The sequence below is a fragment of the Bacillus sp. H1a genome (genome assembly GCF_000633475.1).
Lineage (GTDB): Bacteria > Bacillota > Bacilli > Bacillales > Bacillaceae_G > Bacillus_A > Bacillus_A paramycoides.
The window spans coordinates 1-164827 of sequence record NZ_AYMH01000005.1 but is presented as its reverse complement, the minus strand read 5'-3'; the positions used below and the strand labels follow the sequence as shown (position 1 = coordinate 164827).

Sequence of the window (164827 nt, the reverse complement as noted above, 5' to 3'; positions counted from 1 at the left end):
TTTAATACAAGCAATTGAAGAGTATATTTACTTTTATAACTATAAACGGTTCCAAAAACGACTCAACCATCGAGCTCCGATAGAATATCGAATCTCGATGGCTGCTTAGTCTTTTTCATACTGTCTACTTGACAGGGATAAGACCACATTTTCCTGTTGGTCTTTCGTATATGTATCACTTTTCAAAGCGATCTAACATTTCGTCTCTCATTCCGAAACTAACAACCGCAATTCCTACATACATAAATAGAAGGAATGCCGGATGAACTGTATTGTACCAGCTGCTATCAACAATTAAATAAATTGTTAACGCCACAACAAGAACAAAAGCTAAAATAAACATATAAAAGTGTCTTGTACTACCCATGATAAACTCCTCTCTTCTCACTTCACCATTCAACAGTATATTTTATCGAATAATTCGATATGACTCAAGGTTAACTTTCTGTTATGTAATCAAGTTCCACCTTTACAATGTCCTCACACGCTATTGAAATGATCGTTCCCTGTTTATCAATCGCTGTCACTTCTCTATTGTCCATTACACGATTAGCTACTCTTTCTAGCACTTTCCCTTGGTCTCGGTAACAAAATTCTTTTATATCTTTAATTGTTTCTCCATTTTCTAAATGGTATACCATTCTATAACATCGATATCCCACACTTTCACCCCCGTATTGCTCGTTTTTTCACATATACATAAAAATGAGTAATTTTTGCCTCATCACATCTTCTTAATTTCAATAAAATTCTAACAAAAATAAATACTTTTATCAAACCGACTTTTTCAACAAAATCACCTATAAAACTGCTTCTTTACAGCAATATGAAACAAAAAATAATAATTTTTAACACTTTTTTCATCCCACCTGCACAAAAAAAAGAACCCGCATATAGCGAGTTCTTTTTTATTCTAATCAAACTTGTACAGGAGCTAGCTTTTCATAACGTAAAATAGGTTTACGTGCAGCCATCGTTTCGTCTAAACGTTTAATGACTGTAGTATGCGGTGCTTCTTGTACAACTTCTGGATTTTCTTCTACTTCTTTAGCGATTTGAATCATCTTATCAATGAAACCATCTAACGTTTCTTTTGATTCTGTTTCTGTTGGCTCAATCATAATACATTCTTCCACATTTAATGGGAAGTAAATTGTTGGTGGATGGTAACCGAAATCAAGCAGACGTTTTGCAATATCTAACGTACGTACACCAAGTTTCTTTTGACGACGACCTGATAATACAAATTCATGCTTACAATGTCTATCGAACGGAAGATCATAGAATGGTGCTAATCTTCTCATCATGTAGTTCGCATTTAATACAGCATACTCAGTTACTGCACGTAGTCCATCTGGACCCATAGAACGAATATATGTGTATGCACGAACGTTAATTCCGAAGTTACCATAGAATGGTTTCACACGCCCAATTGCTTCTGGACGATCATAGTTAAAGTGATAGCCATTTTTCGTTTTCTCCAAAATCGGTTTTGGTAAGTACGGAATTAAATCAGCTTTCACACCTACTGGACCAGAACCTGGACCACCGCCACCATGCGGACCTGTAAATGTTTTATGAAGGTTTAAATGCACAACGTCAAATCCCATATCTCCTGGGCGTGCTTGACTTAATACCGCATTTAAGTTTGCACCATCATAGTATAATTTACCGCCTGCGTTATGGACAATTTCTGCCATTTCTAAAATATTTTCTTCGAATAGGCCTAATGTATTTGGATTTGTTAACATAAGTGCTGCTGTTTCTTCATTTACAACACGTTTTAAATCATCTAAGTCAACAAGACCATGTTCATTTGATTTTACTGTAATTGTTTCAAAACCAGCTACAGTTGCAGATGCTGGGTTTGTTCCGTGAGCAGAGTCAGGAACAATTACTTTCGTACGGTTAAAGTCACCATTTGCTTCATGATATGCACGGATTAACATTAAACCCGTCCATTCACCGTGTGCACCAGCTGCTGGTTGTAATGTAACAGTATCCATACCTGTAATTTCAATTAAATGTTCTTGTAAGTCGTACATTAATTCCATTGCACCTTGCACTGTTTTTTCATCTTGAAGTGGATGAATATTTGCAAAGCCTGCGAAACGAGCTACATTTTCATTAATTTTCGGATTATATTTCATCGTACAAGATCCAAGTGGATAGAATCCAGAATCAACACCGTGGTTACGGTTTGAAAGCGCTGTGTAATGGCGCATAATATCAAGTTCAGATACTTCTGGAAGCTCTGCATCTTCAACGCGAATATAATCGCTCTCAAATACATCTTCTAATTTCACTTCTTCTACATCTAATTTGGGTAAGCTATATCCTACGCGTCCTTCTTTACTCACTTCAAAGATAAGTGCTTGGTCTTGGTTCTTCATTGGATAGCCCCCATTTCGTTTACAAGTGTGTCAATTTCCTCTTTTGTACGAAGCTCTGTTACTGCTACAAGCATATGATTTTCATGCTCTTTATAATCACGGCCTAGGTCGTAACCGCCGATAATATTCTTTTGTAATAATGCATCATTTACTTCTTTAACTGGACGTTTGCAATCTACAACGAACTCATTGAAGAATGGCCCAGCGAACGTCACAGTGAAGCCTTTCGCTTCGAATTGACGTTTTGCATATTGTGCTTTAGAAATGTTTTGACGTGCCATTTCTTTCACACCTTGTTTTCCAAGTGCAGTCATTGCAACTGATGCTGCTAATGCATTTAACGCTTGGTTTGAACAAATGTTAGACGTCGCTTTATCACGGCGAATATGCTGTTCACGTGCTTGTAACGTTAATACAAACCCACGTTTACCATCTGAATCTACAGTTTGTCCGACAAGACGTCCTGGAATTTTACGCATAAATGCTTTCGTTGTTGCAAAGTAACCACAGTGCGGTCCACCAAACTGCGTTGGGATACCAAATGGCTGTGCATCACCGATTACAATATCAGCACCAAATTTCCCTGGTGGTGTTAATGCGCCTAATGATAATGGATTTGAAGAAACGATAAATAATGATTTTTGTTGATGAACGATTTTTTCGATATCAGCTAACTTTTCAACTTGTCCGAAGAAGTTTGGATATTGAACGATTACACAAGCAACTGTATCATCTACTTCACTTTGTAATACTTCTAAATCTGTTACACCGTTTTTATGATCAATTTCAACAACTTCAAGATGTTGACCTTTTGCATATGTTTCAAGTACCGCTCTTGATTCTGGATGAACTGCGCTAGATACAAGAATTTTCTTTTTACGAGTATGGCCAGCTGCTAGCATTGCCGCTTCAGCTAAAGCCGTACCTCCGTCGTACATAGAAGAGTTCGCTACATCCATTCCTGTTAATTCACAAATCATTGTTTGGAATTCAAAGATTGCTTGTAATTCCCCTTGTGAAATTTCCGGTTGGTATGGTGTGTAAGCTGTATAAAACTCTGAACGAGAAATAACATGGTCAACAATTACTGGAGCGTAATGATCGTATACGCCTGCTCCTAAGAAAGAAGCGTATTCTTTTAAGTTCGCATTTTTACTAGCCATTTGAGATAACTCTTTTAAAAGCTCTGGCTCTGATTTTGCTTCTTTAATTTTTAAATCCCCTTTAAAACGAACACTCTCTGGAATATCAGAGAATAACTCATCAATCGTTTGAACGCCGATTGTTTGTAACATTTCTTTTTTGTCTTCTTCTGTCATTGGAAGATAACGATGCAACATGAAATCTACCCCTCTCCCCGTTACTTTGAACGTTTATAAAATGGTGTTGGAACAACTACTGCTTTGACGCGTTTATTACGAATTTCAATTTCTACTTCTGTATCAACTGCTGCGTATTTTACATCAATTAGTGCTAAACCAATGCTTTTCTTTAACGTTGGAGATTGTGTACCACTCGTTACTTCCCCGATTTTCTCTTCTCCGATAAATACAGGGTAATGCGTACGAGGAATACCACGTTCGATCACTTCGATGCCGACTAACTTACGAGATGCACCGTTTTCTTTTTGCTCTTTTAACGTTTCTTTTCCGAAGAAGTCTGCTTCTTTATTTGTTTTTACCGCAAAGCCAATTCCTGCTTCAATCGGTGTAATATCTTTTGATAACTCTTGTCCGTATAAAGGAAGAGTTGCTTCGAAGCGAAGTGTATCACGAGCACCTAAACCACATGCTTTTAAGCCCTCTTCTGCTCCAACTTCAAGAAGTTTCTCCCAAAGTTTTGCAGCATCTTCACTCTTACAGTAAATTTCAAATCCATCTTCACCTGTGTAACCTGTACGAGATACAAGTGCAGGAACTCCATCTACCAGAATATCGTTTTTAAATTTAAAGAACTTAATTTCTTTCAAATCTTCTGACACAACTTTTTGTAAAATGCCTTCTGCTTTTGGTCCTTGAATTGCAAGCTGTGCAACTTCACTAGAAACATTGACTACTTTCGTATCGCCAATTACATGACTTGCTAACCATTTGTAATCTTTCTCGATATTCGATGCATTGATTACTAATAAATAGTCTTCTTCACCACGTTTGTAGATTAATAAATCATCTACAGTGCCACCATTTTCATAGCACATAGCTGTATATTGTGCGCCTCCTACCTTTAAGGTAGATACGTCATTTGTAACAACACGTTGTAAAAATGCTAAACTATCTACACCCTTTACCTCTACTTCTCCCATATGAGATACATCGAACAAACCTGCCGCTGTACGTACAGCTTCATGCTCTTCTTTAATGCTTGAAAATTGAACTGGTAATTCCCAACCACCGAAGTCGATTGTTTTCCCACCATACTTCGCGTATACATCAAATAACGGTGTACGTTGTAATGTAATCATGCTCTTTCCCCCTTATGCTCTGACAAATCAATAAAAGTTGCTTCCCATATCTAAACATTTTCATTCTGAAAAGATAAGGATATACGGAATCTCATCATATTTTTTTATGAAAGCGTAAATAAAAAGTTACTTTCTTGGATAAAATACGAAAGATTCCACACATTTCACACCATTATCCTAACATTATTCGCTATATTTCATCAATATTCTAGCATAAAAAATAATTTAGAATTTTTTATTCTTAATCTTATTAAATACAACTTCTGGGATTTATCCCTTTACCATTGCCTATTCTTTAACTTTTAGTAAGTGTGATAGCGCCTTATTACAAGGCTTATAATAAAGATTTTTTTCATAATCACTTTAGTTTATAAAAGGTGGGAGAGTCTTAATGAATGTTGATATTTCCGTAGATCGAACGTGGCAAAATAATTTTTTAAAACGAATTGATGAAGATGGTCCTTGGACAAATTGGGATTTATATCATTTAGCTTATAAAACAGAGAAATCATTACTCGTCCCTACTTTTGATGGATTGCAAGCACCGAAACATTTATCACATTTCACGCCGCTTCCGCATCAATTAGAAGTCGCTCAAAATGTCATTGAACAAATGAATGGTAAAGCGATTCTAGCAGACGAAGTCGGACTTGGAAAAACGATCGAAGCTGGTCTTATTTTAAAAGAATATATGGTACGAGGACTTGTAAAAAAAGTACTCATTCTCGTTCCAGCTTCCCTCGTTTCTCAGTGGGCGTATGAACTAAACACAAAATTTTTTATTCCTGCGGTCGCTCAAAAGAAAAGTTATTCTTGGGAACAAGCTGATGTCATCGTTTCATCAATCGATACTGCGAAACGTTCGCCACATCGCGATATCGTTTTAAATTTAGAGTATGACCTTATTATTATCGATGAAGCACATAAACTAAAAAATAATAAAACAAAAAACTATGAATTTGCACAACGATTAAAAAAGAAGTTTTGTTTATTACTAACCGCAACTCCTGTTCAAAATAAAATTGATGAAATCTTCAACCTCGTTTCTTTATTAAAACCAGGTCATTTAGGCAATCAATCTAATTTTGAAGAATATTATGCTTCAAAAAATCGTTCAGCTGAATCTGATGAAGATTTAAAAGCTCTCATCAATAAAGTGATGGTTCGAAATAGACGTCATAATACTGGGATTGATTGGCCAAAGAGGCATGTACGAACATTATTCGTTGAGTTTAATGACGAAGAACAAGCTTTATATAATGAAATTGAAAATTGGCGAGGACAAGATGCCTTCACGTCCGCTTTCTCATCCTTAACTTTAAAACGAGAGGCATGTAGTAGTCGGGAAGCTGTTTACTATTCATTAAAAAAACATGTAGAAAAAAGGCAGAAAGAAAATGAGTATTACATAAAGGACCCACATATTGATGTACTGATGGATAAAATTAATCATATTCCGTTCAACTCAAAAGCAAATAAAGCTCTAGAGCTTATAAAAGAAATTGACGATAAAGTCATCATTTTCACTGAATATAGAGCATCGCAAATGTATTTACAATGGTTCTTACAACAACATGGAATTTCCTCTGTCCCATTTCGCGGTGGATTTAAGCGCGGGAAGAAAGATTGGATGAAGGAGCTTTTCCAAAATCATGCACAAGTGTTAATTGCGACCGAAGCTGGCGGTGAAGGAATTAACTTGCAATTTTGTAGCCATATGATTAATTACGACTTACCATGGAATCCAATGCGCCTCGAGCAAAGGATTGGACGTATTCACCGCCTAGGACAAAAAAATGATGTTCACATTTATAACTTAGCAACAAAACATACTGTTGAAGAGCACATTTTAAAACTACTATATGAAAAAATTAATTTATTTGAACGTGTAATCGGCGAACTCGATGAAATTTTAACGAGAATCAACATGAAAAATATTGATGCGCATATTCAAGAAATTTTCGCGCAATCAAAAAGCGAAGGTGAAATTCGAATCAAGATGGAAAATTTAACATCTATTATCGATTTTGCGAAGCGCAATGAAGCTGAGGTGCAAGACTATGCAGCAAAATGAAATTCATAATTACTTATACAACTTTTTCGAGGCGAATAACTGTGAAATTTTAGAGCACTCTCCTCATCTATTAGATGTACAATTAACAATTGAAATGGACAAATTATTAATGAATCGTCCTTTCTATTGGCACTATCTCGAAAAAACAGGAGGCATTCCTAATCCGATGCGTCTTACTCTCCTTACAAATTCGGAGGATGAAGAAAATGATGGTGAACTTATTCATTACGGTTCACCACGTTTGCATCAAATCTTTGAAACAACAAAAGAACTAGGTTCATACATACGTTTATATGAGGAAGTGAAACATAGTGGGGCAACTCATACCCCTCTACATCCTTGGCTTGGTGTAAATATAAAAGTATCTTATCAATGCGACCGAAAAAAAGACATACTTCATTCCATCGGTATTCATCTTATTTCTGGCACAATGATTGCAAACTTTCATGACACTTTAGCAGAGATCAAACTCACGCCGAAAATACCTGATTTTTGTTTTACACTCTCACCTATCATTAAGCCACAAAGTGGCTTACAACGTATAGAGGATGCTTTAAAAAGTATAATAGCTGAAGACGACCATACGTGGGCAAAAGAAGCAAGAGTGCGTTGGAATCACGATTTAGACCTTTTAAATCGGTTTTACGAAGATAACGATGAACTTCCAGAAAGCTATGAAATTGAAAAGCAAGCATTACAAGAACAATACGAACCACGCATTACAATGCAAATTATAAACGGTGGTCTCTTCTATATTACCGCAAATCATTTTCTATCTTAAAGAAAGCTCCTTCAGCTTTAGAAGGAGCTTCTTTTAAGATATTTCCCAGCCTATTCTCTATCGGCATTACGCTCTTGCTGTTTTTTCTCCGTCATACGTTTCTGATATGCACGATCCTTCGCACTTACATGATTTGCATCAGTCGGAAGATTCTCTTTTGAACGCCCAATTCCATTGCTCATCTTTTCCCCTCCTTTTTTCATGTTTCAACATACACCTTTATTTTCAGCTAGAGGCACAATCCTTATACAAAAAAATAAGAGCAGCAATTAGCTACTCTTACTCATTCACGTATTTTTGAAACATATCATGGATACCTTGATTTACGAGGTTCGAGATTTGCTCGTCAGATTTATTCGGATAACGATCACGCAATCTGATAGATGCCTTCACCATTAAATTTTCTAATACAGAACGGCCACCTTCTCCATAAATAATTTCAGCATACTTAACAAGCCTTCCATCCTCTAATGTTGCTGGATTATGATTGAAGAAAAATTTACTCATTGTCTCCACCTCTCTCTTTGATAACGTTTACATTTATATAGATTATTTATGTTATTTATTTCACAATATTGTATGCATGTATATTTAATTAGTTTCATTATAAAGCAACATATCAATAGTAAATATGTGATTTTCCGTCCATTTTGTGAACAAATCAAAAATGAAAGCGTTTCCTTTATTATATACTAAAAAAACTTACTACGCTAGGGGCAATTTTTTTCAATCTACTAATCCCCCAAAGTTTGATATACTTTTTCTTTTTCCATTAAACCTTATACAATTTTCAGAAATTATATTATAAAATATATGTATGACTTAAGGAGGCTCTATATGAATCAAAATAAAAAAGCTATATTAGATCTTGTCTTTTATCTCGTATTCCCATTCCTCATTTGGAAATTTGCAAAACCTTATATCGATCCTTATTACGCAATGTTAATCTCATCTGTCCCTGGGATTATTTATACACTGTATACGTTTAAAAAGGAAAAACAGTTTAACGTGACAGGGTTCTTTATTTTAATCACACTCATCGCTAATACAACTGTAGATTTAATATCAGGATCAGCAGAACGAATGTTATGGAATGATGCATATTACCATATCGTACTCGGTATTATCGTCATATGTTCAATTTTCATAAAAAAACCACTTATGTTATATTTTGCTGCGGATATTGCAGCATTACAAGGTCATGATCGCGATAAAAGCCGTGAACTTTATCGTGATAGCCGTATATATCCAGCATTACAATATTTAACACTCTTTTTTGGTCTTCAATTTATTTTAAAAAGCTTCTTGAAAATCTATTTCATCTCTGTTTTCGGTGTAGATGGATATGGTGAAATGAGAGCTATTATGACCGCTGTTGGTTGGGGAATTTCTATTTGTATAGGAATAGGATTTGTATGGGTAAATAATAAAATACATGCAGTTACAGAAGAAAAAGAGTCTGTACAATAGAAAAAATCCCTAGTGCCTTATTGCACTAGGGATTTTTCATTCCACATACTTATCACAAAAGAATCCAATGTATTTTCACCGTAAATACTCGTAGAAAATAATTAGCTTGATTTTTTTCTTTTATCTTTTACATTTCGATAAAACAAAGCAGCGCTCAGCGGCATAACACCAAACCATTTATTTAAGAATGGCTCTTTTTCTGCACGGCGTTGTTCCTTCTTTTGTTTTCTATCCTCTTTTGGAGCATCCATATATGACACAAATTGCTGTGTCACAAAGCGAACATAATCATTAGTAGACATATTATCATCACCTCTACTTGATTAGTATGTCCACTTTTTTATACATTAATCTTCCCCTTTAATTCATTCATAATTTGTTCTACAGACTTATTTGTCGTATCAATATGAATATCTGCCTCTTCATAATAAGCTCGGCGCGATTCGAATTTCGTTACAAATGCATCTATATCTTTCTTCTGAAATAGCGGACGTGTCGTATCTTCACGAAGCCTTTCTGCAATCACATATGGATCGCAATATAAATATACGACAGTGCCGTTCTCTTTCATCCACTTTCGATTTTCTGCGCGTTCAATAATCCCTCCACCAGTTGTAATAATTACATTATGGGCTGGTAGTGAACGCAACATTTCACTTTCATATTCACGAAAAACAATTTCTCCTTCTTCAGCAAAAATGTGCCGAATTAACTTTCCTTGCTTCTCTTCAATTTGGTGATCTGTGTCTACAACATCCATATGAAGTTCTTTACTTAGCGCTTTCCCGATTGTTGTTTTCCCTGCTCCCATATAACCAGTTATGTATATAGACTTCATTTTCGTCCCTCTCAATCATCCGTTATTATTTGTTATTATAACGAAAGATGTTACTTTATTTAATAAAAAAACGTTTTGTTCTTCTTATGCTATGAAGAACAAAACGTAACATACTCACTATTTTTTCACAATCAAACAAGCTAGCTAGCTTGCTTTTACTTATAAGTACCTCTTCTCATCCATTGCGTTGCAATCCATTTCTCGCCTTTCGTAACAGGTGCCCCTCCATGTAACGTAAGCTCATTTAGTGATTGGTCTTGATAAAAATACTCAAAGTATACTGCCATTCCCTTTCTAGGGTGTACAGAAAGGTTTAATTTAGGAAAGAACGTTTCCCCACCTTCTTCAACATCATTTAAATACATGACAAGTGTACTAATACGATTATTATCCGCCGCCCTACTATGTTCCGCAAAGAAATCATAGTGCGCTTTATATTCTTGATCCACTGCATAATTTAAAATGTGCAATCCTTCTCCATGCGCTACAGGAACATTCGTGATAGATGAAATTCGTTTTTCAATCTTCGAAGTAAGTTCATTCTCTTCTAAAAATGCACCGCTACTTGTTCGAATATCATTTACATTACGTGATGAACCAATTTTAGAACGCTCCATTTTATTTTTAGACAATTTGATTAATTCATCGCATTCTTCATCACTTAATACATTTGCTAATACGACAATAAGAGGCTCTTCGAATCTTGAGATAATGTGTACATCTCTATCCTCTGTCACAATCGTGTTGCCTTTGTGATCAAAAATCGTCATTTCTTTATTTCCAACTATATGATTTTCATTTTCCATGTACCTATCTCCCTTAAAAAAATGATCGGATAGCATGAATATATCATACTCTTCCCACCCTTCTCTTTTTTGAGAAAATTTAAACTTTAACCTTCTATATTTATCCATCCCCATAAAAAACTCGACTCATTTTTGAATCGAGATACATGGTTTTTCTATATATATTTTATATAAATATTGACATCCAATTCTCTCAATTACATTTACATATCAGCCTTCTACCCAATCAAATATTTTATTATCCTTTTTCCTATAGCGAAAGCTCACTACATAAAAAACTTTCTGTTTCGTAACACACTGCAACGAAATGATAATAACATCATTTTCAAAGACATATTTTCCACTCACTTTTCCTTTTTCATACTGAAATAAAAATGTATCATTCTTTTCTTTTTGCTGTAAGTCTTTTTTTATATCTGCAATAGCTCGATCAACAAGTTCCTCCATAAAAAATTTTTGTTCTATTTCAATATAAAATTTTTTATCCGAAAGTAACATATTTGTTTCATACATCAAAAAAGAAGTTAATAAAACCAGCAAAATAATTGTTCCTGGCAATGCAAATCCATCTTGTTTTCTCATGTTTCTATTCCAATTTCACTATAGCGCATAACAACACCTTCATATATTTCACCACTTATATCTTTCACGTATATAAATAGCAAATGAGGTGTTAATTTGTACGAAACTGCTTCAACCTTTTGTAATATAAATTCCCTTCCGCGCATATTTACTTTTCTTATAAGATTACTATTCACTTTTTCATACGTCACCTCATCACCATTACGGTGTTGGAAACGCAAAATACTTTCATTATTTTCAATTACTATATTTCTCCCCATTGATACTTCACGATACTCCATTTGCACTTGCTCTAAAAATACATCCCACTCCCAATCATTTAATCCTTTTGACTGTATATTTTCGATCCCTATAATATGAAGCCGTGGTAAAAGTAAAAAGAACATTAATAAAAGAAACAAACACGCAATCATTTCTATTAATGTGAACCCCGCTTCTAATTTATTTTTTCTCTGCATAAAGGCATTGCTCCATCGTTCTCCCTTTCACATCATTCCACATCGTACAAACTTCATCTCCTCTCCAATATGTGTAATATACAACTCCTTTTATAACTTGCTCTTTTATTCGCTTTTCCTCATTCTCATACACGAATAAGGTTGCTTCTTTTTTTAATAATACAAATGCTTTATAGCGCATTTGTATATTTTTTCTTTCTTGCATAATCAATATCGTTTGCGGGAGCAATAACGATACCGCCATCATTAATAAACTTAGCGCTACTAGCATCTCAGCCATTACTGATCCTTTTTGACACTTCACGATACGTAAATCTCCCTCTTCCGAGCTGAAATACAATCTCATATTTGTAATTTCGATACGAAAGTAAAATCGTACCACCCCTATTAATATTTCCCCTCAAATTATACGTCATCGGGTTTGGAAAAGTATGCAAATCAATTTGTATATTTTTATCATATTCTCTCTTAGCAATTAAAGATTCCGTCTCCGATTCCCAAATATAATACATATTTTTCTCTTTATACCATCGTAACGTATACTGTTTTTGACGCTTAATCGCTAACTGCTGCATATACAAAACATCATTTGAAAACTGTTTCAAAAACTGCTCAACTCTTTGTTTTTCATATAATGAAGTAACATTAAAATGCGTAACAACACTCAGTACAGAAATAGTAAATAAAACGAGTAACATTTCTAAAAACGTAAAACCTTTTTGCTTCACGATTTCCCGACAGATACTGCACCATCATCGGAAATATAGATTAATTCGCCTTTCCGGCATGTTTTAGAAGTAATATACTTTCCTTCTCCAAGCGCATCTATTGATGGAATCTTATTATACTGTAACTGATATACTTGTATTTGTGCTTCTACAGATTTTACATATGCGTCGCACCCTTTTCCTTGCACTGAGGAACGCTGTGTAACTACATTTGGAATGATCAATAGTAATAATACAGATATAACAACCATTACTAATAGCATTTCTAAAAGAGTAAAACCTTTCTCATTCTCCATACAAATCCCCCTAAATTGAATTCATCATTTGAAACATTGGCATAATCATTGCCAAATACATAAGAATGACTATAACCCCGATACATGTAAATAAAATCGGTTGAATTACAACTAAAATGTTTTTAATTTTCCGTTCTATCTTTTCAATAATAAGTTCACTATAATCCCCAAGCTCAGTTGCTAGATTACCGTTTACTTGTCCATGCGTAATAATATAAGAAAGTTCTTTTTCGTAATAACCACTTTTAGCAATAATAGTTTGTAACTGTTCTCCCGCAATTAATTGTCTTTCAATCCTGGTTGCTTCATACTGAAAGAATGGATGATGCTTTTGTTCCATCATTACTATTAAAGCTTCTAGCACTGACAATCCCCCTTGTAATAATCCACTTAATTGAGCAGAAAAATAATGCGAATGATTTAAAATAAGAAATGTTTTCATGAGAGGAATATGGATTAAAATCTTTACTTTTTGAATAGGAGGAAGTTTTCGAAAGTAAAACATATATAAACTAAACCCAATTATTACAGTAAGAAAAATGATAAAAATGAAGTAAGGTAATGATTTGATTATAAATAAAATTTGCTCCGTAAGAGGTGATGTTGTAGAACGTAAAGAACTATAGAGAGTTTCAAACTGTGGCAATAAAATGAGGTTGAAAACAGAAAGAATAAGCATTAAAAAAAACGCTAAAAAAATAGGATATTGAAGTACTTTCATCATATCTTTCTTATATTTATCCTTCTTATAAAGAAGCACACTCCCTTGTTGCAATGCAAAAGAAATATTACCGTGTCGCTCAGCATAAAACAAATAACTTAGCATATCCGGATGAAACATTAATTGATGAAAAGAATCATGCAAGCTTTGTCCGTTTTTCAACCCCTCTATCATGCGCTGTACCTGATCTTTCTTTCCTAAAGGTAATTGAAACTGCAAAAATTCTAACGCCTGTAAAAGTGAATAACCTTTTTCTAATAACTCGCTTAGCCTTTTCAACAGTAACACTTGATCGCTTAAACTCCATTTTCTCTTAAACATAAACATCTTCTTCTAAAAACCCTAAAGCATATCCTTTTCGTACTGCCGATTCCAATGTTTCATAGTTATACATAACATGCTCTCCACTTGCTTCTTTAATCGCTTGTTTCAATTCATATCCATATAACAACTCATAAATGCTCGCCTGCCTTACTTGCCTCATTGATTTGCATAAAGTAGAACATTTCCCTTTGCAAAACGGACATTTTAGTTCAACGAGTCGCTGCGCTGCTACGGCTAATAATGATTGTTCAATTTCTTGTCTTGTAATACCGTAATCCATAAATCGTAGTATCGCTCCTTTCGCATCATTTGTATGCAACGTCGTCATTACTAAATGTCCAGTCAAACTTGCTCTTACAGCTACTTTTGCTGTTTCTTCATCACGAATTTCGCCGACTAAAATAATATCCGGATCGTGACGTAAAATAGCCCTTAGTCCCGTCTCATATGTGATACCTGCTTTTTCATTAATTTGAATTTGTAATAAGCCGTCCTTCCTTTTTTCAACCGGATCTTCAAGTGTAACGATGCGACGTGTTTGTCTTTTTCTAACTGCCTCTAATAATGCATACATTGTCGTTGTCTTTCCAGAGCCCGTCGGTCCAGTAAACACGAGTAGCCCATGAGAATGATGTAAAAAAGAGAGTAATTTTTTCGCTGAGCTTGGAAATAATGAAAGATGAGAGAGTGGCTGAACAGATGCCTGTAAATGTAAGCGAATAACGAGACTTTCTTGGTATACTGTTGGAAGTGTTGAAAGGCGTAAATATACTTCCTGTCCATCGATTTGTAAATACAATGAACCGCTTTGTGGCTTTCTCCTCTCTCCTATATCCATCGATGCTAAAAATTTAAAATGCGAAACAAGCTTTTCTCCAAACTCCTTTTCAATATACTGTTTCGTAATTAAATCTTTCCCTATACGTAATTGAATCGCCACATCGTTTTGCCTGGGTACAATATGTAGGTCCGATGCTTGTACCCCGCAAGCTTCTTTCATAATCATATTCGCAAAAAGCTCGACACCATTCATCAAATTTCCCTCCTCACCATGTATATATCATGAAAAACTGGAAAAGAAAAATTAGTACTTTTGTATTTTCACTAGAATAAAAAGGGAAAATATGTTTGTGAAAATATGAACAATTTCCGAATTATTGTCTGAAATTACCTATATGTAAGTTTATCTGTATTATAATGTTAATATCTTGGATAAAGTGATAAAGGTGGAGATCCTCATGGAACAAACTTTAAAAATTACAGGTGTATTATCTGACCCAACTCGTTATTACATTTATAAATATATTTCGCAAAAACATAATTACGTAACTGTACAAGAAATTGCAGATGAGTTTAACATTCATCCAAACGTAGCACGCTTGCATTTATCTAAATTAGAAGATGTTAATATGCTAAAGTCAGAAACAAAGAAAACTGGAAAGGGCGGGCGACCGAGCAGACTATACGTCTTGTCTCAAGATGTCATCCAGTTACAATTCCCATTTCGCGATTATCAATTATTAGCGAAAGTAGCTTTTAATTCACTACTTAGCCTTGGGGCAGCTGGTGAAAAAGCACTTTATGAAACAGGAAAACAATTTGGTAAAGAATTAATGGAACAACATATGCATCAGTTAAATGTAAGTGAAGAAGCATTAACAATAGAACAAAAAATTCAAATCGCAAAAGAAGCGTTCTCAACAGCTGGCTTATCTCCTGCTTTTGAATTAAGTACAGATGGAACTAAAATTTTCTATGATGTACACAATTGCCCATTTAAAGAAGTTGCTGTTCATCATCCGACTGAAATTTGTAATATGCACGGAGATATGATGAAAGGAATTTTTGAAATCCTATTCCCGAACGCGGAATTAACAAGAAATGATAATCTGCTAGACGGATGTAAATCTTGTAACTATAAAGTCCAACTATAATTTCCTATCTGAGAAGAAGTCAATTATAGTTGGCTTCTTTTCTTTTATATGAATGAATATTTACAATAGTGCGAAAAATAAACTATAATGAAGAGAGGTTTTACTTTTTCTAGAAAAGGAGGGAGATGGCATGGAGCGCATGTTTCGCGTTCTCGGCTTTTGGACTGGAATTTTCTCGGTTATGTTTTACTTAGGGGATATGCATTCGACCGCACTACTATTTTTAGGACAAACAGGTTTCTTCGTACTTTTAAGCTATTTAAAATTAACAGAGCGTATGTATATATACGTATTCGGGGCGTATTTAACAGTGTTCTTCATTGGATTTACATGGTACACAACGTTTTTACTTGTCCCTGGAGTTGGACATTAAAAGATGGCAAATTTGCCATCTTTTTTTAATTCTCGCAATTTCCTAGTTGACTTATAGGTTTTATTGACTTATATTCTATATAACATATTGGAATTAGGGGGAATCAACATGAATACACTGCTTGTCGGTATTAACATCGCAGTCATGCTCATTTTAGTTGGTGTATTGTATTATATGCAACGTAAGCATGTATCTTTTAATAAACGTGTATTTACTGCTTTAGGAGTCGGAATTATCTTTGGTCTTATATTACAATTTATTTATGAGCCTACTTCTAAAGTGATTATCGAATCAAATAACTGGTTTAACTTAATCGGTAGTGGTTATGTGAAATTGCTGCAAATGATCGTTATGCCACTTATTTTAGTATCTATTATTTCAGCATTTACAAAATTACAATTAACGAAAAACCTTGGTAAGATTAGTGGTCTTATTATTGGAATCTTAATTCTTACTACAGGAATTGCCGCAGCTGTCGGTATCGCTGCGAGCGCAGGATTTGATGTTTCGGCAACGGGATTACAACAAGGAGATGCAGAATCTGCTCGTTTGAAATTAGTAGAAGAGAAATTTACTTCAATTGAAAACACACCAATTCCGCAAAAATTGTTAGAGTTATTACCTACAAACCCATTTCTTGATTTAACAGGTTCTCGTCCTACATCAACAATTGCTGTCGTAATTTTTGCAGCCTTTATCGGAATTGCCTTTATCGGTGTAAAGAGAAAGTACCCAGAACAAGCTGAGTTATTTAAAAAGATGCTTGATGCTGCATATGCGATCGTAATGCGAATGGTAACGTTAATTTTACGACTTACTCCATACGGCGTATTAGCACTTATGGCGAAAACAGTTGCTGGTAGCGATATAAATGCTATTTTAAAACTCGGTAATTTCGTTTTAGCGTCTTATGTAGCACTTATCGTAATGTTTATCATTCACTTATTATTAATTGCTCTATCTGGTTTAAATCCAATTCAATATGTAAAAAAGGTATTCCCTGTATTAACTTTCGCATTCACTTCTCGCTCTAGTGCAGGTGCAATGCCATTAAATATTGAAGCACAAAAAGAAAAACTTGGTATTTCAGAAGGAATCGCAAACTTCGCTGCATCCTTCGGGGTATCTATCGGTCAAAACGGTTGCGCAGGTATTTATCCAGCGATGCTTGCAATGATGGTCGCTCCAACTGTCGGAATTGATCCGTTACAACCACAATTCATTTTAACTTTAATCGCTGTCGTTGCAATTAGCTCATTCGGTGTTGCCGGTGTTGGTGGCGGTGCAACATTCGCAGCATTAATCGTACTATCTACAATGAACTTACCAATCGGTATCGTCGCTCTTGTTATCTCGGTTGAGCCATTAATCGATATGGGTCGTACGGCTCTTAACGTAAGTGGTTCTATGACAGCAGGTCTTATTTCTAGTAAATGGCTTGGTGAATTAGATCAAGATACGTACAATCAAGACGATGTAAAAACTGGTGAAATTGCTTCATAATCAAAAAGGACGCTAACATAAAGTTGTTAGCGTCCTTTTTTATTTCTTTCCATCTTCCTCTTTATCTTTTAAACACAAGGCATAACATATTATCTCAAACACTATGAATAACGCTCTACCGATTACTTCAGCCATGATAACAACGCCACCTGTATATTATTACGTATAGATATAACTAAATTATACATTTTTTTATTTTTTTGATAACTATTAATTTCTTATAAACAAAAAGCTAATTATCATTCCTCATCTGCAAACTGTAAAAACTCTTCCAACCGCTCCTTTAACTCCTCCTCTATCTCACAATAAGATTCATCAACAAGTTCACCACTTAACTTACTTCCCCAAACCCTCATTTGAAGTGGCACTCCTAAAAAATAATTACCACATTCCCAGATAGGAACTGTGTAAAATTCAATCATCGCTCCTTCTTCATCTAATACAGCTATCGAAATGGATGAATAATATCCTGTTTCAAAAGGATTTTCTTTATCTCTGATGAGTTCCATAAATAGTTCCATGTTTTTTTCTATGTATAAATGTGAATAATCTTTAAAAAGTTTAAGTGATATTCTCTCTATTTCATTTTCCATGCATTGAATCTTCTCTTTTAACTCCAATGTAAACTCCTGTTCTTTATACTTCATTCTCGCCTCCTAAAACACTGAAAAAGAGAATACAGTCTTGTATTCTCTCATTCTTATATTGCTAAAATTATTGTTATTATCTCACAGCCCGTCCCTTTTACAAATAACCATTTTGCTCGCACCATTCATGAAATTGCCGCACATCTACTCCAACTAAAACAATATCCTTTAGCTCTACATCAATACTTTGATCACCAATTACAATTACAAAATAGGTCTCTAATTGTTTTTCCTTTTTCTTTACAATTCCAATTCGGTTTCGATATGGTCCATCTTTTATATATGCTTTTTGTCCTACAATATCAAAGTTCAAGATTCTCACCTCTTTTATTGCGCTCAAATTGGAAATACGAACTCAAATTCAGAAAATTTCCTTTCATTGCACTATTTCTCTATATATATGACGAAACAATAAAAGAGTCCTTCCTTCTTTACAATTATTTTTTCTTTGTTTCATTTTTATGATTGAAACGTAAAGTTTATAATAAAACACACTTGGAAGCGCTTTCTATGTAATTTTTTATGTTATAATATATAAGTAGAACTTCGTAAAGAGGGTTAAAAAATGAATACAAACATGATTAAAAAAGTAATTGAAGCATTAAAAGTATATGGATTTCAGGATGTATCATTCTGTGAAGAAACAAAGAAATTTTTATTTCATAACGAAACCGATATTATGAGTGGCTATGCGGAAATAACATATAGTAGTCAATTTGAAAAATTCAACGTACAAATCCATCCAATTGAAACACATCACCAAGCAGAGTTACAAGAGGTCGAAAGACATATACAAACTTGTATAAGACAAGTGGAATATTTAAACGCACTTCTTACTGGGCAGACAAAACTAGATGATAAAATTATTATTATGTAAAAAAAGAACGTGATATCCTCACGTTCTTTTTCATTATATGTTCATCTTTTCTTTCAATTGTAATCCTGTAACAGATTGTAATACATCCATTGCTTCTCCAAAAGTCATATCAAAAATCGTTTTATCTTCTATGTATGGGAACTGTCTAAAACGTTTTTCTAACATTTTTACTGCATCCGATGTGAAACTTGCACTATCAATGCCAAATTCTGTTTCAAGAAGCACAATCCAATCTAACACATGAAAACCTAATCCATTTACGAATGAAATAAGTTTTTCTTCTGGCTGTGAAGATAAAAATACGTATCGCTCCATCTCACTGAAAAGTTCTTCTCCTAAAATTTCCGCTAACTCATCATCATGTTCGCGTTCAATAATCTCTTCGTAGCCGTAATCGTCAACAAGCTCTTCTACTTCTTCACTATCCTCACAAAGCAATTGGCTAAGAAGTGCATCTTTCTTAAATTCACTATTTTGTACAACTTCTAAAAAACTTGTTTCCCATCCATTTTCTAATTTCATATAACATAACTCCTTTATGGCTTTTCTTATCATCACTGTACCCAAAAGATCACTTTTATAACCTTTTAGGTAGTTGCTATTATTCCATATGTTTTATAACATAAGATGAAAACTCAGCTGCATCCCCATCAAAAATACTTACCTCTGGCAAATGGTAAAACGTTGTTTGCAACGGGTTTCCTTTATGATAAATATATACCTTTTTCTCTAGCGCAATCGCCATTCCAAACTCTGTATGACTTCCATTTCCGCCATCTAATATAAGTAAAAAGACATCGGCTTCTTTTATAGCATTCTTCTCTGCCTGACCAATTTCTCTTAATTGTTCTTGATTAACTGCTCTTTCATTTTGGGTCCAATCATATGTATGGTGCCATCCTGAATTTTTCAGTTCATTCGCTATAGAGCGTACAAGATGTTTATTTTGGAATCCTGAGGCGATATAAAAATTCATTTATATACACTCCTTAATTATGTATGAGGGGAAACTCCGTTTTAGCGTTAATGGGGTTTTTTTCAAAAGAAATCCCCATCTTTAGAACTTATTTGTGTTTAAATGATGGGGTGCCTCATGGTCTTCTTTTATTTTTTGTTTTTTATAACTTTCATCAGCTAACATTTCTAGTTCAGCTGTTATTTCTGATTTCTCAAGCTCTCGTTCTTGTGAAAATTTCCGTGAAATATAAACAATAACACTACCAACGTACAACACAAAGCATATAATAAGTGCAGTATTTTCATAGAGACTTAGCTCCAACACAGTCACTCCTAATCCATTCGTATTTTCACGCTTAATCAATTGGAATTTCCCTATTAACCATCTGTTATTGTAACATAAATATATCAATTCTTCGAACCTTTCATTCTATTGAAAAAGGCATGATTTAAAAATCACACCTCCGAAATATGTTTAATAATGGTCTTTATCGCTTCTTTTCCATTATATTTTTTTAACGATTCTTTATATGTTTCATTATTATGATATAACTCTTCTACATGCTTTATAAGCGAGTCCACCGTTACATCCTCTTCATATAATACCGATGCATACCCTTGTCTTTCAAAGGATTCTGCATTTAAAATTTGATCCCCGCGACTTGAAGATTTCGATAACGGAATTAAAACCATCGGCTTTTGCAATGTTAAAAATTCAAAAATCGCATTGGATCCTGCACGTGAAATAACAAAATCTATTGCTGCTAATATATCTGGTAACTCTCCATGTACATATTCAAATTGTCTATATCCTTCTTTATTTTGTAATGATTCATCAAGATTTCCTTTTCCGCAAAGATGAACAATTTGATAATTTTTCAAAAGATCTGGAAGTGCCAATCGAACAGTTTCATTAATTTTCTTTGCTCCTAAACTTCCTCCCATAACAGTAATAACGGATTTCTTACGGGAAAACCCTAGAAACTCTAAACCTTTTTCACGATTTCCTCTTAGTACTTCTTCACGCACAGGCGATCCTGTATATATTACTTTCTCTTTCGGTAAGTGCTTCGCAGCTTCTTCAAATGTAACAAATATTTTCGAGGCAAAACGGAGCGCAATTTTATTTGCTAGTCCAGGTGTCATGTCAGATTCATGTAGCAAAACTGGCACCCTATTTAGCCACCCCCCAATTACGACTGGTACAGATACAAAACCACCTTTTGAAAAAATAACATCCGGCTTTAGTTTGCGAATTGTGAAGTACGCATCCATAACCCCCTTCATCACAAGAAAAGGATCTTTTATATTTTTCAAATCAAAATAACGACGTAGCTTCCCACTCGCAATACTATAGTACGGAATTCCTTCATTTTCTATAATCGTTTTTTCAATCCCTTGATGAGAACCGATGTAAGAAATGTCCCAGTTTTTTTCCTGTAAATGTGGAATAATTGCTAAATTAGGTGTTACATGTCCTGCCGAACCGCCACCTGTAAAGACTATTTTTTTCATACGTCTCCCCCTTCTACACTATAGTACACTAAAATACCTTGCCTCAGGGTGAGAAAATACCATAGCCGTTACAGACGCTTCCGGCTCCATCATAAATCCTTCTGTTAATGAAATCCCTATTTCCTCTGGGTGAATTAAGCGAAATAATTTTTCTTGGTCAGCAAGTTCTGGGCATGCTGGATAACCAAATGAAACACGAATACCTCTATATTTTGTACGGAATCGTTCCTCCATCGTCAGTTCTGGTGAGTCTGGAATTCCCCAGCGATCTCGAATTAACATATGTGTTTTCTCTGCGAGCCCCTCTGCTAATTCAAGTGCTAACGATTGAATCGCATGACTGCGTAGATAATCTCCCTTCGCCTTCCATTCCTCTGCAACATCGCGGACACCTTCTCCAACAGTGACAGATAAGAAAGCAACATAATCCATCTCATCTCCAATAGTGCGTAAATAATCTCCTAAAGTACGGTATGGAGCTTTTCCTTGTCTCGGAAATGCGAATCGCTCTATAATACGCGTATGATCTTCCGGATCGTATATAACGATATTTTGTCCATCACTTTGCGCTGGGAAAAATTGATACACCGCTTTCGGACGTAACCAAGATTGTCCTTCTTGTAATAATTCATCAATTAAGTCATTTAGCTCATGCGCTCTTTTATCTCCTTCTTGCAGAAGTTTTTTTACATTTCCTTTTAATCCAAGGTGGTGCCCGAGTAACATTTGTCTATTTAAAAATGGGGAAAGATGTGAAACCGGAATATCGCGTAATACAATTCGTTTTGTTGAATCGGGCACTATAACCGTCGCTTTTGGTAAAGGTTCAATAACTGCCGGAATTTCTACTTTCTTCTCCTCTTGTTTCACAATATGAAGATGGCGTTCCTTTTTATCTTGCTTCATCTTCTCACGCTCTTCTTCTTTTTGTAACCGATTAATAATATCAAGGCCAGTCATCGCATCACTCGCATAGCATACGAGCCCTTTATATGATGGAGAAATACGATTATCTGTAAACTTTCTCGTTAGCGCTGCACCACCGACAACAATTGGAATATCAATATTCGCTGCTTTTAAATCTTCGGCAGTTGTTACCATTTGTTGAGCTGATTTTACTAATAAACCGGAAAGACCAATAATATCAGGTTTCTTTTCTTGTACTTCTTGAACAATTCTATCCGAACGAACATTAATTCCTAAATTAATAATTTCATATCCGTTATTTGATAAAATAATTTCAACAAGGTTTTTCCCAATATCATGTACGTCCCCTTTAACGGTCGCTAATAATACTTTCCCTTTTTTCGCACTATCGCTAGATTCCATATGTGGCTCTAAATAGCTTACGGCAGCTTTCATGCTTTCAGCACTTTGCAATACTTCAGCAACTATAAGCTCATTATTATTAAATAATCGCCCCACCTCATCCATTCCTGTCATAAGTGGACCATTAATAATATCCAGCGGTTTTCTACCTTCTGTAAGCGCGAAACTTAAATCTTCTTGTAGTCCTTGCTTCGTACCTTCTACAATATAGTTTGCTAATCGTTCATCAAGCGTTAGCGTTTCTTGTACAACGACATCTTTCGTTTTGGCAACACGATAAAAGTTTGTAAACTCTTCTAACGTCTCTTTCGTCGTTTCAAATAATAATGCATCTGCAAGACGTTTTTCTTCCTCTGGAATTGATGCATAGCGCTCTAATTTTTCCGTATTGACAATCGCATAATCTAATCCTGCTTTCGTTGCATGATATAGAAAGACCGAATTTAACACTTCTCGGCCGGCCGGCGGTAGACCAAATGATATATTACTCACCCCTAAAATCGTTAAACATTCTGGTAACGCTTCTTTAATAAGACGAATCCCTTCTATAGTCGCTGCCGCTGAACCTATATATTCTTCATCACCTGTTCCTACAGGAAACACAAGCGCATCAAAAATAATATCAGATGGGCGTATACCATACTTCTTCGTTAGTAACTCATAACTTCTTTTAGCAATCTCTATCTTTCGCTCTGCACTAACCGCCATGCCATCTTCATCAATTGTTCCTACAACTATAGCGGCTCCGTATTTCCGAAGAAGAGGTGTCACTTTTTTAAAACGTTCTTCTCCATCTTCTAAATTAATAGAGTTGATAACAGCTTTTCCTTGAATATAAGTAAGAGCTTTCGCCATAACATTTTCATCTGTCGAATCAATCATAATCGGTACTTTTAGCACTTTCGTAACTTCTGCCAAAAATCTTTCCATATCTTCTATTTCGTCACGATCAGGGTCCGCCATACAAATATCAATAATATGAGCATTTTTCTTCACTTGCGCTCTTGCCACTTCAGCAGCCTCTTCAAAATTCCCTTCTGCTACTAATCTTTTAAACTTACGCGATCCAATTACGTTCGTCCTTTCTCCAACAAATAGTGGCCTCATAGAATCATCGTATTGCAGCGCTTCTAGCCCACTAACTCCATGTCCAACTCGTTCATGATGCTCACGAGGGTTAATCAAGGCAAGCGCCGATTTCATTGCACTTATATGTGCGGGTGTTGTGCCACAACAACCACCAATAATATTAATCCAGCCTTCTTCAGCAAAACGTTTTACTTTTTCAGCAAGTGAAGCTGGCGATTCATGATAATGCCCATCTTCATCAGGAAGACCGGCATTTGGATAACAAGAAATATAACACTCCGATAAATCAGATAACGAACGAATATGTTCCCTCATAAATTCCGGACCAGTCGCACAGTTTAATCCAACAGATAACGGCTTCATATGCTCTATCGATAAATAAAAAGCTTCGATTGTTTGCCCTGCTAAAGTCGTTCCCATCGGCTCAATTGTTCCCGAAATCATAATAGGTACTATTTTGTTTAGTTCTTCAAACGCCGATTGAATTCCAATATACGCAGCCTTTACATTACGCATATCTTGACTCGTCTCAACGAGCAATACATCAACTTCTCCTCTTAATAACCCTCTCGCTTGCCTTGTATATGCTTCGATTAACTCTTCAAAAGTCACACCGCCTGTAACACTAATCGCTTTCGTCGTTGGTCCCATCGCTCCCGCAACATATACTTCTTTCCCGCTTTCTTTAACCGCTTGCTTCGCCAAAAGCGCTGCCCTTTCGTTTAACTCTTCATCTAAATGAGACAATGCATAATCACTTAGTACAATATTAGTTGCACCAAACGTATTTGTTTCAATAATATCTGCACCAGCTTCAATATAAGCTTTATGAATCTTTAAAATAACATCGGGTCTTGTTTTTACTAAATATTCATTACAACCTTCGTATTCTTCTCCTCCAAAATCTTCCGCTGTTAATTCTTCTTGTTGGATCATCGTTCCCATTGCACCATCTAATATTAAAATTTCATGTTGTAATCTCTCTTCTATTCGTTTCATCAATTAATACCTTCTTTCACTTCTTGGTTTTCTCTCACATATTTCACGAGATGTTCTGTAATTTCATATTTTAAAAACGGTGTAATAAGATAAATACCGTTAAAATATTTCATCGCCTCATCAATTAATTGTTGTGAAATACGAATTCCTTCTTCGATAGCTGCCTCTTTCGTTTCATGTCCATCCATTCTTTTCCTTATTTCTTCTGGAAGAGTAATACCCGGCACTTCAAAATGAAGAAAATCGGCATTCCGCTTACTTACTAACGGCATAATTCCAATAAAGATAGGTTGTTCCAAATGCTTTGTCGCTTCATATAATTCTTTAATTAAAGCTACATCATAAATCGGCTGAGTTAAGAAGTATTCTGCTCCAGCATCTATTTTTCTTTCCATTCGTTTTACCGCTGCTTTTAAATGTCTTACATGAGGATTGAATGCACCTCCGACAGAAAATCTTGTTGCCGGGCCGATTGATTTCCCTAAAATAGAACGACCGTCATTCATCTCTTTAATCATTTTAATTAGCTCGATAGATGACAAATCATATACAGAAGTTGCACCTGGGAAATCACCAACACGCGCTGGATCACCAGTTAAAGCTAACACTTCCTCCATACCTAATGCTGATAATCCAAGCAAATGAGACTGCAGTCCAATGACGTTATGATCTCTACACGTTAAATGCGTCAATACTGGAATATCATGTTTCGTTAATAATGCACCCATAGCCATATTAGAAACGCGAGGAGATGCTAATGAATTATCTGCTAGAGTAATAGCATCCGCTCCAGCCCTTTTCAGTGCTCTTGCCCCTTCAAAGAATCGCTGCGTGTCTAACGTTTTCGGTGGATCTAATTCCACTACAACTGTCGTTTGTTTCTTTGCCTTCTCCGCGAGAGTAACATGAGCTCTCGAACGCTTCTCGTGTGTATGGACCACTTTAGGCCTTGGAATCGTCTCCTTTGCTATTACGGGTGCAATATTTGCAATAGCACGTTTCATTCCTGCAATATGTTCCGGGGTAGTACCACAACAACCGCCTAATAAACGAATACCTTGTTCAATAAATTCTGGTGTCATCTCTTCAAAATATGCTGGACTTCCCTCATACACGTAACGCCCCTCCACATAATTTGGGAGACCTGCATTCGGATATGCTGATAAATAGCCATCTTGAGGGATCGATATCATTTTGAAAGCTTCCGTCATATGAAGTGGTCCTAGTTGACAGTTCAATCCAACGACATTTGCACCGTAATCTAAAAGCTGTTTTAATATTTCATTTACATCATTCCCATTTTGAGTCGTACCTGCCTCATGTAACGCTAACTGAGCTACAATCGGAATATTCGTTTGTTTACGCAATACTTTAACGGCATGCAATATTTCAAATTCATCATAAAAAGTTTCTAATAGTAATCCATCAACCTGTTCTTCTAGTAAAGCACCTGCCTGCTCAAGTAGCATAAATTCTCGCTCTATATCAGTCGTTGTAACAGCTCCAATATGTTTCATACCGCCAATTGTCCCTAAAATTGCATTCCGCTCTGTTACTGATGCTTTCGCAAGCTTCACCGCCGCTTTATTAATTTGGACAACTTGATTTTCCAAGCCATACATACGTAATTTCGCTTCATTTGCCCCATACGTATTCGTTTGAATAACATCCGCTCCAGCAGATACATATTGTTTATGGATTGATATAATTAAGTCCGGATCAGACAAATTCAATTCTTCAAAACTACTTTGTAAACCATGCGAATGTAATAACGTTCCAACCGCACCGTCACCTATTACAATTCCTTTTGATAATAAATCTAGTAATTTCACGTATCTCCCTCATTTCTATCAATATAAAAACCCCTCTTCACTTTGAAGAGGGGGACATAATTGTTCCTCCTCTTATTATGCAAAACATTCGTTTTGCAGGTATTAGCACCGTTTCAAACTTTTCGTTTGAAGGTTGCCGGGTTTCACAGGGCCTTTCCCTCCACCGCTCTCAATAAGAGTTTGTCTTTATTATTTTATTTATGTAGCTAAAAGGAAATGCGCTCCCCTTTTAACAATTCTTGTTAATTTTTTAATAAATTTAGCATGCACAAAAATAAAAGTCAATGACACTTGCGGAAAAATAAAAATTATTTAAAATAGAGTTGCAATTCAATTATCTTTTGTTGTAAAGTTAAAAACATAATAAAAATTTCATACGAACATTCTTATCTAGAGAGGTAGAGGGACTGGCCCTATGACGCCTCAGCAACCATTAACGTTCATTCGTTAATAAGGTGCTAATTCCAGCAAATTGTGAAAGATTTGACAGATGAGAAGAAGACTCTATTCAAACCGAAAGCCTTCTTCTTAGAAGGCTTTTTTTATTTTACATTCACATAGCCGTTCACTTTACAAAGGGGGAATTTTCACATGTCAACAATCGAAACAAAACTAGCACAAATCGGGAATCGTAGCGAAACTACAACAGGAACTGTTAATCCACCAGTTTATTTCTCAACTGCTTATCGGCATGAAGGGATTGGTAGATCCACAGGATTTGACTATTCAAGGACTGGAAATCCAACTCGAGGTCTTTTAGAACAAGCAATCGCAGACCTAGAAAATGGCGATCAAGGTTATGCCTGTAGCTCAGGAATGGCAGCTGTTCTCCTTGTCCTTTCACTATTCCGTTCCGGAGATGAGCTTATCGTATCTGAAGACTTATACGGAGGAACGTATCGTCTATTTTCCGAACATGAAGAAAAGTGGAATGTTCGATGTAGATACGTAAATACACAATCTATTAAACAAATTGAGCAAGCTATCACAACTGAAACAAAAGCTATTTTTATAGAAACCCCGACTAATCCACTAATGCAAGTTACTGATATCGCAGCTGTCGCAAGTGTAGCAAAAAGGCATGGGCTACTTCTTATTGTAGACAATACATTCTACACACCTTATATACAGCAACCATTAACAGAAGGTGCCGATATCGTCCTTCATAGTGCAACGAAATATTTAGGCGGGCATAACGATGTACTAAGCGGACTGGTCGTTGCGAAGGGGAAATCACTTTGCGAGGAGCTTGCTCATTATCATAATGCTTCTGGGGCTGTCTTAAGTCCATTTGATTCATGGCTATTAATCCGCGGCATGAAAACTTTAGCACTTCGCATGAAACAACATGAAGAAAATGCTCATGCAATTGTTGCATTTTTAAATGATGAAGATGGTGTGACAGATGTATTTTATCCAGGAAGAGGCGGTATGATTTCGTTTCGTCTTCAAGATGAAACTTGGATTAATCCTTTCTTACAATCTCTATCCTTAATTACATTTGCTGAAAGTCTTGGCGGCGTCGAGAGTTTAATGACTTATCCAGCAACGCAAACTCATGCCGATATTCCAGAAGAAGTTCGAACAGCACGCGGTGTGTGTAATCGTCTTCTCCGTTTTTCAGTCGGCATCGAAAATAGCAATGACTTAATTCAAGACTTAAAACAAGCAATTAAACTTGTAAAAGAAGGTGTAAGAATATGAGTTATTCCGTAGATACGCTTTTACTGCATAATCAATATAAGCATGACTCACAAACAGGAGCTGTTAACGTTCCCATCTATAACACATCAACATTTCACCAGTTTGATGTAGATACTTTCGGAAAATATGACTATAGTCGATCTGGTAATCCAACACGTGAAGCTCTTGAAGATATCATTGCTTTATTAGAAGGTGGAACAAAAGGATTCGCCTTTGCATCAGGCATTGCAGCAATTTCTACTGCATTTCTCCTTCTTTCGCAAGGTGACCATGTTCTTATTTCAGAAGATGTATATGGCGGCACTTATCGAATTGTTACTGAAGTTCTCTCCCGTTATGGTGTTTCACACACATTTGTTGATATGACCAATTTAGAAGAAGTGAGACAAAATATTAAATCGAATACAAAACTCTTTTACATCGAAACACCTTCTAATCCGCTATTAAAAGTAACGAATATTCGTGCCGTTTGCGAATTAGCGAAATCAATCAATGCTCTTACATTTGTAGATAATACATTTTTGACACCACTATTTCAAAAGCCGCTTGATCTTGGGGCCGATGTCGTACTTCATAGTGCAACAAAATTTATTGCTGGTCATAGCGATGTCACCGCCGGATTAGCTGTCGTAAAAGATGAAGAGCTCGCTCAAAAGCTTGGCTTTCTACAAAATGCTTTTGGTGCTATTTTAGGACCTCAAGATTGTTCTCTCGTGCTTCGCGGTCTGAAAACATTGCATGTACGTCTCGAACATTCAGCTACCAATGCCAATAAAATTGCACATTTTTTACAAGAGCACTCTAAAGTTCAAAATGTCTATTATCCTGGATTACAATCACATCTTGGCTATAGTATTCAACAATCTCAAGCAACATCGGCTGGGGCTGTTTTATCTTTCACCTTACAATCCGAAGATGCACTGCGCCAATTTTTATCGAAAGTTAAATTACCCGTTTTTGCGGTTAGTCTAGGAGCTGTTGAATCTATTCTTTCATATCCAGCAAAAATGTCACATGCAGCTTTATCACAGGAAGCACGTGATGAAAGAGGGATTTCCAACTCATTACTTCGTTTATCGGTTGGTCTTGAAAATGTTAACGATTTAATATCTGATTTCGAGAATGCTCTTTCTTATGTAGAAGAACCTATAAATGCATAAATGAAAGAAACGAAGCTGTGTACGAATAATAAAATTTCCCAACAAATAAAATAGTTTTTAAAAGATGATATGAAATTGAATTTTCATATCATCTTTTAATGTTTCCTAGTACATTGAATGCTTTTTGAATTTTTTGTATCCTTCTATAGTTCATTACAAAACAAGAGTGCATAATACATCCTCAAATGATAGAATTATTAATATATTGTAAAGTGAAAGAGGTAAAAATAATGGAGACTTGTGCAGATGTTTTAATCGTTATCGATTTACAAAATGGCGTATGTTACAACGGAGACCATTTATTTGATTTACAAAATTTACTCACTAAAGTAAATAATAGAATCGCTTTATATCGAGAATTACATAAACCAATCATTTTTGTTCAACACTGCGATGAAGAATTAGTACCTGAAGAAGAACTTTGGGCTATTCATGCCAATCTAGATGTTCAAGAACAAGATTTTTTTGTAAGAAAAACACATGCAAATTCATTTTATAAAACAAACTTAAAAGAGATTTTAGACAAATTATCTGTACATCGCATTGAATATTGCGGTGCCCAAACAGAATACTGTATGGATGCTACGATTAAATTTTCTCATGGATTAGGATACGAAAACTTCATGGTACAGAAAGCAACCTCTACTCTGAATAATTCATTTATGTCTGCACAAGAGACGATTGATTTTTATGAGAATATATGGAACAACAGATTTTTAAAGTTGATAAAAAATGAACTCTAGAATAAATGATTAATGACTTGATCATGCTAAGATTTATCAGCTACACTCAAGTATTTCATTATCACCATAAAGAAGCTGATTACATTCGGCTTCTTTTATTTTAACCTGTTTTATATTCTATATATAACATTATAATTCCTTTTTTGCATTATTTTAAAAATTTTGTATATTCATTTGAAAGAATAAGAAAATCATGATAAAATTGTGTTACAAATATATCTATATCTTTCAATTTTTAAAATGCATCAAAATTTTCACCCAAAAATATCATTTTACAAAACTGTACAAATTTATCTATTTTATTTACATCAGGGTCTCTTTTCTTACAATTTCTTTACTTTAGGACTTTTTTTCTGCAACAACTGTTTTCTTTTCTCTAATTTTTTGGTATGTATAGTATGGTATAACAGCTCACACGGAGGTGGAAAAGAACATGTTAGAAACCTTTCAAAAAGAAATAGAACTATATGAAAGCAATGCAGAATTATTGAAAGTGCTTGCTCATCCTGTTCGCTTATGTATTGTAAAGGGATTAATTGAACGTGGCCCAAGCAACGTTTCTACAATGTACACAGGCTTAAACATGCCACAATCTACAATTTCACAGCATTTAGCAAAGTTAAAAAGTGCTAAAATCGTTTCTAGTGAAAGAAAAGGATTGGAAATTTACTACAAAGTAGAAAACGAAACAATTATTCAACTCGTTCGCGTATTATTAGGTTAGGGACTAATAGACAGAGAAAAAGAACGTATTCTATATTTTTCATCTCATATCTTTAATATAAATATATATCATGAGAGAAAAATATATAATGCTACATACTACAAGTCGTATTAAAAAACAAGACACAGAAATTACTGTGTCTTGTTTTTTCACATGTACAAATAACGATTCAAATATAAATCTTTCATGTCTTTCGTATGTATAACGACATCGAAAGCATGACCTAATCCTCCGTTCAAAATCATAGAACGAATAGCTCGATTTAGTTTTTGAGTTTCAGAAAAAGGGTTGGTATCTTGATGGCTAGCAAGCTGGTCTAATATTCCTGCTGCTAACAAAAACTCTGATTGCTTCCTATGCCATATCGTATTAATTCCTTGTAGCTCAAAAATCACCTTCAATTCATCCCAATGAACATGAGTAGTAAGGTCCATTTCTCCTGGATATGCAAGAGGGTTACGAATTAGCTTATGCTTATAATATCCTCTTAAACTTCCTTCATAATGTGCAGGATGCATCCATTCTTCTTTTGTATATCCATAATCAATTGTAATACATATACCTTTCTGAAACCATTTCGCAATCTCTTCTATATACTCTTCCATTGCAATAGGCACTTCAAAACGCTGTCCTTCTGCAATATGAATGTTATATTTCAATAAGTAACGACCGATTTTTTTCTCTATCGGTCTAAATACTTCTGCAAGGTTCCCATCATCTGTATACGTGATACGTACGTCATACAAAATTCCATTTCTTTTCTCAACTACTTCAACAGGAAACGCATCAAATAATTCATTCGAAAAAATAATCCCTTCGAAAGACTCTCCTATTTCAATATAAGATGTATAATACGACACATTATTAAATGAGCAAAGACTCTCCTGCTGTAATTTTCTATGAAAAGGGCTCACTTCAATAATTGAATAGTTTACATTGATAAAGGTTTCCGGAGATAATTGTTTCCATTCTTGTAAAACATCATAGGCAAATTTTCCTGTTCCCCCACCAATCTCACAAATATTTGGAGAAACTTCACCATTTTCAACAAGATGAATAAAAAACTTAGCAAAAGTTTTTGCAAAAACAGAGGATACGTTGCTACTTGTAAAAAAATCCCCTTGCCTTCCAATCTTGTCACGTTCCTTCATATAATAGCCATGTTCTTCTGTATACAATACGAGGTTCATATACGTACTATATGAAATTGAATAATCCTTCTCTTTCCCCATCCATTCTCTTAAAATGAGCTCCATCCCCATAATGACTCCTTATTGTAAAAATGGATTATTTTCTTTTTCAAAACCAATGCTTGTTTCTGGACCATGTCCACATAGCACCGCTGTTTCATCTGGTAATACAAATAATTTCTCTTCAATGCTTCCCATTAATTCGGCAAAGCTTCCGCCAGGTAAATCTGTTCTTCCGATACTCATTTGGAATAATACATCACCAGAAAATACAGCGTTTGCCTCTTTACAATAATAAGAAATGCTCCCTGGAGAATGTCCTGGCGTCTCAAAAATTTCAAAATTAAATGAACCAATTGTTAATGCACCCTCTGCATCAATAATATGGTCTGCTGGTTTTGCTGTAATACTGCGGTTCATCATAAAAATTTGTGATCCATTCACAGTTGCATCCCCTAACCAATCCGCTTCTTCTTTATGTACGTATACAGGAATATGAAAAGCGTCTCTTACCGCATCAACAGCACCAATATGATCAAAATGAGCATGTGTTAATAAAACCGCCAGCGGTTTTAATTGTTCTTCTTGTAAATATGTAACAAGTTTCTCTCCTTCATGACCAGGATCAAAGATAATACACTCATTTTGATCGTTCATTAAAATATAAGCATTTGTTTGTAATGGTCCTAACGGCATTTGTGTCCATTTCATATAAAAATCTCCTCCAGTTATTAAACTTACTTTTAATGATACAACATTTCTTTCTCTTAGGAAAAGAAAGGATGCTGTCTCGACAATCATTTTTAAAACATGTACAATATAAAAGAGTAAATATTCCAAAAACTCATTATAATAATGGGTAGACAGAGGAGGATATTGTATGGGCCTTGTTATTATTTTTGCGCTAGTCACTCTGTTAGCTGTATTTGCTACACTTAGAACACTTCGTGAAAAAAACTTATTCGCGAGCGGCTTTGCTATTGCAACTGTACTCGTTTTCGGATGGTTTACAATCATGACTGTTCTATATAGTGGGTACCCACCAACAGCTTAATTCATTTGCAGTTTTATTCTTCATCAAGATTTTGCATAAAAAGAGGAAGGGCTGCCCCTTCCTCTTCTCATATTTCACTACTTATATCATCTTTGCCTCGTATTTGTGCTTTTTTACAAGCCACGCTCCTCCAATAACACCAGCATCATTGCCAAGTGTTGCAATGGCTAACTTCGTGCTCTTTACAGCGCGCGAGAAAGCATATTGCTCAAAGTAGCGTTGAATTGGCTCTAATAGTGCGTCACCAGCTTTAGATACGCCACCACCAATTACAATTTTCTCAGGGTTCAACGTACTAGAAAGGTTTGCTACAGCTAATCCTAAATAAGAAGCTACTTTTTCTACTACTTCGCCTGCTAGTTCATCACCTTGTCCATGTGCTTCAAATACATCTTTTGATGTAATACGTCCCTCTTCTGCTAACATAGAACGTAACATACTCTCTTTATCAGTCTCTTGTATTTTTTGCATAGCAACACGCACAATACCCGTTGCAGATGCTACTGTTTCTAAGCAACCAGACTTCCCGCAATTACATGGGAAAGCATTCTCTGTTACTACTGTAATATGTCCAATCTCACCAGCAGCACCACTTACACCGTGTACAATCTCACCATTGGCGATTACACCGCCACCAACACCAGTGCCAAGTGTCATACAAATTAAATCTTTTGCTCCTTCACCAGCACCTTTCCACATTTCACCAAGCGCCGCTAAGTTTGCATCATTATCAATAACAACAGGTAACCCTGTTTCTACTTCTAGTAAATCTTTTAACGGATAGTTTTTCCATCCTAAATTAACCGCTTCATAAATCATTCCAGATGCCACATGTACAGGGCCAGGAGCTCCCATACCAATACCAATCAACTTGCTTTTTAATTCACCTAACGCTTCTAACTTTTTATCGATAGCTTTCGCTACATCAAGTGTAATATGTTTTCCTTGCTCATTTGTATTCGTAGGGATTTCCCACTTATGTAAAATTTCACCGTAAACATTAATAAATGCTAATTTAATCGTTGTACCACCAAGGTCAACACCAACCAACCATTTCTCTTCCATGCTGCTTACCTACCTTTATCTCATTCTTATCTAATTCTTATTTATCTCTTTTTGAATTTCTTGCTTCAACAAAAATAAAGCTGTTTGATAGTCTTGTGGATCGATTAGCTGTGATTGATTTAATTCACGTAGCTCATCTTGCATTAATTGTAAATCAGCGATCCGATCACCCGTATAAATAATCGTGCCAAATTTCTTTAGCAATTGCTGAATATCATAAATGGATATCATTTTATCACCCTCTATGCTCACTTACTATAAAAAATTATAATAAGAAAACGTTCACATATTTTATTATAATCAAGAAGAAAAAGTCTCGTCAATTTTTATTTGTCTATACAAGCCCATTTATAACCATTGTTCCTTTTTCTGTAATAATTTTTTCTACATTTTTATCAAATGGCTCTAACGGAATATGTTTTACTATTTGAAAATCATAAGCTAATGATAGCGTTTTCCCTTTATAACGCACGAGGTAACGATCATAATAGCCCCCACCATATCCAATCCGTTCTCCTCGCTGCGTATAAGCTACGCCTGGCACGATTTGAAGATCAATTTTATCCGCATCCACTTCTTCTGTAAGCATAGGGATCGGTTCACGCAAATTCATATATACCGTTTCTAATTGTTCAAAATTACTAATTTGCCGGAAAGACATCGTCCTTGTCCCTCTATTACATTTTGGGACAACTACTTTCTTTCCTTCTTTCCACGCTTTTTCAATAATAGGATATGTATCCACTTCATGTTCCATTGAGAGAGTTATTCCGATTGTTTTAGCTTCAACCCACTCTTTTTGCACATACAACGAAACTGCAATTTGTTCCGATAAAGTTATATACTGTTCTTCTGATAAAGAATTCATGTGTTCTATTATTTGTTTACGCAAACGTATTTTTTCTTCCTTCACACACTTTTCCCCCTTGCAGTGACACTTTACTCTACGAAGATAGTGTATCACTTTTAACGTAGGAATCGCATAAAAAAAAAGAAACAGTAGGAAAATATTCCTACTGCTTACTTTGTTTCACGGTGTAACGTAGACTTCTTGTCACGCTTGCAATACTTTTTAAGCTCAATACGCTCAGCGTTGTTACGTTTATTTTTCTTTGAGATATAGTTACGATCTCCGCATTCTGTACATGCTAGAGTAATATTCACACGCATTCTTATTTCCCTCCAGTCACTAATAACTTAAATCAGACTATACTATAATACCACTTTTAAAATAAAAATTCTACACCTTTTGATATTGTCTAATTTTTTCTATAAGATTTTTCATATTTTCCCTTGCTATTAATGGGTTTCTAGCATGTGAATACACCAAAAATTTTGGTTGTTTTGTATCAGAAACGATATAAGACCACTCTTTTTCTGTATATTTGAACTGTATTCCTTCTAATATCCCTTCTTCTTTTCTTTCCATATCGTCCAATAATTTCCTCATTACTTCCCCTTTTTCTTTCCACGAACATACAACTTCATCATAAAGTAGATAAAGTGGAGGTGATTTCTCTACTATGCTAAGTAACGTTTTTCCTTGCAACGCTATTAATTCAAATAATTTTCCAATTCGATATAAAATATCTCTCTTCCATCTTATTTGAAAAGGTTTTTTTTCATCATGCATATAAAAGAGAAGATAACATTCTCCTAACTTCAAAGACATTGGGTAAATATTACCTGCAGATTCGAGTAATAAATCAGGAATACCTACTTCTTCAAAATCAGTCCCTTGGTAAATATTACTATGATTATCATATAATTCGAAGTGATTTCCGTGTTCAGAGAACATAAGCGCCATATTTGCTTTACTCGATTTCATCAAAGCTTTCACATGATCTTTTTGTTCACTCGCATAAATCCATGTAACTGTGCACCCAAGCCTTTGTAGAAAGAGCATAAGTAAATGTTGTAACATATCATTTCTCTTATTAATAAGAAGATGAAACCTCTGTTTTTGTATCGTTTCAATATCAATGCGCTCTAATACAGCTTCTACATAATTATTTAAAGAAACGTGAACCTGTTTATTTCGTCCCATTTCTTTCTCACAGACGTAATAAAACGACTCAGACATATATACTTGTTCTATCGCTTTTTGCTGCTTATACGTCAACAACGTGCCATCCTTACCATACAGCTGTATTACAATGCCTCTTTCGTTTTCCACTTGAATGAAAACTCCACCTGCACATTGCAAATTATGAATGGCATACTGAAAAAGTGACTCATTCATTTCTTTACATTCCATCGTATGAATCCCGATGCCATGAATGGCATGGAGGAATAAATTTTTAAAGGAAGTTGTTTCTATATTTTCCTGACTTCCGATTAATATACTCTCCCCCTTTGTCAAAAGAGATCCATAAGCCATTGCAGCTTTCACAATAAATTGAGGAGTAATTTCAACATTACCTCTTCCTACAATCCGGCTTTTTTGTAGCCATCCTGCACTCTTTTCACTCTCTTGAACACCGGCAGACCCTACTACTGAATGACTATCTATCTCCTTATATGGCCATAGTTTTCCTTTTTGCTTAATTACTGTACTTTTCCCGATATGACAATGGTCCGCTACAATGCTTTTTTGAAAGAGTGTAACGTCATCTTCGACCATTGTATGCTCTCCTATTGTTGTTTCTAATAACTCACAATTTTTTCCTATATGAGCATTCGCAAAAACAATACTTTTTTGAAGATGAGAATAACTTGAAACGATACTATTTTTTCCGATAATAGAGTACGGTTCAATTACAGCCCCCGCACCAATCATTGCTCCTTCTCCAATAAAAGAAGGACCATGAATTTTCGTCCCTTTCCCAATTGTTACACCTTCTCCCATCCACACCATCGGTAATACTTCTGTATATGGAATAGGTACTTTCAATTTTTTCGTCAACAAATCGAATTGTGCTTGCCGATATTGATCAAATGTACCAATATCTAGCCAATAATCTTCTGATAAATATGCAAATAACGCATTTTTATTTGCCAATAACGGAAACACATCATGACTGAAATCAAAAAATTCCATGGATGGTATGTAAGAAAAAATTTCCGGCTCCATTATATAAATACCTGTATTCACAACATTAGAAACAACCTCATTCCAACTCGGTTTCTCTATATATCGTATAACTTCTTGTTCTTTATTCATTACAACTAACCCAAAGGAGAGTGGATTTTCTACTTCTTTCGCAAACATCGTTACCATTCTCTTCTTCTGTTCATGAAATGCAATTCCTTCTGACAATTGAAAGTCAGTTAATGCATCCCCACTAATAACAACAAATGTTTCATCTAAAAAACTTTCCGCTTGCTTAATGCTTCCTGCTGTTCCAAGCGGAGGAGAGTCTTCAAAATAATACAAGTCAACTCCCCATTTACTACCATCACCAAAGTATTGCTTAATGGCCGTACTCATATATTGAACTGTAATTGCAATTTCACGAATACCATGCTGACGTAATAATTCAATATTGTATTCAAGAACTGGCTTTTCTAACAATGGTAACATCGGTTTTGGAGTATTACACGTTAATGGTCTAAGGCGTCTCCCTTTTCCTCCAGCTAAAATAACCCCCTTCATATACTTCAGCCTCCACTTATATAATGTTCACGTATACCATATGTATATCATTTCCCCCCGCATTAACTGGCAGTTAATGCCCGATTGTTGCGGACTAATAATCAGTGTGAGATAAAAATAAAAACCACTCATTTAAGTTTCACTTTATACATGAATGTATCTTTTAAATTCCAGCTAAAAGAAAGCGCTTACTATTAACTTGGTAAAATTATTAATAAGACATTATTAGCAATTATGTACTTATTTTTCCATTAATTATGATACATCTTATCATCATAAACTAAAGGAAACAACGAGCTTTTTTTGTCATGTTTTGACTAAAAAAAGCAGGTGATTTCTCATCACCTACTTTTTTCCCTACTCATTCAATAAATAATGCTTTCCTTTTACTAAATAAAATACATTCTCGGCAATATTTGTAATATGATCTGCTACACGCTCAATATATCTTGCAACAAAGGATAGTTGTGTAATTTGTGTAATCGCTTCTGGTTGCCCAGGGATAGAAGATATAAATTCACGAATCGCCTTTCCATATATTTCATCAACTGAGTCATCCATTTCAGCAATTTGTTTAGCCAAAGTTAAATTTTCTTGCTCGTATGCTTCTAATGCTAAATTTAACATTTTATGAGCGATCTCAAACATTTCCTCAAGATTATGCAAGCTAACAACCACTTCTTTTTCTCCAAGACGAATTGTTGATTTCGCAATATTAACAGCATGGTCTGCAATACGTTCTAAGTCTGTCGCTGTTTTAATTGAAATGAAAATTCTTCTTAAATCACTTGCTACAGGCTGCTGTTTTGTAATAAGCATAAGCGCAAGGTCATTTATTTCCTCTTCTAAATTATCCATGCGATAATCCCCATCAATGACTTCTAACGCTTTCTCTACATCCCTGTTGTGAAGACCTTCCATAGCAATTAATAAAGCTTCTCTTGCTAACTCACCAAGTTCAATCACCTTTTGCTGTAACGTTTTTAAGTCACCTTGAAACTGTTCTCTTACCATTGCTTCTTCCCCCTCAATATTATGTGCCATTATATATTAATCCCCTATCTAGCCTCTAATATATTTATTAAGGCTTTGAGATAAGAGAAATATTACTTCCCTTTAAAATGAGGTAAAAATAAGAAATGCCCTCTGTTAAGAGGGCATTTACTCTTAGCCTTACAACGATATCAACCAAATCGTCCTGTAATGTAGTCTTCTGTACGCTTATCTGCAGGTGTTGTAAATAGTTTGTTTGTCTCTGTATATTCCACAACTTCCCCACTTAAGAAGAAAGCAGTTTTATCTGAAATACGTGCTGCTTGTTGCATGTTGTGCGTTACGATAACAATACTAAAATCTTTCTTTAACTCCTGAATTAGTTCTTCTACTTTTAATGTTGAAATTGGATCTAGCGCCGATGTTGGCTCATCCATTAAAATAACGTCTGGCTCAATCGCTAAGCAACGTGCAATACATAGACGTTGTTGCTGTCCACCAGATAAACCGTAGGCGTTATCATGCAAACGGTCTTTTAACTCATCCCAAATCGCTGCCCCGCGCAAGCTTTTTTCAACGATTTCATCAAGTGTTTTTTTGTCACGAATACCATGAATTTTCGGACCATATGCTACATTTTCATAAATAGATTTTGGGAATGGATTTGGCTTTTGGAACACCATTCCCACATGCGTACGCAATTCTTCAACCGGATATGACTTATCAAATATATTTCGTTCCCTATATTCGATAACACCTGTAGTTCGAACTATAGGCACTAACTCTACCATTCGATTTAGCGTTTTTAAGTACGTTGATTTACCGCAACCACTTGGACCGATAATTGCTGTAACTTCATTCTCATGAATACTTAAATTGATATCTTTTAAAGCGTGATCTTCTCCGTACCATAAGTTTAAATTTTTCGTATCAAATACTACTTTCTTTGGTGCTGTCTCGATTTTCTCTTCATTTTTCACCTGTACATTTACTACTGTTGCTACCATTTGAATTCCCCTTTCATCCACTTCCAACTTATTTTCGATTTCGTAACCATAAGACAAATATATTTATAAAGAGCAGCAATCCTAGCAAAACAATCATCCCAGCTGCTGCTACATACTGAAATTCTTCTTGTGGTCTACTCATCCAATTAAAAATTTGAATTGGTAAAACCGTAAATCTATCAAGCATACTGAACGGAACATAATTTGCAAATGCAAGTGCCCCAATAACTAACAATGGTGCTGCTTCACCAATTGCTCTCGATACCGCTAAAGTACATCCCGTTACAATCCCTGGCAAAGCTGCCGGCAATACAATTTGATACATTGTTTGCCACTTCGTAGCACCTAATCCGTAAGAAGCCTCTAATAATGAACTCGGTACAGCTCGAATCGCTTCTTGACTCGCTACAACAACAGTTGGTAAGACGAGCAAGCTCATTGTCAGTGCCGCCGCGACTATGCTCTCTCCTAAGTGGAGAGCATATACGAAAATAGTTAATCCGAGTAAACCAAACACAACGGAAGGTACCCCTGCTAACGTTTGGTTATTTAGTTCTATTAACTTTTTAAAGACGGAGTCCTTCGCGTAATGCTCTAAATAAAGAGCTGTTCCGACTCCAAATATAAAAGAGACCGGTATAACAATGCCCATAAATAATACTGTCCCTGATAAAGAAGCAGCAATCCCTGCTTCTTTCGGATTACGTGACGCAAAGTTTGTAAAGAAATCTATTGAAAGATAACTTATACCCTTTTCAAAAATTTGAAACAGCAATATAAAAAGTATTGCTACAGAAAACAAAATTGCTATATAAAAAAACAACTTGTAAATTCGATCTTTCAAAAAACGCGATGCCATATTTTCTTGTATTTTTTTATGGTTTAGCATCCGCATATTATGTCACCTTCCTAAAACGGCGCATAATATATTGCGAAATAATATTCATAAAAAAAGTAAACATAAATAGCGTCGCACCTACAGCATACATGCTGTAATAAGTAATTGTTCCGTGCGGAGCATCCCCTAAACTCACTTGTACAATATATGCTGTTAATGTTTGAATGGATTGGGTCGGATCTATCGATACATTAGGTGTTGATCCGGCTGCAATAACAACAATCATCGTTTCACCAATTGCTCTAGAAGCTGCTAATATAATCGCTGCCATTATACCCGCAAAAGCCGATGGAAACACCACTTGTTTGACCATCTCAAAACGAGTTGCTCCTAGTGCTAACGAGGCTTCTTTAATGCCTTTTTCCACAGCTCTCATCGCATCTTCAGAGAGAGACGCAATCGTAGGTATCATCATAAAACCTATAACGATGCCTGGGCTAATAGCATTAAAGAACTGCAAATCTGGTATAATCCGTTGTAAAAGTGGTGTGACAACTGTTAATGCGAAAAAGCCATATACAATTGTCGGGATGCCTGCTAATAGTTCTAACAACGGTTTTAGTATTTTCCGGGCACCATTTGAAGCATATTCACTTAAAAATACGGCACAACCTAAACCAATAGGAATTGCTACAACCATAGCAATTGCTGTTACAAGAATTGTTCCACATATAAGTGGTAATATACCGAATTTCGGATCTTCAAAAAAAGGTAACCATTCTCTCTCAGTCAAAAAAGAATACAATGGTATCTTTTGAAAAAACATAATTGTTTCATTTGCCAACGTAATAATAATTCCAAGTGTCGTTACAATGGACACGCTAGCAATTGCTTTTAGTATTAACGGAACAATTCGATTGATTCGCTGCGTTTTTCTTCTTCTATTTGTATTTCTCTCAATCAAATGTTGTACAGAAAATGTAATTTGACTTTTGTCATTATGAGCCAAAGATGAAAACCCCTTTCCACCCTGACATTACCTTTTTATTTCTGTTAACATTCGCAGCTGTTCATTATATTTTTCTTCTGGTAATTTTACATATCCGACCTCTTCAGCAAGCTTTCCAACATGCTTAATCATAAACTCAACATAATTTGCTACACTACTTTTATTTCGGATGGATGCATGATTCACATAAGTAAAGAGCGGCCTAGATAATGGCTTATACGTACCCGATTGAATGGTCTCTTTCGTTGGAAATACACCATTCACTTTTATTGCTTTCACCTTATCTCGATTGGCCATATAATAGGCATATCCTACAAAAGCAATGGCATTTTTATCATTCATTACCCCTTGCAAAATAACTTGATCGTCTTCAGACAAAGAGACCATTTTTACAAGGCGACTATTTTGTAAGATGACATTTTGAAAATAATCATAAGTACCAGAGTCTACGCCTGGCGCATAAAATTTCACTTGTTCACGCGGCCATGATGAATGAATTTGTGACCACCGTTTTAAGCATCCACCTTCACTCCATAATAGACGTAACTCGTCTATCGTCATATTGTTTACCCACGTATTTTGACGATTTACAACAATCGTAAGACCATCGTAAGCAACCTCAAACGGTGTAAACTGAATAGCGTTTTTCTTCATCGCATTTTCTTCTACCTGTTTCATCACTCTCGAAGCATTGTTTATATCTACTTCTCCTTTACTGAAACGATTAAATCCTCCTCCTGTCCCAGAAATACTAATAGAAATTTTCACGTTTGGATGAACCTTCGTATATTCCTCTGCTACTGCTTCTATAATAGGAAAAACCGTTGAGGATCCATCGACTCTCACTTCTCCCATTTCATTTGAAGCAAATGCAGTAGACATGCTACAACAAAGGAAACATGTCGATAATGTCAAAACTTTAATCGAAACGCTCATCCATTTCACGTGTTCTTCCTCCTAGAAGTAACCGGAAATAACAGGATTACAGATATAAGAATACTGCTAAACTATTAATTCGGTTTTAATTGTTTGTAAAAGTTTTGTAAAGTTCCACAAAAATTACTATACATACAAATTTGATCTAAAGTTTTGTAATTTAGGTGCAGAAGCTTTTCTAATCATCCATAAAGTGAAACTTTAATCAGTGTGGGCTTTCCATCCCCCTACTGATTATTAGCCCTCACCAATCGGGCTTTTGTGGGATAAAACTGTTATCTTCCTATCACGCAGGACAATACAAGAATGTAGGCATTAATCTTGTTATTTTTGAAACTATGTGCTGTTTTTTAACACTTTATGCTTGTCCACATTTACTAAACCATATGCATAAAGCATAAAAAAAAGCACACTATCTTTTCAGATAGTGTGCTTTTTTTACAGCTTTTTTATTCATCACCTTGCGTATTATTTTTTTTCTCTTTTTCATCTTTTGGAGCTTCACCAGTTAATGCTTGTTTTTTCAAATCAAAGTAAGCGTCCATTATTTCACGACCAATATATCCATTAATCCCTGTTTTATCATCATGTACCCACGGCACAACAACAGAAAATGCTACTTCTGGATCTTCAAGTGGCGCATAACCTACTAATGTTAAATTATATGTTTCAACACGCTCACCTTTTGCATTTTTACCAATCTCTTTATCTCCGCCATATACAGTTTGAGCGGTACCCGTTTTCCCAGCTGCTTTATATGGTGCACCTGTAAAGTATTTTGTAGCTGTACCACCTGAATCGTTAAACACTTGTCTAAATCCTTCTTGAACACGTTTAATTTGCGATTCAGGCATATCAACACGATTTAACACTTTCGGTTCCATGGATTGAACAACTTTTCCAACTTCATCTGGCTTCGCCGATGGCTGACGAATTTCCTTTACAACTTGCGGTTGCATACGATATCCACCATTGGCAATCGTCGAAATATATTGCGCTAATTGGAGCGGTGTATACGCATCATACTGTCCAATTGCTAAATCTAATAAGAAACCTGGTTGATTTCCTTTACCTATTTGGCCAGCAGTTTCATTTGGTAAATCAATGCCTGTTTTTACACCAAGTCCAAACTGACCAAAATAGTAACGCATAGTATCGAATGCGCTTTGCGGAATATCTAACGTACCGCCTCGCACATATGGAACACCAGCGATATTCATCGCTGTTTTAAACATATAAACGTTAGAAGACATTTTTAACGCTGTAAGGTCATTAATGTACCCCATCGTTTTCCAAGATGACTTCGTAGGTGTACCTTTTAATTTAATTGGTTCATCTAATTGTACTGCCCCTGGTTGAATCGCACCAGTTTGATATCCAGTAAGTAATGTTGCACCTTTTACAGTTGAACCCATCGGATAAGTACTTGTCATGGTACCTAACGCAAAGTCATTTACTTTCGTTTCGCCGCCTTCATTCACTAATTGTTTCCCCGCCATAGATAAAACTTCACCATTTTTTGGATTCATCATTACAACGAATGCGCGGTCTAAAAGGGGTTCGCTCCCTTTAAATTTCATTAAGTTTTTCGTAATAATCTCTTCTACACGCTTCTGTAATTCCATATCAATTGTTAAATTGAGGTCATTACCTCGTTGTCCTTGTGACACATTAATAGTTTCTAAAATATTACCGTCTTTATCTGTAACATTTTTCACTTCAGCTTTTGTACCATGTAAACTATCTTCGTACTGTTGCTCAAGGTAACTTTTTCCTACGCGATCGTTACGATTATAATCACGGACAAGATAGTAATCTAGTCTCTCTCTCGGTAACCCTTCATCAGAAGAAGTTACACCACCAAGTACACTTCGGAACATATCATCATACTTATATTTTCGCTCCCAGTCAACATTTGTATCTACGCCTGGTAACTTCGCTAAATTCTCACTAATAATCGCGTATTCTTCTTCTGTTGCGCCTTTTTTAACAATTTGCGGCGTCATTGCATATCCGCTTTCCATCTTACTTTTAATTGCCAGTATTTCTAAATCTTTTGCTGACAATTGATTAATCTCTTCTTCTGTTACACGATTTCGTTGACGCTCATCTAGCTCTTTATCATCAATTTTATTCGCTTTAAGCTCTTCACGATCTTTTTTTGTGATTTTTCCCTCTGCTTCTTCTTTATGTAAAGAAAGCCAGTAATCTTTTTTATCGCGATCTGTTAACTTATCTGTTGGGACTTCAATTAAATCTGCTAACTTTTTCGCCGTTTCTAAGCGATCCGCTGCAGTTGATCCCTTCATTTTTGTAAATGTAATGGTACGAATAGGCTCATTATCTACGACAGGTTGTCCATTACGGTCAAATATTTTCCCGCGTGGTACAGGATTACTAATCGTTGAATTTTCTTTTTTCTCAACTTCATTTTTATATTCCTCACCACGAACAATTTGTACGTATCCAAGCCTTACAATAACCGCGGAGAACATTAAAAATACGCAAAAAAACAACACGTTTAATCGAAAAGGAACGTGGGTCTTTTTCTTTGTTTGCTTCTGTTTCTTGCTCATACAAACCCCCTCTACCAACAGCTATGTAATGTGAAAGGGACACCTTCATACAGGTGTCCTCACTGCTGTCTTACATCTTTTTCTATTCTAGCATAAAACAAGCGAGAAGTTAACCTTCTGGTTCAGTTTGATTCTGCGTGGCCCCTTGCGCTACAACGCTTGTTTTGTTCACATTCCCCTCATCATATTTGACATTTTTAACCGCAAAATAAATAAGAAAATGTCCAGATCCTAAAATACATAGTAAGAACGGTAAACTTTTTTCAGGGGGAAAGAATATTACAGCACATAAAAAACTTAAAATAGAACAAATTCTTCCGGCATTTAACCATAATTCCCTGACAACTACATATTCTACACGCCATTCTCTCGCCTGTTTTGCTCTACCGATTACATCGTATGTCATGGATCCATACGGAACGAGTAAAATAGGGTATGCAATCGCGATACATGCTGCATAAATAAGTAATTTTGTGTATGTAACATTGAAAATAACTAAAAATACGACAGCGTATAAAATAATGCCCCCGAGTAAAATTGCTTTTTTTCGCCATTCTTTCTTTAACATACGGGCGACTAAATAGTAACATACAAATGATACAGCTGAATTGACTAAACTATACTTCCCTAATGCTAACTCACTACCTGATGCTAAATAGACGTATACCGAAATAACGAAAATAAACGTTCCTTCCCTCAAACCTTGGAAAAAATGAGCGCGCGTAATTCTTCCCCAGTTTTTATCAACTTGCCGCTCTTTCAATACTTGCACAATTTCATAGCGCCCTTCACATTCTCTCTTTGATAAGAAAAAGCTCAGAACGACTGCAATCGCAAATAGCATTAACGAGAGGAAGAAAACGACAGTATAACCACTCCATTTTTCCATACGTGAAATTGTATATCCTGCTGCTATCGGCCCAATCATTCCAGAGAAAGAGGTAAGAAGTCCGAGAAAACCGTTAAAAAAATCTCTTGTTTCTGGTTCTGTAATCTCAAATGTCAACAAGTTAAAAGCGAGCCAATAAAAACCGTAACCAACTCCTAAAAGGGCTCCCATTAGTAAAATATAGTGAGATGCACTTTTTCCCGCTACTAAAACAACGATAAAAAAAACAGCTAACGTGCCTACGCCTATTCGCAATAAAATCGAGCGATCAATACGCTTCGCTAATTTCCCGCCCACAAGAAATGTTAGAGGTTGCAATACAACGCTGGCCAAATTATACAAGCCCAGATTCACATAATTTTGTGTTTGCTTCCATAAATAAATGTTTACAAACGTATTCGATAAAGAAATTGCGAGCGTGTATAAACCTCCTATAACGAGCAATAATACTAAATCTCGATTCACTTCAACATCACCAATTACATGTTTCCACTTCATACACAACTCTCCTTTACTTCATGTTCTAGTCTTCCAAAGACAAGCCCAATTATGTAAAAAGAGAGCATAGAAAAAGCTAGGAGAAAACTCCTAGCTTTTTTCTATCTGTATTAACTTTAATTATTTTGCTTCTTGGTAAAGTTTTTCAGCAGCGTTCCAATCTACAACGTTCCAGAATGCACCGATGTAGTCAGGACGACGGTTTTGGTAATTTAAGTAGTATGCATGCTCCCAAACATCTAAGCCGATAACTGGAGTTTTGCCTTCAGTTAGAGGAGAATCTTGGTTTGGAGTGCTTGTTACTTCTAGCTCACCATTGTTTACTACTAACCATGCCCAACCAGAACCGAAGCGAGTTGCGCCAGCTTTTGCGAATTCTTCTTTGAATGCATCGAAGCTACCGAATTTCGCTTCAATCGCAGTTGCAAGTTCGCCTACTGGTTGTCCGCCACCGTTTGGAGATAGGATTGTCCAGAAGAATGTATGGTTAGCATGTCCGCCACCATTGTTACGTACTGCTGTACGGATTGCTTCTGGTACTTCGTTTAAGTTTGCAACTAATTCTTCAACGCTTTTGTCAGCTAATTCTGCATGACCTTCTAAAGCAGCGTTTAAGTTTGTAATATACGTGTTGTGATGTTTTGTATGATGGATGTTCATTGTTTCTTTATCAAAGTGAGGTTCTAAAGCATCATACGCATAAGGTAAATTTGGTAATTCGTGTTTTGCCATTGTTATATTCCTCCCGGTTTATGTATTGTCACTACATATGTGACATACAACTTCATTCTACCCTAATTGCCATAGGGTGCAAACAACTAAATCGCTTTGTCTTGCTATCATTAAAGTAGCAAAATTCCCACTTCTTTTCAATTAAAATGCTCATATATTCCGTAAAAAAAGCTCCCTTCTACAAGGAAGCTTCCTGCTGACATAATAAACATGTGAAATGGATATGGACCCTGTAGGACTCGAACCTACGACCGGACGGTTATGAGCCGTCTGCTCTAACCAGCTGAGCTAAGGGTCCACAATTATGTATGTGACATTGAAAAACAACTAAATTCCTATCGGATATTTTGTTTGAGAAATGTAAGATAAATTTACCATATACAAAAGAAAAGTGTCAATTGTATTTTTCCTCTTCAAAAGTAGAAAATTAATAAGAAGAAATTTAGTCCTCTCTACTATATGTAAATATAATATATCTTGAGCTTCTCTAGATTCGTACGTTACAATGATTTTATACATACATAAAGGAAGTGAATCTATGTCCATATTTACCCAACTAGCAAAAAGCGTATATTCGCCTAAAGATATGGCGCTTTTCCGATTTCAAAAAATCGGTAAAACCATTTTGTATATTATGCTCCTTTGCCTAATCACTACTATTCCAAGAACTTTCTTGTACGGTAGCGTTATTCAAGATGGCGTTAACATGGTAAATCAAGTAATCGAAAAAGATTTACCTGATTTTAAAATTGAAAATGGTGAGCTCAAAGCTGATATCGATCAGCCTATCGAAAAAGAAGATGGAAATGCACTTTTCGTATTTGATCCAAATTCAACAGACCTAGAAAAATATCAAAATAAAACAGGTTTATTTGTTTTAAAAGATAAAGTAGTCTCCATGGGAAATGGCCAAACACAAACATACTCCTATAATGACTTATTAGGTGCATCTCTTGAGAAGAAAGATTTACAAGATTTCATTTCGTTATTTGACAGTATTTATCCAATCTTATTATTCGTTATTGGGTTTTTACTGTATTTGTTCCAATTATTTATTACCTTTGTAGGAGTTACGTTACTTGCCTTCATCGGTTCTGCCATGAGTGGTCAGCGTAAATTATCTTATAAACAAGTTTGGACATTAACTGCTTACAGCTACACAATTCCAACAATCTTCTTTATGATTATGGATTTATTCAAAATAAACGTACCTGGTGCAACGTTTATTTACATTGCAGTTGTTTTAATCGTTCTATACTTAACGATTAAAGAAGTTCCAAAACCGAAAGAAAAACAAGAATTATAAAAAAATGCCTAAATAGGCATTTTTTTTTTGGACAAGCATATATTCCTAGCAAAGGAGTGAAGGATATGAAGAGATTAGGTATACTCTTATTCGTGCTTGTTCTCGGTTATATATTTTATTACGATATAAAAATCGGTACTTTACCGATGTTAAGTTCATACAAAAAAACAACTGCTGCCCAAACAATAAATAAAGAAAATACAGATACAAAACAAAATAAAGAGAAAGAAACAGAAAAAGAAGCAGATGCTGCGTATAAAGCAATTGAAGTAAAAACTGGTGATACGGTTCTTTCTATTACAGAAGCAATTAATAAGAAAAAAATTCCTTCTATTGAAAAGGTAATTGGTGATTTTAAACAATTAAATAAAAATACATCTGCCACAAAAATTCAAGTTGGAAAGTCTTATAAATTCCCGTTATATCAATAAGTAATCACTTAATCCTTGTCAATTATATAAAGGCGCTGATACAATAGTAAAAGTGAAACCGAGTACTTTGGTTTCTATAGCCCTTTCTCACACATACTATCATTGATGTAAGGGACTAAAATAAGAAACTTCTTTTATAAGGAGAGCGATCTATTCGTGAATGAAATGACTCATCGTACAAAAACACGTCCAGTTAAAGTCGGTAATTTAACAATTGGCGGTAACAATGAATTAATTATACAAAGTATGACGACAACAAAAACACATGATGTTGAGGCTACAGTTGCTGAAATTAAACGTTTAGAAGAAGCTGGCTGTCAAGTCGTTCGTGTTGCTGTTCCAGACGAACGCGCAGCAGATGCTATTGCTGATATTAAAAAACAAATCAACATTCCACTTGTTGCTGATATTCATTTTGATTATCGCCTCGCTTTAAAAGCAATCGAAGGCGGCATTGATAAAGTACGTATCAATCCAGGTAACATTGGACGTCGTCATAAAGTAGAAGCTGTTGTAAACGCTGCGAAAGAGCGCGGTATTCCAATCCGTATCGGTGTAAACGCAGGTTCATTAGAACGTCACATTTTAGAGAAATATGGCTATCCAACTGCTGACGGTATGGTTGAGAGCGCACTACACCATATTAAAATTTTAGAGGACTTAGATTTCCACGATATTATCGTATCAATGAAAGCCTCTGATGTTAACTTAGCAATTGAAGCATACGAAAAAGCTGCTCGTGCTTTTGATTATCCATTACATTTAGGTATTACAGAATCAGGAACATTGTTTGCTGGAACTGTAAAAAGCGCCGCTGGTCTTGGAGCAATTTTAAGTAAAGGTATCGGAAATACACTTCGTATCTCATTAAGTGCTGATCCAGTGGAAGAAGTAAAAGTTGCTCGTGAACTATTAAAGTCATTCGGCCTTGCATCTAATGCCGCAACACTTATTTCTTGTCCAACTTGTGGTCGTATTGAGATTGATCTAATTAGCATCGCTAATGAAGTAGAAGAATACATCTCTACACTTCAAGTTCCAATTAAGGTTGCAGTACTTGGCTGCGCCGTAAACGGTCCTGGTGAAGCTCGTGAAGCTGATATCGGTATTGCAGGTGCACGCGGAGAAGGTTTATTATTCCGTAAAGGGCAAGTCGTTCGTAAAGTACCGGAAGAAACAATGGTAGAAGAACTGAAAAAAGAAATCGATGTAATCGCTGCTGAAATGGCTGCCGAACGAGATAAAGAAAAAGAAGCACAAGAACAATAAAAAAGAAGGTTGTCCACATTTTTTTGTGAGCAACCTTCTTTTTACATTTAAATGAAAAACTCGTCAGTTATATAACCGACGAGTCTTTCATTTTGCACATTTTGGACAACGACCATATATTTCAAACTTATGCCCTGTTACCTCATAACCTTTAAAATCTTTATTCATAAAATCCATTGGGCAGGAAGTAATTTCTTTCGTACCACCACAATCTAAACAAATGAAATGGTGATGATGTTCCATAATAGAGCATGTAAAACGAAAATGTTTTTCACCACTTAATTCCGTTTGCTCTAAAACACCAATTTCAGCAAAAACCGTTAAGTTACGATAAATCGTATCAAAACTAAGCCCTGGATAATCATCCTTCATATGTTCTAAAACATCTTTCGCAGTTAAATAACGATTATGCGCCGCGAATAATCTTAGCATCTCTTCCCTTTTCCCCGTATGTTTGTATCCTTTTTCCTTCATTAGGCGTAAAGCTTCTGTTAGATTCATACCTATCCCTACTTTATGCAGTTTTTTTCTTCTTCCATAAAATTGCACCGATTAAAATAAGAACCGCTATCATAACAATTGTACCACCTGGTGCTAGATTAAGTTGATACGAAGCAAACATTCCACCAATTACGGCAATTTCACCAAATAAAATGGAAAAGAAAATTGTTTGTTTAAATCCTTTTGCAATACGGATACTTGCTGCAACTGGTAACGTCATTAAAGATGATACGAGAAGAACACCTACAACACGCATTGATACGGCAATTACAAGAGCAACTAATATAATGAAGATAAAGTGAATCCACTTTGCACTCAAACCGGTTGATACAGCGTATTCCTCATCAAATGATAGTAAAAACAACTCTTTGTATAATAAAACAATCGTTGCAATAACAACAATTGCTACTATACCAATAATAATTAAATCCGCGCTTGTTACAGCACTTACACTACCAAATAAATAACTAAATAAATCCGTATTGAATCCATTAGCAAGTGAAATGAAGATAACTCCAATCCCCATCCCAGCTGAAAGTATAATTGGAATTGCTAACTCTTGATAATGTTTATATACAGTACGTAATTTTTCAATTAGCAATGCTCCACCGATTGAAAAAAACATTCCCATATATAGAGGGTTTAAAAACCCACCAGTAAAGATTGTCTTTTCAAGTAATAAACTTGCTGCAATTCCTGATAATGTCACATGACTTAATGCATCCGCAATAAGCGACATGCGGCGAATCACAACGAACACGCCGATAAGCGGTGCGACAAGCCCTATTAAAATACCCGCGTATAAAGAATTACGTAAAAAATCATATTGTAAAAAATCCTGTATCATTATATCCTCCCGTGATGCTCATGTTCATGTTCTAAGCGATGAACATGATGTCCATATAAAATCGACATTTCTGCATCTTCTAGCTCTCGGAATTTCTCTACATTCCCATGGAAATGCAAATGTTGGTTTAAGCATGCAACATGTGTTACTTTTTCAGTAACAGCTCCCATATCATGAGTAACAAGAATTAACGTGATTCCTAATCTTTTGTTTAAGTCCTCTAGTATCTCATAGAAACTTTCCACATTTTTCACATCGATCCCAACAGTAGGCTCGTCCAAAATAAGCAATTCTGGATCACTTACAAGTGCACGAGCAATAAATACACGTTGTTGTTGTCCACCAGAAAGTTCTCCAATATTCCGTCCTTGAAACTCGCTCATACCTACATCAGCAATTGCTTTTTCTACTTTCTCCTTATCGTCTTTCGTAAAAAAGCGAAAAAGACCTTTTTTCGAAACAAGTCCCATTGAAACGACCTCAAAAACAGTTGCCGGGAAACCCGAGTTAAAGCTGTTTGCCTTTTGGGATACATAACCAACTTTATTCCACTCTTTAAATTTTTTACTATCAATGCCAAACAATCGAATATTTCCTTGCTTCGGCTTTAAAACACCCAATAAACATTTAAGTAAAGTCGATTTCCCTGAACCATTCGGTCCAACTAAACCTAAAAAAGCTCCCTTCGGAACTTGCAAATTAATATCTTCTAACACGTTTCGATCTTCATATCGAAACGTTAGCCCTTCTATTTCCAATATATTATTCATAGCATCTCACCTATTTTAATTCAGAATGATTCCGATTTATCTCTATTTGAATTATAGTACAGCTTATTATAGTTGTAAACCAATCTGCCCAAAATATATTCTTTATTTCCAGAAACTTTATTATTATAACAAAAAGCAGAGAAATTTTCTCTGCTTTTAAAAGATATTACAAATCATTTTTTAATGAATTGCCGATTTAAACTTACCACCATTTGTCTCTTGCGTGCTCATAATGGTAACAAATGCATTTTCATCAATTTCGTGCACAATTGATTTTAACTTTGTCACTTCAAGACGAGTTACAACTGCATAAATAACTTCTTTTTCTTTATCTGTATAACCACCTTTAGCAACAAGTTTTGTTGTTCCACGACCAAGGCGGTGTAAAATTGCATTTGATACTTCCTCATATTGATCCGATACTATTAAAACTGCTTTCGTTTCGTCCAATCCTTGGATTACCGTATCAATTGTTTTGAATGCGATATAGTACGTCATAACAGAATACATTGCTTGTTCAACACCAAACACAAATGCTGCCCATGCAAAAATGAATAAGTTCACAAACATTACGAATTCACCAACAGAAAACGGTAATTTCTTCGTTAATAGAATCCCCATAATCTCTGTCCCGTCTAACGATCCACCATGACGAATAACAAGTCCTACACCAAGACCTAAAATAAGACCGCCAAAAACTGTTGCTAAAATTGGCTCTGTTGTAAACGGTGGAACAGCATGCAACGTTGATTCAATAAATGCTAAAGCTACAATCCCAAACGCTGAGGATAACATGAATGTTTTTCCAATTTGCTTATATCCGGAGTACATAAACGGAATGTTGAGGATAACCACTAAAGTAGAAAAACTTAACCACCAAATATTAGGAGTAAGATAATCTAATATAAGAGAAATACCAATAATTCCACCATCAATAATTTTATTTGGCATTAAAAATAGTTCAATCGCTACCGCCGCACATGCTGCCCCAAAGACAATCATAACTAAACGATATACGAGATGAATAACACTTTCTTTTCGATGTTGCTTTTTTTCCATAAGTCCTCCTTATACTCTTTCTCTATACTTTTGTTCTTATATTATAACATACGCTTCTTTTCCCCATGGAAAAAATGCATCTTTAGACGAATATATACAAGCTATGCGTACATATATTTCGATAGAAGAACGGTGAAGGAGGACAACACGATGAATCTCATTAAACAAATTGTGAACAAAAAATTAAATCATATTTCTACAAAAGAATTATTGAAATATAGTAAAGAATACGAAGTTTCAATTACAACTGCACAAGCTGATAAAATCGTTTTACTTATGAAAGGGAAAAATATTAACATTTACGATAATACCGAGCGACTAGAGCTCTTAAAACAAATCGCAAAAGTAACCTCTCCTGCCACTGCCCAACAAGTAAATACTTTATTTCAGCAACTATTAAAATAAGGAGGGGAAAATCCCCTCCTTATTGCGCTTTAATTTTTTCAAGAAGTCCTTCATCAAAAGTACCATTTTTCAGCATTTCGATTTCTAATTTATATGGTGGCTTCTTATCTTTTTTATCTTCACCTACATACGGTGTTTCAAGAATTTTTGGTACGTGTTTTAGTTGCGGGTGATGCACAATGTGATGCAATGCCTTATAGCCAATATGACCAAAACCAATATTCTCATGACGGTCTTTTCCAGCTCCGCGGACATTTTTGCTATCGTTAATATGAAGTACTTGTAAACGATCTATCCCAACAATCTTATCAAAATCGTTTAACACACCGTCAAAATCATTGACAATATCATAACCTGCATCGTGCGTATGACACGTATCAAAACATACAGATAACTTTTCATTATATTTTACGCCATCAATAATTTTCGCAATTTCTTCAAAGCTACGACCGCATTCTGTTCCTTTTCCTGCCATCGTTTCTAGCGCAATATTAACCGTTTGTTCTGGCGTTATTACTTCATTAAGCCCTTTAATAATTTGCTGAATACCAGCATCTGCTCCTGCACCAACGTGAGCTCCTGGGTGAAGAACAATTTGTCTCGCCACACCTAATGCTGCCGTTCTTTCAATTTCCATACGAAGGAAGTCAACACCTAATTGAAACGTCTCAGGTTTCGTCGTATTCCCAACATTAATAATATACGGAGCGTGGACGATAATTTCCTCAATACCGTTCAGTTCCATATGTTTTCTTCCTGCTTCTATATTCAATTCTTCAATTGGTTTTCTTCGCGTATTTTGTGGTGCACCTGTATAAATCATAAACGTTGTTGCACCGTATGAAACAGCCTCTTCACTTGCTGCTAATAACATCTTCTTACCACTCATTGAAACATGAGATCCAATCTTTAACATACAATCACCTCTTCAATATACAATAGATATAATGATAGCATAATTTGTAGAAATATGTAGTGAATTGTTTGTTCATAAAAAAGGCACTACACAAATTAAAATGACTATTTAAACAGTCCGCACTCTACACTGAAATTAAACGGATAAAGTGAAACTTTAGTCAACGTTGTTTCTAATCCCTCACTAATTATTAGCCCGCATCAATCGGTTTTCTCACAAGTAGCGAGATAAAAAAAAATAAGGGAAATCCCTTATCTTTTTTTATTGCTATATTTTTTCTTCACTTTTTCACGTTCTGTTGCAAGTTTTCGTTTATAGTTTGGTTTTACTTTTTTCGGCTTTTTAACAACTTTCGTTGCCATAACATCCAGTCCATCACTTGGTTTTTTACGACTCTTACGACGACGACGTTCACCTAAATCCGCCCACTCATCTCCGCGTAAATCTACATGCTTAAACTCGATATGACGTTGTTTTTCTAAACTATCTAACGCTTCTTCATTTGCTGGATCATAAATCGTCACTGCAATACCTGAATGACCCGCACGTGCAGTTCTTCCAACACGGTGAACGAAGAAATCTAAATCTGATGGAAGTTCATAGTTAATAACATGACTAATCCCTTCAATATCGATACCACGTGCTGCTAAATCAGTCGCAACAATATATTGGAATTCAAGATCACGAACTTGTTTCATCATTTTTTTACGATCACGTGGTGATAAATCACCGTGAATTCGTCCAACCTTTAAGCCACGCTCTGTTAATCCATCAGCAACTTGGTCTGCCATTTTCTTCGTATTAGTGAAAACAATTGCTAAATACGGTTTAAATTGAAGTAGCATATTTTTCACTAATTCAATTTTATTACGGTGTCTTGAAGGCACAAGGTAATGCTCAATATTTCCTGCTGCAACTTGCTTCGGATTAATATGAATATGTTCTGGATTCTCCATATATTTCTTCAAAAACGGTTTTAATTTTTGAGGAATCGTTGCAGAGAAAACTAGCATTTGCAAGTTTTTAGGCATACGTGCTGCAATTTTATCTACATCTTGAATGAATCCCATATCAAGCATTAAATCCGCTTCATCGACAATAATAGTATCCGCTTTATAAACAAATAGCGCCTTTTCTTCTACTAGGTCTTTAATACGTCCTGGTGTTCCAACTACAATATGAGGTTGTTTTTTCAACTTTTCAATTGATCGTTGTTTATCAGTTCCACCAATTAAACAACGTGCTGTAATCATTTGCTCTTCTGCACAGAACTTTGTTAATTTCACGATTTCTTCGTAAATTTGTTGTGCTAACTCACGAGTAGGCGCTGTAATAACAAGTTGTACTTCTTCACGACTTGCATCAATTCTGTTTAATGTAGGAAGTAAGTATGCATGTGTTTTCCCAGAACCTGTTTGGGATTGTCCAATTACACTCACACCTTTTTTCACAACCGGGAAAATTTTCTGTTGAATTCCTGTCGGCTCTGAAAAGCGTAGTTCACGAACTGCATCTATTAAAAATGGTTTAAAATCATACTGTGTAAAAGTTTGTAGTGTCATAAGTTACACCTTCTTTCTGAAATTTCTACTGCGCGCACAAATCAGTCAAGTCTACATTATATCGAAATCTACAAGTAAAATCCATCTTTTCTTTAGTTTAGGTTTTCATCATAAAAACTAACCTTCTTTCCTTCCACTGCATATTGTATGTGTATATACCTAATTGAAGAAAGGAGGATTTCTCATATGTATCCGAAACCCCCTATAGGGCAAATGCATCCTAATCAAGGACATCACTCTTATACACCATACCCAATTCCCCAACTACCACCGATGGCACAAAAAAAGAAAGGTTTTCTTTCTAAACTCTTTAAAAAACACGATCCTACGGAGCCTTTCATGCAAATGGTCCCTCCCTATCGGCAAATGGAAGGGCCGCCGATGATGCACCAGCAACCGCCGCCGCAATATCAACAGCAATACCAGCAACAATACTCACAGCAATATCAACCATATATGCAGCAACATCCTCAACAAATGATACCACCTCAAATGTATGAATCAAATGAAACGCGCGGTGCGGCGACAACTACAGCTGCTGCGACATCTAGCAGCGGCATCGGAAGCTTTTTTTCGAATCTAATTTCGAATCCAACTAATATGATAAATAATATCGAAAAAGTATCCCAAGTTGTTCAATCGGTAGGACCTGTCGTCGAGCAATACGGTCCAATTATGCGTAGTCTACCAAGCATTGTTAAAATCCTCACCTCTGGAAAAGGCACGGAGGAAAAACAAGCTGAAGACCAGCCAGGAGAAGTTGAAGTAGTCACTCCACCTCCTCCACCAAAAAAGAGAAAAAGAAAAAAAATTGTGATTGAGCCAATAATAGAAAAAGAATTACCTGAAGAGCCTATCCAACAAATAGCAACAAAACCAAAACTATATGTGTAACAATCCTTTGTTTTCTATCCACTCCTCCTTTATAATGTAATGGACTATGCACAAAAGTATCCCTTGTTTAGAAGGAGAGGATTACTCACATGAAGATTGTTAAAATTTCCCCTCGTGGTTATTGCTACGGCGTTGTTGACGCGATGGTTATTGCACGTAACGCCGCATTAGATAAATCATTACCGAGACCCATTTATATTTTAGGTATGATTGTTCACAATAAGCATGTAACAGATGCTTTCGAAGAGGATGGCATCATTACATTAGACGGTCCAAGTCGATTAGAAATTTTAGATAAAATCGATTCTGGTACTGTTATTTTTACTGCACACGGTGTTTCTCCAGAAGTTAAACAACGTGCAAAAGAAAAAGGTTTAACGACAATCGACGCAACTTGTCCAGACGTTACAAAAACACATGACCTTATTGAAGCAAAGAAAGCTGAAGGATATCATGTCATTTATATCGGCAAAAAAAACCATCCAGAACCAGAAGGCGCAGTTGGTATTGCACCTGATATCGTTCATCTTATCGAAAGAGCTGATGATTTAAGAACATTAGAAATCCCAACGGATAAAATTTTAGTTACGAACCAAACAACAATGAGTCAATGGGATGTTCAACATTTAATGGAGGACATTCAAAAAAAATTCCCAACAGCAGAATTCCATAAGGAAATTTGTTTAGCAACTCAAGTTCGCCAAGAAGCTGTCGCTAAACAAGCTGATGTTGCGGATTTAACAATTGTTGTCGGTGATCCGAAAAGTAACAACTCCAACCGTTTAGCGCAAGTATCACAAGAAATTGCTGGTACGAAAGCATACCGTGTTGCAGATGTAAGTGAAATTCAATTAGAATGGCTACAAGGCATCGAAAACGTCGCAGTTACAGCAGGCGCTTCTACTCCAACGCCAATTACGAAAGAGGTTATAGCTTTCTTAGAGCAATATGACCCAATGAATCCAGCTACATGGGACAGAACTCGAAATGTACCACTTCAAAAGATTTTGCCACGTGTAAAAGTAAAGAAACAGCAATAATAAAAACCGTTGCCTACATGAGCAACGGTTTTCGTTATTTTTATACAAATGTGAAAGGATCCGTATGTAACTGCGAAGCATGAATTTGCACATTAAATTTCTTTTCATCTACTTTGTTTTGCAATTGTTTTTGTACGCCTTGCTTCATTACTTTTTCAACATTATGTCCTGGGTCAACTATATTTAAACCGAGCATCATCGCATCGTGAGCAACATGATAATACATATCACCCGTTACATATACATCTGCCCCTTTAAATTTCGCTTGGTTTATGTATTTATTACCGTCACCACCAAGCACAGCAACTTTACGCACTTTATCTTCTAACTTCCCAACAACTCTTGCACCCTTCACATGTAATGATTGTTTCACGTGTTCAGCAAACTGCCCAAGTGTCATTTCTTCTTGTAAATATCCTATTTTACCAAGACCTAATGTTTCACCTTTATTATCCAGCGGATATATATCATATGCCACTTCTTCATATGGATGAGCTACCAACATCGCTTTAATAATTTTTCTTTGTAGTGAAGCTGGAATAATTGTTTCGATACGCACCTCGTCCACACGCTCTAACCGCCCAGTTTCCCCGATATAAGGATTTGTCCCTTCTCTAGGGAGAAACGTACCTACCCCTTCACTACCGAACGTACAGTGGCTATAATTACCGATATAACCAGCACCCGCATCTCCAAGAGCTTTGCGCACCTCTTCTGCATGAGTTACTGGAACAAATACAGCAATTTTTTTCATTTCTTCTGCGTATGTCGGAACTAATACTTCTGTATTTTGTAACCCTAATGCATCAGCAAGTAAATCATTTACCCCGCCTGTAGCAATGTCTACATTTGTATGGGCCGCATAAACTGCAATATCATTTTTAATACACGTTTCAATAATTCTTCCGTACGCCTTATCTGTATGAATCGCTTTTAACGGATTAAAAATTAGAGGGTGATGCGCAATAATGACATTCGCTCCTAATTGAATCGCCTCGTCCACAACTTCCTCCGTTACATCTAACGCTATTAATACGTGCTGAACAGGTTTATTAAGCGCTCCAATCTGTAAGCCAATCTTATCCCCTTCCATCGCTAAATGCTTCGGATACATACCTTCAAATAAAGAAATAATTTCATGGCCATTCGGAATTTTACTCATGATAAAACCTCCCCTATCATTTTCATTTTCGCTTCTACTTCTGCACGCTTCACTTTTGTCTCTTCAGACTCTGCTGCACGCTCTAACTGCTTTAAAATATTTTGGAAGTTTTTCAATTCCCCTTCCCACTTTTCAACAAAAGCCTCACTTTTTTCTTTTATTAAAAATGGACCCATAAATAATTCAGCTTGTTTATGTTCAGAGTAAGGTACTGTGATATCTCCTCGCTCTCCGACTAAAATCTCATAAATTTTCCCGTCTTCTTTTACGATTTTTTCATGGATAAGCTCCCAGCCATTCTCAATAAACCATTCACGAATATGATGTGCAGCAATATTAGGCTGTAAGATTAAACGCGTTACACCTTTTAATTTTTCTTTACCACTTTCTAAAATGTCACGAATTAACGCTCCACCCATACCAGCAATCGTAATAACATCTACTTCTCCTGGGGTAATAACAGCTAACCCATTACCTTTACGAACATCTACTTTACCTTGCAAGCCACTCTCAGCTACAGTCGCTTGCGCAGAGCGAAACGGCCCATCTACAACTTCTCCTGCAACTGCTTTTGTAGCAATATTATTTATAATTGTATAACACGGTAAATACGCATGATCCGACCCAATATCAGCTACTGTAGATCCTACCGGAATCTCCCGCACAACTTCTTCTAATCGTTTTGAAAGCTTTACTTCATTCATGTATTTCCATTACTCCTTCTCTTGTCAGTCTGTCTCCATGATAATGAATTTATAGTAGTTGTTGCAAGTCCATAACAACACTTCAATTCTCTATTACTAATCGTATTTTAGAAAGTATAGAAAAACAAGCCTTTTGCACAAAAGCAAAAGGCTTGTAATACGAAACTTTATTTTTTCTTCGATAACCAATCAGCTACTTTAGTTGCTTGATCAGCTGGAACTACATTTGGTGGCATATTCCCTTTTCCTTTTGAAAGAATTTCTTTAATTTCATCTTTCGAAAGTTTCCCACCAATTTTTTGCAAATTAGGTCCTACTGCTCCTTGTAACTGATCACCATGACAGCTCGTACAGCTTTGCTTCACAATATCCTCTGGCTTTGATACTGTTTGTGCTGGTTTCCCGCCATTTTTTGCATCAGCTAACTCTTTAGATTTATGTAGCCCTTGAAATGAAAATACAAACATAACGATAATACCTAATGCTGCAATAAGAGCGAACGGAATCAGCGGATTACGTTTCATATCTCTTCTCCCCCCTCTATACCCCTAAATAGTTAGATGATTCAGTCATTTCCATTGTACTTGAAAACGCTCTATCAGAAAAGAGTAAACTATTACTTGTTAAAAATATTCCATAAATTCAGTTTATTGATTTTCACTTTTATATCGCATATTATTTCGATAAATATTAACGTTTCTCATCATATTTTTCACTTTTCTACATATTTTTTTGTATAGAATAAACAAAATTAATCGAAAAATCGAAAAATGAGCATTTGCAAATCAAAAGACAATTCTGTAAAATAAATTACAAGAAATTGTAATCGTTGCTGATAGCTAAATTTTAACAAAAATTAACAAAATAAAAAAGTTTACTTCACAATCGTGAAGTAAACTTAAAAATAACCTATTCTAAGAAATCCTTAAGACGTTTACTACGGCTCGGATGTCTTAATTTGCGAAGTGCTTTTGCTTCAATTTGACGAATACGTTCTCTCGTTACGCCGAATACTTTCCCAACTTCTTCAAGCGTACGAGTTCGTCCATCATCTAAACCAAAACGAAGACGTAGAACATTTTCTTCACGATCTGTTAGTGTATCTAGCACATCTTCTAATTGTTCTTTTAGCAATTCATACGCTGCATGGTCCGCAGGCGATGTTGCTTCTTGGTCTTCAATAAAGTCACCTAAATGGGAGTCGTCTTCTTCACCAATTGGTGTTTCAAGAGAAACTGGCTCCTGTGCAATTTTTAAGATTTCGCGTACTTTTTCTGGAGCAAGATCCATTTCTTCACCAATCTCTTCAGGAGATGGTTCGCGTCCTAAATCTTGTAACAATTGACGTTGTACACGAATTAACTTATTAATTGTTTCAACCATATGAACTGGAATACGAATTGTTCGCGCTTGGTCTGCAATCGCACGTGTAATAGCTTGGCGAATCCACCAAGTTGCATACGTACTAAATTTAAACCCTTTACGATAATCGAACTTTTCAACCGCTTTAATTAGACCCATATTCCCTTCTTGGATTAAGTCTAAGAAAAGCATACCGCGGCCCACATAGCGCTTTGCAATACTTACTACAAGACGTAAGTTTGCTTCCGCAAGACGGCGTTTTGCTTCTTCATCGCCTTCTTCAATACGCGTCGCAAGTCGAATTTCTTCTTCAGCGGATAGTAAGTCAACGCGACCAATTTCTTTTAAGTACATACGGACAGGATCATTGATTTTCACACCTGGTGGCACACTTAAATCATTGAGGTCGAATTCTTCTTCCGTTTTTGTAATTTGGCGATTATTAGGACCTTCTTCGTTGTCATTGTCACCAACTAAGTCAATTCCTTGTTCACCTAAATATTCATAATATTCATCCATTTGGTCGGATTCAATTTCAAATCCATTCATGCGTTCTGCAATCTCTTCATATGTAAGAACGCCACGTTTTTTTCCGAGCTCAGTGAGTTGTTCTTTCACTTGCTCAAGGGTCATTTCAGTTTCAATTTGTTTAGAACGAGCTGGTTTGTCAGCCATCTGTTCCCCTCCTTACGCGAGATACAAACATTCATTATACTAAAATTTTATCGAAAAAGCTATTTTCTTGCTTTTTGATTTTGTAAATATGCTACATAATATTTAGCAGCCTCTACAGGATCTGTTTTTTCCATTTGTTTTACTTTAAAGATAATTTCCATCTTTTCAAGTTTTTCCTTATGACGTCTGAGCGCCTCCAAATGGCCTTGTAACGCTTCTTCTGTGTATTCTGGATTAATAAATTCATCCGTCGAAATATCAGTGATAATATTTTTCAACTTTTCATCAGAGAGCCAACTTAAAAATGTTCCGACTGAAGGTTCATTTCCCTTTTCATAATATGCGTATAGTTCATATAAAATCCCTTTATGTTCTTCTGTATAAAAATCTTCTATATGAGATTCCATACGCACTGCCACTTCTGCACTTTGCAACATATGGTAAATAATTTCTCTTTCTGCTCTTTCAAAACCTGTTAATTTCGGTTTAGTTTGAACAATTTGAGATGGCTTAGAGACCTGCTTTATTTGTTTTTGCTGTACCTTTTGTTCTTTGCGATATTGGTGTAATTGATTCAAAAGTGTTTCCATTGAATACGAAAATTCTTGCGATAATGACTTTAAATATGACTCGGCCTGCATCGCGTCCTGCAACAATGATAACTCTTTTAAAACACTTTTCACATATTCTTCTTTGCCAGACTCATCTTGCAAATTTTTCCCTAAACGCAAATAATTTATTTTGAAACCAACAAAACTTATACTTGATTTCACAAGATTTTCAAAAGCCGTTGTTCCATATTGTTGCACATATTCATCAGGGTCAAGCTTATCTGGCAATGGTGTAACTTTCACTTGGCAACCAACTTGCAATAATAATTGCCCTGCTTTCATCGTCGCTTCTCGCCCTGCTTTATCACCATCATAGCAAAGAACAACAGTTTCAACGTTACGTCGCAGAAGTTTCGCTTGTTCTTCAGTTAAAGCCGTTCCCATTGTCGCAACAGCTTCTTCCACGCCACTTTTTACCGCGGCTAGTACATCGGCATAACCTTCAAATAGGACAACCTGCCCACGTTTTCTAATAAACGGCCTCGCTTGGTGGAAATTATACAACAGCTTACTTTTGTGAAAAATCGGTGTTTCAGGGCTATTTAAATATTTCGGAGTATCATCTCCTAGCGCCCTTCCACTAAACGCTATCACCTTACCTTGTAAAGTATATATCGGAAACATAACCCTTCCTCGGAAGCGGTCATAATGACTACCATCCTTCTCACTTCTTATAAGAAGGCCAGCTTGTTCCATACTAGATAGCGACAAACCTCTTTTTTGTAAAATTTTCGTTGCTGCATCCCAAGCTGGTGATGCATAACCAATTTCAAATTTCTCTATCATCTCTTTTGTAATACCACGTTTTAATAAATACGAAAGTGCTTCATTTCCCTCTTCTGTATTTACTAATAAATGATGATAATACTTTTTCAAAAGCTCATGAGCCTGTTGCATGATGACAGTGTCATCAGATATGTCTTCTTGCTGTCCTTGCCCTGATGTATACTCTGCAATTGCAATTCCATTTCTTTCACCAAGCTTTTGAACAGCCTCGGTGAAAGCAAGTCCTTCCATTTTCATAAGAAAGGAAAATACATTTCCACCTTCTCCACATCCGAAGCAATGAAAGATTTGCTTATCAGATGAAACAGAGAATGAAGGTGAATTCTCACCATGAAATGGACAAAGGCCGAAATAGTTACGCCCCTGCTTTCTAAGTTGAACATACTCACCAATAACTTCTACAATATCGGATGATGTCCGAATCTGTTCAACAACTTCTTCGGGAATTCTGTTCCCCATAACTCCATCTCCGTGTCGTATTTTGTATTCGATATAAATTAAAAGATTCCTTTATAATTCGACAATATTTTTCTAAATTTATTAGAAAGTGCTGTCGATCACGTTGTGCAAATGATTTTGGGCCTTTCGTATAAGCCCCGCCTGCGTAACTTCGCAGATACATACCTATTATATAAAATTGTATCCATTTGCTCATCCTTTACAAATGTACCTCTTGGAGACAATACCTATACTCCATTTTTTCACAAGAAAACTAGCAAGACCCACATCCTGTGTGATCACGAGATCTGTAACTTTTGCATGTTGATATATATAAATCAACTTCATCTTGCTTAGAATCTACATAGACCCAATTCCTTGCTGTTTTCTTGAACGATGAGCATGCGATGCGACAAACAAAATTTCGACATAAATTTTTGTTCCAACTTGCACAATTTCATCCTTCACGGGACATGCATCTGCATCAACTAATATCTTACTGATGTTTTGCATATTTCTGTATTCTACATCCCTTCTGTGAATCCTTCCATAATGTGCGTTTTCTTGTTTAGATTTTGTCGATTTAACGTAATTACATGTCTTTTTCGCAAATCCTATCCCTAGTTTATTCTGAAAAATTAAAGTCTAAACGTAAAATATAGGTTTTTATCACAATTTTTTATTATAATATATTTTCTTCAACTACGCTACATATCCCTTTAATTTTCATCTTACATTTAAAGATAACAAAATCATTCCTTTAGCATAATTAAAAAACGACAGAATATAAGTATAACCATTCCGCTATATTCTATTACTAAGCCGAAAGTTCATGATCTATTTCGCATTTTCCTCTACCTACTTCTGACGAGCGAAAAAAGCACATTCACCTTTGGTAAATGTGCTAAAACATTTTTTGGTTTTGCACTGCATTCACAATAATATTTGCCGTTTCCTCAATCGCCTTATTTGATACATCGATCACTTGACAATTTATTTTACTCACTACATTCTCAAAATGAATGATTTCTTCTTTAATACGATTAATATTTGCATATGTTGCTCCATCACTTAATCCAAGTGATTTTAATCGTTCTTTTCGAATATGATTTAACTTATCCGGTGTAATTTTCAAACCGAAACATTTCTCTTTTGCCACTTGATATAATTCCTCAGGCGGATCCACTTCCGGTACAAGTGGTACATTAGCAACTTTCAAGCGTTTGTTATGCGCTAAATATTGTGAAAGTGGTGTTTTTGATGTACGTGAAATTCCAATCAACACGATATCGGCTTTTAAAATACCACGTGCATCTCTGCCATCATCATACTTAACTGCAAATTCAATCGCTTCAATTTTTTTAAAGTACTCTTCATCTAATCTTCGAACGACACCTGGCTCATACCTTGGTACTTGCCCTGTAATTTCTTCAATTTGATCGATAAGAGGTCCGATAATATCGTATGCCTCTACTCCTTCTTTTGCCGCTTCTGTCACTAAATATTGACGCATATCAGGCTTTACTAACGTAAAACAAATAAGCGCTTGATTGCTCTTGGCAATCGAGATCACTTCTTTTAATGTCCCTGTATCTTCTACATACGGTACACGTCTAATATCAGGAGCGAATGGGAACTGCCCCATTGCCGCTCTAACAACCAAATCAGCCGTTTCTCCTACAGAGTCAGATACGACATATACGATTTTATTATCCATTACATTACCTCACTTTAAACAAATTACACTTATTCGTTATTTACTAAATTGACAAACGCACGCGTAATATTTGTTTTTGTAATTCGTCCAATCACTTCTAGACCTTGTTTCGTATCCTTTACAACTGGCATTGCATCAATCTGTCTTTCTATTAATTCCATCGCAATATCATATAAAGAATCCTCCCTGCGACACATCGCAATGTTTGGCATCCTTGTCATGATAATATTAACCGGAAGAGAGGTTAAATCCTGCTTTCCTAAGCTCGCTCGCAATAAATCTTTACGAGATACAACGCCAACTAATAAAGTAGATTGATCTACAACAAATAATGTACCAACGTCCTCTAGGAACATAGTACAGATTGCATCGTATACTGATACATTTTTATCAATTACAGCCGGTCTAGATTGATAATCTTGCACTTTAATTTTCTTAACAGCTTCAGATAATAGCTGTCCCCCAGTTTTACCCGTATAAAAATAACCTACGCGTGGACGCGCTTCTAAATAACCAGCCATCGTTAAAATTGCTAAGTCTGGTCTTAGCGTTGCACGTGTTAAACCCAATTGCGCAGCAATTGACTCCCCTGTAATAGGACCGTGATCTTTTACAATCTGAATGATATGTTCTTGCCGTTTATTCAGCTCTATGATAATCACCACCTTTAATGCACAACGAAAAAAGTTATACTATCTCTTAAATATTATATACTAAATATGCTATTCGAAAAAGAAAGTATGTAAAAAGGACCGTATACGGCCCTAATTATATTTGAAACTTATCAAGTTGTTCTAGGAAACGCCTTGATTTCAAATAAATCCCACAATATTCATCATAATATGTATTCAATACTGTGCGCATTTGTTTTTTTGTACTATCCTTCACCGATACATTACCGAGCCGGTGTAAATCGAAGTGAAAAAAGAGACGTAATAATTTATGAACAGCCTCTCCCACCGGGATACGATACGGATCTTGCTCCGCATGACGCGAGCACAGAAAACCACCTTCTCGGACAGAGAAGGCGACAAAATCTGTTGCTTGATGACAAATAGCACATGTATCAAAATACGGGCGCATCCCTAATACCGGAAGCATTTTCGTTTGATAAATTAACGATAATACCTCTGGGTCAACACCCTCACACATATAATGCAACGTTTGATATAACATTTCAAATAAATACGGATTATGCTTCTTATCTTCTGTTGCTTTATCAGTTAATTCAATAATAAATGATGCATAAGCAGTTAAAAATATATCCTCGCGAATTTCTTTCATAGATGAAATAATCTCGCCTTGTTGCAAAGTTCCAAGTCCAGATCCCATTTGAATAAGAAAATGACCATGTGTCATAAGTTGCGAAATAGCTGCTAACCGACTTTTCGGTTTTTTCGCCCCTCTTGCCATTGCACTTACCTTACCAAATTCCCGTGAGAATATTGTAACAATCTTGTTCGTTTCTCCGTAATCTGTCGTACGAATAACAATGCCCTCAACTTTTTGAAACATGTTCGTCACCATCCAAGGTTTGAACAAAACGGGTCAAGAAATTGGAGAATCTAAATGCGCTAACTCCTCTTCATGTTGATCCATCTCATCGTTTACGTCTTTTTCCATTTCTTTCAAAAGCAAATACGTTTCAATGCTTCCTGTTTTGGAGAAAAACTTCCAGGTAAAATCTAGCATAAGAATCCACCTTTCTCAATAAGCGTAGCCTATAAACCAATTTCTTTTGTTGTTATTAAATTGACCCATTTTGTTCATTTTCATGTGAGAAAAATTTTTCCTAATTTATCAAGGTTTATGAAAACCAATAATCAGTGGATGAACAAACCATCCACTGATCACAACTTTACTTCATATTAATATTCGTCTTCACGGAAACCAAGGTCACGCAGCTGTGACATTTTATTGCGCCAATCTTTTTGCACTTTCACCCATACTTCTAAAAATACTTTAGAACCGAGAAGTGCTTCAATGTCAAAGCGAGCTCGCTTACCGACTTCTTTTAACATCTTCCCTTGCTTACCGATAATAATTCCTTTTTGTGATGCGCGTTCAACAACAATCGTTGCATTTATATAAACTGCCCCGCCTTCACGTTTTTGAATTGCATCAATAACAACAGCTACAGAATGCGGCACTTCTTCACGTGTTAAATGTAGTACTTTTTCACGAATAAGCTCTGCAATAATAAATCGCTCTGGATGATCCGTTACTTGATTATCTGGGTAGTATTGTGGTCCTTCTGGTAAATACTTTTTAATTGCTCCAATTAACGCTTCCACATTATTACCGTCTAATGCAGAAATTGGTACAATCTCTGCAAACTCATGTAGCTTACGGTATTGATCAATTAACTCTAATAATTGCTCTGGATGAACTTGGTCAATTTTATTAATTACCAAAAATACCGGTTGTTTCGTTTCTTGTAATTTCTCAATAATGAATTCCTCACCACGACCAAATCCTTCAGTTGCATTGACCATAAACAGAACAATATCAACTTCTTTCAATGTCGTTTGAGCCATCTTCACCATGAAGTCACCTAGTTTATGTTTAGGTTTATGTATTCCTGGTGTATCAATGAAAATCACTTGTGAATCATTTTCTGTATATACACCTTGAATTTTATTACGAGTTGTTTGTGGCTTGTCGCTCATAATGGCAATCTTCTGGCCGATAATACGATTTAAAAATGTAGATTTCCCAACATTCGGTCTGCCAATAATAGAGACAAAACCTGATTTATAACCTTTTCTATTCATGTAAATCCTCCGCTAAAAATGCTCCTGGTAACAATTCTCCGACTGTTGTCTCTTGAACGTCACCATGTAAGTTTGATAAGTATACTTTCGTATCCTGTTTACATAATTCTACCATAACTTGTCGACATGCTCCACAAGGAGGTACTGGGCGCTTTGTATCCGCTACGACTGCAATAGCTACAAACTCTTTATCTCCTTCAGAAATCGCCTTAAATAAAGCTGTTCTTTCTGCACAGTTACATAAACCATATGATGCATTTTCAACATTACATCCACGATATATTTTTCCATCTTTAGTTAGTAAAGCTGCACCTACTTGAAATTTAGAATATGGTACGTACGCTTGTTTACGCGCTTCGGTTGCTTCCTGAATTAATTGTTTGCTATTCATATTCCCGCATCCTTTCCGTTCACAGATGTGAATAGATACACTCTTTGATTAAAGGCCTTCACGGCGCTCCTAAAGCTTAATAAAAGCTTTGGAATGCAACTATACCATATACGGTAAAAAGATAATAGCACCAATTACAACAGCTATAATTGCAAACAATAAAACCGCTCCCGCCGCAACATCCTTTGCAATTTTTGCAAACGGATGAATATCGGTGGTTGCCAAGTCTACTGTTTTTTCAATAGCCGTATTCACCATCTCCAAACTCATTACAATCCCAATCACAATAAGTACTACAATCCATTCTGTTTTTGTAATATGGAAATAAAAGCCGCAGCATATAACAATGACTGCGGCTAAATAATGAATTTTCATATTTCGTTCATAATGAAGACAAAAGTATATACCAGCTATAGCATATCCAAAACTATCTAAAAGTTTTCCTTTTTTCATCGTCCTAATCCAAATGCCTCTAAAATTTCTTTTTGTCTTCCAAACATTTCTTTTTCATCCTCTTCTGTCATGTGATCATAACCAAGCAAATGTAAAAAGCCATGTAACGCTAAAAATCCGAGTTCACGATCAAAAGAATGTCCATATTCCTCAGCTTGTTCTTTTGCTCTTGGAATAGAAATAATAAGATCCCCTAACATACGTGGCATCTCTGCACCGACGATTTCCATTTCGCCTTCTCCCATTTCTTCCATTGCAAAAGAAATAACGTCCGTAGGCTGATCCTTATCTCGGTAGTCACGGTTAATTTCGCGAATACGTTCATTATCTACAAACGTAACCGATAATTCTGCTCCTTCTTCTATATTTTCCATTTGGGCTGCTTTCTCTACCAATCCTCGAATCAAACTTATATATTCGTCTTTCACTTCTTCTGTTTCATCAATAAAATCAATTAATAAACTCATTCTTTCTCCTTTTCTTCCGGCAGTTCCGGATATGTAATACGAGAATGGAAAATACCATTTAATGTTTCACATAACGTTTTACCAACAATTTGTAATTCTTTAAATGTCAAATCACATTCACTAAATTGCCCATCTTGCAAACGATCTCTAATAATACTTTGCACTAAATTATTAATTTGATCTGGCGTTGGATGATTCATCGAACGTACCGCCGCTTCTACACTATCAGCAATACCAACAATTGCCGACTCTTTAGATGTTGCTTTTGATCCTGGATAGCGGAACATCTCTTCCTTATATTTCTCTTTATCCTCTTTAATCGCTTTATAGTAAAAATATTTAAGCAACGTTGTACCGTGATGCTGTCCGGCAATATCAATAATTCCTTGGGGAATATGATACTCTTCCAACATCCTCACCCCATCAGTTACATGAGCAATGATAATATCTTTACTCGTTACAGGATCTAATTTATCATGCGGGTTTTTAATTCCCATCTGGTTTTCAATAAAAAACTGCGGTTGTACTGTCTTTCCTACATCATGATAATATGCCCCTACACGCGCTAACACTCCATTTGCTCCAACCGCTTCACAAGCAGCTTCAGACAGATTCGCTACCATTACACTATGGTGATACGTACCCGGTGCTTCTAATAAGATTTTACGCAGGAGCGGGTGATTCGGACTTGAAAGTTCCATTAATTTCATACTGGATACAATGCCGAGTCCACTTTCTAAATACGGTAAAATCCCCATAGCTAGAACAGAAGAAATAATCCCTGAAATTGCAGCCATTAATAATTGTACACCAATTTCAAGAGGTGAAAAGTTCCCATTACGCAATAGTAACAATGCAGCTAATACGACTACATTTAATACAGAAACGAGTATACCAGCTTGTAAAATCATCGTACGACGATTTTTTTCTCTCAAGAAAATACTAACTGATAATGAACTTAATAAAACGTATATCCCCACACTATAATTCAATGTACTCGTTACACCTTCATTAAACATAATACTTCCGCACACAGAAAAGATCATACTTGTTAAAAATACAAATCGATCACCAATCATTAATTTTACAAGTATTGTTCCCATCGCGACCGGAACAACATACGCGATTCCTGCATATTCAAGCTTTTGAAACAAACTAATGATTTTCATTAAAACAATCGTGATAGACAGAATTGTGATATACGCTAAGACATACGGCCTATCTTCTCGTTTTCGCTGTAAAAACACTTCAAACTGCTTATGCATAAAGTACAATAACACACAAATTAGTACAGCCAGACCAACATAAGGTTGGAAGGTATTGCCCTTCTCTAGCAATCCGGCTAACTTCAACTGCTCGTATGCTTCTCGTGAAATCGTATCGCCTTCTTTCACAAGAACTTGCCCTTGAAGAATAAAAACTGATGCAACTGAATCTTCCGCTATTTTTTTACTATCTTTCGTCGCAGCTGAATCATAAAAGTAGTTTGCTGTAATCGCATACTTTCCTAATGTATTCACCGCATCTTTTAAATCACTGCTTATACTTACGCTACTCATTTCAGTAACAAATTGTTCTCTTGCAGCTTCTTCTTGATCCATTTTGATGTGTTCTCTCATAATTTTATTAACTGCAGTTACAGCCGCATCCTTCGCCAATGACAATTGACTTGAATCAGCATTAATAAATTTTAGCAAAATCGGATCTGTTAAACTTTTCGCTAAATCTGTTGGTAATTTCTTCTTTAACTTGTCCAATTTGTCCACATCAGAAATTTTTTTATACTCGTCTGGACCAGCCGATTTAGCCTCTGCCTCTACTTCATTTACCGCATCAAAAACGGAATTTACAATATCCACTTTATTTTGCTTATATTCACTTTTATATGTATATTTATCCTCGACCTTTTGGGCGGCTTCGTTTTTCTTTTTCGCTGTTGCAGCTTTATCTTCAATTTTAATAGGAGAGTGAATTGTTTTTTTAGAAATATCGAGCTCTTTAACATCTAATTGCTCTGGTTTTACATTATTCATAAGTGCAAAAAACAGTACTGCTCCTAATAAAACGTAAGAAATCCAACTTAGTTTTTTCGAATGTTGTATATTACGAAACCACTTAAAAATTTCTTGAGATCTTGACATGATTTCAATACCTTCTCCTCTCCAGAAATAAAGTGAAACTATTTATAGCTTTTATTTCTTCCAGCCAACGATGCTTTTGGGCAACATTTTTTATACACCATCATCTATAGTTTATTTCCTTCTTTTTTAATGATAGTAAAAAATCTGCCTTTCGCCAACCTTATCATACAAAAAGAAATGATCCTGACAAATAGGATCATTCCATTTTATCATATGCCTCAATAATACGTTGCACTAACGGGTGTCTCACAACGTCTGTTTGTTCCAGTGTAATGAACGAAAGACCTGACACACCAGACAAAACATTAGCAGCAATAGAAAGACCTGATTTTACCCCTTTTGGCAAGTCTACCTGTGAAGGATCTCCAGTAATAACCATTTTAGAAGTAAAACCTAATCGTGTTAAAAACATTTTTATTTGGGCACCAGTTGTATTCTGTGCTTCATCTAATATAACAAATGAATCATCAAGAGTACGCCCTCTCATATAAGCAAGGGGTGCAATTTCAATTACACCTCGCTCCATCATACGCTGTGTATATTCTTGTCCAAGAATATCGTGCAATGCATCATACAACGGGCGTAAATACGGATCTACTTTTTCTTTCAAATCACCCGGTAAAAACCCTAGACTCTCCCCTGCTTCTACAGCAGGTCTTGTTAAAATAATTTTCTTTACATACCCTTGCTTTAACGCTCTCACAGCCATTACTACAGCCAAGTATGTTTTCCCTGTCCCAGCAGGTCCTATTCCAAATACAATATCATTCTTTTTCATTGCATGAATATATCGTCTTTGTCCCATCGTTTTCACACGAATGGATTTACCTTTTGCTGTTTTAAAAATTTCCTCTTCATATAGTTCTTCGAATTGAGCGATTTTTCCTTGTTGCCCAAGCTGAATTGCATACGCAACATCTCTTTCCGAAATTGACACACCTTTACGGATAACAACAAGTAACTGTTGTAAGATTTTTTCTACGAGCGCCACAGTTTCATCTGCGCCAGATACACGAACAGACTCTCCTCTAGTCACAATCGATACACTAAGTTCTCGTTCAATTACTTTTAAATGAGCATCATTTACCCCAAAAAGAGCGATTGCCTCGTTGGGATTTTCCAATTGTTGGTTCATTTCTACTAATTGTTCTGCCATTACTCAGTCTCCTTGAATATCGGATTCAGATATTGGTTGTGGCTCTGCAATATTTTCAATCACTGTATAATGTAATGTGACCTTTAGGTGATCCACCTCAACCTCTTGATTCAAAATCTTATCACTTACAATCATAGCATGTTCATCCAATTTTTTCTTTAGTTCTTTTTCTGCCATCTCTTTTGCTACTTTCATTGCTTGCTTTTCAGTATATTCTCGGTTCGCTTCTTCCTCTTCTCGCACAATATCTTTTTCGTATGCAATTGGTAATGTAAAACCAAATAATTTCACATCATGTTTTACACTTTCAGTACGAGAGCGCTTATACTTATCATGTTTAAATCCCCAAATTTTTATTTTAGCACTCCCAAATTTAAGAAAATATTCATTATACGAATTACCCGTATACACATGAAATTGTGTCTTTAACGGCACATCCACCTCAGATTTGTACCACGTCTCTCCATATACAATACCTTTAGCCGAAACAACTGTTGGATTCTCCTCATTACCATACACCCCTGATACGAGAAGTTGCCCCTTTTCTACATGGTCATTTTTCATAACGACTGGTTTTCCAACTTCCACAAACGTTTTTGTAATAGTCGCTTCTTTTTTTGCCACTAAGTTTTGTGGCTGTTGTTCCTTTTCTTTTTTCGGTTCATTTTTTTCAACAATTTTAAAATGATATGTTGTCCCTCTTATTTCCAATCCTGCCCAAGTAATCGCATTAATATTATCCGTTAAATGACGTTGAACATCTTCTACATTAGGCATTTGGAACTGTAATTTCCCTTTTTTAATACCCATTTTGTCCAATTCTTTTATCAATATATATTCTGTTTCAGGTTTTGCTCCTGTAATTTCAATTTTCCACACCATATTCGATAATGCAATCATTCCGAAAAAAAATATTAAAAAACCAATTAAAAATCCACTATTTTTAATTAAACGCTTATTCCAAAAAGGAAAACCGTAACGTCCAATAAAATATAATTTGCACTCATTTTTTCTATAGATTGGTTTTATTTTTTTCACATCTCGTAATAACATGCAAAAAACTAACGTTTCATCTGCAATCTTCTTTACATCCCAAACTAATAATTTTCTACGAACACACTCGTTAACAAAGCGTTCCGCCCCTCTACCTTCAATCCGTACCTTTACATACCCAAGCCACTTTATAAACCATTTATTTTTCATCGACTATCTCCACTACCTTTCTAAAAGTAGATACAATACCTTTCACTCTAAGTATCAAAATAGCTCGTACTAAAATGAAATAAAGCGGAACTTTAATCAGCGAGGGTTTCATCCCCACTAATTATCCCCTCACTAATCGGGCATTTTCTTTGTATGAACTGAATATTAAGATTGGATTACTACCTGTTAATGGGGATAAGGAAGAAAAACTTCACAAACGGAAGTTTCCCCTCACTCCTCTTTCTTTTCATTTTCTAAAAATGTCACTTGTTCAATTATCCCTTCAAGTAAAAGTTCTTCTGGAAGGATTGTTTTAATAACAAAGGATTGACCTTTAATTAATAATTGACCATGTTTTAATAGCAATCTTACCTCTTTATCTGAAAACACTAATAATCCTCGATGATTTTCTATATAGATATGCACTTGCCCAACAAGCGTGATCCGAGGTAGATCCATTAACACATCCACTGGCAGGTCTATTTGCTTCGTTAACCAATTCTTCATTTGTTCTAATTTCTTCATCTCCAAAAGACCCCCTCTCATCCCATATGTATGAAAAAAGAGCTTGTAATATCACGTCCAAACTGAAAAAAAGCATAAAAAAACGTCTCATACGAAATGAGACGTTTTTTTATGCTAATAGCTGTATAACCAGCTTATTCACTAGTGATCCGTCTGTTTTACCTTTTACTTTCGGCATAATAGCAGTCATCACTTTACCCATATCTGCTTTAGAAGTAGCACCAACTTCAGAAATAACTTGCTTAATTAAATCAGCTAATTCTTCTTCTGTTAATTGCTCCGGCAAATATGCGCTTAAAATCTGAATTTCACTTTGCAGTTTATCAACAAGGTCTTCACGACCAGCTTTTTTAAATTCAAGGAGGGAGTCCTTATACTGTTTTACTTCACGAGCTAAAACTGTTAATTCCTCTTCTTCAGTAAGAGTATGTTGCAGTTTAATACCTTCATTTTGTAAAGCAGCCTTAACCATACGAATGACGGTTAATTTTTCTTTTTGTTTATTCTTCATCGCTTGTTTCATATCATCGTTTAAACGACCGAGAAGACTCATAACTTACACCCTCTCTTAGAATTTACGCTTTCTTGCCGCTTCAGATTTCTTCTTACGTTTTACACTTGGTTTTTCATAAAACTCGCGCTTTCTTGCTTCAGCAAGTGTACCAGTTTTAGAAACCGATCTTTTAAAACGGCGAAGTGCATCCTCCAAAGACTCGTTTTTACGAACGACTGTTTTTGACATTCTCTTTCCCTCCCTCCGAAACATCACACTTACATACTAACTTCAGCATGCAAAAAGAAACACTTCTTCAGCATGTCTTTTACGATTATAATACATTTTATCACTTCAGGTCAACTATTTGGCAGAATAAAAGAAGAAGAGATGCTCTTCCTTTTTCAAAAACTATGTAGATAGCTGTTATCTCTTTCCCTTAAAAATAAATATATTTTTATCACTAAATTATTTTTATACAGAGAACTGCTAAAAAATACTCAGTTAACGAGCAATCCATTACATCCTCTTTCAATACTTAACTTCTCCACAAACGAAAAAAGCATGCAAACCCTTTTTGTTTGCATGCTTTTTATTATGCGCTTGCTGATTCTTTTTTCACATCATCTTCAAGAACACGAACAAACTGCGCTTCGTTATATGGATAACCAGCTTTTGTAATTTTCACTTTTACTAGCTTACCAATTAATTCTTCAGATCCTTCAAACACAATTTTTAAATAGTTATCTGTATAACCTACATATAACCCTTCACGGTCACCATCTTTAAATGTCTCTTCCGGAATAATTTCAAGTACTTCACCTTCAAACCCAGAAGCATACTCTTTCGCTAATTGATTAGATAGCTCAATTAGACGATGAACACGATCGTTCTTCACATCTTCAGGAACTTGATCTTCCATACGTGCTGCTGGTGTACCTGTACGTTTTGAATAAGGGAAAACGTGTAATTCAGAGAATCGATTCTCTTTAATGAAATTGTACGTTTCCATGAATTCTTCTTCTGTTTCACCTGGGAATCCAACGATTACATCTGATGTGATCGCAAGACCTGGTAGCGCCTCTTTCAAACGATCTAAACGCTCTTGGAAAAATTCCATCGTATACTTACGGCGCATACGTTTTAATACAGTATTAGATCCTGATTGCAGTGGAATATGCAAGTGACGTACAACTACTTCAGATTTATCTAGCACTTCAATTACTTCATCTGAAATTTGACTCGCTTCGATAGAAGAAATACGAAGACGTTTCAATCCGCCTACTTCTGCTTCCATATCACGAAGTAATCCAGCTAAGTTATAATCTTTTATATCTTCACCGTATCCACCTGTATGAATACCTGTTAATACGATTTCTTTATAACCTGCATCTACTAATTGTTGTGCTTGTTTAATAACTTCTTTTCCATCACGAGAACGCATTAAACCACGCGCCCAAGGAATGATGCAAAATGTACAGAAGTTATTGCAACCTTCTTGTATTTTTAAAGATGCACGTGTACGGTCCGTGAAATATGGTACATCAAGCTCTTCGTATACACGTGTTTTCATAATATTGCGGACAGCATTAATTGGTTGACGCTCTTTACGGAACTCTTCGATGTATCCTAACATTTTCTCACGATCTTGCGTACCAACAACAATATCTACACCTGGAATTGCCATGATTTCAGCTGGAGATGTTTGTGCATAACATCCAGTTACACAAATTACCGCATCTGGATTTTGACGTACAGCACGTCTAATTACTTGACGGCTTTTTTTATCTCCAGTATTCGTTACTGTACATGTATTAATAACATATACATCAGATTTCTTTTCATATTCAGTTCTTTCATAACCACCTTGTTTAAACAATTGCCAAATCGCTTCTGTTTCATAGTGGTTTACTTTACAACCTAACGTGTGGAACGCAACAGTTGCCATTGATTATCACCCCATCAATTCAAAATGATAAGAAGCGGCACTTAACGCATAAAGCGGAGCCGTTTCTGTTCTTAAAATTCTTGGTCCTAAACTACATGGTACAAATTTATGTTCACGAAGTGCAGTAATCTCTTCCTCCGCTAAGCCGCCTTCTGGTCCAAATACAATTAACAGTTTTTGACCCGGTTTAATCGTCGCTAAAGCTTTCGCAAAATTAGATTTCTCACCTTGTTTTGCTTCCTCTTCATACGCAACAAGACAACTATCATACTCACTACTCATTGCAAGTAATTGCTTAAATGATGCAGGAGCATGCACTTCTGGAATTTCACTTCTATGTGATTGTTCCGCAGCTTCTTTCACAATCTTTTTCAAACGCTCAACTTTTTTATCTGCTTTTTTCGCATCCCATTTTACAATAGAGCGAGATGCTTGAAAGGGTAAAAATGCAGCTGCCCCAAGCTCAGTTCCTTTTTGAAAAATTAACTCTAGCTTGTCTCCTTTCGGCAGTCCACTTGCAATCGTCACGAACACAGGAAGTTCGCTTGACGCCTCTATCCATTCTACAATAGCGGTATCCACAAATTCACTGGTAATTTCAGCAATTGAACATTCTGCTGTTTTACCATTTACACAGCAATAAATGTGGTCACCAGCTGACATACGCATCACTCTTGCGATGTGATGGACATCATCACCCATTATGCGAATACTTGTCTCATTTACATATTTCTCTTCTACAAAATAACGTTGCATATAATCACCTTAGTAGAGTTTCGTTCCTTTCGTAAGTCAACACTTACGAAAAGAACGAAACGTTATCATTTTCATATAACAAACGGCAAGTCCCTCACCTTATATAGTGAGAGACTCCCCTGTTCTTTATAGACTAAAATCTATATTACGCATTTCGTGCAATAATTGCTACCCAATCTTCCATTCGAAGCACGTCTTCAATTGTAAATCCAGCTTTTTCTAACGCTTCAGAAATTACTTTTTCTTTCGCCGCAATAATACCAGATGTAATAAATAATCCACCTGGCTTCACAACTCTCGCTGCATCTTCAGGGAATAGAAGAATAATTTCCGCTAATAAATTTGCTACGATTAAATCAACCGGACCTTCAATACCTTCTAATAGACTATTCTGTCCAACATTGACAATGTCATCTGTTTTATTTAAGCGCACATTCATCTCTGCACTTTCAACTGCAACTGGGTCTAAATCATACGCTTGAACAGAAGCCGCACCTAATTTTGCTGCTGCAATACTAAGTACCCCCGAACCTGTCCCCACATCAATCACAGTATCACCTGGCTGAACTGTTTTTTCTAAAGCACGAATACACATCGTTGTTGTTGGATGTGTCCCTGTACCAAACGCCATACCTGGATCTAATTCAATAATTTTTTCATCTGGAGAAGACGGTGTATATTCTTCCCACGTCGGCACAATTGTGAATGTATCAGAAATTTGAACTGGATGATAATATTTCTTCCAAGCAGTAGCCCAATCTTCCTCATCGACTTCATTAATTGTAATGTTTCCTGTACCAATTTCGATGTCGAAAGATGGTAGCGCATCAATAGATGATTTTACACTTGCAACCATTTCGTGTAAAGAATCCGTTTGTGGGAAATATGCTTTCACCAAAACACCCTCACTTGGGTATTCATCTGGGTTAAGTGCATAAATCTCACCGTATTGTTGCTCACGCTCTTTCGTTAACTCCGCCGGATCCTCAATTGCAACCCCGCTAGCGCCTGCTTCGTGCAAAATATGAGAGACAGCTTCTACTGCTTCTTCTGTTGTATGAATACTAATTTCTGACCATTTCACAATTTACCAACTCCATTTTTTATTTCCATTATTCCCCTTTGAAAGCACGTTTAAGCTTTCCGAATAAGCTATCATCTTGATTTTCCTGACCTGCGAATTCACGCAATAATTCTTTTTGATGCGAAGTTAATTTCGTCGGTACAACGACACGAACCACTACGTATTGATCTCCTTGACCATATCCACGTACATTCGGAGCTCCTTTTCCTTTTAGACGGAATTCCGTTCCTGTTTGTGTTCCTGCTGGAATTTTCAACTTCACTTTCCCGTGAACTGTAGGTACTTCTACTTCAGCACCAAGCGCTACTTGTGCGAATGTCAATGGCATTTCACAAATAATATGATCGCCATCACGTTCGAAGAATTCATGATTTCTCACATGAACAACAACATATAAGTCACCTGCCGGCCCACCATTCACACCCGCTTCGCCTTTACCAGACACGCGAATTTGTTGACCATTATCAATACCAGCTGGAATTTTCACATTAATTTTTTTGCGTTTACGTACTTTACCAGAACCATGGCATGTCGTACATTTCTCTTTAATCATTTGACCTGTTCCTGAGCAATGGTTACACGCTTGACGGTTTACAATACGGCCAAATGGTGTATTTTGTTCTACACTTATTTGACCTGTTCCTGAACAATGTTTACATGTTTCTTTTGAAGTTCCCGGTTTCGCTCCACTACCGTGGCAAGTATCACATGGATCTTCTACTGGAATCTCAACGTTTAATTCTTTACCAAAAATTGCTTCTTCAAACTCTAAAGTAACTTGATATTGTAAATCAGCACCTTGACGCGGAGCATTTGGATCACGACGTCTGCCGCCGCCACCAAAGAACGAACTAAAGATATCCTCAAATCCGAAACCTCCACCAAAGTCTCCGCCACCGAAGCCTTGATTTGGTCCAGCATGACCGAACTGATCATACTGCGCGCGTTTTTGATCATCACTTAATACTTCATATGCTTCTTGTACTTCTTTAAATTTTTCAATTGCATTTTCTTCTTTACTTACGTCTGGATGGTACTTTTTAGCCAAACGACGATACGCTTTTTTAATTTCATCTTTAGAAGCGCCCTTGCTAAGACCAAGGACCTCATAATAGTCTCGTTTATTCATAAATTTGTAACCCCCGAATCTTTCACATAAACGTAATTTTAACACCGAAAGAAAGTGCTTTGCAACAAAGTTTCCTCACTTACAATATGCAAAGCTCAAAACTTAAGACCTTCTCAAGAATGTCTTAACACAAATAACCACTTTTTTCTTATTCGTGAAAAAAGCCAAAGCCAAGGCACGCTTGACTTTGACTTTTTGTCATCTTACTTATTTATATTACTTGTCTTCTTTTACTTCTTCAAACTCAGCGTCAACTACATTGTCTTTTTTCGCGCCAGCGTCTTGTGCTCCTTGCGCACCTTCTGCTTGCCCTGCAGCCGCTTGAGCTTGCTCATATAATTTAACAGTTAATTGTTGTACGATTTCTTGAAGAGCATCTTTTTTCGCACGGATTTCATCAAGTTCGTTTTTCTCGATTGCCGCTTGTAATGCTTCTTTCGCTTCTGTTGCTTTCGCTACTTCAGCTGCATCTACTTTACCTTCTAAATCTTTTACAACTTTATCTGTTTGGAATACAAGTTGGTCAGCTTCGTTGCGAAGTTCAACTTCTTCCTTACGTTTTTGGTCAGCGTCAGCATTTGCTTCAGCTTCTTGTACCATACGATTTACTTCGTCATCAGAAAGACCTGAAGAAGATTGGATTGTAATAGCTTGCTCTTTACTTGTTCCTAAGTCTTTCGCACGTACGTTAACAATACCGTTCGCATCGATATCGAATGTTACTTCGATTTGTGGAATACCACGTGGTGCTGGCGGAAGGTCTGTTAATTGGAAACGACCTAGTGTTTTGTTATCAGCTGACATTGGACGCTCACCTTGTAGCACGTGAATGTCTACCGCTGGTTGGTTATCAGCAGCTGTTGAGAATACTTGTGATTTACTTGTTGGAATTGTAGTGTTACGCTCGATTAGTTTTGTAAATACACCGCCCATAGTTTCAATACCTAAAGAAAGTGGAGTTACGTCTAATAATAGAACGCCTTCTACATCACCAGTAAGTACGCCACCTTGAACTGCAGCACCTAATGCTACAACTTCATCTGGGTTTACACCTTTATATGGTTCTTTACCAGTTTCACGTTTAATTGCTTCTTGTACAGCTGGAATACGAGTAGATCCACCAACAAGGATAACTTTATCTAATTCGCTTGGAGCAAAACCAGCGTCTTTTAATGCACGACGAGTTGGCTCTAATGTTCTTTCAACAAGACCTGCTGAAAGCTCTTCGAATTTCGCTCTTGTTAACGTTAATTCTAAGTGTAATGGACCAGCAGCTCCAGCACTAATGAATGGTAATGAAATTTGTGTTTGCGTTACACCAGAAAGATCTTTTTTCGCTTTTTCAGCTGCATCTTTCAGACGTTGAAGCGCCATTTTATCTTGACTTAAGTCAATGTTGTTTTCTTTCTTGAATTCAGCTACTAAATGATCGATGATAACTTGGTCAAAGTCATCTCCACCAAGACGGTTGTCACCAGCAGTTGAAATAACTTCAAATGTTCCATCAGCTAACTCAAGGATAGATACGTCAAAAGTACCGCCACCTAAGTCATATACTAGAATTTTTTGTTCTTCGTCTTGCTTCTCTAAGCCATAAGCAAGCGCTGCTGCTGTTGGTTCGTTAATAATACGTTCTACTTCTAAACCAGCAATACGACCAGCGTCTTTTGTCGCTTGACGTTCTGCATCGTTGAAGTATGCTGGTACTGTAATAACAGCTTTCGTCACTGTTTCACCTAAGTACGCTTCAGCAGAAGCTTTTAAGTTTTGTAAAATGATTGCAGAAATTTCTTGAGGTGTATAATCTTTACCTTCAACTTCTACTTTGTAGTCTGTACCCATATGACGTTTAACAGACATGATTGTATTTGGGTTTGTAATTGCTTGACGCTTTGCAACTTCCCCAACTTGACGCTCTTCATTTTTGAAAGCTACAACAGAAGGTGTTGTACGGTTTCCTTCTGGATTTGGGATAACCTTTGGTTCTCCACCTTCCATAACAGCTACACAAGAGTTTGTTGTACCTAAGTCAATACCGATAATTTTACTCATGGCGAATCCTCCTACTTTTATGTAAATTATTGATTTACTTTTACCATTGATGGGCGAATCACACGGTCTTTTAATTTATAACCTTTTTGGAATTCCTCAACTACCGCGTTTGATTCAAATTCACTGTCTTCCACTTGCATAATAGCTTGGTGTTCATTAGGATCAAACTGTTTACCAACAGCTTCAATCACTTCCACACCTTCTTTAGTCAACGCTTCTAGCAATTGACGATGCACCATTTCCATACCTTGTAACAAGGATTTCGTTTGCTCATCAGTTGCTTCCACTTGCATTGCTCTTTCAAAATTATCAAGAGCTGGCAGAATATCTGACACAAGACTTTGTGCTCTATATTTTTCAGCAGCCTGTTTATCCATTTGGACGCGGCGCTTATGATTTTCAAAATCAGCTTGTAGACGTAGTGTGCGACCTTCCGTTTCCGTTAGTTTCGCTTGTAACTCATCTACTTTTTCTTGTAAAAGAGCAGCTTCACTTTTTTCTTCTACAGCTTCTTCACTGTTGTCTGTCGTGACAGCTTCTTCAACTTGCGCTTCTTTCACTTCTTCTACCACTTGTTCGTTACGCTCTTCCACAATTTTCACCTCCTTAAAAGGTATTAGGTATCATGTATAGCATGATTACCTAAGCATTATATATTACACACAGCAATGAAAATTTCATCACTTGAGCGAATGTATTACTCTCATTTACTTTTTAAGTCCGTCTGTAAATTGTCTTGTAAATAACTGTAGCAAACTAATTACACGAGAGTATTGCATTCTCGTCGGACCCAAAATCGCAATTGTTCCTAGTTGCTCTTCTCCAATCGAATACGTTGCAGAAATTAAACTACAATCTTCCATAGCTATCGAAGAATTTTCCCTGCCAATTTTCACTTGAATACCTACTTGTTTATGACGCAAAATATCATAAAACTCAGCTTCGTTATCAATCATCGCCAGCAAGGACCTTACTTTTTGAATGTCATGGAACTCTGGCTGCGAAAGCATATTTGCTTTTCCTCCAAAGTATATCTTTTCCGATAAAGGAACTTGAAATGTACCATCTAACATTTTTATTGCACTATCGTAATTATGAACATACCCACGCAAGACTGTAACAATCTCTTTAAAGATTTTATTATGAAGTTCCGACATAGGTACACCCGATAGCTTTTCATTTAAAATATTAACCATTTTTTCTAAATCTGATAAATCAACAGATTCCGGAACGGTAATCGTTTTACTTTGTACATGCCCTGTATCCGTTACAATAATGGCGACTGCTGTTTGACGATCAAGCGGTACAATTTGTACATTTTTAAGTTTATTTGTGCTTAATTTTGGGCCAAGAACAATAGCCGTATAATTCGTAAGCTCTGACAAAATCTGAGCAGATTGTTGTGCAATCTTTTCCGCTTCAAAAATTCTTTCAGCAAATAAATCTTTAATTTGTACAATTTCATCGTTAGGTAAGTTTTGTGGTGCTAAAAGATGGTCTACATAAAAACGATACCCTTTTTCAGAAGGAACACGTCCAGAAGAACTATGCGTTTTTTCAATAAATCCTAGTTCCTCTAGATCAGCCATTTCATTGCGAATAGTAGCTGAACTAAACGTAATTTCATCTTTCTTAGCCAACGTCCTCGACCCAACAGGTTGCGCTGATCCAATAAAGTCATCAATAATTGTTTGTAAAATTAAGAGCTGACGTTCCGTAAGCATCTCATCATCACCTCTGTTAGCACTCTTTGTCTTCGAGTGCTAAATCTATTAATAACTTACCAAAATTGACATTCAATTGTCAACGGAAACGTCACGAAATCACGAAACTTTTTCACGCTTATGGAACAATTAATCAATCAAAAATGACTGGAATACTTCATTCCCTAATAGTTTCCCTTTCCTCGTTAAACAAACATGCCCATCTCTGTTTTCAAGTAACCCCTGTTCTTGGTTGCTTTGTAACTGCTTCGCAAAAACGTGATCCATTTCCACATTAAATTTCTTTTGGAATTCTACCTTAGAAACACCTTTTGTTTTTCGGAGCCCTAAAAACAACTCTTCTTCCATTTTTTCTTTCTCCGTCACTATGTGAACATCTAAATATGGAAATCCTGTTTCATCAATTTTAGTGAAATATTGCTTGAGCGGCCCTACATTTTGAATTCGTTCTCCATTCACATAACTGTGCGCTCCAGCTCCAAAACCATAATACTCTTCATTATTCCAGTATGTGAGATTATGTCTACTTTCATTATCACCTTTTGAGAAGTTGCTAATTTCATACTGGCTATAACCATGTTTCTCCATTTCATCCATTACCATTTCATACATTTTCGCTTCATGGTCTTCACCCGGAAGTCTCAACTTCCCTTTATTCATTAAGTTATAAAATACAGTCTTCGGTTCCACAATTAATGAATATGCTGAGAAATGTTGTACACCAAGCGTGAAGGCAATGTCTAATGTTTCTTTTACATCTTCTATCGTCTGTCCTGGCAAAGCATAAATTATATCTACATTAATATTTGTAAAGCCAACTTCCTGCGCTTCTCGAATTGCTACAAATGCATCTTCCCTCGTATGTTTGCGCCCAATCTTCTCAAGTAGCTCATCACGAAACGTTTGCACACCAAAACTAATTCGGTTTACTCCACCTTCTAGTAATAAGTTCAACTTCTCTTTCGGTAAATCACCTGGGTTCGCTTCAAACGTCAATTCACAATTCGGAGCAAATGGACGCAAACGACGGTTTATGATGTCGAGTAGTTTTTTTGTTTGCTCCATATTTAAGGCTGTCGGCGTTCCTCCGCCAACAAAAATCGTTTTCATACTTTCAAACGGTACTTTTTGAACCGTATTTATTATTTCTTTCTCTAAATATTGCAAGTATTGATCAACCGGTTGGCGTTCAATAAATACTTTATTAAAATCACAATAGTGACAAATATGCTGACAAAATGGAATATGAATATATGCAGCTTGTACCAAATATAACTCCTACCTTTCTACAAAGAAAACCTCCGCACTCGGGAGGCTCTTTTACTTCTCTAACGTATTACGAATTTGTTCCATTCGCATTTTTCCCCAATCATACATCATTTCAACGATTGGTAAAAGCGACATGCCTAGTTCCGTCATATAATACTCAACACGCGGAGGAATTTCTGGATATACCGTTCGTTCAACAATCCCATCCTCCATTAACTCTTTTAGTTGATTCGACAACACTTTATGAGAAATGCTCGGGAATAGTCGTTGCAATTCACTAAAACGATGGGGCCCTTCTACACCGAGGTGCCACAATATCACAACTTTCCACTTCCCACTAATAATAGAAAGCGTCAATTCCTTTTCACAATTAAAATTACCATTTTGTATTTTATCTTGAATATCTTTTCGAATATTTTCGGACATTAATAGTCTCCTAACTCTAGATCAATCACTAAAAAGCTCTCTCATCATTGTAAATGAGAGAGGCTCAGATGTCTAAAAAGTACTTAGCAATAAAAAAGAAGCCGAACGAACGGCTTCTACTTTTAATCCAATTAGTGCGGACTAATAATCAATAAGGATTGAAAAACCACTGATTATAGTTTCACTTTATTAGTTATCATCCATTTTCAATACAGCCATGAATGCTTCTTGTGGTACTTCTACAGAACCAACAGACTTCATACGTTTTTTACCTTCTTTTTGCTTATCAAGAAGTTTACGCTTACGAGAAATGTCACCACCGTAACATTTTGCAAGTACGTTTTTACGCATCGCCTTAATTGTAGAACGGGCTACAACTTTGTTTCCGATAGTTGCCTGAATCGGCACTTCGAACTGTTGTCTTGGAATTAATTCTTTTAATTTCTCTACAATTACTTTACCACGGTCATACGCTGAATCACGGTGCACAATAAATGATAAAGCATCCACTTGTTCATTATTTAAAAGAATATCCATTTTCACAAGTTTAGATGGTTTATAACCAATTAACTCGTAGTCAAATGATGCATATCCTTTCGTATTTGATTTCAATTGATCGAAGAAATCATATACGATTTCTGATAACGGGATTTCATATGTCAATGTAACACGCGTTTCATCTAAATATTGCATATCAATAAACGTTCCACGTTTACCTTGGCAAATTTCCATTACAGCTCCAACATAGTCATTCGGAACCATAATTGAAGCCTTAACAAATGGCTCTTCTACACGATCGATAGACTGTGGATCTGGCATATTTGATGGATTATCAACAATAACATCTTCACCGTTTGTTAAATAAACTTTATAAATAACGCTTGGCGCTGTTGTAATTAAGTCAATCTTGAATTCACGTTCAATACGTTCTTGAATAATTTCCATGTGAAGCAGTCCTAAGAAACCACAACGGAAACCAAAACCTAAAGCTTGAGATGTTTCAGGCTCAAATTCAAGAGCAGAATCATTCAATTCTAGTTTTTCTAACGCATCACGCAAATCATTATAACGTGCAGAATCGATTGGATATAAACCACAGAATACCATTGGGTTTAACTTACGATACCCTGCTAACGCCTCTGCAGCCGGACGTTTCGCATGTGTAATTGTATCACCAACGCGTGTATCGCCTACGTTTTTAATAGATGCTGCTAAGAAACCTACATCACCTACTGTTAACTCGTCACGTTGCGTTGTTTTCGGTGTAAACACACCTACTTCCGTTACTTCAAACTCTTTTCCAGTTGCCATCATGCGTACTTTATCGCCAACTTTTACAGTTCCATTTACAACACGGATATACGCAATTACACCGCGGTACGGATCATATAAAGAGTCGAAAATCATACATTGTAACGGCTCTTCTGAATCACCTGTTGGAGCTGGTACTTTTTCAACGATTTGTTCTAAAATCTCTTCAATACCAATGCCAGCTTTCGCTGAAGCAAGTACAGCTTCTGATGCATCTAAACCAATTACATCTTCTACCTCTTGACGTACGCGTTCTGGATCCGCACTTGGTAAGTCGATTTTATTAATAACCGGTAAAATCTCCAAATTATTATCAAGCGCTAAATATACGTTCGCTAACGTTTGCGCCTCGATTCCTTGCGCTGCATCTACTACAAGAATTGCGCCTTCACAAGCCGCTAAACTACGAGATACTTCGTACGTAAAGTCGACGTGTCCTGGTGTATCGATTAAATGAAGAATATACTCTTCACCGTCTTTTGCTTTATACGTTAATTGTACTGCGTTTAACTTAATTGTAATACCACGCTCACGCTCTAAATCCATAGAGTCAAGCAATTGGGCTTTCATTTCACGCTGTGTCAATGCATTTGTTTTTTCTAAAATACGGTCAGCCAATGTTGATTTCCCATGGTCAATATGAGCAATGATAGAGAAATTACGAATTTTGGACTGTCTTTTTGCTCTTTCTTCTTTATTCATCTATGTTCTCAACTCCTAATAGTCTCGCCAATATACACTAGCACTGATTATATCAATAGCGTAGCAAAGATTCAATGAAAACTCGTGCTGCTTATAATACAAATCATTCTATCTATATCTTATGCGAACAAACCATAAGAGACAAACCTTTTTCAAATTAAAGAACGGCTGTCCTACAAACCAATAAGACAGCCGTCCTTCCCACTACCCTTAATTAAAAATTTCTTTTATTTTCCCAACAACTATATCCGTTCCAAACTTAGTTATATCGCGAGTAACACTTGCTATTGCCATACCAATACCTTCTACGACATTAAAACTCCTTAAGTTTTCCAGCTGTTTTTGTTTTTCAGCGGCTGAAAATACATTTCCCAAAATCTCCGATTCAGCCCCGGCACCTTCTGTTCCTGTCATATGAGCAATTTGTTCATATGACAACTGACGATACCCCTTCATACTTTTTAAACCTTGATTAGCAAGTCCTACTCCAGCTATCATCATAAGTAAACATACGACTGTACCACATATACACAAGAGCGCAAATCGACTCAAACTATTGTCATCTCTTTCCATCAATGTGTATATGCCCCTGTATTATCTTGATCAATTTGATGATGTAACGCTGCATTTAAACCACTTGCTATTACATTTGCCATATCTTCAATAAACGCATCTACTTCTTTTGGAGTCACCATTAAATTATGACCAAGAGGTGATAACACTTCATAAATCAACTTTCTCTTTTCTTCGTCTTCTAACGTACCAACAGCTCCTAAAAACATATTCCTACTCTTCTCATCCGGCATATCTTCTTCTGTTAATTTTTTCTTTTCTCCAAATGTAAAACCTGCTGGCAATAAAGAGCGTGACGGTTTGTTTCCTTCTTTCAGTTCCCGTCCAAAATGTTTCAAAATAAAATCAATTGTATCGCTTGTAATCGAGACCGCATCGACCACTGTCGGAACACCAATTGCGATAACAGGAATACCTAATGTTTCTTTACTTAGTTCCTTACGCTTATTTCCAACACCAGATCCAGGATGAATTCCTGTATCGGAAATTTGTATCGTGCTATTTACTCGTTCAATAGAACGTGCAGCTAATGCATCAATTGCGATGACAAAATCTGGTTTTATTTTCTCAATAATTCCATAAATGACGTCGCTCGTTTCAATTCCTGTAATCCCCATTACTCCCGGACGAATTGCACTAACAGGCCTGAAACCTTCTTCCACACTTTCAGGCTGCAATTTAAACAAATGTCTTGTCACCAATACATTTTCTACAACTATCGGTCCGAGTGCATCCGGTGTTACATTCCAATTCCCAAGGCCGACGATTAAACAACTCGCTTCTTTTGTAACTCCAACATCTTCTAAGAAATAAGAAAATTCTTTTGCAAAAATACGCTCTACCTTTTGCTGAAGTTCCGTATCTTGCTGCCGTATACCTTGCACCTCAAGAGTTAAATAATTCCCAGGTTTTTTCCCCATCGATTCAGATGCAATTTCATCAATAGTTACTTTCGTAATTGTAACACCCTCTTCTTCCCTCTCTTTTACAATTACTCCTTGTATCCCTTTTTGTTCTTCTTGGCGTTCTTGCAGCATTTCGTGCGCCTCTACAGCAAGGTCAGTTCTAACATTATATTTACTTAAATCTAATGGTTCTTTCATCGTATCTCCTCCGTAATTCATAGTAAATATCGTTAGATTTCCCAAAGTTATATAAGGCCATTCTTTCCTTTACGTGAAATTTCATTGATATACTATTGCAATTCTCTTCACCGTTTGATAGAATATCACTTGTTCTATGTAAGAATCGAGTCATTCGATTGCACCAGGGAGGTGAAAAGTATGGCAAACATCAAATCTGCTATCAAACGCGCTAAACTTAGCGAAGAGCGTCGTGCACATAACGCTTCTATCAAGTCTGACATGCGTTCTGCTGTTAAAACTGTAGAAGCTTTAGTTACTAATAACGATCTTGAAAATGCTAAAGAAGCTTTCAAAACTGCTTCTAAAAAACTTGACAAAGCAGCTCGTAAAGGTCTTATCCACCAAAACGCTGCAGCTCGTCAAAAATCTCGCTTAGCGAAACAAGTAAACGCGTAAGGCGTTTAAAAAACGATCCATTTGGGTCGTTTTTTTACATACAAAAAGTTCATGTACTAAGTACATGAACTTTTTGTATCATTACATATGATTTAAACGCATTAAGAAAAACTCGAGCACAAGCTTCTTATCCATCTTTCCCGTCTTCATACTGTAATCAGCTTCCGCCAATTCTATAATAACTTTTTTTAATTCTTCAAAAGAGAAAAACTTCGTTTGATTCATCGCCAACTTTACACGATACGGATGTACACCAATATGAGACGCAATTTGATTTTGTCCATAACCACGCTGTTGCAACTCTTTCACTTGATGTAGCAAGCGGAATTGACTTACTAATAACGCGAGCAGCTTAATTGGTTCTTCCTGCTGAGTAAATAATCCATCCAAAATTTGCATCGCACCCGCGATATCTTTTTTTACCACTTTCTCCGTCAAAGCAAACACATTTTGCTCAACAGATTTCGGCACAAGCTCTGCAACAAGTTTCGGTGTAACCTCTCCTCCCATACCGACGTATAACGTTAACTTGTCCATTTCCTTCGCCAACATCGTTACATTACTTCCTACAAGCTCTAACAACAAACTAACAGCTGCATTATCAATATGCACATGCACCTCATCTGCACGAGACACAATCCACTTCTGTACATCCTGCACTTGCATAGCATTCGCTTCTACTACATCCGCTGTTTTCTTTAATAGTTTTGTAATTTTTTTTCGTTCGTCTAATTTTTCATACGGCGCAACAAAAACAAGAATAGAAAAAGGAGATGGCTCCCCAATATATTCTTCCAAAATTTTTATATTTTGCTCTAATTTCTCTTTTTGTGACGTTAAAAATAACGGTGATTTTATTAATATAACTTTACGATCCCCAAAAAAGGGAAGCGTACGTGCATCCTCAACTACATCTTCTAAATATGCCTCTTCCAAATCGTATGTCACAACATTAAACTCTCGATCTTCCTCTTCAAGCGCTTCCATTGTAATAAGTTTTATCGTTTCATTTATAAAATAGGCTTCCGTTCCATACAGTACATACAACGAAGCAAACTGTTTCTTTTTTATTTTCTTATGTATATCACTCATACTTTTTCCTACTCCCTAACTTGGCAATATATATATTTATACTAATGCCCTAGCTTTTGTTTTACAAGTACAAAGGAACAGGCTTTATAACCCGTCCCTTTATTTATATAAAACGCCACACAATAAGCCCCGGGTTTCTTATTGGTGTGCGGTAATCACCTTCCCTTTATTATTTACAATAATAATTCTAGTATAAGTGCCAACTGTTAACATGCTTGGAAATGAAAAACTCACACTTCTTAGCTAACTAGAAATAGTATACAAATGCTCTATTTTTCTTCATATGGAAATTGTAGATTTTTTTCTGACAATATTTTATACTAAAATGGAATGTTGGGGAGGGATTCTAAATGAATGATTTTGAACAAAACGTTCAAAGTAAACGCAATGACGCTATTGATTCAGGGGTAGGATTTATCGTCTCATTTGGTTTTTTCGCAACACTTTTCATTATTGCAACTGTTATTAAATTCATCGGTTCTTAAAGGCTGCTGCTTAATGGCAGTCTTCTTTTTTTCATCTATTATGTGTTTCATCATATGTGATTTTACTTTGAAAGGTTCCTTTTTCTCCATTAAAAACATAGGAAATAGCACCTTGCTTATCCGTGCGCCATATTTCAGTACCTATCTTCTTAAAACGCTCTATAACTTCCTTATGCGGGTGCCCATACCTATTACGTTCTCCCACAGAAATAATCGCCACACTAGGCTGTACAAGGCTTAAAAAGGGATCTACAGACGATGTTTTACTCCCATGATGGGCGACTTTTAAAACATTTGCCCGCAACTCAGGATATGTCGATACTATAACCTTTTCTCCTGCTTCTTCTAAATCACCCGTAAATAGCCACGTTAGTCCTCCTAATTTCGCCCAGATTACAATCGAGGAGTCATTTTCGCCTTTTTCTTTCCCCTTTGGAGATAATACGAAAAATTCCGCTTCATTTATCCTCCAACTCTCACCTTCTCCTACTACACTTATCTTCACTCTCTTTTCTAATGCCTGTTTCTTCAACACTTTTTCTAATACAGCATCTTGCTCCTTTCTCCCAAATACAACTTCTTTTACAGTAATAGAAGATAATAAATCCTGTGCATCACCTATATGATCCGCATCTCCATGCGTTACAATTAATTTATCAATTGTTTTTATACCTTCCTTTTGTAAAAAAGGAACAAGAATATCATGCCCAACAGAAAATTCATGCTTTTTTTCTTGCCACGCTTCCTTCTTGACATGAAGCGCTCCACCTGTATCAATAAGGTAGACCCCTTTATCGTATGGGAGACGAATTAATATTGCATCTCCCTGACCAACATCAAGAAATGTAACACTCCCACTTGCGCGAAAATATGGAGATACATAATGACAAATACTAATAAGAAGAAATACACCCACAACTATGACCAAAATTTTTTTCATTATTACTCTTTCCCAGATCACAAATATACTAACAACACTAAAACAATATATAGCTACAAGAAATAAAGGAGTTTGACCAAAAGTAAGTCGGATAAAAGGGAAACTTTCACAGTAACTTAGAAAATCATTAGAAATGGTTAAACATATTGAAAGTGCATATGCAATTCCTTTTGCGAAAAACGGAATGATTGGCATACATATAAAAATAAAAATGCTACACGGTAATACAACGATGGATAGAAAAGGAACATATATAAGATTGAGGAAAATACTATAAGGAGAAAAATAACCAAAATGATATAACAAGATCGGGGTACTAGCGAGCTGTGAAATTATAGAAATATAAATAGAATTCCGAACTACCCCATTACTACGCCCTAATAATATCGGCGCAGATAGTAATAATGCAAAACTACCTACAAATGAGAATTGGAATCCAATATTAAAAACAAGATACGGGTTGTGTATAAGCATACATATGGCTGTTATACTTAGGGCATCTAGGCTAGATAAGCGAACAGAACATATGAAAGCTACCAATAATAAAACTCCTGTTATAGAAGCCCTCACAACAGATGGCGACGCCCCCGCTATGATCATATACAGAGGAATACAAACTATAAGGCATACTGTTGCTACCTCCTTCGTCACACCACTTCTTAGTAAAACAAAATACATCATAACCATTAATAATACGATATGTGATCCTGAAATTGCCAACAAATGTATAAGACCAAATTGTTGATATTGCTCTTCTACTTCAAACGTCATTTGTTGTCGATCTCCAAATAATAATGCATTCATAAACGCACCTGATTGTTCTGGAAACATTTCTGTAACTTTTGAGATTGCTTGCTGCCTGAGAAGGGAAATCCATTGTACGAGTGACAACGATGTTTTTTGACATTCAGAAATGTATGTCACATCGAATATAAAATGTATCTTTTGCTGATACAAATAATTACGATAATCAAAAGCATGAAAATTCCGAGCAGTTTGTGGTTCTTTCACCTTCCCTTTAAATTCACATGATATTCCTGCATATAAGCGTTGCAATTGCTTCTTTTCCGAAGCAGATTGAATTTTATAGTTTAACTGCACTATATTTTTATTTTGATCTTCAATTTGAAAAGAAAGGCGATCCCCATTAATAAGAGGTGTATTTTGTATAACCCCTTGTGTAACTTCATAGGGCTCTCCTAGCGACTTGTTTTGACTCTGAACATACGTGGTGTACATAGCGCCACTAAAACACGCTAACATACAAAAAATGAAGGTTTTACGCGAAGTACGATATAAACAAAATAAAACATAACAAACGAAACAACAAGCATTCAACAAATACGACGAGGAAAAGGCAATTGCAATCCCCATTATAAACGAGATTGCAACATAGCCCCATTGTCCCTGCAACTCATATCCACCCCTTATAGCATCATTTTTGCTTCAGTGAATACACGCTGTAATTCTTCCATTGACAAGTTATCTTTTTCTAAAGATGCAAACAGTTCCTTTAGCTGCAAATGACGTTCTTGTTCCTCTAGCGATGCAATGTCATATTCTAGCGGAACGTGCTTCACTGTCACATTTGCTTGTTCAAATAACTCTATAGCATACGGATGATTTTTATAATCCTGTGCATAATAAACTGCTGTAATACCACTTTGAATAATCGCCTTGCAACATTGTAGACAAGGGAAATGCGTAACGTATATTTCTGCTTCCTCTGTTTTTACACCAAACTTCGCACATTGCAATAAAGCATTCATTTCAGCATGAATTGTACGAACACAATGATTATCAATGACGTAACAACCATCGTCTATACAATGTACACCACCTTTAATTGAACCGTTATATCCACCAGCTATAATTCGTTTATCACGAACGATCGTCGCTCCTACCGCAAGTCTTGTACACGTACTACGCAAAGATAACAGATGGCTTTGCGTCATAAAATATTGATCCCATGAAATTCGTTCCATATTTTTCACCTACTTTTTTGTCTACTTGTAGTGTAGCGAAAGAGGAAAAACTTCGTCAATCTTTTATGGAATAATTATTTGATCTTTTATTTTTTCAAGAGACTTCGTTCCAATCCCATCAATCTCCAATAAATCTTCTATTTTCCGAAACGGGCCGTGTTCTTCTCGATATTTCAAAATACTTTCCGCCTTCCGAGAGCCAATCCCCGTTATTTTTTCCAGTTGCTCTTTAGAAGCTGTATTTATTTGCACTTTACCCTCGCTTTTTGAAAAAGCAGCTCCTTCTTGCACTAGTTCATTTTTGTTAGGAACATAAAGAATCATTTGGTCTTGGACCATTTGTGCCAAATTCACTTTCTTCATATCTGCATCTGGCAACAAACCACCAGCTTTTTCAACCGCGTCCTTCACCCGGTCCCCTTCCTTCATTTCATACACACCCTCTTTAAAAACCGCTCCTTTTACATCAATTATAATTATTTTCTTCTGTTCCTTTGTATCCGATACTTTCGGTTTGCTTTTTTTCTCCACATCTTTCGCTTGAACATCCATTGTAATGAGTGATTGTTCTGTATGCTGGTTCGTTTTCCAGAAAAAAAGGAATATCACAGTGCCAATAATAACTACTAATCCCAACCATTTTTTCGGAAAATCCCACATCATTTTACACCTCTAATCATAAATTTATAACATCATTCATATTGTTTAGGAGAACGCTGTTACGAAGGAGGGATGAAACATTGAATATAGGAATTATAGGGACAGGGAACATGGGGAATATACTAATCGATGCATTTTTAGAAACCCGTGCTGTCAAACCTTCGTGCCTTACTATTATTAATCGGACGCCTGCCAAAGCATATCATATAAAAGAAAAATACCCTTCTGTTCATATAGCCAAAACAATCCAAGAGGTAATCGAACAATCGCAGCTTATTTTCATTTGCGTAAAACCGATAGATATATATCCTATCCTACAAAAATACGCTGAACATTTCTCTGATGAAAAGTGCTTAGTTTCTATCACAAGTCCAATATCTCCAGCACAATTAGAAACACTTGTACCTTGCCATGTCGCACGTATCATTCCAAGCATCACAAACCGCGCCTTATCCGGCGCATCACTTTTTACCTTTGGAAATAACTGCTCTGAAGAATGGCAGCAAAAACTACTTCATCTATTCAAAAACATTTCTACTCCCCTTGTTATAGAAGAAAATATAACGCGCGTTTCATCTGATATAGCAAGCTGTGGCCCTGCTTTTTTTAGTTATTTATTACAATGTTTCATTAACGCTACTGTAGATAAAACAAATATTACACATGAAGAAGCCACTACTTTAGTAAGTGAAATGGTCATTGGAATGGGGAAATTACTTGAAAAAGAGATTTTTACATTACCCACATTACAAGAAAAGGTATGTGTCAAAGGCGGTGTTACAGGAGAAGGTATTCGTATTTTAGAAGAGCACGTCGGGGATATGTTCCATAAATTAATTGAACGGACACATGAGAAATTTGATGAAGATTTAAAGTGCGTTGAGCAGCAATTCAATAAACACACATAATAAATACGCCATCGTAATTCCAAATCCTTTTTATTAATACGTATCTTTTTCATACTACATTTTCACTAAAGCTAGCATTTTTACACTTTACACATTTCATCTTTTTATTTTTCTAGAACTAAAACTACATCTTTTCTATAAAACAAAAGCAACCTTATCGGTTGCTTTTGTTTTATCCATTCTTCTTCGCCATAAAAAAGATGCGCTCTGTTTGTTCCGTCACTTCAATTCGTTCAAAATCACCTGTGACGCGAAGCACCGTAAACCCAGATTCTTCAAGCCATTTCGTTAACACTTCAACCGAATATGCACGCTGCACGTGACATTCGTCAAAACGATGATACACATCTTCTTCTGAATCTTGTACAAAGAATGTCAAATCATGTTCCACACTATCTGATTCTTCTCCAGGGAAGCAGTTCCAAATAAGTGATATTTCTTCGCCATTCACTGTATATGTTTCATTTTGAAATACGTGATGTATTTTATATAAAGAGTGTACATCGAATAAAAACAAGCCATCCTGACGTAAATGGTGGAAAACTCTTCTAAATGTTTCTTGCACTCCATCTTCTTGCAATACATAGTTTAATGAGTCACAAAAGATTGTCACACAATCAAATTCACCAGGAACATCGAGCTCTCTCATGTCCTGTTGGTAAAAAGGAATAAAGTAACCTTCTCCCCCCAATTTCTGCTGCGCGACAGTTAACATTTCTTCCGAAAGATCTACACCGATTAAATCATAACCTTTTCGCACAAGCGGAAGTGTTACGTTACCAGTTCCACATGCTACGTCAAGAATTTTTGCCTCTTTCATAGATGCCTGTTGCAAACTTTCTTCTGTGAATTCCACCCATTTATCATAAGGGACATCATTCATCAGTTCGTCATACAGCAATGCAAATTGTTCGTATTTCATTGATCTAACTCATCTGCGATATCTTCACGCGGCACATCGCCCCATAGACGCTCTAAATTGTAGTGATCACGCTCATCTTTATGGAATACATGTGCAACTACATCACCAAGGTCTACTAAAACCCAACGTGCTTCATCAAAACCTTCCATACGTTGAACATCAATTTTCAACTCATGTGCCTTCGACTTAATTTCACGTGCAATTGCTTGCACTTGCTTGTCTGAATTCCCGTGACAAATAATAAAATAGTCAGCAATTGGTGAAATTCCTTGCATATTTAGTACAACCATATCTTCTGCTCTCTTATCATCAGCTGCTTTTGCTGCTAATACTAATAACTCTTTATCTTTCATTTAGTAATTTCCTCCTTGATAACTGCGTTGTATGTTTGGAATGTTAATGGATAAATCATTTGATCTTTTTCCATTAAAAATTGAATTGTTCGCTTTAAAGCAAACAATAAAGCTTGATTTATATCTTTATATGCGAGTTTTCTCGCTTCTTCCACACCAGGAAATTTACGACCTGGTTCAATGTAATCTGCTACATAAATAACTTTATCTAACATTGTCATTTTTTCATGACCACTTGTATGATATGTAATAGCTTGTAGAATTTCAGGATCAGTAATGCCCACTTCTTTTTCTACTAAGTATGCCCCAACAGGTGCATGCCATAACTCTTTGTTATAGTGAAGTAGATCCTTCGGCAAAGCTTCTCTCTTAATAATCCCTTCCATTTCTGGAATCGCTCTACATTTTGCATAATCGTGAAATATAGCAGCTATCTCTGCCTTTTTCTCATCTACACCATATAACCGAGCAAGTTCAATCGCTGTTTCCATTACACCAATCGTGTGTATATAACGTTTTTCATGCATTTGTTGTTTGACAATTTTAAGTGCTTTTTCACGATTCATACAACCCATTCCTCTCGATATATACCTGTACTTTTTCAGGAAGTAAATATTTGCACGTTTTCTTCTCCATGTATCTCTCACGCAACAAAGAGGAAGAAACTGCAAACTCTGGAATTTCCACTTTTACGATATCATAAGGCGTGTGCAATGTATAACCTGGTCTTGCAACTCCAACAAAAGTTACAAGCTTGAGTAACTCCTCAATGTTATACCATTTCGGTAAATACTCAACCATGTCTCCGCCAATAATAAAGTGAAACTGTACATCCGGATACTTCTTTGTTAATTGTAACATTGTGTCATACGTATAAGATGGGCCTTCTCTGTTTAGCTCTTCTAAACAAATTGAAAAGTATGCTTCTTCTTCAGTCGCCATTTGCAGCATGTTTAATCGGTTGTTCACACTCGTAATGTTACGGCCTTGTTTGTGCGGCGGAATTTGGTTTGGCAAAAACCATACCTCTTCCAAATTTAGCGCATGATACACTTCATTCGCAATTAACAAATGCCCATTATGAGGTGGATCAAATGTGCCGCCAATAATGCCAATTTTTCTCAAAAGAAACGCTCCTTCCTTTTACATACAGCAACTCTCCCCATAAACATTCGAAGAGAGTCTACTGTTAATAAAAGTCCAATTGGTTTCGCTCTCTACATATCAAGCGTCAATTACGAAACAACTCACTTATACCTTTTATCGCGGAAGCTTAATTTGCTTATTTTCTCTTGATTCTTTGTATAAAACAATTGTGCTTCCAATTACTTGAACGATTTCAGCACGTGCACCTTGTGCAAGCTCTTCTGCAACTTCACGGCGATCAAATTCACAGTTTTGTAACACGCTCACTTTAAATAGTTCACGAACTTCTAACGCTTCTCCAATTTGTTTCACCATATTTTCATTTACGCCACCTTTTCCAACTTGAAAAATCGGTGTTAAATGATGTGCCTGCGCACGTAAAAATCTTTTTTGTTTTCCTGTTAACATATAATTAGCCTCCAAGCTTTCTCATTACTAATTGTTTCATTCTATCAATATTCGGCACACGACCTGTCCACATTTCAAATGCAAGTGCACCTTGATAAACGAACATATCGATTCCATTTTGAATTGTTGCACCTTGTGCTTTCGCATCGCCTAAAATTTTCGTCTCAAATGGATTATAAATAATATCAGAAACAATCGTTCCTTGTTTCAACGAACGAATTTCTAGCGGTGCATACTCAACATGCGGATGCATGCCTATCGTTGTTGTTTGAATGATAATATCATATTCCCCTTGAACTTCCGCTGCGCGTTCTAGCGATAGAGCATGTGAATTAACATTTCCCATGCATCCAGCGATAAGATCTTCCGCCTTATCTACAGTACGATTAGCAATATCAATTGCTTTCACACCTACATCTGCAAGTGAAAAGTAAATAGCTCGACTAGCACCGCCTGCACCGATTAATAAAATACGTTTCTCTTGAAGCGGATCTTTACTAATTGACTGTAAGGCACGAACAAAACCAATTCCATCCGTATTATACCCAATCAATTTTCCTTCTCGATGAACGACCGTATTTACTGCACCGATTTGCTCTGCTAGCGGGGCAACTTCATCTAGATACTCCATAATTGCAACTTTGTGCGGAGTTGTTACATTAAACCCTGAAATTCCTAATGCTTTTAAACCTTTTACTGCTTCCCCTAACGTTTCTTCTTTTACAAGAAACGCATGATAGTGGGCATCCATATTCAAGTGTTCAAATGCATCGTTATGCATAACGGGTGATAATGAATGTCCAATTGGATTTCCGATTACACCATATAATTGTTTCATAAATCCCTCTCCATATTAAATTAAAGATTTACGTAATGAAACACTTACTCCTTTTGGTACATGAGCAACAATTTTCGCTCCTGATTCATTTACAGTAACCCAGCCCAATCCAGAGAATACAACGTCCGTTTTCGGTTCACGAATATTAAATTCATATTTGACAAACTCAGGCATATTTTCTAATTCTTCTGGTGTCGGTGGATTCAATAATTCCCCAGCATGTCTTTCGTACAATTCATCAGCCTTTTCGAGCTTTGTGCGATGGATTGTTAAACGGTTTGAGAAATGACAAGTGAATGCACGACGGCCTCCACTTACATAATCAAATCGTGCTAATCCGCCAAAGAATAATGTTTGTTCCTCATTTAATTGGAATACCATTGGCTTAATCTCTGTAGTCGGTGTAATAAGCTTTAAGCTTTGCTTCCCAACATAATGGGCCATTTGATGATGATTAATAATACCCGGTGTATCATATAGAGATGATGCTTCATCTAATGGAATATCAATTAAATCAAGTGTTGTTCCTGGAAAATGAGATGTTGTAATTACATTCTCAGTTTCATCACTAAACTCTTTAATCATACGATTAATAAATGTTGATTTACCAACATTCGTACATCCGACAACATAAACGTCTTTGCCTCCGCGGTAATACTCAATTGCCTCAGCAAGTTCCGCGATTCCTTGCCCTTTAGCTGCACTAATTAAAAAGACATCTTCTGGTTTTAAACCAAGTTGCTTTGCACTATAGCGCATCCAATGTTTTACTTTATCATGCTTAACTGACTTTGGAATTAAGTCAGCCTTATTCCCAACAAGTAATACCTTATTATTTCCTACAAAACGATGTAAGCCCGGTAGCCAGCTACCATTGAAATCGAAAATATCTACGATTTTGACCACTAATGCGTCTGATTGTCCAATTCCGTTCAAAATGCGAAGGAAATCATCATCTGTTAAAGATACATCTTGAATTTCGTTATAATGTTTCAAACGAAAACAGCGTTGGCAAATTACTTGTTCTTTCTCTAAAGACGATGCAGGAGCATATCCTACCTCATTTTTATTTTCTGTTTGAATTTCTACACCGCAACCAATACATTTAATTGTTTCAGTCAAACTTTATTCCTCCCAGTTAATTAAGCCTTTTTTCTTCATGTTTCTCATAATTCTTCGTTCGATTTTTCGATTAAAGCGCGTCACCAATCCGTCCGTTTGCGCTACTGGCACAACTAAAATTGTATGAAGTCCCACTCGATTTCCACCGAGCACATCCGTTAGTAACTGATCTCCAATTACTACAACTTCATCTGGCTGTAAATGCATCTCTTGTATCGCACGCTTAAATGCGCGAACAAGCGGTTTACGCGCACTATGAATAAATGGAATACCTAATGGATCAGCGAAATCTTTAACGCGTTGCTCGTTATTATTTGAAACGACCGTTACTTGAATGTCATTTTCTTTCATTTTCAAAAACCACTCTTCAAGCTGTGGTGTTGCGTTTGGACGATCCCATTCAATTAAAGTGTTATCTAAATCAGTAATAACCCCTTTAATTCCACGTTTCTTCAAATCTTCTGGTTGAACATGATATACATTTTTCACATATTCATTTGGTAAAAATAACTTCAATTTCTTTCACCTCTTTGAGGATTTTTCATAAAATTTTTCGACAACATTTTTCGATAGATAACCTGTGGATAAACTTGTACACACTTTCTACGTTAATTTTTCAGTTAATTTGGAATTTACTAACATTCTATACACATTTTATCCACTGAGGTATGTGGATAACCCCTTGTTTGTGACTGTCATATTTTTTTGGTACATTAAATGCAACAACGAATCAATCCTTATATTATTAGGAGGTGACTCACCTTGAAAACAAAACATATGGAACAGTTATCTACTGAGTTACTCACTGAGTCTTATTATAAAGCAAAAGAGCTAAAATTAAATCCCGACTTCATTTTACTTATAAAACAAGAAATTATTAGACGCTCATTAAAGGACAAGCTTGTCAAATCTTCTTGAGTACATATAGATTACTGATTGACCTGTAAAAAGAGCCATCCTACGATGGCTCTCGAATAAACAAGTACTCCCATCTAGGGGATTTCTTCATTAAGCACCTTTGTCCATATTTCTTAATTAGAGCCTTCACAAGTTTATAATAAAATCTTTTCTTTACTTATGAGATAATCGAGTTGCAATTTTTTCACCAAGACGAAGCTCTTGTCCACTTGTCAATTCCTTCATTACTTCAATCATATCTTTTTCAAACAATAAAACAACTGTTGAACCAAATGTAAAGTATGCCATCTCTTCGCCTTTTTGAACAGTACTTCTTTCATGAAGAAGCTCAATACTATTTACAAACATTGCCCCTACTTTTACAAGCGCCATATGTTCGCCTTCACTATTTACTTCTGTAACAGAGCGATAATTTTTCGACAACGGTTCTTTTCCATATTCCATACCGGCTGCATTTACTGGATATGATTTTCTACCGAGTACAAATCTTTCAGTCACAGAGCCTGAAAGTGGACTATGAATACGATGATAATGACTTGGACTCAAATAAATTACCATATATGTACCGCCTGCATATCGTTTTGCACGCTCTTCATTACCTAGCATATCCACTATTGAATAACGTTTGCCTTTAATATCGAATGTTTTTGTATCCTCAATAGGACCTTGATCAGCAAAAACACCATCAACAGGACTAATGATACTCGATGCGTCTGTATCAATACTACGTTTTCCTTCTTTTAGCCTACGTGTAAATAAATCATGCAATGTTCGATATTCCTTCAAACCCTTTTCCATCTCATCTTGATTGATTTGAAAAACTTTCGCATACGATGGAATAATGATAGAGCTTAAACGAGATTGTGCAAATTTACGTAATATATAAGAAGTAAAACGACCATTTGTAAGTTCGATCATAAGTCGATATAATGTACGTCGCAAATTGCGAAACCTCCTAATCAGTCTGTAACTTTAGTTTCCCCTTCTTTTCTTTCTATATCATATGTAAAATTGGTTCTTATTCCCACATATAGAATGGAGCCGCCTCGTTATACCCAAAGAAAAACTAAGTATAATTTTTATTCTTAAATTGGTTAGCACCTTCTAATATTACAGATAGAACTCGTCATTTTCAACAGTGAACATGTATTTCTTCTTAGAGTGGCTCGTTTTCTTTCCTTTTTTCCGAAAGAAAAGCAGCCACTTTTAAAGTGTAGCTGCCTACAATGTACATTATTCTTTTGCTTTCTTCTCTTTCTCAGCTCGCACAAATTCATGGAACATTTTCATTAAAGCACGCTTTTCAATTCGTGATACATAGCTCCTTGAAATACCAAGCGCCTTCGCAATCTCCCTTTGTGTTTTCTCCTTATCAAGCCCAAGCCCAAAACGCTTCACAATCACTTCTTTCTCTCGCTCATCTAAAATATCGATATACTCTTTAATCTTCTCTAACTCCATACTTAACTGAATCATATCAATTACATCTTCAGATTCTGATTTTAATATATCAATAAGTGATATTTCATTCCCCTCTTTATCTTGCCCGATCGGATCATGAAGTGAGACATCTTTTTTCGTTTTCTTCAGTACACGTAAATGCATCAAAATTTCATTTTCAATACAGCGTGCTGCATAAGTTGCAAGCTTTGTTCCTTTCCCTGCTGAATAGCTTTCGATCGCTTTAATAAGCCCAATTGTACCAATTGAAATTAAATCTTCTGCATCTTCACCGGTGTTTTCAAATTTTTTAACAATATGAGCTACAAGCCGTAAATTATGTTCAATTAAAAGATTTCTTGCTTGAGCATCACCTTGCTCCATTAACTCTAAGTACTTTCTCTCATCATCTGATGATAACGGCTGCGGGAACGCATTGTTCTTCACATAAGAAACAAATACAAACACTTCTCGAACCATATATCCAATTGCGGCGAATAGACTCAAACCCTTCACCTCCGCCAAAATAGTGGTCTTTACTATGTGTATGTGGGCGTGAGGCTGTTTGTGTCTGTACGATATCATTCCAATATGTTTTTTAAGCATACTATTTGTCTCACAAAGCTTCGCTACGTATACTTAAACAAAAGATTGGAGAGTGGAATATGAAACATTTCATTACCCTCTTGTTCATAAGTAGCTTGTAAGAGATGAACTCCTTGTACGCTCTTACAAGCTACTTGTACTACAAGGAGGGATTACAAATATGAAATTTGAAAGAACACGTGCTTATACAAGACATCAACGTCAACGTACAATGCGCCGAAAAACGAATATTGCAAAACACGCATGGGGATATACTCCTGAAATTGCCGGTATTTTTGCAAAAGGAAAAGTTCACTGTTCTTGCGGAATGTGTACAACAAAGTGGAGAACAGAAGGGCCACCTACTAGTGTACAGAAGTGGTTATACAAAATTGATACATACGAAGAATAATCGTTCTTTCTAAAAAAGGTCTTCTCTCGAAGACCTTTTTCCCTATTTAAAGACTTATTTACTCCAAATCTTTTCCCCCGTGTGGGCATCAATATAACGAATTTCTCGACTACAATCGAAGGGTTCTTTATGATTTTCATCCGTCGTTTGTTTATACAGTAATTGATATACCGTTTCCTCTGCATCATTATCTATATACCATTCTAATTTAACTCGGATGGCCTCTTTGTATATTTCTAACGCTTTTTCTTTTGTTACTTTTGGTGTTGTTTCATATGTGCGCAATTCTTTTATAATGTTGCTAGATTCTCCTGAGTAGTACATCACAGCACCATTTTCTGCATTGATGTTGATCATAAGTTATAAACTAAGTTAATTATAACAAAATTCCAGAAAAGGATTTAATTAACTAAAATAAAACTAGAGATATATCTAATCTTTTACTTCATTTCACGATGTAGTGTCACTCGCTTTAATCATGGACAATATTTTTTAGTTCGACGCGCTCTGAGTTGTTTCGTTTATTTTTCTTAGAAATATAATTCCAATCACTACATTCTGTACAAGCCAATGTAATATTTACACGTACGTGTATTTCCCCTCTCATTTATCCACGATTACAAATAAAACGTAATTATTATGATTCATTTAATATATAGTTCTATTTCAAATTGCCGATTATGAAAAAGACAAAAAACTGAAACAATTAGTTCATACGAATTTCACATGAATCTATTACTATAAGACTTGTACATAGCGAACTTACTAACAATCGCGTTTATTCATATATAAAATTTCATTTGAAAGGAGTTGAAAATATGAAAACTAAATATCGCTTTATGATTTCATCATTTGCTGCTTGCGCCTACATGATTTGGTGTTTAGTATAATAACAACTTCACTTGTAAATAAGAAAAGGTGTGTATATAAATGGAATATAACCAATCAACAGTTAACTACTGGAAAGCCTTTGTATTACCTTATACATTCGCTTTAGAAGAGTTAAAAACTAAATTTGAAATTATGAACCGGGAAGCTCAATTTTTAGAAGACTACAACCCGTTTGAACATATAAAAACAAGACTTAAACAACCCGAAAGTATTATTAGGAAGCTTGAGCGTAAAAACTTATCACCAACAGTTGAAAATGCTCAAACACAATTACAAGATATTATCGGCATCCGTATTACATGTTGCTTTGTAGAAGATATTTATCATTTAAAAGAGGTTATTGAGAAGCGCGAAGATATGAAGATTGTAGAAGTAAAAGATTATATTGCTAATCCAAAACAAAATGGCTATAAAAGTTTACACATGATAATAAAATATCCATTAGCACTAAATTCTGGTACGAAAGATGTCTTTGCAGAAATTCAATTACGTACACTTGCGATGGACTTTTGGGCAAGTTTAGAACATAAACTTTACTACAAATATGAAGGAAACATACCTGATTATTTGAAGGATGAACTGCACGATGCTGCTATGAAAGCTGAAGATCTCGATAATAAAATGGCGACAATCCGTCAAGATATTGATGACATTGAAGCATGTTCAAATCAAATTTTATTACCACTTTAAAAAGGTTCTCTCCTATGAGAACCTTTTTTATTTCTTTTCTGTCGTACGAACCTCTTCAATTTTCCATCCTTCATCTTCTTTTCCAAGTGCATACTGTACTTTCTTCTGCAAAGCAACTCCCCCGTCTACTTCTTTTTCCTCTGTTTCAACAATAACAAGTCCCTCTTTAAGAGCTTTCATATTCATATGCTCTAATTCAATTTTCTTATTTCCCTTTTGAAATGCCGCTTCCTTTTGTGTTTTTAAGTCTTCCGCACCTAGCATTTTTTTTGAAAATAATGCCATATGCTCAGTGAAGTTTTTTTCATTCGTCGTTCGTACAAATGCTTCAATAACCCCTTGAATAGAGCCCTCTTCTTCTTTCGTTATATGCACTTGTTCTTCCATCTTCTTAGCGACTGTTTTCTTTTCTACATGCTCCTCTTTAGATTGACAACCAACTAACAATAGCCCGATTAGCATAGCGACTCCTAATTTCCCCGTAAAACCTCTCATCTTTTCACCCTTCCTAAAAAGAAAAAATGAGGCAAAAATGCCCCATTTTCGTTTATAATTAGCGTCTTCCTTTATTCGGATCGCCACCGCCAACAATATCAAAGACACGTTTAGCTATATTTGTATTCTCTTGAACGCCAGAGAATAAGTATTTACCTGGTCCAAATGCATACACGTTCACATCTTCACCTGTATGTCCACCCGTTGTCCAGCCTGTAACCGAACGCTTATTGAAGATATCTTCAATTGCATTATCAATCTTTGTTACATCTTTTGATGGAGCTATATCATTTACAGCTTTAATTTCTTCTGGTGTTAATTGTAGATCAATATACTTTTTCAATGTTTCTTCTACATTTGCACCTTTTGCAATCTCATTTGCCATAAAGTCTGGTGTACGTTTCGCAGCTTTAATCGGCTCTACTTTAAAGTTATACTCACCATTCGCACCTAAAGACAATCCTCCAGTAGAATGGTCTGCAGTTGCAACAACTAATGTGTTCTTATCTTTTTTCGCAAACTCAATTGCTGCTTTAAACGCTTTTTCGAAGTCTTCCATTTCACTCATTGCACCGACAATATCATTATCATGTCCAGCCCAATCAATTTGACTACCTTCGACCATTAAGAAGAAACCGTTTTTATTTTTGTTCAAGCGCTCAATCGCTGCATTTGTCATCTCTTCTAATGAAGGTGTTTTTTCATTACGATCAATCATTTTATCTAAACCACCCGGTGCAAATAAGCCAAGAACTTGATCGCTTTTATCATTTAATAATTGATTACGATCTGTTACATAACTATAACCAGACTTCTTGAATTCTTCTGTAAGATTGCGGTCTTTTCTAACAAAGTTATTTACGCCACCGCCAAGCATAACATCTATTTTATGCTTACCTTTAATTTTCTCATCAAAGTAATCATTTGCAATTGCGTCCATATTTTTACGACTAATATCATGTGCACCGAATGCAGCTGGTGTTGCATGCGTAATTTCAGAAGTTGCAACTAATCCCGTTGACTTCCCTTTTTCTTTCGCTTGCTCCAACACTGTTTTCACTTCAGCTTTATCATTATCTACTGCAATAGCTGCATTATATGTTTTTATACCTGCTGACATCGCAGTTGCTGCCGATGCAGAGTCTGTAATATTTTCATGTTCATCTTCTGGATATGTTTTTTGTGTTCCTACAAGATGTTTATCAAATTCTGTAGATTCCATTTCAAATGTTTTGGGATTGTCTTTCATGTAGCGATGAGCTGTCATATATGAAGGCCCCATACCATCCCCAATTAATACAATGACATTTTTAATCTTTTGATCGCTATCTTTCCCATCCGCTTTCACACTGTCTGTGCGTGTGAAATTCCACGTCGCTACAGAAGTAATTGCCAATGACGCCACAACCGCAAATGGCCATGCTTTTTTTACGAACTTTTTCACTTTTTTGTCCCCCTAATTAGGTTATTCATTTCCCACTATCAAATTTAATAGAAGACTGTTAAGAGAAAATTAGTTATATGTAAATTTTTTGTTAACTTATGTAAATATAAGTTATAATTTGTATAACTGTGTCCTTTCATATCAATCATAGCGCCCTTTACAAACTAAATATAAACAAATTAGATTTCTTTTAACGTAAACCTCTTACTTTACATTTCGTAACAATATCAACTCTATTTTTAAAAATAAAATAGAAACTTGGTGAACCTTTATGAAAACAATAAAACTAAACGAATCTTCCATTCCAGATTTACTCTCTCTTTGTGAATCAGTCGGGTGGTTACAGTACGAAAGTTTTATGAAAGAACAATTCCATATGTACCTTTCAATTGGCACAATTTTTGGCTATGTACATGAGAATAAACTTATTGCATCTGGAGGGGTGTTTTCATTCGACCCTGGATTTTCTTCTATCGGCATGTTAATCGTACATCCTGATTTTCAAAGACAAGGCATTGGCCGTATCTTGCTAAACAACAGCTTAAAACTAGCTCACTCACCGCTTCCTATTATGCTCATTGCAACAAAAGCTGGTGAACCTTTATATCAATCATATGGATTTCAATCAATAACAACAATTTATCGTTTCGAAAAACAAGCAACTTACATAAATACAAATTCCGTTCCCATAAAACAAATTCAGCAAACTGATCTTCAATCTCTAATTTCTCTTGATCAAACTGCGACTGGTGCACATCGTTCTAAGATTTATTCATCGCTACTATCAAGAGCAACTTACTCATTTAAAATTGAACGGGATAATGAAATTGATGCTTTTGCTTTATGCATACAAAAAGGAAATGTACTATGTATTACTCCACTTATCTCAAAAAAAGAAGAATACTCTATTCAATTATTAGAAATAATTTGTAAATCATGGAATGGAACAATACGCATTGATGTTCCGCATTCACAATTCACATTCCGCAAATTTCTTCAAACTGAAAATTTCCATGAAACACTTCTTTCACCTCTTATGATAAAGAACAGTAATCAACTTCCTGGAAATCGTAATATGCTATTTGCTATGATAGATGCAGCGTTATGCTAGAAAGGGGACAACTAATTGAAGCAACTTACCTATCTTATGGCGGGCTGTCTGACTCTTGCATTATTAGTAGGATGTAGTGCCGCAGAAAAGCCCGTAGAACAAGTAAAACAAGTGAAAAATACAATTACTGCGAAATTAACTACAGAAGAAAAAATGATTGAAATAGATGGTCAAACTATTTACTTTAAGCAAATTGGCAGCAAGAAACCACCTTTACTTATGATTCATGGATTCGGTGGATCATCAGATGGATTCCAAAAGATTTATTCTGATTTAGCAAAAGATCATACAATTATTTCCGTGGATGCTTTAGGGTTTGGGCGTTCATCTAAACCGATGGACTTTTATTATTCCTTTCCAACTCATGCGAACTTATATTATAAGTTAATGAAAAAACTAGGTTATGAGACATTCGCAATACTCGGTCATTCCATGGGCGGAGAAATTTCTCTTAATTTAACATATTTATATCCTGATGCGGTTACCCATCTTATTTTAACCGACGCTACAGGTGGCCCTCACTCATTAGTAAATAAACAAGGCTCTCCTAAACCACAATTGTCGACGGATTTAAGTACAGTTTCTTCTGTTGCAGACTATGATGAGAGCAAAGTAAAATTTAAACGTAATGATGAAGAACATTATAACAAAATGAAATTGTGGCCTAGGCGTCTTCAAATCAATGCAAATGAAATAAAACAACCAACTTTAATTATATGGGGAAGAAATGATAGTAGTGTTTCTTGGAAAGAAGGAGAAACTTATCATCAATTCTTAAAAAATAGCACTTTTCATATTATAGAAAAAGGTTACCACGCACCATTTCGTCAAGAACCACAAGAATTTGTAGGGTATGTACAAGATTTCTTTGAGAAAAATCCTATAAGTGCTGAAAAATAAACAGGTATCTCATTTTTGAGATACCTGTTTTCATATATTAAGCAGCTTGCTTTTGGCGTTTTTGAGTTTTTGATCCTAATACTTTCGGTATAACGAAACCATCGATTCCAAGTTTTCCTGCATTCATACCAGAAACAAGAACGAACATTGATAAGATAACCATTTCAGGGTTCACACCAATTGACCCACTAAACATATAGGAAAAGTTCATTACAAGGCCGAAAAAGACCGCTGTTTTTGTTAAACATCCTACAATTAAACCAATTCCGACTAAAATTTCTCCCCACGTTACAAGTGTATTAAACAGATCTACATTTGGAATTGCAAATTCTTGTAAGAATGATGCCCACCAAGATTGAACCGCCGGTTGTGCTCCTTTAGATTTTTCAATTGCACCTTGTAGATAACCAGTTGCATCGAATCCTTTTCCTTGTAGTTTACCGATTCCAGCCATTAGCCATGTGTACCCAAGATATACTCGGATTATCGCTAATACAAAAGAAACTGCTTTGTTTTCTCTTAAAAATTGAATAACCATATCTTCCTCCTAAAGTTGTAATTAAGTTAGTTACGGATAATATAATATCATTAGTTGCTTATTTTTATAATGTTAATTATGAATAATTTGTGACATCCGAATAAAACATCCAAAACTAACGTTTATATAGTAACTTTTATTACCTGTAAAAACTTGAACATATCATACCACAGTTGATAATCATTTTCACTGAAAAAGTATAAAAAAACTGTGTGCTAAATGTGAAACGTGTTCATTCTATATTCGAATAAACACGTTTTAGACTATTCGTATAATCGAAATGTACGGGTCTTCTCATCAATTAATCTTGCTTCTTGAAAAGCATCTTCTAATGTTTTTTTATGATTAATAAGCCCGTAAAATAAGCGAATTGTAAACATAAGTGCTGCATTTCCATCCACATAATCTATCGATCCAATATACGATTTTGCACCATTTTGTAAAAATACTTCTGCTAGTTTTTGTTCTCCTAACGTACAACCACTATTTACAATATGGATATTATGCAATTTTGCATATCCCTTAATTTCTGCTGCACCAAAGTATCCTCTCGGTTCATTTTCGTCATACACATCTTCTCCTAACTCTTCCATTACAAATTCCCCTTCATCACCATGAAAGCAAAAAACAACATAATTGATATCTTTATATAAAGTCTTTCCGGAAAGAACATCGATGAAATCTTTCGGTCTACCGATCCAATATGTCACAACTCTCGCCCCAAAATATTCAAGTGTTGCTCGAATTGATTGCGCTTCGAAATCAGAGTTATAGCCAACCACTAGTGCAATGTTCATTTGACATCACCCTCCCTATAAATCAATTTGATATATCCCCGTTTCTTCTAAAAAATCATCTCTCGTTAAAACTACTTTTTGTAAATATTGTCTATAAGCTGTAATTGTTCCATCATGCGAAACGATACAAACTTTTTCTGCTTTTAACTGATAGCACCAATGCAGAAACTCACCTACTATTTGTTGAAATTCCTTCTCTCGGATTATATTGATTCCCTCATTCCATAACAGTTCATTTGTACTTTCTTCTAACGAAAAATGTGGAAATAGATTTCTAATTATCTCTCGATCTAACAATTGATCACACGGCAATGTTTTAGCTAATTCACGATAAGGGAAAATGCGTGGGGATATATATGGATGAACGATTTTTTGACAAGCAACATTCGAACTCCACATTGTCGCAGTTTGTAGTGTTCGAAGTGTAGGACTAGCGATTAATATATCCCTGTCTTGTAATGGTACATCGCACTGAAGCAATTTAGCCTGCTTCTTTCCTACTCCCGTCAACGGCGGATTCACCACTTGCAAACTTAATGGTAAATCCTTTGTATGTTCACCTTCACCATGACGAACAAAGACAAGTTTCATACTCCTCTTCCTCTCAATATAAAATAGTCTCACATATTCCTTCCCTATTTTATTCTTCATTCCTGCTATATGAAAAAGTAATATGTAAAAAACATTTGACATACATATTTGGAAAACATTACAATTATATATGTCAAATGTTTTTTACAAGAAGAGAAGGACCACAAATATGAAATGGATTATCATCTTTATCGGAATGATCATATAGGGATACATAAATAGCTTTTTTAATAGTGATAAAACTGCTAATCCTTGGATTACAGATGATGAACGTGAAGCAAAAATTAAGCAAGAAGCAATTATCGCAAGCTGGTCCGGTGTTTTCATTTTTTGCATCATTAATCTCTTAAACAAATGGTTAGATTTAGGAGCGAGCGAAAAATCCACTTACTTGCCAGACCCTTTCGGGGCTATTTTAAAAGAAAATGTAGAGTTACAAGTTTTACTTATGCTATTTATTACGTATGGAATATTTTACTTATATTACCGAAGAAAACTAAGTGCTTAACTTTTATCTCATGATTTTCCTCCTAAATGGTTATAGTAATTAGGACGAAATGAAAAAAGGAGAGATATAAAAATGAGTAACTCAAATGACTTTTTAGATACATTGCATGAAAAGCAAGCAAAAGATGAACAAAATAGAAAACATCAAGGGAATGGAAACCCTGCGAAAAAAAAGCCAAATAAGACGCATAAATAACATTGAAAATCCTGCCTAAAAATTATATTTCAGGCAGGATTTTTTACTCGTCTTTCACCGAAATGACATCTTCCCAATTCCATTTCTCATAATACCACTCTGGTACATCTATATTTTCAATCCACTTCTTTTCATATTTCCCATCGCTATGAGCAAGCCATACATCAGCTTTCTTACGATTTGAACGTATCCACATTAATTGGTTGCTCTTCTTTATAAAGATAGGATTATAATCACCTTGATTATAAGGTGGATTTGTGATTTGATGTTGTTCATCGCTTGTACTATTTATCTCATATAAAGTTGGTAGTGGCCTTTTTTCCGGATGTATCGATAGTTCTGCTTCCTTTGCCCTTGAAACGATAATTACTTTATCGTTCTTCCATGTGAAGTCCCAATCAACATATCCTTTTGGAGTAAATGTATTTTGCTGTAGGGCTGGTAATTCTTTTACTTTTAAATGTTTATTCTCTAATGCAACTCTTCCGCTACCCTCAATATACGCCAATATATTTTTTGATGGCGACCATTGAAACCATTGTGTATTTAACAACATTTGATCTATTTTTTCAAAACGACTGCCGTCCGCTCGAATTAAACAAAGTGTATTACTATCCGCTGACAAAGAAGCTGTTGGTACTGCTAAAAACGAAATCCACTTTTGATCTGGTGACCACTTAAATCCACTTGCAACTAATGCTAAAAAGTCATCATGCTCATTCGGTAGTGCATATAAATGTTTCATCTTATGAGGATTCATATTTGCATCCTTTTCCGTTTCATATAGCTGAGCTCCTGTCCATCCTGTTGGAAGCAAATACGCTTCAGATGATACAAGAAACCTCTTACCATCAGGATACCATGCATAGTCACCTACACCAGCTGATACATTTTCAAAATCTGCTTTCTTTTTTTCAGCATCAAACGTATTTAATGTACGTGCAAATACAAATGCAATTACATTCTCTATTGGTGACCATTGATAATTCGATGCTTCTGATTGAAACGGTGTAACTTTCTTTCCATCTTTCAGCCGATACAGTTCAAGATGATTTCGCTTCTTTCCTTTTGCATATGCAAGCCATCCTCCATCATATGACCATTTCGGCCCTGTTATGTACTCTCCTTTTGTAATCTGCTTTTCTTTTTCACCGACTTTAATCCAAAGATCATGATTACGAATAAAAGCAACTTTTACTCCATTATTTTCTGCGCTAATAATAGAAATTGTACAGAAAAAAAGAAACAAACTCACGCTGCCACTTACTATAAACTTTTTCATATAACACCCCTATTTTTCCCTATAGCATCCCTCACATTCCGCTTGCTATATGCATGTTGTAGCCATTCGACATAATCCCCAAAAATTTCCCCAGAAATTTTTAATTCAAAGAGGATTGGTATGAATTATGTCGAATGTATAGTTTAGCCAACATCGGTCTTTATAATTAACGATAGAAATGTAATTTTTATTTTCTGAAAATTACATTTTTTATTAGAGGGAGTTTCATTGTTGCAACTGATGTAACTGAAAATACATCTAATTTAAACGTGGATTTAGAAGTAAAGTAATAAAATTATTGTTGACAAGCTTTTCAATATAGTTTTATAATACAAAACATAGTTTAGTTGAACGAATTATATATCGGCTTTGAAGGAATACTAGTAGCGACTTATATCCCTGTCTCAGAGAACTGATGGTTGGTGCAAATCAGTACATATACAAGTGTGAATTACAATTCTGGAGCTTCTTTCCCGTAATGCTTTTTATGCATGAAGAGAAAGACGGATCTTTCCGTTATCTTAAAGTAAGTGGTAAACAATTAGTTGTTTACAAATAGGGTGGTACCGCGATTTTTATCGTCCCTATCGGATATTCCGATAGGGACTTTTTTGCGTCCTTCCCTTTTAAATAACTTCATATATACGCGTTGAAAGAATCACAGTAGTATCTTATATCCCTGTTTCAGAGAGCTAATGGTCGGTGGAAATTAGCACATATATAAGTACGAATTACAATTCTGGAGCTTCTTTTTCGTAGTGCTTTTATGCATGAAGGAAAAGACGGAGTTTTTCCGTTATCATTAGTTGAGATGTAAGTATATTTTCACTTGCAAATAGGGTGGTACCGCGATTCTTTCGCCCCTATCGGATGTTCCGATAGGGGCTTTTTCTATTTCTCACGCAAACAGTTGTTAAATAATTCCGAATCTTATGATAAAATTCTATAAGCGCTTACAATTTTGAAAGGAGGTGGTACAAGCTATACGAACCGGTATTCATTTTTATAGAAAAAAAGGAGGATGTCTAAATGACAAAGAAAACAAAAATTCCATCACATTTAAAACCATTCGTATCCACACAGCATTATGATCAATACACGCCGGTGAATCACGCTGTTTGGCGTTACATTATGAAACAAAACCATAACTTCTTAAAAGATGTTGCTCATCCAGCATACGTTAATGGACTACAATCATCTGGTATTAATATAGATGCGATTCCAAAAGTAGAAGAAATGAATGACTGTTTAGCACCAAGCGGCTGGGGCGCCGTAACGATTGACGGACTTATTCCCGGCGTCGCATTCTTTGATTTTCAGGGGCACGGATTACTACCAATCGCAACAGATATTCGTAAAGTAGAAAATATCGAGTATACACCAGCTCCTGATATCGTTCATGAAGCAGCAGGACACGCACCGATTTTACTTGATCCTACATATGCAAAATATGTGAAACGATTTGGACAAATTGGAGCGAAAGCTTTCTCCACCAAAGAAGAACATGAAGCTTTCGAAGCTGTTCGTACATTAACGATTGTAAAAGAAAGCCCGACTTCTACACCTGAAGAAGTTGCAGCTGCTGAAAATGCTGTAATCGAAAAACAAAACTTAGTTTCTGGTTTATCAGAAGCAGAACAAATTTCACGTCTATTCTGGTGGACAGTGGAATATGGCTTAATCGGTAATATAGATGACCCGAAAATTTACGGTGCTGGTCTCCTTTCCTCTGTCGGTGAAAGTAAGCATTGTTTAACAGATGCTGTAAAGAAAGTCCCATTCTCAATTGAAGCTTGTACAGGTACAACTTATGACGTAACAAAAATGCAGCCACAGCTATTTGTTTGCGAATCATTTGAAGAGTTGACTGAGGCACTTGAGAAGTTCTCTGAAACGATGGCATTTAAAACAGGTGGCACAGAAGGATTAGAAAAAGCAATCCGCTCCGAAAACCATGCTACAACTGAGCTAAGTAGCGGATTACAAATTACAGGTACATTTACAGAGACAATTAAAAATGATACTGGTGAAGTCATTTATATGAGAACAAATACACCAACTGCATTAGCAATTCATAATAAACAGCTAGCAAATCATTCTACATCTGTGCATAGCGATGGATTCGGGACACCCATCGGATTACTAGATGGAGATATTGCATTAGAAAATTGTACAAAAGAACAATTACAATCATTATGCATTACAATTGGAAATAGTGCAGAGTTTACTTTTGCAAGTGGCATTCATGTAAAAGGAACAGTAACAGACATTGTAAAGAATGATAAAAAGATTGCTCTTATCTCCTTTATAGATTGTACAGTTACTCATAAAGATCGCTTATTATTTGATCCTTCATGGGGAGCATTTGATATGGCTGTCGGCTCACAAATCACTTCTGTATTCCCAGGAGCGGCAGATGCAGCTGCATTTTTCCCAATGGATGAAGAAGTACAAGAAACTCCTGATCCGCTTGTACTGACTGAGCTTGAACGTATGTATCAAACGGTTCGTGATATTCGAGGTGAAGGTACTTTACACGACGCGCATGTCGAGCAATTAGTAGCAATCCAAGAAGTATTAAATAAATTTCATCCGAAAGAATGGTTGCTTCGTCTTGAAATTTTAGAATTGCTTTTAGAACATAACAAGGGTCATGAAGCATCAGCAGCATTATTACAACAACTTTCTACCTTCACAACTGACGAAGCTGTAACGCGTCTTATTAACAATGGTCTTGCACTACTACAGATAAAGGATGTGAAAAATGATGCTACGATTAAATAATGAAGAAGTACAAGAGGAATTAGCAAAGCTGGATAAATGGACAGTGAAAGATGAAAAATGGATCGAAAGAAAATATATGTTTTCCGACTACTTAAAAGGAGTCGAATTTGTCTCTGAAGCCGCCAAACTATCAGAAGAACATAATCACCATCCATTTATCCTTATCCAGTATAAAGCAGTCATTATTACTTTGTCATCATGGAATGCAAAAGGTTTAACGAAACTAGATTTTGAGCTTGCGAAGCAATTTGATGAACTATTTTTACAAAACGAAAAAGCAATTATAAGAAAGTAAAAAAGAGAAGCCATTTTTAGGCTTCTCCTTTTATTTTGAAATGTATACAATGTCCAAATGGGTCCTCAACTTGTAATATTCCATCTTTGTACGTAGCAATCTTGCCAATATTTTTTAAGCTTTCACATACTTGTTCTTTTTGTTTTTCATCCGCTAGTACAATTGTGAAATATTTCAAGCCGACGGAATTTGGCATTTGCGGTGGTATCCCTTCACCTTGCCATGTATTTAAACCAATATGGTGATGATAACCACCTGCGGATACGAACAACGCTCCATTACGAGCTGGGATGGTTACTTCAAAACCAAGACCATCAACATAGAAATGTTTCGCTTCTTCCAAATCAGCTACATGGAAATGAATATGCCCCATCACAGTACCAGCTGGAAAGCCATTCCATGTACTTCCTTGCTGTAATAATTCTTCACCGGCTAACGGGTTACTAACAAATGGTAGCTCTCCATTTTCATCACGCCAAACTTCTTTTTGGCGATCATGATAAATTTCAATCCCGTTTCCATCTGGATCAGCTAAATAAAGGGCTTCACTAAAGTAATGATCGGCTCCGCCGTGCAGTGGATATACCATCTCTACAAGATGACGAAGAACATTCGCTAAATCCTGTCTGCTTGGTAATAAAATTGCGTAATGATATAACCCTGTTCTCCCTCTTTGTTTCGGAAAAGCTTCTTTCTTTTCTTCAATGATAAGGAGTGGCTCGTCATTTTCATTCCCAAATGTAACGACTGTTTCATCTTCTTTTAACACTTTCATGCTTAGTACTTCCGTATAAAACTCTAGTGATTTCTTTATATTTGATACGTATAAATGAACAACATCAAGTGTTGTATCGGAATGAAGTTGAAAACTCATCTTGTTAGCCCCCCATGTAAATTAAGCTTTTTTAAACACTTTTTCTTTTAAGAAATTATCTATAAAACCGTCTGCTTTTGCAACAAATAAGTACGCACCCATCGCTAACAATGCAAGTTCTAATTCGAAGCCAGGATTTTTTCCATCTCCTAATAAACCAGCTGACCATTTCACTTTTACAATTGCTCCAACCATAACAAGTGCAAATAATAATCCAATATATCTTACACCTAAACCTAGAATTAACAATAGACCACCAACTAATTCCACTGTTGCTACACCGTATGCAAGTCCTCCTGGTAAACCAATGCTTGTGAACCACCCTGCAATATTGTCAATTCCTGATTGGAATTTTGTTAAACCGTGCATAAAGAACGTTACCCCTAACACGATACGAATAATTAAGTTACCGATATGTTGATTCATTTCTTTCTCTCCTTTATAGTTTTATTATACAGAACTTTTATTTACATTACAAAACATACACTAATTTTTTTTATTCGTCAATTCATTTTCAGTGGGAAAAAATATATTTTTTTTGCTATGATACAAATAGTTGTTTACAAAAAGGAGCTTGATTTTTATGAACATTGGTTCTGCAATACGTGAAATTCGTCAACGTAGAGGGATAACAATCGCACAAATTTGTGAAGGAACAGGCCTTTCTAAAGGCTTTATGAGTCAGGTTGAAAATAATAAAACATCACCATCTATCTCAACTTTAGAAACGATCTCCAATTTTTTAAACGTTCCCCTTCCCTATTTATTATTAGAACAAAAAGATCGGTTGAAAGTTGTAAAAAAAGAAGAACGTAAATACAGTGTATACGGAAAAGATGAACAAAGAATTGAACATGTTGCGGAGCAAGGTGGTCTTCGCCTATCTCTAGTAGAAATTCCTACCGGGTTTCCGAAAGAAAACTCACCAAATGCTCATGAAGGGGAAGAATGTCACCTTGTATTACGTGGAAAACTAGAAGTTCAACATGGGGAAGATATTGCAATTGTAGAAGAAGGTGATTCTTTCTCCTGGAATGCATGTGTTCCTCATATTGTTCGTAATGTAGGTGAAGAAACTGCATTATTACTTATCTCTAGTCATGCGGAAAATCGAAAACGTGTTTACTAAATAATAAAAAAGAAGCCTGTTTCAAACAGGCTTCTTTTTTATTCCCGTATAATTCCATAACTTGTCCCGACTAGTACAGTCTTTTCATGTTGGTTACGATAAACTGACTCTATTGAAACTTTTTTATACCCTTCCATTTGTTCAATATTTGTTAAAGTTAATTCACAAGTAATCGTATCCCCTGTAAAAACTGGTCTAATAAACTCACTTACTAATTCCCTTGCGATGTAATGTAACTCTTCGCCTACTTTCGTCCCAATGCTAGCAGTCAATAAACCATGAACCATTAATCGTCCATTCTCATCATATTCCATATGATGTCTACCTTTATCGCCTGTAATATTTGCAAATTCAAAAACTTCTTCCTCGGTAAACTTTCTTTCGTATTTAAATACATCCCCAACTTTTATACTCATTTTTATCCCCCTAATAATAACTGAATTTTCTTTCATTTTACCATAAAATGAGCCTCAATTCATTTTCTATTATGAAAAGAATCAGAATTACTTAACTATGATTTTTCTTTACTTTCCGCTCATTTATCGATGGCCATCCCTTTTTGCCACTTGATACCCATAGTACGCACATGTTCCATTTCTTGATAACTCTCTTACTTCAAAACCACAGCTTCTATAAAAATCAAAATTGTTAGCAGATGTATGCGCAAACCAATCGCCATGTGGAAGCTTTTGCAAACAAAGAGCCACAAGTTTCTTACCTAATCCTTTTCCTCTATACTCACACTTCACAACTAAATTTACTATGTTAGCAACCATGATTTGATCAGAAATCACTCTAACCATCGCGACCATCTCTTCTTCATCCCAAATTGTGAAAGCCCATGTTGAATTTTCAAATGCTATCGTAAATTTTTCAATTTGCCAAGAAGGGATATTATCATTACTCCAGCCAGCATCTTCAAATAATGTTTTAATTGCATATGCTGGCACTCCATTCGTTCCTTCACGAATAATTAGTCCATTATGATAAATATACATTTAATCCCTCCTTTTATTTTTATATACCATTCTTCAAAAAGGACATTTCACCTTTAAAAAAGTGAATTTTTTCATCCAACTCTCCTAATAGAATAAACTAGGACATCAATTCCATGAAATGCAGTTGTTTTTTCATAGCTAAGCCCTGTTTTTCTAGCGACAAATATTGAAGCTGGGTGGTTCGGATTAATAAGTGAAATTAATTTATTCATTTGTAACGCTTGAAAACCATAGTCTCGAAATGCTGCCGCGGCCTCTTTCGCATATCCTTTCCCCCAATACTTAGGAAGTAGCCAATAACCAATCTCAATTTCCTCTTTTCCATCTACTTTCTGCTTGACAAGCCCTGCATGACCAATTCGTATGCCCGTTTCCTTTTCAATCATTACAAATAAACCGAGGCCATTTTTATAATTCGGAAGTACCCACTCCTCCAAACTTTTTTTGCATTGCATATATGTTTTTAACGTTCCATTTCCAATATAACGCATTACCTTCTCATTCCCCCATAACGAAGCGTAGAACTGTAAATCATCCATTGTATATTTGCGAAATTGTAGGCGATCTGTATGGAACACTCTTTTTATTCACTCCCATCATTTTGAACCTCATTACATAACAACATATTTCAAATTACGTAAGTGTTGAATGCTTTGTATTAAGAAAACCACTAAAAAGAAAGAAGATTCAGTCTTAACAAGTTGTATTATATCAAAAAAAAAGCAGTAGACAAAAGAGTGTCTACTGCATCCATATCATAACTAGTATAAAGAAAACTACAACTGAGGGGGGTGTAGGCTTTCGAAATATACTAGATACTTATCCCGTTCTAACGGGCGGTAAACTTTCCAATTTTTCAAGTGGAAAGTTTACCGCACATAAGAACTCTTGTGGTCAATTAGGACCGATTAAACTAGCAATTTCTCCAGCTTTAATATGTACATTTTAATAAGAAAAAAATAGATAAGATCACTGTGAAAAGCGTAATGGATTTTTTCATTCTTTCACCTTTAATTGATAATGATAATCACTAATTACTATTCTACTTTAATTGATAAGGATTATCATTGTCAATATAAAACACATACATTTTCTACAAAAACGAAAAAACGCTACAAAAAGAGTTCTTCTTTTCGTAGCGCCTCATTTAACAATTTTCTTCATATTCGCTCTCCTCTAATTGATCACGCATCGCTTTAGCACGCTTAAAGAAGAGGAATGACAAACTTAAAAATAATATGATACTCCCCATCATAACAAAAGTTTGTAACGTCTCTTTTGCTCCATTCGGAATTAATAAACCAACCATCAAAAATGTACTTACTGCAAGAAGCACTTGTCCGAATCGGATATAATCTGCTATTTTTTGTTGTAATTCTTTCATTTATTTATCACTCCCCTCCTCACTGTATCATATTCTATAAAACTTAAAGACAAGTAAATAGAGCCAATCTGGGAGATGTTTTCCAAAGAAAAAGAGCCGCTTAAATGCGACTCTTTCATATCTATTACAGGCCTTTATATGCTTCCATATAAATTTCTTTCAGTTCTGAAATGAGCGGTAATTTTGGATTAGCTGTTGTACATTGGTCTTCAAAAGCTCTTTCTGCTAACACTCCGACAACCTCTTCAAATTGTTCTTTAGCAACTCCTTGTCCTGCAATACTCATATTAATATTCAATTTTTTTCCAAGCGCAATAATTGCTTGAACGAGTGATTCCACACCTTCTGCTGTTGAGCTTGCTGGAAGTCCGAGCATTCTCGCAATATGTGCATAGCGTTCATCCGCTACAAAGTGCTCATATTTTGGGAACAATGCGTGTTTTCTTGGCTTAATAGCATTATAGCGGACTACGTGCGGCATAAGAATTGCATTTGCACGTCCGTGTGGAATATGGAATTCTGGTCCAAGTTTATGTGCTAAACTGTGATTAATACCTAGGAATGCATTTGCAAATGCCATGCCTGCGATTGCGGAAGCATTATGCATTTTTTCTCGAGCTTCTTCATCATTTCCATCTTTATATGCTCTCGGTAAATACTTAAATACGAGATCAATTGCTTTTAATGCTAAACCATCTGTATAATCATTTGCCATAACAGACACATATGCTTCAATTGCATGTGTTAATACGTCCATGCCAGTATCTGCTGTTACATGAGGCGGTACTGTCATTACAAATTGCGGATCAACAATCGCTACATCTGGTGTTAATTCATAATCTGCGAGCGGATACTTTATATTATTTTTCTTATCTGTAATAACCGCAAATGGCGTCACTTCTGACCCTGTTCCTGATGTTGTTGGAATTGCAACAAACTGCGCTTTATTTCCTAATTTCGGATATTTACATGTGCGTTTTCGTATATCTAAAAACTTCTGTTTAATTCCATAGAATGTTGTTTCTGGGTGCTCATAGAATAGCCACATCCCTTTTGCTGCATCCATAGCTGAACCACCACCAAGTGCGATAATTACATCTGGTTTAAAGCTTTTCATCATGTCCGCACCTTTAAAAACAGTTTCATCTGATGGATCTGGCTCGACTTCAAAGAAAACTTCAACTTTCACATCATTTACATGTTTACGTAAATAGTGTGTAACTGTATCTACATAACCATGCTCCACCATTCCTGGATCCGTTACAATAAATGCACGTGAAATATTGGGCATGTTTTCTAAATATGCTGTCGCATGTTTTTCAAAATAAATTTTTGGTGGTAATTTGAACCATTGCATATTCTTTTTTCTATTTGCCAGCCTTTTTATATTTAATAAATGAGTCGCCGTTACGTTTTGGGAAACTGAGTTTTTCCCGTAAGAACCACAACCAAGCGTAAGTGATGGAATAAATCCGTTATATATATCGCCAATTCCCCCTTGTGATGAAGGTGCATTTACGATGAGACGGCAAGCTTTCATGCGTAATCCAAATTGTTTTTGTACTTCTTTATTTGTAGAATGAATGACTGCTGAATGCCCTAAGCCACCAAGGTCTAGCATTCCTTCGCAGTATGTTAATCCTTCTTCTAATGAATTTGCTTTTACACAAGCTAATACTGGGCTCAGTTTTTCACGAGATAGTGGATACGCTGCTCCGATCCCTTTAATTTCAGCTATAAGAATTTTTGTATCTTCAGGTACAGTAATCCCTACTAATTCGGCAATGTACTGTGCTGATTTCCCAACAATATCACTATTTACTGCACATGTATTTTCATTAATAACAAGTTTCTCTAATTTTTTTCTCTCTTCTTCTGTTACAAAGTAACAATTATTTGCAATCATTTCTGTTTTAACATCATCATAAATTTCCTTATCTACAATGATAGCTTGTTCTGATGCACAAATCATTCCGTTATCAAACGTTTTCGATAAAATCAAATCATTAACAGCTCGTTTAACGTGTGCCGATTTCTCTATATAACATGGTACATTACCAGGGCCTACACCTAACGCTGGTTTGCCAGTAGAATAAGCTGATTTCACCATACCAGCTCCTCCAGTTGCTAGAACGAGTGCAACACCTTCATGGTTCATTAATTGTTTCGTTGCTTCGACAGAAGGTCTTTCAATCCATTGAATACAGTGCTTTGGTGCACCAGCCTTCACTGCTGCATCATATACTGTTTTCGCCGCTGCAATGGAACAATTTTGTGCAGAAGGGTGAAATGCGAAAATAATTGGATTTCTCGTTTTTATTGCGATTAATGCTTTAAACATCGTTGTCGACGTTGGATTAGTTACTGGTGTTACTCCTGCTACTACACCGACAGGTTCCGCAATTTCTATTATTTCTTCATGAGGATCTTCGTGAATAATTCCTACCGTTTTATCTTTCTTTATGCTATGCCAAATATATTCAGTGGCAAAAATATTTTTAATGCATTTGTCTTCATATACACCACGGCCCGTTTCTTCAACAGCCAACTTCGCAAGCGGCATATGTTGATCAACACCTGCAAGCGCCATTTCATGAACAATGTTGTCAATTTGCTCTTGTGTAAAACTATCTAATGCTTGTAAAGCTTTTTGACCGTTCTTCACTAACGTATCAATCATCTCTTTTACCTCTTGCATTTCATTTACAACTTTCTCTTTGACTACCATGTAAATTTCCTCCTATTCTACTATCGTGGTCCTTATATGTCCCTATAGGTCAAAATAAGTCCCTATTATCGTAAAAAAAATAGAGTTGCCTTCTTACATGAATCTCATTGTTTGTGAAATATTTCACAAGTTTGTTCGTGAGTAACATTTCATGAATTTAATATACAGGAAATCATTTCATTTGTGTGTGTCTAATTTGTGAAACATTTCACAAATTAACCTTTTAAAAAAGCACTGCTCTATAAGCAGTGCTTTCTTATTATGCTAACGCTTGTGCTAAATCTTCAATTAAATCTTCACCATCTTCAATACCGACAGAAATACGAATTAATGTATCTGTAATTCCTAATTCTTTACGGCGATCAGCTGGAATAGATGCATGTGTCATTTGTGATGGAATAGAAATTAAGCTTTCTACTGCTCCTAAGCTTTCAGCAAGTGTAAAATATTGTAGTTTTTCTAGCACTTTATTTAATGTTTCTTCACTATCTACATCAAATGAGATGATTGCACCAAATCCATTTGCTTGTTCTGTTGCTAATTCGTGATTTGGATGCGATTCAAGACCTGGATAATATACTTTATTTACTTTTGGATGGTTATTTAAAAACTCGGCAATTGCACGTGAATTCGTTTCATGCTCTTCCATACGAATTCCTAGTGTTTTTAAACCACGAAGTAGTAAGAAGCTATCTTGTGGTCCAAGAATGCCTCCTGTTGAGTTTTGTACGAAATGAAGGTCTTCTGCTAATTGTGGGCTATTTACAACTACTAGGCCTGCAACCACATCACTATGCCCACCTAAATATTTTGTTGCACTATGAAGTACAATGTCTGCTCCTAAAGAAATTGGTGACTGCCAATACGGCGTCATGAATGTGTTATCAATAATTGTTAATAAATCTTTCTCTTTTGCAAGAGTGGATATTTTCTTAATATCAGTAATTTTCAGTAACGGATTCGTCGGTGTTTCCACATAAATCGCTTTCGTATTTGGGCGAATTGCTTCTACAACTTCCTCTAGGTTTGTTGTATCTACAAAGGTATGCTCAATGCCGAAACGGTTTAGTACTTTTGTAATAACGCGGTATGTTCCACCGTAAACATCATCTGTTAAAATGACGTGATCTCCTTTTGAGAATAACATAATTGTTGCTGTAATAGCTGCCATCCCTGAACCAAATGCAAATCCAGCATGACCATTTTCTAATACTGCAATCATTTCTTCTAAAGCTGAACGAGTTGGATTACCTGTTCGTGAATATTCATATCCTTGATGCTTACCAACTGCTTCTTGTTTGTACGTACTCGTTTGATAAATCGGTACGTTTACAGATCCAGTTGAAGGTTCTCCTATGCGAATACCATGAATTAACTTTGTCTTTGCTCTCATTTTTTATTCCCATCCTTTGTATATATCTTTACTTAAATAACGCTCACTACTATCTGGAAAAATCGTTACAATATTTGTACCTGGTTTTGCTTTTTCAGCCTCAAGCAAGCTTGCATGGAATGCCGCTCCTGAAGAACTTCCAGCGAGAAGACCTTCCTTTTGCGCTAATTCTTTTACACGTAAAAATGCATTTCGATCAGAAATCGTATGAATTTCATCGAAATAAGATGTTTTTAAAAATGGTGGAATAAATTCAAGACCAATTCCTTCTGTTTCATGTGAGCCAGCCTTACCACCATTTAAAATAGAGCCTTCTGGTTCTACAATAACCGTTTTAATATCAATGTTTTTCTCTTTTAAATAAGACGCAGTTCCCATAAACGTACCGCCAGTTCCTGCCCCTGCAACAAATATGTTAATCTCTCCATTCAGTGCATCCCAAAGTTCAGGACCTAGTGTTTTGAAATAAGCACGAGGATTTGCTTCATTAGCAAACTGACTTGGAGAGTATGAATTTGGTATTTCCTTTACTAATTCTTTTGCCTTTGCAATTGCGCCGGTCATTCCCTGCTCAGTCGGTGTATGCACGACCGTTGCACCTAACGCTTTCATTAATTCTTGCTTTTCAACACTAAATTTTTCTGGTACACAAACAATGACGCGTAAATCATGTTCTAACGCTGCAAGTGCCAGTCCAATGCCAGTATTTCCAGCCGTCGGTTCAATAATTGTTCCGCCCTGGGTAACAAGCCCTTTTTCTAGTGCATCTTCGATTAATTCCCTTCCTAAACGATCCTTAACGCTTCCGCCTGGGTTGTAAAATTCAAGCTTTGCAAATAAACGGACTCCTTTCGGAAGTGAAAAACGAGTAATTTCTACGATTGGTGTATGGCCAATCAACTCATGAACGCCACGATATACATTCATCGTGTTCTCCCCCTTATTTGCCAATAAAGAAAAGGCAACTGTATGTATTTTCTTTATATGAGACAGTTGCCTTTTTGTTACATTACTTTAACTCTTCTAGTACTTTTACGATAAAGTTTGTAGAATGAAGAGCTGCTTGATCTAAAAATTGATCAAATGAAACATTTGATTCTTTACCAGCAATATCAGAAAGTGCACGAATAATAACAAACGGAACTTCATATTGGTGGCATACTTGCGCAACAGCTGCTGCTTCCATTTCTACTGCATAAAGGTCTTCAAATTTATCACGAATTGCTGCAACGCGGTTCGGATCACTCATAAATGAATCACCTGTTGCAATCATACCTTTTACAACTTGAATATTTTCTTCTGCTTGCATACATTTCTCAGCTAATGCAACTAATGCCTCATCAGCTTTAAATCCAGGTGGCATTCCTGGCACTTGACCATATTCGTAGTTAAATGCTGTAACATCTACGTCATGATGACGAACTTCTGTTGAAATAACCACATCTCCAACATTTAAAGAATGATGGAATCCACCAGCTGAACCAGTGTTGATTACTTTTTCAGGTTTATATCTTTCTAATAAAATTGTCGTTGACATCGCTGCATTTACTTTACCAATACCAGACTTTAGCAAGATTACTTCATGTCCTGCCAATAGCCCTTTCGTAAATTCACAACCTGCAACAGTTTCTGTTTCTGCTTGTTCTAGTTTGTCACGTAAAATACGTACTTCTTCTTCCATTGCTCCAATTACAGCAATTCTCAATCTAATCCCTCTTTCTATTGCTTAGTTGCCTCCATTACCCATACAAAATGATTTAATCTCGTAAACGTTACATGGAAGCCATTGTTTTCAAAAATAGATTGCATGATAGGAATACGTGTATAGTATTCTGTTTGCAAATCGTTTGCTAACTGATGAAAACCTCTTTGTTTTGCTGTTTCAACAGTTTTATCATATGCATCTTGATCTGCAAATATCGTATCAGCAAACACTATTTTACCACCTTTGTTTAGCAATTGACTATACTTCGCAATTGCTACGTCTTTTTCTTCATCTGTTAAATGATGAAATGCATAGGTGCTCACAATAGTATCAATTGAATTTGGGACTTCAAATGAAAGAAAGTCACCCTCTGTAATTGAAAACTCTTTTGGTAATTTCTCTTTTGCAATAGTACGCATTTCGCGTGACGGTTCTATACCGTAAACTGTGCGACCAGCAAGTAATAATTTATTTGTTAAATTGCCAGTACCAACACCGAATTCTAATACGTTGCCAAATGACTTGTTAACTACATCCTCTAAAATGTCCTCATAATGGGCGAAAACTTCTTTATATTGTATATCTTCGCCTTGTACAAATGAATCGTACGTATGAGCCCATTCATCAAATAAACCATTAAATTCTATGCCCATAAAAATTCCCCTTTTTCTTATCGGTTTTATCAGTATGATATTCCCTCTTTCTAAAAATGTCAATTGAAATGCACATAGTATTTCCTTCTTTTCTTTGTTACACTATAGGTGATTACATAGGAGAGGGGTCGTCTTCGTGTCATTTACCTTTGAAATGTTAGAAGATAAAGTAGAGTTTTTTGAAGCGGCGGACTTAGCTTCTTTAGAAAAAAAAATTAGTGAGCAAATTGATAATAATAAAGCACTTATGCTCGAAGTACATCATATCTCGCATCAAATGATTATGGATTCTGAAAGCAAAAGACCTTATTATAGTGCGGTTGTTCATTTTAAATTAAAGAAATTACGCTAACTAAAAAAGAGAAGCTCCTAAGAGCCTCTCTTTTTTAGTTTAGAGTTTGAACAAGTACTGGTTTCCAGCCCTCATTATCTACCCAATCAATGTTTACATAATATTTTTTACCTGATTGCTTATCTTGTACGTTACCGTAGGCTTTATTCTTACCGTTATTTCCGATTCTATGAATAACTAATTGCTCTACTGGAACGTCAATTGCAGCGGAAATCGCTTGATTCATCTCATTCCAATCTGCTGTACCTTTTTTAAACGTCATCGCAGGTGTTGCACCTTGTTCTGTACCTACTGGCTTCCAAGAAGGTTTCGTATAAGCATCTGTTGCCTTTGGCTGTGTTTTTTCAGCTGATACTTTCTCATTAGCTTTTGCTTCTTCATTAGCTTTTGCTTCTTCTTCAGCTTTTTTCTTTTCTTCTTCAGCCTTTTGCTTCTCTTCTTCTTTTTTCTTAGCCTCTGCTTTTTCTTGCTCGTTCTTCTTCGTCTCTTCTTTACCTTTAGCTTTCTCAGCTTTATTCTCTTTTGTTGTTTGCTGAGCTACTTTTTTATCACTAGGAGACGCTTGCTCTTTTGTATCAGGAACAAACAATTGATATGCTACTATAGCTACTGCTACTAATACAATAGCAATCGCAATATTTAAAACACCGTTTTGACGACGTTTTTGTTGTTTCTGTTGGAATCTAGATCCTCCTGCCATTCTTCAAACCTCCATGCAGTTTTTCATACTTGCTATTGTAACATTAAATCTAGAAAGGTTGAACATTTACAATAATATTTTCACGAAATGAGAACATTTCATAAATAATTGCAAGATTACTTTTCATTTTCTAATTGATAAATTGCTTCTACCAGTTCTGTAAAAACTGGTGTAACTACATTTACGTTACTATCTGTTTCTATATCAACTACAACTAAAGCATATCTTGGGTTTTCATATGGAAAATAACCTGCAAACCAGCGATTCACCTTCGCTCCTTTTCCTGTTTGTGCCGTCCCAGATTTTCCAGCGACGTTTAGTGGCAACGAACGAAATGCCTTTCCCGTTCCCTTCTCCATCGTTACAACGCCTCTTAATAACGCTTGTAGTTTTTTCACCGTTTCATAAGAAAGTTGTTTCCCATTTAATTTATGGTTTTCAAATGTAAAAAAGTCGGTTCCATTTTTATACACTATTTTTTTCACAGCTTTCACTTCCAGCTTCTCTCCATCTCTAGCAATTGTCGCCATCATATTCGCTATAGCTAGAGGTGACACGCGTACATCTTTTTGTCCGACCATCGTTTGGGCAATCGCTTTTCTACTATCTTTATTTTCTTCACTTCCCCAAATAGTAGCACTCTTTTCTTCTGGCAATTGCTCAAATTCCGGTGTATGAAATACGGAACCTTTCCACCCTACCTTCTGACTTGCTCCTAAGGCCTCTAAGTACGTTTCTAAAACTTCACTATCCTTTTGCATTAGTTCATTACCTAATGCGGCAAACGTCCGATTACAGCTTCTAGCAAAGCTTTCCTTAAAATTTAATGACCCCATCATAACTTGTGGCAGATTTTCATCGTATAAATCCGTATTACAGTTAAATGCACGATTAAACCGCACCAAATTCTCATCAATTACTGCTGCTGCAACTACTGTTTTAAAAACAGACCCCGGAAAATGAGGAGTTAACATTTGATTTTCAAGTGTAGCTTTATATACACTCCTATCACTCATCTGTAAAGATGGCTTACTTACCATTGCTAAAACTTCACTATTCTTTATGTCTAGTAATACTAACCCACCTTTTTTTATTCCGTTTTCATCTATAATCTTTTCTGCCTGTCGTTGCAACGCTTTATGTATTGTCGTTTGAATAGTAACTGGATAAAATGGATTTCCTGGTGAAGTATATTTCGCCTGTTTCCCGAAAATCGGTTCTCCTTGTCGATCCACTTGATATAGTACTTTCGCCTCTCCATCAGTTAGTAAAAATTCATCAAATGATTGCTGCAATCCGGAAATACCAATTGGCGTTTGTTTCGAAAGTTTTTTCATTTCTCCATAACGCTTTTGAAATTCCTGTTCATTCTCTCCCACATCACCTATTAAATGATTTGCCTCTCCCGTTTGCTTCAATCGAACTTCTGCTGCTACAATACCTAAAATATCTAAGCGATTTACCTTCTCCATCTGCTCGATCGTTAATTGAAATGGGATATTCCCCCTTCGTAATATAAATGCTTCATTCTTATTTTTTATTTGCAGTCTTATCTCTTGTCTCGACACACCAATGATATGCGCAATTTTCTCTAACATGTCATTTTTTATTTGTAAAAATGGGAAAATAATTAAAACTGGATATTTCTCTTCACCAATTTCCTTACCATTTCGATCTATAAAATGCCCTCTTCCATTATCTACTGTAAGTGATTGTGTGCGCTGGGTAACACTTTTTTCAATCAAATTAATATTTCGGTCAGTAAACGATTCTGTATCTATAATCTGTATTTGGATTAAACGACAAAGTAATAAAAAAATCATACCCATAAAACAAATTAAAACAATTATAATTCTCCGTTTTATTTTCATAAAAAAACACCTCGTCTATTGTAGTTTAGACGAGGTACTGTTTTATTTATACAAACTGCAAAATTTAAAGCTATATTACCTCAATATACTTAAAGTCATTATTACTTTTGGGGCTTCTCTAGAAACTTCATAAGAAGCGATCTAAATTCTGTTTCATTCACTCCAGCATTTTTTGCAACCTCGATTACAGTTGTTGTTACCTGAGTTGCTACCTTTAAGTATTCAGCACTTAAATTGTTCATTTCACTTCTTTTTTCTTTTGCATTTTCAACTGTTACAGAATCAATACACACAATCATCCTATCTACAATTTGCAAGTATTTATTTTCTGCATCTATTATTTTTTGAATATCACTTTTATTACTTATTTTAGATTGTTTTAAATATGTATATGCTTGATTTACTTCATCTTTGAGGAGTTTATCATTATTCTTTGCCTGTTCTTGTAACATACCCTTCATATCATCTATTGTTTTTTGATCCATCGAATCTCGTAATAAATATTCTGGATTCCCAATCGCATAATCATACTTAATCGTTACATTCTGAAATATTTTCATTACAATAGCTAATTGATACTCCAAATCAAAATCATCAAACTTCTTGTTATCAATACTTGATTCCACTTTCTCTTTTGGACTTTCTGTACTTTTTGAATTCTCGTTTGCAGCATTATCCTTTTTTTCTTCTTGCTTCACTTTTTCCCCCTTTGATGATGTAGCTTCCTCGTTAGTTCCACACGCAGTGAGCCCTAATATGGAGATACTAGAAATCAGTACCGTAAATATTTTTTTCATACTTACCCTCTTTTCCCCTTTAAAACTGTTCCATGTTGAAATAATTAAAACTTAAAGTCCTCAATTATGATATCAAACTATTTAGTAGTTTATTGTCCTTTCCTGTCGAATCGTTTGAAAGTTCTAACAGCTTTTTATTTGTATAAAAAAGTTAAAATAATAAAAAAGATTCCCCCGATTGGGAGAATCTTTTTTATTATTTTACAGAGATAATCTCTACTTGCATTTCTCCACCTGGTGTTTGGATTGCTACCTTCTCACCAATTTGCTTACCTAATAAGCTTTTTGCGATTGGAGAATCGTTAGAAATTCTTCCTTCAAATGGATCGGCTTCTGCGCTACCTACGATTGTGTAAGCTTCTTCGTCTCCACCCGGTAATTCTTTAAATGTTACAGTTTTACCTAATGTTACAACTGTAGACTCTTCACCGTTGTCTTCAATGATAACCGCATTACGGATCATGTTTTCCAGTTGTGTAATACGCCCTTCTACGAACGCTTGCTCATCTTTCGCTGCATCATACTCAGAGTTCTCAGAAAGATCTCCGAAGCTACGCGCGATTTTAATACGCTCTACAACTTCTTTACGTCTTACTGTTTTTAATTGTTCAACTTCGTTCTCTAGTTTTTGCTTACCCTCTTGCGTCATAGGGTATGTTTTTTCTGTTGCCATATTTTCCACTCCTTTTATATACCAATCCCCCGAAAAAAAGAGGAGTTCCATATGAAAACTCCCCCACTTATATTAGCGGAGGTTTCTAGTACACGTGGCACTAGTGGAGTTGTCACATACAACCCCGTATTCCAAATTCTTCTTTATAGTAAGAAGATATGTATGGAAACTTGATATAAATATGCCCTCACCTATATATAGATGAGGTTGCATGTTTCATTGTATTCGATAGGAAGGGAAAAAATCCCTTCCTATCGTATATCTTTTACTATGCTATTACAAATTTACTTTTTGTTCAAGAATTGTAGCAATTTTTGTCACCATAATATCAATTGCAACGTGGTTTTGTCCACCTTCAGGGATAATAATATCCGCAAATTTCTTAGAAGGCTCAATAAATTGATTGTGCATTGGACGTACAACACTTACGTATTGATCAATAACTGAATCCATCGTACGACCACGCTCTTTAATATCGCGCTGCATGCGGCGCAGAATACGAAGGTCAGCATCTGTATCAACGAATAGCTTAATGTCCATTAACTCGCAAAGACGTGGGTCTTCTAAAATAAGAATTCCTTCTAAAATGATTACATCTTTCGGCTCAACTGGAATAATTTCTTCTGAACGCGTATGCAATGTATAGTCATATACAGGCTTATCAATTTGCTCATATGCAAGCAACTGCTGCAAATGTTCAATTAACAGATCATTATCAAACGCAAGCGGATGATCATAATTTGTTTTTAAACGCTCTTCCATTGGTAAATGGCTTTGATCTTTGTAATAATAATCTTGCTCTAAGATTAAAATAGAATGACCTTGAAAATGGTCAAAAATCGCTTTCGTTACACTCGTTTTACCTGATCCTGAACCACCAGCAATTCCAATTACAACAGGCTTATTCGTCCCCATTCGACTATCACTCTTTCTTATTGAAGTATGTTTTTGCGCATCATATTATTCACATACACTGGTTGATCCACTTTGAATTTCACGATTTGCAACGGATGTCTCGCTGCATCTAATTCGTTTCCATCCTCATCCCAAATTTTCTCCACCGTCTGCGTAAAGTTTTCTATTTCTGGTCCAAAGAACTCCACTTCATGTCCTGGTTTAAAATGATTACGTTGCTCAATCGTTACGATGCCCGTTTCTTCATTATAATCTAACACTAAACCAGCGAAATCATACGTTGTTTTCTTACTATGATTTCCAAACATTTGCTCTTGATGTCCTGGAACCCCTTCAAAGAATGCAGGAGCTGTATCACGATTTGCACATTTATCAAGCTCATCTAACCATTCTTGTTTAAACTCAAAATTATCCGGATCCGCACAATACGCATCAATTACTTTACGATATACAGTTGCTACAGTCGCTACGTAATGGATAGATTTCATACGTCCTTCAACTTTTAAGCTATCAATTCCAATTTCAATCATTTTCGGAATTGATAAGATTAAATTTAAATCTTTTGGACTCATCGCAAAGTGAGCATCTTCTTCTTGGAATAGAGGAAGCTCTTTTGCATCTTTATGTTGTGATACCGTTTGAACTAAATCATAGTCCCAGCGACAAGATTGACAACAACCACCACGGTTAGAGTCACGCGCTGTCATATGGTTACTTAATGTACATCTTCCTGAATATGCGATACACATTGCACCATGGACGAATGCTTCAATTTCAATATCCACTTTTTCTTTAATTTCTTTCATCTCTTCATAGCTTGCTTCACGAGCTAATACAAGACGATGTAAACCTTCTTCTTTCCAATACTGTGCTGCTTTCCAGTTGGATAGTGATTGTTGTGTACTTAAATGCACCTCAACAGAAGGCGCTACACGTTTACACGTCTCAATAATAAGCGGATCGGCAACGATAATTCCCGTTACGCCAGCTTTTTCAATCCCTTTTAAATATTCCTCTAGCCCGTCCATATTTTCATTATGCGCAAAGATATTTGTTGTTACGTATATTTTTGCTCCATATTTCTTTGCAAATTCAACGCCTTCTGCCATTTCTTCCAGCGTAAAGTTACCTGCATTTGAACGAAGACCAAATTCTTGTCCACCTAAATATACAGCATCTGCCCCGTAATGGATAGCTACTTTTAATTTTTCTAAGTTACCCGCAGGGATTAACAGTTCAGGTTTCTTCACAATAACGCGTTTGCCATCGATCACTCGTGAAATTTCTTGTACAGTCATTTCCTACACCCTCCTCGTTTAGTAAACCGTCTCTTTAAAGAAGAACCCTGTATCTAACGGACGATTTACCGGTTGCATTTCTTCTATCTCGTTATATAAATCGTCTTTCACGTCATAATACGCATCACGATCTTCTACACATAAATCAATTGCTTTACGATATTTCTTCGTTACCTCAATAATGTATTCAGAACTTTTTAGTACACCCTCGATTTTTAAGCTATCAACTTCAGCATCGATTAGTTCCTCTAACTCATCAATGAAACAAATATCGTTCGGACTCATAATATGAGTACCATTTTCATCTTCATAAATTGGATATTTATTATTGCGCTCTGGATCATATAAGAACATATTCTCTTCATACTTTTTCTTTTCAATATCGAGATTACGACCTTGATACTCAAAGTAGTTTCCGACTAATGAACGCTTTGATTGGAACATGCAAGTCATACCGTGAATTTGTACTTCAAGTTCCACTTCAGCATTTTCTTTTAATTCAACAATTTCATCTAAACTAAGCTCACGAGCTAATACAGCACGTTTCGCACCTCTTTGCCCCCAATAGTTACAAGTAAACCAGTTTGTAGCTGTCGTTTCTGTATTCCAGTGCAACTTCATGTTTGGTGCAACTTCACGAACAGCCATTAATACCGCTGGATCCCCGAAAACAATCGCATCTACATGTATCTCATTTAAAAATGCAACGTAGTCCGTTAATTCTTCTACTTTATCGTTATGGAACATCGCATTCATTGCAACGTATACTTTCACACCATTTTCATGTGCAATGTTTACAGCTTCTTTCACATCTTCACGCGAAAAATCTCCTGCTAAACGTAAACCAAACTTTTGTTCACCGATCATTACTGCATCTGCTCCTGCTTTTGCAAGAGGTTCGATATCCGCCACTGCTCTAGGCGTTACTAACAATTCAGGTTTCTTCATACCTTTGTCACCCTTTCTTTTTACTTACAGCCACTCCATCACCAATCGGGAAAATCGTTGTATCATATCCTTCATGGTTCATAAGCCATTCATTGTACGTCTTAATACGACGAATCAAACCACGTGTACGTCTATTTTCAATTTTCTCTTTTGTCGTTACCAGGCCATGGTACATAACATTATCTGAAATAATAACGCCACCAGGATTTAATAACGGTTCATATAAGTCAAAAAAGCGACGATATTGCCCTTTCGCTGCATCAATAAAAATAACGTCAAATGTTCCATGTTCTTTCACTTGTTCGCCTGTTTCTAAAGCATCACCGTAAATAACAGAAATACGCTCTGTTACTGGGGAATGTTCTATATATTCAAGTGCCTTTTCATATCGTTCGCGATTGCGCTCTACTGTCACAATACGAGAATTCGGAATGGCTTGCATCATACGAATACTAGAATAACCGATTGCTGTTCCAAGTTCTAAAATGCTTTTCGGTCCAATTAAACGTAAAAATTGCAGCATAAATTCCATTCCAAGTCGATCCATAATCGGCACATGGTTTTCTGTTGCATACTCTTCCATTTCAAGAATTAATTTATCTTTTGGATCAATAAATGATAATAGGTACTCGTTAACTGCATCCTCCATAATTGGTCCTCCTTATTTACATGAAGAAGTGCCTCTATGACGCGTAAACCTTTGTCTTTTCACACATAGAATGCAATAAAAATACAAGCCAGCTTCACCCTTAGCTTGTACGTCCCGTTTTGATATTAAAAACGATTCTTCTGCCAGTTTTTAACCCGATATATTTTACCACAAAAAAGAGGGATGTGCGACCTTTTTCGCTACCCCTCCCCATTTCACTGTTTTTTCGTTATATATTTTTGCTTTAATGCATTATGTTCTTCTAATGTTTTCGCATAATACACTTCACCACTTGGTGCAGCTAAGAAATAATAATAATCTGTTTGCGCAGGTTCTAACGCTGCTTCTACTGAATGTTTACCAGAGTTTGCAATCGGTCCAACTGGCAATCCTTTCACAACATACGTATTGTACGGTGAGTTCACTTTTAAGTCCTCGTATAATACACGTTGTTTATGCTTTCCAAGCGCGTATAATACCGTCGGATCCGTTTGAAGTGGCATACCTTTCGCTATACGATTATAAAAAACACTAGAGATCTTTTGACGATCTGTAAAACCAGTAGCCTCTTCTTCAATAAGTGAAGACAGCGTAAGAAGCTGATGAACATCCCAGTTCTTCGCTTTCATTTTCGCCTCATTTTGAACAATGATTGCATTCGTTTTCTCAAGCATTGGCATTACAATTTCTTCTAACGTCGTATCTTTCTTATAGAACGAATACGTCGCAGGATATAAATAACCTTCTAATGGATATTTAATATTGCTATCAAAGATTTTGTCAGTCAATAACTTCGGATACTTTTGCTGCATTTTTTGAACAAATGCCTTATCGTTTAATTGACGCACAACATCATCTTTATTCCACTTTAATTCTGCCGCAATCACTTCTGCAATTTCAGTTACTTGCGCCCCTTCTTTAATCGTCACTTTATAAAGAGCCGGACGATGTACATTACCAGATGACATTTGTTCCATGACATCTCCAGCACTCATGGAAGCATTTAATAAATATGTGCCAGCTTGTAAATTTTTTGATTTAGCTTTTGCATAAAAACTAAAGACTGTACCGTTTTTCACAGCACCTTTTTCTTCTAAAATCTCACCAATTTTACTTGTAGATGAGCCCTTAGGAATCTCTACTTCAATCTCTTTTTTATTCCCGCTATTAACCGGTCCTAACGCCGATGAAATATACGCATAGACTGAACCACAAACTAAGAGCAATGCAATAATCGAAAATAAAAAAATGCGTCTACGCTTCTTTTTCACTTGATTCTCTACCAAAACTCTTCCTCCTTATTCAATTGTAGACCATATGTATATGTTTCTATACAGCATGATGGAAAACCACAACAAATCCGCCTAGCTCTTTTAATAGCCATTTTATTTTTCTACAATCCGTATCATTATACTACAAAGGATTGCGTGGTTTCGACAAAAAATCTTTCATTTTACATATAAATACAAAAAAAGATGGACTGTATGTCGTCCATCTTTTCAGTACTTATTATTCTGCGTCTTGCTCATCAGCAAGAGTGTTGAACATTTCTTGTACCATTTCCCACTCTTCTTCAGATTCGATCGGAAGTAAAGTTCCGCCCTCTTCTTCATTTTGCTCATAAGCCATTGCATCATAAATTTGGTCTCCATCTTCGTCTACTTCACCGATTGGAGAGAAGACTACGTATGATTTTTTTCCAAATTTTTCAGCATCAAAAGTGAAAACAATCTCACATAAATGTTCGTTACCTTTTTCGTCTACAATTGTAATTTGATTTTCTTCCATTTTGGTCACCTCTTATTTACTATCTAAAAATCCTTGTAAGATTACGACTGCAGCCATCTTATCGATTACTTGCTTTCGCTTCTTACGGCTTACATCAGCTGAAATGAGCAGACGTTCCGCTGCCATCGTCGACAAACGCTCGTCCCACATTACAACGTCTAATTGTAACAGTTCTCGTAGGTTTTCTGCAAATTGCTGGCAAGCTTCACCACGCGGGCCAATTGTACCATTCATATTTTTAGGTAAACCTACTACTATTTTGTCCACATCATACTGTTTTACTAACTCAGAAATACGGTCAAAACCAAATTGACCTCGTTCTTCGTTAATCTTGATTGTTTCCAATCCTTGTGCTGTCCAGCCCATTTCGTCACTAATTGCAACTCCGACTGTTTTTGTACCTACATCTAAACCTAATATCCGCATAAACTACTCCTCACGATGATGTTTCAAATAAGACTTCACAAGCTCTTCAATTAACTCATCACGTTCAAGCTTGCGAATGATGCTTCGTGCATCTTTATGGCGAGGTATGTATGCTGGGTCTCCACTTAATAAATAACCGACGATTTGGTTAATCGGATTATAGCCTTTTTCTTGAAGTGCATCATACACAGTTAAAAGTACATCATTTACATGGACACTCTGTTTTTCATCTTGAATGCTGAACTTCATTGTTTTATCAAAACCGTCCATTTCAAGCACCTCACTTATAGAGTAAGTATAGGGAGAAGAACTTCTCCTCTCCCTACCATTGTACACTACTATCTCTTTATTTTGAAACAGATTTAACGTACTCTTGTACAAATGCTAAAGCTTCCTCAACTTGCGCTGGGTTTTTACCACCTGCTTGTGCCATATCAGGACGGCCACCACCGCCACCGCCACAACGAGAAGCTACTTCTTTCACAAGCTTACCTGCATGGTAACCTTGGCTAATTAAATCTTTCGTTACGCCAGCTAAAATATTTACTTTATCATCATTTACAGACGCTAATACAACAACTGCAGACTCTAATTTATTTTTCAGGTCATCCATCATCGTACGTAAGTTGTTCATATCTGCAACATTTACTTTCGCTGCTAATACGTTCACGCCATCAACTGTCATTACTGAATCAGTTAAGTTTCCAGCTTCGATATTGCTTAATTTCGCAGCAAGAGATTCGTTTTCTTTTTGAAGTTGTTTCACTTCAGCAAATAAACCATCAACTCTTGTTAAAATATCTTTCGGATTTGTTTTCATTTTTCCTGCTGCTTCTTTTAATAAACCTACTTGATCGTTCATTAATTCGTATGCAGACTTACCAGTTACTGCCTCAATACGACGAGTTCCTGCACCGATACCAGACTCAGCAACGATTTTGAAAATACCGATAGAAGCTGTGTTATCAACGTGACAACCACCGCAAAGCTCTAAGCTGTAATCGCCCACTTGTACAACGCGTACAACATCACCGTATTTTTCACCGAATAATGCCATTGCACCCATTTCTTTCGCTTCTTCGATTGCTTTTTGAGAAATCGCAACATCAATACTTTCCCAAATTTTTTCGTTTACGATACGCTCAATTTTTTCTAATTCGTCAGCTTGTACTTGACCGAAGTGAGAGAAATCAAAGCGTAAACGTTCAGATGTCACAAGAGAACCAGCTTGGTTAACATGCGTTCCAAGTACATCTTTTAATGCTTGGTGCAGTAAGTGAGTTGCTGTATGGTTTTTCACAACGCTACTACGGTTTTTCGTATCGATAACAGCTTTTACAGCCGCTTCTTTCGTTAATGTACCTTCTTCAACAACAACTTTGTGTAAGTTTTGACCATTTGGTGCTTTTTGTACGTCTTTTACAAGAACTTTCACGCCGTCAGCAAGAAGATAACCACGGTCTGCAATTTGCCCACCGCTCTCAGCGTAGAATGGCGTTACATCAAGCATTAATTGTCCTTCTTCACCTGCTTGTAAGCTATCTGTGTACTCACCATTTTTCACAAGTGCAACAACGTTACTTTCTGTTGCAACTGTACCGTAACCAACGAATTCGCTCGCTACTTTAACTTCGCCAAGGACACCGCCTTGCACTTGCATAGAATCAACGTCTTGACGAGCAGCACGTGCACGCTCACGTTGTTTTTCCATTTCAGCTTCAAAGCCTTTATGGTCAACTGTCATACCAGCTTCTTCTGCGTATTCTTCTGTTAATTCAATCGGGAAACCGTATGTGTCGTATAGACGGAATGCATCTACGCCAGAAATAACAGTTGTTTTTTCTTCTTTCGCTTTTGCAATTACTTCAGCTAAAATTGCTTCACCATCATGAAGTGTTTCATGGAAACGCTCTTCTTCGTTTTTCACAACTTTTGCGATGAAATCTTTCTTTTCAAGTACTTCTGGATAGAAGTCTTTCATTACTTCTCCAACAACCGGTACTAATTCAAACATGAATGGACGGTTGATATTTAATTTCTTCGAATAACGAACAGCGCGGCGTAATAAACGACGTAATACATAACCACGGCCTTCGTTAGATGGAAGAGCACCGTCACCAACAGCGAATGTTACTGTACGAATATGGTCAGCAATTACTTTAAATGCCATATCTTTTTCCAAATCGCCGTTACGATACTTCTCACCAGAAATTGATTCTGTCGCGCCAATCATCGGCATGAACAGGTCTGTATCAAAGTTCGTAGGCACATCTTGAACGATAGATGTCATGCGTTCTAGGCCCATCCCTGTATCGATGTTTTTCTTAGGAAGCGGCGTATATGAACCGTCTGGATTATGGTTAAATTGAGAGAATACAAGGTTCCATACTTCTAAGTAACGCTCGTTTTCTCCGCCTGGATATAATTCTGGGTCACTAAAGTCATTACCGTAAGCTTCTCCACGGTCATAGAAAATCTCTGTATTCGGTCCACTTGGTCCTTCACCGATATCCCAGAAGTTTTCTTCTAAGCGGATGATACGCTCTTTTGGAACACCCATTTTCTCATTCCAAATTGTGAATGCTTCTTCATCTTCTGGGTGGATTGTAACTGATAGTAATTCTTTATCGAATCCGATCCATTTGTCGCTCGTTAAAAATTCCCAAGCCCAAGTAATTGCTTCTTCTTTGAAGTAATCACCGATTGAGAAGTTCCCTAACATTTCAAAGAATGTATGGTGACGAGCTGTTTTCCCAACGTTTTCAATATCGTTTGTACGAATTGATTTTTGTGCATTTGTAATACGTGGATTTTGCGGGATTACACGACCATCAAAATATTTCTTTAATGTCGCTACACCACTATTAATCCATAGAAGAGATGGATCCTCATGTGGAACTAGTGATGCACTTGGTTCTACTGCATGTCCTTTTTCCTGGAAAAAGTCTAAAAACATTTGACGAATTTGAGCGCCTGTTAGTTGTTTCATTGTATTTTCCTCCTTAAATATAAAAAACTCCCGCCCCTATAAAAGGGACGAGAGTTAACTCGCGATACCACCCTAATTATGAATTGATTATTATAACAATCAATTCATCACCTCATGGTGCCGTAACGTGGCAAGACGGCAGTGATTAGCTGCTCTCAGGATTAGCTTTCTGGTACCCTTCATTTAAAGCTTCTTTCAGCCAGTGGAAGCTTCTCTCTATAAATGGACTGTAACATACTTGTTCCGTCATTGATTTAATGTATTATATGACTAAATATAATAGAATTCTCTTAAGTTTGTCAATGTAGATAATAATAATTATATTGTACCACATACATTTAGCTACATAAGTATCTACTTGTCATTATAAACAGCCTTTATATATTATGTATTTATTAACAAGTAGGGATATTTTCATACAAAAAAATTACTACTTGTTAATATTTCTGGATATTACATTTTTGTTATAATTAAATTATTAACAATAAAGGAGCGATTATAATGACAACTTTATTGAATCAAGCTAAAGAAATGTTAACTACTGACGAAAAAATCCTTTTTTATGCAGCATGTTCATTAGATATATTTATCTATCGTTCCGTCGCAAGGCCAGGACTGTTAATCTTGACGAACAAAAGGCTCTTCTTTTACGGACCAGATTTAAGTAGGAACCCAATATTTGAAGAGTACTCTTTCGCAAAAATTTCTAATCTAAAAGAACAGAAACGACTTTTCAGCAATCAAATTGTATTTATGTATGATGATGAATGGAAAAGAATAAAACATATTCAAACAAATGATGTGAGCGGGATTGTTCAGCAAATAAAAGAACAACTACCTAAATAGGCAGATTGTGAGCCCTCTATTTCTATAAATAGAGGGCTTTCACATTAAATATCTTCTCTTTTCCAAAGAGGCCTTACATGAACGATCACTGTACGAATGACCGCTAAAATAGGAACCGATATTAGTAAGCCTACAATCCCCGCAACTTCTCCCCCAACTAGTAATGCAAACATAATAATAACAGGATGCATACGGAGCGACTTACCAACGATGTAAGGAGATAAAATATTACTTTCAACAAATTGCAAAATCGCAATTGTAATTCCGGCCTTAATGAGTAAACTCGTTGATACCGTTGCCGCGATCATCAATGTCGGAATGGCTCCTAAAATAGGGCCAAAATACGGGATTATATCCGTTACCCCAATAATAATACCGAGCAGCAATGGATATTTCATACCGATAAACCAAAAAGAAAGAGCGGATACTCCCCCTAATACTAAGCAAACAAATAACTGTCCTCGAATATAACTTCCAAGTGACTTGTCAATTTCTTTCGCGAGCATTTGTCCTGTACTACGCCATTTACTTGGAACTAGTTCCCAAAAGATATGATAAAACTCACCGTAGTCTTTTAATATGTAAAATACAATGAACGGAATTAAGAAAATAATGAGCAATGAATCCAGTACACCACGAGCTGTGCTCATTACTTTATTCAAAAGCGCTTGAATCTTCATTTCTACACCAACAAAAATTTGTTTCACCTTTTCATGAATAAATGATGGGAAATTCGCTGTTTGTTCTGTTACCCCATCCATCCAAGAATCGTACATTTTTGTAAACTGCGGAAATTGTTCATTAATCTCTTGCAACTGCTTTATAACAATTGGCGTTCCTTTATAAATTCCATAGCCAATCCCGCCGAAGAAAAGGACATAAATGAGCAAAATAGCAAGTGTGCGTGGCATCCCTTCCTTATGGATTTTTTCAATTAACGGGTGTAATAAATATGCAATGAAACACGCAATAAGAAATGGTGTAATTGCCATTTTAAACACAAAAATAATCGGTGCCCATAGCGGCTTAATTTTTAAAAAGACAAGCAAACAAAGAAAAACTAGTAACAATAATCCTAAACGATATATCCAAATGATTTTAAGATTCTTCACACGAAAAACCTCCTCCACCTTTATTTTGAAAATAAATAGGGTAGGTTATGTGCAAAACTTTTAAAATCTTTTCATACAGACCATACTGTTTTTTAAAGACGTACATATATTTAACATAATAAGGACAACCACCCCTGAGAATACAAAAAATCAAAATATAATCAGGAGGGCTAATTATGGTTTTATTTATGCTCGTATTATCCGCATTTTTCATGATTCTTGAATGGATTTGTATCGGGTTTGGTATTTGGAAAGGTTTCTTTATTCGTTCCTCGCGAAAAGAAAGAGCGAAGCAATTATGGCATTATGGAATACTTGGAGTTGGATGTTACGGTCTATCTTATGTTTTCTCGGAAATCGGACTTTTATATTTGCATATGAACACGTAAAAAAACTCCCTCGTCAATAAGGGAGTTTTTCACTTTATCGAAATGATTATAAATAAGACTTAATCATCTTACGCGCTTTTTTCATATTGCGTTTTGAAAATACATCTTGCTTGCGAGCATATCGATATGCTGCAGCCCCAACACCTAATGCGATTAATGAATTGCGTAGATTCAAAGTAAATCCCCCTTTTCGTTATCCGATCGTTCTCTCATTCTCATCAAATAAATCATCAAGAGAGCTTAATGAACCATCTTCCTCTACTTGATGCGTATGGATTTTCCCCTTTGAAACCGATAATTCGATATAACAATTCCAGCAATAAAATTGGTTGACACCTATTTTTCCAATGTCTTTCCCTTTGCAATTTGGACAACTGAACATATGGCTTTCATCTCCTCACAGTCTCCCAGATTCTATTCGCCATTATGTCCAAACCGCATTCATTTATACATGCTAGAGCCTTTCAACGTTGTACGTTTGAAAGTTTCACTATATAATCTCACCTTGTTACATGAAATCATACGGTGAAATGTTTTCCACGTCCATTTCTTCACCATTAACCGTTACCATCTGTACCTCTCCTTGTGATTCTTGCAATCGACCAGCTAAAGTCGTTTGACGCATTGCATCATCAAGGCGATTTACACCGGATTGAAAAGCTGTTTCCTCTCCGCAAATAATAAGGAATTTTTTACTTCTCGTAATGCCCGTGTAAATTAAATTACGACGTAACATACGATTGTAACTTTTTACGATCGGCATAATAACAATCGGGAATTCACTACCTTGTGATTTATGAATCGAACAACAATATGCATGTGTAATTTGATTTAAATCTGGCTTTGTGTACGTTACTTCAATCCCATCAAATGAAACGATAATCATATCTTGTTGCTCAACGTTTTCTTTCGCATAAAACACCGAAACGATTTCTCCGATATCACCATTAAACACTTGGCTCTCTGGCTGATTCACCAATTGTAGTACTTTATCACCTCTTCGGTATACAACATCACCGTAAGCAATTTCTTTACTCTTTTCTTTTTTCGGATTAAACACTTCTTGCAACGCTTCATTCAGCACATTAATACCAGCAGGTCCCCGGTACATCGGCGCTAATACTTGTACATCTCTTGCACTAAATCCTTTTGTCTTTGCGTTTTCACAAACCTTTTTGACAACCTCAACAATTTGATTTCCTGTACAAGCAATAAACGAACGGTCTTTTTTGTTTTCCGCTAAATCTGGTGGTAGCATTCCATCTTTTATCGCATGGGCAAGCTGAATAACAGATGATCCTTCTGCTTGACGATAAATTTCTGTAAGTTTGACTGTCGGAACTGCACCTGCATTCAATAAGTCTTTTAACACTTGTCCAGGGCCTACAGATGGCAACTGATCTTCATCGCCTACAACGATAACTTGAATATTTGTCGGAAGCGACTTGAATAGCTGATTTGCAAGCCAAATGTCAACCATTGAAAACTCATCAATAATGAGTAACTTCCCTTGAACCGGGTCAGTTTCATTACGCTGGAAAGAACCTTCTGGCGTCCAGCCAAGCAAACGATGAATTGTGCAAGCTGGAAGTCCTGTTGATTCACTCATTCGCTTCGCCGCTCTTCCTGTCGGAGCCGTTAATAGTATTGGAAATGGATTATCATCACTATATTCATTTGGATTTAGTGATAATCCGTGCAATGACGCATACATTTCAACAATTCCTTTAATAACTGTTGTTTTCCCCGTTCCTGGTCCACCTGTTAATAACATCATCGGTTTATGAAGTGCAGTTTGAACTGCTTCTTGCTGAAGCGGTGCATACTGCACCTTCAACTGTTCTTCAATTTCCCCTAATGTTTTTAACACTTCTGCTTCGGGGAATGAAGGAGTTTCTTCTTGATTCATAAGACGACGAATTGACTTTACAACGCCTTTCTCAGAATAGAATAAAGAAGCTAAATACACTCGCTCTTCTTCTATAATGACTTTCCCTTCACTTTGCATCATTTCAACGCAGCCTACAATGTCTTCCTCAGTCACTCTGCCTTCTTGGTTATTTAAAAGTGACATCGTTTCTCTTACAAGCTGACCTTTTTCCATATAAACGTGACCAAATTGTAATGACACATTCTCTAATGTATAAAAACATCCCGCACGTACACGGTCGTCGTGATTACCAGATATCCCTAATGCACGCCCTATATCATCTGCTCTCCCAAAACCAATTCCATCCACTTCTTCAATAAGCTTATATGGATTATTACGAATCACTTCTAATGTCATCTCTTTATATTGCTGATAAATTTTAATTGAAAGCTTCGTCCCAAAACCGTAACCATTTAAAAAACTCATCACTTTTTCTAACCCTTGATGCTCAATAATCGTCTCATATATTTCCTGCGCTTTTTGCTTGTTTACAACACCATTTAACGCATCAGGATCATCCATAATTTTAGAAATGGCATGCTCACCAAGATGGTCCACGATTTTTTCGGCCGTACGCTTTCCAATCCCTTTAAATAAATCGCTCGCTAAATACTGCACCATACCTGCTTTTGTTTGTGGCAATTCTTTCTTAAATGTTTCAACTAAATATTGTTTTCCATACTTCGGGTGGTCTTTAAAATGACCTGTTAATGTAAACATTTCATCTTCATGCATGCGGGGAAAATGACCGTTTATCATTACTTTTTTTTCGTCGTATGTTTCATTCGTTTCAATGACTTTCATACTGACAACGGAATAGAGGTTTTCTTCGTTGTGGAAAATGGTATGAAGAACTTGCGCTTTTATAAATTTTTTCTCTTCCTCAAACAAATCCATTGCATGTTGATTTCCCATCTTTCCTCTCCTTTCCGAGTTCTTTTCATTTTAATGAGCAGTACATCCCCCACCTCTTTCACACTCTTTAGATGAGGGGTAACTGCGCATTAAACTATAATTTAACTTTATTCAGCTTCTTGCTCTAATAAACGAATACCATTACCAGCTAAAAAGTGATCTGGCTGAATTTCAGTTGCTTTCTTAAATAAAGTAAGGGCTTTCTCGTTATTTTCTTCGAATACGTACGCAACACCTAAATTATAATACGCATCTGCATGCTCTTCATCCATTTCTAATACCTTTTCAAAATAAGGTTTTGCCTCTTGAATATGTTCTAGTCGCGCGAAGCAAAGTCCACATTGGAATACAGCTTCTACATCGTCTTCATCTAATTCCGTCGCTCTTTGTAAAAATGGCAGTGCAAGACGATCATTCCCAAGTTGCACATGTGTGATACCTAACATAAATGTTACATCAGCTGATTGTAATCCCGCTTGCATCGCTTGTTCAAATACAGCCTTTGCTTCTGTAAATTGCTCTTGACCGTAATATACATTTCCTAAACCATAATAAGCAGCCGCAGATTTATCATCTAATTCTAATGCACGTTTATAAAATAAAATTGCTCGCTCACTATCACCTAATACATCTAATAAATTCGCAAAGTTAATGTATCCAAGCGCATCTTTCGGATTTTCTTCAATTGCTTCCGTAAAGTTTTTAGCTGCTTCTTCCCAGTTTCCTTCTTGCATATATTGAATACCTGTTTCAAGTTTGTTTGACATGTCCTTCACCTCTACAACAAATTATAACAAAGAATGTATTTTTCAAGCGAACGAAAATTCGCTTTATGTAAAAGAAACCCCTAACCGCTAATCGGCAGAGGCTCCTTGTTCTATCCTAAATAATCTAATTTCTTACCACTACGATATACTTCATCAATTGTAGCACCGCCTAAGCACTCATCTCCATCATAGAAAACAACTGCTTGGCCTGGCGTAATCGCACGAATTGGCTCATCACAAAGAATACGAACTGTATTTTCATCAACGATTTGAACCGTTACTTTATTGTCTGCTTGACGGTAACGGAATTTCGCTGTACATGTAAATTCTTTTTCCTTCGCTTTATTACTTACCCAGCCTACATTCGTAGCAATAACTTCATCACCATATAGAAGTTCGTTATGGAATCCTTGGTCAACATATAAAATGTTTTCTTTCAAGTTTTTCCCAACAGCAAACCACGGATCACCGTTACCACCAATACCAAGACCATGACGTTGTCCAATTGTATAGTACATTAAACCATCATGTTTCCCTTTCACTTCACCAGATAATGTTTGCATCACACCTGGTTGTGCTGGCAAATAGTTGCTTAAGAAATCTTTAAAGTTACGCTCACCGATGAAGCAAATACCAGTACTATCCTTCTTCGCCGCTGTCGCTAAACCAGCTTCTTTCGCCATTTCGCGAATTTGCGGTTTCTTTAATTCACCTAATGGGAACATTGTTTTTGATAATTGCTCTTGGCTTAATTGATTCAGGAAATATGTTTGGTCTTTATTATCATCAACGCCGCGAAGCATTTTATATTCGCCGTCCATATAAGCAACGCGTGCGTAATGACCTGTTGCTACATAATCAGCACCAAGTGCAATTGCATGCTCTAAAAATGCTTTAAATTTAATTTCTTTATTACACATTACATCTGGATTTGGTGTACGCCCAGCTCGGTACTCATCTAAAAAGTACGTAAATACTTTATCCCAGTATTGTTTTTCAAAGTTTACTGCATAATACGGAATACCGATTTGGTTACACACTTCAATTACATCATTGTAATCTTCTGTTGCTGTACAGACACCATTCTCATCTGTATCATCCCAGTTTTTCATAAAAATTCCGATTACATCATAACCTTGCTCTTTTAATAAAAGAGCTGCTACAGATGAATCGACGCCACCGGACATCCCGATGACAACGCGTGTTTCTTGAGGTAGTTTGTTCATCATGTCACCTCCCATGCTAATTTTGTGTTAATCGCTTCACGATTTTCACTGTTTCGTACGCCGCTTTTTCAATTTGCTCTTTCGTATTTCCAAGTCCGAAACTAAAGCGTACGGATGAACGTATTTGATCGGAGTCTTTTCCGAACATCGCCACTAATACATGTGATGGATCAATCGAACCAGCTGTACAAGCAGAACCACTTGATACTGCAATGCCAGCTAAGTCTAAGTTTACAAGAAATGGTTCAATGTTCATTCCTGTAAAGTTTATATTAAACACATGCGGTAAGCGATATTCCAAGTTTCCGTTTACCTCGAAATGAATGTCTTCATTTTTGAAGACAGATACCATTATATCTTTAAACTCTTCATATTGGGCATTTTTTTGCTCACGAGTTTTTTCAGCTAGCAAAACTGCATGTTGAAGCCCGGCAATACTAGGTACATTTTCAGTACCAGCACGACGTTTTCTTTCTTGCTCCCCACCTGTTAATAACGGTTCAAATTTCACATCTGTACTAGCATACAAAAATCCTACACCTTTTGGACCGTTAATTTTATGAGCTGAAATTGATAATAGGTCAATTCCAAGTTCTTTCACATCAATCGCTACTAAACCGTAAGCTTGTACAGCATCTGTATGGAAATAAGCTTGATGTTCTTTTAACAGCTTTCCTATTTCCGCAATTGGTTGTATTGTCCCAACCTCATTATTCCCGAACATAATAGATACAAGAATTGTCTCACTTGTTAACGCTTCTTCTATATCAGAAACTTGAACACGCCCTGTTTCATCAACAGGTAAATACGTCACTTCAAACCCTTCACGCTCTAGCACTTCACATGTATGCAAAATCGCATGATGTTCAATTTGCGTTGTAATAATGTGGTTACCTTTATGACGATTCGCGCGTGCTACACCTATAAGTGCTAAATTATCAGCTTCTGTACCACCGCTCGTAAATATAATTTCATTTGGGTTTGCATGAATGCTACGTGCACACACACGTCTCGCCTCATCTACCGCATGGCGCGTTTGACGCCCATAAAAATGAATACTAGACGGATTTCCAAATATTTCTGTCATATATGGAATCATCTTTTCGACCACTTCTGGGTGAGTCGGAGATGTCGCAGCATGATCTAAGTAAATGCGTTCCATTAAATCTCCTTCTTTCCAAATCGTTTCACAAGGAATTAAATGTAAAACATATAGCCCCCATGATTTTCTTCCTCATAACGTACTAAATCTTCTAAAGTTGTACTATCTAATACTTCTTGCACCGCATCACGAACACGCATCCATAATTGACGTTGTGCAGGTTCTTCTTCCTCTATCATTTCTACAACGCTAATTGGCCCCTCTAGTACACGGATTACATCCCCAGCTGTAATGTTAGCCGGTTGATCAGATAATACATATCCACCGTATGCACCACGCGTACTCTTTACAAGTCGAGCGTTACGAAGCGGCGAAATTAATTGCTCTAAATAATGCTCAGATAAGTCATGTGCCTGCGCAATTGATTTTAATGAAATTGGACCTTCACCAAACTTTTTTGCAAGGTCGATCATAATTGTTAAGCCGTAACGGCCTTTTGTTGAAATCTTCATCTATTTTGCACCTCTTTTCAAATTTTCACTTCTATTGGTTATATCTTTATTCGTAAAAGAACACAATTTAAAATCCTATGAAATTATAGCATAATATAGTATTATAAGAAATTTCAACTTATGTAACAAAATGATAACATAAAATCACATTGAAAAACTCGGGAATTATTACAATTAAAAGAAAAATAAGAATATTTGATATTAATATACAAATAACACCGCAATATATTTCAATTTTTCACATAAAAAATGATACGATACAATGAGATTACATATTAAGGGAGACGGTCAAAATGAAACAACCACTCGCACATCGAATGCGTCCAACAACGATTCAAGACATTATTGGACAACAGCATTTAGTTGGTGAAGGAAAGATTTTATGGCGGATGGTCCAAGCAAACCATTTTCAATCAATGATTTTATACGGTCCTCCAGGCACAGGAAAAACATCGATTGCAAGCGCAATTGCAGGAAGTACCGGAACGCCGTTTCGCCTCTTAAACGCTGTTACTCATAATAAAAAAGATATGGAAGTTGTCGTACAAGAAGCAAAAATGCATCGCCATCTCGTTTTAATTTTGGACGAAGTTCACAGGTTAGATAAAGCGAAGCAAGACTTTCTATTACCTCATTTAGAAAGCGGACTCCTTACTTTAATCGGTGCGACGACAAGCAATCCGTTCCATGCTATCAATTCTGCTATACGAAGCCGTTGTCAAATTTTCGAATTACACGCATTAACAGAAGATGATATTTTAATTGGTTTAAAACGAGCGCTTGAAGATAAAGAAAAAGGGCTTGGAGAATATGATGTCATTGTCACAGAGGAAGCTCTCCTTCATTTCGCAAATGCCTCGGGCGGTGATATGCGCTCAGCTTACAATGCACTTGAACTTGCTGTTTTATCTAGCTTTACTACAGACGACCAAGCGGCTGAAATCACACTCGAAATCGCTGAAGAATGTTTACAGAAAAAGAGTTTTGTTCACGACAAAGGTGGCGATGCTCACTATGACGTTTTATCTGCTTTTCAAAAATCAGTACGCGGAAGTGATGTGAACGCCGCACTTCATTATTTAGCACGTCTTATTGAAGCAGGTGACTTACAAAGCATTGGTAGACGTCTTCTTATTATGGCATATGAAGATATCGGACTTGCAAGTCCACAAGCCGGCCCACGTACACTTGCAGCGATTGAATCAGCTGAACGGGTCGGCTTCCCAGAGGCACGCATACCACTTGCAAATGCCGTTATCGAACTTTGCTTATCACCGAAATCAAATTCGGCCTATAAAGCACTCGATGCCGCACTACACGATCTACGTAATGGTCAAACTGGCGATATTCCAAGTCATTTAAAAGATAGTCACTATAAAGGAGCCGAATCGCTAGGTAGAGGCATCGGATACTTATATCCACACGATCATCCAAACGGCTGGGTACAACAACAATACTTACCTGATAAAATAAAAAATAAGCAATATTATAAACCGAAAACGACAGGGAAATTTGAACAAGCGCTGTCTACCGTTTATGAAAGATTACAAAGTTCGCATAAAACGAAGAATAAAGGGTAATATAAGCGAAAACGTCACCATTACGGAGGCTTCGCTTATGAAAACACGTCAAGATGCATGGACAAAAGAAGACGATCTCCTGTTAGCAGAAACTGTTTTACGACATATTCGCAGCGGAAGTACACAAATAAAAGCATTCGATGAAGTTGGCGATACATTAAACCGAACTTCAGCAGCTTGTGGATTTAGATGGAATGCTGAAGTAAGACCAAATTATGAAGATGCGGTGCAACTTGCAAAAAAACAACGTAAAGAATTAAAGCGTTCGGAAGCTAAAATAGAAAAAGAGCTGTTCTCACATACGAAACAACTCGTAATCGATGCCGAGTTTTCAGAAGATATTACGCCAAATAAACAAGATCTTACAATGCAAAATGTCATCTCATTTTTGCAAAACTTGGAGTACAATAATCCTTCACTCACAAAGTTACAAACTGAAAATGACGTATTACAAGATCAGCTCACTTCCCTGCAAAACACGAATAATGAACTTGAAGCAAGATTAGCTGTTCTCACAAAAAAACAACAAGCAATCGAAGAAGATTATGCAATGCTTGTTAGAATCATGGATCGTGCTCGAAAACTTGTTTCAGTCGAAGAACAAGAGGAGCAGATTGCTCCGATTTTCAAGACTGATCAAAATGGAAATTTAGATATTATATATTCAGCAGAAAATTGAAATAACCCCCACCTAATATTACATGGTGGGGATTATTTTTTGTGCACTTAAACTACAATAAGGTGAAATATAACTTTTATGTTGTTATAACCCTAATGGTGTGTATTATCGAAAGGAAAGATGAGCTATTTCATTACCAATTTTCAAAATAACACTTGGGATTCTTGTCTTACTTTTAAGATTTTTCACTATTAGAAGCTTAAAAAAGACTCCCTCATACAAGTCAGACAAATGCGATAATTATCTATTATTTTTAACTGCTTTTGAAGCTATCGCATTACCAATATGGATATTTTTTAAATTTTTCATACAAATTAAAAAGCGCATACTCCTCATGGAATATGCGCTTTTGTTTTTTATTCTTGCCCTACACGCTTCACTTCTACGTTTTTAATACGTTCACGTACAACATGACTCGCCATAATTAAACCAGCCACAGATGGTACGAACGCATTTGAAGAAGGTGGTAATTTCGCTTTACGAATTTTTGCATTTTCGTCTGGTACGATTTCTTTACGTACCTCTTCACGAATTACGATTGGGTTTTCGTCAGAGAAGACAACTTTTACACCTTTTTTAATACCGTCTTTACGAAGCTTCGTACGAATTACTTTCGCAATTGGATCTGTGTGTGTTTTAGAAATGTCCGCAATACGGAAACGAGTTGGGTCCATTTTATTTGCCGCACCCATACATGAGATAATTTTAATTTTACGACGTAAACATTGTTTAATTAAATGAATTTTGAACGTAATCGTATCAGATGCATCTACTACGAAATCTAAACCGTGTTTAAAGAACTCTTCATATGTTTCATCTGTATAAAACATTTCTAGTCCAATTACTTCACATTCCGGATTAATGTCTGCAATACGCTCTTTCATTAATTCTACTTTTGAACGTCCTACAGTAGATACTAAAGCGTGAATTTGACGGTTTACGTTTGTAATATCTACAACGTCTTTATCAACCAATACAAGACGTCCTACGCCAGAACGTGCTAACGCTTCTGCCGAAAATGACCCTACTCCGCCAATTCCTAAAATACCGACTGTACTATTTTTTAATATTTCAAGGCCCTCTTTTCCGAAGGCTAATTCATTACGTGAAAATTGATGTAACATTCAGCTCTACACTCCTATTACAAAAATGGTCTACCATGTATTCTAGCGTTTTTCCGACTATTTGTATAGAAAAAGTTATAGAATTCCTAAAAATACATATTTCAAAAATGAAAGCACCTTGTAAACCGGACTTTTTTAACAACCTCTTCAATATACGTTTAAAAAGGAGGATTTAGAGAACCGAGCAGATCGAGGCGCTGAAGCCAGGAGGAGCGCAGTGTAGCTTCTACTACTCGAGCACCGGACTGGCGAAGCAACGATGAGATGCGACCGTTATCTAAACCGGACTTTTTAAACAACCTCTCAAAAAAAGTCTAGACGGCTATAGTATAACCATCTAGACTTCATTCTTACTTCTCTTCTTTCAAGCTCAATTTTAAGTTTAACTCTTCAAGCTGAGCTTCTGCAACTGGGCTTGGAGCTTCTGTTAATAGACAGCTTGCACTTGCTGTTTTCGGGAATGCAATTGTATCACGAAGGTTTGTACGACCTGCAAGTAACATAACAAGACGGTCTAAACCTAATGCGATTCCGCCGTGTGGTGGTGTACCGTATTCGAATGCTTCTAATAAGAATCCGAATTGCTCTTGCGCTTCTTCTTGTGAGAATCCAAGCGCTTTGAACATTTTCTCTTGTACGTCACGCTCGTAAATACGAAGTGATCCACCACCAAGCTCATAACCGTTTAATACAAGGTCATATGCTTGTGCACGCGCTTTTTCTGGTGCTGTTTCTAGTAGTTCAACATCTTCACGGAATGGCATTGTGAATGGATGGTGAGCTGCGAAGTAACGATCTGCATCTTCATCGTACTCAAGAAGTGGCCAATCAGTTACCCATAGGAAGTTAAATTTACTTTCGTCAATTAACTCAAGTTCTTTACCTAGACGTAAACGAAGTGCCCCTAAGCTATCTGCAACTACGCTCTTCTTATCTGCTACGAATAGTAATAAGTCGCCAGCATTAGCTTCTAATGTACTCATTAACGCATTTGCATCTTCTTCACCGAAGAATTTCGCAATCGGTCCTTTTAAGCCGTCTTCTTCAACTTTAAGCCAAGCTAGACCTTTTGCACCGTATACTTTTGCGAATTCAGTTAATGCATCGATGTCTTTACGAGAGTATTTGCTCGCTGCACCTTTTGCGTTAATTGCTTTTACTTGTCCGCCGCTTTCTACAGCACTTGTAAATACTTTAAATCCACAACCTGCTGCAAATTCAGATAGGTCTGTTAATTCCATTTCAAAGCGTGTATCTGGCTTATCAGAACCGTAGCGAGCCATTGCATCAGCATAAGTCATACGAGGGAACGGCGCGTTAATTTCTACACCTTTCGCATCCTTCATAACTTTCGTCATCATGCGCTCCATCATATCTAAAATTTCCTCTTGTGTTAAGAATGAAGCTTCGATATCGATTTGTGTGAATTCCGGTTGACGATCCGCACGTAAATCTTCATCACGGAAACAACGTGCTACTTGATAGTAACGCTCAAATCCACCGACCATAAGAAGCTGTTTAAATAGCTGTGGTGATTGAGGTAATGCGTAAAATTCACCATCATGAACACGGCTTGGTACTAAATAGTCACGAGCTCCTTCTGGTGTGCTCTTCGTTAAAATTGGTGTTTCAACTTCTAAGAACTCTTCTGTATCTAAGAAGTTACGAATTGTTTTTGTTACGTCATGACGCATTTTGAATGTGTTGAACATTACAGGACGACGTAAGTCTAAGTAACGATATTTTAAACGCACATCTTCTGATGCATCCGTATCATCAGCAATAATGATTGGCGTTGTTTTCGCTGCGTTTAATACGTTTACTTTCGTTGCTTGTACTTCAATACGACCAGTTGCCATATTGTCATTAATCGCGCCTTCACCACGCTCAACAACTGTACCTTCTACGTGTAATACGTATTCGCTACGAATCGTTTCTGCTACTTCTAGCGCTTCTTTTGATGTTTCTGGATTAAATACAACTTGTACGATACCTGTACGGTCACGTAAGTCGATAAAGATTAATCCACCTAAGTCACGGCGTTTTTGTACCCAACCTTTTAATTGAACTGTTTGTCCAACCGCTTCTACTGTTACTTTTCCACATGCATGTGTTCTTTCAGCCACTGTAAGTTCCCCCTATATTAATTTCTCTGCTACATATGAAGCAAATACATCTAATGCTACTTCTTCTTGTCCGCCAGTTGCCATATCTTTCAAGTTAATGATGCCTTTATCTAGCTCATCTTCTCCTAATACAGCTACATATTTCGCATTTAAACGATCTGCTGATTTAAATTGCGCTTTCATTTTGCGATCTAAATAATCTTTTTCAACTGACAATCCAGCTTTACGAAGATCAAATGCTACTTTTGCAGCATGGTCTTTCGCCTTTTCACCAAGCGCTACAACGTAACAATCAATACTATGTTCAATTGGCAACTCAATGTTTTCAGCTTTCAGCGCCATAATTAAACGCTCAATACTCATCGCAAAACCGATACCTGGCATTTCTGGCCCACCGATTTCTTGTACAAGTCCGTTATAACGACCACCACCACTTAATGTCGTGATAGCACCGAAACCTTCTGCCTCACTCATAATTTCAAAAACAGTATGTTGATAGTAGTCTAAACCGCGTACTAAGTTCGGATCTTTTTCAAATGGAACATCCATCATCGCTAATAGTTCTTGAACTTTGTCGTAGTATACTGCTGAATCTTCGTTTAAGTATTCTGTAATAGATGGTGCTGTAGCCATTAATTCATGATTACGGTCCTTCTTACAGTCTAAAATACGAAGTGGATTCTTTTCTAAACGAGACTGACAGTCAGAGCAGAACTCACCGATACGTGGCTCAAAGTGAGCAATTAACGCATCGCGGTGCGCTTGACGGCTCGCTGCATCACCTAAGCTGTTTAATACAACTTTAATATTTTTTAAGCCCATGCCGCGGTAAAACTCTACAGCAAGTGCAATTACTTCTGCATCAATTGCAGGATCGTTACTACCGATTGCTTCAATACCGAATTGTACGAATTGACGATAGCGACCTGCTTGTGGTCTTTCATAACGGAACATTTGACCGATATAGTATAATTTCGTTGGTTGTGTTGCATCACCGAACATTTTGTTTTCAACGTAAGAACGTACAACAGGTGCAGTACCTTCTGGACGTAATGTTAAACTACGCTCTCCACGGTCTTGGAATGAATACATTTCTTTTTGTACGATATCTGTCGTATCACCTACACCGCGTAAAAATAGCTCTGTGTGTTCAAAAATTGGTGTACGAATTTCTTTATAATTGTAACGACGGCAAATTTCGCGTGCTTGCCCTTCGATATACTGCCATAACTCTACACTACCTGGAAGAATATCTTGCGTTCCGCGTGGGATTTGAATAGACATATTCAGTTCCTCCTCTAATTGTTTTAATCTTAATAAAAATAAAAAAACTCCCGCCTCTACTGTTTGAACAGTAGGGACGAGAGTATTATACCCGTGGTGCCACCCTAATTGAAGCACGTATGCTTCCACTTTTTTAATAACGCTTAAATTTGCGTTCATCTCTACTAAGCATATACACCTTTCAAGTTGAAACCTACAGAGTGTCATTCAATCAGTCATCATGTAGAAATGTTTTCAGCCTAGGACATTTCTTCTCTTTCCATGTGTGTCTCATTTACTCTTCTCTATCAACGGCTATATTCATATGTAAATATAAAATTACTATACGTTTGTTGAGTAGGATTGTCAAGTGCTCTAAGAGCGTTCAATTTGCTTCTTTAGACGCTTTACATCTTGTAGTGAAATTCCGAACTCAGAAGCAAGTTCCATTGAAGTATTGTTTTGCTCTTTTGAAATAAAATCATGAAAATTCACGTTAAACAGTTGATTTGCACCATTTGTAACAGAATGTCCTTTTTCATTCATACGCATACGTATATCCCTCACATTCAATATGGATGTTTTACTTTTTATTGTTCCATATTGATGAGATAGTTATACATAACTGAAACAGCTATTGATTCCAAACAAACATTAGACTTCGATTAACAATAATAACAATAGCTAATCCACTCGCCAGCATAGGATGCTTCAAATGATACAATGCTGCAACGCCTAATCCAAAAACGGTAATCTCTAATAGAACGTGTAGAGTGCCATGAAGTTCCCACTCTGCATTGGGCGCCCCAAATAGCCCCCATATAACAGCCACAACAACCGGAAGAATTACAGAAAGCATAAGTTTTACAGCCGGTATTTCTCCTTTACGAAATCCCCAGTACCCAATACTCCCAAGAATGCATAACTCTAACATAAAGCGCAAAGCTATATTGAATTCTTGAATCATGATACACCTTCTTCTACCTTTATTCCCCTTCACAACCATCCTATGATAAATCAACAAAACATACAACAATGTATGAAAAAGAGAGGATTATATAATCCTCTCTTCTCGGGCAACACTATTTACTTTCCACAATTAAGGTCACCGGACCATCATTGATTAAAGAAACGTCCATCATCGCTCCGAACTTCCCTGTTTCGACATGTAGCCCTTGTTTACGAACTTCTTCATTAAAGAAATCATATAAACGCTCTGCATAGTCAGGTTTCGCAGCATCCATAAAGTTTGGACGTCTTCCTTTACGGCAATCTCCGTATAATGTAAATTGCGAAATAGATAGAACTTGTCCCTTCACATCAAGTACAGAGTGGTTCATCTTTCCGCTCTCATCTTCAAAAATGCGTAGGTTTGCAATTTTTTCTGCAATATAAGTTGCATCTTTTTCTGTATCTTCATGCGTAATGCCAACTAGTAATGTTAAACCGAATGGAATTTGTCCTACAATCTCACCATCTACTGTGACAGACGCTTCCTTTGATCGTTGTAAAACAACTCTCATCTTTTCTACACTCCCTATTAATGCATCATGCGTCGTACGGCATAAATTTCTGGTACACGTTTAATGCGCTCTACTACTTTTTTCAAGTGTTGTAAGTTTCGAATAGAAATCGACATGTTAATCGTCGCCATCTTATTACGGTCACTTCTACCGGAAACGGCTGAAATATACGTTTTCGTTTCTGTAACAGCTTGTAATACTTCATTTAATAAACCACGACGATCATAGCCTGAAATTTCAATATCAACATTGTATTCAATCTCTTTTTCAGGGCTACCTTCCCACTCTACTTCTAATAAACGCTCTACCGCTTCTTCTGTATGCACATTGACGCAATCACGACGATGAATTGATACGCCTCGACCTTTCGTAATATACCCAACGATATCATCGCCCGGAACTGGGTTACAGCATTTTGATAAACGAATTAATAAATTATCCGCACCACTTACTTTAACGCCAGAATCCCATTTTCGAATTTTCATCGGTTTACGAACTTCTTTAACTTCGACGATTTCTTCTTCTTCACGTTGTTTGCGGAACTTGTCCGTTAGTCGCGTAACAATTTGTGATGCAGTGATGCCATTATATCCAACTGCCGCAAACATATCCTCTTCATTTGCAAAGTTGAATTTCTCAGCAACACGTTTTAAATTCTCAGGAGCTAATACTTCTTTCATCTCATACTCTAAGCCACGCACTTCTTTTTCAACAAGTTCACGGCCTTTTTCAATATTTTCGTCTCTACGTTGTTTCTTAAAGAATTGACGTATTTTATTTTTTGCATGAGATGTTTGAGCAAGTTTCACCCAATCTTGACTTGGGCCATACGAATGTTTCGATGTTAAAATTTCAATGATGTCACCCGTTTTTAATTTATAATCAAGTGTCACCATTTTCCCATTTACTTTTGCACCAATTGTTTTGTTTCCAATTTCCGAATGGACACGATATGCAAAATCAATCGGAACAGATCCAAGAGGTAATTCCATTACATCGCCTTTCGGTGTAAAGACGAATACCATGTCAGAGAATAAATCAATTTTTAATGACTCCATAAATTCTTCAGCATTAGAAGCTTCATTTTGCCATTCTAATATTTGACGGAACCATGTTAGTTTCTTCTCTAGTGTACCCGTTGTTTCTGCTGTTTTTCCTTCTTTATACGCCCAATGTGCCGCAATCCCGAATTCTGCAATTTCGTGCATTTCTTTCGTACGAATTTGCACTTCAAGTGGATCACCTTTCGGCCCAATTACAGTCGTATGAAGAGATTGATATAGATTTGCTTTCGGCATTGCAATATAATCTTTGAAACGACCTGGCATCGGCTTCCAGCACGTATGAATAATTCCAAGCACCGCATAACAATCTTTAATACTGTTTACAACGACGCGTACAGCTAGTAAATCATAAATTTCATTGAACTGTTTGTTTTGCAGTGCCATTTTACGATAAATACTGTAAATATGCTTTGGTCTTCCAGAAATCTCAGGTTGAATTGCAACTTCTTTTAATTTCTCACGAATACCAGTCATTACTTCATCTAAATATTCTTCACGCTCTGCACGTTTACGCTTCATTAAATTTACAATACGATAATATTGTTGCGGATTTAAATAGCGAAGTGACGTATCCTCTAGCTCCCATTTAATAGTACTAATTCCGAGTCTATGTGCTAAAGGTGCAAAGATTTCTAACGTTTCATTTGCAATGCGACGCTGCTTCTCTTGAGGCAAATGTTTCAATGTACGCATGTTATGAAGACGATCAGCTAGTTTAATTAAAATAACTCGAATATCTTGAGCCATTGCAATAAACATTTTGCGATGGTTTTCTGCTTGTTGCTGTTCATGGGATTTATATTTAATCTTTCCAAGCTTTGTAACACCATCGACAAGCATAGCGATTTCTTTATTAAATTCCCGTTCAATATCTTCTAATGTAATTTCTGTATCTTCCACTACATCATGCAAGAAACCTGCCGATACTGTAGATGGATCCATGTGTAAATCAACTAAAATACCTGCAACTTGAATTGGGTGAATAATATATGGTTCACCCGATTTTCTATATTGTTCGCTATGTGCATCACGCGCATATTCATAGGCACGTGCCACTAGCTCAATATCTTCATCCGCTAAATATTGACTTGCTTTCTCGAGTACCTGTTCAGCTGTTAGTACTTGCTCATTTGCCATCGAATCACCTTTTATTGAAAATTGACTTTATCTTTATTGAATAGAATAAATTATATTCTATCATTATAACCCAATGATTGTGAATTGTGAAAAGGAAAAGATTTTACTGACATTTCACCATATTTTTTGTGCAATTATACAAAAGTACCCGTTCCTCTCCAAGAGATTCACGGGTACTTTTTATCACCGTAGTTTCACCTATATAATGATTAGTATTTTTCTAATACTAATACATCGTAACCATCTAACATTTTACGACCATCTAAGTAAGTAAGCTCTACTAAGAATGCAATTCCTGCTACAACTCCGCCAAGTTCTTCAACTAGTTTAATTGTCGCTTCGATCGTTCCACCTGTAGCTAATAGGTCATCTGTAATTAATACACGTTGACCTGGCTTAATTGCATCTTTATGGATTGTTAAAACATCTGTTCCATATTCTTTACCGTAGTCAACTGTAATTACTTCACGTGGTAATTTCCCTAATTTACGAACTGGTGCGAAACCTACTTCTAATGCATAAGAAACTGGGCAACCGATAATAAAACCACGTGCTTCTGGTCCTACTACAACATCAATGTCTCTTTTTTTTGCATAAGCAACGATTTCATCTGTTGCTGCTTTGTATGCTTTTCCGTCGTTCATTAAAGGTGTAATGTCTTTGAACACAATACCTTCTTTCGGATAATCTGGTACAATTGCGATATGTTGCTTGAAATCCATATTTCTGAATCCTCCTCAGATATAAAAGGTTTGTAAATACAAATCCTTTACCATAACTGTTCTACTTATTTATGATTACGAATCGTTTCAAACCATGTATATAGTTGCTGATATGTGCTATAAACCAATTCTTTCTCTAATTGTAAGTGGTTCATTTTCTCACGATATGTGTCCGATTCAATTAAATCACGCTTTTGTTTTTTGTCTGCCATAAAAATGACACCGTCTTTTATTGTAACAAATTCTAACTCAAAAAACACCTGTGTCATGAAATTTACCGTATCTTTTGACCAACCTTTATGACGACACAATTGTTCCCCATATTGCCTTAAAGAAAATGGAGCTTTTTGGTTCAAGAAAGAATAGTACCATTTAAAGTGTTCCCTCGTTGGGACTGTACTAAATAAATGATTATTCTCTTGATAAAATAGTGTATAAATCCGGGCAGGGAATCCTGTCTTAAATAAATCACGTAATTCATCTGTTCCTTTTGGTAAATCAAGTAACACAATGTATTGATCATCTAAATGACTTACCTCTGATGCATGCACGAGCTGTTCTTTATAGTCTTCTAAAGCAAATTTATTCAATACCTCTTCAGAAAAATACACCATTATTATTTTTTCTTTCGGAAGTTCTGCTAAATTCGCTTCTACATTACGCATACTACGCCAGTCAAATAGTTGCCATGCCTCTACAGCAATATCTTGCACCATTAATTGCGGCTTTTTAAAGTTATTCCATTCATTAATGGACGCTTCTCCTACTACAGAAACCTTCGCAACCGGAGAGATTTCTTTCGCATAAGCACCGAATCCAAATCCAATTGTGTCCAGTGTTGCTTGTCCATCACGAAGAGCCATTTTCAAATGAGATCCATCAGATCCGATTGCACGAATACTTTCTAAGTCAGCGTTTTTCACCGCAATACGTGGTTTCGGATTTCCTACACCAAATGGCGCTAACTTTTGCATATCCTCAATCGCGGCAAGCGTTACATCCTCTACTTTACAAAATGCATCCACTGCTGTAATCGGAATAAAATCTTCTTCTGTTAAAATTACATCTGCTTGCTCATTTAATCGCCTTCTTAATTCATCCACATCATTCATATGAAGCGTCATTCCCGCCGCCATCGGATGGCCTCCGAAATGCGGTAACAGTTCACGGCAATCTGAAAGGTTTGCAAACAAATCAAACCCTGCAATACTACGAGCTGATCCCTTTGCTGTTTCTTTATGAGGATCAATACTTAATACAATCGTTGGACGGTAAAAACGTTCAACTAACTTAGAAGCGACTATTCCAATTACCCCTGGATTCCAACCTTCTTTCGCAAGAACTAATACTTTATTTTCTTCTGGCGGGAATTTATTTTCGACTTCAGCGATAGCTTCTTCTGTAATTTGCTTTACAATATCTTTTCGAAGTTTGTTCAGCTCATCAATCTCTTCAGCTAGCTCTTTCGCTTCCTCTGGATCGTCCGATAATAAAAGGTGAACAGCAGGTGCTGCATCTTCTAAACGTCCAACGGCATTAATACGTGGCGCGAGCGAGAAGCCAATACTTTCTTCTGTAATTTCACTTTGCGAAACGTTAGCAACTTTAAATAACGCCTTTAAACCGATATTTCGCGTCATTCGCATATGCTTCAGTCCACGCTGTACTAGCAATCTATTTTCACCGTGAAGTGATACTAAATCGGCTACCGTACCGATTACTGCAATTTCCAACAAATGCTCCGGCACACGACCTAAAAGTGCATGTGCAACTTTAAATGCAACACCAACACCCGCTAAATAATGAAACGGATAAACACCGCCCTCTAATTTCGGATGAATAATCGCAAGGGCTTCTGGTAATTCTGGTGGTGGCTCATGGTGATCTGTAATAATAAGATCTATTCCAAGTTCCTTCGCTACCTTCGCTTCATGTACCGCTGCGATACCAGTATCGACAGTAATAATTAGTGAGAACCCTGCACTGTGCGCCCAACGAAATGCTTCTTCATTTGGCCCATAACCTTCAGTAAAACGATTTGGAATATAAAACTCAACATCTGCACCTAATTCTTGAAGAGCAAGATATAACACAGTCGTACTACTTACTCCGTCCGCATCATAATCACCAAATATTAATATTTGTTCTCCATTTTCAATAGCTTTTTTCACACGTTCTACAGTCCGATCCATCCCTTCAAGTAAAAATGGATCGTGAAATTCTTGATCTGCTGTATTTAAAAAGTCTACAATCTTGTCTTCTGTATTTAAGCCTCTACCTAGGAATAATGAAGTCACTAAAGGTGATAGTTGTAATTTACTTGCTAATTCACTCACTAGTTCCTCATTATATTCTTTTTCTTTCCAACGCGTCTTCGGTTGTAACACGAAATCACCCCTTAACCTATCCATTATACAAGACAGATTAAGGGGTGACAATATAATGCAAATAACGAGTAGATATCTGTATAATCAAATTTCTACTATACTCAATTTGGAGAATACGGATTAATATGTACAAAAACATTTTGTACGTTATCTTGTTTCATAAGTACTTCTTTTACATGTTTTCCAATGCGATGTCCTTCTTCTACAGTGATATAAGGATCTACAGATACTTTAATATCAACAATTACATAATGACCATGTTCCCTCGCATATAAAGATCCAATTTTTTTCACACCTTCCACTTGAAGAACTGCCTCTCTAAGCGGAACAACATCTTCTTCATGAAGAACATGATCGAGCGTTGCATGAATAGCTTCCGCTCCAATATCCCACGCCATCTTCGCAACGAGAAGTGAAACAAATAATCCCGCAATAGGATCAGCATATACAAGCCAATCTATACCTAACTTACCGCCGATAATAGCTGCACAAATACCGATTAAAGCTGCAATTGAAGAAAACACATCAGAGCGATGCTCATATGCATTTGCGATAATTGCATCACTATTTATACGTTTCCCTAATCGGTATTTATACTGAAACATTCCTTCTTTGACTACAATCGAAAGAACGACAGCAAAAATCGTAATTCCTTTTGGTGGTTCTAATTCTTGCGAAAAAGCTTTTATAGACGAGATCGCTATCTCCAGTCCAACGATAAATAATAATACCGCAACAATAATCGCTGAAATCGATTCCGCTTTACCGTGACCATACGGATGATCTTCATCAGGTGGTTGCTTCGCCGCTCGCAATCCAAAAAGTACAGCTAACGAGCCAATTACATCTGATCCAGAATGCACCGCATCCGCTAAAAGTGCCTTACTGTTTCCAATGTAACCAATTACCGCTTTTACAATCGCTAATATAATATTACCAACGATTCCGACAATAGCACCAAACTCGGCCTGTTTAAAACGTTCATCTTTTTCCATAATTAAAATCCCTTCTTTTCTTAACCTATCGTTTTATCCCACTTTAACGGACAGTAAGACTCCCACCTCAAAATTCGGCGAATACGAGGAAGTTAGGTGGGAGATCAACTGCCCGTAAAAGCCCGATTGGTGAAGGTTAATAATCAGTGG

The 164827-nt window shown here is 36.2% G+C and carries 177 protein-coding genes, 1 tRNA gene, 3 pseudogenes, 2 riboswitches and 4 other annotated features; of the genes and pseudogenes, 38 read left to right on the top strand and 143 right to left on the bottom strand.

Going from position 1 to position 164827, the window contains the following annotated elements:
- Window positions 1-109, top strand: a 109-nt coding sequence (locus U860_RS32685) for an IS3 family transposase (RefSeq protein WP_162790986.1), incomplete at its 5' end; no start/stop codon positions are given.
- 66 nt (window positions 110-175) lie between these two features.
- Here the strand turns inward: U860_RS32685 and U860_RS0103840 are convergent.
- The 5 genes from U860_RS0103840 to gcvT all read right to left on the bottom strand — a co-directional run bounded on the left by U860_RS0103840 (window position 176) and on the right by gcvT (window position 4854).
- Window positions 176-367, bottom strand: coding sequence for a hypothetical protein (locus U860_RS0103840; RefSeq protein ID WP_000535934.1), 192 nt, complete (start codon window positions 365-367; stop codon window positions 176-178).
- Window positions 368-437: 70 nt separating this feature from the next.
- Window positions 438-641: a DUF3929 family protein gene (locus tag U860_RS0103835; RefSeq protein WP_029952834.1), complete on the bottom strand. Its 204-nt coding sequence runs from the start codon at window positions 639-641 to the stop codon at window positions 438-440.
- A gap of 276 nt (window positions 642-917) precedes the next feature.
- On the bottom strand, window positions 918-2393 hold the full coding sequence (gcvPB, locus tag U860_RS0103830; protein ID WP_025147463.1) for an aminomethyl-transferring glycine dehydrogenase subunit 2: 1476 nt from the start codon (window positions 2391-2393) through the stop codon (window positions 918-920).
- Window positions 2390-3733 (bottom strand): aminomethyl-transferring glycine dehydrogenase subunit 1, encoded by a 1344-nt coding sequence (gene gcvPA, locus U860_RS0103825; protein ID WP_025147462.1) that lies wholly within the window; start codon window positions 3731-3733, stop codon window positions 2390-2392. Before gcvPA ends, gcvPB begins: the two co-directional genes overlap by 4 nt.
- 20 nt (window positions 3734-3753) lie before the next feature.
- The gene (gene gcvT / locus U860_RS0103820; RefSeq protein ID WP_025147461.1) at window positions 3754-4854 is read right to left on the bottom strand and encodes a glycine cleavage system aminomethyltransferase GcvT; all 1101 of its coding nucleotides are present in this window, start codon (window positions 4852-4854) and stop codon (window positions 3754-3756) included.
- A 391-nt stretch (window positions 4855-5245) separates the two neighbouring features.
- Here gcvT and U860_RS0103815 point away from each other — a divergent pair, with 391 nt between their 5' ends.
- Both U860_RS0103815 and U860_RS0103810 read left to right on the top strand, forming a co-directional pair.
- On the top strand, window positions 5246-6928 hold the full coding sequence (locus U860_RS0103815; protein ID WP_025147460.1) for an SNF2-related protein: 1683 nt from the start codon (window positions 5246-5248) through the stop codon (window positions 6926-6928).
- On the top strand, window positions 6915-7709 hold the full coding sequence (locus U860_RS0103810; protein ID WP_025147459.1) for a YqhG family protein: 795 nt from the start codon (window positions 6915-6917) through the stop codon (window positions 7707-7709). Before U860_RS0103815 ends, U860_RS0103810 begins: the two co-directional genes overlap by 14 nt.
- 50 nt (window positions 7710-7759) lie before the next feature.
- On the opposite strand, the gene U860_RS36775 is transcribed toward U860_RS0103810, so the two are convergent.
- Together U860_RS36775 and U860_RS0103800 are read right to left on the bottom strand one after the other, a co-directional pair.
- Window positions 7760-7891, bottom strand: a complete 132-nt coding sequence (locus U860_RS36775; RefSeq protein ID WP_025147458.1) for a hypothetical protein — start codon at window positions 7889-7891, stop codon at window positions 7760-7762.
- A 97-nt stretch (window positions 7892-7988) separates the two neighbouring features.
- On the bottom strand, window positions 7989-8216 hold the full coding sequence (locus U860_RS0103800) for a hypothetical protein (protein ID WP_000032698.1): 228 nt from the start codon (window positions 8214-8216) through the stop codon (window positions 7989-7991).
- Between the two features lie 72 nt (window positions 8217-8288).
- On the opposite strand from U860_RS0103800, the gene U860_RS32680 reads away from it, so the two are divergent.
- Together U860_RS32680 and U860_RS0103795 are read left to right on the top strand one after the other, a co-directional pair.
- Window positions 8289-8405, top strand: coding sequence for a GTP pyrophosphokinase (locus U860_RS32680; protein ID WP_071718678.1), 117 nt, complete (start codon window positions 8289-8291; stop codon window positions 8403-8405).
- A gap of 141 nt (window positions 8406-8546) precedes the next feature.
- Window positions 8547-9179, top strand: a complete 633-nt coding sequence (locus U860_RS0103795; RefSeq protein ID WP_025147457.1) for a VC0807 family protein — start codon at window positions 8547-8549, stop codon at window positions 9177-9179.
- Window positions 9180-9280: 101 nt separating this feature from the next.
- Here U860_RS0103795 and U860_RS0103790 read toward each other — a convergent pair whose 3' ends face one another.
- From U860_RS0103790 to comGA, 10 genes are all read right to left on the bottom strand, one after another.
- The gene (locus U860_RS0103790) at window positions 9281-9481 is read right to left on the bottom strand and encodes a YqzE family protein (protein ID WP_002173442.1); all 201 of its coding nucleotides are present in this window, start codon (window positions 9479-9481) and stop codon (window positions 9281-9283) included.
- Window positions 9482-9519: 38 nt separating this feature from the next.
- On the bottom strand, window positions 9520-10017 hold the full coding sequence (locus U860_RS0103785; protein WP_002173443.1) for a shikimate kinase: 498 nt from the start codon (window positions 10015-10017) through the stop codon (window positions 9520-9522).
- A gap of 155 nt (window positions 10018-10172) precedes the next feature.
- A complete protein-coding gene (locus U860_RS0103780; RefSeq protein ID WP_025147456.1) occupies window positions 10173-10823 on the bottom strand; it encodes a 2OG-Fe(II) oxygenase in 651 nt (216 codons plus the stop codon).
- 210 nt (window positions 10824-11033) lie between these two features.
- Window positions 11034-11405 (bottom strand): competence type IV pilus minor pilin ComGG, encoded by a 372-nt coding sequence (comGG, locus tag U860_RS0103775; protein ID WP_025147455.1) that lies wholly within the window; start codon window positions 11403-11405, stop codon window positions 11034-11036.
- The gene (gene comGF, locus U860_RS0103770) at window positions 11402-11863 is read right to left on the bottom strand and encodes a competence type IV pilus minor pilin ComGF (protein WP_002173446.1); all 462 of its coding nucleotides are present in this window, start codon (window positions 11861-11863) and stop codon (window positions 11402-11404) included. Before comGF ends, comGG begins: the two co-directional genes overlap by 4 nt.
- Window positions 11847-12143 (bottom strand): hypothetical protein, encoded by a 297-nt coding sequence (locus U860_RS0103765; RefSeq protein ID WP_025147454.1) that lies wholly within the window; start codon window positions 12141-12143, stop codon window positions 11847-11849. Before U860_RS0103765 ends, comGF begins: the two co-directional genes overlap by 17 nt.
- Window positions 12136-12591, bottom strand: coding sequence for a competence type IV pilus minor pilin ComGD (comGD, locus tag U860_RS0103760; RefSeq protein ID WP_025147453.1), 456 nt, complete (start codon window positions 12589-12591; stop codon window positions 12136-12138). The genes U860_RS0103765 and comGD overlap by 8 nt, the downstream gene beginning before the upstream one ends.
- A complete protein-coding gene (comGC, locus tag U860_RS0103755) occupies window positions 12588-12887 on the bottom strand; it encodes a competence type IV pilus major pilin ComGC (RefSeq protein ID WP_025147452.1) in 300 nt (99 codons plus the stop codon). The genes comGD and comGC overlap by 4 nt, the downstream gene beginning before the upstream one ends.
- Window positions 12888-12897: 10 nt before the next feature.
- Window positions 12898-13935, bottom strand: coding sequence for a competence type IV pilus assembly protein ComGB (gene comGB, locus U860_RS0103750; protein WP_025147451.1), 1038 nt, complete (start codon window positions 13933-13935; stop codon window positions 12898-12900).
- Window positions 13922-14965, bottom strand: coding sequence for a competence type IV pilus ATPase ComGA (gene comGA, locus U860_RS0103745; protein ID WP_025147450.1), 1044 nt, complete (start codon window positions 14963-14965; stop codon window positions 13922-13924). The genes comGB and comGA overlap by 14 nt, the downstream gene beginning before the upstream one ends.
- Before the next feature lie 205 nt (window positions 14966-15170).
- On the opposite strand from comGA, the gene U860_RS0103740 reads away from it, so the two are divergent.
- The 3 genes from U860_RS0103740 to U860_RS0103730 all read left to right on the top strand — a co-directional run bounded on the left by U860_RS0103740 (window position 15171) and on the right by U860_RS0103730 (window position 17742).
- Window positions 15171-15866 (top strand): helix-turn-helix domain-containing protein, encoded by a 696-nt coding sequence (locus tag U860_RS0103740; protein ID WP_025147449.1) that lies wholly within the window; start codon window positions 15171-15173, stop codon window positions 15864-15866.
- Window positions 15867-15996: 130 nt separating this feature from the next.
- On the top strand, window positions 15997-16239 hold the full coding sequence (locus tag U860_RS0103735) for a DUF2626 domain-containing protein (RefSeq protein WP_002173453.1): 243 nt from the start codon (window positions 15997-15999) through the stop codon (window positions 16237-16239).
- Between the two features lie 108 nt (window positions 16240-16347).
- Window positions 16348-17742 carry an L-cystine transporter gene (locus U860_RS0103730; RefSeq protein WP_025147448.1) on the top strand — a complete coding sequence of 465 codons (1395 nt, stop codon included), beginning with the start codon at window positions 16348-16350 and terminating at the stop codon, window positions 17740-17742.
- A gap of 239 nt (window positions 17743-17981) precedes the next feature.
- On the opposite strand, the gene U860_RS0103720 is transcribed toward U860_RS0103730, so the two are convergent.
- Together U860_RS0103720 and U860_RS0103715 are read right to left on the bottom strand one after the other, a co-directional pair.
- Entirely contained in the window at window positions 17982-18389 is a 408-nt protein-coding gene (locus tag U860_RS0103720; RefSeq protein WP_025147447.1) for a hypothetical protein, read from the bottom strand.
- 97 nt (window positions 18390-18486) lie between these two features.
- Window positions 18487-18702: a DUF3912 family protein gene (locus U860_RS0103715; RefSeq protein ID WP_025147446.1), complete on the bottom strand. Its 216-nt coding sequence runs from the start codon at window positions 18700-18702 to the stop codon at window positions 18487-18489.
- A 252-nt stretch (window positions 18703-18954) separates the two neighbouring features.
- Between U860_RS0103715 and U860_RS0103710 the strand changes: the two genes are divergently transcribed.
- Window positions 18955-19266 (top strand): hypothetical protein, encoded by a 312-nt coding sequence (locus tag U860_RS0103710; RefSeq protein ID WP_025147445.1) that lies wholly within the window; start codon window positions 18955-18957, stop codon window positions 19264-19266.
- A gap of 33 nt (window positions 19267-19299) precedes the next feature.
- Here the strand turns inward: U860_RS0103710 and U860_RS0103705 are convergent, their stop codons facing one another.
- The 6 genes from U860_RS0103705 to U860_RS0103680 form a co-directional block, all read right to left on the bottom strand.
- Window positions 19300-19788 carry a hypothetical protein gene (locus U860_RS0103705; RefSeq protein WP_025147444.1) on the bottom strand — a complete coding sequence of 163 codons (489 nt, stop codon included), beginning with the start codon at window positions 19786-19788 and terminating at the stop codon, window positions 19300-19302.
- A 79-nt stretch (window positions 19789-19867) separates the two neighbouring features.
- On the bottom strand, window positions 19868-20242 hold the full coding sequence (locus tag U860_RS0103700) for a nucleoside 2-deoxyribosyltransferase (protein WP_025147443.1): 375 nt from the start codon (window positions 20240-20242) through the stop codon (window positions 19868-19870).
- Between the two features lie 81 nt (window positions 20243-20323).
- Entirely contained in the window at window positions 20324-20584 is a 261-nt protein-coding gene (locus U860_RS0103695) for a DUF3966 domain-containing protein (protein WP_025147442.1), read from the bottom strand.
- 95 nt (window positions 20585-20679) lie between these two features.
- Window positions 20680-21738 (bottom strand): undecaprenyldiphospho-muramoylpentapeptide beta-N-acetylglucosaminyltransferase, encoded by a 1059-nt coding sequence (locus U860_RS0103690; RefSeq protein WP_025147441.1) that lies wholly within the window; start codon window positions 21736-21738, stop codon window positions 20680-20682.
- 18 nt (window positions 21739-21756) lie between these two features.
- On the bottom strand, window positions 21757-25155 hold the full coding sequence (gene metH, locus U860_RS0103685) for a methionine synthase (protein WP_025147440.1): 3399 nt from the start codon (window positions 25153-25155) through the stop codon (window positions 21757-21759).
- Complete coding sequence (locus U860_RS0103680) at window positions 25155-26987, bottom strand: bifunctional homocysteine S-methyltransferase/methylenetetrahydrofolate reductase (protein ID WP_025147439.1); 1833 nt, start codon at window positions 26985-26987, stop codon at window positions 25155-25157. Before U860_RS0103680 ends, metH begins: the two co-directional genes overlap by 1 nt.
- 69 nt (window positions 26988-27056) lie before the next feature.
- Window positions 27057-27166, bottom strand: a riboswitch (SAM riboswitch).
- A gap of 204 nt (window positions 27167-27370) precedes the next feature.
- Window positions 27371-27484, top strand: a riboswitch (SAM riboswitch).
- 94 nt (window positions 27485-27578) lie between these two features.
- Between U860_RS0103680 and metI the strand changes: the two genes are divergently transcribed.
- The 4 genes from metI to U860_RS0103660 all read left to right on the top strand — a co-directional run bounded on the left by metI (window position 27579) and on the right by U860_RS0103660 (window position 31318).
- Window positions 27579-28691, top strand: coding sequence for a cystathionine gamma-synthase/O-acetylhomoserine thiolyase (gene metI, locus U860_RS0103675; RefSeq protein ID WP_025147438.1), 1113 nt, complete (start codon window positions 27579-27581; stop codon window positions 28689-28691).
- A complete protein-coding gene (metC, locus tag U860_RS0103670) occupies window positions 28688-29851 on the top strand; it encodes a cystathionine beta-lyase (RefSeq protein ID WP_002173464.1) in 1164 nt (387 codons plus the stop codon). Before metI ends, metC begins: the two co-directional genes overlap by 4 nt.
- Window positions 29852-30081: 230 nt before the next feature.
- Window positions 30082-30594: a cysteine hydrolase family protein gene (locus U860_RS0103665; protein WP_025147437.1), complete on the top strand. Its 513-nt coding sequence runs from the start codon at window positions 30082-30084 to the stop codon at window positions 30592-30594.
- A gap of 433 nt (window positions 30595-31027) precedes the next feature.
- Window positions 31028-31318: a metalloregulator ArsR/SmtB family transcription factor gene (locus tag U860_RS0103660; protein ID WP_000894375.1), complete on the top strand. Its 291-nt coding sequence runs from the start codon at window positions 31028-31030 to the stop codon at window positions 31316-31318.
- A gap of 149 nt (window positions 31319-31467) precedes the next feature.
- Here the strand turns inward: U860_RS0103660 and U860_RS0103655 are convergent, their stop codons facing one another.
- Entirely contained in the window at window positions 31468-32580 is a 1113-nt protein-coding gene (locus U860_RS0103655; protein ID WP_025147436.1) for an SAM-dependent methyltransferase, read from the bottom strand.
- Between the two features lie 9 nt (window positions 32581-32589).
- Window positions 32590-33219 carry an MBL fold metallo-hydrolase gene (locus tag U860_RS0103650; protein ID WP_025147435.1) on the bottom strand — a complete coding sequence of 210 codons (630 nt, stop codon included), beginning with the start codon at window positions 33217-33219 and terminating at the stop codon, window positions 32590-32592.
- Window positions 33220-33388: 169 nt separating this feature from the next.
- Between U860_RS0103650 and U860_RS32675 the strand changes: the two genes are divergently transcribed.
- Window positions 33389-33562 (top strand): DUF2759 domain-containing protein, encoded by a 174-nt coding sequence (locus U860_RS32675; RefSeq protein ID WP_025147434.1) that lies wholly within the window; start codon window positions 33389-33391, stop codon window positions 33560-33562.
- Window positions 33563-33643: 81 nt separating this feature from the next.
- Here U860_RS32675 and glcK read toward each other — a convergent pair whose 3' ends face one another.
- From glcK to U860_RS0103575, 14 genes are all read right to left on the bottom strand, one after another.
- A complete protein-coding gene (gene glcK / locus U860_RS0103640; protein ID WP_025147433.1) occupies window positions 33644-34627 on the bottom strand; it encodes a glucokinase in 984 nt (327 codons plus the stop codon).
- Window positions 34628-34657: 30 nt separating this feature from the next.
- Window positions 34658-34858 carry a YqgQ family protein gene (locus tag U860_RS0103635; protein ID WP_002173470.1) on the bottom strand — a complete coding sequence of 67 codons (201 nt, stop codon included), beginning with the start codon at window positions 34856-34858 and terminating at the stop codon, window positions 34658-34660.
- A gap of 103 nt (window positions 34859-34961) precedes the next feature.
- Window positions 34962-35540, bottom strand: coding sequence for a 5-formyltetrahydrofolate cyclo-ligase (locus U860_RS0103630; protein WP_025147432.1), 579 nt, complete (start codon window positions 35538-35540; stop codon window positions 34962-34964).
- A 107-nt stretch (window positions 35541-35647) separates the two neighbouring features.
- Window positions 35648-35797 (bottom strand): 50S ribosomal protein L33, encoded by a 150-nt coding sequence (rpmG, locus tag U860_RS0103625; RefSeq protein WP_001265616.1) that lies wholly within the window; start codon window positions 35795-35797, stop codon window positions 35648-35650.
- Between the two features lie 70 nt (window positions 35798-35867).
- A complete protein-coding gene (locus U860_RS0103620; protein ID WP_002173472.1) occupies window positions 35868-38222 on the bottom strand; it encodes a sugar phosphate nucleotidyltransferase in 2355 nt (784 codons plus the stop codon).
- A gap of 357 nt (window positions 38223-38579) precedes the next feature.
- Complete coding sequence (gene phoU / locus U860_RS0103615) at window positions 38580-39236, bottom strand: phosphate signaling complex protein PhoU (RefSeq protein WP_025147431.1); 657 nt, start codon at window positions 39234-39236, stop codon at window positions 38580-38582.
- Between the two features lie 170 nt (window positions 39237-39406).
- A complete protein-coding gene (gene pstB / locus U860_RS0103610; RefSeq protein ID WP_025147430.1) occupies window positions 39407-40222 on the bottom strand; it encodes a phosphate ABC transporter ATP-binding protein in 816 nt (271 codons plus the stop codon).
- Window positions 40223-40250: 28 nt separating this feature from the next.
- Window positions 40251-41117 carry a phosphate ABC transporter permease PstA gene (pstA, locus tag U860_RS0103605; protein ID WP_025147429.1) on the bottom strand — a complete coding sequence of 289 codons (867 nt, stop codon included), beginning with the start codon at window positions 41115-41117 and terminating at the stop codon, window positions 40251-40253.
- 1 nt (window position 41118) lies between these two features.
- Window positions 41119-42069, bottom strand: a complete 951-nt coding sequence (gene pstC, locus U860_RS0103600) for a phosphate ABC transporter permease subunit PstC (RefSeq protein WP_025147428.1) — start codon at window positions 42067-42069, stop codon at window positions 41119-41121.
- A gap of 27 nt (window positions 42070-42096) precedes the next feature.
- Entirely contained in the window at window positions 42097-43014 is a 918-nt protein-coding gene (locus U860_RS0103595; protein WP_025147427.1) for a PstS family phosphate ABC transporter substrate-binding protein, read from the bottom strand.
- A 440-nt stretch (window positions 43015-43454) separates the two neighbouring features.
- Window positions 43455-45581: a penicillin-binding protein 2 gene (locus U860_RS0103590; protein ID WP_025147426.1), complete on the bottom strand. Its 2127-nt coding sequence runs from the start codon at window positions 45579-45581 to the stop codon at window positions 43455-43457.
- 109 nt (window positions 45582-45690) lie between these two features.
- The gene (locus U860_RS0103585) at window positions 45691-46968 is read right to left on the bottom strand and encodes an MFS transporter (RefSeq protein WP_025147425.1); all 1278 of its coding nucleotides are present in this window, start codon (window positions 46966-46968) and stop codon (window positions 45691-45693) included.
- Window positions 46969-47088: 120 nt separating this feature from the next.
- The gene (gene sodA, locus U860_RS0103580) at window positions 47089-47700 is read right to left on the bottom strand and encodes a superoxide dismutase [Mn] (protein WP_002173480.1); all 612 of its coding nucleotides are present in this window, start codon (window positions 47698-47700) and stop codon (window positions 47089-47091) included.
- Window positions 47701-47924: 224 nt separating this feature from the next.
- A tRNA-Ile gene (locus U860_RS0103575) sits at window positions 47925-47998 on the bottom strand.
- 240 nt (window positions 47999-48238) lie between these two features.
- Between U860_RS0103575 and yqgB the strand changes: the two genes are divergently transcribed.
- The 3 genes from yqgB to ispG all read left to right on the top strand — a co-directional run bounded on the left by yqgB (window position 48239) and on the right by ispG (window position 50706).
- Window positions 48239-49006: a protein YqgB gene (gene yqgB / locus U860_RS0103570; RefSeq protein ID WP_025147424.1), complete on the top strand. Its 768-nt coding sequence runs from the start codon at window positions 48239-48241 to the stop codon at window positions 49004-49006.
- A 65-nt stretch (window positions 49007-49071) separates the two neighbouring features.
- Window positions 49072-49437 (top strand): hypothetical protein, encoded by a 366-nt coding sequence (locus tag U860_RS0103565; RefSeq protein WP_025147423.1) that lies wholly within the window; start codon window positions 49072-49074, stop codon window positions 49435-49437.
- A 165-nt stretch (window positions 49438-49602) separates the two neighbouring features.
- Entirely contained in the window at window positions 49603-50706 is a 1104-nt protein-coding gene (gene ispG, locus U860_RS0103560; RefSeq protein ID WP_162790987.1) for a flavodoxin-dependent (E)-4-hydroxy-3-methylbut-2-enyl-diphosphate synthase, read from the top strand.
- 87 nt (window positions 50707-50793) lie between these two features.
- Here ispG and U860_RS0103555 read toward each other — a convergent pair whose 3' ends face one another.
- The 4 genes from U860_RS0103555 to U860_RS0103540 form a co-directional block, all read right to left on the bottom strand.
- Window positions 50794-51207: a Fur family transcriptional regulator gene (locus U860_RS0103555; protein WP_025147421.1), complete on the bottom strand. Its 414-nt coding sequence runs from the start codon at window positions 51205-51207 to the stop codon at window positions 50794-50796.
- Between the two features lie 13 nt (window positions 51208-51220).
- The gene (locus U860_RS0103550; RefSeq protein ID WP_002173485.1) at window positions 51221-52054 is read right to left on the bottom strand and encodes a metal ABC transporter permease; all 834 of its coding nucleotides are present in this window, start codon (window positions 52052-52054) and stop codon (window positions 51221-51223) included.
- The gene (locus tag U860_RS0103545) at window positions 52054-52824 is read right to left on the bottom strand and encodes a metal ABC transporter ATP-binding protein (protein ID WP_002173486.1); all 771 of its coding nucleotides are present in this window, start codon (window positions 52822-52824) and stop codon (window positions 52054-52056) included. The genes U860_RS0103550 and U860_RS0103545 overlap by 1 nt, the downstream gene beginning before the upstream one ends.
- A 180-nt stretch (window positions 52825-53004) precedes the next feature.
- Window positions 53005-53883: a YitT family protein gene (locus tag U860_RS0103540; protein WP_002173487.1), complete on the bottom strand. Its 879-nt coding sequence runs from the start codon at window positions 53881-53883 to the stop codon at window positions 53005-53007.
- Window positions 53884-54033: 150 nt separating this feature from the next.
- On the opposite strand from U860_RS0103540, the gene U860_RS0103535 reads away from it, so the two are divergent.
- Window positions 54034-54288 carry a DUF2624 domain-containing protein gene (locus tag U860_RS0103535; RefSeq protein WP_002173488.1) on the top strand — a complete coding sequence of 85 codons (255 nt, stop codon included), beginning with the start codon at window positions 54034-54036 and terminating at the stop codon, window positions 54286-54288.
- A 19-nt stretch (window positions 54289-54307) separates the two neighbouring features.
- Here U860_RS0103535 and U860_RS0103530 read toward each other — a convergent pair whose 3' ends face one another.
- Together U860_RS0103530 and U860_RS0103525 are read right to left on the bottom strand one after the other, a co-directional pair.
- The gene (locus U860_RS0103530) at window positions 54308-55204 is read right to left on the bottom strand and encodes a deoxyribonuclease IV (protein ID WP_025147420.1); all 897 of its coding nucleotides are present in this window, start codon (window positions 55202-55204) and stop codon (window positions 54308-54310) included.
- Between the two features lie 251 nt (window positions 55205-55455).
- Window positions 55456-56766, bottom strand: coding sequence for a DEAD/DEAH box helicase (locus tag U860_RS0103525; protein WP_025147419.1), 1311 nt, complete (start codon window positions 56764-56766; stop codon window positions 55456-55458).
- Window positions 56767-56952: 186 nt separating this feature from the next.
- Here U860_RS0103525 and vrrA point away from each other — a divergent pair, with 186 nt between their 5' ends.
- Together vrrA and U860_RS0103515 are read left to right on the top strand one after the other, a co-directional pair.
- A complete protein-coding gene (gene vrrA, locus U860_RS0103520; protein ID WP_025147418.1) occupies window positions 56953-57660 on the top strand; it encodes a VrrA/YqfQ family protein in 708 nt (235 codons plus the stop codon).
- Between the two features lie 89 nt (window positions 57661-57749).
- Window positions 57750-58700 (top strand): 4-hydroxy-3-methylbut-2-enyl diphosphate reductase, encoded by a 951-nt coding sequence (locus tag U860_RS0103515; RefSeq protein ID WP_025147417.1) that lies wholly within the window; start codon window positions 57750-57752, stop codon window positions 58698-58700.
- Window positions 58701-58740: 40 nt separating this feature from the next.
- Here the strand turns inward: U860_RS0103515 and U860_RS0103510 are convergent, their stop codons facing one another.
- The 32 genes and pseudogenes from U860_RS0103510 to gpr all read right to left on the bottom strand — a co-directional run bounded on the left by U860_RS0103510 (window position 58741) and on the right by gpr (window position 89835).
- Window positions 58741-59862 (bottom strand): Nif3-like dinuclear metal center hexameric protein, encoded by a 1122-nt coding sequence (locus U860_RS0103510; RefSeq protein WP_025147416.1) that lies wholly within the window; start codon window positions 59860-59862, stop codon window positions 58741-58743.
- Window positions 59859-60566: a tRNA (adenine(22)-N(1))-methyltransferase TrmK gene (locus U860_RS0103505; protein WP_025147415.1), complete on the bottom strand. Its 708-nt coding sequence runs from the start codon at window positions 60564-60566 to the stop codon at window positions 59859-59861. The genes U860_RS0103510 and U860_RS0103505 overlap by 4 nt, the downstream gene beginning before the upstream one ends.
- A 167-nt stretch (window positions 60567-60733) precedes the next feature.
- Window positions 60734-61090 (bottom strand): cytochrome c550, encoded by a 357-nt coding sequence (cccA, locus tag U860_RS0103500; RefSeq protein WP_025147414.1) that lies wholly within the window; start codon window positions 61088-61090, stop codon window positions 60734-60736.
- A gap of 385 nt (window positions 61091-61475) precedes the next feature.
- Window positions 61476-62603 (bottom strand): RNA polymerase sigma factor RpoD, encoded by a 1128-nt coding sequence (gene rpoD / locus U860_RS0103495; RefSeq protein WP_000764066.1) that lies wholly within the window; start codon window positions 62601-62603, stop codon window positions 61476-61478.
- Between the two features lie 59 nt (window positions 62604-62662).
- On the bottom strand, window positions 62663-64459 hold the full coding sequence (gene dnaG / locus U860_RS0103490) for a DNA primase (protein WP_025147413.1): 1797 nt from the start codon (window positions 64457-64459) through the stop codon (window positions 62663-62665).
- Window positions 64460-64497: 38 nt separating this feature from the next.
- Window positions 64498-64951, bottom strand: a pseudogene (locus U860_RS36950) (YaiI/YqxD family protein).
- A 391-nt stretch (window positions 64952-65342) separates the two neighbouring features.
- Window positions 65343-66155 carry a pyruvate, water dikinase regulatory protein gene (locus U860_RS0103480; protein WP_025147412.1) on the bottom strand — a complete coding sequence of 271 codons (813 nt, stop codon included), beginning with the start codon at window positions 66153-66155 and terminating at the stop codon, window positions 65343-65345.
- 29 nt (window positions 66156-66184) lie between these two features.
- The gene (locus U860_RS0103475; RefSeq protein WP_000583755.1) at window positions 66185-66817 is read right to left on the bottom strand and encodes a helix-turn-helix transcriptional regulator; all 633 of its coding nucleotides are present in this window, start codon (window positions 66815-66817) and stop codon (window positions 66185-66187) included.
- A 106-nt stretch (window positions 66818-66923) separates the two neighbouring features.
- Window positions 66924-67670: a DNA repair protein RecO gene (gene recO / locus U860_RS0103470; RefSeq protein ID WP_002173498.1), complete on the bottom strand. Its 747-nt coding sequence runs from the start codon at window positions 67668-67670 to the stop codon at window positions 66924-66926.
- 33 nt (window positions 67671-67703) lie between these two features.
- Window positions 67704-67847 carry a YqzL family protein gene (locus U860_RS31120; protein WP_000883924.1) on the bottom strand — a complete coding sequence of 48 codons (144 nt, stop codon included), beginning with the start codon at window positions 67845-67847 and terminating at the stop codon, window positions 67704-67706.
- A 176-nt stretch (window positions 67848-68023) separates the two neighbouring features.
- Window positions 68024-68929: a GTPase Era gene (gene era / locus U860_RS0103460; RefSeq protein ID WP_001080234.1), complete on the bottom strand. Its 906-nt coding sequence runs from the start codon at window positions 68927-68929 to the stop codon at window positions 68024-68026.
- Entirely contained in the window at window positions 68922-69320 is a 399-nt protein-coding gene (locus U860_RS0103455; RefSeq protein WP_002173499.1) for a cytidine deaminase, read from the bottom strand. The genes era and U860_RS0103455 overlap by 8 nt, the downstream gene beginning before the upstream one ends.
- A gap of 99 nt (window positions 69321-69419) precedes the next feature.
- Window positions 69420-69773 (bottom strand): diacylglycerol kinase family protein, encoded by a 354-nt coding sequence (locus U860_RS0103450; RefSeq protein WP_025147411.1) that lies wholly within the window; start codon window positions 69771-69773, stop codon window positions 69420-69422.
- A complete protein-coding gene (gene ybeY / locus U860_RS0103445) occupies window positions 69770-70240 on the bottom strand; it encodes an rRNA maturation RNase YbeY (RefSeq protein WP_002088675.1) in 471 nt (156 codons plus the stop codon). Before ybeY ends, U860_RS0103450 begins: the two co-directional genes overlap by 4 nt.
- On the bottom strand, window positions 70237-72381 hold the full coding sequence (locus U860_RS0103440; RefSeq protein WP_025147410.1) for an HD family phosphohydrolase: 2145 nt from the start codon (window positions 72379-72381) through the stop codon (window positions 70237-70239). The genes ybeY and U860_RS0103440 overlap by 4 nt, the downstream gene beginning before the upstream one ends.
- A 196-nt stretch (window positions 72382-72577) precedes the next feature.
- A complete protein-coding gene (locus tag U860_RS0103435) occupies window positions 72578-73537 on the bottom strand; it encodes a PhoH family protein (protein ID WP_002173502.1) in 960 nt (319 codons plus the stop codon).
- A 3-nt stretch (window positions 73538-73540) separates the two neighbouring features.
- On the bottom strand, window positions 73541-74740 hold the full coding sequence (gene yqfD / locus U860_RS0103430; RefSeq protein WP_025147409.1) for a sporulation protein YqfD: 1200 nt from the start codon (window positions 74738-74740) through the stop codon (window positions 73541-73543).
- Window positions 74741-74971: 231 nt separating this feature from the next.
- On the bottom strand, window positions 74972-75265 hold the full coding sequence (gene yqfC / locus U860_RS0103420) for a sporulation protein YqfC (protein WP_002088680.1): 294 nt from the start codon (window positions 75263-75265) through the stop codon (window positions 74972-74974).
- A 109-nt stretch (window positions 75266-75374) separates the two neighbouring features.
- Window positions 75375-75818, bottom strand: a complete 444-nt coding sequence (locus U860_RS0103415; protein ID WP_002173504.1) for a GatB/YqeY domain-containing protein — start codon at window positions 75816-75818, stop codon at window positions 75375-75377.
- A gap of 15 nt (window positions 75819-75833) precedes the next feature.
- Window positions 75834-76007: a 30S ribosomal protein S21 gene (gene rpsU, locus U860_RS0103410; RefSeq protein ID WP_000048061.1), complete on the bottom strand. Its 174-nt coding sequence runs from the start codon at window positions 76005-76007 to the stop codon at window positions 75834-75836.
- Window positions 76008-76353: 346 nt separating this feature from the next.
- Window positions 76354-77706, bottom strand: a complete 1353-nt coding sequence (gene mtaB / locus U860_RS0103405; RefSeq protein ID WP_002173505.1) for a tRNA (N(6)-L-threonylcarbamoyladenosine(37)-C(2))-methylthiotransferase MtaB — start codon at window positions 77704-77706, stop codon at window positions 76354-76356.
- A gap of 6 nt (window positions 77707-77712) precedes the next feature.
- A complete protein-coding gene (locus U860_RS0103400) occupies window positions 77713-78462 on the bottom strand; it encodes a 16S rRNA (uracil(1498)-N(3))-methyltransferase (RefSeq protein WP_002173506.1) in 750 nt (249 codons plus the stop codon).
- Between the two features lie 145 nt (window positions 78463-78607).
- Window positions 78608-79546, bottom strand: a complete 939-nt coding sequence (gene prmA, locus U860_RS0103395) for a 50S ribosomal protein L11 methyltransferase (RefSeq protein ID WP_025147408.1) — start codon at window positions 79544-79546, stop codon at window positions 78608-78610.
- Window positions 79547-79574: 28 nt separating this feature from the next.
- Window positions 79575-80675 (bottom strand): chaperone protein DnaJ, encoded by a 1101-nt coding sequence (gene dnaJ, locus U860_RS0103390; protein WP_025147407.1) that lies wholly within the window; start codon window positions 80673-80675, stop codon window positions 79575-79577.
- 216 nt (window positions 80676-80891) lie between these two features.
- Window positions 80892-82727 (bottom strand): chaperone protein DnaK, encoded by a 1836-nt coding sequence (gene dnaK, locus U860_RS0103385; RefSeq protein ID WP_002173509.1) that lies wholly within the window; start codon window positions 82725-82727, stop codon window positions 80892-80894.
- Between the two features lie 26 nt (window positions 82728-82753).
- On the bottom strand, window positions 82754-83320 hold the full coding sequence (gene grpE, locus U860_RS0103380) for a nucleotide exchange factor GrpE (protein ID WP_025147406.1): 567 nt from the start codon (window positions 83318-83320) through the stop codon (window positions 82754-82756).
- Window positions 83321-83434: 114 nt separating this feature from the next.
- Window positions 83435-84451 (bottom strand): heat-inducible transcriptional repressor HrcA, encoded by a 1017-nt coding sequence (hrcA, locus tag U860_RS0103375; RefSeq protein ID WP_025147405.1) that lies wholly within the window; start codon window positions 84449-84451, stop codon window positions 83435-83437.
- A gap of 129 nt (window positions 84452-84580) precedes the next feature.
- A complete protein-coding gene (gene hemW / locus U860_RS0103370) occupies window positions 84581-85720 on the bottom strand; it encodes a radical SAM family heme chaperone HemW (protein WP_025147404.1) in 1140 nt (379 codons plus the stop codon).
- A gap of 51 nt (window positions 85721-85771) precedes the next feature.
- A complete protein-coding gene (locus U860_RS0103365) occupies window positions 85772-86146 on the bottom strand; it encodes a helix-turn-helix domain-containing protein (protein WP_025147403.1) in 375 nt (124 codons plus the stop codon).
- Window positions 86147-86335: 189 nt separating this feature from the next.
- Window positions 86336-88159 (bottom strand): elongation factor 4, encoded by a 1824-nt coding sequence (gene lepA / locus U860_RS0103360; protein WP_025147402.1) that lies wholly within the window; start codon window positions 88157-88159, stop codon window positions 86336-86338.
- Window positions 88160-88369: 210 nt separating this feature from the next.
- Window positions 88370-88735, bottom strand: coding sequence for a YqxA family protein (locus U860_RS0103355; protein ID WP_025147401.1), 366 nt, complete (start codon window positions 88733-88735; stop codon window positions 88370-88372).
- Window positions 88732-89835: a GPR endopeptidase gene (gene gpr, locus U860_RS0103350; protein ID WP_025147400.1), complete on the bottom strand. Its 1104-nt coding sequence runs from the start codon at window positions 89833-89835 to the stop codon at window positions 88732-88734. The genes U860_RS0103355 and gpr overlap by 4 nt, the downstream gene beginning before the upstream one ends.
- 180 nt (window positions 89836-90015) lie before the next feature.
- Here gpr and rpsT point away from each other — a divergent pair, with 180 nt between their 5' ends.
- Window positions 90016-90273 carry a 30S ribosomal protein S20 gene (rpsT, locus tag U860_RS0103345; RefSeq protein ID WP_001274011.1) on the top strand — a complete coding sequence of 86 codons (258 nt, stop codon included), beginning with the start codon at window positions 90016-90018 and terminating at the stop codon, window positions 90271-90273.
- A gap of 81 nt (window positions 90274-90354) precedes the next feature.
- Here the strand turns inward: rpsT and holA are convergent, their stop codons facing one another.
- Window positions 90355-91365 carry a DNA polymerase III subunit delta gene (gene holA, locus U860_RS0103340; RefSeq protein ID WP_025147399.1) on the bottom strand — a complete coding sequence of 337 codons (1011 nt, stop codon included), beginning with the start codon at window positions 91363-91365 and terminating at the stop codon, window positions 90355-90357.
- 350 nt (window positions 91366-91715) lie between these two features.
- Between holA and U860_RS0103335 the strand changes: the two genes are divergently transcribed.
- A complete protein-coding gene (locus U860_RS0103335) occupies window positions 91716-91850 on the top strand; it encodes a YqzM family protein (RefSeq protein ID WP_000997609.1) in 135 nt (44 codons plus the stop codon).
- 31 nt (window positions 91851-91881) lie between these two features.
- Here U860_RS0103335 and U860_RS0103330 read toward each other — a convergent pair whose 3' ends face one another.
- The 3 genes from U860_RS0103330 to U860_RS0103320 form a co-directional block, all read right to left on the bottom strand.
- Entirely contained in the window at window positions 91882-94203 is a 2322-nt protein-coding gene (locus tag U860_RS0103330) for a DNA internalization-related competence protein ComEC/Rec2 (protein WP_025147398.1), read from the bottom strand.
- A gap of 14 nt (window positions 94204-94217) precedes the next feature.
- Window positions 94218-94775 (bottom strand): ComE operon protein 2, encoded by a 558-nt coding sequence (locus tag U860_RS0103325; protein ID WP_002173519.1) that lies wholly within the window; start codon window positions 94773-94775, stop codon window positions 94218-94220.
- A 63-nt stretch (window positions 94776-94838) separates the two neighbouring features.
- On the bottom strand, window positions 94839-95438 hold the full coding sequence (locus U860_RS0103320; protein ID WP_025147397.1) for a helix-hairpin-helix domain-containing protein: 600 nt from the start codon (window positions 95436-95438) through the stop codon (window positions 94839-94841).
- 77 nt (window positions 95439-95515) lie between these two features.
- On the opposite strand from U860_RS0103320, the gene comER reads away from it, so the two are divergent.
- Window positions 95516-96343 (top strand): late competence protein ComER, encoded by an 828-nt coding sequence (comER, locus tag U860_RS0103315; protein WP_025147396.1) that lies wholly within the window; start codon window positions 95516-95518, stop codon window positions 96341-96343.
- Window positions 96344-96515: 172 nt separating this feature from the next.
- Here comER and U860_RS0103310 read toward each other — a convergent pair whose 3' ends face one another.
- The 8 genes from U860_RS0103310 to U860_RS0103275 form a co-directional block, all read right to left on the bottom strand.
- Window positions 96516-97265 (bottom strand): class I SAM-dependent methyltransferase, encoded by a 750-nt coding sequence (locus U860_RS0103310; RefSeq protein WP_025147395.1) that lies wholly within the window; start codon window positions 97263-97265, stop codon window positions 96516-96518.
- Window positions 97262-97618: a ribosome silencing factor gene (gene rsfS / locus U860_RS0103305; RefSeq protein ID WP_025147394.1), complete on the bottom strand. Its 357-nt coding sequence runs from the start codon at window positions 97616-97618 to the stop codon at window positions 97262-97264. The genes U860_RS0103310 and rsfS overlap by 4 nt, the downstream gene beginning before the upstream one ends.
- A complete protein-coding gene (gene yqeK, locus U860_RS0103300; protein ID WP_025147393.1) occupies window positions 97615-98184 on the bottom strand; it encodes a bis(5'-nucleosyl)-tetraphosphatase (symmetrical) YqeK in 570 nt (189 codons plus the stop codon). The genes rsfS and yqeK overlap by 4 nt, the downstream gene beginning before the upstream one ends.
- Window positions 98174-98743 (bottom strand): nicotinate-nucleotide adenylyltransferase, encoded by a 570-nt coding sequence (locus U860_RS0103295; protein WP_025147392.1) that lies wholly within the window; start codon window positions 98741-98743, stop codon window positions 98174-98176. Before U860_RS0103295 ends, yqeK begins: the two co-directional genes overlap by 11 nt.
- A 135-nt stretch (window positions 98744-98878) precedes the next feature.
- Window positions 98879-99172: a ribosome assembly RNA-binding protein YhbY gene (gene yhbY, locus U860_RS0103290; RefSeq protein WP_000955228.1), complete on the bottom strand. Its 294-nt coding sequence runs from the start codon at window positions 99170-99172 to the stop codon at window positions 98879-98881.
- Between the two features lie 4 nt (window positions 99173-99176).
- On the bottom strand, window positions 99177-100010 hold the full coding sequence (aroE, locus tag U860_RS0103285) for a shikimate dehydrogenase (protein WP_025147391.1): 834 nt from the start codon (window positions 100008-100010) through the stop codon (window positions 99177-99179).
- 15 nt (window positions 100011-100025) lie between these two features.
- Complete coding sequence (yqeH, locus tag U860_RS0103280; RefSeq protein WP_002173528.1) at window positions 100026-101132, bottom strand: ribosome biogenesis GTPase YqeH; 1107 nt, start codon at window positions 101130-101132, stop codon at window positions 100026-100028.
- 3 nt (window positions 101133-101135) lie between these two features.
- A complete protein-coding gene (locus tag U860_RS0103275) occupies window positions 101136-101648 on the bottom strand; it encodes a YqeG family HAD IIIA-type phosphatase (RefSeq protein ID WP_002173529.1) in 513 nt (170 codons plus the stop codon).
- A gap of 246 nt (window positions 101649-101894) precedes the next feature.
- Between U860_RS0103275 and U860_RS0103270 the strand changes: the two genes are divergently transcribed.
- Complete coding sequence (locus tag U860_RS0103270; protein WP_000850096.1) at window positions 101895-102050, top strand: sporulation histidine kinase inhibitor Sda; 156 nt, start codon at window positions 101895-101897, stop codon at window positions 102048-102050.
- A gap of 153 nt (window positions 102051-102203) precedes the next feature.
- Here the strand turns inward: U860_RS0103270 and U860_RS0103265 are convergent, their stop codons facing one another.
- The gene (locus tag U860_RS0103265; protein ID WP_025147390.1) at window positions 102204-102992 is read right to left on the bottom strand and encodes a phosphatidylserine decarboxylase; all 789 of its coding nucleotides are present in this window, start codon (window positions 102990-102992) and stop codon (window positions 102204-102206) included.
- A gap of 291 nt (window positions 102993-103283) precedes the next feature.
- Window positions 103284-103997, bottom strand: a complete 714-nt coding sequence (sigK, locus tag U860_RS0103260) for an RNA polymerase sporulation sigma factor SigK (protein ID WP_000051382.1) — start codon at window positions 103995-103997, stop codon at window positions 103284-103286.
- 259 nt (window positions 103998-104256) lie between these two features.
- Between sigK and U860_RS0103255 the strand changes: the two genes are divergently transcribed.
- Window positions 104257-104487 carry a hypothetical protein gene (locus U860_RS0103255; protein WP_025147389.1) on the top strand — a complete coding sequence of 77 codons (231 nt, stop codon included), beginning with the start codon at window positions 104257-104259 and terminating at the stop codon, window positions 104485-104487.
- 54 nt (window positions 104488-104541) lie between these two features.
- Here the strand turns inward: U860_RS0103255 and U860_RS0103250 are convergent.
- Window positions 104542-104844: pseudogene (locus U860_RS0103250) on the bottom strand (DUF4901 domain-containing protein); the annotation flags it as partial.
- A gap of 119 nt (window positions 104845-104963) precedes the next feature.
- Window positions 104964-105094 (bottom strand): annotated as a pseudogene (gene rpmG / locus U860_RS32660) (50S ribosomal protein L33).
- Between the two features lie 323 nt (window positions 105095-105417).
- Between rpmG (U860_RS32660) and U860_RS0103245 the strand changes: the two are divergent.
- Window positions 105418-106068, top strand: coding sequence for a GTP pyrophosphokinase family protein (locus tag U860_RS0103245; RefSeq protein ID WP_025147387.1), 651 nt, complete (start codon window positions 105418-105420; stop codon window positions 106066-106068).
- Window positions 106069-106095: 27 nt separating this feature from the next.
- Here the strand turns inward: U860_RS0103245 and U860_RS0103240 are convergent, their stop codons facing one another.
- Together U860_RS0103240 and U860_RS0103235 are read right to left on the bottom strand one after the other, a co-directional pair.
- Window positions 106096-106563: a hypothetical protein gene (locus U860_RS0103240; RefSeq protein ID WP_025147386.1), complete on the bottom strand. Its 468-nt coding sequence runs from the start codon at window positions 106561-106563 to the stop codon at window positions 106096-106098.
- A gap of 58 nt (window positions 106564-106621) precedes the next feature.
- Window positions 106622-108007, bottom strand: a complete 1386-nt coding sequence (locus tag U860_RS0103235) for an alkaline phosphatase (protein ID WP_025147385.1) — start codon at window positions 108005-108007, stop codon at window positions 106622-106624.
- 271 nt (window positions 108008-108278) lie between these two features.
- On the opposite strand from U860_RS0103235, the gene U860_RS0103230 reads away from it, so the two are divergent.
- Window positions 108279-109118 carry a GNAT family N-acetyltransferase gene (locus tag U860_RS0103230; protein ID WP_025147384.1) on the top strand — a complete coding sequence of 280 codons (840 nt, stop codon included), beginning with the start codon at window positions 108279-108281 and terminating at the stop codon, window positions 109116-109118.
- 15 nt (window positions 109119-109133) lie between these two features.
- Window positions 109134-110018, top strand: coding sequence for an alpha/beta hydrolase (locus tag U860_RS0103225; RefSeq protein WP_025147383.1), 885 nt, complete (start codon window positions 109134-109136; stop codon window positions 110016-110018).
- A 37-nt stretch (window positions 110019-110055) separates the two neighbouring features.
- Here U860_RS0103225 and U860_RS0103220 read toward each other — a convergent pair whose 3' ends face one another.
- From U860_RS0103220 to U860_RS0103210, 3 genes are all read right to left on the bottom strand, one after another.
- On the bottom strand, window positions 110056-110556 hold the full coding sequence (locus U860_RS0103220; RefSeq protein WP_025147382.1) for a DoxX family protein: 501 nt from the start codon (window positions 110554-110556) through the stop codon (window positions 110056-110058).
- Window positions 110557-110819: 263 nt separating this feature from the next.
- On the bottom strand, window positions 110820-111353 hold the full coding sequence (locus U860_RS0103215; protein WP_025147381.1) for a hypothetical protein: 534 nt from the start codon (window positions 111351-111353) through the stop codon (window positions 110820-110822).
- A 15-nt stretch (window positions 111354-111368) separates the two neighbouring features.
- Window positions 111369-111944 carry a histidine phosphatase family protein gene (locus tag U860_RS0103210; protein ID WP_025147380.1) on the bottom strand — a complete coding sequence of 192 codons (576 nt, stop codon included), beginning with the start codon at window positions 111942-111944 and terminating at the stop codon, window positions 111369-111371.
- A gap of 214 nt (window positions 111945-112158) precedes the next feature.
- On the opposite strand from U860_RS0103210, the gene U860_RS31115 reads away from it, so the two are divergent.
- Window positions 112159-112452, top strand: a complete 294-nt coding sequence (locus U860_RS31115) for a phosphoglycerate mutase (protein WP_081806589.1) — start codon at window positions 112159-112161, stop codon at window positions 112450-112452.
- Between the two features lie 72 nt (window positions 112453-112524).
- Window positions 112525-112647: a DUF4023 domain-containing protein gene (locus U860_RS0103200; RefSeq protein ID WP_002173541.1), complete on the top strand. Its 123-nt coding sequence runs from the start codon at window positions 112525-112527 to the stop codon at window positions 112645-112647.
- 43 nt (window positions 112648-112690) lie between these two features.
- Here U860_RS0103200 and U860_RS0103195 read toward each other — a convergent pair whose 3' ends face one another.
- Window positions 112691-113929 carry a PD40 domain-containing protein gene (locus U860_RS0103195; RefSeq protein ID WP_025147378.1) on the bottom strand — a complete coding sequence of 413 codons (1239 nt, stop codon included), beginning with the start codon at window positions 113927-113929 and terminating at the stop codon, window positions 112691-112693.
- Between the two features lie 360 nt (window positions 113930-114289).
- Window positions 114290-114518, top strand: a binding site (T-box leader).
- A gap of 51 nt (window positions 114519-114569) precedes the next feature.
- Window positions 114570-114797: a binding site (T-box leader), on the top strand.
- 161 nt (window positions 114798-114958) lie between these two features.
- Between U860_RS0103195 and U860_RS0103190 the strand changes: the two genes are divergently transcribed.
- Window positions 114959-116713, top strand: coding sequence for an aromatic amino acid hydroxylase (locus U860_RS0103190; RefSeq protein ID WP_025147377.1), 1755 nt, complete (start codon window positions 114959-114961; stop codon window positions 116711-116713).
- Window positions 116694-117008, top strand: a complete 315-nt coding sequence (locus U860_RS0103185) for a 4a-hydroxytetrahydrobiopterin dehydratase (RefSeq protein ID WP_025147376.1) — start codon at window positions 116694-116696, stop codon at window positions 117006-117008. The genes U860_RS0103190 and U860_RS0103185 overlap by 20 nt, the downstream gene beginning before the upstream one ends.
- A 16-nt stretch (window positions 117009-117024) precedes the next feature.
- On the opposite strand, the gene U860_RS0103180 is transcribed toward U860_RS0103185, so the two are convergent.
- Both U860_RS0103180 and U860_RS0103175 read right to left on the bottom strand, forming a co-directional pair.
- On the bottom strand, window positions 117025-117882 hold the full coding sequence (locus U860_RS0103180; RefSeq protein WP_025147375.1) for a VOC family protein: 858 nt from the start codon (window positions 117880-117882) through the stop codon (window positions 117025-117027).
- A gap of 21 nt (window positions 117883-117903) precedes the next feature.
- Window positions 117904-118308 (bottom strand): DoxX family protein, encoded by a 405-nt coding sequence (locus U860_RS0103175; protein WP_025147374.1) that lies wholly within the window; start codon window positions 118306-118308, stop codon window positions 117904-117906.
- Window positions 118309-118465: 157 nt separating this feature from the next.
- On the opposite strand from U860_RS0103175, the gene U860_RS0103170 reads away from it, so the two are divergent.
- Window positions 118466-119011: an XRE family transcriptional regulator gene (locus U860_RS0103170; RefSeq protein WP_025147373.1), complete on the top strand. Its 546-nt coding sequence runs from the start codon at window positions 118466-118468 to the stop codon at window positions 119009-119011.
- A 38-nt stretch (window positions 119012-119049) separates the two neighbouring features.
- Here the strand turns inward: U860_RS0103170 and U860_RS0103165 are convergent, their stop codons facing one another.
- The 9 genes from U860_RS0103165 to U860_RS0103125 all read right to left on the bottom strand — a co-directional run bounded on the left by U860_RS0103165 (window position 119050) and on the right by U860_RS0103125 (window position 127872).
- Entirely contained in the window at window positions 119050-119427 is a 378-nt protein-coding gene (locus tag U860_RS0103165; RefSeq protein ID WP_002173548.1) for a MaoC/PaaZ C-terminal domain-containing protein, read from the bottom strand.
- Between the two features lie 123 nt (window positions 119428-119550).
- On the bottom strand, window positions 119551-120009 hold the full coding sequence (locus U860_RS0103160) for a GNAT family N-acetyltransferase (RefSeq protein WP_002173549.1): 459 nt from the start codon (window positions 120007-120009) through the stop codon (window positions 119551-119553).
- Window positions 120010-120080: 71 nt separating this feature from the next.
- Entirely contained in the window at window positions 120081-120587 is a 507-nt protein-coding gene (locus U860_RS0103155; RefSeq protein ID WP_025147372.1) for a GNAT family N-acetyltransferase, read from the bottom strand.
- Window positions 120588-121156: 569 nt separating this feature from the next.
- The gene (locus tag U860_RS0103150; RefSeq protein ID WP_025147371.1) at window positions 121157-121393 is read right to left on the bottom strand and encodes a YrhC family protein; all 237 of its coding nucleotides are present in this window, start codon (window positions 121391-121393) and stop codon (window positions 121157-121159) included.
- Window positions 121394-121517: 124 nt separating this feature from the next.
- Window positions 121518-124121, bottom strand: a complete 2604-nt coding sequence (adhE, locus tag U860_RS0103145; protein ID WP_025147370.1) for a bifunctional acetaldehyde-CoA/alcohol dehydrogenase — start codon at window positions 124119-124121, stop codon at window positions 121518-121520.
- 259 nt (window positions 124122-124380) lie between these two features.
- On the bottom strand, window positions 124381-125514 hold the full coding sequence (locus U860_RS0103140) for a bifunctional cystathionine gamma-lyase/homocysteine desulfhydrase (protein ID WP_002173554.1): 1134 nt from the start codon (window positions 125512-125514) through the stop codon (window positions 124381-124383).
- Between the two features lie 3 nt (window positions 125515-125517).
- Window positions 125518-126441 (bottom strand): O-acetylserine dependent cystathionine beta-synthase, encoded by a 924-nt coding sequence (locus tag U860_RS0103135; RefSeq protein ID WP_025147369.1) that lies wholly within the window; start codon window positions 126439-126441, stop codon window positions 125518-125520.
- Between the two features lie 82 nt (window positions 126442-126523).
- A complete protein-coding gene (gene mtnN / locus U860_RS0103130) occupies window positions 126524-127219 on the bottom strand; it encodes a 5'-methylthioadenosine/S-adenosylhomocysteine nucleosidase (protein ID WP_002088741.1) in 696 nt (231 codons plus the stop codon).
- A 14-nt stretch (window positions 127220-127233) separates the two neighbouring features.
- On the bottom strand, window positions 127234-127872 hold the full coding sequence (locus U860_RS0103125; RefSeq protein WP_002173556.1) for a class I SAM-dependent methyltransferase: 639 nt from the start codon (window positions 127870-127872) through the stop codon (window positions 127234-127236).
- A gap of 136 nt (window positions 127873-128008) precedes the next feature.
- Between U860_RS0103125 and U860_RS0103120 the strand changes: the two genes are divergently transcribed.
- Window positions 128009-128224 (top strand): YrzA family protein, encoded by a 216-nt coding sequence (locus tag U860_RS0103120; RefSeq protein ID WP_002173557.1) that lies wholly within the window; start codon window positions 128009-128011, stop codon window positions 128222-128224.
- 34 nt (window positions 128225-128258) lie between these two features.
- Here U860_RS0103120 and U860_RS0103115 read toward each other — a convergent pair whose 3' ends face one another.
- From U860_RS0103115 to alaS, 13 genes are all read right to left on the bottom strand, one after another.
- On the bottom strand, window positions 128259-128924 hold the full coding sequence (locus U860_RS0103115) for a YrrS family protein (RefSeq protein ID WP_025147368.1): 666 nt from the start codon (window positions 128922-128924) through the stop codon (window positions 128259-128261).
- 116 nt (window positions 128925-129040) lie between these two features.
- Window positions 129041-130795, bottom strand: coding sequence for a penicillin-binding protein 2 (locus tag U860_RS0103110; RefSeq protein WP_025147367.1), 1755 nt, complete (start codon window positions 130793-130795; stop codon window positions 129041-129043).
- A gap of 101 nt (window positions 130796-130896) precedes the next feature.
- Window positions 130897-131592 carry a hypothetical protein gene (locus U860_RS0103105; protein WP_025147366.1) on the bottom strand — a complete coding sequence of 232 codons (696 nt, stop codon included), beginning with the start codon at window positions 131590-131592 and terminating at the stop codon, window positions 130897-130899.
- A gap of 196 nt (window positions 131593-131788) precedes the next feature.
- A complete protein-coding gene (gene greA / locus U860_RS0103100; protein ID WP_002173560.1) occupies window positions 131789-132265 on the bottom strand; it encodes a transcription elongation factor GreA in 477 nt (158 codons plus the stop codon).
- 276 nt (window positions 132266-132541) lie between these two features.
- Window positions 132542-133180: a uridine kinase gene (gene udk / locus U860_RS0103090; protein ID WP_025147365.1), complete on the bottom strand. Its 639-nt coding sequence runs from the start codon at window positions 133178-133180 to the stop codon at window positions 132542-132544.
- Between the two features lie 17 nt (window positions 133181-133197).
- Entirely contained in the window at window positions 133198-134478 is a 1281-nt protein-coding gene (locus U860_RS0103085; protein WP_025147364.1) for a U32 family peptidase, read from the bottom strand.
- Window positions 134479-134496: 18 nt separating this feature from the next.
- Window positions 134497-135426 (bottom strand): peptidase U32 family protein, encoded by a 930-nt coding sequence (locus U860_RS0103080; protein ID WP_025147363.1) that lies wholly within the window; start codon window positions 135424-135426, stop codon window positions 134497-134499.
- Window positions 135427-135433: 7 nt separating this feature from the next.
- Window positions 135434-136075, bottom strand: a complete 642-nt coding sequence (locus U860_RS0103075) for an O-methyltransferase (protein WP_025147362.1) — start codon at window positions 136073-136075, stop codon at window positions 135434-135436.
- A 215-nt stretch (window positions 136076-136290) separates the two neighbouring features.
- The gene (gene mltG, locus U860_RS0103070) at window positions 136291-137361 is read right to left on the bottom strand and encodes an endolytic transglycosylase MltG (protein WP_025147361.1); all 1071 of its coding nucleotides are present in this window, start codon (window positions 137359-137361) and stop codon (window positions 136291-136293) included.
- Between the two features lie 223 nt (window positions 137362-137584).
- On the bottom strand, window positions 137585-137863 hold the full coding sequence (locus U860_RS0103065) for a DUF1292 domain-containing protein (RefSeq protein WP_025147360.1): 279 nt from the start codon (window positions 137861-137863) through the stop codon (window positions 137585-137587).
- 12 nt (window positions 137864-137875) lie between these two features.
- Window positions 137876-138289: a Holliday junction resolvase RuvX gene (ruvX, locus tag U860_RS0103060; protein WP_001221197.1), complete on the bottom strand. Its 414-nt coding sequence runs from the start codon at window positions 138287-138289 to the stop codon at window positions 137876-137878.
- A 3-nt stretch (window positions 138290-138292) separates the two neighbouring features.
- Window positions 138293-138559 carry an IreB family regulatory phosphoprotein gene (locus U860_RS0103055; RefSeq protein WP_000348590.1) on the bottom strand — a complete coding sequence of 89 codons (267 nt, stop codon included), beginning with the start codon at window positions 138557-138559 and terminating at the stop codon, window positions 138293-138295.
- A 76-nt stretch (window positions 138560-138635) separates the two neighbouring features.
- Window positions 138636-141278: an alanine--tRNA ligase gene (gene alaS / locus U860_RS0103050; RefSeq protein ID WP_025147359.1), complete on the bottom strand. Its 2643-nt coding sequence runs from the start codon at window positions 141276-141278 to the stop codon at window positions 138636-138638.
- A 40-nt stretch (window positions 141279-141318) separates the two neighbouring features.
- Window positions 141319-141537, bottom strand: a binding site (T-box leader).
- Window positions 141538-141779: 242 nt separating this feature from the next.
- On the opposite strand from alaS, the gene U860_RS0103045 reads away from it, so the two are divergent.
- Complete coding sequence (locus U860_RS0103045) at window positions 141780-142124, top strand: PH domain-containing protein (protein WP_025147358.1); 345 nt, start codon at window positions 141780-141782, stop codon at window positions 142122-142124.
- 44 nt (window positions 142125-142168) lie between these two features.
- Here the strand turns inward: U860_RS0103045 and U860_RS0103040 are convergent, their stop codons facing one another.
- Window positions 142169-143236 carry an AI-2E family transporter gene (locus U860_RS0103040; protein WP_025147357.1) on the bottom strand — a complete coding sequence of 356 codons (1068 nt, stop codon included), beginning with the start codon at window positions 143234-143236 and terminating at the stop codon, window positions 142169-142171.
- Between the two features lie 176 nt (window positions 143237-143412).
- On the opposite strand from U860_RS0103040, the gene U860_RS0103035 reads away from it, so the two are divergent.
- Window positions 143413-143625, top strand: a complete 213-nt coding sequence (locus U860_RS0103035; RefSeq protein ID WP_025147356.1) for a hypothetical protein — start codon at window positions 143413-143415, stop codon at window positions 143623-143625.
- 46 nt (window positions 143626-143671) lie between these two features.
- Here U860_RS0103035 and U860_RS0103030 read toward each other — a convergent pair whose 3' ends face one another.
- The 7 genes from U860_RS0103030 to U860_RS0103000 form a co-directional block, all read right to left on the bottom strand.
- On the bottom strand, window positions 143672-143800 hold the full coding sequence (locus U860_RS0103030) for a YrzQ family protein (protein ID WP_002173570.1): 129 nt from the start codon (window positions 143798-143800) through the stop codon (window positions 143672-143674).
- Window positions 143801-143818: 18 nt separating this feature from the next.
- Window positions 143819-144007, bottom strand: coding sequence for a hypothetical protein (locus tag U860_RS0103025; protein ID WP_000490499.1), 189 nt, complete (start codon window positions 144005-144007; stop codon window positions 143819-143821).
- Window positions 144008-144133: 126 nt separating this feature from the next.
- Window positions 144134-146470 carry an ATP-dependent RecD-like DNA helicase gene (locus tag U860_RS0103020; protein ID WP_025147355.1) on the bottom strand — a complete coding sequence of 779 codons (2337 nt, stop codon included), beginning with the start codon at window positions 146468-146470 and terminating at the stop codon, window positions 144134-144136.
- A gap of 107 nt (window positions 146471-146577) precedes the next feature.
- The gene (locus U860_RS0103015) at window positions 146578-147237 is read right to left on the bottom strand and encodes a tetratricopeptide repeat protein (RefSeq protein WP_025147354.1); all 660 of its coding nucleotides are present in this window, start codon (window positions 147235-147237) and stop codon (window positions 146578-146580) included.
- Between the two features lie 110 nt (window positions 147238-147347).
- Entirely contained in the window at window positions 147348-148463 is a 1116-nt protein-coding gene (gene mnmA, locus U860_RS0103010; RefSeq protein WP_002173573.1) for a tRNA 2-thiouridine(34) synthase MnmA, read from the bottom strand.
- Between the two features lie 16 nt (window positions 148464-148479).
- Window positions 148480-149625 (bottom strand): cysteine desulfurase family protein, encoded by a 1146-nt coding sequence (locus tag U860_RS0103005; protein ID WP_025147353.1) that lies wholly within the window; start codon window positions 149623-149625, stop codon window positions 148480-148482.
- 35 nt (window positions 149626-149660) lie between these two features.
- The gene (locus U860_RS0103000) at window positions 149661-150077 is read right to left on the bottom strand and encodes an Rrf2 family transcriptional regulator (protein WP_000704116.1); all 417 of its coding nucleotides are present in this window, start codon (window positions 150075-150077) and stop codon (window positions 149661-149663) included.
- Window positions 150078-150370: 293 nt separating this feature from the next.
- On the opposite strand from U860_RS0103000, the gene U860_RS0102995 reads away from it, so the two are divergent.
- Window positions 150371-151657, top strand: a complete 1287-nt coding sequence (locus U860_RS0102995; protein ID WP_025147352.1) for a replication-associated recombination protein A — start codon at window positions 150371-150373, stop codon at window positions 151655-151657.
- Window positions 151658-151694: 37 nt separating this feature from the next.
- Entirely contained in the window at window positions 151695-152336 is a 642-nt protein-coding gene (locus U860_RS0102990) for an RsfA family transcriptional regulator (protein ID WP_025147351.1), read from the top strand.
- Window positions 152337-152692: 356 nt separating this feature from the next.
- Here the strand turns inward: U860_RS0102990 and U860_RS0102985 are convergent, their stop codons facing one another.
- The 10 genes from U860_RS0102985 to U860_RS0102940 form a co-directional block, all read right to left on the bottom strand.
- The gene (locus U860_RS0102985) at window positions 152693-153460 is read right to left on the bottom strand and encodes a tRNA threonylcarbamoyladenosine dehydratase (RefSeq protein ID WP_000903181.1); all 768 of its coding nucleotides are present in this window, start codon (window positions 153458-153460) and stop codon (window positions 152693-152695) included.
- 350 nt (window positions 153461-153810) lie between these two features.
- Window positions 153811-155586, bottom strand: coding sequence for an aspartate--tRNA ligase (gene aspS, locus U860_RS0102980; protein ID WP_025147350.1), 1776 nt, complete (start codon window positions 155584-155586; stop codon window positions 153811-153813).
- 12 nt (window positions 155587-155598) lie between these two features.
- Entirely contained in the window at window positions 155599-156870 is a 1272-nt protein-coding gene (gene hisS, locus U860_RS0102975; protein WP_025147349.1) for a histidine--tRNA ligase, read from the bottom strand.
- A gap of 69 nt (window positions 156871-156939) precedes the next feature.
- Window positions 156940-157170 (bottom strand) — a binding site (T-box leader).
- 54 nt (window positions 157171-157224) lie between these two features.
- Window positions 157225-157401 (bottom strand): hypothetical protein, encoded by a 177-nt coding sequence (locus tag U860_RS35735; RefSeq protein ID WP_001242605.1) that lies wholly within the window; start codon window positions 157399-157401, stop codon window positions 157225-157227.
- A gap of 82 nt (window positions 157402-157483) precedes the next feature.
- Window positions 157484-157816 carry a YrdB family protein gene (locus tag U860_RS0102965; RefSeq protein ID WP_025147348.1) on the bottom strand — a complete coding sequence of 111 codons (333 nt, stop codon included), beginning with the start codon at window positions 157814-157816 and terminating at the stop codon, window positions 157484-157486.
- 115 nt (window positions 157817-157931) lie between these two features.
- Window positions 157932-158372, bottom strand: a complete 441-nt coding sequence (locus U860_RS0102960; protein ID WP_002173580.1) for a D-tyrosyl-tRNA(Tyr) deacylase — start codon at window positions 158370-158372, stop codon at window positions 157932-157934.
- 17 nt (window positions 158373-158389) lie between these two features.
- Window positions 158390-160573, bottom strand: coding sequence for a GTP diphosphokinase (gene relA / locus U860_RS0102955; protein WP_025147347.1), 2184 nt, complete (start codon window positions 160571-160573; stop codon window positions 158390-158392).
- Window positions 160574-160782: 209 nt separating this feature from the next.
- A complete protein-coding gene (locus tag U860_RS0102950) occupies window positions 160783-161295 on the bottom strand; it encodes an adenine phosphoribosyltransferase (RefSeq protein ID WP_002173582.1) in 513 nt (170 codons plus the stop codon).
- Window positions 161296-161360: 65 nt separating this feature from the next.
- Entirely contained in the window at window positions 161361-163682 is a 2322-nt protein-coding gene (gene recJ, locus U860_RS0102945; protein WP_025147346.1) for a single-stranded-DNA-specific exonuclease RecJ, read from the bottom strand.
- Between the two features lie 101 nt (window positions 163683-163783).
- Window positions 163784-164677, bottom strand: coding sequence for a cation diffusion facilitator family transporter (locus U860_RS0102940; RefSeq protein ID WP_025147345.1), 894 nt, complete (start codon window positions 164675-164677; stop codon window positions 163784-163786).
- Window positions 164678-164827 lie beyond the last annotated feature (150 nt).

Excerpts from the sequence above, each read along its gene's own strand:
- U860_RS0103840 (WP_000535934.1), bottom strand. The coding sequence starts at position 367 with ATGGGTAGTACAAGACACTTTTATATGTTTATTTTAGCTTTTGTTCTT.
- U860_RS0103835 (WP_029952834.1), bottom strand. The coding sequence starts at position 641 with ATGGTATACCATTTAGAAAATGGAGAAACAATTAAAGATATAAAAGAA.
- gcvPB (WP_025147463.1), bottom strand. The coding sequence starts at position 2,393 with ATGAAGAACCAAGACCAAGCACTTATCTTTGAAGTGAGTAAAGAAGGA.
- gcvPA (WP_025147462.1), bottom strand. The coding sequence starts at position 3,733 with ATGTTGCATCGTTATCTTCCAATGACAGAAGAAGACAAAAAAGAAATG.
- gcvT (WP_025147461.1), bottom strand. The coding sequence starts at position 4,854 with ATGATTACATTACAACGTACACCGTTATTTGATGTATACGCGAAGTAT.
- U860_RS0103815 (WP_025147460.1), top strand. The coding sequence starts at position 5,246 with ATGAATGTTGATATTTCCGTAGATCGAACGTGGCAAAATAATTTTTTA.
- U860_RS0103810 (WP_025147459.1), top strand. The coding sequence starts at position 6,915 with ATGCAGCAAAATGAAATTCATAATTACTTATACAACTTTTTCGAGGCG.
- U860_RS36775 (WP_025147458.1), bottom strand. The coding sequence starts at position 7,891 with ATGAGCAATGGAATTGGGCGTTCAAAAGAGAATCTTCCGACTGATGCA.
- U860_RS0103800 (WP_000032698.1), bottom strand. The coding sequence starts at position 8,216 with ATGAGTAAATTTTTCTTCAATCATAATCCAGCAACATTAGAGGATGGA.
- U860_RS32680 (WP_071718678.1), top strand. The coding sequence starts at position 8,289 with ATGCATGTATATTTAATTAGTTTCATTATAAAGCAACATATCAATAGT.
- U860_RS0103795 (WP_025147457.1), top strand. The coding sequence starts at position 8,547 with ATGAATCAAAATAAAAAAGCTATATTAGATCTTGTCTTTTATCTCGTA.
- U860_RS0103790 (WP_002173442.1), bottom strand. The coding sequence starts at position 9,481 with ATGTCTACTAATGATTATGTTCGCTTTGTGACACAGCAATTTGTGTCA.
- U860_RS0103785 (WP_002173443.1), bottom strand. The coding sequence starts at position 10,017 with ATGAAGTCTATATACATAACTGGTTATATGGGAGCAGGGAAAACAACA.
- U860_RS0103780 (WP_025147456.1), bottom strand. The coding sequence starts at position 10,823 with ATGGAAAATGAAAATCATATAGTTGGAAATAAAGAAATGACGATTTTT.
- comGG (WP_025147455.1), bottom strand. The coding sequence starts at position 11,405 with ATGAGAAAACAAGATGGATTTGCATTGCCAGGAACAATTATTTTGCTG.
- comGF (WP_002173446.1), bottom strand. The coding sequence starts at position 11,863 with ATGCAGAGAAAAAATAAATTAGAAGCGGGGTTCACATTAATAGAAATG.
- U860_RS0103765 (WP_025147454.1), bottom strand. The coding sequence starts at position 12,143 with ATGGCTGAGATGCTAGTAGCGCTAAGTTTATTAATGATGGCGGTATCG.
- comGC (WP_025147452.1), bottom strand. The coding sequence starts at position 12,887 with ATGGAGAATGAGAAAGGTTTTACTCTTTTAGAAATGCTATTAGTAATG.
- comGB (WP_025147451.1), bottom strand. The coding sequence starts at position 13,935 with ATGTTTATGTTTAAGAGAAAATGGAGTTTAAGCGATCAAGTGTTACTG.
- comGA (WP_025147450.1), bottom strand. The coding sequence starts at position 14,965 with ATGAATGGTGTCGAGCTTTTTGCGAATATGATTATGAAAGAAGCTTGC.
- U860_RS0103740 (WP_025147449.1), top strand. The coding sequence starts at position 15,171 with ATGGAACAAACTTTAAAAATTACAGGTGTATTATCTGACCCAACTCGT.
- U860_RS0103735 (WP_002173453.1), top strand. The coding sequence starts at position 15,997 with ATGGAGCGCATGTTTCGCGTTCTCGGCTTTTGGACTGGAATTTTCTCG.
- U860_RS0103730 (WP_025147448.1), top strand. The coding sequence starts at position 16,348 with ATGAATACACTGCTTGTCGGTATTAACATCGCAGTCATGCTCATTTTA.
- U860_RS0103720 (WP_025147447.1), bottom strand. The coding sequence starts at position 18,389 with ATGAAGTATAAAGAACAGGAGTTTACATTGGAGTTAAAAGAGAAGATT.
- U860_RS0103710 (WP_025147445.1), top strand. The coding sequence starts at position 18,955 with ATGAATACAAACATGATTAAAAAAGTAATTGAAGCATTAAAAGTATAT.
- U860_RS0103705 (WP_025147444.1), bottom strand. The coding sequence starts at position 19,788 with ATGAAATTAGAAAATGGATGGGAAACAAGTTTTTTAGAAGTTGTACAA.
- U860_RS0103700 (WP_025147443.1), bottom strand. The coding sequence starts at position 20,242 with ATGAATTTTTATATCGCCTCAGGATTCCAAAATAAACATCTTGTACGC.
- U860_RS0103690 (WP_025147441.1), bottom strand. The coding sequence starts at position 21,738 with ATGAAAAAAATAGTCTTTACAGGTGGCGGTTCGGCAGGACATGTAACA.
- metH (WP_025147440.1), bottom strand. The coding sequence starts at position 25,155 with ATGAAACGAATAGAAGAGAGATTACAACATGAAATTTTAATATTAGAT.
- metI (WP_025147438.1), top strand. The coding sequence starts at position 27,579 with ATGTCAACAATCGAAACAAAACTAGCACAAATCGGGAATCGTAGCGAA.
- metC (WP_002173464.1), top strand. The coding sequence starts at position 28,688 with ATGAGTTATTCCGTAGATACGCTTTTACTGCATAATCAATATAAGCAT.
- U860_RS0103665 (WP_025147437.1), top strand. The coding sequence starts at position 30,082 with ATGGAGACTTGTGCAGATGTTTTAATCGTTATCGATTTACAAAATGGC.
- U860_RS0103660 (WP_000894375.1), top strand. The coding sequence starts at position 31,028 with ATGTTAGAAACCTTTCAAAAAGAAATAGAACTATATGAAAGCAATGCA.
- U860_RS0103655 (WP_025147436.1), bottom strand. The coding sequence starts at position 32,580 with ATGGGGATGGAGCTCATTTTAAGAGAATGGATGGGGAAAGAGAAGGAT.
- U860_RS0103650 (WP_025147435.1), bottom strand. The coding sequence starts at position 33,219 with ATGAAATGGACACAAATGCCGTTAGGACCATTACAAACAAATGCTTAT.
- U860_RS32675 (WP_025147434.1), top strand. The coding sequence starts at position 33,389 with ATGGGCCTTGTTATTATTTTTGCGCTAGTCACTCTGTTAGCTGTATTT.
- glcK (WP_025147433.1), bottom strand. The coding sequence starts at position 34,627 with ATGGAAGAGAAATGGTTGGTTGGTGTTGACCTTGGTGGTACAACGATT.
- U860_RS0103635 (WP_002173470.1), bottom strand. The coding sequence starts at position 34,858 with ATGATATCCATTTATGATATTCAGCAATTGCTAAAGAAATTTGGCACG.
- rpmG (WP_001265616.1), bottom strand. The coding sequence starts at position 35,797 with ATGCGTGTGAATATTACTCTAGCATGTACAGAATGCGGAGATCGTAAC.
- U860_RS0103620 (WP_002173472.1), bottom strand. The coding sequence starts at position 38,222 with ATGAAGGGGGTTATTTTAGCTGGAGGAAAAGGGAGACGCCTTAGACCA.
- phoU (WP_025147431.1), bottom strand. The coding sequence starts at position 39,236 with ATGGTAAGAGAACAGTTTCAAGGTGACTTAAAAACGTTACAGCAAAAG.
- pstB (WP_025147430.1), bottom strand. The coding sequence starts at position 40,222 with ATGGTAGCAACAGTAGTAAATGTACAGGTGAAAAATGAAGAGAAAATC.
- pstA (WP_025147429.1), bottom strand. The coding sequence starts at position 41,117 with ATGCGGATGCTAAACCATAAAAAAATACAAGAAAATATGGCATCGCGT.
- U860_RS0103590 (WP_025147426.1), bottom strand. The coding sequence starts at position 45,581 with ATGAGCAAGAAACAGAAGCAAACAAAGAAAAAGACCCACGTTCCTTTT.
- U860_RS0103585 (WP_025147425.1), bottom strand. The coding sequence starts at position 46,968 with ATGAAGTGGAAACATGTAATTGGTGATGTTGAAGTGAATCGAGATTTA.
- sodA (WP_002173480.1), bottom strand. The coding sequence starts at position 47,700 with ATGGCAAAACACGAATTACCAAATTTACCTTATGCGTATGATGCTTTA.
- yqgB (WP_025147424.1), top strand. The coding sequence starts at position 48,239 with ATGTCCATATTTACCCAACTAGCAAAAAGCGTATATTCGCCTAAAGAT.
- U860_RS0103565 (WP_025147423.1), top strand. The coding sequence starts at position 49,072 with ATGAAGAGATTAGGTATACTCTTATTCGTGCTTGTTCTCGGTTATATA.
- ispG (WP_162790987.1), top strand. The coding sequence starts at position 49,603 with ATGACTCATCGTACAAAAACACGTCCAGTTAAAGTCGGTAATTTAACA.
- U860_RS0103555 (WP_025147421.1), bottom strand. The coding sequence starts at position 51,207 with ATGAATCTAACAGAAGCTTTACGCCTAATGAAGGAAAAAGGATACAAA.
- U860_RS0103550 (WP_002173485.1), bottom strand. The coding sequence starts at position 52,054 with ATGATACAGGATTTTTTACAATATGATTTTTTACGTAATTCTTTATAC.
- U860_RS0103545 (WP_002173486.1), bottom strand. The coding sequence starts at position 52,824 with ATGAATAATATATTGGAAATAGAAGGGCTAACGTTTCGATATGAAGAT.
- U860_RS0103540 (WP_002173487.1), bottom strand. The coding sequence starts at position 53,883 with ATGGAAAAAAAGCAACATCGAAAAGAAAGTGTTATTCATCTCGTATAT.
- U860_RS0103535 (WP_002173488.1), top strand. The coding sequence starts at position 54,034 with ATGAATCTCATTAAACAAATTGTGAACAAAAAATTAAATCATATTTCT.
- U860_RS0103530 (WP_025147420.1), bottom strand. The coding sequence starts at position 55,204 with ATGTTAAAGATTGGATCTCATGTTTCAATGAGTGGTAAGAAGATGTTA.
- U860_RS0103525 (WP_025147419.1), bottom strand. The coding sequence starts at position 56,766 with ATGACACTACAAACTTTTACACAGTATGATTTTAAACCATTTTTAATA.
- vrrA (WP_025147418.1), top strand. The coding sequence starts at position 56,953 with ATGTATCCGAAACCCCCTATAGGGCAAATGCATCCTAATCAAGGACAT.
- U860_RS0103515 (WP_025147417.1), top strand. The coding sequence starts at position 57,750 with ATGAAGATTGTTAAAATTTCCCCTCGTGGTTATTGCTACGGCGTTGTT.
- U860_RS0103510 (WP_025147416.1), bottom strand. The coding sequence starts at position 59,862 with ATGAGTAAAATTCCGAATGGCCATGAAATTATTTCTTTATTTGAAGGT.
- U860_RS0103505 (WP_025147415.1), bottom strand. The coding sequence starts at position 60,566 with ATGAATGAAGTAAAGCTTTCAAAACGATTAGAAGAAGTTGTGCGGGAG.
- cccA (WP_025147414.1), bottom strand. The coding sequence starts at position 61,090 with ATGAAACGTAATCCGCTGATTCCGTTCGCTCTTATTGCAGCATTAGGT.
- rpoD (WP_000764066.1), bottom strand. The coding sequence starts at position 62,603 with ATGGCTGACAAACCAGCTCGTTCTAAACAAATTGAAACTGAAATGACC.
- dnaG (WP_025147413.1), bottom strand. The coding sequence starts at position 64,459 with ATGGGGAACAGAATTCCCGAAGAAGTTGTTGAACAGATTCGGACATCA.
- U860_RS0103480 (WP_025147412.1), bottom strand. The coding sequence starts at position 66,155 with ATGGATAATAAAATCGTATATGTCGTATCTGACTCTGTAGGAGAAACG.
- recO (WP_002173498.1), bottom strand. The coding sequence starts at position 67,670 with ATGTTTCAAAAAGTTGAGGGCATTGTTATTCGTACGACAGATTACGGA.
- U860_RS31120 (WP_000883924.1), bottom strand. The coding sequence starts at position 67,847 with ATGCTAGATTTTACCTGGAAGTTTTTCTCCAAAACAGGAAGCATTGAA.
- era (WP_001080234.1), bottom strand. The coding sequence starts at position 68,929 with ATGAATAGAAAAGGTTATAAATCAGGTTTTGTCTCTATTATTGGCAGA.
- U860_RS0103455 (WP_002173499.1), bottom strand. The coding sequence starts at position 69,320 with ATGAATAGCAAACAATTAATTCAGGAAGCAACCGAAGCGCGTAAACAA.
- U860_RS0103450 (WP_025147411.1), bottom strand. The coding sequence starts at position 69,773 with ATGAAAAAAGGAAAACTTTTAGATAGTTTTGGATATGCTATAGCTGGT.
- ybeY (WP_002088675.1), bottom strand. The coding sequence starts at position 70,240 with ATGAGTTTATTAATTGATTTTATTGATGAAACAGAAGAAGTGAAAGAC.
- U860_RS0103440 (WP_025147410.1), bottom strand. The coding sequence starts at position 72,381 with ATGTCAAGATCTCAAGAAATTTTTAAGTGGTTTCGTAATATACAACAT.
- U860_RS0103435 (WP_002173502.1), bottom strand. The coding sequence starts at position 73,537 with ATGGCAGAACAATTAGTAGAAATGAACCAACAATTGGAAAATCCCAAC.
- yqfD (WP_025147409.1), bottom strand. The coding sequence starts at position 74,740 with ATGAAAAATAAATGGTTTATAAAGTGGCTTGGGTATGTAAAGGTACGG.
- yqfC (WP_002088680.1), bottom strand. The coding sequence starts at position 75,265 with ATGAAGAAATTAGAACAAATGAAGAATTGGTTAACGAAGCAAATAGAC.
- U860_RS0103415 (WP_002173504.1), bottom strand. The coding sequence starts at position 75,818 with ATGAGTCTTCTCGGTCGTTTAAACGATGATATGAAACAAGCGATGAAG.
- rpsU (WP_000048061.1), bottom strand. The coding sequence starts at position 76,007 with ATGTCAAAAACAGTCGTTCGTAAAAACGAGTCTTTGGAGGATGCACTT.
- mtaB (WP_002173505.1), bottom strand. The coding sequence starts at position 77,706 with ATGGCAACTGTTGCGTTCCACACGTTAGGTTGTAAAGTAAACCACTAT.
- U860_RS0103400 (WP_002173506.1), bottom strand. The coding sequence starts at position 78,462 with ATGCAACGTTATTTTGTAGAAGAGAAATATGTAAATGAGACAAGTATT.
- dnaJ (WP_025147407.1), bottom strand. The coding sequence starts at position 80,675 with ATGAATAAACGAGACTATTATGAGGTCCTTGGTCTTAGCAAGGGCGCT.
- dnaK (WP_002173509.1), bottom strand. The coding sequence starts at position 82,727 with ATGAGTAAAATTATCGGTATTGACTTAGGTACAACAAACTCTTGTGTA.
- hrcA (WP_025147405.1), bottom strand. The coding sequence starts at position 84,451 with ATGCTTACGGAACGTCAGCTCTTAATTTTACAAACAATTATTGATGAC.
- U860_RS0103365 (WP_025147403.1), bottom strand. The coding sequence starts at position 86,146 with ATGTCCGAAAATATTCGAAAAGATATTCAAGATAAAATACAAAATGGT.
- lepA (WP_025147402.1), bottom strand. The coding sequence starts at position 88,159 with ATGAATAAAGAAGAAAGAGCAAAAAGACAGTCCAAAATTCGTAATTTC.
- gpr (WP_025147400.1), bottom strand. The coding sequence starts at position 89,835 with ATGAAAGAACCATTAGATTTAAGTAAATATAATGTTAGAACTGACCTT.
- rpsT (WP_001274011.1), top strand. The coding sequence starts at position 90,016 with ATGGCAAACATCAAATCTGCTATCAAACGCGCTAAACTTAGCGAAGAG.
- holA (WP_025147399.1), bottom strand. The coding sequence starts at position 91,365 with ATGAGTGATATACATAAGAAAATAAAAAAGAAACAGTTTGCTTCGTTG.
- U860_RS0103335 (WP_000997609.1), top strand. The coding sequence starts at position 91,716 with ATGAATGATTTTGAACAAAACGTTCAAAGTAAACGCAATGACGCTATT.
- U860_RS0103325 (WP_002173519.1), bottom strand. The coding sequence starts at position 94,775 with ATGGAACGAATTTCATGGGATCAATATTTTATGACGCAAAGCCATCTG.
- U860_RS0103320 (WP_025147397.1), bottom strand. The coding sequence starts at position 95,438 with ATGATGTGGGATTTTCCGAAAAAATGGTTGGGATTAGTAGTTATTATT.
- U860_RS0103310 (WP_025147395.1), bottom strand. The coding sequence starts at position 97,265 with ATGAAATACGAACAATTTGCATTGCTGTATGACGAACTGATGAATGAT.
- rsfS (WP_025147394.1), bottom strand. The coding sequence starts at position 97,618 with ATGAAAGATAAAGAGTTATTAGTATTAGCAGCAAAAGCAGCTGATGAT.
- yqeK (WP_025147393.1), bottom strand. The coding sequence starts at position 98,184 with ATGAATCGTGAAAAAGCACTTAAAATTGTCAAACAACAAATGCATGAA.
- yhbY (WP_000955228.1), bottom strand. The coding sequence starts at position 99,172 with ATGTTAACAGGAAAACAAAAAAGATTTTTACGTGCGCAGGCACATCAT.
- aroE (WP_025147391.1), bottom strand. The coding sequence starts at position 100,010 with ATGAAACAATTATATGGTGTAATCGGAAATCCAATTGGACATTCATTA.
- U860_RS0103255 (WP_025147389.1), top strand. The coding sequence starts at position 104,257 with ATGAAATTTGAAAGAACACGTGCTTATACAAGACATCAACGTCAACGT.
- U860_RS0103245 (WP_025147387.1), top strand. The coding sequence starts at position 105,418 with ATGGAATATAACCAATCAACAGTTAACTACTGGAAAGCCTTTGTATTA.
- U860_RS0103240 (WP_025147386.1), bottom strand. The coding sequence starts at position 106,563 with ATGAGAGGTTTTACGGGGAAATTAGGAGTCGCTATGCTAATCGGGCTA.
- U860_RS0103230 (WP_025147384.1), top strand. The coding sequence starts at position 108,279 with ATGAAAACAATAAAACTAAACGAATCTTCCATTCCAGATTTACTCTCT.
- U860_RS0103220 (WP_025147382.1), bottom strand. The coding sequence starts at position 110,556 with ATGGTTATTCAATTTTTAAGAGAAAACAAAGCAGTTTCTTTTGTATTA.
- U860_RS0103215 (WP_025147381.1), bottom strand. The coding sequence starts at position 111,353 with ATGAACATTGCACTAGTGGTTGGCTATAACTCTGATTTCGAAGCGCAA.
- U860_RS0103210 (WP_025147380.1), bottom strand. The coding sequence starts at position 111,944 with ATGAAACTTGTCTTTGTTCGTCATGGTGAAGGTGAACATACAAAGGAT.
- U860_RS0103200 (WP_002173541.1), top strand. The coding sequence starts at position 112,525 with ATGAGTAACTCAAATGACTTTTTAGATACATTGCATGAAAAGCAAGCA.
- U860_RS0103195 (WP_025147378.1), bottom strand. The coding sequence starts at position 113,929 with ATGAAAAAGTTTATAGTAAGTGGCAGCGTGAGTTTGTTTCTTTTTTTC.
- U860_RS0103190 (WP_025147377.1), top strand. The coding sequence starts at position 114,959 with ATGACAAAGAAAACAAAAATTCCATCACATTTAAAACCATTCGTATCC.
- U860_RS0103185 (WP_025147376.1), top strand. The coding sequence starts at position 116,694 with ATGATGCTACGATTAAATAATGAAGAAGTACAAGAGGAATTAGCAAAG.
- U860_RS0103180 (WP_025147375.1), bottom strand. The coding sequence starts at position 117,882 with ATGAGTTTTCAACTTCATTCCGATACAACACTTGATGTTGTTCATTTA.
- U860_RS0103175 (WP_025147374.1), bottom strand. The coding sequence starts at position 118,308 with ATGAATCAACATATCGGTAACTTAATTATTCGTATCGTGTTAGGGGTA.
- U860_RS0103170 (WP_025147373.1), top strand. The coding sequence starts at position 118,466 with ATGAACATTGGTTCTGCAATACGTGAAATTCGTCAACGTAGAGGGATA.
- U860_RS0103165 (WP_002173548.1), bottom strand. The coding sequence starts at position 119,427 with ATGAGTATAAAAGTTGGGGATGTATTTAAATACGAAAGAAAGTTTACC.
- U860_RS0103160 (WP_002173549.1), bottom strand. The coding sequence starts at position 120,009 with ATGTATATTTATCATAATGGACTAATTATTCGTGAAGGAACGAATGGA.
- U860_RS0103150 (WP_025147371.1), bottom strand. The coding sequence starts at position 121,393 with ATGAAAGAATTACAACAAAAAATAGCAGATTATATCCGATTCGGACAA.
- adhE (WP_025147370.1), bottom strand. The coding sequence starts at position 124,121 with ATGGTAGTCAAAGAGAAAGTTGTAAATGAAATGCAAGAGGTAAAAGAG.
- U860_RS0103140 (WP_002173554.1), bottom strand. The coding sequence starts at position 125,514 with ATGAGAGCAAAGACAAAGTTAATTCATGGTATTCGCATAGGAGAACCT.
- U860_RS0103135 (WP_025147369.1), bottom strand. The coding sequence starts at position 126,441 with ATGAATGTATATCGTGGCGTTCATGAGTTGATTGGCCATACACCAATC.
- U860_RS0103125 (WP_002173556.1), bottom strand. The coding sequence starts at position 127,872 with ATGGGCATAGAATTTAATGGTTTATTTGATGAATGGGCTCATACGTAC.
- U860_RS0103115 (WP_025147368.1), bottom strand. The coding sequence starts at position 128,924 with ATGGCAGGAGGATCTAGATTCCAACAGAAACAACAAAAACGTCGTCAA.
- U860_RS0103110 (WP_025147367.1), bottom strand. The coding sequence starts at position 130,795 with ATGAAAATAAAACGGAGAATTATAATTGTTTTAATTTGTTTTATGGGT.
- U860_RS0103105 (WP_025147366.1), bottom strand. The coding sequence starts at position 131,592 with ATGAAAAAAATATTTACGGTACTGATTTCTAGTATCTCCATATTAGGG.
- greA (WP_002173560.1), bottom strand. The coding sequence starts at position 132,265 with ATGGCAACAGAAAAAACATACCCTATGACGCAAGAGGGTAAGCAAAAA.
- udk (WP_025147365.1), bottom strand. The coding sequence starts at position 133,180 with ATGGGGACGAATAAGCCTGTTGTAATTGGAATTGCTGGTGGTTCAGGA.
- U860_RS0103085 (WP_025147364.1), bottom strand. The coding sequence starts at position 134,478 with ATGACTGTACAAGAAATTTCACGAGTGATCGATGGCAAACGCGTTATT.
- U860_RS0103080 (WP_025147363.1), bottom strand. The coding sequence starts at position 135,426 with ATGAAGAAACCTGAATTGTTAGTAACGCCTAGAGCAGTGGCGGATATC.
- U860_RS0103075 (WP_025147362.1), bottom strand. The coding sequence starts at position 136,075 with ATGGAGGATGCAGTTAACGAGTACCTATTATCATTTATTGATCCAAAA.
- U860_RS0103065 (WP_025147360.1), bottom strand. The coding sequence starts at position 137,863 with ATGGAAGAAAATCAAATTACAATTGTAGACGAAAAAGGTAACGAACAT.
- ruvX (WP_001221197.1), bottom strand. The coding sequence starts at position 138,289 with ATGCGGATATTAGGTTTAGATGTAGGTACAAAAACAGTCGGAGTTGCA.
- U860_RS0103055 (WP_000348590.1), bottom strand. The coding sequence starts at position 138,559 with ATGGACGGTTTTGATAAAACAATGAAGTTCAGCATTCAAGATGAAAAA.
- alaS (WP_025147359.1), bottom strand. The coding sequence starts at position 141,278 with ATGAAACAACTAACAGGCGCTCAAATTCGTCAAATGTTTTTAGACTTT.
- U860_RS0103045 (WP_025147358.1), top strand. The coding sequence starts at position 141,780 with ATGACAACTTTATTGAATCAAGCTAAAGAAATGTTAACTACTGACGAA.
- U860_RS0103035 (WP_025147356.1), top strand. The coding sequence starts at position 143,413 with ATGGTTTTATTTATGCTCGTATTATCCGCATTTTTCATGATTCTTGAA.
- U860_RS0103025 (WP_000490499.1), bottom strand. The coding sequence starts at position 144,007 with ATGTTCAGTTGTCCAAATTGCAAAGGGAAAGACATTGGAAAAATAGGT.
- U860_RS0103020 (WP_025147355.1), bottom strand. The coding sequence starts at position 146,470 with ATGGGAAATCAACATGCAATGGATTTGTTTGAGGAAGAGAAAAAATTT.
- U860_RS0103015 (WP_025147354.1), bottom strand. The coding sequence starts at position 147,237 with ATGTCAAACAAACTTGAAACAGGTATTCAATATATGCAAGAAGGAAAC.
- mnmA (WP_002173573.1), bottom strand. The coding sequence starts at position 148,463 with ATGAACAAACTACCTCAAGAAACACGCGTTGTCATCGGGATGTCCGGT.
- U860_RS0103005 (WP_025147353.1), bottom strand. The coding sequence starts at position 149,625 with ATGGAACGCATTTACTTAGATCATGCTGCGACATCTCCGACTCACCCA.
- U860_RS0103000 (WP_000704116.1), bottom strand. The coding sequence starts at position 150,077 with ATGAAGATTTCAACAAAAGGCCGTTACGGCTTAACAATTATGATCGAC.
- U860_RS0102995 (WP_025147352.1), top strand. The coding sequence starts at position 150,371 with ATGAAACAACCACTCGCACATCGAATGCGTCCAACAACGATTCAAGAC.
- U860_RS0102990 (WP_025147351.1), top strand. The coding sequence starts at position 151,695 with ATGAAAACACGTCAAGATGCATGGACAAAAGAAGACGATCTCCTGTTA.
- U860_RS0102985 (WP_000903181.1), bottom strand. The coding sequence starts at position 153,460 with ATGTTACATCAATTTTCACGTAATGAATTAGCCTTCGGAAAAGAGGGC.
- hisS (WP_025147349.1), bottom strand. The coding sequence starts at position 156,870 with ATGTCTATTCAAATCCCACGCGGAACGCAAGATATTCTTCCAGGTAGT.
- U860_RS35735 (WP_001242605.1), bottom strand. The coding sequence starts at position 157,401 with ATGCGTATGAATGAAAAAGGACATTCTGTTACAAATGGTGCAAATCAA.
- U860_RS0102965 (WP_025147348.1), bottom strand. The coding sequence starts at position 157,816 with ATGATTCAAGAATTCAATATAGCTTTGCGCTTTATGTTAGAGTTATGC.
- U860_RS0102960 (WP_002173580.1), bottom strand. The coding sequence starts at position 158,372 with ATGAGAGTTGTTTTACAACGATCAAAGGAAGCGTCTGTCACAGTAGAT.
- relA (WP_025147347.1), bottom strand. The coding sequence starts at position 160,573 with ATGGCAAATGAGCAAGTACTAACAGCTGAACAGGTACTCGAGAAAGCA.
- U860_RS0102950 (WP_002173582.1), bottom strand. The coding sequence starts at position 161,295 with ATGGATTTCAAGCAACATATCGCAATTGTACCAGATTATCCGAAAGAA.
- U860_RS0102940 (WP_025147345.1), bottom strand. The coding sequence starts at position 164,677 with ATGGAAAAAGATGAACGTTTTAAACAGGCCGAGTTTGGTGCTATTGTC.